We start from the raw sequence: 226,646 nt of genomic DNA, 5'->3' as shown, positions 1-226,646 counted from the left end.
TTGGATCTTTGAAAATTTCAGATTGTTCACTTGCCATGCGAACATCGAATGTTTCACAAACATCACATTTGTATCGAATTTTTTGCATATTACAAACTGACCATTTCATATATAAAAAAATACTATGATGTGAATTATTGACAATAGATTAAATGTGAATTATGTTTCAAAATTACATACTTCTGATAGTGTAACAGAATATCCATTAAAACTAGATCAAATAATCTATCATTATTCATAAAAATTAGGTGTTAGCAAGTTTAGAGTCTAAGATATTGAAACAACTAATTCCCACCAACATAATCAAGTACAAGTTCGCTGGTGATTCCGCCATATTTTACCTCAACAGTATAATCTCCATTTAATTCCCATAATTGTCCACCAGCAATCAATGAAAATTCAAAAGTTCCATTAGAATGTGGGATTGATTGACCAAGAGTAACTAAATTTCCTTCAGGGGAACGGACTACATAACTAACTGTACCAGATGTAAAATCAAAAGATTCAATATTTCCAGTAATGATTACATTTGAACCATTTGCAACAAGGTCAACATTTGAAGAAAGAGTGATTCTGGCAATGCCTCCAAATTCAAAGGTTGTTTTAGCAGATCTATTTTCAGTTCCGTATTGGGCAGTAATTGTATAGGTTCCTTTTACTTCCATTAATGCACCACCTACAGTAAGTTCAGTACTAAATTTTTTATCAGTACTAACTTGTACTTGTGACATAGAAACTAAATCTCCATTAGGATCAATAATGATTACACTTACAGGAGTGCCAGAATACAGATCTCTAACTTTACCTGTTACTAGAATTATTTCCCCCTCTGAATATGATGCTTTGTCAGTAGTGACATCAATTGAGTTTTGTATTCCACCATTATTTGTAAATTCAAAAGTAGATGTAGCTATGATTCCTTTATGTTTAACAGTAATTTGGTATGTTCCACTAGAATCAAACATAGATCCAATAGGATAGTTAGATGTAAACAATCCATTTGTTCTTGGGGTTAATTGATCAAGTGTGACCGTATCGCCTTCAGGATTACTTATAACTAATGTAACGACATCGGAAATGTAATTTCTCACAAGACCTTTAACATAAATTGAATCTCCAATATCATAGGAATCCTGATCTGTACTTATTGTAACCATAATTGTTGGTTCAGATGTTGGTTCAGATGTTGGTTCTGGCAAATCAAGTTGAGAACGTAATTCTAAATTTTCTGCTTTTAGTTGAGCATTTTCATTTTGTAATTGTTCGATTATTGAAATTTTTAAAATTTGTTGATCAATTAAAAAGGTAATTGCTTCACCAAAATCACTATCAGAGATATTTCCCTCTACCCAAAAGTTTGCAACTCCTTTAACCCATGATGGAATTTGATATTGAGATTGTGCAGAAATAGATGTAATTGAAACACCAACTAACAAAAATACAATAATTGTAAAAAATATTATTTTTTTCATACTTTTATTATCCTCTGTTAAATTTTTTGTTCATTGAGACAAATTCGTTAGTATTTACACTGAATGTTTTTACCTCTGTTTTTTCTTCAAGCAAAACTTACTCTAACTCCAGAATCATCTTTCCTTGCATCATATTCTAATAATCAAAATATCTAGTATATCAGACTATTGATACTAGTATCAGACTAGTATTGATATGCTTACAACTTTTCCGCTGTCCTTAGTATGTATTTTTGTTGGTTGAGAAGAAAAAACTAGTTGAATTTATGCATAACATGTCCAAAAAAGGATTCTATGACATTTTTGAATATTTGATGAAGCATGAGAGCATGTATTACAACGAGATACTCAAATATGCTCAAAATAACAAAATTGTGGATAGTAGAGCATCAATAACTACAATGCTAAACTGGATGGTCTCATTTGGATTATTAGAAAGACATGAAATAACAGATGTCAGACCAATGAGAACAAAATACAATGTGAGTAAAAAGGGACAATCCGCATTGAATAAGATAAAAAGTGTTGATCTTTAAGAATCATCTATTTATTGTAGATTCTGTCAACTTTACAGATCATGAGTGAATTCTTCTCCCTGTCAAGTATCGGTTCATATCTTGCGTTTTGATGATGGTAAGCCCCTTGTCACCACATTGGAGAGATGGAAAAAGCATTAGAGAAGTAACGAAAAGAGAGAATGTTAGAGACAGCACCTGAGACTATTCGTGTTATGATGAGTGAATATCTTAGAAAGGAATAATTCACTCCCAATGGTCTTCAGCACCCCACAATAACACATCATTGAATATGTTGAGATTTTTTCTATGTTTGTTCTTAGTCGGAAATGGGAAATATTCAATACAAGAATAACATACTCCTAAATCAGGATTACCACTTTCATTCAATTCTTTCATTTCTTGAAAAATTGTATCAATTACTTTTTTTGTAAGTTGTTCATTTTTTTGTTTTAAAATGTTGAGTTCTTGTATTATTTTTATAATCTCTAATCCTTTCGCTAATATTATTTCTAAACATTTTTTAGTAATTTTCTTGGATTCTGTTTCAGATAATTTAAGATCATTATATTTTACATAAAAACAATCTTTGGATTTTTCTTCCAAATGAAAAAATCTTTCAGATAGTTTTGATTTATCTATCAATTTCACAGTATCAATAGAGAATGTTTTGTCTAACATTATGTTTTTTTGTTCAGGAAAACCTAAAACTGTTAAAATATTTTTAAAATCTAATATTATCATTTTACCTGTCTTGCTTGTGATTGATGTTGTTTCCATTATGAGTGTAGAAATAACAGTATTGATTTCATGATGTATGTTATTGAATCTATTTTCAACAGTTTTTGCTTCTTTGTATCTAGTGTATATGGCTGTGTTTCTATTACGTTCATGAGTAAAGAAATGTTGTAGAATGAGAGATTTCATCTTAGTGGTATTTCTTATAGCCTCATAATAGGTAGATTCATTATTTCCAATATTTTCAAAAATATCTTTTTGAACATGATTATGGTATTTGTCTCTGTCTTTTTGTTTATCTGCAAGAGATTCTTTGATAATTAAATGGGGTTTGTTTGTTTTTTCTCGTTCCTTCAAGAAGTAATGTAGTAACACTGCAATAGGCACTTCAACTATCCACCATGTCATTACTAACTTGATGTCTATGTATTCTGGAAATGTTTGCCAAAGTGCAAATGTGATAATGGCTATGATGATTCCTAGTGGAATAATCAATCGTTTGTCTATCATATGATTTTTGGTTTTGTGTTTTTTTAATAAATTAGCCGATCCTTGACAGGGTCAATTATTTTCCCCTGAGCCATGAATTTGAGAGAACCTTATTGTAACGCTTTATTTCTCTGATGCAATATTAAAAAATTTAGTAAAACTCATCAAAAATTCAAGTGTTTACTAGCCTAAACTATGAATTAAGAATTTTTAGTATACAAAGTAAATAAAACCAACACAATATTAGGAAAAATCATGTATTTTAGATATGTCAAAAACAGACGTGATTAGACGTGATTTACAGTGACAAAAATAACATTGTCTGTGTGTAAAGCATACAAGAATTCTGGAATGAATCGTGTACACAGGAAAAAAACAAAGAAAAGTTGGAAACATTACTTTTACGACTTGGATGAAGAGAAATTTGGTACAGAATGGGTGTCGACACTCAAAGCTTTGACTCTAAAACGCAGAGTATCAAAGAAAAAACAAATGGTTTGTGTAGAATGTGGGTATTCATTTTATGCATTTTTGAAAAAAGACACAGATGAATGTGAATGTCCTAACTGTAATGAATAACTACATTGGGGGTCTTACCCCCAAACCCCCGCTTTAAGATAGGGATGAAATGTGTCAGAAAATGTGTGATGTGTTAGTTTTATGGTGTTTGTATGAAATCTTCTAATTTTTTGCAATCAAAAGATGAAACAAACTTTGATTGATTTAGTTCGTATTTTCTATGAATTATTTTAGGCAAATTAGTTTTTACTGAGAGTAATTCTTCAAACGAGTAGATCTTTTCTTCTATGTAATCACGTTCATCTTTTGCATCTTTTTTTAATTCATAAAATGGAACTCCCTCTTCTTTTCGAGAATCCTCATTTGGGTAAAATGGAATAAAATTAGATTTTTCCCATAACCCGACATAATCTATCGGAGGTTTTAGCGATTTTTTACTACTTTTGATATAAAATATCGTCAATGGTAAAGAACAGTATGGACAATGATGATTTTGTGGCTCTTTCTGAACTTTTAGTTTTCTATAAGAGATATCCCCCAAATATCGTATAACATGAGTTTTCTTTCTCACCCCTGCATGAGATAGTAAATATCTGACACAATTAAAAATATCCACATCCGTTTTCATACCACCTTTGTTTTTGATTAGCCATTTTGTTTTATTATAAAATTCCATAGTGTTTGTTACTTTTCCATACACTAAAAGATGGAAATGTGGACTAACATAAGGTTGGATTTTTTCTCTATCTTGAAATCTAAATGGATGAAATACCACAGCACAGGTTTTGATATTTGCAATTTTTAAAACAGAATTTAACCAATTTTTCAATCCCTCATAATTCATGATCTTTGCTCTTTCTTGTGGTGGACTCAAAACAATATGCCTGAAATTATATTTTTTATTTTCTAAAAATTTTGAGAATCTTCTAGTGCTTCTATTTGCCTGTCTATTGATCCATGATTCAAAGCATTTTGGACAATGTGAAGTTTTACAAGTTTTTTGCTCATGTTCAGCATAGTGTTTTCTTTTTGGGTGCTGTTTTACATTATCACAACCCCATGAAATCCACTTCTTACAATATGGTTTAGATTTACCTTGTGCAGGAAGCACAAACCCATCAAAAAAGGCTTCACCCCAATAGGTACTTCCTTGACGAATGTTATTTTGTTCATCTACGATTACATGTCTAGCCTTTGCCGATTTTGTATAATTTTTGAAATTACTTGGATTCTCAAAATTACTTTGCGTAAGAGCAGGATACAGTTTCAAAGTTTATCTCTATACGATTTACAAAATTTACAAAAGACATGTTTACTAATTAGAAAGTGCTTAAGATAGTGAGCAGTTGATTGAGGAATCAAAACGATTCCTCTCAACTTTCTTCTAACCCTTTCCAAATAATTCTACTTTTGAATTTAGAAATACAATTATCAATATCCTGATGACTATGTTGATCAAATTCTCGTTTACAAAAATAACAAGTGTTAGACAGAGTCTTTCTCTCCTTGTTCAACTATGTCTAACAATCTGGTAAGGGCTACATCAAATGATTCGCCCATTTTTCCATGTTTTCTAACTCGTTTGAGTGTAGATTGGTCTAAACGTTGGGTTGTGTGCATAACAAGTATAGGTTTTAGATATTTTATAACAGACTACAGCTATTCTATTTTATGGCAAGGAAATATGTAAATGAATCGTATTTATCCGTCAGTACTGATAATTCAGGAAATAAGAATCAAGAACACTATGGTAGCAAGGTAAAAGTTCCAAATTACAATCAAGTTATCATCAAAGAAAATATCAACGTAGATAAGAACAAAAAACCCATCTATGCTGAATCAAGTATTGGAATTTGTAATAACTTTCAACACACCAAAGAAGAAGTTACAGAAGACCTAAAGAAAAACGGGTATGAAGTAATTCGTTTTGAACCTGTAATAATACGAGTAGTTGATAGATGTCCTAACTGTGAATTAGTAGGAAGACCAAAGTTTGACAGAAGACCAAACGCCTTTGATTATCATGTAAGATCATCTAGAACGGGAATACTTAGTAAATTAAAGAAAAATCAGGATCCAGAAAGAGCAGATAGGCTAGAGACAAACCGACCTGACGATTATGTTCTAACATATAGCCACAAAATAGAGAACAAAGTGAAAAAATGTACCATCGGTAAACTAGACAAAAATCATCTGAATATAATCAAAGAAAGCAAAGTCAATGAAAAGATGAAAGAACACATCTTTCCTTTCTATATCGAATCTATGAGAAATACCTAAACTGTCTTTCTTTTCAACAATTCTCTAATACTATTCATCTCATTTTCTAAATCACTAATACGATTCAAGTAAACTTCCTGTATTTTCTCATTCTTCTCATCATCCAAATAGGAATTAACTTGTAGTGTTTTTTCTGCTTTAATGTAGAAATCAACTTTTTCTTTAGTTGACATTCTATCATATCTTTTCATGTAAGTTTCATGTCCTGCAAGTGCATGACCAAAACCAAAATCAATCCTATTACACTTTGTAACAAACCAAGACCTGAAGGAATCGGTTAATGAGATATGATGAACTCCCGATTCATACCTATCATTATATCCTAACTTTTTTCGTATTCGTTCAAAGACCAATTCTTCTTGGTGTCTATGGTTTTCCCATTGTCTATTTTTTTGATTAAATGGACAATCATTATCATTAATCTTATCAAGAATAGGTCTTAACAATCGTTCTGATTCTCGACTTATGAAAGTAATTCGAGGTTTTCTAGTCTTTGAAATTTGAGCTGAAACTTTAACCATAACTCTATCATATTCATCTAAAATGAAATCACGTTTTCTTAACCTTATCACTTCATTAATTCTAAGACCGCTAGAAGTCATTACAAAATACATAATTCTTCTATTTCCTGTTACTTCGTTTGTGAGTGATTGTAACTTTTCTCTAACTAATGGAACTCTTTCTTCTTCAATGATTCTAGGCAATGTAACATTATCAGTAAGGTCTTCTTTTGTTATCTTGAATCCAAAAAATCTAAGATAATTTCGGATAGTAGATATTGAATGTCTAACATATCCTGCACTGATCTTATTGGTGCCTACATGATTTTCTTTAGTGCCGAGATAATTCGCATAATCTTGTAAAATATCGAAAATGACTCTATACCGTTTATCCTCAGAATATGCTAGAATTTCACTAAAAACGGTTTCATTTGGCTTGTGGTAAGTTTCAACAAGGTAATTGTCAAATCTAGTCAAATAACTTGAGATATTTTTGATAGTTCCTTTTGCTTTATGTTGAATCTTTGTTAGATAATTTGGAATATTGCGTTCTTTCTCATAATCAGATTTTTCTTGCAAATCTGACAATTTAGGTAAATTTCCCATGCATATTATACAAATTATTCATTTTAAACAGCATACAGCTATTCAATGAAAGTTGAATGTTTACCAATAAGGGTCAAAATTCTATTGAGTGTTTCGTGAAAACGTATTACAATTCCCATCAAAATTAAAAAATAATTATGAGTAAAATAGAACGATGGACTGTCTTCACAGGATTGTCTATAGGGCTGCTAATAGTTATGTATGCAAATGATCTATACAGACAATTCTAATGGATAGAACGTAGAATCAAAAAAGGTTCAAAATGGCGTCAAACCTTTCAAAATTTTATAAAAAACTACATATTCATTCGGACAGTTAGATCATCTTTAAAAACAGGAGTCACATTCTTTTGTTATTGCAGCAATTTGCAAATACACATTCTATGAGAAATGAGATTCTCAACCTAATGGTGCAAAAAGGGATAGAGGACGATTGCTATGTCGAGATGCTAGATTATACAATGGACCTCTTTGAAAGTCAAGGGCTAGGAACTGATTATTACGGATACCACAATATCAACCACGAATTAGAGGTGACATATTTTTCACTTTTAGCATCAATACAAGACAAAGTGAAATTCACAGATAAAGATGTAAAGTATCTCTATGTCGCAGCATTATTTCATGATTTTGATCCTCAAAAAAATGTAGACAAACCTCATGAAGAAAGTGTTTTAAAATTTATTTCAATGGACAAAAAACTTAGTCAATTAATTGAAACTGCAAAAATAGATTTAGAAATAATTAAGATTTTGATTTTAAGAACAACGTATCCTTGGAGCGGACAACTCAAAAAAAATGCAGAAGAGCAAATTAAACAATGTTTTGAAAATTCAGATTTGACAAGAAACAATCTACCATATCAAGAACACATCATGGAGATGGGGTGGTATCTCTCGGTAGTGGATAGAATAAGCGGTTATGCATTAGGTGACTTTTCAAAAGCAATGGAAATGGCAAAGATGAATGCCCATGCACTTGCATGGAGACCCTCATTAATAGTTAGAAGTGCAGTTGCGTATTTTGAAGAATTATTAAACAAAGAAACAGACATGGCAAGAGCAATTCTCAAGATACTGCCCAAAGAGATGAGAAAGAATTTTTTCGATACAGTACTTGCATTTATGAAACTCAGACAACAAGAAATTACGATTCAGGCAGATTGCTCTTATGAAAATGTCAAATTAGTTCCAACAATAGAAGCAATGTCTACAAGAAAAGACCCAAAATTTATTGAGACACTTTATGACATATTTTTGCAATTACCCAAACCCTTACAATTTCAAAAAGAAAATTTTGAAAAATCAATCAAAGATCCTGAGACAATTATCAACACGCTTCGACTAAATAACAAAAAAGGTGAAATCATAGGATTTTCAAAAGGAGGCCCACTTGAAAAATACCAACTACGTGAAGAAATCAGAGATGAGAATTACGGTTTAGGAAATACAATATTTTTAGAACCTCTTGCATTAAAGATGGGATACTGGGGACTAAAAGGAGGAAGTGAGATGCGACATATGTTCATCATGCAAGCACATTCTATGAAATACAAATTTCTAACAAGTTTTGCATTACGTGATGTCATTAGAGCAAGAGTGGATAAAGAACAGGCAGAGTTTGTCACACTGTTTGATCCAGAAAGATGGGATTACTATAGAATCATAATTTAGATTCATTCTATGAAAAAATCAATAATAAAATCATTAGAATCGTCAATAATGGGAGACGTTTTTTCCCAAAAAGAATTTAAGAATTTTTATTCAGTTGATTCCAGTTCATATCAAATTATTCCAAAGGTGATAGTAGTTCCAAAAAACGAAAAAGACGTCATTAATGCAATAAAGATTGCAAAAAAATTCAAATCATCAATTACTGTACGAAGAACAGGAACAGGACTTGTAGGAAGCGCACTAAACACAGGAATAATACTTGATATGAAGAATTTTAATTCATTAAAAATTACCAAAAACAATGTCACAGTAGGTCCTGGAATTATCAAAGGACAACTAGATAAAAAATTAGAAGAGCATAAGAAATTTTTTCCACCAAATCCATCAATTGGGGCTTTTTGCTCAGTTGGAGGAATGATTGGAAATAATTCAAGTGGGAGCAGGAGTTTAAAGTATGGGAGTGTAATTGACAATGTAACAGAAATTACTTTTATTGATGGAAATGGAAATAAAATATCACTTCCAAAAAATAAAAAAGTTTCAAAAAAAATTCTAGAATTGTCAAAGAATATCCATGTAGAAAAATTTCCAAATGTTACAAAAAATTCATCAGGATACAGAATTGATAAAATAAAATCAATTCGGGATTCTCATAAATTAATCATTGGTTCTGAAGGAACATTAGGAATTGTATTGTCAATTAAATTGAAAACAAAAGATAGTCCAAAGAAAAAAATTTTGTGTATAGTTGAATACAAATCAATCACAGATGCATCGATGAATTGTATAAAAATAAACAAAACTAAACCATCAGCAATAGAATTTGTAGATAAAACAACTCTAAACCAAATAAATTTTAAATTTTCTCCAAAAACTCAGTGTCTTCTTTTTGTAGAGTATGATAAAAATATCAATTTGAGTGAAAAAAAGCTAAAAACTACAGTTACAGGTAAAATTGTCAAGAAGCTAAAGAGTGATTCAGAGATTAACAGATGGTGGAGATATAGGGATTCATCATTATACTATAGTTTAAAATCAATAAAAAAAGAAAAGAGAATCCCACATGTTATTGAAGATGCAGCAGTTCCTTTAGAGAGTCTTTCTGAAATTTTCAAAATTCTAAAGAATATAAATAAAAAATTTAAAACAAAAACCATTGTTTATGGACATGCGGGGAATGGAAATGTCCACGTTAGATTAATTTCAGACAGAAGAGAAATTGCCATGGTCAAAAAAATTGCTATTGAGTATTTTGATGAAATTATCAAACTTGGAGGGACCATAACTGCTGAGCACGGAGATGGATTGGCACGCTCAGAATTTATCAAAAAACAATACGGTAAAGAAAACTACAAAATATTCAAAGAGATCAAGCATTATTTTGATCCAGAAAACGTACTTAATCCAGGAAAAATCATTTCAATGAAAAGTACAATTATCAAAAATTTAGAAAATTTCTAAATGATTTTAGTCTAATCGATCAAAATAGTGTAGAAACGCTTTATTAACTTAAAATTGAGCAAAAACGCGTGATAATAAGAATATTGAGTGCACTGGTTTTGGTTGTATTTTTGATCAATCTCACTTCAGCATTTGCATTAAGTGAATTAGAAAGAGCAACAATGAATGATCCAAGATTAGAAAATGCATTTGGTCAACCTGTTGTAGATAATGTTAATGTGAATCAACAGATTCAGATCTCAGCGGACATTACCAATAATCAAGTAAAATCTCAAAATTTTGTATATATTGTTCAAATAAAAAATGAACAAGGCTTTGTAGTATCAGTGGGTTGGATAAGTGGTCAATTAACACCAGATCAAAAACTTAACCCATCACTATCATGGACGCCAAAAGATTCAGGGGAATTTATTGCAGAAATTTTTGTTTGGGAAGGTCTAGTGAATCACAATGCATTAACAGAGTATTCAAAATTAAATATCAATGTAAGTTAAAATTTTAACAAAGAGAGTCCTGTGAAAATATCATGTATTTAAAAAATACGAATGATTTGTTCCTAAATGTATCAAAAAATCACCCATTATGAGAAAAATTGTTTTGGAACAGGATAATTAAGATCTGAGGTTTGCCTCTTAGTAAAAAAAGTTCAACAAGTTCTTGCTAATAGAACCTTGAGCCTAAATCGATTATGACAATAGGATATTGTGTAAAGTGCCGAGATAAACGAGATATCGATGGCGCCAAACCATACACCATGAAAAATGGAAAACCTGCAATCAAGGGCACTTGCCCAACATGTAGTACAACCATTTTCAGAATCGGCAGAGGATAGGTTTCTCAATAAAGGAATTCAATACTGCCATTCATCAGTAAGACCATTCCATAGAGAACGCATTGGGGATGGATCTTTTTCTATTTCTTCTGTTATTCTGTTTTGTAATACAAAAAAGAAATTCTCCAAGGCATCAATTCCACCATCAGCATAAAGTTCATGACCAATTTCTGTAATTCTTTTATGTTTTTCAAGAATTACTGAAGAATTTGGATTTTGAAGACAAAATGTCATCAGGTCAATTAATTCTTCTTCCAACATAAAGTCCAATATAAAGAGTGCTCCATACACTCAATTTAGATTTTATGTGTCAATTTGATGATTTAGAATAATAGAAAGAAATAATTTTGAATGACCTCTCAATACAAAATGTATGGATTCAACAGACATAGTTGATGAGGTAAATGCACTGCTAAAACTCGGAGTGGGTGATGCGTACAGATTAGAGCACATCAAACAGGCATATATTGAAAATAAAACTATCTGGGTAACAGATCAAAATTATTTACAACGTATGAAAGAGAAATATCTCATTAAACAACAATCAGATAGCCATTTGGATGTTGATGAAAATATGGAAGATGATTCTAAAAATAAGGAAACAATTCATTGTTGGAAATGTGGTAAAAAAACACCCCTTGGTGCAAACTTTTGCATGCTTTGTGGATCATCATTATTTGAAGTTGGATCAAATCACAACATTCAACAAGAAAAAACACCCAATTCAATTAATCAACTAAAAGGAAGGAGTTTGAAATTACCAATCATGATAGGAATTCCAGTGTTAATTTTAATAATTCTTGGAGGAGCGTATAGTCAAGGCTTTTTTGACAAGACTTTTGAAAGATACAATTCGGCAGATTCAAAAAATGACGATATAATTTCCAATGTTGCAGAATCTAAAGATCCAGATGCATTACCTGCCGCTAGTAACTCAAAATGTGGTGCAGGCACAATATTTGATTCGAAGACTAACTCTTGTGTGTTAGATGGTGGAAAATCTCCTGACAAAACAAATTCAAAATGTGGTGCAGGCACAATATTTGATTCTAAGACTAACTCTTGTGTGTTAGAAAAATGAAAAGATAAAAAGTAAACATAAATGAGAAATTATTTGCCAACAAACTCTCCCCATTGTCGTCCAAGTTTAGAAATAACTCGAAAAGCCAATCTGTCAATATTGACATTAGATTCGGCAACTAACATCATTACCTTGTCATGAATTGGAAAACTCATTATTACAACATGTTCTCGACGTGATGCAGAATATTTCACGTGTCCTAATTCAGCATCAAATTTTTTTCTCTTTGCTACTCTAGATGCAAGTTCTTTGCAAACAGATTCTAATTGCTCCTCAGTTAATCGTATAGTCATTCCAGGTTTACATCCTCCTGCCAGTAAAGTTCCAAACTCATCTAACAGACCTACATATCTTATTTCCGCATCATCTAAAATATCCTGACATTTTAGTTCATATTCTAAGATATCTAATTTTTTTTCGGGCACAATACTAGCAATCCAAGTATTACCATATTTTTTTAAACTGATTTTATCCTTTGACATTACTTGTCAATTTATCTAAATCAAAATTTGGTTTTTCTTCTCCAAGTTTGCTGGCAATTAGTACAGTCAACACCATAATAGAATTATCACTGGAAGATATATCCGATCTAGTTTATCCAAATTACACTCACAAAATTAATCTGTTTTTGATGATAAACTTAGAAACATCATCTATTATTCAAGAAAAAATGGCACAACCAAAAATTTCAATTAAGAAAAAGGAGAGAGTTATTTTAAACGTCTATAGATTTCTTTGAATTCAAGTGACAGATTGTATGAAATGTTTAAGAGATGTGTGAGTTGGTTCATAGAGGTTTTATCATGTCCTAGTTGCCTTAGCAGAGTCAAGGCTTTTTGAGGAGAGCTAACAGACAGATGGCTTTGACCAGACCATGTTTTAAAAGCGCTTTCCACATCCAAAGAAAAATTCAAAACAAATTCTTTCCAGTTAGGCATGGATTTTAGAGCCTTTTCACTCAACAGTACATGAGACAATTCACGGAATTCATTTTTTCTATCAACGTATAGCATTTCAAGTGCTGCTTGAATCTTTTTTTCTTCATATTGTTCGGTGTTTAACATATACATTCCAGAAATACTCATAACTCATTATTGTTATAATAAAAGATAAATCAAGTAGTTGATTCTCTGAAAAATTGTTAAAAAAAATCATTAAAAATTAACAAATGTAAGGAATTCAAAAATAAGAAAGAGGAGATCTCATTGGAATAGGTCAGTGAACTACCACTCGCCAAAGCTCGTGGCTTCCTGCTTCATCGAGCCTCAAAGTTGCTTTCGCAGACGTTTGTGGTTGTGGCTCTTGCATCCCTTGGTCGGGAATTGTCTTTTCAGACTCAGGCGTTTGTATTTTGATGATTCCCATAGTTCCTGTGGTATCATATGTCATTGGTTTTCTTACACGCATATTTTATTTGAATATTTGATTGTGTTTTGCTTTGAGTTGTGGTGTGCTCGCTCTCATCCCAACCCTAAAGGGTTTGGGTTTTCCCGCTCACATTCCACAAACGGACAGTTAACAACATGGTCACTATCCATTGGACGTGCAATACCAATGTCGATCAAACCAGCTTCTTTGTATGCATTCATATCATCAATGGTTTCTAATAGTTGTGCATTTTCAGGATCTGCCCAGCCAATCATAAAGATTCTCCACATAGGAGAATAGTCTGCATCGCCAGGAGATCCTGCTGCAATTCCAGGTTGGAATCCAAAGGGCTTCAGGATATTTTGTCATATGTTTAGATTCATTTCAGGCACGATAATTTTATTTTTTTAGTACACAATATGTACACATCATTAGAAAATAAGCTTTGCACATAAAATACAAAGAGTAATCAGAAAATATTGTCCTAATTTTTACTTGAATTTTGTTAGAATAATTTGTTGGTAGGAGGACGGTTTAATTGAATTTCCCTCTCACTGCTTATAATTACATATTCAAGATTGATTCATTAAAAAAATAATTTTAAAACTATGGGAGGACGATTTGTCAGATCACATTGACACCCCGACTATAATTAGTCATGACTGGACCTGATTAGATTACTAAGTTGTATCTAGAAAAGTTCCATCTATACGTAGAATTTAGATAATCTAACTTGGCTAATCATCTTCATCATCATCTTGTTCTGAATTCAAAACTTTTTGGGAATGTTTCCACGACTTCTTGTAATGATCTATTGCTTTGTCAAACTTTCCTTCGTTTGCCTTTTTATCACCTTTGATTAATTCTGATTCTGCTTTTGTCAATTCTTTGTTTGTTTTCTTGTCTGCTTGGTTTTCAGGAGTATTTGCCAAGTCAAATGCATCAGTTGCAAGTTGTTCATCAATAGTTATGATTTGAACTATTGTATCAGAAACGTCAATTGCATCAACTTTCAACAAGCTCTTTACTGCATTCTTTTCCTCATCAAACACCTTGTGTCCATCTTTAGAATCTAATGTGCTGTCATCAACCCAGAATTTGTCATCGATACTCTTAGTGATGTGACTGATTGCCTTTTCCAATTCTTTGTCGGATTTTTTGTCTCCAGTTGGTAATTCAGATTGTAACTCAGTGATAATTCCTTCCTTCTGTTCCTGTAAAGGTATCACACATCCATCAACAGGAGTCAAGAAAATATCTAAATCAGTTACGGCAGGTGGAATAGTGACAGTAGAGCTATCTTGGGTTATGAATCCAGATTTTGCAACTGTTACTTTATAATTTCCAGGTACAACAACCCATCCATATCTACCATCTTGTTCGGTTATCTGTGGATTAATATCAGGTAGAAAACCAGATTCAGAAGATACAAAGTTATCAGTTGTTGGAGGAGAGTTTACTTTGAGAGTTACTGTGGCACCATCAACAGGGTTGTCAGTACATTGATTGAATACAGTTCCACTTGGATCAACATAGATACTTCCACCAAATTGAATTTCATCTTCGCCAGAAATTAAACTAATATCTTCTGGGAATCCAAGAGTATCTGCAGGACAATCTACATAAAATTTCAGATTGGCAATTCCATGAGCAGGGAAAAATGGCGTAAATGTTGTTTCCCAGATTTCATTAGTAACATCTACCTCAGTCATAAGCTGCTCAAATGTTGTTCCACTTTGAGGAAAACTAATTACCAGATTAATCTGTACGGGTTTGTCTGTACCACAATGATCAAAACCATTAGGTCCAACATTTTTCCTGTATGTTGTATCTTCACCATAGTAAACTGTTGGTAATCCGTTTACAGTAAATGAACGTTCATTAACTATTTCAACCTCAGGTGGTGGAGAATCTGCAACAATATTACCAAAGTTCACTCCAGAGGTGACTTGGTTTGAGATGACAGTAACTGTTTGAGAAGGAGTAGTTGCAAGTAAATTCAAAGTGACAAATGGTTGTGAGAATGGCTCATATACAGTATAATCTGCTGGAGGGAGATTTAACTGATAATTTCCATTAAAGTTTGTAAAAGTACACGTATTACCAGGAGTGCTACAGATTTGTACAGAAGACACACCAGGTTCACCAGTATCTTGTACACCATTACCATCTAGATCATTGAATTTAATTCCAGTAATAGTACCAGGCGGAACACTTTGAAAACCAAAGTTTACATCATTAACAACATTGCCAGTCAATTCTACAAATTGATCCTGATTACCTGCAGGAGTAGATAAGGAAAATCCAAATACAGATGGTTTTTGAATTCTGTAGAATCCAGAGTCAAGGTCAGTAAATCCGTATTCACCACTAGGGTTAGTAGTAATAAAACCTGCAAAGGAACCTTGAAGATCAGGTGGAGTTAGTTTCCAAAGAATAATAGATTTACCTGCAAATCGCTGCTCTCCTGCATCTACAAATTCATCACCATCAACATCTTCCCACACGGTTCCATGAATTTCACTAGGACCTACAAATTCATTTTGGAAATCAATTCCAGTAATTATTTGGCCAAGACTAAGGGGTACAATATGAGGCTGATTGTCTAATGGAAATACCTGTATTGAAAAGTCAGGTAGAACTTCAGATACAGTATAGGTGTCAGGAATCAAATCCATAAACCAATACTCACCATTAGAGTCAGTAGTTGTTTCACGGTTTATGGTATTATCATTATTTGTCATGTTAATTGTAACACCAGATAGAGGATTACCATCTTGTAGTTTCATTCCATGAATTTCTCCAGTTGCATCAGTTCTGGTATTATTGAATATGCACAATACATCATCGGCAGGATTTAGTATAAGATTACTTAATGGAGTTATAGGAATGCCATGATTTTTACACTCTGAATTATCTAGATTCCAGTTTGCGGGAACAGTTTCTGAAACAGAGTAGGTATCAGGAGTAAGAAAGAAAGGACCTGCAGAACCAGTATTCTCAGAATTTATTTCTGTTGTGGTTATACTAGCAGGAATTATTGTAGTAGAGTTTTGTATAGTGAAATCAAAAGTATCTGAAAAGTCACCAGAATTCTTTATTATTGTTATTTTAGCAGGAGCAAATTGATTGACATTTGTAAATTTACATAGAACAGAGTCACCTAGTAATGGGGTAAATGTAGTTGCGTTTAATGGAATATCTACTCCGTTAACGCTACAGAATTGACCAGTTAGCAGCCAGCCAAATGGTACAATTTCAGAGAGGGATTGTTCATCACCGGGAGTTATGTCAAAGATTTGTGGAAATTGTGATACACCATTAGATGTTGTAACAAAGTGATTCTGAGTTCCTGAAGAATTTGTGTTTTGTATTTGGAATGTACCATCACCGCCAAGAGATTGCTTGATTATTGTTAGGGTAGTGTTTTGTTTTTCATTAGTAAATTTACAAAGCACATGATCACCTATAGAAGAAGTAAATGAGGTGGAGTTGCCAGGTATTGGAGTGCCGTTAATCTCACAGAATTGCCCAGTTAGAGTGAAACCATTTGGAGATACTTCAGTAACTGTTTGAAGATCACCTGCAACAATGTCGATTGGCGTAGTGGAGGCAAATCCAAATTGAGTATTCAAAATATGTAAAGAGGTTCCTGAAGAATTTGTGTTTTGTATTTGGAATGTACCATCACCGCCAAGAGATTGCTTGATTATTGTCAATGTTGGATTTCCAGGATGAGTTGCAAATGCAGGAATTGATGTAATGCCTATACTTAATATCAAAAATATCATAAAAACAGAGGTTAATTTTCTATACAACAGATGATTTGATAATATTTATGATATATATTATTATCATTTGATACGAATTTCGTATAACAATAATATGATAAAAAAATAGATTAGGCAAGTTTAGTTCTATCTTGCAACATAATTTCACGTATAAAATCAAAAACATTGTAAGAATTTCAAAAAATCTCATGAAGAGTTGTTAACTTAGTTCCGACAGATTTGGGTTCAGTACCTTATAGGCTTGAATCATTTTTAGTTCTAGTTTGATTCCATCAAAGGGATTTGAACTGATAGTTCAACACCACAAGATATCAATCTATTAAGGTTCAATGCATTTTGTGATCATCTTTCGTCCCATAATACTTGAGAAAGTAACAGATAGTGTTTGAGGATGATCTCATAAAGAAATTCCGTGAAAAACAATCAAAACTAAACAAAGAAACTACAAAGTCAGTTAGCTTCTTTAGTGTAATAGGCCAGATATTGCGCAAACATACAAAATGATTTTAATTCATCTTTTAATGTTATTTTTTAGATAACTCCTATTTGTGAACTGTTTTGACATGTCTTTGTAAATACCCTTTTCCAGCTAAACGTTTTTTACAATAAGGACATTGTAGTCTAGAAATCATTCTTATGTTCATACTTTTTATAAATCTCACATATTAGATTATTCTCAACATCAGATCAAAAACCAATTCAAATAGTTGCTTGTGTTTCAATAATGATCATAAAAATGAAATTTCGCTTTAAAAGAATTTGTCCAGATCAAACACATTATACTGGAAGTTCTGAGAATCGATTTCCAACATAATCCCAGTTTACAACATTCCACCAGGCTTTTACATAATCAGGTCGTTTGTTTTGATATTTCAAATAGTATGCATGTTCCCAAACATCCAACCCCAACAAGGGTGTTTTTTGAACAGTCCACGGACTATCTTGATTTTGAGTTGTGATGATTTCAATTTTATTGTACGTTTGATTAAAAACTAACCAACACCAACCACTTCCCTGAATAGAAATTGCCTTCTCTGAAAATATCGTTTTAAAATTATCAAAATTATCAAAATAAACATCAATTGCATCTTCTAATTTTCCATCAGGTTTACCACCCCCATTTGGAGTCATGACTTCCCAGAATAATCTGTGATTTTCAAATCCACCACCAAAAAAATTGATAGTACTTTGTCCAGATTCAGAAATAGATGTCAGTTCAGAAAGAATTGATGAGATATATTTTGGATGAGATGCAGCTCCAATCTCTTGAAGGGATTTGTTTAATCCATCAACATATGCTTGATGATGTTTTTGATGATGAATTTTCATAGTTTCCGTATCAATAAATGGCTCTAGTTCATCATACCCATAAGGTAATCTTGGGAGTTCATATCTTACCACATGTCAAATTTTCATTATCCACATATATTCTTGAATATCAAAATCAATTGGAAAGGATGATTAATCTTGAAGGTGAATAAATGATATGCGAAAATTAGGAACTATAGATTTAGAAATTTTACATTTAGCCATAACAAAGAAGGGAACATTCAATGAGAACAATCTTGAGAATTCAGAATTAAAGAGGTTGGGTGTTGGAAAAATTTTAGATTCTTTGGCATCACTAAAAGATAGAAAATTTATTTCGTTAAACAAGGATGGCTCATTTTCCATCACGGATCTTGCCAGAGAAATTCTTTGGAGTGATAGCGTACCAGTTTGGGCAAAAATACTGCGTCTACTTCAAATAAAATCATGCAGTATGAAACAGATTACAGACACTCTTGGAACGTCAGAGAAGGAAATTTTAGAAGACTTGGAAAAACTAAGAAAAAATCAATTTGTTCTAATGTCACCCCAAAGACAAGAAGACAAGATAGTTAAAATTTACGAGATAATGGATGAAGGAATAGAAGAAATCGACAAAACAGAAGAGACAGGATTTGAAAATACCAAGTTTTCAGACCCACCACCAGGAATAGAAATCATCAGTCTAATTGAGGAGATTTCTAAAAAAATTCAAGATTCCCAATTAGAACAAACAGAGAAGAACAACATTGTTGGAAAATTGTCTTCCCTAAAATCTAAATTAGAAATTTAATTATTTAGAACGAATCTTATCTTGAATTTGTGCTAAGATGAGCTCTGCTTTGTCCTTATTTTCATAATTGTCAGATGACTCGTCCATGATTTCATCAATCTCATAACTCTTATCCACCAAGATATTTGCCACATGATCATCAAGTGTTCCTGCCCCTATCAAATAGTATGCAAATACAGTGTTTTTCTGACCAATTCTGTGGAGTCTGTCTTCTGCTTGTCTATGAATTGCAGGACTCCAATCAAGCTCTGCAAAAATCACATATTTTGCTCTAGTCAAATTAATTCCTACATTTCCAGCACGAATACCTGCAATCATTAGTTTCGATTCTCCTTTTTGGAATTTATCTATTTGATCCTGTCTAAGTGAATCAGATTGTCCACCAATAATTGAAACAGGTGAAAATTCTTCCAGGCTCTCATTAAGGAGTTTATGAATAACTTTATGATGACAAAATACGACAACACTTTCTTCAATCTCCATGATATTTTTAACAAAATTAATTACATGTGGAAGTTTTGCAAGTCCTGCAATTTGTCTTTCACTTTGAATTGCTCTATGGTATGATGCAGATTTTGAAAACTCAGTTTCTGCAACTTTCTGCTCTGCCTCAAGCTTTTTCCAGATTTTATCAAGTTCTTCAAGATAGTAATCAGTATCAGCTGCAATGATTTCTTTGTAACGTACTTTGTCTTTTAGTTCTTTTAATACATCAGATTTTTTTCGTCTAAGCATCACATGTTTTTGTAATTCATTTCTAAGGGAGGCACGTTTATTTTCCAAAACAATTGCTTTTCCTTTTTCGTTAACATAACAAAAGTATTCACAGAATTCTTTAAAGCTCCCAAGAAGTCCAGGTTTGATAATATCAATAATAGGCCAAATTTCAGAACCTCGATTGTAAATAGGAGTCCCGGATAAACCAATTCTATACAATATTGAATGGAGTGCAGCAAGTTTTTTGACAGCCTTGTATTTTTGAGTGGTCTTTGATCTTAGATTATGAACTTCGTCACAAACTATTGTTCGGAGACCAACCTTCATCAAATCCTTGGACCTTTTTAGAAGTAATTCATAATTGATAATGTAAATATCAGTTATTGGCAGTTCTTCAGATTTACCAGTTCGTATAATCGTAACACTGGGAGATTCTGATTCTAAAATTCTTCCATTTCTACTCTTTTTCTTTAAGAATTTTTCAATCTCTCTTTCCCAGTTGTTCAATGTGACTAGTGGAGCGACAACAAGTACTGGAAAAGTTTGTTTTTCAGTGGAGACATACGATAATGTCTGGACAGTGTTATGTGTAATCATACCATTAACGACATAGTTGTGAGTTTCAGGTACAGAAAGATCATATACATATCCAGAATATCTTTTTGTCTCAATTTTTTTGATTGGACACCAGTTGATGGATTCTAAAGATAGTTGTTGTAGATCACAGGCAAGAGAATGATTATTTGTCTTTTCTAGTTTGTCTATTACAAAATATGCAAGATTGTTGCTCATACCTTGAGTATATTTGTACGGAGTGGAAAGATGCAGTGAACGCAGTGAAATTCCCTTATCTGCAATCTGTTGAACAATTTTCTGTGATGGAATAGATGGAACTGCAACTTTACCATCTATGTTCAGACTGTTTGCCATCATCCATCCATCAGGAGTAAGAAATCTGTGACGTTTGGTACATTCTAAAACAGAACCATCATCAAGGGTGATTTTTACAATGTCTTCATCTATCTTCTGTCTGAAAACTTTGCTTACTTTTTTAGCAATAATTTTTTGTCCATCAAATGTTTGTACAGTAATGGGTTTTGATAGCTTTGCCCAGCATTCACCTTCATGTTGCTCCAGCATGATAGAATCTTTCCATAGATCCTCAATTGGAATTTGACCGTCAATAATCTCGATCAATGATGAACCCAACACGCACTTTCCCAATCCCATTTCATCAGCTAATAACGCATTACCAGAAGATTTTAGCAAGAAATCTAGACCTTCTTTTTGAAAATTCAAAAGTTTTCCACGAAATTGATCTCCTGTTTTTGCCTTCTTTAGTTTGTGCTTGATTGGAGGCAATGTAGGTTTTGGAGCATAAGTCTTTACAATTTTTCGTTGCCAAATAGTTTTTGATAAAATTTCTAGTGGATATCTATCCATAATGAGTTTCAATTGTTTTACGTTTTCAGTGCTATCAGGAATGATTACTTCATTTACATTTTCACCATACCATGCTTCAGGAACTAGCCTAGAGATCATATTGACTGCACGATCACCAGTAATTTTCCAACACCAGATTTTAGAATATTTGTCAAGAGCATACTCTAATGTTCCAATGTTTTCCATGGATGTTTCCATAATTTGTCGATAGAAAGTTTTTTTGCCTTATGAATCTTCATATTTTTGTCGATCTTTGAAAAAACGGTCTTTGAACTAAAAGAGTTAAAATATGATACATGTTTTACTATATGGAAAAAACATATCAGAAATTTCAGGCTCAAAATACAGTATTCTATCATCAGAAGGAAAAATCACTCATCAGAAAGCCAATCTAATGAACGGAAATGGCAAATTTAGAGAGGCTAAGAGGATTTCAGGATTTCATGAAAAAAGATGATCAATACCAAAAAAGGCAATGATGTAAGTAATGAAAAGCACAGGATAAAATCACCAGTATTTTTTAAAAGTAAAAAATATGTGACCATACAAAATTTTAAAATGAAATAAAATAGCGATTCCAATAATTCGACAGGATTAAAAAATTCTTAAAACAGGAGAAGAATGAATAGTTTTTTTAAAAAAAATGCATTTTAGATTTACGTAAATTTATTCCAAATTATCAAAAAAGTCATGAAAAGCAACATTTCTAGAATTGTAAATTATAACATATCTTTAAAATTCATTACATTTCAGAGATATCGTGGATTTTGTTCAAAATGAAGAGCCAAATGTAAAAAAACCAATCATCATAGCTGCAATGCAAGACATGGGAAATGTGGGAAGCATAGTAGTAAATTTCATCAATGATTCATTAAGAACAAAAACATTCAGAATTGCAAAAACACCATATCCAACATATGTAGTTGACAATGGAGGATACATTGATCTTCCTGATGAAAGTTGGGAATACAAGTACACAGATGATTTGATTGTTTTTGGAGGTGGAAAAGGACAACCACAAAGCAATAGTGAATTAAATGCATTATGTCAAGATGTAATAGATATTGCAAAAAAATATTCTGCAAAATTTATTTACACACTTGGTGGATTTCACACCAATAAACCACTAGATAATGTTCCAAAAACATACATCACTACAACAGCAATAGAATTAACAAAACAGATGGAAAAATTAAAAGTGAGCACGACTCCACAAAAGTCAATCATTACTGGATTTAATGGGCTGATTCTAGGATTTGCCAAAAAAAACCAAATTCATGGGATTGGCATGTATGGAGAGATTAATGAGCCTGAAATACCACAATACAGAGCAGCGATAAGCATTATCAAAACCATTGAAAAATTAACATATAGAAAATTGGGCGATACGAGTCAATTAGAAACAATGGCTCAAGAGATTGAAAGAAAATTTAAAAATTGAGATCAGTGTGAACTTCCCACTGGGTGTGGTTCAGTATTTTCATCATGGCAATCACAGCTACAAAGATGTGTTTTATGATTATTCATACAATCAATGCATTCAAAATGCTTTCTTGTCTCGCATGCAGCACAAATCATACTACAAATCATAAACTATAGATGAATTTGAGTTTTTTCTATAGTATGAAGGCTAATACTCGACTTCACTTCGTCCAAGAAGATTTTCAGTCAACTCCACATATCCCTGTGGATCTACTTCCTTTGCAAAACCTTTGTCTATATTTATCAGATAAATAGAATGAAGACGAGCATTGAGAATGTCATCATATTTTATTGGGGGATTTTTGTAATAACGATCACATAGATCTTGGACTTTTTTTATGTCTTTTTCATTTCTTGCATTTGGAGGCAACATAAAGATCTTTGAAATTGGCAATATCCCTACTGCAGGAGTAGCCAATGAAAACTTTGAACAGTGTTGGCTATATCGTGCAATCTTACTCATTATCCTTGCAGCAAAATAATCTACCGTGTCCATTGCATGTTCAGGCGGAGTGAAACCAGTTTCTATTTCAATTATTGTGTCTCCATCTCCTTTTTTTGCATAAATATCACATACCAGAATATCTGAAACATCTTTTTCGACTTTTACTGCATATCCTCTGGAAATGAGATTACTTGCACAAATTAATTCCAAGATGGAGTGATTGATTTTTACCAAATTTTTTTGATACATTTCAATTAATTGTTGGCAGACATCGTTTAGTTTGGATACATCTTTTTCTTTGAGGTCCGATGATAATTTTTCAGTCATTTGATAAACATCGTTACGGAATTTTACCAAGTCCATGATTCAAGATATGATAAATCTGGTAGTTTAAGAGTAGTTGGGAATTAAAATTTAATGGAATTTTGGACCTGAAAAGAGGCAAAATTACTCAAATAAAATTAAAAAATGGCTAATTTTTATTCATACTTTGGCTTAACAAGGAAAATCTAAAGAATGTCACGTGTATAAAAACAGGCTTGGAGTAATGGGGTTATTTTCATTTTTAATGCTATTTTCTATTGTTTCGACTTCTCATGCAGAATTATGGGAATTAGTCATCGATGTTAATGTAGAAAAAGGGGCAATTTATTCAGGAGATTCAGTAATAATTACAGGCAAAGTGGTAGACCAAGCATACAAGCCAATTGGAGGCGCAGAGGTTTTCATCAAGGCAGGCTCTTACACCACAAAAGCATTCACTGATCCTTGGGGAGTGTTCAGAGGAGAAATTAAAGACTTTGAAAGAATTCCAGGCACTTACATTGTTAATGTGGTGGGCTCATGGTATGGAATGACAGGATTGTCAAGTGCCAAATTTCAAGTGAAAGGAGAAGCATCTCCAGTTTCAGCTTTGCAAGAAAAATTATCTACAGACGAGGCCAGAAAATACCTAAGCTCTAATGAAAGTGATTTTGAGAAGAATCCCATAGGTCAGACATTATTCAAGTATTATCGCGGATTATTAGATGAACTAATCTTAGAGCAAAAAATTGCCACGGAACCTTCAGAAGAAAAAATCCACGTAGAGCAACAAAGATTGATTGCTGAAAATCTAAGAAATCAAGCAATTGATAAGTTCAAGCCAGGTGCAGGTACATACGAAGGATTTCAGTACAATTATTACATCAACGGCCTTGACCCAAAAATTAAAGATCTAGTAATTAGTCAACTCAACTTTACAAAGAATAATTTTGAGGAAGCCCAAAAAATTAGAAATGAAATTCTTGCAAATGGAGGAACATATGAAGAAGCTAGGCAGGCATATCTAGACAAGATATCAATCCCAAAAGAAATTCTTGAAGAGTTTAATCAAGAAAAAATAAATCAAGAATCAGAAGAAAGTCCAGATGAGAATCAACCCTCAGAAGAAGATTCTGAAAATCAATGAACAATTGATAAATTCTACGCGGGCCTTATATTCAAAATTTCACAACAAAATTTGATGAAAATAGATATTCCATTACCTTGTCCATCATGTGGCGGAAAAATGTATTCTGTTAGTTATGAATCATCATTTGCACTACTCAAGAAAAGAAGTTGGCACGTATGCAAAGAATGTAACTTTGAGAGAAATTCTGAAGAGTTTAAAAAATCCATTTGCTGTGCATGACTGCATTTTTCTTTTTCTAAACAATCAATAATCTTTGAGTTAATTTTTATGAAATTCATTGTGGAATCCCTAAAATCCCCTTTTAGGATATGCACGAAAAACAACTTTCAATAGTTTTGATGGAATCTAGTTTCTATTTTGCTTATTCAATAGGCTTAAGTTCACAATTCTTGTAGAAAATTCATTAATGAGTAAGGATTTGTTTGAAGCACAAAAAAATAGCAATTATGATAAATTGTATCTAGAAAGTGATGGATTTGATGAAAATGGAAATAAAAAAGAATATCCAGAAGAATTTAAAGAATTACTCAAAGAATTTGAAAATGCTTAGATTCTAAACTCCAATAGGCTTAAGTTTTAGAAAATGTAACCAATGTTATGGGATTTTTAGACAAATTCAAAAAAACCAAAGAGAAATCAACTGATTCTGAAAATAGGGAAGCTGAGCAAGAAGAGATGAGAGAAGAACAGCACGAACTTGACTTGAAAGAAAATTATGAAAGTGACGAAAATTATGAAGAATCTAAAGACTAGATAATCATACTTAAGTTCATAAAAAATATCTTTTAATGACAATGAACAAAATATGCCCTTGTAAGTGTGGATGTGAACGAAAAATATCCAATGTCTATTACGATACTTGTATCTTTTGCCTACTTGGAGAACATAAAAAATGAAAAATAATTCTTCTAAGAATTATCAATACGCTTAAGTTCCTACCATTTACCAAAAATTATTGAAAACATTATTCAAAGGAGTTATAATAGTAGCAGGAATTATTTTCGGTGTTCTTTTAGTATTGAATACAATTAATCCTTAGATTCTAAACTCATCAATCTAAACAATTTTTAATCCTGATCAGATATAAAAAATGAATTGAAGATATTACACAAACCAACATGCATTACATGTAAAAAAGCAATTGTCGAGATTGAAAGAATGAAACTAGATATCGAAAAGAGAGATTTTTTCAAAGAGCCACTCTCAGAGGCAGAATTAAAAAAAATCATCAAAATGTCTGGAAAGACCCCCTCAGATTTGCTCAGAAAAAGAGACAAAATGTTCAAAGAATTAGATTTGGGAAATAGTAAAAAAACAGATTCTCAAATAATCAAATTAATGATAAAGTATCCAGGACTAATTATGCGCCCAATAATCATTTCGGGAAACAAGGTATTTGTTGGAAAGATTGATTCAAAAAATCTAAAATAATTTAGGAATCTTGTTTGAAAATTCGTATAGCCTCTAAATGAGAACAATTAGCTTTCAAGCCTTTGCCATGGTGAAATTTGTAGAAATTTTTGAATCCAGGACATTCACAGGTATCAGATGTAACAAAGTATGATTTATCAGGATCTGAGGAGGATTTTATCTGAAATAAGTCATTTTCAATTTGAATAACACCTCCGCTTTCAACAAGTTTTTTTGCTTTTTTGATAGTATTTACACTCATGATTTATCAGATAACATCATCATTTTTTATTCTTTAATTTTTTCATTACACTTCCCCATTCTAAATCATCCTGAGACATTGCATTCTCATAAAGAAGTTCAAAGGCCCATGCTAAAATTTCACTCCAAATGGCCTTTAGTGATTCATCATCAGTCCAAATAACACTTGTTTTTACTGCATTCATTGCAAGAATATTATTTCTGTTCTTTACCGGATTCTTATCCCATTTTTTCAGCACTCTGTCACAAAATTCCAAAATCTCAGATTTTGTTAAAACAAGTTTGTCAGGATCAAAGGTCTTTTTTTTACCCATAAATACAATAAAACAAACTAAATTATAATATTTTAACAATCAGAGATTTATCATACTTTAATAAAATGTTTATAAGAAATGCTGCCGTAACAACACAAGACGAGAGACTTGCTTTTCTGCCTTGATTAGCGCCTAGAATTCGTTTCACTCTCGTCAAATTTGAATTATATAATTTTCAGAACTCGTCTAGTTTTTCTATCACTTAATTCAACTTTAATCCCATGGGACGAAAATTACTTGAAGTGTGAATTCTCTTTACTGCTCCATTAGTTAATTTCCCTGATCCTTTTTGAGAGTTATCTGAACCGTTGTTCCAATCGTCATTGTCTGGAAGAATGATAGTAACCAATAATGAATCACAGAATATGGAAACTCTAAATTTTTGGATTATAAAATAAAGGGGTTTTGAAAATTACTCAAAACGATTTTTAACTTTGTTTGTGATTTTGGAAACATTCTCTGCAATAAACAGGTCTGTCGTCTTTTGGCTTGAATGGTATTTGACAATCATTTCCACAGTCACCGCATTTTGCGTCAAACATTTCTCGTGGTCTATCGTCTCTTCTACCAAATCTAGAGCCTCTGTCACCACCGTAGCCGCCAGATCTTCCTCCAAATCTTCCACCAGGTCTTGGTGCTGGTTTGTGATTTTGGAAACATTCTCTGCAATAAACAGGTCTGTCGTCTTTTGGCTTGAATGGCACTTGACATTCATTTCCACAGTCACCGCATTTTGCGGTGAACATTTCTCTTTCTCTATCAAAGGACATGTCTTTCTAATTTGGATGAAAATCTGCCGTAATTAAACTGTGGGAAAAAACATCTATTGTTATAAACTAATCCTCTCCCTTGAGAATATTGAGTATGAAAAGATATGTGGCCACAAGAATGGCTACGATGTTTGGAGTTTTGATGATTACACTATTGATTACAATTTCTCTTGTAGGCTCCAATATGGACACCATTCTAAAGCAGGGGATAGTGTTTCAAGTCAGGGCAGAGATAACAGAAAATCCTGCAATTGCTGAAAGTTTTTCCTCAGTAGATGAGTTTGAGTCATTTGTTCAAGCCCAGATAGCTCATAGAACCAAGATCTTAGGACTGGATGAGCCATGGTATTCGCCTCAAAGAATAGGAATCACAATGTACAAGATATTACTACTAGATTTTGGTCACGCTACATTTCTAACAAGTGATGAAGGATCATCAAATGTAAAAGACATACTTTTTGAGAAACTCCCAAGAACAGTTTTACTTTTTACGACTGCAACAATAATTATCTCAATCATTGGAATTTTTCTAGGTGCTTTATCAAGTAGTAAAGTTGGTTCTATTATTGATAGAATTACATCTAGTTTTGCAATAATCAGTTCTAGTTTTCCTGTTTGGTGGATAGGAATGTTGATGATATTCTTGTTTGCATTCACATATCAGATATTTCCTGCAAGAGCAACCCCAGACATCTCATCATCAGATCCTGGATACATTGGTTCTTTGCTTTATCACATGGCATTACCATTAATTACAATTGTAATGATTGGTTTTGGATCTTGGGCATATTTGGTAAGAAATTTTATGGTCGGTATCATGCAGGAAGATTTCATCATGGCAAAGAAGGCAATTGGAATTTCACAGGAAAAAATCATCTACACACATGCCCTAAAAAATGCGGCACCCCCAATTGTAACCATATTGGCTCTTAGTTTATCAGGCTCTCTTGGCGGAGCAATAATCACAGAAGCAGTATTTGATTGGCCAGGAATGGGCAGACTGTATTTTGAAGCAATCACAGTAATGGATCTTCCAGTAATTATCGGTGCAACATATTTGCTTACAGTGTTCTTTTTGATCAGCATATTCATTGCAGATTTGCTTTATGGTTATTTTGATCCCAGGGTGAGAACAGGTCAATGAGTGGAATAACACCTCAGGAAATAAAACAAGAGTTTCTTAAGAGTAAAATGGGAATTGCAGGAATTGTAATTCTCACAATACTTGTAGCTACATCAATTATTGCAATGATTGCAATTCCAGTTGAAACATTTCAAGAATGGAATAATCCAGGTAGTTGGATTCTTTATCCAAAGGTAGCAATTCCAATTTGGGTGAACATGTTTATGATAGAAAAGATTCCAGAACACAAAATTTTAGAGAATCCAAATATTCAAACTATCTCACAAGAGGAAATATCCCTTACTTCACATCAATTTGGATTAAATTTTGATTATGATTACTTTCCAAATGATTTCATCTATGTGTTTTCATCAGAATATACGGGTTCGCCATTATTGAAAATGTCAGTAATTAGGCCAGATGGATTAAAACTTGAATTATTGTCAACATCACTTCCTCATTCTAATTCAAAAACAATTCACAGTGAAAGAATTTTTTCAACAGATGAAGCAATTAAGAAAAACTTGTCACTGCAATCTGAAAAATTCCAATTTTCTCTAAACAGACTATCATCGGAAGATATTGTATTTTCAAAAGCACATGCAAATGAACCTCTAAAAGGAAATTATATATTTTCTGTGGATTTGTATGGAGTGAATTTTGAAAATCAAATTCATGAATCAAAATTAATCATTGGCGGGAAAGCTTTTGGAATAATGGGTACTGATGAATTGAGACGAGATTTAGCTGTAGGATTACTATGGGGAACCCCACTTGCATTGTTCATCGGAATTGTCGTTTCAATTACCTCAGTAGTAATGGGTTTACTATATGGGGTCTATGCAGGATTTAAGGGTAAAAAAACAGACGAGGCAATGATGAGATTCAATGATGTAATCTATGCACTGCCAGCACTGCCATTCCTCATTATTCTTTCAGTGACAATCAGCAATAGCATATTTTTGATGATTGGTTTTTTGATGATATTTGGTTGGGTAGGAATTGCAAAAGTTGCAAGAAGCATGTCACTTCAAATTAAAACTCGGGGATATGTGGATGCGGCAAATATGATGGGTCAAAAAGATTCTAAAATAATTTTCAAACATATTTTGCCACAATTACTTCCTTATGCATTTGCGAGCATTGCCATTTCAGTTCCAGCTGCAATAACAACAGAAGCAGGTCTAAGTTTTCTGGGATTGGGAGATCCATCTTTTCCCACATGGGGTCAAATTTTGCACGACGCCAACATATTTGGAGCAGCTGCAAGAGGTTTATGGTGGTGGATTATGCCACCTGGAATAATGATTGCAATTACAGGGCTTGCATTCGTATTTATCGGAAATGCTCTTGACGCAATTGTTAATCCAAAACTCAAAAGATAGTCACATACTATAATTTCGAATAATATCCAAAGAGGCATCATTGAGTTTGATTGTATATGTTAGTGAGTTTGGATCTTCTTTTGTTTCTGCCAAAATCTCAGTAAATTTTGTTTTTTCATCCTCGGTAGCTCCTGCTTCATGGGCACATAGATTAAACGCCTTGAGATTCAGATTGTTTTTTAGCAAGTGTGCAATGAATTTTTTGTAATCATCAGTATTTGTCCAAGGAATATCTTTCTCCTTACATGCTGCAATCCACACATCAACAGAATTATGAAAGATTACTTTTTTACGAATTTCATCTAGTGACATTGTATCTCGTTAAAAATCTGCACGTTGCATCTTTGATCCACATCGTGGACAAGTGCCGCCCTTGTGTTTGTTGTTGCAAACAAGACAAACATATCTGACTCCACCAGAGCCACCTTGGGAACCCATTCCAAAGAACCCACCACCAGTTCCAGAATCACTACCATATCCACGCATACGACTCATGTATCGCTTTCTTAAGAATAGTGGAAACACAATAAAGATTGCAAGTGCCGCACCTAACCCATATGGGAATGGGAGTACCATCTGTAATCCGATGCTAATAGCAAGAGACGCACCTAGAAAAAGCAAATAAGTTTTGTAATTAAACAATTCAATAAAAGTACCTTGAAAAAGGTTATAAAGTTTTGTCAGCTATTTCCAGTTTACATCACGAGAATTTTTAAATTTCAGATTATTGAAAGAGGGATTTCATTGCCATTACTATCCCACGCAAAAATTGAATCATCATCATACGGGGACTTTACAATAAGTGAAACCAATCCAAAGAAATTGTGTAAATCAGTTACAGAGGGTTCTGCAGAACCACTGGGATGTGAATGAACAATTCCAAGATAGCTCATGTCAAAGGGCAAAAATGAATGTGGAAATCCGGCAAAAGTAGGACCAGTTTCACTAAATGGAGGGATTACAAGTCCATCAATTTTAATTTCCCCATTCTTTGATTTACCTTTTAATATCAAAATCCCTTCATTGGGATGTTTCATTTGGCAGAAAGATAAAATGCTGTCAAGTACATCTTTTTGAATCAAAACTTTACGCTCAAATTTTTTCTTTTTGAAAATCACAAAATCACTACAACATCAAACTAATTTAATTTAAGATGAATCTAGGATGTATTTTGTATTTGAAAATTGTCTTAATTTTTCTTCAATTTTAGTAACAAATCGAGGGATCTTCGAGATAATTTCATCTACTTCATTTTGAATGATTTTTGATTTTAGTTCAGCATCTTTTTTAAAGGAAATATTTTTTTCAAGGTCGTTTTCTAAGGAGAAAAGATTTTTTGGATTTAGCGAATTCAAATCATTTTCTAGTTGTTCATATTTTTTAAAATATTCCGAGACCTGCTTTACAAACCCATCTAGCACCTCTTCGGTTTCAGTAATTTGAGACAGTGTCTTATCAATGTCTTTTACTGAAATAGATTCAGATGACACTGCTTTTCGGACATTTTCTAAAATTAGTATTATGGAATCTTTGTTTTTTGGAAGAAGAATTCCAAACGGATCAGTGTTTAGTTTAGTCAAAATATTTTTTTGATCCTTATCCAGTGATGAAGCATATTCATATCTACTCAAAGGACGGGAAATTTTTGTAAATTGGGCATCAATGTCATTTTTTATTTTTGTTCTTTGATTACCAAATTCATCTAGACTCTTTTTTAAGTCAAGATATTTTTTGTAATTTTCCGATGATTTTATTTCCTCAATGGAAGTCTGAATGGATAATATTTTTTTTTCTAGTGAAACTATGTTTTCTTTTGTTTCGATTATCTTTTTTTCATTTGCTGTACGGGTTTCTCTTAGAGTTTTAATTTGAGTGAGATAATCCAGAATTTCATCAGAAATGGATTTTGTGTGATCAAAAATTTTTAGAATGGCATGAATTTCTGAATGATTTTTGTTCATTACTTCAAGATTATTTTTTAATTGCGCAGCATATTTTTTTGCAAAAATATGGATTACTCTGGTTTGTCTTCCCAAAACATCGCCAACTTTTTTTAAAATTTGATTCAAAGTAGAGTCTAATTCTAGTGCATTCTCAATGGATGAAATTTCAGGAATGCGAGTTACACCTTTTTTAATTATGTTAATTACCTGTTTTTTGCCTCGAACCACAATAATTGCCAGATGCTTGTCAATATCATCAACATTTAGATTGTCTTTTTCAAGCATTTTTCCAATATTTATCAAATCATCAATTAATGGTGCAGTAGCATTTCTAAGGTTTTTAATCTCAGAAATGGTCTGAGATTTTCTTAATTCTTGAAGATCTGTTACTATTTTTGGCACATCAGAAAGACAAATTTGCTTATCAGCAGTGATTTCCTCTATTGGTTTTTCTTCTTGCTTTTTTTTACCCCATCCAAAGACCATTTGTTGATATTTGACTCAGGGGATTAAAAATGGTTGTACAACTAAAATTTAAAATTCAGCCAGATTAGATTAGTTCACATGATAAAAACTCCAAAAAAATCATTTCATACTGGAACAGTCAAAAAAACAATCAAAATTAAGGCTTCAAAAGACAAGGTTTGGAGAAAAATTAGCAACATAGTAGGATTGCCAACATGGTTAGTTGATGTAAAAAAGACAGTTTATCTTTCTAAAAAGAAAAGAGGTGTAGGAGCAATTAGATCAATCACTTTTGCAGATGGAAATAAAATAGAAGAACATGTTGTTGCATGGAAAGACAAAGAATATTTCACATACATTGCAACTGAGGGATTGCCATTGAGAGCATATGTTGCAACAATTTCAATTAGAGCGAGATCCAACAAACTCGTTGAGTTAACCTGGCAATCATATATTAATAGCATAAAAATGTCTGAAAAACAATTCATAGAATTTCTTGCGTTTATGGGTTCATTTTATGAAGCATCACTGGAAAATCTAAAAACAATTCTTGAAAAATAGTACTAGATAGTTTTTAGGTCAAACTGTAAATATGATAAATCAGAAAAAAAAGTATGAGCGATATGCGGTTTATCATTATTGGTATAGTGCTTGTTTTTGCAGGATTTCTTATCTTAGGAGTATTTGGACATAATTTTCAGGCTGCTACTTTAGAATCAAATGAATTTGGAACTTGTTATGAATATTTTGATGATAAACCACCAGTTGAAATCAGTTGTTCATTTAAGATATTTGATCAAATAGTATTCTTTGCAATAGTCATGTCTCTAATTGGAGCAGCAATTATTTCATTAGTCAAAGGAATCAAAGGGGATTGGGACAACAAAGTAAAACCAGAAGACATGGCAGGACCCAGTGGAAGACAAACTGATGATTCGGATAAAGATCAATGAAATAGAATTATTCAGATTTTTTAGTTTTTAATTTTGGATAATCTTCGGGATTGTCCTCTTCCATTCTTTGAAAATATACTTCTTCGTAAGGCATCTTTTCTCAGTATTGTATGACCAAATTTACATTTAACCTTAAGGAATGATTTCTACTTGACTACTAGTCATAAATTAATTTTTAAAACGTTCCTAAATACAAAAATCAAGAGGATTCAATGATATTTTTCATAGAAACTACCATATCGCCAATTTCTGACACTCTTTGATCAAATTGTTTGTCAGTTAATTCATCTGGTTTGTTAAGAGTGATTACCACATCAGAGAAATCACCATTAGACACCACTCTCATTGGGACATCCCAAGTAGATTCTTCATCAACAAACTGATGATCTAAAATTCCAAGGGATTTGTTTTCATTAAATTTTAGTCTAGATTTTCCATGAGGGCCAGTAAATGACCACCATCCATCAGCATTAATTTTTGCATCAGGCATCATCTTTGGCGGAGCTTGTAAAATGGCATCAAATGCATCACCGGTTTTCTTTTTTACAGTGATTGTAATAGTTCGGGATCTAGTCATGGCAGAAATATCACTTTATGATTAAAAAGGATATAGTAGAAATTATAGGAATCATTCTTTCCTATTTGTTAAGAAATGCACGGATTTTTTTTAGATTTGAAACATTTGATTCGTGAAACATGACCATTGATTCAGCCAAGGAATCAGGAAGGACAGTCTTTAGAGTATCAACTAATTCATCCCCACTGGATATCATATTATCAATGAGTTTTTCAATCTCATTTTTATCATCTACCATGAAATTCATTATGACCAATCTTAATTAAATTTTCAAACAGTGCTGGTTCTTGTCAGTTGTCTTTTTTTATCAAAGTTGCAGTAGAACGTATATTCTTCATCTTTTGGATATTCCAAGAGACAATCTCTCTAATCTTTTCAAAATTCTCAGCTTGTAGTTTTATCATCATATCATGAGTTCCTATTGTTTCAAAGACATCTACTACTTGCTCAATTTCCTTTAATTGTTCAATGATTTCTGCCTCTGAACCCAATTCACAGTTTAGCATCACATATGCATCAGTCATGAATCTAACATCCAACAATGATTATTTAAAGATGAATAAGTTTAGGCTAACTTACCATACGACATGAACCAAATCTTTGAGATTTCGTCTTGGTTTTGGGAATTTTGTTTGTTCGGGATATCCAATACACAGTACAGATGAAGGAATAAGATCCGTTCCAATTACATCCATCACCTTTTGCTCATCAAACATTCCAATCCAAATTGAGCTTAATCCCAATGCCTGTGATGCAAGTTGGGAATATCCGGCTGCAAGGGTTGCATCTTGTATTGCAAATTTTGTAAGGATGTATTCTGGAAAATCAAATTTCACTCTAGATGGATTTTTGCAAAAAACCAGCACCACAGGAGCATCAACATATGGTTGGTTATTGCATGCTTCAACCAGAAGTTTTTTCTTTTCAGGACTTTTTACATAGAATATTTCAAATCCCTGATAGTTTCCTGCAGTAGGAGCAGTGTCAGCTGCTGCAATAATTTTATCTATTTTTGTGGTTTCTACTGGTTTGTCAGAGAATTTTCTTGTCGAACGTCTCTTTGCCATTACAGCAAACAAATCGGTATCTACAACTTCAGAAGGCCCAGATTTCAGGATAAAATCTAGAAGTTGGTTTCTGGTGTCATCGTTGGATGTATCAGGAGTTATTGCGGGCTCATAGCCTTGAGGATAAATTTTCTCATCTTTTTTTTCTGAATCCACATACTGTTTACAAAAAATATGTTATTAAAGAATTAGAAATCATTATTCATATTATAGAAAGATTACTCGGGATCAAAAATATCACAGCCAGAAGTGCATGGTTTGTTCATCACACCTTCACATACTCCCAGTTCATTATGCATAATTCTATGATGACCACAAACTTTGCATTTTTCTCTAAAATGAGATATTATTTCAGCAGTTGAAATTCCGGATTCTCGAATTTTAGATTCAGTTTCACTAGTCATAATTGGTTGTTTAATCAATTGACTTTAAATATTTTGAACTCATAAATATGAAACAAGTATTGTTTTCTATTGAAAGTATGAATCTGCCTGGAAAGTGAACGGTACAAAAAGTTTGACGCCCCTGCAAATCAGGCAAGAAAAACGACGTATTCTTCGCGGGATGAGCAAGAGGTAAAATCAGAGATCATACACACATTCAATCGTGTAATTCTGAAAAATTCTCAGAAATTTTTACCCTAACATTTTCATCAAACAAATTTGTGTCCAGCGGATGTCCAAAAAAGGTGATGCCAGTAATTGAACAAATGCTTGGTTCGATCATATCTGCATTATCGCTTATTCCGCCAGGATAAAAGAAATAACAAATCGCTCCAGAAATATTTGGAAATAATACCCAGCCTGCAAATACACATACAGTGATGATAACAATCTTGTATCTAGTTTTCATTTTCTAACTCAATCCAAAAATATAACAAATCACAGTAATGGTTCCTTCTGAAGACAGAGGACAGTTCTGTAAAGTAGAACCAATTCCAATAATATCAAAAACAAGTTTGTAGGTACCATATGCTGCCAATCCAGCAAGAATACTGTATCGGACTTTACTTGGAAAGAATTTCATTTTGCAAACTCCTCATATTCAATTTTCTCACCACAGTATGGACAATAGTTCATTGCAAAAAATGCAATGTTACCATCTGTACTAATGTCCTTAAAGTGAAATTTTGCCCATTTTACATTCCATAATTGGAAATGTTTATCATGTTCTTTTAGTTGCTTGCAACACCACCACGTTCTGTGAGTATCTACATGAAATTCTGTGAATTTTTCACAGGTAGGATCATCAAAATGTTTAGTGAAAAATACCTTCAACGAGTCAAGATAAAATTCTGAGATTCATAAATACTTCGAACCTTTTACTCTTGGAGAATAGTGATAAAAAAGACAGAATAATCAAGAAATAATTCAACAGATTATTTGAATAAGAGATATGAAGGATTTCTTAAAATTAATAGAGGCTGATCCTGCCAGTAGAAATTGTAAAAATTGTGGATATTCAGTTACATTACATCATGGAAAAATGGAGCCAATCAACGGCATGGAAAAACTTTCATTCGACATGAAACTACTAGGTTGTAAAAAATGCAAGTGGGTTCAATTCCTATGAACTTGTATCTTTTATTCTTGAGAGATAAATTAAGAATTAATTGTATTCCAACAACAGCATTCATCCCAAGTACAATTAGGACAATCTTTTTGAGATTTACTTGTTTTACATTCTGAAGGAAGACAATCACAATCAGCGCATTTTACTTGAAACACCATCTAATTACGGTTAACTCATTATTATATTCAATTAATGTTTTTAAGAAGTATGTCAGGAGAATCTAAAAAATACAGTTGGAAAAATGTCAGAAATCTTGGCTTTGTAAGTTTTTTCACAGATACATCATCTGAGATGATATTTGGCATATTACCATTATTCATCATAGATGATCTTGGGGCAGGAAAAGCAGTATTGGGTCTAGTAGAGGGAATGGGTGAAGCAGCAGGTTATGGCACAAGAACTGTTTCAGGAACAATCTCAGATAAGGTAGGAAAAAGAAAATCACTCATACTGTTGGGTTATGGTCTATCCACCATAGCAAAACCATTTTTTGCATTGTCTGCTAGTTGGATACACGTATTTGGAATCAGGGTTACAGATAGAATTGGAAAGGGAGTAAGAACATCACCAAGAGATGCGTTACTTGCAGACTCCATAGAGCCTGTCAATATTGGAAAAGCGTTTGGTTTGCATCGTACAATGGATCAAGCAGGTGCAATAATTGGGCCATTGATTGCATTTGGTTTGTTATATTATTTTGAGGTAAGGGACATTTTTTGGTTTTCATTAATTCCCGGGGTTATTGCCTTGTTTATCTTGGCACGATATGTAAAGGAAAGAAAAATCATTCCAAAGAATCAAAGCATACTATCAAACTTTAGGGTAGTTCTTCATGGAAAATTTTTGTTATTTTTATTGATCATGACTGTATTCTCTATTGGAGCATTCAATTTTTCATTTATTCTTGTAGAATCATCAGAGTTAGGCCTTGAGAAAAACTTTGTACCCCTAGTCTACGTAGTGATTAACATAGCCCATACTCTGATTGGCATACCCTCTGGAATTCTTTCAGATAAGATTGGTACTGAAAAGATACTATTGGCAAGTTTTGGATTATTTTTCATAACATCGATGATAGGATATTTTGAGACGGGGTTTATTCTGGTTGGTTTTGCAATGGCGGCCATTTTTGGTTTGTATCAGGGCATGACAATAACTACACAAAGAACGATGGTATCAAGATATGTCTCAGAGAATTTAAGAGGTACTGCATTTGGAATATACTATCTCTTTGTGGGAATATCATTTCTTGTAGCAAATTTGGTCTTCGGATTATTGTGGGATGCATTTGATTCCCAGGTGGCTTTTGGGTATAGTATGATTACAACCATAACTGCAATTATTCTATTATCAGTATTTGTGACAAAAAATAAACAGATTGTCAGCCAAAAATGATTTTGGTCATGTGATTAAATTACACATTATGAATTTCATGAAAAAAAGGTCAAACGGCATGTCCTTATTTCTACCCCCGAAACATTATGCTTCCATTACAATTTGAACCCTAGATACAACAAAACTCAAAAACAGCTCATTTTGAGTATTGATTTTTTGATGAATTCGAATCAGTAATTTCTAAATATTTTCTTATTATATGATGTTAAGCCGCCGGGAAAGGGCGTGGTCAAATTTTTCAACGCCACAGCACATGTTAGGCAGTTCGGACCCGACCGGATTCAGGCTTGTGAAGTTCTAATCAGATTCCAAAATAAAATAAAATTATATAAGAAGAGTTTCTAATGGATTCAAATCTCAAAAAATATGAATTCTCTTCCCATTGGAAGATACATCGTATGATATCTGCAGAACCTTGTGTCAACATAGACAGATTAGCTTGGAAAACAATCTACAAGATGAAACACCAATGATCTGAATTTCACGGATTCTAAACAGTCATTTCACAGTATTCTAACATTTTAGATAGCAAAATATTGTTTTTCCCAATTTTCTGAATCTCTAAACACAAAATCATGCATTTGGCAATTCTTTCTATATGTTATAATACAAGTTTGAATTTGATTTAAGATTAAATACAAATTTTGTAAAGCACAACATGAAAAATATCATTGAAACAATTGTTGATTTTTTTACTTCATTACTCGGGTAAGGGTACGATCAAAACTGTTCCAGACACATCAGGGGAAATCATGATGGATGTAATTGGTTCAACTGTATCACGTTTTATCACAACATTTCTTTCATGCTCTCCATTAATTGTGACAATTAATTTTTCGGGTAATAGTTCATTCCAAGCATAAATTTTGATCATTTCAGGCACATCAAAAGAAAATTGCATCATTTTGATTCCTTCAACATATTCAAAATCAGAAATTACAGCCTTGGAATTAAAATCAACTATCCATTTTCCATCCCCTTGTTTTATCCATTGGGGTTGAAACTTTGTTTTTTCATTTTCTGTAAATTGTGTTTGCGTACCTAGTTCGTCTTTTAAAATTTCTTTCTTTAATTGTTCAAGACAAATTTCACTGCCTTTTTCATTTTCTATCATTTGACAAAATTTAGAAGATTTATTCAGATCATGATTATTATGAAATGCCAAACTTATTCCAATATTCTTACTGCACATATTAAAAGTAAATTTATTTAATTTTGATTCAGAACACATGTCAGAAAGATTTTCTTTAGTCGCCCCAAACTCGGTTAATTGATTATCAGTATATTGCATCATCACTCCTGCTGTACATGAATAGTATTGAAAATATGACATTTGATGACAATATTCAATAGCTGATTCTAAATTAGCGGGATTGTAATTTATTAATCCATGTCCCAATCCGTGTATGCAGTCACTATAATTTGAGGTTCCCATAAGATCATCGCAGATTACTTTATAGTTATCAGAAATGGGTTTATTGTTTTCTTTCAGATTGTGAAAAAATGCCCCCATAATCCCATGATAATAACCCCCTCGACATAAAGAAGCATCAAAGTCAAAGTTTTGAGAAACATTCAAAGTTTCATCAAAAACTGCATGTCCTACCACATGAGAAATAAAATGGCAGCCGCCTATAGCATTGATTTTAGATAATGCTAATGCTAACTTCAAAGCATTTTCATTATTTGATTCATTTTTTACCAAAGAATCAAAGAAATTCCCATAACATAAAAAAGAATTAGCATCATCTGCTAAAACACAACTCTCGATTTCGGTCATATATTGTTGTATTAGTTTTTCAGATATGGGACTAGGCGTTGAATCTTTATCATCTAAAATCCCATCATTATCATCATCTTTGTCAAGTATAGAACCGGTTCCATCAAAGTCAAAGTCTGCCCACTCGGTAGGATCAGTATCAAATGCATCTAATTTATCAACAACACCATCATTATCATCATCAAGATCACACGGATTACCTAGTGTGTCTTTGTCAAAGTCAGTCTGATCGCTGTTTTTTATTTTAGGGCAATTATCAAAATTGTCAACAACGCTATCCTGATCAGCATCAAAATTAGGTAGTCTTGTAATAGAGATCTCTTTAGAATTGATCAAAACAAGTGAAATAGATATTATCAAAATAGCAGAGATTGCAATTATACCAGATTTATTTATCAATTAATATTTCACACAATTTTTAATATACTTTCTTTATGATACAAGATTGAATTTGAGAGACGAGGCAAAAGAGAGAAAATTATTGTTTTACAAAGAGATGAATTTTGCCAGATTTTTCTTTTAGTTGAAATAATTTAGACATTGTTAGTTTTGATGAGATTTCCTCCAGATTTCTAGATAAGAATCTAAAAAATTCTTTTAAAATATTCAATGTCTACTAAAAGAAATCATTTTAGAGCCATAATATATGGCATAAAAAATTCTTAAAATAATTGTCATCCAATTTTTGGTCATATTGAATCTTGTATCATACTAATTCAATAAAAAATCATAATTTAGGAAGGAAAGACGAAAACACCGTATTGATCGTACAAATAATGCATGGATTTCCTACCCTGAAACATTATGATAGTCGGATTAAAACATTGTATGGTACAAGTCTAGATCTAAGAGAAAAAAGTTTATCAAAAAACTGTAATAATTTGTAGAATAGGTTAAATCTGTGATTTTGTGAATGATATGCATGGATGAGATTTTAGAATCCCCCAAGGATAAGATTTTAGACTTTATTACGAATAATCCTAGCTCTCATCTCAGAAAAATCAAAAACAATCTAGGGTTTTCCATGGGGACTGTTCAATACTATCTTACTATGCTTGAAAGAGAGGGAAAAATCAAATCAACTAAAACAAAATTTTACAAAAATTATTACCATATCAACGAGTCTGATGATGAAATCCTTTCAGTATTGAATTTGGATTCTCCACGAAATATTGTAATATTTTTGATTCAGCATGAACCATCCACACATCAAGAAATAGCTCAGGGAATTGGATTATCATCATCCACAATAAGTTGGCACATGAAAAGACTAATAGAATTACAAGTTGTTCAAACAGAATATTCTGGAAAATATACAGTATATCGTCTAAGAGACCGAAACAATGTATTAAGCAATCTTAACAAATGTAAATCAACTGTATGGAACGCTATGATTAGTAACATGACAGATGTATTTTCAGCATTTGATGAAAAATAATTATAGGTACTAGATAGAATGTTTAACTCTCAGTTATCGTTTCTATCAAAAATTTCATTACAACTTGATTACTTTAATCCATTTGATGACCCAATAGATATCGTCACACAAGATGATTTGGTTGCAGGTTCTGTTACTGTTGCCATTGCATGTTTCTCCATACTTTTGACAATAATGGCAATATCAGCTTACAAAAAGACACGAATGTCTCAACTAAAATTTATTGCAGTTGCATTTTCATTATTTACAATATATTTAGGAATTGAAGCACTCCAAGAACTATTACCATTTGATGATGATTCATTTGATTTGGTTTTATCCGTAATTATGTTAGGTATTCTAATCAGTTTCTTTTTTGGAATAATGAGGAAAAAGAAAAATCATCTAGAGAAACCCTAATCGTCTATTAATCTTATTTTTAGGACTAGATCTGAGAGTAGCATTACAGCAAGGACATCGAAATTTATCAATTCTTAAAAATCTACAACAGCACGAACACCATTTGAAACCATTTCCATAACTTAGTTTATTGGAAATCCCATCAAGTTTGAAATTGTCACATTTGTTATTACACAGAAACACCAATCTTGACACTTTGAGAATATCTAGTTAATCCTTAATTTTCATTGTTAACTCAAGAGATAGATGTATTGGGGTTTGGTCTTCTTTTGTCAATCCAAGTAATTGATTCTCAAAAGAAATGGCAAGGTCTTCATCATTTATGATTGAACCCTGTACAGTTCCAGTCATATCAAGATATGGATCTCTATGATCATCATGTTCGATACTAATTGAAATTATACCTTGATCCAAAATTACAGAGCCACCCCCAATTACAAAAGTATGACCACCAACAATGAGAGTTCCACTTTTAATATTAAATTCATCTAGTTTTGTACCTGAAACTGGATTTAATTCAAAATTCAGTCGTGCGTGTTCAGACAAATGTACTGCACCCTCATAGCCACTCCCATCACCAGAAAGAATGAAAGTTTGCTTTTCTAATTGCATTATTTTTTTCTCAAGAGACATTTTGGGTTCAACTTGTTTTATCTCATTCTCAACATGTTGAATTATAGATTCTTCAGGTACTGATTGAATTGATTCTGGTTTCTTTTTAGAATTTGATGGTGTAGGTTCACTCAAGACAGGTTGAGAAGGTGGAAGTAGAATATTTTCTTGAAGAACATTTTCAGCAATAGATGATTCTCTTTGCTCAAGAAAGTTTTCATAAAACAGCACATCAGAAATCTCATCTGAACCAGCTTGAAACACACTAAAAACATCGTCTGCAAATCCAAAAATCCACACACTAGAAACAATACCAATCACAATAGCTAATAATCCAAACTTATCAGTTCTAGTTTGCAATGTTTTTTTCATCATAGTTTGCATTTAGAACTTTATGATACAAGATTGAATTTGAACTGCACGTAATTAATTTTATTGTAGATTAAGATTACTATTTTATTGTTAATAATCACTAAATAAAAAAATAAAAAATTATGTGCAATGACTAGGAATAATTCAAAACATGTAATCTATAGCACAATATTTGGAATCATGTTATTATCAACTGTTTCAGTAAATGAATCGGTTCAAGCATTTGCACAAACAATGCAAGATAATGATTTTACAGTAAGAAACGCTGAACAAATTAACAAAGATCCTGTTGCAAAGTCAATACTTGAAAAGATAGAGCTGATGAAAAAACAAATGGCGGAAATCAAAGATGAAAAGAAAAAACAACAAGAACACCAAAAATTCATTGATCAACAAAGAGCCGTTGCAAAGCAAGAACTAAACAAAGAACTTGACAGAATGAATGACAAATACAAAGATCATACACCAAAGGCATCCTTTACCAGTTTTGTGTCTTCAAAACCTGCTGATACTCAGTTAGTGTATTGGGATATGTTCAATTTTCAGCAACAAAAGGTATCTGAGGCACGAAAAGCAATGAAATCAGTTCTAGATAATGGCGGTTCACTTCAAGAAGCAAGAGAGGCATATCACAATGCAGGTGCCGTCAAAAGAGTGCAACTAATAGACATTACAAAAGACCTCAACATAAAACACGGATTAGCAGACAATACAGTTCAATCTACCTTTGACAAGTATGGAAAACTACCAAGGTACGATTAACTACTTTTTCTTTTTTTAGAAATATTGTTTCATAACTTTATTGCCTGATACAATCATCAATCCGACTTAGTTTATGTTGATTTTCAAAATTACTTTGTTTTATACCGTAAATTTTAGATTTAAAAAACAATAACAGAACATGTTCAAACAATTCCTTATTCTTGCATTGGCTGTTACAATAATTTCTGGAAGCATTCCTGCTTATGCAGACGTGGAATCTATTTTCTCAGATAAACTTCTTTATCAAAAAGGAGAGACGGTAGTCTTTTCTGGAACAGTGGGAGATTTGGATGTTAATGAACCAGTTTCAATAATCATTAGGGACTCGGAAAATAATTTTGTGGTACTTGAAACAACACGGTCTGACTATGAGGGCAATTTTCAAATAAATTTGGATGTTGATGAAAATTTTACCAGTAATGGGTTATACTCTGCCCAACTATATCTTAACGATGTGGCAACTATGGAATTTACTTATTTTGATTTTTCTTCAAATGGTTCTACAATTCAACACAGTGAAAAAGAAGAAAAGATACTTGCAAGTCAACACATAAAATCAAATTTTAAAGAAATAATCGATACAGACCAGATCCAATTAACAGATAGAATAGGCAATCCGTTAAAATATGCATCTGATGAAACACCTGTCCAAATTTCAGCGGATGTCATTAATAATAATGAACAAAATCAACCATTTACTTACTTTGTACAAATTCAAAATGATTCTGAGCAAGTGATTTCAATATCGTGGATTTCGGGAATGCTTGTCAGTAAACAAAAATTCGATGTGTCTCTGTCATGGACACCCGAATCTCAAGGAACTTACAAAGCTACAGTTTTTGTATGGGATAACATAAAAAATTCAACTCCTCTAAGTGAACCCAAAGTTTTATCAATCACAGTAGCTTGATTTTAAAGATTGATACAATCTTCGATCCGACTCTACAAATTTACAATAAATTGATCATATTTTTGGATATTGGGAATTAATTTCATTTTTTCCAAACCAATTCATGTTCAAAATTACTTACATGTTATTATTTTCATTCATGTTAGGTTTGTTTTTAGCTAATTCTGCATGGGCTACTGATGACTTTGTATTTACCATTAACAGTTTATCTGAATTTGAGGCAGGTCAGTATCCATTTGTAAGTGGCAATGCATTCACATTGGACAAAACCCCTGTTTCAGATGTACAAATTCAGGTCAATTTTCCTTCTGAAAAAATAAAAACCTCAACTAATTCTACAGGTCAATTCTATGTAACATCTATGATACCTGCAGAAATAGGAGAATACACCATTACGGTTTATGCAAAAAAAGATAACAGATTCACAGATGCTCAAATAATATATCAAGTATCAGAGAGTCTACCAACAAAGCAATTAAAAATTACCAACCCAATAGAACAGATCCCTAAAGTAACTGATGGAAATGTTGAACTAGATCCTTTTTCAAAAATGATTAAACAACTTGAAGAGCAAAAGGAAATAGAAGTAAAGAAAAAAGAAATTGCTAAAGAACAACAACAAATTAACGAACAAAGAATACAAGCAGAAGCAGAACTACAAAAAGACTTGAAAGATTCTGAAAAAAGAATGGAGTACTATAGTCCTAGAAATGTATTTTATAGATTCATACAGGAAGTAGATAGTTCTTTCAGAGGAATATTTTGGCAACAGTTCTTGTTTACAGAAAAAATAACAAAAGAGGCACATGATGCCAAGGAAAATGCATTAGATGAAGGCAAATCATCTTTAGATGCTATGAAAATATTCCAAGAAAAAGCTAAAGTAACTCAAAATGAGATTATGGGACTAAACAAGAATTTGAATATCCAATATGGAAATGCTACATCGTATACTCAAGATCAATTCAATGAGAAAGGAAAGATCCCAAGAGAAGAATAAACTAAATTAAAAAATCACACTTTTTTTCTCTAACAATTACAACCTTTACCTAATTTTGGATTACATATTTTACAATCTAAAAGACATTTATCTTCAGGACAATAACCACAAAATTGTTTTTTCTTTGATTCCAAGTCTATTTTCTCTAAATTAGTTATAATATAGAATCTTTATTCCATTTTGTATTATAATGGGTGAACAATCAAAGAATTTTTTTATTTCAATTCTACTATTTTTCCTAGATGGTCTTTGTGAGATTGGTGGAGGCTATTTTGTATGGAAATGGTTACGAATTGATAAAAGAAAAATATTTGGAGTTATCGGAGATTTAATTTTATTTTCATATGGAATTATCATGATATTCCAACCTGCGGATTTTGGTAAAGTCTATGCTACCTATGGAGAATCTTTGTTGTATCATCAATAATTTGGGGTTATTGGATTGACAAGAAAAAACCAGACAGATTTGAGATTATTGGTTCTTTAATAGTTTTGATTGGTGTTGCTGTGATGTTTTATTTTCCAAGATAGACTTTTTCTTTTAATGAGTGACTACATCCGATTTGATTCCTAAGATGTCTGAACCATTCTTGTGTCGTTTTCTGATAAATTGTGTTCCTAAAACATGCCAAAAAGTAAGGGCTTTGAAATTTGCGTTAAAGCCATGGCGCCGGGAAAGGGATTCGAACCCCTGCACGCTTACGCGTAGCCGTTTTCGAGACGGCCGCCGTACCACTTGGCTATCCCGGCACCTATTGTGAAATTTTCTCCATAATAAAGCAAATCAGTACAAAACTAAGGCACATCATCAATATCAAATAATTCATCCATGAATTTCTTTTTGATTTGTTCTTTGGTATTTTCCCATTCTTTGGTAGTTATTTTATCTGCAAAAATTGAGCGAATCTCCTTAAATCACTTGGTATGTAAAATCGAAAGAATTTCTTGCATTTCGGATTCTGATAAAGGAAAATATGAAATAATCTCAGATGCCTTGTCAGTAGAATCAAATTTTATTTTAAAAATTTTATCCTCCAGACGTGAAGGTAATGATAGTTTTACCATTGTGTTTTTTTACAAATCACAGACATATTAAAATCGATTTTTAGACAAATGCAGAATAAAAGAAATGAAATATCCAAAATAACGATTATAGATGAATCATAGATGAATCATAAACACAAAATAGAACAAAATTACTAGAAATCTATATGGGCTTAAACCTAAAAGATTTGGTAGTAAGAGAGAAAACAACTCTGGAGGCATTTTCAACAAAAGTAATTGCAATTGATGCATACAATGCAATTTATCAATTTCTAGCAAGTATTAGAGGCCCAGATGGATTACAACTATCAGATTCTGAAGGAAGAATTACAAGTCATCTAAGTGGATTACTTTACAGAAATGTCAATTTTCTCTCATTAGGAATAAAACCAGTTTACGTGTTTGATGGAAAACCACCATCGCTAAAAACAGCCGAAATTGAGCGTAGAAAACAGATCAAAAAGGATGCAACTGTAAAATATGAAAAAGCAGTAGCTGCAGGAAATATGGAAGACGCAAGAAAATATGCTCAACAGACAACTAGCATGAAAGATGGCATGGTTAGAGAGTCAAAACAAATTCTAACGTATTTTGGCATTCCATATATTGATGCGCCATCAGAAGGAGAAGCAACAGCAGCACATCTCACAAATACAGGACAAGCTTATGCTTCTGCAAGTCAAGATTTTGATTCCATTTTATGTGGAGCCAAAAGATTGATAAGAAATTTCACTAACAGCGGAAGAAGAAAAATACCTAACAGAAATACCTACATCGACATAGTGCCAGAAATAATTGAAACACAAAAAACACTAGAAGCATTAGAATTGACAAGAGAGCAATTAATCGATATCGGTATTTTAATTGGAACGGATTTTAATCCCAATGGTTTTGATAGGATTGGTCCAAAAACTGCATTAAAAATGATAAAACAACATTCAAGATTAGAAGATATCCCACAAATTCAAGAGCAACTCCAAGAAATTGATTTTCAGCAAATTCGGAAAATTTTTCTCGATCCAGAAGTTGCAGATGTCGACGAGATTATTTTTAACGAAGTAGATTATGAAGGAATGACAAACTATTTAGTAAAAGAAAGAAGTTTCTCAGAAGAGAGAATTCAATCTACATTAAACAGATTGAAAAAGGCATTAGAGAGAAAAAGTCAAAATTTAGACCAGTGGTTTTAGCTAACAAATTCATCTTTTATAATTCGAGTTTGACTTATTCTTGTGGTAAAACAATACATCTTAAAGATATAATTACAATAAAACAATTCCAAATATTTGTACAAGAATTGCTACGATTGCAAAAATTATAATTTTTACACCCAAACCCATGAATATTTTTAGAAAATATTCCTTTTAGTGGTTCCTTAACATTGTTAATCGACTATCTCTGAACCTAGAATGATTCAATTTGAGATAGAAGTGATTCTTTATTTTTTCTACTTCTAGGCAGGGTTCTTAGTTGTTTATTACAACAAGGACACTTTAATCCATCATAGTTTAGAAATATTTCGCAAAAATTGCATCTTTTTTGTCCAGATGCATATCTGCCAATTTGTCTTGGTTTGATAGCTTTGAATTGTTTACATCTACCTGAACAATAACCCATCATAGAACAACAATTATGTTAAAAGTTAAACCTAAGTTAACAAAGTTAATCCATACTTAATAGTTCATAATCAAGAAATTTAGAATTTCAACCATCTAGATAATCCCAAACACAAATCAAAAAATTGTAGCACTTAAGATGATTATAATTGAGTAGATATCCTAAAATGCTGAATTGTGTAATTGATCTTACGGAAATCGCACGGTATGATTAACAAAAAGATCAAATTTCTATTGGTTGCATTAGCAATTTCAATGTCTATTTCTATACTATCCTGGTCCAATGTGGTAACTTTTGCAGATAAAGATAATGATGGCGTTACAGATTTTTTTGATAACTGTATTGATAATCCAAACATAGACCAGACTGATTTTGATTCAGATTCTTTAGGTGATGAATGTGATTCTGATGATGACAATGATGGTTTTTCTGATGAAGTAGATGCCTTTGACAATGAATCTTCTGAATGGAGTGACATCGATTTTGACTCTATAGGGGATAACAAAGATGATGATGATGACAATGATGGGATATTGGACTCTCTTGATTTCTTTGACACTGATCCTACCGAGTGGGCAGATTTTGATTTTGATGGGATAGGCTCGACAAAAGATGATGATGATGACAATGATGGGATATTGGATATAGTAGATAATGATCCTACTTTATCTTCAGAGGATTTGGCAATAAAATATCTTCAAAACATAAAAGATTGTGCAAAAATGGATGATGGCTCATCACGTCTACTATGTTATTCTAATTTCTTTGGGGTTCTGGCTGAAAATGAGGAAAATAACTCTGATGCTTTAGAGTTATCCATTGCATTATCTAAACTGGGTGCAATAGATGACTGTCACTTTGTTTCTCACGAAGTAGGACATGTTGCATTTAATAAAAAACCCAATGTCGCTGAAAATCTAATTGGAATGGATGGAACCATGTGCAGAGGAGGTTATTTTCATGGTGTGTTATCTGCTTATTTTCATGATGAGCAAGAAAAAAACAAATCACTCCCATCGGATTATAAAGTAATTTGTAATGGATTGATAGGATCTTCAAACTATCAAGACTGTGTTCACGGATTGGGGCATGGATTGGTACATTATTTTGGTGAAGATTTGGGCTCTTCATTGGAAAAGTGCCATGACATGTCATTTTACCAAAACAGGCTCTGTATGAAAGGTGTAATGATGCAATACACGGACAACGTTCTAACCAGACAAGGAATAACATCTGATGCTGTTTCCAATCTTTGTAATGAATCTAAACTAGATAATGTTGATTTTGTTGAATGTAGTATGTCTATTGGAACTACTTTGGCATTTTTCACCAATCATGATCTTGAGGAGGGTTCAAAATCATGTAAACTAATTGAAGATCAACAAAGTCAAAATTACTGCCTTGAAGGATTACGATTAGAAATTCAAGATTCAGAAAAATATGAAATCAAACCACTTACTGAAGATATACGAGAAAAATTTCAACCCCAATTCATTGAAGGAACTTCAAAAATTATCGATATACAAAGTCCTGCAGTAATTTCTGACTTTCAATTCATCCCTAAAGTGAATATGATCTCATTTTCTATTGACAGACCACAATATGTTGTAATGTACATTCCTAGTGAATTTGTCACATCAAAAATGGTAGTAACTGTAAATGGTCAGATTCCAAGGGATTTGAGTGCAAAAAATAATGTCTTGGGAGAAGATATTGCCATGATAAGATTCGTTCCAAATGATGCAGGACTAGTAATGATTACTCCGTTATCATAGTATTTATTAAAAGAAATAGTCAATATTTCCCACTTTAAATTATAGTTCAAACTTAAAACTAACAAGTGTAGCAATCAGACTAGTTACAAACTTAATTCACAATTAAAGCAAAATCAAGAAAAATTCTAATGAAAAGTCGCTTTTTTGAATAAAGTATTTCATTAAAGTCAAACTATGAAAAAATAAATGTAAATTTTCAACCCCAACCAGTGTTTTTAGATTAAGGCGAAAAATTATTTGGCAAAGTAATGGAAAAGGACATATAGATTATTTTTCACATTAATTGCTCTCCCATGCATTTCAATGATTTGCTTGCATGATGCCAAGTCCTAATCCGGTTTCTTCCTTTTGTCGTAAATAATAGATTAAGGATTTTATTCAGATTGGTTCGAGAATTTTTAGTTTAATTACTAGTCTTGATTAATCAAAAAAATGTCTCAGACAGAAGCAAGAAAGACACTCAAAGATGCCCCAGTTATGTGGAGGAGAATTAATTCAATTGGAATTATTTTGGATTGTAACTCAACATATGCAGCAAACTTGAGGTATGCCAAATCAGAGATTCTAGGCAGGTCAATTTTTGAGCACATAACCAAAGAATCCTGGGAGGCAATGAATGAGTCCCTGAAAATATGGTTTGAGACTGGAAAAGTCACAGATAGGAAAATCACATTCAAAAGACAAGATGAAAGTACATTTCCAGGATTGTTACAGGCAACAAGCATTTATGATGAAAATAATAATTTACTTGGTAGCAATACAGTAATCTTCGATCTAACTCAAATGAGCAATGAAAAGATAAAAGAATACAAAGAATTTTTCAGAGAAGCAGAAAACAGATTAAACGAAATTAAAGAAAAAGAATATGATCAATTAGATGAGAATTCAAAATCAGAGTATAATGGACTTAAAAAAATGTTTGACATGTTATTGCAAGTTAATCTCTCAGAACTAAAATAATCTATCCAGAATGTTCTTTTATTGATTTTTGAATATCTTCAAATGCATTTTGTACTTCAGTGACGGCAGCCCCATCTTCTAGAGTGCTTACATCACCAATCTTTTCATTATTTGCAATTGCTTTTAGTAACCTCCGCATAATTTTTCCACTACGTGTTTTTGGAAGTTTTGAAACAAAATAGATTTGTTTCGGGGTGGCAATTGCACCAATATCATTTCTTATTTTATCAGAAATTTCTTTTTCTAATATTTTAGAATCAGTAATCCCTTGTTTTAAAACAACAAATGCAATAATTACCTCACCTTTGACATCGTCAGGAATTCCACATACTGCTGATTCTGCTATACCTGAATGAGACACAATACAGCTTTCAAGTTCTGCTGTTCCTATTCTATGTCCCGCAACTTTTAGAACATCATCTGCGCGACCAAGCAACCAAAGATAACCATCATCATCTTTTAGAGCATAATCTCCAGGATAGTAACAATTCTCATATTTTGACCAGTAGACAGTGTTGTATTTTTCATCATCACCCCATAATGTCAAAAGCATTCCAGGCCATGGATTTTTTATTACAAGATATCCTTTGATGTTAGGAGATACATCATTTCCATTTTCATCAACTACAGAAATGTTCACCCCAGGAATTGGGCGTGTTCCAGAACCAGGTTTCAGTGGAATTGTCTCCAATCCAGGTAATGGAGAAATCAGCATTCCACCAGTTTCAGTCTGCCACCAAGTATCAATAATAGGACATTTTTCCTTTCCAATAGTTTTGAAATACCATTTCCATACTTCTGGATTGATTGGTTCGCCTACAGTTCCAAGTAATCTTAACGAAGAAAGATCAAACGAATTTGGAATGCTATCGCCAAATTTCATAAACATCCTCAGTGCAGTAGGGGTTGTGTAAAAAATTGTAACATTGTATTTTTGCAATATATCCCACATTCGAGACTCATCAGGAAAATCAGGCGCACCTTCATACATTACTTGAGTTGCACCATGTAAGAGGGGCGCATAGACAACATAGCTATGACCTGTTACCCAACCAATATCTGCAGTACAAAAAAAGACATCAGAATCTTTAATGTCAAATGCCCACTTGAAAGTAGAATACAAATGTGTCAAATAGCCGCCGGTTCCATGCAAAACTCCTTTTGGTTTGCCAGTAGTTCCAGAAGTATACAAGATGTAAAGGGGGTGAGTGCTATCTAATTTTTCGGCATCACATGAATCTGAAACATTATTCATCAAATCACTCCATAGTTTATCTCTGGATGAGATAGGAATTTCATTTTTTGTTCTTTCTAGCACCACTACATGTTCCACAAAATCAATATCTTTGATTGCATCATCAATTACTTTTTTGAGTTTTACAATTTTGCCTCGTCGATATCCACCATCTGCAGTAACAACAACTTTTGAGTGGGAGTCAATTATTCTATCTTTGATAGAAGCTGCACTAAATCCTGAAAAAATTACCGTGTGAGTTGCACCAATCCTTGCGCATGCCAACATTGTGATTGGCAATTCAGGCACCATAGGAAGATAGATAGTTACGCGATCGCCTTTTTTGACTCCAAGTGATTTTAGTACATTTGAGAACTTTTTGACTTGTGAGAACATTTCACCATAAGTGATAACTCGAGATTCACCATTCTCACCCTCCCATAATATGGCAGATTTGTCAGATTTGGTTTTTTGATGCACATCTAGGGCATTAAATGAGGCATTAATTGTGCCTCCAACAAACCATTTAGCAAAAGGAGGTTGCCAATCCAGTGTCTTTTCCCAATTAGAGAACCATGAAAGATTTTTTGCCTGTTCATCCCAAAATGATACAAAATCAGAATCAGCCTTTTTTCTTAAATTAACATCATTGTTTCCCAGACCAATATCATATGTTTCATCCATCAAAAAGTGTATGAACTTGGATCTTTCTAAGTGTTAAAAAAATAAATTAAAAAAATTATTGTGCTTCCATTCTAGCAAGCCAATCGTCATCGTTGTCGTCTTTTGAAGTCCCTGTTGTCACCTGTTGGGGTGGTTCTGGAAATGCATATGTGGTTTCAGATTCAGTTGGAGGTTCAGGTATTGTGGAAACCGTTGCTTCAATTGGTTCTGAATGTGGTACTACGGGTTCGGTTGGCGCTTCTGGAAGAATTGTCTGAACTATTTGTTGTGGTTCAGGAGTCTCCAGATATGAAACGGCAGATTCTTGGATGTCTGGTGTCGGAGGGGCAGTTATCTCTTGCACTTCCAATTCAAGATCAGCAATTCTACTCTTTACATTTGCGATTTCAGCTGTTTCATGAGTTACATGTTCAATTATTTCAGTTGTACATGCTTTCACTGTCTCAAATGTTGCATCAGAGATTTCATTACTCTTGAATTGTACTTTTGCATCAAAGGATAGCATTTTTGCAGACTTCATTTGTTCATCTAACTCTGTCAATCTTGCCTCAAGTTTGGCTTTGATTTCTCTTTCTGTTTCATCTAGTGATGCAAGTTTTGACTTGTATTTTTCATGAATGATTTCAGCATCTATCTTCATGTCATCATTTTCAGAAACAATATCTATCAATGCCTTTAGACGACGTATAGTTAGTTGTTTTTCACGAATGAGTCTTTGAGAATCGAGTCTCCATTTTGGAATGAAAATAACAACATCGCCTTGTACTACAAGTTGCTCATATTGGATTTGCTGCAATCCTTGAGAACCGCAGTCAATGCCAACGGATTGAATACTTCCGTCAATGTCAGTTATTGTTCCTACGACTTTACCCATGAATGTTCCGTACATGTCTTTGACGTTTTTACCGATTATTTCGATATCGTCGTGGGTCATGTGTGATAGTTTAGAGATTTGTATAACCGACAAAGTGTAAGTAATGTTTTTGGTTTTGGTAAGATTAAATTCACTAACTTTCTTCGTGAGGGTCTCAGTAATTTTAAAATTTAGATAGGAAAAAGTAGCCTCATGATTCAAAAAGAAGAGTTAGAACAAATTTTGAATTTTGTTGCAAACAGATGGATTGAAACCACAAAAGATCCAAACAGCAAAGCTTTGGAAAATCTACCAAATGATTTCTGGATGAATTCAATTGGTGGAAAAACAGCAAAGAATGGATTTTGGGTCACAACATTGATGTACACAGAAAATGAAGCTGATGCAGCATCGTTCAAAGAAGTGTTGTTGAGATGGCAAGCAAAAGGTCAAGATAAAAACAGAGACAAGGGCCCCGATCTAATTCAAATTGGAAAAAAGAAATAGACTATTAATAATTGAGTTTCCAGAGATCGATATTGTCAGAATTCTCAGATAGTGAAAGAAGGATTTTATCAGATCACTTTTCAAACACTGAAGGAAATGTCTTTGCAATAATTACTCCAAGACAAGTAGATCGTGGAGCATTGATGTCAAGATATAGTAGGACGGACAAAAGTATGAGGAGAATATTTCTTGATGAATTTTTAAAAAATAAAAACAGAGGGGAGGAATTTTACAACAGAGTACTTTTAGAATACGGGGATGACTCTGTTGCAGAATTAGGCGAAGCGCAAATTGCAATTGAAGGACTATCAAACATTGCAGTAAAAAAAATCGAAGACAGAAGAATAGGTTTGTCATATTTAGAAAAATCATCCAGATATGTTGCATGGAACAAAAAGGAAAAAGGAAAATACAGATTTTACAGAGATCCTGAAATTACAAAATCAAAATTTGCAGACATGTATGAAGAAACATGTAATTTTTCGTTTGATGTTTATTCAAAAAACATAGAACCCATGATAAATTATATTAGAGAAAAATATCCCATAGAAAAATATAGTTTTAAAGATTCTATAGATGGAAAAGAAAAATTATTTTCTAAATTAAAAAATGAAGCTGATGTAAAATCTGCAAATATGATTTACAAAGGATCAACCAAAGCTAAAGCATTAGATATTCTCAGAGGTCTTCTTCCAGCATCAACTTTAACAAATGTTGGCATCACAGGAAATGGACGTGCGTTTGAATATCTTCTTACAGTTTTAGGCTCATCTGAACTTAAAGAAGAGCAAGATTTAGCCTCAAAAATCAAAAAAGAACTGGATACAACTATCAAATCATTTGTTAGAAGGGCAGATGACAAATATGGAAAAGCGTTTCAAAAATATCTTAAAGATATTAAAAATAAATCAAAAGCAATAGCTAGAAAGGAAATCAAATCAAACCCAATCACAGAAACAATTACTAAACTTGTAGATCATGAATCAGAAAAAAATGCAATAGATAAAATCATTACCAGTGTAATTTATGAGCAATCACCAAGTACATCATATCAAAATATCATACAACAAGTAAAGAAAATTCCTATTCAGAACAAAATCAAAATGATCAATGAATTTGCCAAACTCCGAAAAAATAGACGCCATAGACCTTCAAGAGCATTTGAAACAGTTTACTATACGTTCGATTTATGTAATAATTTTGGAATGTTCAGAGATTTTCACAGACATAGAGCATTAACTTTAGAAAGACAATTGCTTACAACAGATCATGGATACATTATTCCAAATGAGATTAAAATTCTTGGAATTGAAAAAGACTTTAAAGATTGTATGAATAAAACTAAAGAAACATTTGATAAAATCAGAGCAAAATATCCTGAGCAAGGACAATATGTAGTAAACTTTGCATTCAATTATCCATATTTTATGAAATTTAATCTCAGAGAAGCTTGTCATCTAATTGAGCTAAGAACAGTTCCACAAGGGCATATTGATTATAGATGTGTTGCACAACAAATGTTTCATGAAATTAACAAAGTACATCCAAACTTGAGTAAAATTATGAAATTTGTTGATTTGAAAGAATATGATTTGGAGAGATTTGAATCAGAAAAAAGAACTGAAGAAAAACGTAAACAGATGAAAAAATAGAACAATCTTCTAATATAGAAAATAATAATAAAGAATATGACTGATAAAATTTCTGAAAATCCTGAAGAGTGGAAAGAAAAGCTAACTCCCGAACAATATGAAATATGTGTTAACCATGGAACAGAACCTCCATTCTCTGGGAAATACAATAACACCAAACTTGAAGGATATTTCAAGTGTGTTTGTTGTGGGGAAGAGCTTTTTTCATCAGACGCAAAATTTGATTCAGGTTCTGGGTGGCCTAGTTTTTGGGAACCAGTATCAGAGGATAAGATAGAATGTGTTTCAGATACAGACTATGGAATGGTTAGAACAGAGGTCAATTGTAAGAAATGCGGGTCTCATTTAGGCCATGTCTTTGATGACGGTCCAAAGCCGACAAATCAAAGATATTGTATTAATTCTGTTTCATTACAGCATGAAAAAGATCAAGATGGATAATTTACCAACTAAGTGTGTTTTTTGAACAAACAATGTATTATGAGCGTAATAAATTATGAAAAAATATGAGTAATTTAAAGTGCAATCATCATTAGACTTCAAGTGGGCCATATTTCTGCATTCATTGTGGCGCAGATATAAACACGAACATAGAATTCACGCTTGATTGGCATTCTAAATGTTAGATTGATTACAGTGTTTTAGCCGTAAAATTGATTAAAAACAAAGATAATCCGACTAAGAATATTTATGAAAGCAGTCAGGCAATCCACTCTATGATACAAGCATCACCAAAACAAATTAGAATAAAACATGGTGCATTACACTTGATGAACAATAAAATTCGAATGAATAAAATGAATTGTAAACATGCAGTAAAAAGGAATGAAATGATTTGAGAATCATCCTATGTGGATTTGGTGTCGTAGGCCAAAGCTTGGTGAAATTATTTGAATCAAGATCTGAAGACATCTATGTAAAATATGGATTAAAACCAAGAGTGGTAGGAGTGTTTGATAGTAAAGGAAGTGCAGTGGATTCATCAGGATTAGACTTCAACAAACTAGTAGAAGTAAAGAAAAAATTTGGAACTGTAAAAAATTACTCTGATAAAAAAAATTCAATGTCAGGGGTAGAAATGCTAAAAAATATCGAAGCAGATGTGCTAATTGAGACCACTGCTAGTAATTACAAAGATGCAGAACCTGGGATGACTCACATTACTACTGCAATGAAAAAAGGAATGCATGTAATTTCAGTTAACAAGGGTCCGCTGGCACTAGCTTTTCCATCTCTCATGGAACTTGCAACATACAATCAAGTTATGTTCAAATTTAGTGGAACTGTAGGTGGAGGAACACCAATTTTAGATTATGCAAAAAACAGTCTTAGTGGAGAAAGAATAACATCATTTGCCGGAATCTTAAACGGCACTACAAACTACATTTTAACAAATATGGCTACAGGAATGTCATTTGAGGAAGCACTCAAAGATGCAAAAAACAAAGGATATGTTGAGGCAGACGAGTCTTTAGATTTAGATGGATTAGATGCTGCTGCTAAATTAGTAATTCTTGCAAACTGGATTATGGGGATGAAAGTAACATTACCAGACATCAATTGCACAGGCATCAGAAATGTGACAACTGAAGATATTAAAAGAGCCGACAAGAATAACTGCTCTGTAAAATTAATTGCATCGTGTAACAAGGAGCTTATTGTAGGTCCTAAAGAAATATCAAATGACGATCCACTTTGTGTGAATGGAACATTAAATGCGATTGCTTTTACATCAGAGCACTCAGGAACTCAAACGATTATCGGTAGGGGGGCAGGAGGCATGGAGACTGCCAGTTCCATTCTAAGAGATTTGTTAGACATCAGACAAGAGATAGCAAGAACTTGAAATCCAATTTAATTTCAAAGAGCGAAACTGCCGCACTCCTAAAAACAGTCTCAGAGAAATGGGATATGGAATTCCCCAAAATAAAAAATCTAAAAGTACATCAAATTTTAGATGATGCACAAATAATCACAGGTGAGGGGATTAAGATATTAAAAATAGATGAAGATTATCTTCCATTTTTATCAGAAACTAAAATGTTAGAAAGATTTCCCAGCGTTATGGTCGATATGGGAGCTGTAAAATTCATGTGCAAGGGTGCCAATGTAATGAGACCGGGAATTAAAAAATTCACAGAATTTGAAAAGGATCAACTTGTTTGCATTGTAGAAGAATCTCAACATAAATTTTTGGCAGTTGGAAAGGCAATGGTGTCCAGCTCAGAGTTGGAAGGTATGGAAAAGGGAGAAGTCATAAAAAACATCCACTACATCTCAGACAAATTTTGGGAAACAGGGAAAACAATTTATGATTAAGTCTAAAAGTTTATTTTACTAACAAACTCTTGCAAATTTTTAATGTGTGTTCCTTCCCAATAGATTTGATTACATCCATCGCATTTCCAGAATTGATCATGATATTCTAAAATTTTTTCTGGAATTTCATTTATGATTTCAGATTTTTTAATTTGGGATGTTCTAAAATTGCATTTAGGACATCTTGCGACATCACCAGAAATTTCATTAAATTCTAAATGTGTCTTTTCAAGAATCTCTAGAAATTGTTCAATTTCATCTTCTTTTGAGATGTAGATAGACTGGATGCCCATCTTTTTTGCGCGTTTAATTAAATTCTGATCTTTTGAAATTATTGTTCTGTTTTCATTTCGAGATTTCTCTAATAATTCGGAATCACCAATATCCGAAAAATATTCAGAATCGAATCCTAGTAAACGTAATTTTTTGGCAATATTGCCAAGCATTGCATCAACAAAAAACAACATTGATGATTTGATTAAAAATTTAGATTTATTTGATTTCTTCTGTGAATTCTTCAGTACCATCTTTGGTGATTACAAGTATGTCTATTCCATCACCACTTGCAGAATCTCTCAAAGCTGCAGAACGAATTGCTCTTTTTGCCAAATCAATTGCCTCATCTTTTGTCATATTTGGCTTGAATTGAGGGTCAAGTACACCTAATGCCATTTCAGCACCAGTTCCAACTGCTGCGTATTCATCAGGTAGAACTGAACCTAATGGATCAAGGGTATACATAATTGGTTTATCAACTACACCGCCAACGATTACCTGAGTTAGTAATGGGAAATATCTTCGTTCATACATCATATTTGACATCATTTTTGCAACTGTGTTAGGAGGAACATCTCTTTTGAGTTCCATTTTTCGGATTTTTGCAAGAGCGGCTATTTGTAAAGCTAAAATTTGCATATCAGCCACAAGACCAGCGCAGGCTGCACCGACTTTGTTAGTAATAGGAAATGTTTTCTTTGTGGATTTACTTACAAGAAAATTTCCAAATGCAATTCGTTTTTCGCTGGCAAAAACTACACCACCATCAAAAGTAATTCCAACAGCAGTTGCTCCTGGCATATACATTGACATATTCCAAATAATTTTGCCGCATAATAAAGGGCTTTCTACATTTCACGCGCAAATAATGGGTAAAGCAATTATACGGAAAATGTTAGAGAACCATGATGACTTCTGCTGAGATTAAAGGAAAAATTCTAAATGATGCAGTATTCATAGGTTTAAGATCTGCCATAGGCGTGATCTTTATCGTACATGGAATATCCAAATTCAATCCAGGATTTGTAAATTTTTTGACAAACACGGGCATTCCAGCAGAAATGCAGATCCCAATTGCATTAGCAGAACTAATTCCAGGAATTTTGTTAGTTTTTGGAGTTCTCAGCAGATTATCGACAGTGTTAATTTCAATCATTATGTTAGGGGCCATATTCTATGTCAAAGGAGCTCAAAGCTTAACAGGAGATGGAGGAGTAGAATTTGAGTTGATGTTATTAGCATCATCAATAGTAATTATGATTGCAGGTCCAGGAAGAATTTCAATTGCACAGGCAATCAAAAAATTACCTAGATGTCTTCACTAGTGTTTTGCAAAATTTTGCATAATCAAACAAATACATTTTGTAGTTTTCTTTAGCAAGTCAATTCTTGCAAATTCATTTGGAGAGTGAATTCTTGAAAACATGTATGTGCTTCCAATAGATATGCATGACGCATTTAGAATTTCAACAAATGGATACATGGGACCGGTTCCAGCATTGGATACATTTAGAATAGATTTTCCAAATACTTTGTCAGCTGCTTCTTTTACTTGAGAAACAAAAGGGCTAGAAGAATCAGTTCTAGCAGCTGCCTCCCCATGAAAAATTTTGATTTTAACATCAGAGAATCCTTTAGATTTTAGATGATTTTTTAATCGCATCACTTGCGTTTTTGGATCCATTTTAGGTACCAATCTAAAATCAATCTTAACCAATGCACTACCAGGAAGAATAGTTTTGGCACCATCCCCAGTATATCCAGAGACAAATCCTGCAATATTGCAAGTGGCATCACCAACTAAGGCTTTTTTTGCATCGAGTCCTTTTTTATTTCCCAAAAATGATTTTATTCCAAATTCTTTTTTAAAGACATTTTCATCAAAGGGTTCACTGTCAATTAATTTCAAATCTTTTTTTGAAAGTGGGGTAACTTCATCATACCAATCTTTTATGAGGATTTTTCCATTGGAATCACGCAATGTCGTTACTGCTTCAATTAACCGCCATGCAGGATTTTTAATCAAAACTGCCAGACTAGAATGAGCATCTCTGATTGATTCAGTAACTGATAATTCAACAAATAGTAACCCTTTCATACCAAGTCCAATAATTGGTCTATTTTTTGCATCAACATATCCAAATTCCCAAATTACACCATCGCTGGAAAATTTCTTTTTGTATTTTTTGAGGTACTCTTCAATATGAGCACTTCCTGTTTCTTCTTCTCCCTCAATTACGAATTTTATGTTACAAGGCACATCGCCAGTTGTTTTTAGACAAGCCTCAACTGCTTTTATTCTGGTAATTAATTCACCCTTGTCATCAGTTGCTCCTCTTCCAAAGATTTTGTTTCCTTTCCTTGTTCCACTAAATGGAGGATCAACCCATAATTCAAAAGGTTCTGCAGGTTGGACATCATAATGATTGTAAAACATCATAGTCTTTGCTGGGTTTTGTTTTGATTTTATTTCTCCAAAGACTATTGGTGCTACACCTTTTTTCAATCGTAAAACTTCAGCATTAATGCCAGATTTTTTCAGCATCTTTGCAACAAGATTTGCACATTCTTCAATGCCTTCATTTTTTGCAGAAACACTAGGTTGTTTTATTAGAGTTTGAAGATCCAAAATTAAATTATCCATATTAGAATCTACATAGTGAAGTGGATTCATATCAGTCACACAATTTTGTCAAATGGTTTCATTGCAGTGGGAATTGCATCTAAGAGATCCATCGAAGTCATATGTAACCCTAATTTCTTTTGAACAGATTTACCTGCCAAACCATTGATTAATGTAGCTGCTGCTGCAGATTCTAGGGAATTACGATTCTTTGAGAGCAATCCTGCAACCAATCCTGAGAGAACGTCACCGGTGCCTCCAACTGTCATGGCAGGGATTTTTTTCTCATAAAGATATGTTGTAGAGCCATTAGAAATTACATCTGTCGCACCTTTTAGTAAAACTGTAATACCATTTTCTTTTGCTTTTTTCTCAACTAGCTTGATTCGCTCATTTTTTGAATTGGATGGGGATTCTCCAAATAGTCGTTTAAATTCTCCAGCATGCGGTGTCACTACAACATTCTTGTTTGCCAATAAAGGGAGAACTTCAGGGATTAATGCACTTGCATCTAGTGACAATCGCACATCTCTATCTAAAAGTGATTTTACAAGATGTAACAGAGCATTTCTTTCTTGTATTGCAAGACCCATTCCAATTGTAGCAGAATCTAAATTTCGGGGTAATGCACCTAAAAGTTTGTTTACTGCACCACGAGTTAGTTTTTGATCAACTAAAGGAATTACAATAAGATTTGGGGATATTGCTCGAGTTGGAGTCACATTGATGTTTGGAACCGAAGTGTAAACTAGATCAGTTCCACATCTAAGAGCTGCAATTGAGGACAAAATAGGCGCACCATGATAGATGTAGCTTCCACCAATCACAAGAACTACTCCATTGTCACCTTTTCGAGATCTAGATTTTCTTGCAGGAATGAATTTCTTAACTATTGAAAGGGTTAGATTTTTTGCCATCATTACAATATATCATAAAAAATAGATGAATAAATCTTGTTTTGAACTTTCACGAATGACTAGGATGATTTTTTAGAGGATTTCTTTGTAGGTTTCTTTACAGGTTTCTTTGTAGTTTTTGGTTTGATTTTCTCAGTTGTTGATTTTTCAAGGAATTTTCTTGACTCTCTTCCAAAAAACGCCTTTCTTGCAAAACAAAGGTATGTGGTATGCCCAATCCCCTGGAAAGAATGTCGGGTTTTTCCCTCTCTTGCTTCAATTGTACGCAGTATGTGTTCAGTTGATTCTATATCGGTAAATTCATTTTCAACTAGAGCCATTGTCAATTTTTCTAATTGATTCATTGTAGGGCAAATAGCAAAAATACTTCCACTGCCCTTTAGCATCTGTCGAACTTTAGGAATTACAATCCAAGGATCTCCCAAATCAATTAAGGCCACATCCATATCTTCTAAGGGTAAAGTTTTTGCAGTTTTAAGATCCAAATTCTGCTGTGTGACATATTTAGAAACTCCAGCTTTTTTGATATTTTTTTCTGCTATCTTCATGAAATTCTCATCCACATCAAAAGTGTAAACATGTCCTCGTGGTTTTACGATGTTGGCTACAAATGATGTAAGTGAGCCACTTCCAGTTCCAATTTCTAAAATTTTTTGGCCACTTCCTATCCCAGCTCTTGCAACAATGTACCCAAGATCTTTTGGATATACAATCTGCGTGCCATGCTGAATTTTCATCACATAATCATACATTGTTGGCTCTAGAAGATAGACATACTTGTCTTTGTTTGTAATTAATCTAGAACCATACTCTTTGCCAATTGCGTCAGAATGTTTGATTACACCAATATGAGTATGAAATGATTCTTTTTTTGAAATTTTTGTAAGCCATTTTTTGGAATTATTATAGAAAAACAATACAGGAGAATTTTGTTTTATTTTGGCCATAGAATTTTCCCAAAAATTTTAGATAAGAATCTACTGATCCCACAGATTACATGTATGTCGATTAATCAAGCGTTTACAAAATTAACCTAAAAGTAATTATTTTTGGCCCCATTTTTTTAACAAAAACATAGTTCTAATACAGTCATTGAGTCAGAGACATCTCGCGGTGTTAGCTGGGGGCCCAGTGCTCACATAAACTAGTTAATACAATTACAGAGTCTCCAAAGTAAAGGAGACTGCTTTTTTCTCTGAGATCAAAAATTATAGAAAAATTCTCCAAATTAATTACAAATAGTATTTTAATGCCAAAAATGACATCAATGTAAATGGCAGAATTGAAAGTTCAAGGATCTGGCGGTTATATTATTGCGGATTTAACTGATGAACAAGCAAAAAAAGCAGATTTAGGTGTAGGGAAGTTGTTTTTAGCACCAATAGGAAAACTTGAAACAGAAAAAATGTTCAAGCATTATTGCAATAATTGTGAAACAGAATTTGAAAATCCGCCAAAGATTCACCTAGAAGAGAATACCAATGAGGAAGTTGCAGATAATCTAGTACTTGTTGAAAGAGGGCAATATACCTGTGAAAAATGCGATTCAATAATTGGAGAATACAGAGTATTCAAAAAGAATGATGAATCAGCAGATATTGGAAAAGCAAATCCATCACAGTGAATCAATTATCATTATTTTTCGTAAATTAGGAACGTATTCAATAAATACGGCAATTTTTTACAAATAGCATGTCAAACATGAAATGTGTATCATGTGGAATTAGTTTCTTTTCCCCAATGGGGTCAGACAAATGTTCCAGATGTGCAGGAAAAGAATCCCAAGGACATGAAGGTCATGATTCCTGTGGTTGTGGACACAGCCATTAATTCCTTTTTTCTATAACATGCATATATTGTACAGTTGGGAATTTGATTCATGAAAAAGACTTCTGAAGAAATGAAAAGACTTGTAGAAGATTTTATAAAAATTACCAATATCAAATATGAAGATCAAACAGAAAAAGTAAGAGAAAAAAGTAAGACAGTGGAATGGCAATTTCACATTGGAGCAAACGTAATTGTTAGCAAAAATGTAAACAGAGATGACAGGATTCAGGTTAATGTCAACATGAGATTTCCTCCAGAAGATGCAAAATTATTGGTATTGAAAAATCCATCATTTTCAAAAGCAATCATGGAGATTAGTGAAATTTGTACTACGTGTGGAGTAGGACACCAGTGGATGAAAGACAAGGAAGACATTGTAGGATTGGCAATTTTCTCGCATGTTGATGAACAGACTTTAGACAGAGTGTCATTTCATAACACCTGGGACAATGTTGCCAGAGTATCAGGACATACTCAAAAAATACTGCGTGCTAATTTTAGTGGATTTCCATCACCAAATAATTCATCGGATGAAACAATAGATAAATCGATGTATGGATGAATTTTAATAATTTTTAGATATTTTCACATTTTGGACATGTGAATCCATCAGTCTTATCCCCACAAGATTCACAATGAAGAGTAATTTTGACATAATCATACTGTGGAGTTTGGACATATTTCCCAACCATATTATGAATGAAATTATTCCAAGTCCAATTCCAATCCATAATAAATCCACCATTATAGAATTTTAACTAAATTGAATCAAGATCAAATGTTTTCAAAATGGATAAACAGACAACCCCAAAAAAAATGAATTTTTAACATTTTCTTGACATAACAAAAATAATTTCACGACTAAAAATCAAATAAATTCAGAAAATGGAAAGATGAGATTTCTAAGATTGTCGCCAAAGATAAAATAGTTCAGAAAAAACAAAATTTTATGAAAGAGATTTCCATATCACTGCTTTTAAAAAATATGAATCAAGAGAATAACTATGAAGATGATTTATGGAAAACATGTTTAGATGAGAAAGGAAAAAGATACAGAAGAAAAGATATCAGCAATTCATTGAAAAAATTAGAGGCATTAGGATTTATCAAAAAAATGAGAATATCAGGAACAGACATTTATTATAACAAACTATCTTATTCAAATCCTGATGGTTATGTAGGATTTATCAACAACATCATGTTCACTAATGAATCTAAGATTAAAGAATCGTTAAAAAAATTAGAAAGCAGGAAAATATTTGTAGACATATCCAAGGATCTTAATTCATACAAACCTGCAGAACAAAGTAAGGAAAATTATGAAAAATTATTAGAGGCATTTTCAAATTTAACAGAGTTGGCATCTGCAATACAATTAGTTAATGAAACAAGTAAGGATGAGGAGCTGAAAAAGAAATTGAAGATGTGCCATTCAGAAATAAAAGAAACCCTGGAGAAAACTAATGAAAAAATCATTAGAGATAGAAAATCAAATGAAATAATTGTCATACAAAGACGTTTTGCAGGTAGAATTCCAAATCCAGGGTTCCTCAAACTTTAAAATCCAATAATCAGATCTCATTTTTCAGGAAATTTTCTATCTATCGTACACGTTAACTGTTCAAAGATGGATCAAAAACAGGCATATAAAAAATTTTTATACTAGTTTTATTTTGCAGCATTATGAAATGTCAATGTACCAATGACTCATTGTGCATGTTTCACTATTCCATAAAAAATCCAGATTCGATTAAACCAAAAAACTGAATTCTCAGATTTTGGCAATACTGAAGAATTTTTCTTTTTACTATTAAAAACAAGTCCATTTTATGAATCAAAATCGCGAATTTCTTAATTATTACTGTAATTCTGCAAGATGGGTTTCATAGTTTTCAGGATTGGGCAATAATAGATGCCAATCTGTAGAAAATCCTGCAGGACCCATTCTCATAATTGTATCTTTTAATTGGTATCTTTGATGCAAAGCTTTGAGACATTTGTCTTCAGAAATGGTACGAGGGATTCTGTAAATGTCATTTGAAGTCATGTCTTGGCACACTACAGATTTCACTTTTTTTAAAATCCGTTTTGCAGTTTGTTTACTGACACCTGCACGTATACACGTACTGAGAATCTTATTTTCATTAAATTTGACTCGTCTACCATCTGCTTTGTAAATAAAGAATTTTCTAGGTGGCATAGATCATTACTGTTTAGAAGAGATTAATTACCTTGAAGAGCAATTTTGGCTCAAGAGGCCATTCATAAAGAATTAAAATATTTAGGATTTAATATTGTGGAGCGATTAATGTTCCAAAAAAACTAATTTCTAAATAACGATGTAGAGTCAACATCAGAACCAATAGACATATCAGAATATTTTTCGGGATTTAATGAATAACATACTTTGGGTTCAAATTGAATTACATAGGCCTCTTTTTCTGACAAGGATTTAATTTTTGGTGAAGGGTTTGTCTTCAGAATTTTCTGTATGATTGAATCTTTAATTTCTGATTTTGTAGGTTCATCAGTAATGTAATTTACTAATCCTCTAAACTGATATCCTTCCAAATCATTTTTGTTAAAAACAGAAATTGTCACACAGGGGTTTACCTGAATGTTTTTGAATGATTTATGCTCAAAAAAATCAAGCCAATAAATTGCATCTTCTTCAACTTTAAAGAAAATTCTTGGAGAGACATTTGCAAATTTAGTACCCCCTACAGTCCCAACTACAAAAACCCCTTGACTCTCAGCAAAGTCTCTAATTGAATCGGGAATTTTCACCATAGTAAATTTTAGATTTTAATCGTAATAAAGACAGCGACAAATTTCAAAAATAGAATTCCCTTTTAATTTTTTGTAAAGTGGTAAAATGAAATAATTAGTCTTGAAATACACATTCAAATGAAAAACTGTAATGCCGTATAGGATATAAACTACAAAAACAGATCCATTATATTTGTAAAAAGGTCAATGATATCATGAGCATACATTGTGAATGTGGTATTTGTGGGCATGGTGCTGAACAAGAATGCATAACACAAGAATGTCAGTGTTGTACAAACTTTCACATACGTTCTGGGCAAAATTGAATCAAATATTTTCGAACAAGTATTTAGAAAATCAATCACACAAATTCAAATTGGTCATGAATATCATGGTTGAAAATCAAATTAACATACTTTATTTTGTATTATGAAATTGTAATTTGTGATGAGTTCAGAAGATTCACAAAGGGAAAAATTCCTAATTGTTGCATTTCCCAGCGCAGGCTTGGTTGGAGCTTTTGCCATATCTTACCTAATCGCTCAATTACAAATGAAGGATATAGGGGAACTTGAAATTACAAAAATTTCTCCATCATATATGATTGAAAATGGCAAAATTTATGGACCTATTCGCATCTACAATAAAAATAACATTTATGCAATTTTATCTGGAATCCCTTTGAGTCCACTCTCCACATATGAATTGATTATCAAATCAATAGAATTTGCAAAAAGCAATGGCATCAAGAAGATAATCATTCCACGCGGTTTGGAAGTAAATGAAAAATTCATAGGCGAACCTATTTCTTATGGACTAGTAGCTAACAAGAATTCAAAATCCCTTTTTGACGAATATAATTTACCATTGGTTCCAGGTGCAACAATACTGGGCGCTGATGCAAGTGTGATTTCTGCATTAAAAAACTCAGATGCGGCAGGTATTGTTTTGTATACTACTTGTAGAATGATGATGCCAGATGATGACGCCATCATAAAATCAATTAAAACACTTTCAGATATTATAAAGGTCAAAGTAGAAACTGAGAAATTCGAGGAGAGACTAGAAAAAATAAACAAAGATAATCAGAAAATGATAGATGAGACTAGAAAATACTTTGAGAATACATCCAGAACATCTGCATCCATACCAACTCCCGGAATAGGTTAATTAACAAAATGGAAAATAATTCTTCTTTCAAGGATTAGCCCATAAACTCAATTCTATCAGATTCTAAAATCATGCAAATATCCCATGGAGTAATAACTTGGTCTCGATAGATTACATAAGGGTGGGGCATCACATACATCATCTTTGAAATTTCTGCCAAATTCATGTCTTTGGAAATTTTTGTAGCTTCTTCTAGTTTGAATGATTCTTCAAATTTCCTTTCCAAAAATTTTACATTTCTAAAAAAATCAAAATCCTTTGCAATGCTCTGAATCAATAAACGATCGCTGATAAAATAATTTGTATCTTTTAGCAACAATTTCCGTGTATTGTTTCCTAGCATCAGTTGAATGATTTCTTTTATCGAATTGTCTTTTTCAAATGAAATAACATTTTTTTCTGGGAATTCAGAGAGAGACAAATCAGTAACACAGTTAGCGCCAATTTCCAATAGCTTTCTTCCAGATATTGCGGAATAGCCTCCAAGATGATTTGGAATTATAGAAAAGGCACGCCTAGTATTCTTCCACGTAGTGAGAAGTTCGCCAAGAGTGGTATTCTCAGATAAAATTACTAGATTTTTATCAAAAATTTGTTCAACTGTGGTATTATCAAAAAAATCAGATGTGGGATTTTTAAAAATATTTTCAATTATTTCTCGACCACCAATGACACCAATTGGTATTTCATCATCTTCAGTAACAACAAGAGAATCTGTGAAAGATTCCAAATAATGGATAAGCATACCTGTTGCAACCCACATTTTATTTTCTTTTCTTATGCTAACTGCAGGAGTGGAAGTAAATGATAAAGGAAGTAGTTCTTTCAGAGTTTTACTAGTAATTGACAAAGAAGATCATATTTCTAAGGAAGATTCATTATTTACACAAACAGATGATTCTCAAAAATGGAAATCAAAATATTTTAAAATGAAAATATCTCAGCAGATTAGATTAATAATGGCTCTGAAAGATGTTGTTCAGTTATAGAATAAAGTGAACATAGTGTTTGAAAATTATTATTCCATATTAGCGTCGTTTGTAATTTCAGTTACTCTATTTTTCATCACAAGATACATCATCAATAAAAAGATGCATGATCTGAGTGGCGCCCAAAAATTATTAGGCATAGTATCCCTCTTGATCGTAATATCAGAAATAGCCTACTTGGGAGCGTCCTTAGGACTCTTTGAATTTGCATTAGAAATAATCACATCAGTTGGAGTAGGGATGGTGATATTTGGAATTGCATTACAGCATCAATTAAAGAATATTACCGCTGGAATTGGAGTCTTTTTTAGTTCTGACATTAACATAGGAGATTCAATAATGATTAAGGATACGCAGGGAATCATCATAGAATTACATTTGACGAAAATTGTTGCATTAACTGAGGATGGAGGGAGAATAATCATCCCCAATCAAAAACTTGCAGAAGATGTCGTTATAATTTATAATAAAAAACAGAGGGGAATCTGAAAAATTAGTAAAGATTAGAATTTTCTATTCTTGATTAGTGTAATAAAAGGGATTGTGATGCTAATTCAGCATTAACACAGTTTGTCACATATCATATTATACTATGAACTCCAGAGGGAAATGTCAAAGGATGGTATCAAAAAAAGATGCAATTTCATTGCATAAAAAATTAAATGGGAAAATCTACATTGAGAGTAAAATTTCAAAGATAACTAATGAAAATCTTCAGTTAATCTATACCCCAGGGGTTGCAGAAGTATGTACTGAAATTTTCAAACATCCTGAAACAAAGTATGAACTTACAGGTAAGGGAAACAATGTAGCAATCATTACAGACGGTACAAGAATTTTAGGATTAGGTAACATAGGTCCAGATGCAGCATTGCCTGTAATGGAGGGAAAGGCAGTCCTGTATAGAAAATATGGAAAAATAGACGCATATCCAATATGTCTTGCTACCAGAGACAAGAAGAAAATTATTGATGTAATAATGTCAATTGAGCCAGTATTTGGAGCTATAAATCTTGAAGATATTGAATCACCAAAAGTATTGGACATATCCAAAGAAGTTGCTAAAAAACTATCCATACCAGTATTCCACGATGACAGACATGGAACTGCAGTAGTAGTATTAGCTGCACTTTTAAATTCCTTAAAGATTGTAGATAAAAAAATATCTAAGATCAAAGTTGTAATAGCTGGAGCAGGATCTGCAGGGTACTGCATTGCAAAATTACTTTACTTTGCAGGATGTAAAAACATCATAGTGCTTGATTCAAAGGGTGCAATACACAAGAAAAGAAAAATCAACATGGACAAGTATAAGATGGAATTATCTGGATTTACAAACAAAAATGAGAAAGGACAACTCTCAGATACAATAAAAAAAGCAGATGTTTTCATCGGAGTATCAGGAATAAAGGGCCTACTAAAGCCTGAAATGATCAAGGAAATGAATGAAAAATCCATAGTTTTTGCACTCACAAATCCAGACCCAGAAATTGATCCCGTAGTTGCAAAAAAATTTGGCGCACAAATAGTTGCAACTGGAAGTTTCAGATATGAAAACAAAGTAAACAATGCAATAGTTTTTCCCTATTTGATGAGGGCAATACTTGACTTGAAAATACAAAAGATAACCATGGAAATTCTACATACAACTGCATTAGCTATTGCAGATTCCGTACCAAAAAAGAAACTTTCAGAGAAATTCATAATTCCGTCAATAAATAACAAAACACTTCAGCAAAGAATTTCAAGAGCTCTTGAAAAAGTTCAACGTTAGAAAATTAGATTTGCACATATTCAAATCTGTTCTATATCATGAATCTTTTTAGAAAGCGAGTGATTCTGAAAGCGTGTTTTATTTTACAAAGATAGGAAGGGATAAGGAATCCATATCTGAAAATGTAATGCCTCACAAAGCAATCGTTCATAGACGCAAAATCTTTATGGGCCAAAGATCAAAAAGGAGTAATTGGTTTGCACGCCAAGAAGTGATTTTCGAGCTGGTGGCTTAGGTCATCAGGCGTAAATTCTTCCGCTAGCAACTTCGGTTGCTAGTGACATTATTTCTTTATTCAAAAGTTAGAACATAGCATCAAAATCATATCAATTATGGATATCTAGTTTTCATCTTGCAAATCTAATTTCCTACATAATAATTTCTATTCTTACAATCTATTATTTCACGGGCAATATAATCTCTTACTTGTTGTGAATTAATCACATCTAGTTTTCCATCAAATGCAACGAGTTCATCACATCTTAGTTCTCTAAATTGAGCATATTCTTCAGTTGCTTTCATTTCTTCATCGCATTCTTGCAACCTATCTTTAACATATGATCTGTTTTCTTTAGTCAGATAATCCCCGCCAAGTTGATTTCTAGATATTATTTCATCACATGACATCTTTTGTAGTGTCGCAAGTTCTGTAACAGAGTCATATCCTGAAAGATTACCAGTCTCATCAAGATTAGATGTTAAATCAGACATGGGTGCTGATGTGGATTCTTGTGCATTAATGCATTCATGCATTCTAGCATTCCAAGCATCTGCGACTTCTTTATTTGGAAACTCTGGATATATGTGATTTAGATCTTCACAGTCCATTTTCAGAAATTCTTTAGCAGATGAAATAGATAGAGGGATATCATTTATCATATCAATTTGTTCTAGTCCATCCACTTGTTCTTTCCACATGTATTGTCCATATGTGAGATTAATTATTACAGTTCCTATCACTGTAAGTGATATTATGCTACCAAGGATTATCAAATTTCTAGTTTTCATGTTAAGTCAAATAAAGATTTACCACGTTTGTGTTATTCATCATATCAATCCTCAAAAGTCATCCAAGGCTGTGAGGGGTTTGTGGCAAGCCTATATTGGATCACGTCATCATCAATGATTCGATATTCAGTGTAATAATATCCAGACGATGTATCTTCATTTCTTTTCAGCTTGTACAACTCTCCAGTTTCCATAGTTTCCAAGTTCATCACTGTCAAATTGAAATGTTTTTGAATATTTCTGTTCAGTCAGAGAGGCAGAGGGTATTGTTTCATCTCTTGCTTTGGCATCATAATCCCACATCCATATGTCTTCTTCTTCATACATCATCCATTCAGCAGAATTATGATTTGTATGGTATTCTAGTACATCATCAATTATTCTAAAATCATACTGTTTACCATTTTGTGAATATGATAATTTAGTATACCCATCAGTTAAATCAAATACGGCATAAAATGATTGTTGATCAGAACAATCCATATCTAAAATTTTGCAAATAGTTTGTGCATAAATTCCAGTAATTTGTGGCGATTTTGAAATTTCCTTTTGTATGAATTCTTGAATTTCTTGTTCTGTAAATGATGAATCATCTTTAACTGCATACATTGCAATTACCGCAATTATTACCACGACAGATACACTTACACCTAATAATAATTTGAAATTCATCTCAACTCATTCGTAAATGTATTTCTTTGATGTGTATTCGTTCCATTCCAGAACAGCCTGTTCACCAAATGTTACTGAAAATTCTTTGCCAATGATTTCTTTGATTTCTTGCCCGTTATCCACATAGTCATCAATGTCAATTGTAATAGAATGGTTGCCATTTTTCCCTGTAGAAGCCTTGTGAATCCAAATTTCCAATTCTTTGAATTGATTGTATAAAATATCCTCATGATTTTCATCGTAATTTCTATTACCAACTCTTGCAGTGTTGTCTGGATCATAATCAATCATAGTGCCATCTGGTAGTTTGCATACACCTCTTGCCCACCAACCATTTTGTTCTTCACATTTTACAATAGGGTCATAAAACAAAGTGACGATATCAGTTAAAGTTTCATGCTCAAGTTCAACAGTATCTGTAGTTCTTGAAAATCGTTCATGGTTTGATGGATCCCCAAATGTCATCCATTTAGAATCTTCATCTTGTATCTTGTATTTTATTTCATTACCCCTAACATTGAAAGTATATTGTACATCTCCTTTCACATAAGCAAATCCACTAATGCCATTATCCGCATCAAAATTTGCGTCAAAAACTGGTTTGTCAGGACATGGTATTTCCAATATATTGCAGACATTTTGTGCAGTGACTCCGGTGATTTTACTTTTTTTGAATTCTTCAAGTGCAATAGCAGCTTTGTCAAACATTTCTTGATTTTTAAAATGGCAAAAAGAGTCTACCCAGACACCTCCAGTTTGGGAGCACCATTCCTCATAAAATGTCATGTTGCCTCCAGAAAAAGCATAACTGTAATCTAAAGACTGGATGTCACTAGATGTTTGTGGTGAGACATTGCCAGTTGAAACGCTTGCAAAAAATATTCCTATAACAGATAATACCGACAGCGAACCAGCTAATAGTAATTTAGAATTCATCCCAACCTCTTTCCATTAATTTTGATATCGTATCGAACTTGACACATATTGCAGAATTATCAGATTTGTATAATTTAGAAAATCCATCATTACATACAACATCTTTTGCTGATACTCCTGCCAATTGTTGTTTTAGGGGAGATAGTTTTTTGTCAGACTTTATCAATGCAGAGCCAACTACAGTTTCATCTTCTGTGAGTTCAAATTCAACAGTGATGCCGTCCTTGCTGCTTGCAGGCATCACTCCATCAACAGGGCCTTTGCCAGTCGAAACAGTATCCATATTGCCAACGTGTCCAACAAGTGTGACTTCACCTGTGAATGTACCAGTGTTTGTACCGGTTTCTACAAGCTTATAGTTATCAAGGTTGAATTGTCGAGTGGAAATTTTTATTTTAGAGGAGGCAATATTGCCGATTTCATCAACTAAATCAGAATCAAAGTTATGATTTGGGGATACAACAGTGATGTACACTTTGTCATTCCAAGTGTAATCTTTTTTGTCAAGATTTACAGTTGCACCAAAATTAGAAGTGGAAATTGTAAAGTCGACATCCTCCTCTTCATTACCAACATAAGATGCACCAGATGGACTCCAGTCAGTGTATTCAAGTACAATTTCCTCACCCCTTTCCAAGTAAGTGTCTTGTAATACATGAGGAATCTCAACAACTAGTTGAAAAACACCTGTACTGTCACCTGTTTCTCTAAAGTTCAATGGTTCTGGATCAAATGCAGAGATTTCGCCACCAAGTCTACCCATAGTCAAAGTTGCAGCACTAGAATCCCATTCAATCAGATCCAAAGGATATGTTTCTACTTTATCATTATCCAAATCCAAATCAGGATCAGTAAGTGTCAAGATCATGTCACTTCCAATAATGTAAACGTCTTGGTTAGCTTCAAGTGTACCATTTCTCAGATCAAATGTTGCAGAATCAGTTACAACATTGACATTTCCTTGCTCATCAAGATATGTGTATTCTACAGTCAAGACATCCCCTTTCAAAATACAATAGTTTTCTGTTTCAGTAGATGGTTCATCAAACCTTGATTCTTCGCTGCCAAAAACTGCGTCATTATTTAATGATGTAAACATTGCAGTTACAGGACATTGCGCACTTGATGGTCCATCAAAGTATCGCACTGCAAGGTCTAGCTCAAAAACTCCAGAATCAGGACTAACCTCAGAAATGGATCCCATCTGTCTTGCAGTGGTAGGACTGTTATCATTAACATCAATTAATCCATCATCATTTGGAGTGCTACCGCCAGCATAAGCAAGCACCATTGTTTGTGAATCTCGAATGACTGAGATTTTTAAAGGTCCCACAGTCTTGCCGTTTACATCTTGAATAATTTTATCCACATTTTGAGAGATATCAAAGTTAGCGTCATGAATTCGGATGTGAGTCATAAGATCACCTGATCCTAACGTTTCAGACTCTTGTAAGTTACCTGTAGTTACAGCAGTTAGGTGTACAGGAAATAAAGATCTGCCATCAGGAGTAGAGGACACCATATCTGCAAAATCATCAACACTGCCAAAAGGTACGGGGTATACATCTCTGTCAAAACTTACAGATGGAGCATAAGATTCAAAAGAATTCAAAATTATCGGTGCTGAACCTATTGCTACATTATCCTCAGCATACTCAAAGTTTACAGATATTCCATCACTGTCATTATAATCGGGATTAGGAAATTCACTTGCTTTGAGAGTTATTTCACCTGAAAATATGCCGGTATCAATACCGGTCTCAACGAGATTGAATTCTTTAATTTCAAAATGACGTGTTGTGATTTCTATCGGAAACTTTTCAGGATCATCAATTTTTTCAATAGATTTGTTATCAAGGTTAAGTTCAGGTGCAACAAGAGTTATGGAAACATCATCATCCCATACATATGATTCCTTATCCAGAGTTATTCTGTTTTCAATTACAGAAACAGAATCACCATCAATTGTCGCTGTGCCAATAAGAACAAGTTTATAATTTTTATTAGTTTCAGAGATTGTGATATCATCATATTTGGTGTAGATGGTATCACCTTGTAACACTCTGAGTCTATGACCTGAAGAGTCATCAGTGATAGTAAAAAATACAGTTCCTTCAAAGATTCCTGAAGAAACATCGGTTTCAGTCATGGTAAGATCAATTCCTGCAAAGTCAGTATCAGACCAAACATCGACATCAAAGTTGTCAACTTTTTCAGAATTCAAATTCATATCAGGATCAATTAACTGAACTACAGCAGTACCAGTAGAAGGATAACTTGTCTCAAGCCATTTGATTTTCCCTTCATTCCAAGAAATAGAAGAACCAGTCACAGGATTTTTCTCCTCTGCAATAACATCTGTGGTAGAATTGAAGATGAGAATTAAACTTGCAAATACCATTACAAATAGAAATTTAGAATTATTCCAACCCATGCCCATTCAAAAATCTTTGAGTCTTGTCTTTTAAGTATGTCGTATCATTCATACTGTATGATTTGAAACAATCTACGAGATGGGTTAAGATCAAATTTCAATGGGTTTGAATTAGGATAATTTTATCATTGTAAATCAGGATAATTTTATCATTGTAAATCAGGACTTAAGAAAAGGAATCTTAATGAACAAGTATCCACTAGATTAAAGAGAAATGATCAAAAAAACAGTTTCAAAAGAACTGTTTGTCCAGAATTGTTGTCTACTACAGGTTTCAATAAAAAATACTTTAACCACATTTTATCAAAATACGTTCATTTGTGACTGAAATCGGTTAACCGATTTTTGTTGTTTAATAATACTATGATAACAATTAATGGAACTATGGGGTTTGTACATACAATAGGATATTTTATGAATGCCTGAATGTGAGAAAAAGAAAATGAAAATAGGAATTATAGTAATTATTGTCGGTTTTACTATATTCACAATTGGTGTTATTGGAATAGAAGTAACGGTTCAAAATCTTTCTTCTGAACCCCGTAATTTGAGTGACATTCCTTTATGGATAAGATTAGTAGATGATGTGCACCCTTATTTGGTCTTTGTTGGAATTATTATAACTATTACAGGCTTTATCATTCGTAGGAAACAAAACACTGGCGGTATGAGGGAAATGAGAAAATGAAAAGTAGATACAAAATAATCACACCATTTAACTAATCATCGAAATCATTCAACATATGGATTCTGTAAACAAGGCAGCAATAGTCTGGTCAATAGCAATAGCGTCTGTTGCAGTGGGAATTGCCATGCTTGGCAATGAATTAGATCTTATTTCAGCTCAGAGTACAGATCCTCAACTGAATTTACCTGATGGGTATTGGTTTGTAACTGCATCCGTAACTCCGATTCCTGCTGAAATAAAATTTTTAGACACTGGTGCATTTGAGGTAACTGTAAAAGATGAATATGGCAATGTAAGCGAAACACATGTTGGTGAATATGTGTTTGATGAGGCTAACCATACATTGGAAATGGAACTTGGTTCTACAGTAGTCTTGTTGTCTCTGTTTGATGCAGAACGAGATTCTTGATCATCAACCGTTGTATGTATGGAATAATTTTACTCATCATCTTGATAATAATATCTGCAAGTGGCAAACCACAGAAAAATATGAATCTGATGCTAGTCTTAGAACTGCTTTAGCACGATGTTGGACTGGAAACAGTGAATTTCTCACTGAGGATTTTACACTATGGAATAATGAGACACATTACATAGATACTAACACTTGTTTGATTACTGAGGCAATTCATTCTGAATCCGAATCTGTCAAAATTAAAGTATGTAGAGGAGAATATGATCCTGAATGGTGTGGAGAAGGCGCTAACCCTTGAAAACTAGAACATTAATTTTAATTCCAACAATTATTGGATTGGCAATGTCATTTCCATTTCTGTTAGAGCAATCTCGTTCATTCTATCAAAAATCAAATGAGGATACTTTCAAGTATGGGGTTGAATCTGAACTTAATTCAGAGATTAACCTAAATTGTATGACATTAGAACAGAGTAAAAACATAGCACCATTTTTCAAAGTACCTTCTTACTTACCTGAAGGCTATTCAATGAAATGCTCAATGTCTGCAATGCCATACGAATCTTACATCATATATCACAATAAGAAAATATCTGATGGATGGATGGGAAAATTGAATATGCTGATTGATGATGGCGCAATTTTCATTTATCAATATGATGAAAGAAATCTGAAAGAATTTGCAACTTTTGATTCAGCAGAACAGCGAATTCAAGAAACATATGATGATGTAATGGCTAAAAATCCTTCACTGAATCCACAACTGATAAGAATTAATGGAATGTTGGCATATGCAGTAGACTCATGTCCTGATTGTGGCGTACACACTGCAGATTTTCCAGATGGAACATCTATTCAAAAATCTACTTCTACTGAAACTAGAGTCAAATTCATTGATGAAAACGGAATCACGTATATGCTTAAAACAACTTTGTCATTGGATAAATTAATTTTGGTTGCTGAATCACTACAGTGATAATTAAGAGAAAAATAAAATGAAAAGTAGACTTTTGATAATCATCTCATTATTGGTTCTAGTCCCAAGTGCTCCACTATCTTATGCTTGTTCTTGTGCATCTCCTATCGATTATGTACAAGCGGTAAACGAATCAGAGTATGTGTTTATTGGAACTGTTACCAATATCGATAATTCTGGTGGACCTCAAAAAATTCATTTTAATGTAATGTCTACGATTAAAGGAGATATTTCGGGAAATACATTTGTGTTAAGAAATACCAATGTTGCAAGTAACAGTGAATCAATACAAGTGAAAAATAGTTCATGTGATGTAGGATATCAACTAGGAGTAACATACAATGTGTTTGTTTATGAAAATGATTTTATGAATAATGACATGTGTACAACTAAAGCAATAGGATTTATAGAAATGTTTAATCTTCTAGAATACAACATCTCTTACTATCTTATTTTGGGATTAATTGTGATAGTTGTGGGAATAATTATTGGTATAAAAATTAGGAGAAAAAGAAAATGAAAAGTAGATTTTTGATAATAACCATGATTTTAATACAATTTGTCATCCCTATACATGCACAATACATGGAAAATGTAAATTCTCAAAAGAATGAATCATTAGGAGAATGTATAGGGGGATGGGGGATGTGCCCTGAACAACAGTTGGCTCAAAGAATTGAAAATGATCAAAAGAATGTACTTTTTGTTCTTGTTATTGGCATTCCATTTCTGGGTATGATTGTATTTTTACTATGGAGAAAAAGAAAATGAAAAGTAGATTTTTGATAATTACATCAATTGCTGCAATGACGGTTTTCTTTTTATTTACACGATATCTTATTTCCATACATGAGGTTTGTCACAAAATTGATGGATTTGCAGGGCTTTACTGCCTGTTGGGATTAAAATACACTATAAGTGGATGATTTTTCTCATCTTGATGATAGGATAACAAAATGAAAAAAAGTGCTTTCATACTGATTTTAACCATATTAGCAATTTTCATAACGATATTTCTTTTGTATGTAATGTCTGTGGAACCTGACATCACAATTCGCGACACATCTTTGACTCCTGACGAAATTCACAAAATCCGCAGCATTGCAAAAGAATCTGTAAAGAACAGTCCCACATTTAATTTTGATGGAAAAGAATCATCTCTTAAATTAATTTCTATTGACGCTGTAAAAAATAATATCCGAGTTGATCTGAAATTTGTTTCTGAAAATATTGGATATGGAAATAGGTCTGATGCGTTATTGTTGACAGGACCCGTCACTCATCATGTGCGCATGTATCTGAATTCTGAAAGTTTTGATGTCCTATCTAGGCACACTGATTATAAAAAAAGTAATGAAGGGCTATGGCATTAGATAAATTAGCACCTAAATTATCTGAGATATAACATGACCTTTAAATCTATAATAGACGAAATTGAAAATAGCCTCAACAAGATACTTGATGAACTTTCCATATCTGATGTAAAATTCACAGTAGAACCTGCAAAACCAGGATTTGGTGATGTGAGCTCAAATGTTTCATTTTTACTAGCAAAGCAACTCAAAAAAAGCCCAGAAGAAATTGCTGATATGTTATCTGGTAAATTTCAAAATTGTGTAAACACGCTAGTTTTGAAATCTGAGGCACATCCCTCTGGTTATTTGAATTTCTTTGCAGACTGGGAAAAATTAAGTCAGTTAATCCTGTCTGAATCTTATCTTGATGAATTTGGCGATGTTGATATTGGAAATAATTCTACGATTGTAGTTGAACATACAAGTGTAAATCCTAACAAAGCTCTTCACATCGGACATATTCGAAATATTATCATCGGTGACACTGTATCTCGAATATTAGAAAAAGCAAACTACAAAGTCAATGTTCTAAACTATGTTGATGATTCTGGTCTTCAGGTAGCCGATATCATAGTTGGCTTCAAACACCTTGGATTTGCTGAGGAACCTCCTAATGGAAAAAAATTTGATCATTATTGCGGAGATGATGTTTATGTTAAAACAACTGAAAAATATGACACAGATCCTAGTCTTGAAGAGGTAAGAAAAAATGTTCTCAAAGAACTTGAAGATGGAAATTCTGAAACTGCAAAATTTGCAGATAAAATCACAAGAAAAGTTTTAGACGGTCAACTTGAAACATGTTGGAATTTAGATGTCTTTTATGATTGTCTTAATTTTGAATCTCAAATTATTCGTTCTGGACTTTGGAGTGAAATATTTGAAAAACTACAAGAACTGTCTCTGATAGAGTTTGAAAAAGAAGGAAAGAATGCTGGTTGCTGGGTAATTCGAGGGGAAAATAAAGAAGATGATAAGGTTATTGTCCGAAGTAATGGCACTGCAACATACATTGCAAAGGATATCCCATATGCTGCATGGAAACTGAGGCTACTTGATGACCCATTTAATTATGAAAAATATGAAAAAGAACAACCTGGTTCTAGAGAACTTTGGCAGACAACTTTGAATAAAAATAACCCTGTTACTCAAAACTTTGCTGGAGAAAAAGTCGTCACTGTAATTGATTCTCGTCAGACAAGATTGCAAAAAATCATTACAACTCTTATGGGAAAATTCAAGTCTGTTCCTGATGCATATGTTCATCTTGGCTATGAATCCGTAACTCTTAGTTCAGAAACTGCAAAGACACTTGGTTTGGATACTGAAGGAAAGCAAGCTCAAATGTCTGGCAGAAAAGGATTGTATGTAAATGCAGATTCTGTTTACCAACTACTAAAAGAGAAAACAAAAGAAGAAACAAAAAAACGACATTCGGAAATGAATTCCTCTGAAATTGAAAAAATTGCTCACAATGTATCTGTTGCCACTTTACGTTATGAAATGATTAAACAAGATTTGGATAAAATCATTACATTTGATTTAACAAAATCTCTTAGTTTGGAAGGTGATACTGCACCATACATTCAGTACACTCATGCAAGGGCATCTCGAATTCTTGAGAAATCAAATCGTATTCCAACAATTGATGTTGATTTTTCTATACTCCAAGAGAAATCTGAGATTGCTCTGATTAAAAATATTGGTCTTTTTAATTTACAAGTTCGTGATGCTGCAAATAATTTGTCTCCTAAAGTAATTGCAAGATATTGTCATGATCTGGCTGTAACATTCAACTCATTTTATGAGCATTCAAAGGTTTTGGAATTGGGTGATCCAAACCTGGAAGATTCCCGCCTCTGTTTGGTTAATTCTTTTAAAATCACCCTTGAAAAAGCATTGAATCTTTTAGGTATAACTGCCCCTGATAGAATGTAATGTCCTAGAGCGACAACAATGTCTCCCCTCTAGGTTTTGTTGGCGTGCAAGCCCCCCTCCTTCTTTGTCTGCAAATGCTATAATGTATGCATCGTCATCCATGCTTTTCTTACACTACAAAATCAAATGTATTGTGGAATATATTGACCTAATTTTATATAGTAAAAATAACAACCTCAAATATGGCACAAAAAAAGAGTTCAATATTGTGGTAAAAAAAGACGGTAAATTTTATGCTGGTTATTGTATAGAGATACCTCAAGCCAGAGGACAGGGCAATACCAAGGCAGAGGCAATTGAGGACACAAAAAAAGCCATCAAAATGTGCAAGTCATATTTACAAGCAAAAAGTAAGACATCAAAAGCAATCACTGTGACGATTTGAGCCTTCCAATATTGGGATGGATGGAGATACTAGGAGCACTAAAGCATCGAGGGTTTTATCCTACCTGACAAAAGGGCAGTCATATCATAGTTAAAAATGGATTCGGTCTTTGGACTACTCTCCCAAGAAAAGATGAGATTGGAAAAGGCTTACTTCTTGCCATCATCAAAGACTGTGGTTTGACAAAGCAGGAATTTTTAAAGTTGTTGTAAGCATTTCAAAATCTTAGAGCATTATATGATGTAGTGAATTTTTGCAGTGGTAGCATATCCAGAATTAGCGTCTGCATCAAATTGAAATGTAATGTGTTCAGTAGATTTGTTTACAACAACATAATTGCTGTTGATACCATAGGCAGTTTTGGTTTGAGGTTCAGATATAACAAAAATCTATTCAAATAATCCAGTATCAGGTCCAGTCTCAGTTAGTATGAAATTTTTCTGAATAGCAGAATCAGGATAAATTTGTATTTCGGATTGGAATGTATAATTATTTGCAGTTATGACTTCGATTTTTTGAGGATCTTTGTTGTCAAGCGGAGACATCATGAACAGTTTTCCTGATTCCCCCCATACGTATGCAGACTTGTCAAAGCCAGGATTTGGAATTTGGTAGACTAGGTAATTGTAGGTGTGTATTTTCTTGAGCAAAGGCAGGATTAAAAAAAACCAAACCAGCAACTGTAAATAATCCAAATAACATCATTACATTCTTCATTTTAATTTCACCATCACTTGTTTTGCTGAAATGATTTCATCTGCATCATCATATGCAATTACATACAGCAACGCATTACCGTCTGCAAAGGAAGCTACGTTGGCTAGAACCATCAAGTTCTCAGTAGTGGTATCTGACAAGTTTGGCATGCAGCTTACACATCCAACTTTATAGTATGATGCACCGTTATCATTCCACGAAATCTTAACTGTTGCAAACGTACCATCAAATTCAATCACATCAGCATTCACTTCTTGCAAAGGCTGTGCATGCACATCATCAAAGTTCAAAATAACTACAAGCGTAAACAACATAATTGAAATTCCAAAAAATCTTTGCATGTTCATTGTTTCTTTCTCCTAAACACAATTACGCCTAATGTAATTCCACCAGATGCAACACTTGCAATCAAAATGAATAATGAATAATCAGTTGTAGTGTTTGGCATTCCCTCAAAGACATACACTGGTCTATGTTCTGAATATGATTCTACTAAATTCATTCCAGAAATGACAATATTTTCATCATTATTCACAGAACTTATGTATAAACCTGAATTTTGATCTTTCAATTCTGGCTCATCAAGTGTGAGTAGTAAAGAGCCTGTTTGCCCATCAAAGATGTAGACCACATCAGATAGTGGAAGGAAATTATCATGATCTGTTTGATCAGATGTTGAGCGCAGTGCAATATTATCACCTACTGCAGACAAATATCCACCAAATTCTGCATCAGAGGTTTTTTCTTCGGGATAGTCAATTGTGAGTAGTAAAGAGCCTGTTTGCCCATCAAAGATGTAGATGAAACCAGAATGGTTATCATCATAATTGTATGTGGGAACACCTACCACAAGATTATCGTTTACTTCTGCAAGATGTTTTCCAAAATGACCCATATTTGGATCTGGATTGTCTATGACATATTGGAATGAGCCTGTCTTTGCATCAAATACTTGTATTGTATTTGTATGAATTTCATCGTTTTGATCCTCATCAGGTGCAAAGACTGCAATGCTTTCACCACAGAACCCAAAATCAATCGTTTTAGGCACAACATAGTGAAAAAAAATCACCACAATAGTATAATGTTGGAATCTTATGATATGATAAATTGATGATGAGAGGAACAAATGATGGAAGGAGTGAACTAACATTTCAATTTCTCAAGACACGGACAGACCTGTTCAAAATTATGAATCAGAGAGATTATGGAATAGAGTACTCAGATTTCATCGAAAAAGAGTTGAGAATAGAGAAAAATTTCAGGGAATTCAAATAACTGTAATCCTCACTAGTGCAGTAATTTCAGTAATTAGCATATTTGGAATGAATTCAGTAATAATTCCCATCATTACAGCAATTCTAGGAGCATTAATCATAATATTGACAGGAATACAACAACTCAAAAAATATCAAGAGAATTGGATTTTGTTTGGAACTACGGAAGAAGCACTTAGGCGAGAATATTATTTTTACACAAATAATGCAGGAGACTACAAAAACATTACAAGTGATCAGAGAAAAGTAGATCTAGTAGAGAAAGTTGAAAATATATTATCATTACAATATGCAAGCTTCTTTGGAGCACACAAAGAAAAACCAACAGTACCAGCAGCAGTACCAGCAGCAGTACCAGCAGCAGTACCAGCAGCAGTACCAGCAGCAGTACCAGCAGCAGTACCAGCAGCAGTACCAGCAGCAGATCCTGTATTTTCTAGCACTCCAACAGTTCTTGCACCAAAAAAAACTGAAATCAAACCAAAAAAGAGAACAGCAACTTCAAAGCCAAAATCAAGAAACCCAAAAAAGAGAACAGATTCTAAAAAATCACGAAAGTAGAACAACAATAATAAATTATTACCAAATTTTAGTTTGAACCCATAAAGACCCAGATACTAACTTGTCTCAAAACAAGTCCATGCACATCGACTGGACCAGTAGAAATCAGTGCTTAAAACATTTTTTACAATATCTGGGTGTTGGGATATTTCTGGATTTACTAATGCCCTCTGCAAATGATTTGGCTTCATGTTCTTCCACAAAATACCCCCAACCACTTACAACTTCCACAATATGGTCACCCCCATGAATTTCTAACTTGTGTGAACCGATTTTATGTATGATAACATGTGGATTTGGAACATCAAAATATACGGCATATCTGCATTGTTCGAATCTTTCCATGATGAAATATGTCAATTCAGGTAATTATAATTTCAGGCTCCTGGGATTTTTGGTGTTACATATACCTGACTAGGCCCTACAAGTTGTCTCTAGAAAGTCCCAGTTGCAATAAATTAAGAAACATATGTCTTGTTTTATCACCTAACAAATCCCCAATTTCTTTCAATTAACTTTTCAAGGGTATTTTTTGTGACACAAGCCGGATGATTATCATATACAATATTTGAAGTATCATCATTTTTGAGTATGAGGAATAATCCTTCTTTGCACCATGCTTCATGTCCCTTAATTCCTACATGATATTGTTTTAGCGGAGGTATAGAATATGCTGCATCTACATCCAATTTGGCATCAAGAGAAGTGCTAAAAATTGGCTGAGAGTTGAGATCATCTTTGATGCTGATTGTGATTCTGTAATCCCCTTCTTTTGTTGGATTAAATTCCCACTCCTCATGTGCTATAAACTCGCACATCTTAGAGTCAAGCGTGATATCTTGTTGGAGAATTGTCTCACTCTCCAACTGGTCTGATGACGACCATCTTATTTTAAGAGTGGCATCAATACTTTTTCCAGTCATTGAATCAGCATCATATCGATAGACAAAATGTATGGGATCATTTATTGCAACATATCTAACTGGATAGGGATCAGTGCCATTGAATTTTAGATCGTTTTGCATTATTTCATAATTATAATCCACAAACCAAAGTCTTTTTTCTGTCAGTGCATCTTTTGCTGAACATTCTTGTGGAACTTTAAATGATTCAGGCAGATACTCATTGGTGTCTTTGTAAAAATATAATAAAACACGATCATCATTTTCAAATGTTTTGCCCATGGTTGATGATCCTCCAGGAGTACCAATTACAGGCTCATATGCATCAACTAATGTGTCATTCCAGTTTAAGGTATTTTTCAGATATTCTTCCACCAAAACTTTGTGAACTGTACGCTCCATTGTGTATTCTTGTTTTACATCAAGATGAGTTGAATTACTAAAAGTGTAATGCATTGTCTCGTTTCTAACTTTAGTTTCAATTACAGTTCCAACAATGATGATATCACTACTTTCTAAAAGTTCATCAGGATACTGTGGCATGTATAACCCATAGGCAATGTCATATGACAATACAACACTGGAAGAGATTGCCACTATCAAAAAAATCACAAAACAGTTCATCTTCATTTTGGCTCAATGTGGGATATTCATAAGTTCTTCTACACAAGGAATCCATGCAGGTTTGATACTAGAGTCATTAGAACATGAATCATATGCTTTACATGACGATAGTATTTGAGTACAGAATAGAATAACTTGAAAAATATACATAAAATTACAGGTAGAATTTTTTTTTTGGTTTTCTAATTTACGGCATAGCATTAGGTTTTGTTTTATCTTTGTTATGGCCTTCTGAGGGTGTCCTCATCTGACACTTAACCTTCCAGGAATGTTGTTGGGAGATGAAGTGTACAATAGTTCTATCAATTATCTAGGGGATCCAAGTTCGTCTCAGGTACATTATACCATTCCGTGGATTTTTCAAATTCCTCATGTATATGTTCCAATGTCTATTTTGTTTTGGGGAGTTATTGGTTTGATAATTCAGTTTATTAATAATTTGATTAAAAACAAATAAAATCGCATTACAAAAAATGGAAAAAGAAAAAATACATCCAAAACCTAAACATAGATTTATTGAAATTTTTGGTCTTGAGCAGATGTTTTGTTCAAACCTGTATGGATTTGCTACTAAAGATTAGAACACTTTATGAACATCCCATTATTCATCTAGTCATATTATGAAATATTTTGTTATTCTGATTTTTATTGGTATTATTGTTTCAGGATTTTTTACTCCTGCATTTGGATTACTTTGTGATCCTCTAACCACTCAGTATCAATATACCCATAACGATGCAGTGTTTGAAGGAAAAGTAATCTTAAAAGAATACATTCCGGGTTCAGAATCCACTTTAGTTACATTTGAAATCAAAAATACATTCAAAGGTGACATTTCAAATCCTTTGACAATTCATTCAACTGAGGGACTTTATGGATTCAAATTTAGAGCAGAAAAAACATACATAGTATTTGCTGAAAAAACAAAAACAGGATACAATATCCCATTATGTGTTCCTGTTTATCATTCATTTCCAAGTATTGTACAGGGCTTGCATTCTGTAAAAGAAGGAATAGGGGATTACGGTCTACTTACTCCTGGCAATATTTATGAAAGTTTGTCTGATGATGAAAAAAACAAACTTGAAAAAATTTATGAAGAAGAATCAGAATTAAGAAAAATAGAAATTGAAAATACACAAATAATGCGTAATATTATTCTGAGTTTAATAATTGCTGGAATTATTGGCGGGATTGTCACAGGAACAATTTTGTTTATTAAATCGAGAAAAAGAAAATGAAAAGTAGACTTTTGCTTGTGTTATTTGCATTTACAATACTATTTCCTACATCTAATGTTTTTGCACCGCCAAATGCTAATCCTGATTGGCCAAGTGCTCCATACTATCCTGGACCTGCTTCTATTGACTTTTACAAAGAAGGATGGGCAGAATACTATGACTATAAAGGTGCTGAATGGATGGAGACTAAAAAACAAGAAATGTTTACTGCTATTGAAGATGGAACCCTTGGTGAGTGGTCCGGTGAGCCTACAATGGCCCATAGCAATGTCCGCACTTACTATTTCTATCAAGGTGAAATTCCAAATTATGAGGGTAAATTCATAGATCAAGTGATACAAGAAAAATTCTTTTCGGATATGGAACACAACTTGAAAAATAATCAATTTCCATTGGGAGATGGTGTGACAATTAATTTTACATTTCTTTTGACTGTGATTGCAGGTATTGTCATTGGAATTGTTTTTGTAATTAGGAGAAAAAGAAAATGAAAAACAAATTTTTGATTACAGTTATTGTTCCAATTGCAATCATGTCTGTAGCCGGAGCAGTTATTTTTGGACTTGGAGCAGCATCTTACAATTTTGACAGGGAGATGACAGACGAAAAAAAGCATCCAGGATCTGCTCTTTTCATTCCTGTTGATTATGACAAAACAGACTTGGAATTGTTTGCAGATTATTTTTGTCCAAACAATAATCTATCAGAAAATGATACGGGTGTTTTTATGACTTGTTTGCATCCTGATAACAAGAATGGGATTATTTTTGAACTGCCGTCCCCGAGTTACAAGTTGGAGTTATGCAAGGGTACCTATGGATGCATTGCCCCATATGTGTGGGCTCCACAAATTCCATCAAACCTAGTATCAGAAGAACAAGAACAAGAGGTTGTAAACAAGGTTTTACAGTTACCTGAGGCAGAAGATTGGCCCTCTGAACCAGAACTGGATAATTTCTTGATAATGTCTTCAGAGGATGACTGGCATGCAAGTGTACAGTTCTTTATTGATGGAGTCAAGATGCCACAGCACAACAAATGCGAGTATTATGATTCTGCAACCGTAGATCTTGAAACACTGGAGATATTAAACGGGTTTAGATATTTTGATGATTTTGAGTATTGTGAAAATCAATAGAACCATTAATCATATTTTGTTTAAAACAAACTTGGAATTTGAGCTAAATCTCAGTAGAACACTTTATGAGGCGTCCTAAAAGACCATGATCATGATATACGTATTTGGAGTTATCTTGTTGATTGTTTTTGGCACTGTTGGCATTCAGGAATCCTTTGCAGAAAACAATTCTCAGTACAATCTGTTAGAGAAGGATACTGATGATCCTCCATTAAAGCAATCCAACTTGGGAATTCCAATATTTGAAATACAATGCAAAGTTAATCTTGTCTTAATCCAAAAACACGACGGTTCTCCTGCCTGTGTTACTTTACAAACAAAAGAAAAACTGATTGAAAGAGGATGGGCCGACAATCCTGTAAAACTAAACACAACAATAAAACCAATCAAAACTATTCCTTCTGACTCTGCACTTGCCAAAAAAATAACAGAGTCAAACAACCAATTCACACTTGATTTTTACAGGCAAATATCAAAAGAGAAAAACGAAAATGTATTTTTCTCATCTCCTAGCATCTCTACTGCATTTTCAATACTGTATGAAGGTGCAAAAGGCGACACTGCAGCAGAGATACAAGATGTATTCGGATTTCCGACAGACGACAATGAAAGGCAAGTTGGATTCATGTCTTTTATCAACATGATGAATCAAAAAAACAATGATGAGAACACAGTACAAATGTCAAATGCATTGTGGCTTGCAAACGGTTTTACACCTTTGCCGAAATATACAGACACTGCAAAGACATACTATGACAGTTCGATTGACACTGTAAACTTTGCAACAGATGAGGGACGACTTGAGATAAATGATTGGGTAAAGTCAAAAACACAAAACAGAATAGAGGAACTTCTTGTACCTGGCTCCACCACATCTTTGACAAAAATGGTAATAACAAATACAATCTACTTCAAGGGGGCATGGGAATATCCATTTGATCTGGAAAATACCTATGATGGTGACTTTGCAGTAGACTCCACAAAAACTGTGACAGCTCCGATGATGACTTATGAGCATAAAATGAACCTTAACCATACATCTACAGAACAGATGCAGATGCTTCAGATGCCATACAAGGGAAACTCTTTTTCAATGCTAATTATTTTGCCACATGATGCAGAAGATATGCCGTCAGTTGAGGATTCAATCACATTGGATAATTTAGAACTCTGGAAGAGTCAATTCAGAGATTTTAGAGGAACCATACATATCCCAAAATTTACGCTTGATACGGAATATGATTTGAAAGAAACACTGCCTGACATGGGGATAACTTCGGTGTTCGGTCCGGCCGATCTTAGTGGCATAACTGGCTACAAGGGGTTGTTTGTATCAAAGGCAGTTCACAAGGCATTTGTAGAAGTAAATGAGATTGGAACAGAGGCTGCAACTGCCACTGCAATTAACACTGATGAGTCAGGAGGGCGACTGTTCAAAGCAGACCATCCTTTCATATTTCTAATCCAGGATAACATGACAAATGATATTCTGTTCATTGGAAAAGTAATGGACCCTACAAAATAAGAGAAAATGAAAACTAGGGTTCAAACCCGAAAAAATCCACACAACCAAATCTATTGGGGTTTGATACGGGGTTTTGATCTAAAATACAGTTTTCCGATTATCACAACGGATATCCAGAATAACAAATTGGCAATTATTTTGATTATGATGTCTGGGAGGATGTATGATATTTTTGACAAAAAACCCAACATACCACTAAACGATATCGACATTGGTGGCACAATCACGCTTTCAACTATAAAATTAAACAAAAAGAGGCCTGATTCATGTACCATAGAATTATGAATGCTGAATGCCACTGATATGATGATTCCATACAGTGGTAATGCAATTAACAAGATATAAAATAATTTTAATTTCATAATAAAAAAAGAAAATGATTGTTGATAAACCCCTTTGTAGTTTAATTTTTGATGATTTAATTCATAAGTGTGGACCTGTATGGATTTGAACCAATCATTAGAACACTTTATGAGCTTCCAATTATTTTGTTAGTCATATTATGAAGTATTTTATAATTTTTCTGGTGTTGATTTCTCTTGTTTCTTTTACTGCAAGTAATTCTGTTTATGGATTGTCTTGTGGAGGAGTAAATACGATTCAATCTTTTGCAGAATCAGATGTTGTTTTTGCAGGCCAAGTACTATCAAAAGAATATGTTCCTAGTGAACGTAGCTCATCTAATGGTAAAAATGATGCAATAACACAATTTTCAATAATAGAGAACTTCAAAGGAATCTCACAAGAAACCATTTCAATAATATCTTCAGAGTGGCTCTGGGGTTATAATTTCACAAAGAATTTAGAATATGTTGTTTTTGCATATGATGACGGACAAAATTTAAGACCTCAAACATGCACACCAACCTCTCTTTTGGAACACGCAGAAATTGAGCAAATAAGGCAAGTTGCTTATGATTATATCATCTCTCCACTAAAACAGTTCAAGTCAGGAATTCCAATCGATGAAATACAATGCAAGGAATCGTTAACTCTAGTTGCAAGATATGATGGCTCTCCTGTATGCGTAAATCCTGAAACCAAAGAAAAATTACTTGAGCGCGGATGGGCAATTCTGACCCCAAAAGAAAGACTGTATGACATTGAGACAATTCTAAACAATGAAGATTGTGTGGAATTTGGACGATGGCTTGATGAGCATGCAGATGGAAGCTTTAATGAAAATCTCTTGATTTTTGATTTACCAGTTTCATATGAAATCTCAGGACGAATCTATGATTCAATTCCTGACTGCATTAGTGATCAAAGTGGATTTTTCAATCTTAACACCAAACACATTATTGATTTTGAAAAATTAGAAAAACCCAAAGCATTGCTTTTACCAAAACCAAATCCAATAGAAGAAAAATATCGAGAACGTTATACCGTTGAGATAGTCGGACTCAAAGATGAATATAAGTTGGGTGAAGAATATTCTTTTTCTTTTGTAATATCCGGCTATGGTCATGAGTGTGCAGGAATTAATGTAAGTTATCCTGGTGAGGATGGAAAACTACAAGGATGGGGACAAGAGCCTCTTTGCGACCCTTATCTTATAATGCATGATTTTGAAATCAATTCTACTGATCGTCATAAACTCTTTGGAAATATTACAATAAAAAATCCTGGAACATACACTGTTACTGTAATATTTGAACAACCAAACAAGTATTTTCCAACAACAGCAAGTAAAGAGTTTCATGTAGTGGAGAAATAGAAAATGAAGATTAGACTATTGATAATAATTGCAATTGTGATATTTAGTTCTTACATCTTTTTTTCACTATATTCTTTTGATGAAAGTAGACCTTTTGAAATACCAAAACTACAATGTGGGAAAAAATACATTCAAAGAGGAGCTGAATGTCATTTAGATCCAACACTTATAGACAAAAATACCATCATCATTTATGATGTAACTGACAATAGTGGAACTAGGATGACTATTGCACCTTGGTCTCTTGTAATAAATTTAGAAGAAAATGACACTGTTACTTGGGTTAACAAAGGTGCTTTTACTGTATCAGTTCGGGATTTTACAAAAGAACAATATGGAGCCGAGTATGCCAAAAATGTAATAAACAAAGATCAACACTCATGGAAAACAGCTGAATTTGGTCCTCAATTGCAAGAATCTATCCAGTTCAATAATACTGATATCTATTTCTATAGAATTGATGCAGCAAATGACGTGGAGATGGGCGATATTGTAGTTTTATCAAAGGAGACAAACTCACTGCCAGTACATATCAAAGCCAAAATGGCTCAATCAATAATAACTAGCAATTTTGATATTCTTCCTGAATTAGTTAGTGTTGGAAGCGGAGGTGCGCCAGGAACTGGAGTATCTATAGGAATTCTTGAAAGTGAATTAGAAAAACATGATGACGCACAATCATACTATTATGAATACTTTAAAAACATGATTCCATTTGATGTGCCAATAACAATAGAGTTTCATGGACCAATTACGTTTGATTAAAGATTTGTTCAAATGGTGTTAAAGTAATAGATTGATACAGTCATTTTTAATAAAATAAGTTCAAATCCATACAAGTTTGACTATGATGTGGGAATCCTAGGGGGTTTGGTCATTGCAGTTAAAGTCACTGACCTGCATTGGCACAGTAATTGGTGATGATTTGAAAGAGTCTTCACATTTAAGGTAAAAATGATCTCGGTCATCATTGATTATCCATATGTGTAAACGTGGAGAATTAGTTAAATTTGAAACTGTGTAATCTAAATATTTTCCAACATATCCCAAATCTTGTGTTAAGATGGTGTCAGGATATTTTTGCTTGTATGCAATAACAATTGGATACAAGTCGTATTTTTCTGCCCACTGACTGTCAGGTATTTGAGCAAATGTGATTATCCAATATGCTTTTGACCATACAACATTACCGTTATTTCCAAGCGCATCATAAATTAAAAAAGAACTTACAAGGATAATCAAAATTAGGAAAATAATTGACAATATATTTTTCAAACTGACTGATACCTTTTCATGTAAAATAATAGGGGTTTTGGATTTTTATTCTTTTTTGATCTTAAACTTAGTTCAAATCCCAATAAGTTTGAACTCTATTTTATTTCAAACATAACATCATCATTCCATGCATGATTTTCCCCTACAAATTTAGCTATCATTTTGTGTTGTCTTGGCTCTAGTCTTTGTTCATCATCAAAATTTTGAAAAGTCATCTGATTCCAATAAAATGGTCTCACCAAAAGTGTTTTTGAATTAGGCTCCAATATGAAAGGTTCGTCTGATTCATATCTTGCATTAATCCCGTAAAGATTTTCATAGTATCCTACAGGCTGAGCTTTTATCACTTTGATCAATATTTGATCTGGAATAAATGTCAGTGTATCAGTACTGTTGTTCACCAGATATGTCTTGATCTCTACAATGTCATCCTCAAAGAATTCATTTTTGTTCAATTCAATCTCCATCCAAGTGTTGTCCGGTTGTGAAATTCCACCGATGGCCATGTTGGTACCCGAGCCAAACGTACGAATAGACCAATTGGAATTGCCTATGTTTATTGTAGGACATATTGTATTACTGCAATGAAGACCCGCATTATTTCCATTTGCGTATCCGATGACACGGACATCATAGATGCCAGCATTTGCATCGTCACTGGCTTGTATGAACAAGGTTGCAGTGGCATTACTTCGTTCAGGAATTATTAGAGTTTCAGGTTCAATCCATACATCCATGCCAGAATCTTTTGCACTCTGAACTGCACTAAGATCTATCTGGGCAGAGGTTCCATACGTTGCCCATGCATCAACCTGAATTGTATAGTTCAGATTTCCTCCACTCTCCAAACTAACAGGTTGTAGAGGAATGTCAACTAGTTTCATTTTCACGTCTGGAGTTCTGGTTTGATCAAATGTTGAAAATACAAGAAGGTAGTAATTCTCTTTCCACTGTATAGCAGTGTAAATCCAATTTTCTTCAATTATCCACTCTAGCTGTGAAAAAAGATAGTTTGCCTGTTTTTCGTTTAGAGTTACAGAAAAAGTGTCAGAATCATGTGCAGGGATATTTAATGGATTTGTTTTATCTAGGGATATCCCTCTAGGCAATGCACACAAATCAGTTTTATTCTTACAACCATCGACCCCTACAAACAACTTGTTCAAAATTGAGCCATGTTGGATTTCTCCTAAATGATGAATTGTCAACCTGTCTGTTATTCTGGATTTGTCTATCCTACTTGATTCAATCATGATGTATTTTTTCCAGCCAACTGTGTTTTCACTATTTTTATTGTTCCACCCTCTCTCAATTAATTTTGGAATTGTTTGTTCTCTTACACATGCAGGAAAACCGTTGTACTTTTGAACCAACACCAAATCATCATTACAGTGGATCACTTTAGAATCAATTCCATCTTTGAATTGTTTTAATGGAGGTCTGTCTTCCCAAGGTGTCGGATATACAGTTTTGTCAGGAGAAAAACTTCCTCCAGGAGTTCTATAGGGAACAGTGTCAGTTGATGAATCATTGTTAGAGAGTATTCCAGTGTAATATGATGGGATGCATGGATGATCTGGAACAAATTCCAAAGTAGGACCTCCACGACCTATGGGTTCTCCAGGTAACGTGGATAATGGAATTCTGTCTCTTGCACTGCAATTAATTGTAGTCTCTACTGTGTATGGAGATATTTCATAAGAATTTTCAATTTTTTTCAGATAGATTAATGCATCTTGTCCCACAGGAAAAAGAAATTTTGAATCATAATCAAACACGGTAATCATATCAGATGCTGATTCTCCTTTGAAGAATTTGTTAATTTTAATGTCAAATGCAGTCACATTTTCTGAAACACCACGGATTGAGAATATGTTTCCATCCAGAATCAGATCCTTGTCATTCCATAGATACATCGGGTCAGATATTGAAGGTGGCATCCGAATTTTGGAAAGGGAATCAATTTGTGCAATCACTGTAAATTCGGTTATATCAAAATTTGAGCCGGATGCGGATTTAATGCTCCAAGTGCCTTCTGTAGCATTTTGTGGGATTGTGAATGATTCAGATAATCTACCGTTTTGGTCAGTAGTTGCAAGAATTTTCTCGATGACATTGCCAAGAGGTCCCATTATGGATATTTGTAATTTTATCATTGGTCCTGATTCTACTGATATCAAAACTGTTTCTCCTGAAGAGTATTTGGCAGAGTCAGTACTGACATCAATTTGACCTGTTGATGGTTGTAATCCCACAGTAAATGTGGCAATTGCCTTATCATTATGGTCAGTAACCTCAACGGCATACACACCCGGCTTGTATCCATCCAGATCAAGAGTAAAGTTGCATTTACCTTCTGGCGTCAGCGTAATTATGTAGATATTTGTTTTTTCATTATTATGATCTAGCACATTTATCTGAATACCAGTGTTTGGTTCTCCTGCAACCAAAAACGATGCATCGTCTACTTTGTATTCATAATTTACATATGAAGATTTTATTGAAATTATTGATTGCGGGGTTTCATCAACTCCGATGAAAATAACTTGTTGTTGTTGAGATGGTTTTGCAGTTACAAAAATACTCCAAGTTCCTTGTAGTGCATCATCTGGTATGTGAAATCTTGCCTGAGTGTAACCAAATTTGTCTGTACCGTCAACAACATCTGCAAAAACTTCCTGCCCTTTTGGATTTATTACAAGCACTTCAAATGAAGTATCATTTTGTATTGTTTTGACATTGAGTACAAATGTTTCTCCTTGGGTAAATTCTAACTTGTTTGTAGAAATCACAAAACTAGAATCATATTTGCAGTCCAAAAAACTAGGCAAGCCTTGAGCAGAATTTATAGGAACTAAAAATATACCTGCAATTCCAATAATTATCAATAGTCTACTTTTCATTTTATTTCACAATCCCTTGACAAACAACTCCATACTCATCGGAGGGGATAAAGCAGTGGGATTGTTAACGGATTCCCAAACAAATACAGTTGCATAGTATTTGCCTTCTTTTAATGGAATCCAAGTGGTTCCTAAATTTATTTTCTGAAAAGAGGTAAGATTTCCAGTAAGCCAAGATAAAGACTCTACCTGATTTTGACTGTTTTGTATTTGAACCAAATATGCAAACGGTTGAACTCTATCCATATGATTTTCCAGATCAGACACTAGTCTAATTTGTTGATCTACTGAAATTAAATTATCATCTATTGGTATTTTTTCTACATCTAGCACCATAAAGTTTGATGCTGGCGCTCTCTCCATTGGAGGCCCTCGCTTTCCAACAATTAATGCAGTGGCGTTTAACTTGTAGATATCAGATTCCATATATTCGGGGAGCGTGGTATCTGCATACATCGCAGTTGCAGTATCCCCATTACTCACAAAAAGCACACCTCTTGAAAAATGGTATTTGTTAGAAAAGATTACATCTCCTTCAAAGATGTTGGTGTTCATTCCTGTCTCTGTGAGTATAATCGTAGTTTTGTGCGGTGAACTGTCAGACCATGCCTTTACTCTGAGAAAGTCTATTGCATTGTTAAACTGATTAACGTCAGGATCAATTACCTGAATTGTTCCAACATCATCTTCAAGCCCGCGGTATGATGCCTCCTTCCAGATAATTTTGCCTAGATTTTTCGCACCATATTCTGGTTCTTTTATCACAGCATCAGACGATGTGGTTTTTGCAACTCTTGCCTTTACAAAAAATTCTGTTACGTCCTCCCATAACGTACCAAGCCTTTTAATCTCTAATGAAAAATGGCCTACTCCATCAGGATATGTCGATTCAATTAAAATTGGTTTGCCAAGTTTGTCTTCGATAATTATTGTAACAAGCGGGGCCCTTGGAGGAGGAAAATCCCCCACAGTACCCGTAATTATCAAGTCCGTATTGTTTGGAGTTTGAATTTTTACTGGGATTTCTTCTGCAAATGCCATACTTCCCATCCCAATCAAAACTAGAAAAATTACAAAATACTTCATAATATGACTAAGAATTATAGGATGTTCATAAATTGTTCTAATCTTTGGTTTAAACCCCAATAGATTTGAATTTGGTCTTTATTTTCTAATCATGTCCAGAAGCAATTTCTTCCCAAGAAATTCCAATGTTCCATACATCATAATCAGTCAAAAATCCCCATTCAGTAACAAAACTTGCACATTCGAGATCTCTGAACACGTTAGTTTCTCTTAGTTCGTATTTCAAACCAAATTCAGAGTCAAGATCTTTTCCAGTTTGCATAATTTTATCAAACCATTCTGCGCATCTCGTATCCCTTAATACTTTAGAAGCTGGTTGTGTGTAATCATAACCTTGTTTTTCTGACTGTTTCTCAGGAACATAATGTGAACTAAAGTAGAATTGTCCTGCATGTTTACTTTCCTCATCTATTACTTCTTTATCCACTATATTGTATAACAACAGTTGGTAATTCCCCTTAGACAGTATGATAGGTTCTCCATGATCCGTCAATTCTGCTCTGTATGAGGGTAATCTGTACGCATCTTGTTTGTTTGCAGAACATATATTCTCATAAAGCCTCTCAGCAATAACAGGCCTTTTTCCTTCATGTTGTTTTATTACTACTTTGAATGACAAGCACTCATCATATCCCCGGTATTCTACTGCAATTGGTATCTCTTTTGAAAAATTTGTTTTGAGCATGTCAATATTGTAGTAAGTAGGATACATCAACCAGCTTGCAGTTTCAATGTCGTTTGTCAAGTGTGCCCATTCTTTGTAAATATATTCGCATCCAGAATCACGGAATTCTTTATTTCCTGCTAGAACGGTGTCAAACCCTACAGGTTCACAAACAGGTTCACCAGGAGGAGGATTGCAACATGCACAGGGTTTGTCTTTGAATTCTTGATGAATCCTGTCAAACAATTCTGCGCATTGTTGGGAAGAGAAGTTAGTTGTTAAAGACTGATCATATGTTGAGTATCGTTCATCATTGTTACTCAGAAACGTTTCTTCAAACTGTTCATCATTTAGAAAATATTCAGCTATATGACCTTGGGAAGGACCCAAAACAAAGAAAATCGTTGACAGTATGACGGCAATTATAATTATTAGGAAAACCCTAGTCTTCAAAACAACATTACAAGAAACGTTTGTCATATAACGATTGATGAAATTTGGATTTTAGCAAATCCATACAGGTTTGAACTGTTAAATTCTATGGGTCATACCCCAACCCCGCTTAATCAATTCAGCAAATGTTGACTGTGTAACACAAACAGGTATTGGAAATTCTGTAGGCTTTAGCATCAAATGGTGATCTTCTTTGCATACAATTTCGTTAAACAGAATTCCAGATTTGAATTGTTTTAATGGAGAAGGATATTCTATGTCAATCAAGTCAAATCTTGGATCGTCTTTTCCTATTTTGTTCATGAATTCAGCCATACATGGATCATAAACAATTTTGACATTATTTTGCAGTAACATATCAGTCCAATTTTCTCCCCACCATGAATCGGGTTGCACTCTTCCCATGATTGCAGCATCTATGATGGTGTATTCATCCGATGTAGAAAACGGCAATGTCAAGTCATAATATTGTGCATATATTGTGTCTCCTTCAAATGCCCGTATTCTTTGACTGGCAGCCTCATCAGTTACTCTGAAAAATATGGATGCTTCAAAAACTCCAGTGTTTGTTCCCGTCTCAGTTGCCATTGGGGTTCTTTTTTCTAAATCTCTGTCAGACCAAACAGATATCTGAACAGTTTCTATTTTTTCTGAGTCGGTATTTGCATCCGGATCTATTACTCTGGCAGTTCCAATCTGTGTTGGTGAATAACACCTATCAGGTAACTCTATCTGTCCTGGAGTGAAATTTTGTGGTTGGGCAAATGCTAAAGGTGCAGATATAATGACAAAAGAAAATAGAATTCCAACATATTTCATTTATCCAAAACACCAAAACAGACACTCATAAAGTGTTCTAATGAATAGTTCAAATCCTTTACGGTTTGCTAATTATGATCAGGATACGGTGAGTAAGGTGGAGGTAATTCCACCCAATTTCTCTTTTCTAGTACATCCTTAGTTTCAGGTGTTATGCAAATTGGTTTACCGCTGTCTCTTTTTTGAGCAAATACCAACTCCTCTTTACACTTTATTTTGTCTAAAGTAATTCCTGATTTGATTTGTTTTAGTGGAGAAAGAAGGTATGAAAATGGAGAAACATGTTTTCCATTGCAAGCATTTTCTCCCATCTGTTCTGGATAATTTACCCCGATTATGTTAATTTGAGAAGTATTGTCTGAGAATGGAATTATTAAAAGTCGTAGTTTTTCAGATGCAATATCAGAGTGCTTTGTTTCTTTTGAATCCAGTAACACAATGAAGGTATCATCTCTGTCACTGCCAATTTGTGAATCAACTATCTGTCGTGGCAGTGCTAATGTTAGCCATCCTTGTTTTGCAGTAGGTTCAATATCTAAAATCAATTCTACATCGTTACAATCCATGCTCATTTTAGAAATAGTGCCATTTGAAATCATGTAGGGTATGTCATATCTATAATGTTCAGCAATTACTGAATATTTTTCAAATCTTGGATTTGAATAGTAAAAGTCAACATATGATGGTGGAAAAACATACTCCCCTGTTTCATCAATGATCATTGTATTGGGTGGAAGTTTATCTCCCAAGTATTGTCCATATGCAATCCAAGGTGGTCCCAAGACAAGAGAGAATCCAATTAAAACCAAAAACCCAAACAAAAATACAAAATGTTTCATAATATGATTAAATCAATAATGAGATATTCATAAAGTGTTCTAATCCATCATAGCAAATCCATACAGGTTTGAACCATTACTGTATCTGGGTTTATTGGAATATACATGAAATGTGAATCAAACCTACATCCAAACAAGTTAAATCACCAGCTTCGGTTATCTGAGATTCACATTCGGGTGTAACATTCCATGAAATTTTAGTACCTCCAACATGTTCACAAATATCAAAAATACCATCACAATAATTTCCATTCTCATTCCATTGACCACCATTCATTTTACAAACTATGTCTGCATCAACTTGAGGATATGAAAAATAATTCATCCATAAATCAGGAATTGTGGTGGCAAGTAAGAGGAGAGAAAATTATGAACACACTCAAGATAATCAAAAGTCTACTTTTCATTTTCAAACTCACACGCAAATTTACAATAATCAAGACATCCAAGTGGCAGTACCAAAGACCATGGATTAAACACATTATATGAGCCACAAGTAGTGGCACATGTCGGAGTTCCTCCAGCATCAATACACATCAAATCAGGATCCGATATTCCATTATGCTGCAATTCACAGATGTTGTTAACCCAATCCCAATTTCCATTTAATTTTTCACACTTGTTATTGGTCTCAAATTTATCTAGATGAAATATCAGAAAAATATCTGGAAAAAACAGAGATACAGGAATCCAAATAATCAAAATCAGAATAATTATTTTGTATCTGGCTTTCATTTTCTAACCCATTAAGATTCGTTTTTCATAAATAAAATTCACACATTTCTCAAAAGATTCTTGAGATACTTCGGCAGGTAACGCTATTTCTTCAATCAAGTATGTCCCATCAAATTCTTCATCAAATAGACTTGAATGTTTGTAAAGATGATCAAGTATTAGTTTGTCACAACCAATACGAAATAATTCTTTTTGATCACACCAATCTTTACAATAAGGCATGTCATCATATGCCGCCCACATTGTAATTCCAATGAAAATTACAATGATTCCAATTATTGTCAAGAGTCTAGTCTTCATTTTCTATATCACCAATCTTCATAATCATATACAACAACACTCCATCCCCTATCAGATAGTCTATCCGATGTTTGTTCACTGACACAAACTGGGGTTTCAAATTCTTGCGGTTTTAACAACAAATGCAGATCATCATCACATTGAACTTGCCATGGTTCAACTCCATATTGCAATTGTTCATAGGGGGAGATGTTTTTTTCAAATACCAAGAGTTTTGTGATTTGGTGTGAGGGGGTAAGACCTGTAATTATTCCAATCTCTGGCCATCCTTCCCTTGAAAAAGTCTCCATGACGGTAAATTGTTTGTCAATTACATCTTGCGGTGTTCGAACAGTCTTGATTGACATCGTCTCTGCTACGTCATCTGGAAATTCAAACAAAACAGGTGTACGCATTCCCATTATTCCCATTCCAGGATAAACGATTCTATCTTCACGTTTATCATAGAAATGAAATTTAATTCCAGATAACTCAAAGACTGTCTCATCATGTGTGAGATTAGATAAAGATGATCTGATTGTTTTACTCAGATATTGTTTGCCATCAATGATTGTATATTCCAGACCATCTACAAAAATCATATTAAAATCAAACGTACTTGTAATTTCATTGTTTATTTTGTTCTGACAATTGGCAAGAATATTCTTATTCATGATGGATAAATCATCAGAAGATTTGTCCATGATCAGTTCTATCATAGTATTTTGGTTGACTGAAAATTCATATTCTTTGAAACATTCTTCATCCTTTGTCAAAAATTCTTTGGGATCTTCATTTACTCTGTTTATCAATAATGTGGGAAAATAATCATTGGGTAAAAAATGAGTTTTTGGAATCTCCACTGTTAAAACTCCACTGTCTTTTATTTCAAATATTACTGTATTAGAACCAAAATCCACTACAGCATTTCTTAGATAGCCGTCTATGTCATAATCAATAATGTAAGCTATTGGTAGGTCACCAAGATAATCAAAAAGATACAGCGGAGTTTCTCCTGTATACTCTGAAGCAAATGCCATCCCTGTAACTCCTATCAAGGACAACAAAATCACAAAATATTTCATAATATGACTAACAGAATAACGAGATGTTCATAAAGTGTTCTAATGAATGATTCAAATTCTAATAGATTAATTACTTGATTCAGATTTTTCATTTTACTGATAGGGCTTGAATGATGTGATTTTATTATTGACAAAGTCAGGACTTGAGAAAAGAAATCTTAATGAACAAGCATTCACTAGATTAAAGAGGAATGATCAAAAAATAGTTTCAAAAGAACTGTTTTTGTAAGGGAAATATCATCAGAGTGTTTTTACGAACAAGTTTTCACTGTTGATTCAAATCGGTAAAGGCAAGTTTATCTAATGCCTCAATTACCCCATCTCCTGCATTAGCAGATACAGTCATCGTAGCCTCAGATTTGACTAGATTAGAAGCATTTCCAAGTGCAATGCTTGTTTTAGCCACTTTGAATAAAGGAATATCTGTTGCGCTATCACCAATTGCTATAACATCATCTCTTAAAATAGAATATTTTTCCATGATTTTTGAAAACCCCGTACCCTTGTTAATTCCTGAAGAATTAATGTGAAACGCATATTGACTATCAGATAATTCCACATTAATGTTATTTTTAGAGAGTATTTTTCTAGCAGCATCTAAATCAAATGTTCTTTCTAAAACAACTTCAGTCATTCTAGGAAAAACAAGTTTTTCTTTAACATCATCAACATTGTTTTTGATTATTTCTAATGCAGTTTTACATTCTTCAATATTTCCCAACAAAACATGATCATTTGAATCAAGAGTGATACATCCACCATTCTCACCAACGGCGATTTTTGTTGTTCCTCCAAACACTGAAAGCAAATATCCTTCTATAGATGATCTGCCAGTGACAAAAATCACATCATGGCCCATATTGGTCAAACGTCTTAGTGCGTCTAGAGCATCCAAATGAATTCTACCCCCACCATTTTCAGTAATCGTGCCATCAATATCCACTGCAAAGGTCTTCTTTTTCACAAAATTGGTTTTTTGAACCGAATAATATTTGCTACCCAACATACGCCACTCACTAAAGATTTGCAGGCTCTACGGTTACCATCATTGTTGACATTGCCGTTTTACAGTGCCTTGGGCACAATGGGGTATCAGTGTTACCCTTGCACAAATCACTTTCTTTGTATAACTGACTCTTGCTTTTAATCCTTGCAGGATCTATGAGACAATGCGATACTGGATTTCCAATATTAAACGATACAATTGACATCTGCATAGTAGGTGTGTCTGTGGACACATTGAAAATTTTTTTTATTACTATTCCCTAGAGACCCGCATCCACTGCAAGTCTGACTTGTATATACTGGTACGACACAGGCAACCTCTATTCCCTGCTTTTTGGCCTTGCACTGTACAAATTGCTGAATCTGGTAGTATGACCAAGAGTTCAGAGAATATCTAAATGAGCGAGAATGCTTTTTGTTTTTTCTAATTCCCCTTTTTCTGAAACCATGCTCAATCGAAAAGAATCACCCAATGAAATCTCCGAATCGGACAAAATTACCTCAAAGTAGGGTGGGGATCTAGTTATTCATTTGAAAGGTATTTTCCCGGCAAAATAAAAATTGTCAAACTAAAATAAAGAATGATGAAAAATGCAATTATCGAATAAATGAAAATTTTTCTCACACAATCTAAAAATCAACCACTGTTAAAAAATGATAAGCAAGAGTACTAATCAAAAATTCAAAGACATCTTATTAGAAGAGAAATAAAATTGAAAACATGGTAAAGAAGGGGGCAATAGAAGAAATATTCAGTAAAGCACTGTTTGCAGATGAACCAAAATCATATAGAATTTACTATAGAGATTTTCACAAAATTAAAGAATCATCATTGCCAGAATTTTTAATTCAATCAAATAATTTTCAAACTATCCCAATAAGCAGAATTAAGAAAATTAAGAAAAGTAATACGATTTTATTTGAAAAGAATGTAACAAATGATGAATAGTATTGGGGATTCCTGAAAAAATTAAAGCCATTCAAGATGAGATGGCAAAAACTCAGATTAACAAAGCTACAGAACATCATATTGGTCTACTAAAAGCAAAGATTGCAAAGCTGAAAAGAGAGCAAGAAGCAGACATTACTAAAAAATCTGGAATGAAGCAAGATGGGTTTGATGTTAGGAGAAGTGGAGATGCAACAGTGGTGTTTATTGGATTACCAAGTGTTGGAAAATCAACACTGCTAAACAAAATGACAGGGGCAAAATCAGCAGTTGGAGCTTTTCAATTTACTACACTTACAGTTGTTCCAGGTATGATGGAATACAGAGGGGCAAAAATCCAAGTATTAGACCTCCCAGGAATTATCAAAGGAGCATCTACAGGAAAGGGGTTAGGAAAGAGAATTTTATCTGTTGCAAGAACAGCAGATCTTGTGTTATTGGTATTGGATGTGTTTCAGCCATTTCATGAAGATGTGCTAGTCAATGAATTAGGAAACATAGGAATTAGACTCAATCAATTACCGCCAAATATTACAATAGAAAAAGCATCAATGGGCGGAATTGCAATTGCACAGCAAGTAAAACTAACAAAAATCACAGAGAAACATCTCAAAGATATTTTACATCTTTATGGTATAGTTAGCGCACGTGTTGTAGTAAGAGAAGATCTAACATCAGAACAACTAGCAGATCATATTGCAGGAAATATCAGTTATTCAAAAGCACTTACTATTTTGAATAAAATTGATTTAGTTGACAAAGAATTTCTAACAGATTTAAAGACAAAAATAAAATCAGATGTGATAGAGGTATCAGCAAACTCAGATATCAATATTGATTTACTTCAAGAAAAGATCTATGAGAAATTAAAATTCATCAGAATCTACATGAGGCCAAAAGGCGGAGAAACAGATTTCAAAGAACCATTAATTGCAAGAGAAGGAGATACTGTTGAAGATATTTGTAACAAGCTACATCGTAGATTAAAAAGAGAATTCAGATATGGTTTGGTATGGGGCAAAAGTGTAAAATTTGGCGGACAGAGAGTGGGTTTGAATCATATTTTATTAGACGAAGATGTTTTGACAATTATTAAAAGACGTTGAGTTTATTTTTAAAAATACAAAATCAGATCAACAAAGGATGAAGAAATAATTTATTTTTAATAACAAAATAAAATAAAAAATATTTTTTTCATGCAGAATTGTCAACATACAAGCGTAAAATAGAGTAGAAATATAAGAAATGCAATTAATTTGAAGACAGATATTTCCCAATAGAAAATATTTTTGAAAATTTAACGATCAATAAAATTTTTGGCGATAAAATTACTTGACAAATTGTAATCAAATTGTGTAAATTTGTTTAGTTTAACCACTGAAAAACAATGAAAATGTCGATTTGTTAATGGCTACAAAAAGAAAAGCTGCAAGTAAAGCAAAACGTACTGTTAAGAAAGCAGTAAAAAGAACTGCAGCTAAAGCAAAACGTACTGTTAAGAAAGCAGCTCCAAAGAGAAAAACTGCAGCTAAAGCAAAACGTACTGTTAAGAAAGCAGTAAAAAGAACTGCAGCTAAAGCAAAACGTACTGTTAAGAAAGCAGCTCCAAAGAGAAAAACTGCAAGTAAAGCAAAACGTACTGTTAAGAAAGCAGCTCCAAAGAGAAAAACTGCAAGTAAAGCAAAACGTACTGTTAAGAAAGCAGCTCCAAAGAGAAAAACTGCAAAAAGACGATAATCGCGTCAAACTAACAATCGTCATATAGAGACGAATTGTTTTCCATTTTTCTAAATTGATTAGTGAAAACTATACACGAGTTTTCAAACATTGTTTTGATTAGCAATTCTAATTAAGCCTCATAATATCATAAATTCATGCCTGCAAAGGATAAAGTTAATCTGAAAACTCAAACCATATTTTGAATCATTCAAATTATGGATATGTATGCAGCATATCACATTAAAAATTGAGAAAATAGATTCTTATCATTATTTTGACAGTCGTAGTTCCAGTAACAATCATAGATTCGGTTATTTTTGCAAGCGAGAGGAGTTGACTGAAGAATTTTCAAATCTTTTGATATTTTATTATGGAGTTGACAATAACGAGTTTATTTTCTCTGTTGCAGTTCAAATTGGAATAGTGTTAGTTGCAGTTTTCATGATAAGACGTTGATCAAAACAATGGAATTCAAGTTTTGAAAATACTGCTAGTGATTAATTATGAAACGCAAATGTCCAATAGGTACAACTTGGTATGAAACATCAAAATGTCGATTCATTAAACACCAATTACATATTTTGGTTCCTGAATAAAGTAGAATTTTTGAAAAAAATTATCAATAAAGATAACTCATCAATTTAATTTGTTCTTCAGTAGAGATTACATTTTTGTTTGTTAAAATTTCTAACAAATCTTTGAATAGTGCTTTTTGTTCAGACGACATTCCGCCTGATGGTCCTTTTTCTCCTGGTGGTCCCGGTGGTCCTCTTGGACCTGCAGGACCGACTGGGCCTTGACCTCCTACTGGGCCTTGTTCTCCAATCGGTCCTATTGGACCAGTAGGGCCACGTTCACCTTGTGGACCTTGGATTCCTTGTGGACCTTGTGGACCTTTTTCTCCAGAAGGGCCTGTAGTTCCACGTTCACCTTGTGATCCTTGCGGACCTTGTGGACCTTTTTCTCCAGTAGAACCTATTGGACCAGTAGGACCTTTTTCTCCAATTGGTCCGGGTGGACCAGTAGGTCCTTTCTCACCTTGTGGACCTGGCACTCCTGTCAGACCTTTAGCTCCGGCAGGACCTTGCGGACCTTGTGGACCTTTTTCTCCAATTGGTCCTTCAACACCACGATTACCTTTTTCTCCAATCGGTCCGGGTGGACCAGTGGGTCCTTTGTCACCTAGTGGACCTGTTGAACCAGTTAATCCTTTGTCACCATGTGGGCCAGGTGGGCCAATGGGTCCTTTGTCACCGAGTGGACCTGATGGACCTTTTTCTCCAATTGGTCCAGATGGACCTTGAAGACCTTTTTCTCCTTGTACACCAGATAAACCAGTAGGGCCTTTTTCTCCTGGTGGTCCAGTAGGACCAGTTAATCCTTTGTCACCAGGAGGTCCTTGTTGACCCTTGTCACCTTTTTCTCCAGGCGATCCTCTTAATCCAGAAAGTCCTTTGTCACCAGGAGATCCAGTTGGACCTGTTTCTCCCTTGTCACCGAGTGGACCTTTTAATCCAGTTGCTCCTTTGTCACCGAGTGGACCAGTTGAACCTTTTTCTCCTTTGTCGCCAGGAGGCCCCACAATTCCTTTGTCACCTTTGTCACCTTTGTCACCTGTTGATCCTTTGTCGCCAGTTGCTCCTTTGTCACCAGAAATACCCTTGTCACCTTGAGGACCTTTGTCACCAGTTGCTCCTTTGTCACCAGAAGGTCCTGGTGGACCATCAGGTCCTTTATTTCCAATAGGTCCAGGTGGTCCAGGAGGTCCTAGTGGACCTTTGTCACCAATAGGCCCTGGTGGACCAGTGGGCCCTTTGTCACCAGGAAAATTTGTAGAACGTGTAGATTTTACAGTTGGTTTTGAGGGTTGTTCGGTTTTTTGATTTTCAGAAATTGTTTTAGTTTCAGTTCGAGTTTCAGTTGGCATTTGTGTTGAGGATTTTTTCAATGGAACATCAAATACAGAATGTAATGAAGAAAACAGATCAGTTACAACGATCCAAATAGTGTCAAGCGTTTCAATTGACGATGGAAGTGGATTATCAGGAGAGCCGATTTTCTCAGAAAATATGCCATCTTTTACTCTTAGGTGAAAGTTTCCACGCCACAAAGCAGAGAATTGTTTGGTACGGATTGCATCATCAGAGGGCTTGTTATCAGCAATCGAAATTTGAACTTCATAGACTCCTGATTGTTTAAAAGGCGCCTGTCCTTGAATTTCGATTCGAGATTGAGATGACACATTCGTTTGTGTATATTTCAAGTATTTCTGTATTTAGATGCTTGAATCCATACAGACATAGAAACAGGATTAGGCTCAATTAAGGATGGTATTTATCTAGATAAAATGCCAATTTGAGCTAGTGAAGAAACCTTTCGGGAAAAAATCAAAGGAAATAGAAGAATCCAAAGTAAAAAAGGATAAAGTCGAAGAGACAAGCCTAGTTGATTCAGACTATAATCGCAAGAAGTTGTTTAAAAAAGGAATCAATTTGATGGCAGACGAAAAATTAGAAGATGCAGTAGTTGTATTTGAACAAGCATTACGAATTGAACCAGATAACATAGAAACATTGATGAAATTAGGATATGCAAGATTCCATCTAGAAGATCATGGAGAAGCACTAAAAGTATATGATAAAATTCTGGAAATAGATGTTACAAATCCAGAAGCTTGGAATCTAAAAGGACTAGTACATTATGAGCAAAAAAATTTTTCAAAAGCATTAGATTCAGTCGATAAAGCAATTGAATCAGATCCAACATATGCAATGGCATGGTACAACAAAGCTTGTTTCTTGTCATTACTTAATCAAGTACCAGAATCATTGGAAGCCTTGAAACGTTCCATTGAGATTGATGTAAAAAATGCAAGAAGATCAATTCGAGACAAAGATTTTGCGAATGTTAGAATTGAGGAAGGATTCAAAAGAATTCAAGAGGTTGTAGTTTTAGAATCAGTCAGACAAGGGTATCACACATTGGGTTCAATTGTATGGACAACATTTCTAGATAAGGCAGATGCAGAAACTGCTTTGAGAAAATTATTAGAAAAAGGATTAATTGTGCAAAATGAAAAACGTGACGGTCTAAGTAAAATTCCAATTTATGATCTTGCACCAAATGTTGCAGAAAAAATGGGAAAAGAAAAGAAAGGATTGTTTGGAATTACAAGAAAGACTTTGCCAAAACCAGTAAAGAATTTGAAAGAACTAAGTCATGCAATTCAATCAGTTAGAGAAGCAATAGAAGAAGAAGACATTGAAAAGACAATAGATACTTTTGACATATTCATAAACCCTGCAAAATCAGGCGAACAAATGATAGAGAATTTCTTTGATGAACACAGAGAAATAAGATTATGGAAAATTAGACTAAATGATAGAGGCGAAGATTATCTAATTGAAAATAAAGAAAAAATGTTAGTTCTATTTGATAACATTGAAGTAACAATTACTAAAAAGCTTAGAAATGAAATTAATTATTCTGCAGATAAATCCCAGTAACTTGCATCTTCTTGTTTTTCTGTAGGTTTTTGAAGACTTTTCCATTCCTTAAATGAGCGAACATATAATTTTGCATTAGGTAGACCCACTGATTTTAGTGCATAATATGCCAACCCAGAAAGAGTACCTACACTTCCACAATAAGTAATGATTTCTGAATCCCCAGTAATTCCTCGATTATCAAGTAGTCGTTTCATATCCTCTTTTGAGCGTAAAATATTGTCATTGCTAGCAAGAGTCCTATAAGGAAGACTAATCGCTCCAGGAATATGTTGTTCAAGAAAATTTAGTCGTTCGCGATTATCAATTAGTATGACATCATCTCTGGTTTTTGCATTTTCCAGATAATCAGATGTTGCTAAAATCTCAGGTCGCAAGTGCATAGAGTGCACTTTGCTTTGTATTTCAGGAGTTTGTGAATCATTTTCCAAACCAAGGGATTTCCAATGACTATAAGTGGTTTCAAGTAATGTTACATTTGAATGTCCAAGATATTCCAAGGTCCAGGCAACTCTTGATGCTAATGCACCAAATGTATCATCATAGACTACAACAGGGGTCTCATCATCAATTCCCATAGAGTTTACGAGTTTTAAAACACGTTCAGGACTATCGTCAGACAAAAGATTTGCTAGGGGCAAATTAACTGCAGAGGGGATGTGATCTTGTTTGTAATCATTCTCACGTCTAACATCAATAACTCGAACGCTTTTGTCACGTATTTCTGAACGTAGTGAATCAACATCAGTCGTGATTTTACCAGATTCTGTCAAGCAGCACATTCACCCTTTCCAGTTTTTGTGTGATAACTCGTATCACTACCATAATCAAGATAGAAATCAGGATCTTCTTCTTTTGTTGGAGGAATAATTAGTGGTTCTAAGATTTTTTTGATATCGTTGATTGATTTTATATCATAATCCTCATTACCATTTACAACTCTATGAATCCATGATTTGAGAGTGTCACCAGGTTTCTTTTTTTCTTTAAACAGGTCAATGATTTTCAAAATAACAGGGATAACTCGTTTTGCTGGAACTCTAAGGCATATTTCTCCAAGCATCGTATCACCATCAGAACGACCTCCTAAGGACATCTGATAATTTGGATACATGTCTTTTCCAACACGTGCACCCCCTCCAAAGAAACCAATTGTTGCAATACCATGTTGCCCACACGAATTCGGACAACCACTTATTTTAATTGAGGAATCACTAAGATCATCATCTTCATCGAGTTTTAATTCTAGGAATTTTCTCTGTATTTCTTTTGCTAATCTATGAGAGTTTGTCAAGGCAAGATTGCACGAGGTAGTTCCAGAACATCCAATAGGAGCAGTCATAGTCAATGCACCAGATTTTGCCAGTCCTACCTCAAGCAATTTGGAATATAATCGCGGCAAATCATCTTCTAACACATAACGCAATGCAACATTTTGCACAAATCCACAACGAGCCTTGCCTTCTGAAGAAAAGTAACGAATAAGATCACCTAATGCATTTAGTTGATTTGCAGTAATATCACCCGCTTCAAGAGTGATAAATGCAGAACGGTAATCAGATTGTTTTTGCTTTACAGTGTTGTTTTTTAGCCATCTTGCATAGCCATCAGGAATTGAACTGCCACTTTCATCTGTAATTCTAATTGGTCGTTTTATTTCATTAGGTGTTGTGTCAACATCAAGTTGTGTTACAATAGATTGAGTGGCCCTAACAATTGCTCTTTCTTTGAATACAAGATTTTGGAATTTCTCCCAGCCCATATCGTTTACTAGATAACGCATTCTATTTCTTGCAAGATTTTTTCTATCGCCAAGTCTATCAAATATTCTAATTACAGCAATCGAAGTGTAGAGTAAATCTTCTTCAGGAGTAAATTCTTCTAATTGATGTCCAACATATGATTTGTTACCCAATCCACCACCAAGGAATATTTTGAAACCCCTTTGAGAAGAGCCATCAATTTCTCTAATTTGTGGGATTAGTCCAACATCAACCATTCTTACCATTCCATGTTTCTCACAACAAGTGAAATTGAATTTAAATTTGCGTGGAAGGTTTTGAGCCATTGGATTTCTTAAAAAGAATCGTGCAGTTGCAAGTGCATACGGAGTGGAATCAAATTCTTCATCAGGACAAACACCAGATAATGGACTACACATAACATTACGTATAGAATTACCACATGCTTCTCTGGATGTTAGGCCAACTTCAGCAAGACCTCTAAAAATCTCAGATACATCTTCAAGAATAACCCAATGCAATTGAATATTTTCTCTAGTTGAAAAATGTGCACTGCCAATAGAATACTGTTCACTTAATTGAGATATTTTTTCAAATTGATGTGGATAAATTTCTCCTGCAGGTAGTTTGATTCTAACCATTGCGTAATCACCAGTCATTCGGGTACCATATGCACCATGTTGGAGTCTAAATCGCCTAAAGCTATCAGCATCATACTTGCCTTGGCGGAACAGCTTTACTGTTTTAGCAAAATTATCAGCCTCTTCAGTTCTAGCCCAATTAATTTTAGGTTTGATAGAATCAGGAAATGATTGTTTAAAATTGGATATTGTCAATATAAAGAAATTCCATTTAGTTTGGTTATAAATTTTTGATATAGGGATGTTTTAGTAGGAAAAATTTTGAGAGTATACATAATTTTCCTACTTTTCTATAATTCATAGTAATAGAATTAGTTATACCTAATTTTTTAAAAATGTGGGAAAGTATTAATTGTTCAGAGAATCAAAACACGACATGCAAGAAGCAACAGTAGCAGAGCAATCTAACAAAATATTTACCGATGTACGTGAAGTTGAAATTACACGTGCAATTGCAAATGAATTTCATGACGTGTTAATTGACAGAGCAGATTCAGACGTTATTATCATAGGAGCAGGTCCTGCAGGATTAACAGCAAGTAGAGAACTTTCAAACATGGGTTTCAAAGTTCTCGTAATTGAACAAAACAACTACCTTGGTGGAGGTTATTGGTTAGGTGGATATATGATGAATCCAGTGACAGTTAGAGAACCTGCACAGAAATTTTGGGATGAGTTAGGAGTACCATACAAAAAAGTGGCAGATGGTTTGTATCTAACTCCAGGACCTCATGCAGTATCAAAATTAATTGCAGCAGCATGCGATGCAGGAGTGAAATTCCTTCAACTAACAAAATTTGACGACCTAGTATTGAAAAATGGCAGAGTAGTAGGGATTGTTGTTAATTGGATGCCAGTTTCAGCATTACCACGAAACATTACATGTGTAGATCCAGTTGCACTAGAAGCAAAAATAATTATCGATGCATCAGGTCATGATTCAGTTGCTGTAAAAAGACTAGTAGATAGAGGATTAGCAAAATGGAAAGGAATGGAGCCAATGCATGTCAATGATGGGGAAGAACACGTAGTTCACAAAACAGGAGAAGTTTATCCAGGATTAATTGCAGCAGGAATGTCAGTTACTGAAACACATGGATTAGCAAGAATGGGCCCAACATTTGGTTCTATGTTATACTCTGGAAAAAAGGCAGCTGAGATAACAGCGGCAAAAATCAAAGAGTTAGAAAGATAGTAAAATAATTTTCTAAATGGTTAGTTTCTTAATACTTGAATTCAACTCAGGCAGGTTTAGAATGTGTTTATGGATTATTTTGGCACCAAATAAGCATGAATATACTAGAAATATTTAGCTAGTACAATAAAGTAGATGTCAATTTATGCTGCAAAAATATGATCAGTCACAGTTAGGATATGTATTTGCAATATTAGCTGCTGTCATGTTTGGTTCAGTGTCTGTTATAGCAAAACCACTTGTATCATCAGTTGATCCTATCTTGCTGGCATCTTTGGTTTACATCATATCTGCCATTACTTTGAGTCCTTTTGCACAAAAGAAAAAGAAGAGTCTTACAAAAAAAGATCTTTTGTTGGTTTTTTCAATCGCAATTTGTGGCGCCGTTATTGCACCAAGTCTGTATTTTGTAGGATTGACTCATGCGAGTGCATCAGATGCAGCCTTGATTGCTAATGGAGAAGTATTTTTTTCTGTTTTACTTGCAGTGATGTTTTTTAGAGAGAGGTTAAAACTAGTTGGGGGAATTGCAGTTCTTCTAGTTCTGGCGGGCATGGTGATTATTACTACAAATTTGGATTTTACAACTTTTACCTTGCAGCAGATACACTACAAGGATATGTTACTAATTTTCTCAATGTTGTTTTGGGCACTCGATAATAATCTCAGTAGATACCTTGCACAAAAAATGGATGTTGCAAATATTGTTCAGATAAAATCTGCCATAGGAGGAATAATGCTGTTTGTAATTGCTTTATTGGTATTTAGAGTAGATATTAACATAGAAGTAGAGCAGATAATCCCAATTTTGTTGTTGGGCACTGTTGGTTTTGCAGCATCACTTTATTTTTTCTTGCAGGGACTAAAGAGAATAGGTACAGTTAGAACTATAACCATATTTTCAATGTCATCAATATTTGGTCTAGTTGCAGCTTCAATATTTTTATCAGAACAGATTGGTTTCCACCAGATTGTTGCTGCAGGAATTATGATATTTGGAGTTTATCTTGTAAGTAGAAAAGAATCAGTAATTAGCCCTGTCTAGAAATATATCAAAAATTTGATTCAATTCCTATAAGATTTGAACTAATTTACTGACTGGAATAATCATAGTAAGATAATGAAATAATGCTCTCAATGACGCCTAAAAATTCGTTAAGCCTTTAAAAAAATTAAACGTTAGAAAGATAAGTAATCAAGACACATCTTTTATGTTGAAAATTTCTAAAATTATTCTATATGATGAACCCACAATTCCTGAAATTCAATTAGACAGATTAGGGAAATTTCTCACAGAGACATTTCCAATAAAAATTGAAACAAGAAAAAACTTCTTCAGTAATTTAGATGATAAAACATATGAGAAAATTGCAAGCATCAAAATTTTAGACATAAAAAAACCATTTCAAAAACATGATCCATCAGTTAAAGATGTTTTAACTGAAAAAGAAAACACCTACATGTCTAAAATAGAGGAAATGCCACTATACGATGGAATTGAATTTCAGAAGATCATTTCAGAATCAATACCAAAAAATGAAAATAGATCAGATATTCTAAATGTAATTTTTACAAACAAGCTTATCTGTACGTTTGATGAAAGTGATTTCAGATATCATGCAAGAGTAATTATTGGCTCCAACCCAACAATCATTTCAACCACAGGCATAGTGGAAGCTCCTGCAAAACCAAAACAATACTATTTAGATTTAATCACAAATGGTTCAAAAGAAAGAATTGATGAAATCAAGAAAAAATACAGTGGAAAATTTTTAGAATATCACGATTTGCGAATGTCAGAAATTGTTGAAGGATACCTTCTACAATCCATCTTTTATTATGAAACAGGCGATGTATTTTGCACAGATAAAAACTGTAGACTGTTTAATGCACATTGGCAGGAGGAATTAATTTACACTCAATTAGAAAATAGAAAATTGTGCAATAAGCATGAAGAAATTCTAAAAGTACTAAAAAATCAACTTTGAGCAGATTTTATTTGATTTTGTATTTTTTGTGAGGAATTCATCAATAATTCGGTTTCAGATTTGTCTAGCTCAATTTCCTTTATTTCAGAAACCCCGTTTTGATTAATTTTCATAGGCACACCCATTGCCACATTATTTGCACCATACTCTCCTTGGAGAACGACAGATGCAGGAACAGAGAATTCTTTTTTCTGAATAATTGTTTCTAAAACGTCATAGGTATTTTTTGCGATGCCAAACTGAGATCTGCTTTTGAATTTTCTTAATTTTTTCCAGTAATTTCTAATTTCAGTTCTAATCACATTCTTTTCATCATCATTTAACATAGAAGAAAGAGATTTACCATCAATCCTAGCATTAGAAAATATAGGAACCATGGAATTTCCATGCTCACCTAGAACTAATGCTCCAGCAATTGAAGATTGAGGAACAGAGAATTTTTCTGAAATCAAATATCGAAATCTGCTAGAATCAAGACTAGATGCAATTCCAATTACTTTGAATCTTGAAAATCCAGATTCTTTTTGGAAAAAATAAGTCAGCACATCAAGTGGATTTGAAACCAATAGAACAATGGTAGATGGACAATATTGTTTAATTTTTTCTGCAATTTCTTTAATCATGGCAATTTGTGAAACCATGTTTTCTGTTCTATCTTTAAAATAAAGTCCGGTACTTGCAGCAATCACAACAATATCAGAACCAGATAATGTAGAATAATCATCAGTCCCATGAATAGAAAATTTTGAAGTTGGTGGAATGGAATTTGCAATATCCAATGATTCGCCTATTGCTTTGTCTTTAGTGCGATTGATTAGTAAAACATCATCCAAGGCATTAGATACACAAAGAAATGCAATAGATGCGCCGACTCTACCGCTACCAATAATTGAAATCAAGTAAAATACAACCTGTTTATTTTACAATCAAAACAGGGCAGCGAGTTTTCTGAGATACTCCATTTGCAACACTACCTAAGAGAACTTTGTCAAAACCACTTCTTCCATGAGAACCAATTACAATAAGATCATGTTTTCGTGATTTTGCATAAGTCACAATATCATTTACAACAGATTTTGAAGTAATAATTTGAGATTTGATAGCAATGCTATTTTTTTCTGCAAAAGATTCGAGTTTTTCAATATGCTTTTTTGTAACCTTGCTTTGTTTTTTAATTAACTCTTTATCTGCTCTTGAATCATAATATTTGTGATGCCACGCATCGCCCTCGAGGCAGGTCAGAAGAGTAACTTTAGATTGATATTTTTTTGCCACATCTAAAGCCACTTTAAAGGCCCGAGTCGATTGATCAGACAGATCAAAAGGAACAAGAATATTTTGAAACATTTCAGAATTCTTCCTTTTTACGAATACTTTCTCTCTGACGTTTATCATCACGTTTTGATAATTCGCCTTCTAATTTCCGGCTCAATTCATCGGCTATTTTTAGAATATCCCAACCAGAATCAGTGTAAACTAGGGTATTTTGAGAAGTTTTGACAGATGCAGTAACATCATAATGAGTTCTTGATCCCTCAGGGTTTTGAGATTCTACTGTAATTTTTGCCTCAATAATATGAGATAGTACTTTTTGGACTTTTTCTAGAGCGGCACCAAACTTTGAAGAAAGTACTTCATTTGCAGGTTCATCTTTAGATAATCCTACTACGTACAAAGGAACTGGTTCAGCCATATAATATTCATGTAAACTAGAAGTAAATATATTTCGCAGTAATTACCAAATATGAAATTCAATGATGATTGTATTAAGACTTAATTAAGAAATACAAAAATAGAGACATGTTGGATGTCAAAAATATAAAATTATCAGAATTAATCACAAAGCCAATTACAATTAATCCAAATGCCACATTATTAAAAACTAGGGAGCACCTATTAAAAAACAAAGTAAAACGCGTAATTGTTGTTGATAAGAAAAGACCCATTGGAGTAATTACTGAAAAAGACATTGCAAAAAAAATTTATGAATTAGGTTCAAAACCAATCAATTCTGTAAAAGCAAAAGAGTTCATCCCTAAGAAATTATTTACCTTAACTGGAGACAATACCGTAAATGAATGTGCAAAGATGATGAAGAAACACAGAATCAGCCTAGTAATCATTACAAATAATGACAACACATTACGAGGAATTGTAACTGAGACAGATCTTGTAAAAGCATTCCTTACAAAAGAGTCAACATCATTCAAAGTTTCAAAAATTATGAAAAAAGATCTAATCACTGCCTCCCCTAGCGATCCAATATTACACGTAGAAAGCCTATTGCTAAAATACGGCATATCAAGAGTAATTATTCAAAGAAATCAAATGCCAGTAGGAATCATTACATTCAGAGATTTTGTGCCTGCAAAAATACCACAATGGATTGCAGAATCAGCAGACCCTAAAGAAGTTCAAGAATACAAATTCAAAAAGGGCTTGGAAGAAATTCATTCAAATCAAATGAGTTATCTTTTTCCATTCCATGCCACAGACATAATGGCAACAAACCCCATCACAGTCGATATGGATGACGATGTCAAAAATGCAATAACCAGCATGATCAAAAATGACATTAGTGGTTTGCCAGTTGTCAAAAAATCAAAATTGGTAGGAATAATTACAAAATCAGACATAGTAGCAGCATTAGCTGTGTAAATTTATTTTACAATCAAGATTGGCTTTTTGGATTTATGTAAAACGTAATTTGAGACACTTCCCAAGAAAAGTTCTTTGGCAGAACCTCTTCCACGAGCTCCAATTACAACCAAATCAATTCCATTTTTCTTGTTATTAGCAAATTTTGCAATATCATATCCAGGATCACCTGTTATTGCCTTTCCAGTTAATTGAATTCCCTTTTTAGCAGATCTTATTTTTGCATCATCAAGAGTTTTTTTTACTTCAGTCATTGAATTAAAATCCAAGAAACCAAGTGGATGAATTGCATAAATTCCAGGGACAGATTTTATAGATAATGCAACGATTGTACCATGAGATTGTCTTGCAATATGAATGGCCATATCTAAACCACGAATTGAATTTTTTGAGCCATCAAGTGGAACTAGAATTTTCTTAGTTTTAATTGCCACATTCTTCCACAAACTACTTGGAATTTATAACACCATAATGATTATCTTGACTGATTTTCAATCGTGATAATTTAGAATTTATCTCATATAATTGGATTATGACAAAATACTATGGACAGTACATTTGTAAATCAAATTATGAGTAAAAATGTGCTAACCGCTGACAAGTCAACATCATTACAAGAAGCAGCACAAAACATGACTAAATTAAACATAGGTTGTGTCATTGTCACAGAAAATTCCAAACCAATTGGGATAATTACTGAGCGAGATTTCGTCACAAAAGTTGCTGCTGAAGGAAGACCATTATTTACAGAGATCTCAGAAGTAATGTCATCACCATTAATTACAATAGATCCTGAAGAAACAATTTGGGAAGCTTCAGAAATGATGAAAGAAAAATTAATTCACAAACTCCCAGTCAAAGAAAACAATCAGATTGTGGGAATAGTGACTACTACAGATATTGTAAAAATATCTAGTGTCGGATCAGACTCTGAAATGCGCAGAATATGTGATCAAATTATTATGAGAATGAAAGATGAATAATCAAAAAAAGGATATTCACTTAAATTATTGAAACAGAGTTATCAAATATCATGATGGCAGCAGGTGCAGGTGCAACGGTACTAGAAACAAATGATAGCGATCCGATGAAACCAGACAAAACCAGAACAAAGTTCGATGTAATCATTATTGGTGCAGGGCCATCAGGTTATACTGCAGGAATTTATTGCTCCAGGGCAGGTTATGACACTTTAATTTTATCAGGAATACTTCCAGGAGGTCAATTGGTAAACACTACAGAAGTGGAAAATTATCCTGGATTTGAAAATGGGATTATGGGCCCAGATTTAATGATAGACATGAGAAAACAATCTCAAAGAATGGGAACAACAATTATTGATGATGAAGCAGTGGATATAGATTTTAGACGAAGCCCGTTCAAAGTTTTAACAGCTTCTGAGGAATATGAGGGACGTGCAGTGATTATTGCAACGGGTGCCAATCCAAGAAAAATGGGATTAGCCGGAGAGCAAACATTTGCAGGGAAAGGTGTTTCGTATTGTGCAACATGTGATGGACCATTCTTTAGAAATCAAGAAATAGTCGTAGTTGGCGGAGGAGATTCCGCCATAGAAGAAGCAACATTCCTTACAAAATTTGCCACAACTGTCCACATTGTACATAGAAGAGATGAATTGCGTGCAAGCAAAGTAATGCAAGAGCGTGCATTGAATAATGAAAAAATAAGAATTCATTGGGACTCAGTAGTAATAGACATCAAAGGAGATCAGAAAATGCAACAAGTGATTCTAAAAAATCTAAAAACAAATGAAGAAACAACAATTGATGCTGGAGGTCTTTTTATTGCAATAGGCCATGAGCCAAATACAAAATTATTCAAAGATCAAATTGATTTAGATGATGAAGGTTATATTGTCTTAAAAAATAAAACCCATACAAATATTGAAGGGGTTTTTGCAGCGGGGGATGTCCACGATAGAAATTATAGACAAGCAGTTACTGCTGCAGGGTATGGATGTATGGCAGCAATTGATGTTGACAAATATCTAACAGAAAGTGCAGATAAGAAAGAATGAAAAATGCACAATGTAAAAAATGTCTAAAAAAATTTCAACAGAAAAATATCTTTACAATTCAGCAATTCCAATATAGAAAAATTCCAACATACAAATGGTCTCTAGAGTATTTTAAAAAATTAGGAATTGATGAATGGGATTCACTCTGTGAAAATTGTATGATAGAATATTCTAAAAAATCTAGAGAAGAATGGAACAAATTAAAAGTTTAAACTATTTTGCAAGTAAAGAGACAGCATACTATGAGTGATACAGAGAATCTAAAAAAATCAATTAATAAAATTAGTGGAAAACTAGCAGAATTAGGAGTAGAATTAGCAGAAATTAAGTTCAGTTACAAGGTAGAAGCAAAACCATCCAAAGAATATTGGGAGCAAAGAATGAATGAATTCAGAAAATATAATGATAAATCTTTAGAATATTATAATCAAGTTCACGCCATGATGAATTTGATTAACACAGAAGAATCTCAAATGTTTCTTTTACGTACAAGTAAATTTAGACAACTCGGATTAGAATTATTAGAAATCATGCAGAAAATCAAAGATAACCCATCAATTACAGATCCTAAAGACAAACAGCAAAGTCAATGGAGTAAAGATATTAAAAACAAAATCACTGAACAAAGCAACAAATGCCTCAATCATGAAAGAGAAATGAACACATCATTTAGGGATTTTTATCAAAATGAATTAAAGAGAATAGTAGAATAACACCTAATATGCTAAATCAGACATGTATTTTGCCTCTTTCAAAGAATGTTCAAATTCTTCTTCAGACATGACATTTTGTGCAGCATAAACACTCTTGAACTTTCGCCCATCATCAGCAAAAATTCCTACCACACATGCAGTGCCTTCAATAGGATATTTCTTCATACATGCATAAACTGCTGCAGATGAAGGACTAATCAAGAGTCGATCTTTTTCAAATACTTCTTTTACTACAGAAAATGCTTCTTTGTTATCAACAGAAACCCAATCATCTACAACATCTTCTCGTTTTAAAAACAAATCGGGTTTTGCAGACTCTTCAAAGTTTCTCCATCCCTGAATCAAATGATTTTGCTGGGGTTGACAACCAATGATCTTTACATTAGGATTTTTTTCTTTAAGAAAAGTACCAATACCTGTAATGGTCCCACCAGTACCAACACCTGTAAAGAAATGAGTCACTTTTCCCTCAGTTTGTTTCCAAATTTCAGGACCAGTTCCAACATAATGACCCTTGAAATTTGCCTCGTTTGCATATTGATTGGGAGAATAATATGTATCAGGTCTGGATGATGCAATGGATGTAGCTAATGCAATACTTTGATCTGTTCCAGCCCCAACTTTAGGACATAAATCATCACTTGTCTCAAATACTTTTGCGCCAAGACTTCTAATGATATCCTTGGTTTCATTGCTGGCTTTTTCAGGAATTACTATCTCAACTTTGTAACCCAATACATTTGCAATACCAGTTAACGCAATTCCAGTATTACCAGAAGTTGGTTCAATGATTATGCTTTTCCCTTTTGTTAAAATTCCTCGTTCTTCACCGTCTTTAATCATCCAATATGCCGCTCTGTCCTTTACAGAACCAAATGGATTATGACCTTCCAGTTTTGCAAAATATTCAACATTACCATGAGAAAGGGAATTCAGTTTTACAAGTGGAGTATTTCCCACACGACTCAAGACATCTGTATCAGTTACAGTAGTCATTATTCTGGCTATTTCACCTTTTTAATTTGAAATGTTATAACATCGCCATCTTTGGATAAATGTAATAATTCATGACCGTTTCTTGTAACCCATCTAGAGATATCATCTTCAGCAGCAGGATCATCTGCAGACACAGTTAATGTTTCACCAACTTGCATTCGTTCGATTTCAATTTTTGTTCTAAACACAGGTTCTGGGCAAAACAATCCAGTTGCGTCTAATTTTTTTTCAGTAGATTCAGACATCGATATCTAATTCATCAAGGACGTTTTGTCATATTAAAATCTATTTGAGTTTAGCTTGTCCTACTTTAATTCACAATGCCATTTTGAACATGGTAGCCAGATGTCTATCTTTCATAAAACTTGGATCCTGATTTTGAAAATTGATTTTTTGTGAAATTCTTCTCATCAAATAGATTGCAATTTTGTAGAATAAAGACCACATGTGACTATTTTGATTTGAATCATAAACTCTCAGTAATAATGTTAAAAGCCATTTTGTATTTGGATAATGTTCAGAAATATAGTCAATCAAGTATTCTTTGGAATTGTTGATTTTGTATTTCAGATGATCTAGTGTTTCTGATTGTAATGCATACCCTGTTTGAGAAACATGGATTTTTCCATGTTTCATTGCTTGTAAAATATCATCAAGATTATTTTCAGAATCAATTACATTAACACATCTTCCAAGAGTCGATAAGACATGTGAATCGCTACCTGCAACTTGAATCATGTTGTTATCCAATGCAAATTGGGTTGCTCGAGCATTAGATAAGATGTCAACATTGTTACTATTGAAAACTTCAACCATATCACATTTTTTTGCATTATCGCGTAATGCATCCAGAAGACTAAACGGATGAGGGGCAGATGACACTCCACCCTGATCTCTTACTTTATCAATAACTTCTTCAAGAGAAATTCCTGCAGGGATTTGATCATGAATTCCATAGGCCAAGACATGTGCCCCATTATCGATTGTAATCTCCTCAGCTGGAAAAACATCCATTTTTTTGAATTTTTCATGATCATTTTTGTATTCAAGTAATTGATGATATCCATCAAGGGTGTTATGATTTGTTACAAAAATTGCATCTAATCCTAAATTATATGAACGATCAAGTTGATCTCTTATTGAGACATTACAATCGTATGGAGGCTCTTCTTCACCAACATGAAAATTTGAAAATGAATTATGACAGTGTAATTCAGCATTAATTGTCATTTTCATATGAAATTTTCTTCTTTAGATTATAATCCTATTGAAAACAAAGGAATTATCTAAAAAGATCCTCGTGTTCTGGACGAATTAATTCATCAATAACATGTTCTTCAATTTCAAATGAATAATTACGAATTATTGCGATTGGGGATTTCAAGGCTTTTCCCATCACCAATTCTGCTGCAGAAGAAAGCTCATCTGCTACAGCAATTGCAGTAACACGTAGAATCTTTTGAAAAGAATCAAATGTTCCAGCATAATCAATTATGGGATTTAATCCAGAAATGCCTATTGCACAATTAGTTTGACCCATGCGGAAAGGCCTACCAAAAGTATCAGAAATAATGACTGCCACATTTTTGTTAGTTTGTTTTAGTATATTGTAACGAATTGATTCTGCAGAAATATCAGAATTTATGGGCAATAAAGTAGCATATCCTTTTTGTACATTACTTTCATCAATACCTGCATTTGCACAAATAAATCCATTTTTTGTTTCAACAATCAATATCCCGTTTTTCATTCTGACTATTCGTTTTGTTTCAGATAAAATTAATTCAATTAAGCGAGGATCCTTTTGATATTGAGACCCAATTCCTTGGGATAGTAATGAAGGAACTACAGTAGATAAATTAACAATTCTTCCTTCTTGTTTTGAAATTATTTTTTGTGCAATAACAATTATGTCACCATCATTTAATTCGCAAGATTTCAAGACTAGTTCAGATATATCATCTAAGGGTTCAATTTCTTTTTCAATGAGAATTGGGATAATTTGCAAGTAAAATAACTAAAAAGACGACCTAAAAAATTGTTTAGGCAGGAGTGATTGTTTCCAATTCCATTTTGTAATGTTTGTTAATAATATCTAAAACCTTTGAGAGATCTTTTTCTTCCAAAGTAGTGGTAGCCAAATCCTTTACTAAATCCTGAGCTCTATAAGCAATGCCCAAGCCACAAATGTCAAATAATTTAACATCATTTGCCCCATCCACCACACAGACAATATCTTCTTTTTTCTCTCCCCATTCTGCAATTTTTATTTTGGCAGATTTGGATTTATCAGAATCAACATGGATTACAACGTCATCTAGTTTTCCATCTTTGAATTTTAATTCATTTGCAAAAACATAATCAAGGTCCAATTCTTTTTGTAATCTATCCATCATTAATGTAAAACCTCCAGAAACTGCCATGAGTTTCCAACCAGCAGATTTTAAGACTCTACACAACTCTTTTGCACCAGTCATAATTGGTAATGCGTCAGCAACTTCCTGACATGTTTTTTCATCAAGACCCCTAAGAGCAGCAACTCTTGTTCTCAAACCATCTTCCCAATTGATTTTACCTTGAATTCCTTGTTTAGTAATTTCCCATATCTCAGATTCTTTGTGGAGTTTTTCTGCGAGAATGGGAAGATATTCTTCATCATATAAAACACCTTCAACGTCAAAAATTACAAGCAATGGGTTTCTGATTTGGAAAAAATTGCTAATTATATTAAAGTAGTGTCTACACTTTTGCCAACTAAACCTTGTTAAGAGATCTGATCGTAGATTCATATCTCTCGATTAATTTGAATCAGTTAGTACTTGTAACTGCATGTTACAAATCTGTATGGATTTGATAAAATTGAGATTTTATCAAACGTTATAAAAAATATTTTTAGTCATCATGCACATGAATAATCATTTCTCTAGGATGTTATGATATACGGAAACATTGTCTAAAATTGCAATTTACATGGGAATGGCAATTGCTTGTTCAATTTTTGTATTGTTTGTAATCAGTATCATGCCTCATATTGTAAACCAAATAGAAAATAATTGGGATGATGTACTTCCTGGCAAGTCTGATGAAGAAATAAAAGCGCTGTTTTATGAAACCAAATCTTACAAGGCGTTTATTGACAAATATCCTGAAAATGGAGAATATTTTGATTCGTATGGGGATGGTTATGGGAGATTGGAAATTACTGCAATGAATTTTGAGTCATACAATACATTACAATTAAGTTTAGAATATGATAGAAGAACTAATTCCATAAGATGAACAAGTCAGATGTGAGAATCAGAAAAATAACCAAATTATTACATTCGAGGGACCTTGGTAGTACAGTTTATTGAGAAAGTGAATTGTTTAAGTGGTTATGGCCTTGTTGATGCGCCTTCTAATTTAATTGATGAAAATGGTAATCCTGTTCCAATCAAAATTGATCTACGAGTAACTGTAGATTATGATTGATCGTTTTAGATTTCTGGAAAATTAGAAAATGAAAACTAGACTCTTATTATTCATTGTAACTATTTCTATAATTTTGGGAATTGATGAATTTTGGTTTGTATAGTCAAACATACTGGGTTGAATCCATTAGGATTTGAATTGATAGAACCATACAGATTTGCAATGCCTAGAAGGAAAAAATCATTTCTAAGTGTATTGTATTGTTGTGTTCTAGTAAACATAGATTATGATCAAGATTAAATACAAATTTTGTACAGAACAAACATGATAAGCAAGCATGACTATTTCAAACAGGATTGCTCAAAGAACGAACCTGAGGTGATTGCAACACATTCAAGCGGAACTGCATTTTATAGGTGCAAAAACTGTAATTATTTTGGGACAATAGAGTCATTTACAAAGCCTTTTCATACTTCTGAAATATTACAACAGCATTAATCATATAGGCTATAGAATCCTCTAGATGTTTTATGATCTGGCCATAGTCTTAAAGCGTTTGTTTTTCTGATGTGATGTTTTTTCTCACCTTTATCTCATCTATTGCATCCTGTGCACTCTGCAAAGATTCAAGTGTTAAATCAAGTGGATTTACCATTATTGTCTAGTTCTCTGACCTGTATTTTTCTATTTGTTAAATTGAAATTATAGCAAGTCCAATAATTATCAAAAGTCTAATTTTTATTTCCTATTCGTCCAACACTATGACTTTGCCTGTCATCCATGGATGTGGCTCCCTAGGATATCCAAAAATGCAGCAAATCTAATTTCAGGTTCTTGTAAAAGTAGACTACATTTTTGATGGCATAATTGATGATCTTTGAGACTGACTGATTGAAATATTGTCTGCACAGTTAATCTTTGACAGATAAAAACTTGATCTTAATTTCATATGCTGAGAATTAATTTAGCATTTTCTCTTTAAGTTCATTGGTTTCAAATTCCAAGATTGAGTCTATTGATTGGAGTTTGTAATGTTGTGTAAATTTGGTTAAATGGTATAAGTACTGCTCTCTAGTATTTGGGCTTTGAATATACTGCTCAAATACTGTAATTGATCTGGATTTCATTGTATAGTTATAAACTCAAAAGGGTTTAAACCCTCTTTTGGTTCTTTTAATTAAAGTTTAAACTTTTTTGAGATCCAAAAAACGCTAGTAATAAATCACCGTATGTTTTATGATTAAACATGGCAGAACTAGAACACAAATACGAAGTAGAGATTAATGAAAAAGAAGGAAGACAAAAGCTGCCACAAGAAGTCAAAGATGAATTAAAAACATCAGGCATGATGGATGAAAAAGGAAAATTAAAACTAAAAGGCGTTAGTCCAAAAATGCTCAAAAAAATGAAACAAGAGTATGTAGATTGTCCAGTATTGAAAGAAGAAATCCAATTCATCCAGTGTTTTGTGTGTCCAAATTTCCAAAGTAGAGTAATGGGCAAAGTTCTCTGTAAAGGGGATTCTCTTTAAAATTCTGAAATAAAGCTACAACGTTAAAATTCTCACGAAAGGCTCATTAGTTAAATTAATTCTTGGAGTTTTAGTTTGAGTAAAGAAGACGTAGGGATCACAGTTTCAAAAAATGAAGATTTTAGTGAGTGGTATACTCAGGTAGTCCTAAAAGCAAAACTTGCAGATTATGCACCGGTTAAAGGATTAATCGTGCTAAGACCGGATGGTTATTCCATTTGGGAATCATTGAGAAGTACATTTGATAAAAAATTTGCAAAAAATGGCATCAGAAATGGATTTCTACCAATTTTGATTCCAGAATCGTTGTTAGGAAAAGAACAAAAACATTTTGCAGGATTTAATCCAGAAGTATTTTGGGTAACTCATTCAGGAACAAATGTAATTGGGGACAAACTTGCTCTAAGACCAACATCAGAAACCTTGGCATATACAATGTATTCCAAATGGATCCAAAGTTGGAGAGATTTGCCATTAAAAATCAATTTTTGGAACACAGCCTTAAGAGCTGAAATTAAAGCAACAAAACCATTTCTTAGAACATCAGAATTTTTGTGGCAAGAAGGCCATACTGTTCACACAACTCAAGAAGAAGCAGAAAAAGAAGTAATGAAAATTTTAGAGATTTACAAAAATACTGTAGAAGAGGAATTAGCAATTCCCGTAACAATAGGAAAGAAAAGTGAAAAAGAGAAATTTGTAGGTGCAGTATATACAACCACAATGGAATCAATCATGCCAGATGGAAAAGCACTGCAAATGGGCACATCTCATTTTCTAGGACAAAATTTTTCAAAACCATTTGAAGTCAAATTTGCAGATAAAGACAATGTAGAACATTTTGCTTGGCAGACGTCATGGGGAGTTTCATGGAGATTAATAGGTGCAATGATCATGACACACGGAGACGACAAAGGTCTGGTATTACCACCAAATGTAGCACCAACACAAGTTGTGATTGTTCCAATTTATAAAAATGATGAAGGTAAAGAAAAAGTCCTATTCAAAGTAGATGAAATCAAAAATAATTTAGAATCAAAAGGAATCAGAGTATATGTTGATGACAGAAGTGAATTATCTCCAGGTTACAAATTTAATGATTGGGAATTAAAGGGAGTTCCGTTAAGAATCGAGATAGGCCCCAAAGATATTGAAAAACAAAGCATGGTAGTTGCAAAGAGATACAATAGAGAAAAAGCAGCTTTGAGTTGTAATGAAGTTGAAAAAATATCCACAATTTTGGATGAAATTCAAAAAGAGATGCTAAAAAATGCCAAAGAACAAGCAAGAAAAAATACCACAGATATTTCAGAATATATAGAATTCAAATCTAAAATTGAGGACGGGGGTTTCCTTAACGCACCATGGTGTGGAAAGTTAGAATGTGAGGAAAAAATCAAAGAAGAGACAGGTGCAGATATCCGAGTTATTCCATTTGGCAGTGAAAATTCGAATCTAAAATGTGTATACTGTCAAGAACAAAGTGTGTCAATTCCTATTTTTGCCAGAGGGTATTAGATGAAATTTAGCCACAAATATAATAATAGAAAAAAGATAATTTCTCAATAATGTCATCTAATCAAGAATTAGATCAAAAAGGAGCATTATTGGAACAGTTTAGAGAAACTCGAAGTAGAACATTAGAACTTGTTAAAACTTTAGAAAAAGATGATTTTGTTGTTCAAACTGCATTTTTTATGAGTCCTCCTAAATGGCATATTGGTCATGTTAGTTGGATATATGAAGCAATTATGAGCAAATTAGATAAAAACTATGAATTTTATTCAAAAGAATTCTCAGAGTATCTAAATTCGTATTATCAACAATTTGGAGTTCCTCATGACAAAGGATTGAGAGGAGTTATTTCAAGACCAACTGTTGATCAAATTTTTCAATACTTTAATACAATTAATCAGAGAGTAGAGAGATTTATTGAATCTCAAACGTTAGATGAACATGCAATCAAAGTAATTACAATGGGATTTCATCACGAATGTCAGCATCAAGAACTCCTAGTATATGATTTGCAACATCTTCTGGCTGAACAATATAGACCAATAAGAAAAAACAAAGTGGCAAAACCAAATGAGACGGATAAAAAATCAGCATGCATTAAGGGCGGACTATATGAAATGGGATATAATGGAAAAAACTTTTGTTATGACATTGAACTTCCAGAACACAAAGTGTACCTAAAAGATTACAAGATAGATATTTTTCCAGTTACTAATCAGCAATACCTAAAATTTATGGAAGATGGAGGGTATGAGACATACAAATATTGGCTATCTGACGGATGGGAGAAAGTAAAAGCAAACAAATGGAATTCACCAATGTATTGGGAAAAAATTAATGATGAGTGGAATGTTAGAGATTTTTTAGGAATTAGGAAAATCAATCCAGATGAGCCAGTATGCCATGTTAGCTATTATGAGGCCGATGCATATTGTAAATGGGCAGGAAAAAGACTCTCTACAGAAGCAGAATGGGAAAAAGCTGCTTGTTGGAATGAAGAAAAACAAGAAAAGACAATCTACCCATGGGGAAACGACGAACCAACTAATGACAAATGCAATTTACTTGAATTGTATTATTGGAAATGTTCTGAAATTGGAGCATTTCCAAATGGAGTTAGTCCATCAGGATGCCAGCAGATGATCGGCGATGTTTGGGAATGGACTTCATCAGAATTTACAGGATATCCAGGATTCAAATCAGGATTTGATGAGTATAATGACAAATGGTTTACAAATCAAAAAGTTTTGAGAGGGGGCTCCTTTGCAACTCCAAAAATGTCAATCAGAGGAAGTTATAGGAATTTTTTCAGACTGGATGAACGTTGGCTATTCTCAGGCTTTAGATGCGCAGAAAATATCTAAATTTTTGATACCAAAGTTAATGAAAAATGATTCTTGTCATCTAACCACGTATGTTTAATTTCAAAGCCTACATCATCAAGAAGTTTGCGGATTTGAGATAATCTATACTTGTGAGAATATTCAGTGTGAATTAATTCATCTTTTTTTAAATTCAACAAAAGATTCGATTTGGAAATTACTACTGATTGATTAACTAGAGATTTCAAATACATCTCAATTCTTTGATCACTTTCATTGTAAAGTGAATGATGTGAGAAATTGTTCAAATTAAAATCAGCATCAAGTTCATCATTGATTCTAGAAAGAATATTTAGGTTGAATTCTGCAGTTACACCTTGTGAATCATCATAGGCAGATTCTAAAATCTGTTTATCCTTGACTAAATCAAGTCCAATGAGAAAGAGATCACCTGGTTTCATTGTAGAATTTATTTTTTGTAAAAATTCATGCCCATCCATTGGAGAGAAATTGCCAAAACTAGACCCTAAAAATAGAATTAAATTTTTTTTATCGTCATAATTTTTTAGAAATTCTAAACCACCTTCATAGGTATCGATTATTCCAGTTATATGCAAATGTTCATAATCCTTTAAGAGATTCTCAGAACTCTCTGTAAGAATCTCAGATATATCAATAGGGAAGTATTCAACATGACCACACAATTTTGTGAAAATATCAAGAATTATTCTTGTCTTTACAGATGCACCACTACCTAATTCAACAACCCGAAAAGTTTTGTCAAGATAGGGAGGCAATTCATCTTGGAGTTGTTTTAAAATCTCAATTTCTGTTTTAGTAGGATAATACTCAGGCAACGTGCAAATTTTTTCAAACAAATCTGAACCTTTTTTATCATAAAAGAATTTAGGATGTATGAATTTACAACATCTGTTCAAACTAAAAAATATCTCTTCAGCAAATGTTTTTTCAATTTTACTGGCATGAGGTTTAAAGTATCGGAGTCTATCATCTATTACATATTTTTTGTAATCTAGATTTTTTTGTAAAGTGTTGCTCAAGTATTAATTCCGTCATTTTTTAACATAAATGCGTTATCCCAAATTTTACGCATAAATCATATTTCTTGATATACTTCTTAATTCAACAATAATCAATGACTGAAATTCTAAAAGTAGAACATTTGAAGAAATATTTTGATAAAAAAGGAATGTTTGGTGGAAAAACAGCAACAGTCAGAGCTACAGATGATGTTTCATTTTCACTTAAAATGGGAGAAGTATTGGTGTTAGCTGGAGAATCAGGTTCAGGAAAGTCAACTATTGCAAAATTAATTCTTAGATCAATTCAACCTGATTCGGGAAAGATCTTTTTTGAAGGATATGAAATTGACAATAAAAAGAAGAATTTAGAAAAAATTAGAATGAATTGTCAAATGATTCATCAAGATCCATATGATTCAATTAATCCGAGAATGAAAATTGGAGATATTATATCAGAACCTCTTGAAATCCACAATGTTGGAAACAAACAAGACAGATTAAAGAGAGTAATTGAAGTTCTACAAGAAGTAAAACTAGAACCTGCTGATGAAATTATAAAAAAGTACCCACATATGTTATCGGGAGGGCAAAGACAAAGAGTAGTTCTTGCACGAGCATTATCATTAAAGCCAAAGATCATCATTGCAGATGAGCCAGTCTCGATGTTGGATGTTTCAATTAGAGCAGAGATGCTGGAATTAATGCAGGATTTACAGAAAAAATACAATATTTCATTTATCTATATCACTCATGATTTGGCAACTGCCAGATATTTTGGTCAAAGAATAGGGGTCTTGTATATGGGGAAAATTGTGGAGATAGGACTAATTAACCAAGTTTTACTGAAACCCAAGCATCCTTACACTCAAGCATTAATTGATGCAATTTCAGAGCCAGATCCGGACAATCTAAAGAAAGAAAAGAAAATTCGAATCAAAGATGCAACAGATGAAGACGTTTTCCAAGGATGTAGATTCAGAGCAAGATGTCCTTACGTCATTGAAAAATGCATTGAAGAACCAGATTTAGTTGAAATTATCGATGGACATTATTCTGCATGTCACGTAAAACTAGACTAGGAAGTATGTACAGATGGCATTCGTTTATCTTTGTAAATAACAACATTTGAAACCCCATTCTTTGGGAAAACACCATAGATCAATTTGGCTTTCTGTATTACAGAGTCTTTTAGAGAAACCATAATGAATTGACTTTCTTGAGATCTTTCTTCTAAAATTTTTGCCAATCTTGCAGAGTTTGGAGCATCAAGATGTGCATCTACTTCATCAAACAGGTAAAATGGAGAAGGTTTTAGTTTTTGTAATGCAAGTACAAATACAATAGCTGCCAATGTTTTCTCACCACCACTAATTGATGTTGATTCTCTTTTTGGTTTGTTAGGGAATTGAATTAGATAAGAAATTCCAGAATTAAAGATGTCATCTTCATTTTGTAATTCTAACCAAGCATTACCCTCAGTCATTTTATTGAAAATTAAACGGATTTCTTTATCGACTTTATCAAATGCATCCAAGAATGTTTGTCGTTTATCTTTCTCTATATCTTCAATGAATTTGACAATGGAATTTCTTTCCTCCTCAAGAGAATTCTTTCTTGTCGACATTGAACGATATCCATAAGAGACTTCAAGATAGGTTTCTGGAGCCTTGGCATTTAATGCATTAAGGGTATTTAGTTCTGCAGTCAACCCCTGAACAATTGATTCAACATCAAAGGTTTCCACGTCTTTATCAAAGCCAAATGAGGAAAGAATTTGCTGTAATTTGACTTCGTTTTCAACTAAATCATGCAAATCCCTATTCAAGGAATCAGTTTGGCGCTCCACTGAATTGATTTGTTTTGTAATTTCTCTGTCTTTTTCAGACAGAATTTTGAGTTTATCATCGTATTCTTTTAGATTTTCAATTGATGAGCCAGATGTAGATATGAGTTCCTGCTCTTTTTCTCTTAATTTTATAAGAATTTCACTCTTTGATTCTTTTTGTTTTTCCAAGTCTAGAATTTTTTCCTCTAATTCTTTGTATTCCAAATTCAAAGAATTTTCTTCATTATATAGACGATCAGATTGAGATTTTTCTCGGTTATCTTGAGTTTGTAAAGTTGTTTGTTGAGAAGATTTATCACGGTATTCATTCATAATTGTGGTGTAAAGCTTTTCAATTTCCGCTTTCTTTAGATTAATTCTAGATAATTCATTTGCAATACGAGTTTGCTCTCCACTAGCATAATTTTCCTCTACAATTGCAATACGTTGACGTAATGATTCTGCATGAGATTCAGTTGTAGATATCTCAGATTCAATGGTTGCATTTCTTGAAGTTAATTCAGAAATTCTTTTTGTTAATTGATCTTTCATATTAATTGCAGAAGTAATTCTTGATTTCAAATTGGCAAAATTCTCATTTGCAGAAGTAAGAGAGTTTTCAGAGATAGAAAGTCTTTCAGAATACGATTGGATAGAATCATCTAATTTCTTCAAAGAATGCTTTTTCTTTAGCATGTATTTTTTGATCAAACCAATAGATTGGAATAAACCATCAATATCACTGCTCATCGAAATTAATTTTGTAAGTTTTGAAATCTTTGAATTGATGTCTATTACAACAGTTCCTCCTTTTGCTTCAAAGAATTCACCATCCATAGTTACTGCTTTGTAACCCAATTGAGATACATTATAGCCAGATTCACGTGTTTCAGTAAGCACAATATTTCCAAACAAGAATGTTTTAAGTGCCGAATATGCAGGAATACAAGTCACATAATCTGCAAGAATGCCTACCACTCCTGATTCTTTAGGTAATTTTAGTTTGAATTGTGGAATGGCTTCAAGTGGGATAATTTTCAGTTTTGGTAGATTTTTACTTCGAGCTACTTCTGCAATCCCAAGTAATGTTGCAAAGTCTTTTACAACAATTGCCTTAATCCAATCAGAACTGACAGCCATCACAGAACGTTCGTATTGTTTGTCCCATGAAATCATTTCATATACTAAACCTTCTATTCCAAGTTTGTCAGCATCTTCTTTTAATTTTGCAACAGTGTAATCTTCGTGCATGAATCCTTTTACTGTTTTAATTTTTGATTCGTATTGAGTTGCAGCTTTACTAGATTTTTCTAAAATTAATCCTAATTCATCCATATCATTGTTAATCTTGGATTTTCTTTCACGTAATTTTGAAATCCTAGATTTTAATTCAGAAATAGTTGCAGTGTGATTATTAATCATAGATTCTAATTGAGATTTGTATTGAGATAGTTTTGCTATATCTTCTTGTAATTCATTAAACTTTGTAGAATTTGTTTTAATTTTAATTGTTGATTCTTCTTTTTCATTTTGGATTTTGGATAATTTTAGTTCAGATTGATTAAGTTCATTTGTTAAAGATTTGATTTTATTATCGATTTCAGATTTTTTAGCTGCAGCTTTTGATTGTGCATTTAGAACATCATTTCTTTGAGAATCAACAAGGTCTAAATCCTCATTAATTTTATTTTTCTTTGAATTTGTTTCTTCTATTGATTCCTTAATTCTATTGATCTGTGAATTGATATCATTTCTAACTTGGTTGATTTCTTCAATCTCATTTCTTATTTCTGGAATCCTAATTTCAATTTGCTCGAGTCTTTTCTTTGATGCAGAGATTGCACTATTATGAATTTCATATTGTTCCATTGCAGAACTTATTTCAACATCAAGGGATGCTTTTGCTTGACTATAATCATTAGCTTCTGCCATCAATTTAGATTTTTCAGTTTCAAGAGAATCAATTTCTGTTCGTAAAGTATTTCTTTCATCATCAAATTTTGTAATTTCTGCAGTAAGTGTATGCAAAGAAGATTCTTTAGATGATTTTTGACCTGAAATAATTTTCATTTTATTTGCAGCAGCGATTGCCTTGTACCGATTTAATTCACGTTCCAAAATGTCATGCCGTAATTTTTGGTTTCGTTCTTCTTCAAGTTCATCTATTCTTTTTTTAATTTCACCCATTTTTGCAAGTGCGATTTCTAATCGCCTGTCTGCCTCATCAAGTTGTTTTATAGATTCAGTCTTTTTTTCATCAAAATATGATAAACCAATTAAATCCTCAATTGTTTTCCTTTTCTCTTCTGAGGTAAACTCAGAAATTCTAGTTACAGTTCCTTGTTGAACAGCATTTAGTTGACCAAGTCCGGCATTAGCCATATCGAGCAAATCAAGAATATGGCTTCGGTTAGTCTTCTTTTTATTTAGATAGTATGTATTTTCTCCATTTTCATCCATTTCTCTTGTTATTTCAACAAGATCAGAATCTACAGGGATTTTTCTATCAGAATTATCAAAGTGGACACTAGATCTTGCCATTTTGGGTCCACGGCGATTTCCCTCAATATCATGAATTAATGATCGTAATTTATCGACCCTCATCACTTTGGGTTTGTTTTCCCCCATTGCAAAAATAATGGCATCCAAAATGTTACTTTTACCAGATCCATTTGGGCCGGAGATCGAAACGAGTCCAGGTTCAAATTGAACTGTAGTATTCTTAAACCCAAATGATTTGAAACCAAAGATCTCAACTTTTTTTACATGAACCAATAACAACAATTTTGCATTAGATAGGATAATCGATGGTTAACAAGTTTAGTTGACATAATTGAGTAATTTTTCTTGTTTTGTTATCATATTTTTCGTAACGGTTAGGATAGTCATCGCAAATTATAAAAAAATAAATTGGTTCGTAATACAAAATTTTTGAGCATATCACATAATCAATTGAAAACTAAGATTAGGCACAAAGATGTCCACATTATTTTAAATTAAAAAAATGGTTTCAGATTTTCTCGGGCTTTCCCTTGAACGTCTGATGCACACAAACAATAGAACAGGAAGAAGCCAATGGACTTTAGTCATTGGTAGTTCACCACGCACAAGATATTCTCTTTTTTTGCCGTAGTTAATTTATCCCTACTTCAACAACCGAGTTTCTGATCTCCACAGGCGTACATTCCTGTGGCTCCCGCAGTAGTATATCTGAACACAATCCATTTTCAGCTTTACGTAACAAATGATACATGTTCATATCAATGATACGACCGTATTTGCCTAACTCTAACATGTGATTGATTACATATGTATTGGATTTGAGTATTTAGTTGTGTTTTGTTTTGAGTTGTAGTGTGTTTGCTCTCATCCCAACCCTGAAGGGTATGAGTTTTCCCGCTCACATCGTATAATTACCGATTAGGAATTCTAAATTTATGGTTAAATTAGGACTGATTCAAACCAAATCATACGATTCGAATCAAAAAGGAATATCAAGAGTTTCAGAGATCTTAAAAAAACTAGGAAGAAAAGAGACAGAAATTGTATGCCTGCCTGAGCAATGGCTAAAGAACAACGTGATTGAGGATTTTGATTTGGAGTTTTTAGAATTTAAGAAAATTGCTAGAGATTTTGCAATGACGATTATTCCAGGAGCATTTTACGAAATCACAAAAAATACATCAATAATCGCCCCAGTTATTGGGCCTGATGGGGAATTCATAGGCAGGCAAGAAAAAATCCACCCATTTGATTATGAACGAGGCAATGTAAAACCAGGAAAAGAGGCTAAAATTTTCAATACTGCATGTAAGTTTGGGATAATAATCTGTTATGACATGGTATTTCCCAATGTTGCCAACGTTCTAGCAAAAAAAGGAGCTCAAGTTCTATTGTCACCAAGTAGAATAGTCAGAAGAGGCATTGTACCATGGCAGATGTATGTTCAGGTCAGGGCATTGGAGAATAGAATACCCATACTTGCCGCAAATGTAGAGAATCAAAGATTTGGCGGAAGCAGCGTTATTGTAGATTTGTCAGAAAACAACAAAATTGTAACAACAAAAATGATCAAATTAAACGGTGAGAGTGAAAGAAGCAAAGAATTCACACTTGATAAATATGAGCCAAGTAGAAAAATCAGATTTTCAGATTCAAACACATTTCAGTAATTAATCGCCAGCAACAAACTTTTCACATTCATCTTTTGCTTTAACATCTGAAGTTTGTTCTATTGGGTGTTTCATCAAATAAGCACTAGCAGGTTTAATTGGGCCACCAACACCTCTATCAAGTGCAATTCTAGCTAATCTAATTGCATCAATTACAATTCCAGCAGAGTTTGCTTTGTCATCAACTTCTAAACGAACTTCCATGTTGTAAGGAATGTTTGCCCATTGGCGACCTTCAATTCTCATAAACATGAGTTTAGTATTACCTAAGAAGGGAATGAAATCAGAAGGACCCACATAGATTTGATCATCATCCAATCTTTCACGAAGTTGACTTTGAACACTTTCTGTTTTTGAAATTCTTTTTGAAGCCAATCTATCTTGTTCTTTCATATTTAGAAAATCAGTATTTCCACCAACGTTGATTTGGTAAGTTTTTTCAATTTTAGTTCCTCTGTCACTGCATAATTTTGCTAATGTTCTATGTACAATAGTTGCACCTACTTGTCCTTTGATATCATCACCAATACATGGAATATTTTTTTCTTCAAACTTTTTTGCCCATTTTTCATCAGATGCAATAAAGGACGGAATGCAATTAACAAAAGCAGTACTAGTGTCAAGGCAGATTTGAGCCCAAAATTCAGTTACTTTGTCTGAGCCCACAGGCAAATAAGATACAATAATTTCAACACCAGAGTCTTTGATTATTTTTTTTACCTCATCAGCAATCTGTTCAGGTGTTTTAGAGCTTTCAATGGGCTTGATTCTATTTTCAACCCATACCCCAACACCATCTAATATTGGGCTTTCATAGACTTTAGCATCGGTTTTTGGCATTTCATCTCTAGAAATCCAGTCAACCATGTTTGGGTATTCATAAATAGCTTCATTGAGTAGTTTTCCAACTTTATTTTCACCCACATCAAATCCACAAACAAAATCAATATCATGAATTCCATAACCGGCTAATTTATCATGAATAATTCCTGTAACTTCTTGAGAGGGGTTTCGACGATAGTATTCTATTCCTTGTATTAATCCTGCAAAACAATTACCAATACCTACCAAACCAACTTTAATTCTATCAACCATTTGAAAATTGGTGTTATTAGACGGGTTTAAAGTTTTCTTAGAAGGAATAGAAAACGTTTCAATTAAGGCAGAATTTTATACTTGCCATCAACGAATAAAATCATGATAGAACCTGGTCGTCCAGTAAAAGATATTGAAATTGATTCTAATACAACAATAGAAAATATTTTTGAAGAATTATCTAAATCAGGGGGATTTGAATCAGTAAATCTTTCTGACGGTTTAGAGATTTTAACTGAAATGATTTTAGATAAACAATGTCTTAGATTTGTATCATTTGTGGGAGCTGTTGTTTCAACAGGACTAAGAGGAATTATAAAAAATATGATCAAAAATAAATGGTTTGATGTTGCAATAACTACTTGTGGTGCACTTGATCATGATATTGCAAGACATTTTTCACATTACAAAGAAGGATCATTTACGATGGATGATATGGAATTGGCAAATCAAAACATTCACAGATTAGGAAATGTGCTTGTTCCAATGGATAGTTACGGACCACTCATTGAAGAGAAAATGCAGGCATTTTTAGAAGAAGAGTATCAAAACGGGACAAAAGAGATGACTACTGCAGAGATTTGCAAGATGATTGGAAAGCATTTAGGAGAAGATTCATTTCTTTATTGGGCACATAAAAACAATGTAAGCGTAGTTGTTCCAGGAATTATGGATGGAGCAGTGGGCAGTCAAATTTGGCTTTTTGCACAAAAACACAGTGATTTTAAACTAAACATGACAGGAGATGCAGATTTACTTTCGGGGTTTATTTTTAAAGCTGAAAAATCAGGTGCCTTTATGATTGGGGGTGGGATTTCAAAACACCACACGTTATGGTGGAATCAATATAGAGAAGGACTAGATTACGCGTTTTACATAACAACTGCACAAGAATTTGACGGAAGTCTTAGTGGGGCATTAGTTAGAGAAGCAATTTCATGGGGCAAAGTTACACAAAAAGCTAAACAATCAACACTGCATGCAGAAGTAACCACAATCTTGCCATTTATTTATGCGGCATTAATTAGAAAATTACAAGAATAGATTAGAAACTAGATAAAAGATATTATCTAATCAAGACAAAGATAGTCTATTGATTCCTGAAATTAAAATTAAAGAGATCAAATCATTGAAATTGGAAGGAGGGTATCTAATTGATGGTTTCCCATCAGTAGGATTTAGTAGTGCAATTGCAACAGAATCAATGATACACACATCAAGTTTTGAATTAGCAGGAATAATAGATTCTGAGAGTTTTCCGCCAATAAGCATCATTAAAAATGGAAAGCCAAATTTTCCAACTAGAATTTTTGTTAATGAAAGTTTGAAAGTGGGGGTGTTTTTATCATATCTAACTCTTGAACAGTCTTTGCATAGAGTTGCAGCTAACGCAATGTTGGGATGGGCTAAAAAACACAGAATAGGACTAATCGTCAGCAGTGTCGCAATAAAAGATCCTAAAGGAAATGAGGAGATGATTGGGATTGGTAGTACCGAGTCTGCTAGAAAAAAAATCAGAGATGCAGGATTGAAAGTGTTAGAACATGGAACAGTTCCAGGAATTCCAGGAATCCTGTTAAATGAAGGAAGCATCACAAAGCAGGATGTAATTGTCATAATTTTTCATACAAATGGAAAAGGGCCAGACTTCAAATCAAGTGCAAATCTTTGCATGGCAATGTCAAAATTGATTCCAGGAGCTTCATGTAACATACCATCATTACAAAAAGAAGCAGAAAAAGCTGAAGAAGTGATTAAAGAAGCACATGAAGAATCAAAACATCTCAAAGATTCTATGTATAGATAAAAATTTCAATTATGTTTATTTCATTATGAAACTACTTGTAATTCATAGATAATGGAACAGTTTTTAGAATTTGCAGTGTTAGTTATTGCCATTTCAGCATCAGGAGTAATGGCACCAGGACCACTTTTTGCAGCCAATATATCATACGGATTAAGAGAAGGTGCAAGGTCTGGGATTAAGATGGCAATTGGCCATTCAATTGTAGAATTTCCATTAATCATACTATTGGGAGTAGGTGTATTTTCTTTAGAAATATTTCCAGAATTTAGAACAATAATTTCTATTTTAGGTGCAATTACACTTTTTGTATTTGCAATTCTTCAGATTAAAACAGTATTTTCAAAAAAAGAAATTTCAGAGATAAGGCCTAAACAAAGTCCATTAATTACAGGAATTTTACTTAGTGCATTAAACCCATTTTTTATTATCTGGTGGGTTACAATTGGTTTTAAATTAATTTCAGATGCAATGCTGATTTGGGCATTTGCAGGAATTCTAATTTTGTTTGCATTACATATTTGGATGGATTTTGCATGGTTGGGCATAGTTTCATTTCTTGCCTCAAAAAGTTCAATGATCCTATCCAATAAGAATTACAAAATTTTGATGGTCAGTCTAAGTTTCGTATTAGTTTATTTTGGAATAATATTTTTGATGGACACCGTCTATTAACCACAATCCAAAATTTCAATTTGAGGTTCACATGAATCATTGAAAAAATCAATTTTTTCAACAATCATTTCACATAATTCAGGATCAAGTGAGTCCTCGTAGGAGAAAACGTCATTTAAAATCAACATATGTTGTATACCGCAGGAATTTCCAGTAAAACTAAGAAGTAAAATGATAATAGAAACTAAAGATACAATTAGAATTATTTTTTTTAAACTAATTTTTTGAAATATCAATTTCCATAGTGGAAACATTACGTTGTTTCCCATCTTGTGAAGTAAGAGAATCAGATGAAATTCTTACGTCACTAATAACATATCCCACTGAATCCATTCTTTTTACAATCATTTGAGACACATCAACTGCTTGAGTAATTCTTTTCCCTCTGGCTTTAATTGTCACAGTAGGTCTTGTAGAAAGTTGAGTTAAAGTTGCCGAGACATAAGTCATAATAGGTTTAGTGCCAACAAAAATCACATCACGTTCTTCAGGAGGATGATGGGTTTCAGAAGTTTCACTTGTTGGTTCTGGTGCGGATAATTGTGGTTCAGGTTCTGGTGCGGATAATTGTGGTTCAGGTTCTGGTGCGGATAATTGTGGTTCAGGTTCTGGTGCGGATAATTGTGGTTCAGGTTCTGGTGCGGATAATTGTGGTTCAGGTTCTGGTGCGGATAATTGTGGTTCAGGTTCTGGTGTTGGTTCAGGTTCTGGTGTTGGTTCAGGTTCTGGTGTTGGTTCAGGTTCTGGTGTTGGTTCAGGTTCTGGTGTTGGTTCAGGTTCTGGTGTTGGTTCAGGTTCTGGTGTTGGTTCAGGTTTAGTTCTAGAGTCAAATTCAGACAAAATATCTTCTGCATCTTTTAATTTTTTAGGGTCGCTCAATTTTGAATTCCTGTTATAACAAAACTTTCTCCGGCTTTTATTAATTTTTCAGGTTTTGCCCATTAAGATAGTCTTCAAATAATTTTTCAAGATCATCTTCATTACTAGCTTTTCTAATTTTCTCAACTAAATCCTCTTGTTCAATCTCATAGCAATTTAAGACATCTTGAGAATCTTTGAAAACCAGCATTGCTTTATTTTTAAAAATACAATGATAGAGTTTTTCTTTTTCCATTTTTTCAGGTTTCAAATTGATTCCGTTTTCGTCAGCAGAAACTGGATAGCCCATAAGAATTATGATGTAACATCAGTATTTAGATGAATAGTATCAATTATTCGACAGTATTTTTTGTAAGATCATGATTTCAAGTACAATTCTACAGAGATGTGAATCGTTATTGGAGATTTAGATTATCTGATATGTTGGAATTGTTTGTAAATCATTACAAACAATCAGTATTAGCATGTAAGAATTCATAACTAATGATGAAGGTAAAGCCACAAGTTATTGTAATTGATGATTACATGGAGTTACAGAAGGTATTTCAGAGTTTCTTGAACTCTGCTCAATAGATGTTTTGGGAACTGGGCATAATGGTAAGGAAGCAGTAGATTTGTATGAAAAACACAAACCAGACATAGTGACAATAGATTCTGTGACGCCAAAATTTGATGGCATATACGCAACAGAAAATATACACAAAATAAATCCCAATGCCAAAATAATCATGGTGACTGGTAATGATGGAAGTTCATTTACATATTTAGAAGAATTAGGTGTTACTGCCATACTCCAAAAACCATGTAGCATGAACAAATTAGTTGATACAATTAACAAGATATAGCAAAATGATTGTATTCAGTTTTGTATTAATTAATTTAGAATAAATTTTACCAATATTCAAAATCACATAGAAAAATTTCTGGCGTGTACTGAATTTCAAATTATTGTTTTTTTTTATGTCTGCTAACGACTATTTGTTTTGACACTGCCATCACTATTGCACTAGAATCACATGGTTTGAGAAGATAGTCCCTTGCCCCACCTTTCTCTACTACATCTTGTACTGTTTCTTTATTGTCTTTTGATGAAATAACAATGATTCTTGCATTAGGATCATATTGTTTGATTGCCATTGTGGCTTTTACTCCGTCGACATTAGGCATTACAATGTCCATGATTGTAACATCAGGTCTAAAAGCAACATACTTGGAAATTGCTTCCTTTCCATCATTTGCTTCGTAATATCTACTTCCAATCTGTGCTTCTTTGAGAGTTCTTTTTACAAACGTTCTCATAAATGCAGAATCATCAACTATGAGAATTTTACTAAATCGTAACGGATTCATTGTTTTCACACTCATTGTCACATCAATTAATTCCCGTTGTCCTGAAGTTTTGTAATTGCTTCTTTAATCATGATTGGATCAATGGACTTTGTTACATATCCTAAATTTGGAATCTTACCACCCTTGACGGCCATAATGTTTGATTTGATGGATGTGGCAATTATCATCTTGGCATTCTTATCGATTTCTCTAATATTCATTGCAGTTTCAATGCCATTTAGTCCTGGCATTTCATAATCAATAGTTACCAAGGATGGTTTGTATTTCATGAATGCTCTAACTCCCTCAATCCCATTTTTAGCCTCCATAATTGAATTAATTTTCAAATATGAGAGCGTATTTTTTATATTCTCTCTCATAAATTTAGAGTCATCTACCATAAGCACACTTAATTCCATGATTTCATCACATCAGATCAATACATGAAATGATGTTTGTAATAAAAATACAAACAATCTTAGTAAATTCAACCATAATTCAATTCCCAGTAAATTTGGAATGTAGTAGAAATGAATGATGTTATGACATCCACTTTAGATGAATACACAATATAATAATAATCAAAACAATATTGAAAAGTATTGGAAACAAGAGTAGTTTTCCACGTAGATTTTGATTATTTTTATGCTCAATGTGAGGAGACAAGATCACCTGAATTAAAAACAAAGCCAGTATGTGTTTGTGTTTTCTCAGACAGAGGGGGTGGTAGTGGGGCAATAGCTACGGCCAACTATACTGCAAGAAAATATGGGGTCAAGGCAGGAATGCCAATAGCATTTGCAAAAAAAAGACTGGAAGATAGAAAAGATGCAGTATTTTTGTCTGTAGATTTTGATTTCTATTCAGAAATTTCTGAAAAAGCAATGGAGATTATGAAATCTAATGCAGATGTTTTTGAATATGTTGGAAGAGATGAGGCATATTTGGATGTAACAAAAAGAGTTGAAGGTGATTTTAAGAAAGCTAGTCACCTTGCACAACAAATCAAAAATTCTATTCGAGAAAAAATTAAACTCAGTTGTTCAATTGGAATTTCACCTAACAAGTTAATTTCTAAAATTGCATCTGATTTTCGAAAACCAGATGGTCTCACAGTTGTAACTCCAGATAAGATGAATGAATTTTTAGAACCATTAAAAATTAGGGTAATTCCAGGCATAGGGAAAAAAACTGAAGAGAGGTTTTCTGAAATGAAATTAGAAACAATACAAGATTTAAAAAAATTAGATGTTTTTACTTTGAATAAAGAATTTGGAAGAAAGAGTGGAACTTACATCTACAATGCAGTAAGGGGGATAGATAACGAACCAGTCAAAGAAAGAGAAGCAAGTATACAATATAGTAAAATTTCAACATTGAAAAAAGACTCAAAAGATTATCAATTTCTATCGGAAAATATTGTTGAATTATGTAAAGAAGTGCACAATGTATTACTGAAAAATAATCGAACATTCAAATCTGTTGGAATTCATCTTGTTCAATCTGATTTATCAAGCAAATCAAAATCAAGAATGCTAAGAAATCCAACCACAAGTCTTGAGGAATTACAAAAAAATGCTGATCAGTTACTAAAAGAAGCATTAGAAAACCAGACAGATACAATTAGAAGATTAGGAGTCAAAGTTGCAGAACTTTCAGAAGTTCAAGGACAAAGCAGCATTACAAATTATTTCTAAATAGAAAAATTATTGTCCAAGTTTTTTCATGCGTCTTGATTCTATCAAAATTACTACAAGGATGAATGCAAATAACCACGGCAAAAACATGATTTCACCTGCAATCTTGTGATATTCTTCCCATGCCACAGGATCTGTTGTTACTTTAAGGGCATACCAGGATAATGAAAATATTCGAATCAGATTAACTGTGATTGTACCTACAATACCTAAAACAAAATACATTGCTTTTCGATGTCTTAGAATATTCAATTTTAACATGAATGCACCAATGACTAATGAAAAAATAATAATACTATGAACTCCCGCAGATGGCCAAAATACCTGAAGAGCCATAGAACCATGTTCACCTCGTAAGAACATGACATTATCTTTAGCTACTGCCGTTCCAAGATCAAGCATTGTAATAATCCATACATTAGTTTGAACAAAGTATGGAACAACATATTGTAAAGGACCCAAAGTATCGTATGGGAAAAATGCATCAAGCGAGAGAATTATTGCAGTGCCAATTAGAAATATAGGTCCAGCAGGTGCAATTCTAATCCATCGTTTACCAAAGAAAATTGTCAATACTGCAACAATAAAAATTGCCATGACAATAAAATCCCACATCCATGTCCATGAATAAATTAATTGTACATCAAACTGCTCTGCAGATTCAATAATGTAATCTCTAAGACCATACTCTAATGAAATTAGATATGCAATAGTTAGAAGTGCCATTGGAATTACGGCAAGCAGTCTTTTTCTAGATATGACAATTTTAAGACCAATTAATTCAGCTACTATGAAAACAAGTGCAAAGAAATAACCCCCCCTACCTTCATTCCAACTCCAAGCTATTGAGTCAGGATATGCAATCATTGAAAAAAGAATTGGACTTGCAATTATGAAAATTCCGAAAATAAGATTCCAATTCTGCATTAGTTAAACCTAAAAAATGGCAAATAAATATCTCAACTTTGTAAATTTTAAAATTAATTTATTCATTAAAATTCAAAAAAACTCTAATCCTCTGCATCTTCTATTTCATCTGCCTCTGGATCTCTCCTACTAGGCCGAATTGGAACATAAATGAATGTCATAGAATCTATTCAGATGACTATAACATACATTCCAAGGTTGCAAATATTTGTCTAATTAGTAATTTCTAATACATCAAGATCAAGAATTGACGTTACACTCGATTTTGAGGGATTTTACAGTAGTGAAATAAGTTACAATCAAAATAGCAATTGCAATGATTCGGATGGGGATTTCATAATTTGTTAGAAACACAGTTGCAGTAGCACCTACTGAGCCAAAAGTTGAGATCACTGCAAACCCCCACAGGGCCACAACTGCATGCATCAGCAATAGCACCCATGATAGAACCAATAGCACCGCCACCCATTTTTTGTTTTGAACTTTTTAAAATATTAATTCGAAAAATATTCATTGGAATTACCAATGCAGACAGTGCTGAAAGTGTTAAGATTAATACAAATCCCAATTCAGTTCCAGAAGGTAAATGACTTACAATATAGGGGTATAAGAAAACATATTCAGATAATATCAGTAAGCCAATCATCATAGATACAAAAATGACAGTAGATAAGAGAACATATTTGAAATTTGAAAATACAAGTTTGATTGGTTGTATCATTTAGATCATAGGATCCAGCATTTGTTTAAAAACAGAAAATGGTTGTGCCCCACTGATTTGTTGTTGTCCATCAGAACCTACAATGAAGAACCCAGGAGTTCCATGTACACCATTGTCTCTTGCTTGTTGTATGTTGTACTGAACACGTTTTGAATATTTTCCTGAATCAAGACAACTTTCAAAAAGGCCCATATCAAGACTCAAAGTAAATGCAAATGCCTTTAGCCTTTCAGAATTTGCCCAACCTCCATCTATTTTTGGTTCTTGTGAATTGTAAAGAAGGCCATGATAATCCCAGTACATCCCTTGATCTTCAGCACAATATGAAGCCTGAGCTGCTTTGGGGGAATCATTTCCCAAAACGGCCAAATCAACAAAAACTAAATTTGCTTTTCCAGTTTCAATATAATCACGTGTTATTGCAGGTTTTGTATTGTGAAACCAATTATAGTATTGATGACATTGATAATCACCAAATTCAACAATTGTGATTGGAGCAGAAGGATCACCTAAAATTGCAGAACCCATAGCAGTAGAGATTGTACCATGTGTTCTACCCATATCAAGATTAACGGTTTCTGATGTAGATGATGAAATAGATGCTGCAATACCGGCGACTATTGCTACAACAATGACGCCTAAAATTACAGCTTTTTTATGCATATTTCAAAAAGATGGAATTGTTTAAAAAAACTTATTCCAAATTACGTGATGGCTTTCGTTTAAACAAATTTACAAATTTTGCAATTACAGTGTCAATAGGACACATTTCACATGCAATATTTGATGAATGTCCGTCAAGATGTTTTTCAAATCTTTCTCTAGATTCAAAAACAAGATCACATTTTTCACAATAAACTTTATTCACATTATTCTTTGACGATTTTTTCACAATTTTTTTGTGTAACTAGTGCTTATAAAGATCCTGTTAAAAATCAAAATGTAATTAAAATTCTAGATAAATTTGTCACAGGGTTTTTTGTAGTGACATTGGGAATTTTGTGGCATTGTAGTTCAAAGTATCAGGTTAAACCAAGTCAGTACACAGTTGTAGTCTATGATGTGTTTGGGAAGCAATCAGAGATTGACGGAATAAGAACTAGATTTAAAATAATACAAGTGGCACAAAGTTACATTTCAGAATACCAAAAACGCTTTGAAAGTCATAATTTTTCAATGGCTCAAGAAATGCCCATAATTAAAAATCCAAGTTTTAGAATTTTTAATAAAACTCAAAGATAGTGAATTCTCATGTGGACATTTAATTCAACTTGGTATCTTGTGACAAAACCACAATGAGTGCAAGTAAACATTTCAGATTGTTCTACAGATTCTCGTTCTATCACTCTGCCTGAAATAGATGTGATGTTAATTTTTCTATCATTTGAAATTACAGCAAAGTTTTTTCCTTCATCTATCGAGTCCAAGTATTCTTTAATGGCAGAAATTACTAAATCAGCATCAATAATGTCATCATCATCAAAAGTAGAGAGTGTGAATTGATGTTGTTTGAGGGTAGGAATAGCTGCTACTTTATCTGCAACATATACAAGTAATTCATTTTTTATTGATAAAACATCTTTGCAATCAATTGTGAGCATGAAATTTGAAGAACTAGTCAATATTTTAGTCTAACAGTGATTTGAAAATGATTATTATGGTTTGATAATGTGAGTTTGAATAGATGAGGGATTCAGAAACATTTGGGGTTGAGAAGGGTCACGGAGAAGAGATTGTATCATGGTTAAATAATCAGGCAAAAGTTCAAGGAGTGAAACTTGAAGCTAGACTATATGGATATGAGATTTCCAGTAAAAATTTTGGAGATTTTGAAATGTTTTCATGGATGGGCGATGTTCAAATTGCAAGGAAGATGATTATCAAAGCAAGTAAAAGATTCAAGGTAAAAGTAATTGAAGGAGGATACAAACCAAAAGAGAAACTACTAAGATTGAAAAAATTTGATTTTGCCAAAGTTAAAAAAGGCGACAAGACAATAGGACAATTAGAATTTGTCTCATCAAGATTTGGAAATAATCAATGGGAGATTCAAAATGAAGAACGTCATTAAAATATTAATTCCAAGTAATGATAAAAAATGAAAAAAATAGGCATTGTGGGTTTAGGAATGTTAGGAAATGCAGTAGCGCTGCATTTGTTGGATTCAGGTTTTGACGTTACAGTGTACAATCGAACAAAAGAAAAAACAACGCAAATCAAAAAGAAAGGAGCTAAGGTTGTATCATCACCTAAAGAAATTGCAGAGGATGTAGAACTTGTCATTATTGTAGTAAAAGATGCAGATGCAATAAAACAAATATCTTTTGAAAAAGATGGAATAATTGAGGGTAAAAATGAAAAATTAATTGTTGCAGATATGAGCACGATTAGTCCATCAGAATCAAAAAACATTTCAGAAAAATTTCTAGAGCATAACATTCAGAAATTAGACATCCCAGTAATGGGAGGACCAAATGTTGCAATTACTGGAGATTTAGTCATGATGGTGTCAGGAGACAAGAGTACTTTTGAGAGTTGTAAAAATGTCTTATACAATATTGCAAACAAAGTATTTTTCTTAGGAGAAAGTGGGGTTGCACATTCAGTCAAGCTTGCCATGAATCTTCAAATAACTATGCTTGCACTGGCGCTATCAGAGGGAATCACTCTTGTTAAGAAATTAAATGTTGATCCTAGAATATTTCTTGAAATTTTAAACTCTACGTACTTTAAAACAGGAATGAGTGAAAAAAAGGCATACAAAATGGCAGAGGGTAAATATGAGGCAACATTTACCCTTGCAAATCTAAAAAAAGATATCAGTACAATTACAGAAACTGCCAAATCTTTAGGAATAAAACTACCAATGATTGAAAAAGCAGAACAAGTGTACAGTGACGCTCTTAAAGAAGGACTAGGCGAAATAGACTATACAGGAATAATTGAACACATCAAAAAAATTAATGATTCCAAATAAAACTAAAACCACGAATAAAGTTAAACAAAAATTCTATAAGTTATGAGTTATTTGTGTTAGTATGAGATTAAGTGATAAAGTCGCCATAGTTACAGGGGCATCAAGTGATATAGGTAAAGGAATCGTCAAAAGATTTACTGAAGAAGGAGCAAAGGTTGTTCTTGTTGCAAGAAGCCTAGAAGGATTAGAAAAGGCAAGAAAAGAGATTGGGAATGAAGAATCAACAGCATCAGTAACATGTGATTTGACTGATGAATCACAAGCACTCCAAGCTGTTAATCAAATCATGGACACATATGGTAAAATAGATATTTTAGTAAATAATGCAGGAGCAATTAATGATCCAGTGCACTTTCATGAAATGAAAGATTCTGAAATTAAAAAACTCATTGATGTCAATTTGTTAGGAGTGTTTCATATGACAAAAGCAGTTCTTTCAAAAATGTCAGATGTAAAAAGTGGAGTCATTGTGAATATAGGGTCGATTTCAAGTGAAAGAGCAATACCAAGAGTACATTTAGCAGCATATTCTGCAACCAAAGCAGCAATTTCCATGTTTACAAAATCAATTGCAGTAGAATATGCAAGAAGAAACATCAGATGCAATTGTGTAAATCCAGGAATTATCAACTCAGGAATGATTAAACCATATCTTGATGATCCTCAAGCAAGAAAAGTTCTTGAAGAAAGATTACCTCTTGCAAGAGTTGGTGAACCAGTAGATGTTGCAAATGCTGTACTCTATTTAGCATCAGATGAAGCAAATTGGGTAACAGGAACCATTCTAAATGTAGATGGTGGCAAGACCGCTTCAGAAGGATAATCCTTTTTCAAGTAACGTTTTTGCAAGTAATTGAGATACACGAATAGGTTCTGGAATTGAACCATTTAATGTTAAATCATCAAGAAGATGTTTCACATCATTTAATGTGCAACCTTCCCTCCTAACAAAAATATCATGACATGTGTGTAGAGTAATTTTTTCTCGTTTACCTAATTTATGATATTCAGAAATTTTGGATTCAAATGAATTTGGAAAATGATGTTTAAGAGCACCTTCAATTCCAAGAGAATCGTTATACGAAACTCCAATAATTGGAATTTTTAGAGAATCAAATAATTTTCGGATATCTATAATATTATACATGGAAACTATCAAGCCAGAGATCAACACATAACTGACGTCAGGTCTATCAAGTTCATCGTACATCTTTAGAATAGAATCAGTAGCATCATTGCCACCTAATGTTGCACTTCCGAATACAAAATCATCAATAATGAAATCTCGCCTCATCACAATTCCAGACAAGATAGATTTTGAGGAGTTTGGTGCAAAGCTTTCAGCAATAGCAAGTCCCCTTAATCCTTTTTTTTCAAGATGAAGAGATCTCATCGTTCTTTGTCCTCAAATATGCACGGTAACTTAGTCCAGTAATCACCATAATAATTCCAGTAATGGCAGACCACATAACAAAAGACGAGATTTGAGATTCATCCATAAATAATTACAAAGTTGTAAACATCTAAAGTTTCGGTTCCAGAATAAAACAGTCAATTCAATATTGCCTGAAACATCTAAATAGATTTGATACAAACGGAATTTATGCCTGAATTCATATGCCCCGACTGTGGAAAACGCTTATTTCATGAAAATGAAACAACATTAAAGATAGAGGAGACAATTCATTCAAAATTCTGCAGAAAGAGTGAAGGGGAGACTCATAGTTACATGCATAGAGATCCAGGACATATGCAAACCTTTGATTCAGAAAGAGAAAACGATGCATCAGGCACACCAGTTTTAAAGAAATGATTTCACAGAAATTCCTCAAAATTATATCCTAGGACTGCTGATTGAGTTAAGTTGTCTGAAGAACATCACTATGATTTAGTTATAGTAGGAGGAGGGCCAGCAGGGTCATCAGCAGCATTTGCATCTGCAAAAAATGGAATTAAAGTTGCTCTATTAGAAAAAGAAAATTCAATTGCAGAAACTGTTAGAACAAGCGGAGTCACATGGATTCAAAATATCAAAGAGTTTGGAATTCCAGATGATTGTTTTAATCCAATTAAAAATTTCTCATTTTGTTCACCAAGCAATGAAGTTACAATTAGGGATTCAGTTCCACGGGCGGCTGTTTTAGATGTGAGAAAAACATACAGATGGTTAGCACAACAAGCAAAGCAGGCAGGTGCAGACATCTTTGTGAAAATTAATGTCAAGGATGTAATTAAAAATAAGAGGGGAGATATTGTAGGAGTTAGTGGAATTGGGCCAAATGGAAAAATTACGTTTCATTCAAAAGTAGTGATTGACGCAAGCGGCTTTCCATCTACAGTGTGCAAAGCAATGGGGTTTGCAACTCAATGGAAAAGATTCGGTGCAGGAGCAGAATACGAGGTGAAAGTAGAAAATGTAGAATCAGATACATGGTGGTTGATGGTAGGTCAGCAATACTCACCAGCTGGATATGCGTGGATTTTTCCTTTAGGAAACAACATTGTTAGAATTGGAGTAGGTGTTGGAAAACCAGAATCAGATATAGACCCAACTCAAAGACTCAAAGAATTAATGGATTCAAAGATAGGCCCAATTAAAAAACTAGGAAAAATATCACCAATGGAGTTTCATTATGGATTAATTCCAAATGATGGCTTGTCAAGAAAAACTGTGTTTAACAATTTGATTTTAGTTGGAGATTCTGCAGGCCAAGCAAATCCTTTGGTTTTGGAAGGAATAAGATATGCAATAAAATTCGGCAGAGTCGCGGGAAAAGTCGCATCAGATGCAATAAAATCAGGAAATACAGACAAAACTGCATTAAATCCCTATGAAGAAAATTGGAGAAAAGAGATTGAATCAAAAATTAATTCTGCAGGAAAAGTGCAGAATAGATGGATTGGGTTATCAGATGAAGAGTGGGATAGAGAGTTAGACATTATTAAAGAATTGAAACCTGAAGAGTTTATCGATTTTATAAAAGCAGAATTTGGATTATCAAATATGATAAAGCTGGCAACCCACCATCCAAAACTTGCCGTAAGACAACTCTTTAATTTAGTGAAAGGAAAAAAATAATCACTTTACATTAAAAAAGTCAGTTACGCGTACATCATGATATTCTAATTGAATGACATAAAGACCAGGATCAAATGGCTCGGATATGACTTCAGAGAACAATCCTGAAGAACTATCTTTCAGCGCTATTTCATCTATCAAATTTCCTCTCTGATCAAAAATGTCAACAAACAGATCCTCTCTAAACGCAATTGTCTTCTGAATTGCTCCTGACACTATTAATTTATCGTCATTATATGAGGCTTCAATCACTGCAGTACGTGAACGTATTGGAAGATATCTTTCAATGATCATTTTTAGTTCATCAATGTTTTCATCCACACTTTTAGCATTCTTGTCAGTAAAACCAGATTTGATTTCATTTATTACAGATGCAAATCTTGAATTACTAACAAAATTCTCACCGCCAAATTTTTCTGCAAATGATTCTAGATCTTCAAATTCACGTGCCAATTCAACCATACTCAAATCAGATGTACTGTATTTGTAATCAAATTTTTCTTCAACATGGACAATCTGAGTAGCCTTGGAATTTTGATATTGTAGCATTACAACATAGAGGCCAGGATCTGTTGGCGCAATCCATTGAGTGTAAAAATCACCTTGTTTAGTATCAGTAAATTTCAAACTACTGTGAGTGCTGCCATCCATATTGAAAATAGTCACATAAAGATTTTCACGTCTATCAAAGATAGATTTGTCAGTAGCACCATTAAGAACCCAGATATTTTTTTCAGCATCATAGTAAATATCATAGATAAGTTTTGGATTTTTTAGAACCAAGTATTCACTTAGATAATTACCAATTTCTAAAATTTTGGATTCTGCATCAACGAAATTTGCAATATCAATTAATTCATTAGCATCATCCATCATTTTGTTGTAATTGTCAACATATGCAGAAAATTCACTGTTGTAGAAAGTAGACACCATGTTTGAGAAAGTATCAAGTTTTTTACGGAATTCGATTCGCTTTATTTCATCTGCAGTATATCCAACATCAGAACCAAAAGGATCATTTGCATAAGCTTGTGAAACATCAGTCCACTCACTAAATAATTCTCTTACCAATACATCAGCTTGATCAAGATCATTTTTAATTACAAGATCTCTTACATCATCAATTTTTTCATTAAATTTTTCAGTGAATTCAATATAATTTGGCAAGAAGCGATTCTTAGTCAAACTAAGATCAACCAAATTTTCAAGAGATTTTGCACGCTGTAAAATATCACTTGCTCGTACTTTGAATGCATCTTTATCATAAGAATCCAAATCGGATTTTATTTGAGGTGCTTTTTCACTTACCCAAGTCAGCAAAACTTCAATCCTATCAATTCGTGTAATTGAAGGATTACCAGATTCCATTTGTTTGGCCGTATCTAAAATCTTAAGAGCGTTATCAATCAAAAAGAGATTTTGATAATCGGCTTGAAGTTCAGCCTTTTCTTTCATGGTCTTATATTGAAATTCTAAAACTACCAATGGATTTCGTTTTTCTCTTAGTTCAGTAATGGATTGATCAAACTCTGAGACAATTTCTAAGATCTCATCAGTTGATTCAGCATTTTCTACTCTTTCTAAAAGTGATTTCCAATCAGATACAAGGGCAGAATCAACACCACTTGATTGCGAAATCTCAACGCTCTTGTTAATCCTTGAAGAAATATCTATTATCTGAACCATTTGTTTTATCTCAGATTCTGAATCCAAAATGCTTTGGACTGATGTTGCCAGGGCCAAATCAGATTCCAAATCATCCCAATCAGGCATGATTATATTAGCAAGATCACTGTTTTCATCAGAATCATTTGAAATGAACCTCTCAACAGCATCTAATTCTCGCAACAATATTGCGGCTTGATGTAATTCTGAAACACGTGTTTTAGATTCAATTAATTCATCTATTGATTCTTTACCCATTAAAGAGGGTTTGAGGGAGTCCCAATCATTTTGAACTAGTCTGTAAAGATCACTTTCTTTTCTAGACACAACATCAAGATATCTAGATTTTGAAAGAATGTCAATTAGTTCGCCTAATTCATCAGAATAAACAGGAGCAGTTCCTCTTGCAAAAATAAAACCCACTTCATTTTTCACAGGTTTACTCATTACAGTGTCAGATTTTTTCATCAAGTTAAGCAGCGTCTCTTCTAATTCATCAAAAGTAGGAGTTCTTTGAGTGGTTGTCTTTTCAGGATTTACATTTCTAATGTCAACAAAGACATCAGTTAACAAATCTATTGCCTTTGTTTTATCACCAATTTGGTAATTAAATATTGCAGAATATATTGTTCTGTCAATTGACTTTGCAATATCAAAAGATATTTCATCTCCATCTAATAATTTCTGAACAGAATCAAGTGAAGAAGATACTGCAGGTCTAATTAAGGGATCAACCTCAAGAATCAAGTCATCTACAAAAAATTCACTCCACAAATCAACATAAGTGGATTCTAATTCAGACAAATTATTTGATGTTTGATTAGATACAGGTGATGAAATATCAAATAATGTACTTATTGATAATGCTTGATCATTTACCAAATTTTGTGCCAGAGAAATCTTTTCTTCATTGTTTGGTTCAGAGAAAGTTGATGATGAAACAGTAAATGTTGTTGATTTGGAATAATCCCCATAGAATAATTTAATTTCATATTCACCAGAAAGTCCACAAATTCTACCTTTTAGTGGAATTACATCTGTGATGAATACTCCATTTGATAAAGGCATGAGTTGTTGGATTTGACATAGATCGCCTTCAGGATTAAAAATTTGCATTATTAAAAAAGAGCCATCAGTAATGCTTGCTATTTGTCCATAAATGAACAGAGGTTCACCACTGTTATAATTTCCAAAATCATCAAGAATTGTAATTCTGTCAGGGCTTTGAGCAGACGCATAGACAGGCATCAATAAAAGAACAATTAGGCTCAAAATGACCGGAATTTGCCCCATAAAGATACAAACCGATGCTAATCATACTTAAAACTTGAGTAGCTATGATATGTGAAATTTAAGATTTCTATTATCAAGCCATGGTAACTACCATGTAATTGCCAGACTTGATTTTTGGCATAGTGTTAGCACGGTTGGTATTTTGCGACATACAAATTGAATGAAATTGCTCTGTTGTGCAAATGGCACAGTTTTTACAAATCATACTGTTAGGCTTCAAACAATAAGAGCATTTAGTATACTCATATAATTTTCCACCACAGTTTCTGCACGATTCATCAGGCAATTCTTTTCAAACTAAATTATTAGAAATAAAATATAAGAAGCACGTAGAATTCATTCATACTAATCATCAGCGAAACGAAGATTATAATGGAAATGAAAAGAGCACAATAAATATGGACAGAGTTAGAAAAACGTTTGATGAGTGGGCTCAAAATGGAAGGGCCGAATTAATGGAATTAGAGCACGGAAAGAATGTTTCAAAATTTTTGCAAACAATATCCTTTGACAAACCATTTACATTTTTAGATGTAGGGTGTGGAAATGGATGGGTTGTAAAGAAAATTGCTAGAGAGAAAAACTGCAGAAAAGTGGTAGGGATTGACAAAAGCAATAAAATGATCATTCAAGCTAAACAAAAAAAAGATAGCAGTAAAGAAGAATTCATTCATACAGATATAGAATCAATGAATTATAAAGGAAAATTTGATTTTGTATTCTCAATGGAATCTCTTTATTATGCAGATTCAATTAAAGTGGCACTAAAAAAAATATTCAAACTACTAAAACCAGGAGGAAGTTTGTTCTGCGGGACGGACTTTTACTCTGATAACAAGGTAACTGCTAAATGGGCAAAAATAATGAAAATACAGATGCATTTGCATTCAAAAAAAGAGTGGAAGGAATTTTTTAAAAATACAGGATTCATAGTAAAAACAAAGCAAGTCAAAGATTTGAAAAGCAGAAAAAAATGGAAACGGGAATTTGGTACATTGTTCATTATAGGCACAAAGCCTCAAAGGTAATACTCAAATTCAATCAAGAAATACACCAATCATGTGAGCTGGAGCACGACATGCTGCTACGGCAGAGGAAACTCCTCCCTCCATACAGGAAATGTGATCCGGAGATGGATAATCAGAGATGATTGGCAACGGAGCAGAAAAAAATCCAATATGGCGCACTATGATGGCAAAACCTGAGGTTTCCATAAAAGGAATGAAAAAAGCCGCCCCACATGGAGCAAGGCCAAACAGAACTTAAAGTTCCTGTACTAGGTTCAGGTAGGCTGCAAAGCGAAATATCGTGAAAACAGAAGGAGGGTTACTCCCAGCACACATTTTTTAAATTTTTAGAAATTCTAACTCATTGATTGAGCATTTTCTTTACAAATCTCTGCTGCACATCCACAGGATGCATCACATAGACAAGATCCTTGCATCTCACAATCACATTCAGAGCCCATTTCAGCAGATGCTGCACATCCACATGCTGCCTCTTCACGATTAGCCGTTGTTGGTGGAGGAGTAGTTGTTTCCTGTGGTGCTGTATTTTCATAAACACTTCTAGTTTGCTGATAATCAGTTTCATCTCTTAATTGTGCCTCACCCCTATTGGTTTGATAACCACCAGATGATGCACTAGTTTGATAACCAACTAATCTACTTGGATCAATTCCTTGTTGACCAATTTTTTCATTTTTAAGGGATCTGTTACTTACAATGAAAAATGCAATTCCTGCAATTGCGGCCATTCCAGCCATTCCATAAACTATCATAATAGGAAAATCACCAGTTGAAGTTGTAGCATATCCTTCTGGAGGAGTTGGAGTAACACCTGCAATTTCAAGACCATCCAAAATATCTAAAGCTCCAAAACCAATCATAGCTAAGTTAGCCTGATCTGATGATTGGACACTTCTAACAGTATATTTTTGATCTGCAGTCACATCAGCTGTGAAGACTCTCTCAACTTGTCGGCCTTCTCTAATACTACTTTCACCCATTGTCCAACTAGATACTACAAATCCAGATATTGATTCGTCTAGGCCAAATGTACCAGCATCTACATTGATACCAGTAGGATCAAACAAAAAGTGCCAATTAGTAAGTGGTTGCTCTAAAATGAAATCTGCATTAATTATAGGTCTATGAAGAACTTGCTCAGCTTCAGTTCCAGCAAAAACAGCATAAACATTGGGCTCTTGGTCTCGCAGCATGTTAATAGGAATATTAATTTCCACACCGTCAATGTTTATTTCATCATTTACGGTCATTCCTCTCCAGCCCAAGTCAACTAAAGTTTTTTGAGCATCTTTTGTAATTACATAGCCAGATAATGTTCCTTCTAGTAGAACTTTATAGTCAATTGATGTGTTGATGTTTCTTCCTTTGAGTAAGAATTCATAAGATACATTCAAGTCTGAAATTTTTGCATGACTTCCATCATCAGATAATTTTTTATTTAATTTTTTCATTAGATCCTGAACTCCAGGGTTTGAAGAGTCCGCAGTTCCAGAAACAGTCCATTCTTTTCCACGCAATTCATCAAAGAGGTTTCCACCGTTGGGGTATTCAATGAAGACAGTTTTTAGATAATGCATCGAAAATGGGGATGAATCAGAATTAGGATTAATTTTAGCGTCTAATTGTGCGGCCCAAGCAGGACTACTTGTACCAATAACAACAAGTCCCGCAAGTAAAACTGTTAAGATTACAGCCCTAGACACGAGTAAAATCCACAAAATAACAGTAATAAACTTATCCTAATTTTGCTGATCGCAATTTTTTTGAAAAAGTAATATGGAGTAATGTAACAAAACTTGATAGTTTTAGGGGAAAATGGTATGATCACAGTATTAGCAGGAGGAACAGGTTCAGTCAAATTAGTAAGAGGGCTGGTGGCTCAAGAATCAAAAGTTAACGTAATAAGTAATGTAGGGGACAATTATTGGCTTTACGGACTCTATGTTTGTCCAGATATTGACACTATTGTTTACGGTTTAGCAGATTTGCTTGATCAAGAGAGAGGTTGGGGAATGAAGAAAGACACGTTCAACTTTTTGCGTCAAATGGAAGTTTTTGGAGAAGAGACATGGTTCAGAGTTGGAGACAGAGATGCTGCAACACATTTGATTAGAACTAACATGTTAAAGAATGGAAAAAATCTAAGTGATATTACTAAATGGATGTGCGAGAAATTTGCAGTTAGTGCAAACATCATTCCAGTAACTGATAACAGTATTGAAACAAGAATAACTACAAACAAAGGGGAATTGCACTTACAAGAATACTGGGTCAAGCATAGAGGTAAAGATCCTGTTTTAGGAATCCAATATATCGGGGCAGATAAAGCTCGTCCAAATCCTGAAGCAGTAAATGCAATACATGATGCAGACATGGTAATTATAGCTCCAGGAAATCCTCTGACATCAATTGGTCCAATGCTTCAGATAAAAGGCATTAGAAAAGAGCTATCAAAAATTAAGAAAAAAGTTGTTGCAGTAAGTCCATTAATTGGAGAAGATTCGATCAGTGGTCCTGCAGCAAAATACATGCAAGCAGCAGGAATTGAATCGAATGTTTATGGATTAGCAAAAATGTATTCAGATGTTTGCTCCAACATCATATTAGATTCTAAAGACAGACTGCTAACAAAGAAAATTCAGAGTTTAGACATGAGAGTTTTTGAAACAAAAATTACCATGAAAAATAAATTAGCTGAAGACGCATTAGCGAATTTTATTTTAAAACAAGTACACGTTTAATTTGAAAATAGCTGCAATAATTCCTGTAAAGACTTTCTCTAATGCAAAGACACGTTTAGATTTACCTCCAAAGAAAATAGAAGATTTGTGCAAGGTAATGTTAGAAGAAATTTTACATACAATTTCAATTTCGCCTCAAATTGACAAAATAATCATAGTGACAAAAGAAGAAAAGGCAAAAGAGATTGGAAAAAAATTTAATGCAATAGTCTTAATTGATGAGAAAGAAGAGAGTGTAAATAGTGCAGTTGCAATTGCAGACAAATATCTTTTAGAGAATAATTATGATGCATCAATTGTATTTCCTCAAGACATTCCATACATTAAAACTCAAGATATTGATTTTATGTTAAACTACAAGACACCTCCAAATTTTGCAATAATTATCCCATCAAGAAGATTTGATGGCACAAATGCCCTTGTAAGAATGCCAATTGATCTTATGAATACCCATTACAATGAGGATAGTTACAAAATTCACATGAATACTGCCAAAGAGCATACACTAAATGTCGCAATGGTTTTTGTAAAAAGAATAATGTTGGATGTAGATAATTCTGAGGATTTGAAATTTTTATTAGAACAAAACGAAAAACCGCATATTGTTGAAAAAATTAAAAAAATTCTAGAAATCAATTAAATTTAAATTAATTACAAGATTAAAAAATTCAGAGTGAGATCACCAACAGACTTATAAATAATGAATTAGAAATTCTTAAATAGTATCATAAAAGGTTTTGTGAGATATAAAAATGGTTAAAAAAACAAATCCAAAAGACAGATGTCCAAGATGTGGACAAGGCACAGTAGTTACTGATGCCAATACGGGTGAGAATTTTTGTGGAAAGTGTGGTTTTGTAATTACTGATAAAGTAGAAGAGGCAGGACCTGAATGGAGATCATTTTCAAATGAAGGTGAAAACAAAAGCAGGGCAGGAGTCCCAACATCACTTGCCATGCACGATATGGGATTAGCCACAGTAATCAATCCACAAAATCGAGATGCTACAGGAAAGCCATTAACTGCTTCTATGAAAAGTACAATTGAAAGACTAAGGACTTGGGATAGTAGAAGTCAAGTACATGAACCAGTTGATAGAAATTTTAGACAAGCGTTCAGTGAGTTAGACAGGTTAAAAGACAAACTTGCAGTAGGAGATGCAGTAATTGAAAAGGCAGCTTACATTTACAGAAAAGCACTTGAAAAAGGACTAGTTCGAGGTCGTTCCATTTCAGCTTTGATTGCATCAGCACTTTATGCGGCATGCAGGGATACAGAAACTCCACGAACACTAAAAGACATAGGTCAGGCAAGCAACATTAAACGAAAAGATATCGCAAGATGTTATCGTCTTCTGTTAAGAGAATTGAATTTGAAGATGCCGGTGGTGGATCCAATCAAATGTATTTCGAGAATTGCAAGCAAGGCAGGATTATCAGAAAAAACAAAAAGAAAAGCAACAAAGATTTTACAAACTGCAGAAGAGAATAAAATTTCGGCAGGAAAAGATCCGATGGGATTAGCAGCAGCAGCACTTTATGTAGCATGTGTTACAAACGGAGAAAACAAAACACAAAGAGATGTAGCAGAAGCTGCAGGAGTTACAGAAGTTACCATTAGAAATAGATACAAAGGTTTGAAAGTAGCATTAAACCTCTAAGGTAGATTCTTTTTTTGAGTAAAATCGATTTACAAATAAAATTGAAACGGATATAGCGCCAGATATCAACAACAATATTTCTAATGAAGACATTAGTGAATGAGAAAACGCTTCCTGAATAGGTATGTAATTTAATTGTGAAATAAAATTAGCGTATGAAAAAACAAAATAATTCATTGCCCAATGAATCAAAAGTGAAGATACAAACCCATATCTTAGATAAACCCATCCTAAAACAACGCCACTAGCAGCAGCTTGAGCAAATTTTCCTTCACTCCAAGATTCAGCAAATGCGATATGTGCAAATCCAAAGAAGACACCTACAAACGCAATTAACAAAAAGGCTTTTTTGTAATTGTCGATATGTAGTGAACTAGGAGTCCACAAACATTTGATAAAATATTTGGGCGAAGATTTGTGAGAATATAGGGCAAATAATGGGATGCCAATCAAAATTAGACGAAATCCAAATTCTTCAATCAATGGTGCAAGAGAGACATAAAAAAACTGAATCAGATCATTATCATCAAGAGGAGGAACGGTTACAATACCAAATGCCTCTTGAATAAAATTAATCAATGCAGAAATCAGAATTAAAATTGAAAACCATTTTGTAGTTCCAATCATATAGTTTGAGGTAGTGTTGAATTTTCCAAAAGAGATAATCGGTGAAAGAGATTTTAAAAATCCATGTTTTGGTCCAAAAATCGCAATTGTAAATAACACAGAATAAAAAATCCATAAAACAACAAATGCGTCTCCAATATTGACATCAAATGGCACCTGGTACAGTTCTGTGTTTTCAAAAAGGGCCAAATGTGTAAGAGGGTATTCATAATTGATATCCCCACCAATTTCACTTTCAAAAACAATGTAAATTCCAATAGGAAATGAAACAAGTAATAACCCAAGAATAACTGATTGTAATGCAGTAAATGGAATTCCAAGGAATTGAAGAATTCTGTTTGAATTTTCCAATGTATTCTAATGCAATTCTATAGTATCTGCAGCAAATCCCAAATTGATCAAAGTGTCTTTGATACTATCTCGATGATCACCTTGTAAGAAGATATAACCTTCTTTGGCAGTTCCGCCACAGGCATATTTATTTTTGAGTTCTTTTGCAACAGTTTCCAAGTTATTTAGTTTGGGATCTAATCCCTCAATCATAGTACCTTTTTTCTTAAATCTTCTAGTTTCTAATCTGATAATAATTTTAGTGCTATCTTTGGCCAGTTCACCACATGCACACAAGTCTTCTGGGAGACCACAAGTATTACAAATTACTGCCATTCGTTCGAAATAAATTCAATTATACGCACTATTAAGCCTTGTTTGGTTATTTCCTATAAATTAAAAAGAAATTGATTTTTTAGATAGAAAATCAAAGAAGAGTATTGCCCGAAGATCTCACAAAAAAAGCTGCTGAAATGCTACTAAATGGCGCAACGCTACTTGGAGAGCCTTGCCCATATTGTGCAGGAGTCAGAGTCATGAAAGAAGGGCATGCATTATGTGTTAGCTGTGGGCGAGAACCAGAAAAAAAAGAGATCATAATAGAAAAAACACCACAGCATAAAAAATCAGGACTAGAGGAAACTCTTGAAAGGAAGCTAGAATCATTATCAAAAGAACTTGAAGAAGAGAAAAATCATGAAAAACAACAGGAAATTCTAAAATCAATTAATTCTGTGCTAGAAACGTTAGGAAAAATGAAAGAAAAACAATAAAGTATTTATGTAAAAATCCGTGATGTCGATGTATAATGAGTAGTAAAAAGAAATCAGCGCCACTTCCAGCATCAAGTGGGGGTCTCATGAGATTCTTTGAAGATGAGACAAAAGGATTCAAATTAGATCCGAAAATTGTAGTATCAATTCCAATTAGTTTAATCGTAATTTCATGGGTAATCGATCTTTTTTTAGCTCCGTGAAAAAACAATGGAACAAGAATCAGATGATGTTTCAAATATACACAACAGGTTTTCCCTTACTCTAGTAAATCCATCATCACACTATTTTTCATTAGTTATGTCATTAGTAGTAGCCTCAGTGATGGTTCTTGCAACATATTTTGGTTATTTGAGTAATTTAGGTTTTGAACAGAATTGGTACAGGCTACCAATAGTTTTAGGAGTTTTAGTTGTAACCCAATTACTAGATACTAGATTTTCAAAGAAAAAAGAATACTCAAAGTCACTACATTCATCACTTTTTGGAAACATGTTATGGACAGTTACAATTTTGATGGGAATACTTTCAAGCATAGTTTTAGCAAAAGAGATAGAATTATTCTTTATAGTTTTTGGAGTATTGCTTTTTGCTAGTTTCAGAATAGGGATTTACACCACAACACTTGGAGCAAGTCTCAAAAAAGCTTGGACAATTTGTTTTATTCAACCACTGGCAATGTATTTTGTATTAATTCCACAAGACATGTGGCTTTCAATACTTTACGAACCTATTGGATTAGGATACGGAATATCATTTATGATAATTGCAAGCATTTGGTCAGTTCTCACCGACAGAGCTGGCAGGCCAGGAATGGAAAGCACACATAAAACAATTCAAGCATATCTTGCATCACAAGGAAATGATTTTGAAGACGCCGAAGAACTAATGGAACAGCGCTCAAGTGAAACCAAGATAACTACATCACAACTAAGACTATCATCACCTAATGGTAAAACAGAGTTCAGAATGGTATTGCCAGAGATTCATCCAGGGCCATATCATCCAGTTGGTGGAAGCAACATCCCATACCTGATTTACAAAAATTTATCATCATCAGCAATGATTATGCACAGCATATCTGATCATTCATTGAATCTGCCATCAAGAAATGAAGTTGAAAATTATCTAAAAAAAATTGAAGACAGCATAGTCAAAGAAGAGGGGCTGTTATGTACAGAACCAGTCATAGTCCAAATAAACAAAGCAAGAGTAGTAGGATTACTTTTTGGAAATAATCCATTATTGTTTTTGTCATTATCTCCTCATGGCATGGAAGATATTCCAAGTTATATGAAAACAGAAATCGAACAGTATGCAAAGAATAGAAACTATGCAAGGACTATGATAGTTGATTGTCATAATGCAATGGGAGAAGAAATTTCAAAAGAAGACGGAGAAGACATGCTAAAAGCTGCAAAATCTTGTTTAGACACCCTAATTACAAAAGATAGTTATCCAATAGAGTTTGGTTATGCCAATTCAGATAACATGGATGTATGGACAGAAGATTTAGGAATGGGAGGATTAGGAATTGTTTGTCTTGTAATTAATGATAAAAAATACTTTCTTGGATGGGCCGATGCAAACAATATGGAAAATGGAGTAAGAGAAAAAATCATAGATAATTTTTCAAAGAGAGATTATAATCTGGTGGAGATTTGTACATCAGATACCCATTATGCACCAGTAAAAGCTAGAAACAGAAATGGGTATTATCAATTAGGATTGATTACAAGTGCAGACAAACTTTCAAAATGGTTTTTAGAGATTGCTAAAAATGCAGAGTCAGATACAACATCTGCAAAATTTGAAATTTTAGAAAACGAAGCAAATGTAAAAGTCATGGGACAGGGAATATACGAAGACTATTCCAAGGCACTAGATAATTCGTTAAAAATTACCAAAGCATTTGTAATAGGTGGGGTATTGTTTTTCATCACTAGTTTGTTCCTATAGTCTTCATCTGATCAATATTTCCATAAAATTCATCAATAAATGAAGAGAATTGAAAAATGGGAACTATCGGAACATTTTCGATGAAATTTATCTTATCTTGATATAATGTTACAATTACAGGCACAGCCATTCCCCCAGGGGTTTTTTCTACATAGTGCTTTGTCCTTTCAATTTGTTTTTTGACTGCAGTTTGTAGTGCTGATGTACTATATCTTTTCCAATGTTTACAATCAATTAAAATCGCAATTCCTAGCCTAATGCCAATTACATCAATTTCCATACGGGGTTTTGTAAGAATCATGTTTTTTATAACTGCAAAATTTTTTGATGACAAAATTTCACCAGTCAAACCTTCAAAATCTTTCCAATCAAGTACAATTGAAATTTCATCTATAGGATAACCTTTTTCAAGCAATTTAACTGCAATTTTTAATTTGTCGCCATCTTCAAAATAATAATTATTATCTTGTTTTGTTCCAATGCCATTTTTGATAAATTCTTCGAGAATTCTTTCAGAGTCATCAACATTCATTTTTGTAACAGCAGAAAAATCCTCAATTGATACACCGCCTTGAATAATTCCACTTAATCCAACAACCATCTTAGGATGAATTTTCAACTTTATTTTTTGATTCGTGGGAAGATATAGGTTTTAAGAACTATTAACTGGAAATTATTATGATATAGATTTTATTACAAGCTTTTGAAACTAAAAATATGAAAAAATTGCTAGTAATGCTGCTAGCTCTTTCAATTGTGACTTTAATATATAATGAATCATTTGCAGAAAAAAATACATTTTTTGATTCAGTAAAGTTTATTCAATATTTAGATGAAAATACAGCATTAGAGGAAGTAAGAAATGGAAATCTTGATGTGTATTATTATAGAATTTCATCAGACAGACTAGAAAATCTTCAATCAAGAGAAGGATTACAGGTTTTTGATTCTACAGGGGGATCATATAGTATTCTTGTAAATCCTGCAGAATCTGAAAAATTTAATCCATTTTCAAATAAAGACATCAGGTTTGCCTTGAATTATTTGGTAGATAGAAAGCTAATCGTCAATGAATTGATGGGAGGATATGGTGCACCAATCATTTCTTACTATAGTCCATCAGACCCAGAATATCTTACAATAATCAAACAGTTAGAGTCGTTTAATTTCAAATACAATCCGACTCTTGCAGAGGAAATAATCACTAAAGTGTTAGAAGAGAAAGGAGCAGTAAAGATTGATGGAAAATGGCATATTGCAAGCACACCAATAGAAATTACAATTTTCATTAGAAGTGATGACCCAGTTAGAAAATCAATTGGAGAAATTTTATCAGTAGAACTTGAAAAAATAGGATTCACTGTCAAAAAGGATTTTGGGGATCTCAACAAAGCATTTGTTGTAGTGTATGGTTCAAATCCATCAGATTTGAAATGGAGTCTATATACTGAGGGTTGGGGGCGCTCTGCATTTGTAAGATATGATTCAGTGGGGTTGGGTCAGATGTATTCTCCTTGGTTTTCAAACATGCCAGGATTTAATGATCCGTCATATTGGAATTATAAAAATGACAAATTAGATTCATTAACTCAGAAAATTTACACTGGAGATTTTGAATCCGCAGAGAAAAGATCTGAATTAATTCAAGAGGCAGTTGTTGAAGGTATTAACGAATCAGTTAGAGTTTTTCTTGCAAGCAAAATTGATCAATATGTTGCAAATGAGAAAGTAAGTGGAATTGTAAACGACTTTGGTGCAGGAGTACCAAGTAGATTCACACCAATTAATGCTAAAAGTGAAAGTGATGAGTTTGTAATTGGAGTCAAGCAAATCTATCAAGGAGCATGGAATCCAATCATGGGATTAACTGATAGTTATAGTAGACATATTTGGGGAATCATATCAGATCCTGGAACATTCAAACATCCATTCACAGGTGAGACAATTCCGGTTAGAGCAAATTGGAAAGTTGAAACAGCAGGACCTAACGATAAACTTGACATTCCAATAGAATCAAGAATATGGAGTCCAGTATTACAGAAATGGATCAATGTAAAACCAGATTCACAGGCAACAAGCAAGGTAACATTTGATTTTGAATTTAGTAATTGGCATAATGGACAAAAAATGGACATGAATGATATTCTTCACTCATTGTATTTTACAATAGAGTGGGGAACACAAACGGATGATAATGATAGAACTTTTGATACGGAATTTACTCCAAGAGCTGCTCAGAGCATTCAAACAATAATCGGAGTGAACCCAATTGATGAAGATACAATTGAAGTGTATGTAGATTATTGGCATTTTGATGAAGGGGAAATTGCAGAATGGGCATTGCTTTGGAATTCCATGCCATGGGAAATTTCAGTGGCTATGGAGAAAGCAGTGATTGATGGAAAAGCATCATTTTCAAGATCAGGGGCTACAAGCAAAAATGTAAACTGGTTATCACTAATTATTCCAAATGATGCAAATACCATCAAAAATTATTTGCAAGAATTCAAAGGTACAGACTACATTCCTAAGGCACTAAAAGGCAGTTATGATTCAAAATATTTTCAGAACAGATATGATGCATCAATTAAATGGATTGAAACGAACAATCATGCAGTAATTAGTAATGGCCCATTTTATCTTGAGTCATATTCTCCAGAATCAAGAACAATTACAGTTAGAGAATTCAGTGATGATTCATATCCATTCAAAATAGGAAAATGGAAACAATTTGAACAAGCAAAATTTCCAGAAATTAAGAAAATAGATATGAAAAGCACCTTACAGAGAGGAGCTGTACTAAAAGTAGTTGTAGAGACAGAAGATTCAGACGAAATACTTTACTTTTTAACAAATAGTGATGGAAAGATGATATCATCAAAAACTCTCAAATTAGATAAAAATAACATTTCAATCATGGTTCCTTCTGAGATTACAAAAGATTTGGGGATTGGGGCAAACAACATCAAAGTATTTGCAATTTCAAATTCAGTGTTAAAACCAGACTTTTATGAATCAAGTTTTATCGTAACAGAAAAGAAGGAAGAACTACCAACAAGTGTTGCTAGGGACATGGATTTTTCAGAAAATGAACCAGATTTTTGGTTTTGGGTAATTCCAGTAGGAATTATTATTGGAGTCATAATTATTTTAAAGAAGAGACATCATACCAAACCATAATCTTTTAGAATCAAGTCTATTTGCCCCTCGTTTTCAAGTTTTGAATATTCTTCAAAGAGATTTTGATTTAATTCGTAAAATGTATGACCCCATTTGAATTTGTCAAGCAATTCTAAACCTTGTTCTTCATAACCCAGAATCATCAATGATGCAGACAATGCTTCAACAGTAGTAAGTTTGTTGAGTTTAGAATAATTTACAGGGTTACCTGCAAGTAAAGGTGGAAGTTTTCTTTTAACCCCATTAAATTTTTTTGAGAATGCTTGGCCTGCAAGATTCCAAGAGCAATCAATACCCACAACTGAATTTATCAAAAATTTATCTTTAGGAAGTAAAGTCTTTTCAGAAAAAGGATCTAATACCAACCCTTTAGTTCCGATTTTTTTTATATTTTGGGCAAGACCAAATTTCACCATTTTAGCAGCTGTGCATTTTTTTGGATCATCTTGATAAAACATTAAAACTTGTAATTTCACTGTAATCAATAATAAAATGTAGAGTATTTTGAATTTACTCTAGTGCTTTGTATGTTACTTTGTAGTAGAATCGTGAAACTTGTTCATCTTTAATAATTTCAACATTCCAATTTGTATCAGGCAAAAATGCATCCGAAGATTCAGGTAATATGCTGAATTTCTCTAATCGAACGTCAGAGCCACTATATCGTATATTAACTGACATTCCATCAACTTCAACTACATCATAAATTTGCCCAGGTTTTCTAGTGGATTCGCTGACTAGACATTCAGGTTCTTGACCAATTATGCAGATTCCAGACGCAGATGAAACTTTGAGGTTCACCGAAGATTCATCTCCTCTTGTAGGAGTAATCAAAGAGCCTGAAAGGACTCGAGGGGAAACTAAGACATCATCGACAGTTTTTTGCTCAGTCAACACCGAAATTATTTTATCAGAGATTCTGTTTTCTTTTTCAATTACTGTATCTAATTTTGGAGTTGGTGGTTTTTCAACTACATTAAATTGAATTGATTTAGTTTCAAAATCTGCATCGACGGTTACTTGATACAAACCAATCGAAGACATAGAATTAGGAATTACAAATTGGTGAGAAAACGAACCTGAGGGACTAGGCCGAATTGTTGTCACAGGCCCGGTGTTTTTACCGCAAATAAATGAACCACATGTAATTTCAGAACCAGTTTTTTTCACGACACTTACATCAAACGCTTCAAGATAAATCAACTTGTTTGGCTTTCCCGAGATAACGACAACATCACCGGGATAATATTCAGATTTATCAGTAGATATCAATAAGGCAACTGGGCCATCCAAACCGAAAGTAAAGTCATTTGCAACGCTGAAAGTATTTTCAGTTTGAATACCTTTGTAGATTGCTTTTACTTTGTACTGTCCTTCAGAAAATATAGTTACCGGCATTTCAAAAGTACTTTGAAATGCACCTCCTTGGTCAGGATAAACAGCAGATTCATAAATCTGAGCATATGGGAATGTACCATCAATAATTTTAATTGTTACGCGTTGTGGGGTTCCAGCTCCATCAGAACCTTTAGAATATTTATTCACAGTTCCTTCAACCAAAAGTTTCTCGCCAGCTTTGTATAATGACTTTGATGATGAAACAAATAACGGTGGAACAATTAGTTCATCATCTTCAGGATTCAGAGAGACTTTGAAAAGAATATCAGTGTTAAAATCACCAGTTGCCACATTTAGTCTATAGATACCCAAATTAGAAGTGGCCTTTGAGCGCTCATTTCCAATTAAATTGACGCTTTGTTTAACAGGTGTTTTCCATTCCCATGAAAAAAATCCACCATCAATGTTTGTGCCATATTTATCAATATTACCGTTAGGCTTGTGAAGGGTTAATTCTACGCCTTGAGAATCAGTTGTTTGAGCAGAATAAATTCCAGTTAGTTTTATTGTTTCACCTAAACCATACACTGACTTGTCTAAAGAAGCATTAATGCTGGTATCTCCTAGATTAAGTAGATCACTTATTTCAAAAGTTGTACTGGATGAGCGTCCTTCGTATTGTGCTTTGATCAAATATTTTCCTTCAGAAAATATGAGTCGTTCCAAACCAATTTCAGTAGAAAACAATCCAGAAGATTCAGGGATTGCAGTAAAGTCATAGCCTACTGAAACTCCACTTGTAGATAATTTGCCAGCATCAGTTGAACCAATGATTTGAAGTGGTTTACCATCTTCAGTTAAAATTGAAATTTTTACAGTTGGTACTTCAAAACTTGTTCTTGCTTTAGGAGTAAATATTTGACCGCTAATGATGAGTTTTTTATCAAGACTGAAATCATAATTTGATTTGTTAGTGGTAACCACCAAAGGATCAGTAGATGCGACATATGTTTCAGGATTTTCAACTGCTTTGATGAATTTTGTAGCAGATCCGACATCTTTGGCAACTTTTATCCAGTAATTACCTAATCGAGAATCAGATGTAGGAATAGTAAAAGAATATTTGAATTTTCCATCACCGTCAACTTTTACTGAATCTAATATTTTAAAACTAGAACCACCGCCAGATTGACTACTAGTACCTAAAGACAAACTCTTTGATTGAATTATCTCCAAATCAAGTGTTCCCACCCAATTTTGATTTAATCTTCCAGAAATGTTTACGATATCTCCAAGTCCATACACTTCTTTGTCAGTCCATAATGAAATGGGTACATCTTCTTTGATATCTTTGATTACTTCAAAAGTAGTTGATGCCGACTTGTCAGAGTATTCTGCATTAATTTCATAAGTGCCATAACTAGGATTTACAGTTGTTAAGAACACATTAGTTGTGAATTTATCTTTTGTTGGATATAGAGTTCCACCAGATATCACTTTACCATCAGAATCCTTTACAGTCAATTTCATTCCTTCAAATGGGATAATCTTTGATGCTAGTCCTGAAATTGAAACTGTTTGTCCTGGAAGATACTGAGACTTGTCTGTAAGAACAGTAATAGAGCCGTCTTCTTTTTCTACTTGTTTAATTAATTCAGATCCTACAGAAAAATTAGTATTTGCAGTTGCACCAGCATAACTAACAGACACATCATAACTTCCTTGATTTATTCCAAGTACTTGTTGTAGATTAAGTGTCGTTTTAAAATTGAGATTAAGATCGGGATACAGAGTTACAATTTTGCTAAAGTTGGGACCAGAAATATTTACAACTATCTGTTCAGGTTTAAAAAAGGGTTTTGTAATAAACACCTCTTTTGAAATATTTCCTTTTAGAATGGCAGTCTCACCAAAAAGATATGATTGTTTTTCTGAAGAAATGGTAACGGTTAGTTCATCGGATTTTTTTGTCTCTACAAGTTTTCCATTTGATGAACCTGCAGTAGATGTTACAAATTTCCAATCACTTGAAATGTCGAAATCAAAACCATCATAGATTCTCTGCCAAGATTTAAAGTCATTATTGATGTCTGCTATTGCAGGAGTTTTATCAATTACAACTCCAGTATTATCTCTTAATTCAACTGATTCATTAGAATCTGTAAACCAGAGACTCTGATAAGAATATGTCAAGAATTGTCCAGGTTTAATTATAGTTCCAGCAGGTATCGTCATAGTTTTTTTGAGAACTGTAGTTGATGCAATTTTCCATCCGCCTAAATCAACATTTGATTCTGTAGGATTGTAAAGCTCTATCCACTCAGATACAGATGAAGCATCATTTCCAGGTGGATTGATTTCAACTTCATTAATTACAACATGGTTGGTGTTTGTTTGTGCATATACTGGAGCTATTATTCCTGCAAGAAGTACCAAAGATAACACTAAAGATAGATTACGATTCATTGTTGTTTCCTGATTTGATTGAATATAGGACTCTTTTTAGAATGAAATTGAGGAAAAGTTGAGCTTGTTGTTAAAGTTGACCTCAAATATCTGACTTTTTGCGGCTTTATCATGCGTAATTTACAACTTTTTGGTATTTAGAGACAACGTAGGAATGATCCTTTATTCAAAATCATCAAAAATATCTCCATTTTAAGAAACAATAGTCTTAGTTCGTAACTGACTCGGGTAGATCAAGTTTTTTTTTGAATTCAAGATGATGTTTTGAAGATAATCTTGTCCTTATCGATATTACAAAATTGGATTAATTCTAAAGATAGGTCTAAGAAGTCAGTAGATGCTTAGCCTATATTCTTAATTTTGTAACCACGTGAACTACCACTCGCTAAAGCATCGTGGCTTCCTGCTTCATCGAGCCTCAAAGTTGCTTTCGCAGACATTTGTGGTTGTGGCTCTCACATCCCTTGGTCGGGGACTGTCTTTTCAGACTCAGGCGTTTGTATTTTGATGATTCCCACAGTTCCTGTGGTATCATATGTCATTGGTTTTCTTACACGCATCTTGTATTTGAATATTTGATTGTGTTTTGTTTTGAGTTGTGGTGTGTTCGCTTTCATCCCAACCCTAAAGGGTTGAGTTTTCCCGCTCACATTCCATAAGAGTAAGTGGGAAGGAATTCCAGCAAACTTTGTCCAGTATGCGAAAAAAAATCCAAGATGACAAGGAACACAGGCGAAAACTATGGTGCAATAATTGTAGGAAATCAATGGACAGGGACATTGTAGCGTCATTGAACATTGCCTACAAGGGGTGGGCTAGGTTTACCCATCCTAGAGTGGATACAGGTGAAGCGACAAGTGAACTTTTTTCACGGATGTCGGAACCCAACACATCAAATTATGATGATGTGGTAATCCAGATAGTCGATGTGTCAAAGTATGGGTCTCGATAACCCGACAGAACCCTAAATGACAATGCCTTACCTAAAAGCTCGCGAACCTCTCCTAGGGTTTGCATAGTCAATTTAATTTTGATTGTTTTATAATTTAATTATTGTGGATTTTCTACGTCAACATATATTTTAATTTCAAGGATATATTTCTGTAAAGCACATACAAAAATGAAAGAGTTATTAGTAAATTTTTAACCAAATAAAAAATTGAAATTAGATTATAAGACAATGGCAACTGATCTTCTTAATTCAGGAATGGGGGATGAAGGTAGATTAAGATTTATTTTAGAATGTATAGAAAAAAACAGACCGCTTTACAAAACAGATAGGGTATTTTTAGAATCTATGACTGAGCAACTTGAACATAGAATACGCAGATTGCAAGGAAATACAGTCAAAACGACAAAACCAAAAGAAAGTAGTCACAAAACCCTAATTTCAGATGAAGTTCTTGACGAAATTATTAGTAAACAAAATACAAAAACAGAAAAGATTCCCACATATGTAAAAAAGAAATCCTTTTTCGCAAAACTATTTTCCAGATAATTCAAGTAATTGAGATGAAAATATGATACATCCCAAGTATTACTGGGACATTCTGTCATGTGCAAAGATGAAGACAGTATAGGACACATGATAGATACACCTTTGAAAAATAAACTAGAAAATGTCATTGTTCTAAATAAAGAAGAAAAATTATAGACACAATAAACAGAAAGAAACTTGCCATTGAATTGAATAGCCTCACACAATAGTTTTTGTCCTTTCTTGATCTCAAATAGTTCATTATCTCAATCTGGAGTATGATTTTCTAACTATCCCAAGCCACATCTTGACAACATTTGATAAAATTACTACAATCAATTAATTTCGGCAGAATATTTTAAGACGATTTCATTTAGAAAAAATGAAAACCAGAATTCAAACCCTCAACGGTCCATACAATTCAAATCTGTTGAGATTTGATCATTTAGCGTCAGATTTTTATCATAACTTTATTCAACGATCATATTTGTTGTGGGTTGAATCTTAATTCTAAACAAACATCTGGATTGAGATTCAAAATTTTAAATTTTTCAAACATCAAATTTTATTTTTTCATCATCATTTGCTTTTGTTCCTTTCTTAATTCATCTAAAACTTCGTTAACCAAAATAATTGTATCTGAATAACTTGCAGATTCAAGAATTCTAGAAGCCCAGCTAGATGTGATAGGATCAGAAAGAAAATTTTTCCAAAAAAATGAAATATCAAAAGTAGTAAAATGTTTAGGAATTTTATCAATAAATTCCGAATCCGATGCTACTGCAAACATCTTTCGAATTAATTGTTTGTATTGAGAAAATTCTTCTTCAGATCTACTAAGAATAGGTTGAAGATTATTTTGACTTTGGGTTAATGCCTGAATACCTAGCCCATCAACGAATTTTCTCTTAGAAATATGTCCTGAACTAGAGTCATTTTTTATTACCCCTCTCTCACCCGATAAAATCATCAGTCTTAATGTTGAAAACTCAGAGGCTTTAGTTGATTTGGCTTCTTTGAAAATTTTTTCTACATTTTTTAGCCATAATTTTACAGATTCTGTAAATATACCATTTCTTTGTTCATACAAATCTACAAGTTGTGGTACTTGATTTGAAACCAAAACAAGTTTTTCATATGTACGATAATTAATTTTTAACATTATTCAGGCACCAATTGTTTTTTTACAACACCCGAATTTGATTCCCACGTAGACCATTCCATTCCATCTTCATCTATGGTTAAATTAAAACCCGCAAGAGTCTCTTTTGGCGACATATTTTTTAACTCCCCGGTATTTACAGACACTTCTAAATTGGGAGGTCTTCGTAGATTTGAAATTCCTCTCTTCAAATCTAATTTAATCTCATCAATTGTTTCTCTCAATTCTACACTAGTTAGTTTTTTACCTTCTGCCACCCTTACATCTTCTAATTTATTTCCAACTTCATTAGATATGACATTTGATAATGTGACTGCATCATTCATAATCCATGGCAGTTCTTTTTCAACTAGTATAATTTTTCTTCCGAGGGATTTTTTTATTTTATCCGAATCATTTCTAGACATCGATAATTTTCTTTTAGATATAGTATTTTCAAAAGAATTTTGTGTAACCTGAAGTAACTCATTTCTACTGATTGGTTTTTTTGATTCTGCAATTTTCCTCTCATCAACTTTGTCAATGGCAACAGGTAATGATATTGAAACACTTCTTAATCTCATTCTTGGTATGGATAAATTCTTGAGAAGGGGATCATTAGCGTATGTCTCTGCAATTTTTATTGATTCGATATCTGCCTGTACACGTGCAAGTGCCAAATCACTGAGAATAGTTGCTATTACTTCATTTAGGTTAACCATATCTAAACAAAAATATCACATTTTAGTCAGTTTTAAGCAGTGACATTATTTGGAGTTGCTCTTATTCCATCCTCTAAAATACCAAGTATTCTTTCCATTCCGGCTGGCATTTCATCTTGAACTGCTTTGATATGTACTGCCATTGAATAAGTTCTATTCACTTCACTGCCCTGAGATGTTTTGCGTTGATATGAGGTAGAAACTTTTAGTTTGGCAGATCCCCAAAGCCATCCTGCTTTTGCTTCAAGAGAGGCATTGATTTTGAAATTTGTATCTGTAGATTGATATTCAACCGAGTTTATTTTTGCATTAAAATCAATTGTGGTTTCTTCCATCCGAATGAATGGGATTGGAAGCATAGTAAGAATTGGAACCTCTAAATCGTGTTGCTGGTATTCTGCAGGTGAAGCTGGTATTAGGGGGGAAGATGGAATTGGTGGGGAAGCAGCTGAATCTCCAGGATTTGCAGGTACTGCTGGTTCATATGGTTTTGTTTCCTTCCAATATTTGAATTTGACATAAATTGGTTCTTCTGTTTCAAAAGATTCAGAATCTTGTTGATCTGCTGGTTTCTTTTTGAAACCTACTTCTTTAATAAAATTTACACTTGACATGGCTGCTTGTGCTTGTGCTTTAACTACTGCAACTAATGGTCCACCTAACATTGATTCAAAATCTATACTAGAAAGTTCTTGTCCTGGATTTGGCATGCCACCTATAGAAAGTAATAGTATTTATTATTTTCATATTACATGATATCAAGTATCTATGTTTACAGCACAATGTTAAATTATGATTAATTTATAATGTTTTAAAGATATTGTCATTTTAAATGGATCAGAAGGATCTGTTCTGATCTACAAATGAGTGAAATCTTGATGATTTCTAGGAGGCCCTTGTACTATATCTTAAATCAAAGTCAATCATTTATTGTTTTTCTAAACCTCAACAGATCTAAATGATTATACGTAAATTTTATTCTTACATGGACATGAATCTGTTGAGATTTGGTGTCCATAAAATAATGAAAAAATATTGATTCTTTATTGACATGATATTCTAAAAATTTAGATTTCAGATTTGAGGATGAACTATAGCCAACATTAGCGATTGATTATTCCTGACCAAGACAATTCTATTCCGCAAAAAGGATAATCGATCTGACTTCTAAAAATAAATCGAATTTGTGATGCTGATGACTTTTACTATTCTATGTAAGTCATATAGTATGAAACCCAGACATGTTTAAAAGACAAAACTAAAACGTTTCAGAATGAGTATGGTTGCGATGAATTCCAAATTTCTGTTGGGAATAATTGTATTTGCAAGTTTAATTTTTGTTATTAATCCTGCATTTGCTAAACCATATGGAGATAAACATGGCATTGCATATGACTCAGTTGGAAAAGCAATATCACTTGGGGACAATATAGTAAATCCCTATGATTATACTGCATCCATCGAATTTGTCTTTGAAGACATAGACAGTGGAAAATATAGGGATGGTAAAAAACATACTGACTAAGTTGATGCCAATTCAAATTTTGTAACTAACCAATCATATTTTATTAAAAATACGGGCAAGTTTTTCACCCCATGTTCTGAGTCGTTTTTTCTTTAACAAGAAGAAGGACATTAAGTGAAATCATCATAAAAGGATTAAAAGCCTGACTTTTCAGACCGAGCTTGTTGTTAAAGGTACATATCTTAAAGACATGAATATTTTTGCAATTTTTCAGTATTAAGGCATACGTAGGAATTATTCTTTAGCACAGTCACAATTTGGGCATTTTTTATTAAAAACTCGTGAGCCGCATTCCATACAGATTCCTTCACCCACATCTTTTTGAATTGATTGTTTTCTTTTTCCCACATACACCTTGATTCCAAAATACATGATAATTACAATAATAGCAGCATATACGGGTGCCATAAAGGGGATCAGGCCTATCATAAAAAGCAAAAGCCCTACAATCAGCAGGATATCACGTCTCTCAAATTTCAATTAAAATAACACCTCAAAAAAGTCATAAAAACATGCCGGAGCTCAGAGCCAATTAGTTTACTTCATTTCAAAGTCAATTCTCTAACTCTTCCTCATTGCTCGGCAACTAAACTGGGGATTGATTTGATAATAAGATAATGATTAGTGGTGGGATTGGAGTGATTTGAACACTCGATCTCTGCGTCCCAAACGCAGAATCATACCAAGCTAGACCACAATCCCAGTAAATCCTAAAAGTCGCCCAATTTAAGCTTCACAGATATGAAAATTGAATGTAAAAATCATTCCCAAATTTAACAAGTTCACACATAGGAAATGGATTTTGAATAAAGAGAAATAAGAAAAAAGAGATTGTTTTATGTGAAAGTTAGTTCCAACTGAGGAATGTTTGCATGTGTCTCTCGTTTGGCGATGTTGATTCTACCAGAAGAATTCCCATCACTTTTCATGATGATCCAACCATAGTTTGGAGCGCCATCAAAAGACCATAATATCTTCGGCAACATCAAACTCTATCCATTTTCCAGATACATTACTTGAGATAATCATTTTAAAGGTAATTTAATGAACAAAAATGTGCAATTAGAAGAATATCTCAAAGCAGGAAAAATTGCTGCAGAAGTAAGAGAAAGAGTCAGAGTAAAAGACTGGATTGGAAAATCAGTGTATGATATTTGTGAAGAAGTTGAAGGTGAAATCAAAAAAAGAGGAGCAAAATGTGCATTTCCAGTAAACGCCAGTATTAATGAAATTGCAGCACACTATACTGCAGAACCTGATGATCCAATTACAATCAAGGATACAGATATGGTAAAAATTGATCTTGGTGCTCAAATTAATGGATACATTGCAGATACTGCAGTAACTGTTTGCTATGATGCGCAATTTGATGGATTAGTCCAAGCTGCAGAAGAAGCTTTAGGAAAAGCAATGTCCATGATAAAAGCAGGAGTAAAAGCAAGTGACATCGGACGTACAATTGAAACCACGATTAAGCAAAGAGGATACAAACCAATTGCAAATCTTAGCGGGCATTCATTAGAGCAATATACCATTCATGCAGGAAAATCCATTCCAAATATTTGGTCAATTGGAGGATTTTCACTTTCAGAGAATTCTGCATATGCATGTGAACCATTTGTCACCACAGAACAGGGAGGAGGATTTGTCAGAAATGGACAGATTAAAAATATTTTTGCAATAAATTCTCGTAAGAAAACAAAAGATGCAGAAGCGGACAGACTACTTGATTTTATCTGGGAGGAATTTAACATGTTGCCATTTGCATTGAGATGGATTACAAAAGAATGGGAGGAAAAACAAGCAAGGGAATTACTAGATATTTTAATAAAAAAGAAAGCAGTCCAGGCATATCCAGTTCTAATTGAAGTAAATGAGCAAAGAGTTGCTCAGGCAGAACACACATTCATTCCATTAGAAGACGGAGTTACAGTAACTACAAAAAATCCATGAACGCCATAAAGTAAATTGAGTGAAGAGGTAAGACCATGTCCTAAATGTGGGGGATTTATGTTCAAAGAACAAGGAGAGTCAATATCATGGTTTTGCCCATCGTGTAATTTAAAATTCAGAACAGAGTGATTCAGAATTATTGTTCTAGAGTTTCACCAAAAACTTTCTCAATGAAACTCATTCCATCACAGGAATCACATTTTGAGCATTCAGCAAACAAGACATCACCTTGAGAAAATTTTCTTTTTCTTTGCATTCCACATTTAGAACATTTTTCAACAGTATATTCTAGAGTGATTTTTTTCTTTGAGAACATTATTGTGGCACCCCAGCAGTATTGCCTACACCAATTATAGCAATGGATTGACCTTGAGTAGTGTTTTCTTGAATCATTTCATAAACTTGAGTGCGTACATCATCAGCCTTATCTGCAATTTCTTTTGTCATCAATGTAATTGCCTCTTTAACTGATTGTTTAACAACTATTGAAAATATTGGAATGTTTTTAGATGTTGCAATTGCTTCGATTTCGAATTTTTCAGTTCCAATCCCACCAATTGCAGCACCAAATCCTCGTGCCACAGCTGCGGAATCTTCGCCTTCCATCTTTAATGCAGCATCAACCATAATTATTGCATCAATTTTATTTTCAGAAACAATTTTTTCTAAACCATCAGCTGGTCTTCCAACAGTGGATCCTGGACCTTCAGCTTTTAAGAGAAATAGTTTTCTACCCTCAAATTCAGATTTTACAAGAACAGTTTGAAATGCAACTGTTTCTTTTTGATTCTTCAACATCATTTTTCCAACAACCATGGGACCAATTCCATCACCTACAGGTTGTCCTTTTTTAAATACAGGAATTGCTTCTTTCATTGCCTCGGATTGCTCCATAATAAAAGGAAGAATCATCTGTAAGGGTAAAATCAATGGATAGTTATTTTGTTTTTTTGCAGTAAGATACATGTGATTAATTATTTTGTAAATCATTTGTAATGAGGATGCAATTTCAAGTAAAGTTTGAACTTTGGTCAATTCAATATCACTCATTTGAGGAGAAATAGACCTTACATGTTCTCGGGTATAGTCTTCTCTAGACCTAACAATGTGTCTGACTTTGTCAACAATTCCATTAGGGTCCATATCAACAGGCATTATTGTAAAATAATCTATAAAGCGGTCAATTTTTTGAACTGGGTCATCAACGGGTTTCAAATTATTCTTCACATAATTAATTAATTCATCTCGAGATTCATTTCTAAAACCATCAAGCTTGCTAATTCCTTTTTTGATTTCACCTGAAGTAACATAGAGTTGAATTCGTTGTCCATAAAACACAAAAAAGAAAATTGGAAGAATCCAAACTAGCATCATCAATGGATTTGTGTCATCACCCATTGCAAAAAGCTGATCAAAATCAAAACTTGTAAAATTCACTAAACTCATCGATCGGTAAATCTAAATTAAATCATTCGTCCAAGACTAAAAGGAATACCAAAAATTAGAAAAAAATGGCCATAGAGACCAAAAAATTGGCGAGTGCTTTTATTATAGTTCAAATACAAAAAAGCTGAATATGCCACAAACAAAACCAATTGTAAGCGTGGAAAACGTTGTTGCCTCAGCTTCTGTGGACCAGAAGATGGACTTGAATGAGATCACTAAAACATTTCCAGATGTAGAATATCATCCGGATCAATTTCCAGGTCTAGTTTTTAGATTAAAGACACCAAAGACGGCGACATTGATTTTCACTTCAGGTAAAATGGTATGTACTGGTTCCAAATCTGAAGAGATGGCAAGAAAAGCAGTAAAGACAGTGGTACAAAAACTTCGAAAAGGAGGAATTAAAGTAAAAAAAGATGCAACAGTACAAATTCAAAACATTGTAGCATCAATTAATCTAGGTGGAAAAATCCATTTAGAGCAAGCAGCCAGAACGTTACCTAGAAGCATGTACGAGCCAGAACAATTCCCAGGACTTATTCACAGAATGCTAGATCCTAAGACAGTAATTTTGTTATTTTCATCAGGAAAACTTGTCTGTACAGGAGCAAAGCAAGAACCAGATGTTTACAGATCTGTTAATAACTTACACGCATTACTAGAAGAAAAAAACCTAATGATTTATGATTAGTCATAAATCTAATCTATTTTCATTAATTATTATAATTCACATATAAACACAATTATCCTTTTATACAAATTTTGAAACAATAGTCATCCAATTCTGAAAAAAGGGTTCCCAAAGAACCTACTTTGAAAATATGGGAGAGATGTAACTTGGACTCTCTTTCAAAAATTAAAAAATTACATTATCGGACTGCCCAATGGGACATCTTCATTTACTGTCAACCAAAATGGTTTGTCATCAACATCTGCTGCTAACAGCATGGCATTTGATTCAACACCTGCCATCTTTTTTGGTTCTAGATTTGCAATTACAATTACAGTCTTTCCTACAATATCTTCAGGTTGGTAATATTGAGCACCGCCAATTATGACATCCCGTTTATCATCATTTCCCAAATCAATTAAGCCTTTGATGATTTTAGATTTACCTTCAATAGGTTCAGTTGAAATAATTTTTGCAACTCTAATGTCTAGTTTTGCAAAATCATCATATGAAACATTTGACATGATAAACCCTAATTTTTCCTGTTAAAATAAATTCGCATTTACTGTAATTCCTTTTTATCGATTCCACTAGTTTCAATTTCATATCTTAGAGCGGCAGGAAGTTCCATGTACTTTTTGTTAACCAATCCAATGATTTGATCTTCAGGAACATTTACTTTTTTTAACAATTTGCCACGCTGATGAGCATAAGCATTCTTCCAAAAACTAGCACCGTCTAATGTTCCAATTTTTGGCATGTATTTTGTGGGTTTCATTTTTTTCAAATTTTAAGTGACTGTGACGGAAGAATGGCAAACGCCATTGGAACTGGAGTTACTGTTCCGGATTTTAGGCATGTTGCCCATCACAGTCTATTTACAATGTAATTGGAATCTAATATATTTAATGCGGAAGAAATGATTTTGTACATGGCTACAATAGAAGTTGAAGTAGAAATTAATGCCACAGTTGACAAAGTTTGGGACATAGTTTCAGATATTGACAATGAACCAAAATTTTGGAAGGGAACAAAAAAAGTCAAGAACCTGTCAAAAGAGGGAGATACAATCAAACGAGAAATCACAATAGCATTCAGGGATCAAAAATGTCTCCAAGAAGTGAAACTCGAACCTAAAAAGAGAATAGAGGCCAAATTCACAAAAGGCATCATCAATGGAGAAAAAATAGTAACAATCATACCAAATGAGGAAAAAACCATACTCCGAACAGTTTGGGACATAAAACTAACTGGAATGATGGGAATGTTCACAGGTATGATTAAAAACCACATCAAAAGTGGAACAGAGCAAGCTATGCAGAGCATCAAAGAAGAGATAGAGCGATAAATTCATGGAATTGATTTTAGATATTTTCAACTATTCATTAACTGCAATTTTGATTGGAATTTGTGGAGCGTGGATTTTTCTTATCAAATCCATGGTTGATTCATTTAGATTTACACCATATCTAGACAAATTTGAAAATACATCCGAGTCTAGTCCTAAAATATCAATAATTCTTCCAGCAAGAAATGAAGAAGAGTTTATCAGTAAATGTCTAGACTCGTTAATTGATCAAGATTACAAAGATTATGAAATAATAGCAATTGATGATTCATCAGAGGACAATACACAAAAAATTATTTTTCAATATGCAGAAAAATATTCCAAAGTAATTCCAGTAATTGCAAGACCTAAACCAGAAGGATGGATGGGGAAAAATTGGGCATGTATGGAAGGATACAAAAAAGCAACCGGGGAACTTTTACTATTCACTGATGCAGACACAAAGCATGTTCAAAATGTAATATCATTGGCAGTAGGACATTTAATTTCATTTAATTTAGATGCATTGTCTGCTATTCCCAAAATGATAACATTTGATTTTTGGACAAAAATTACACTCCCAATGATCTCTACATTTTTGCATAGTAGATTTTCTGCATTGAATGTAAACAATCCTGCAAAAAAAACAGGTTACTTTTTTGGTAGTTTTTTCATTTTAAAAAAAGAAACATATGAAAATGTAGGTATGCATGAAGGAGTTAAACACGAAATTATTGAAGATGGGGCTTTGGGTAAAAAAGTCAAAGAAGCAGGACATAAAATGAAGATGGTAAGAGGCGATCATCTAATCGATGCAGTATGGGCAAGAGACAAAAGCACTTTATGGAATGCTCTAAAAAGATTAATGATTCCATTATACCTTCAAAATAGAAAAATTGCGATTGGAATTTTCGTTGCTGTAGCATTTTTGTTATTTGTGCCATTTCCAATTTTTGCAGTATCAGTATCCATGCCAGTTGAAGAAGTATCTGGAAAAATACTCGGTATTTCTGCAGCAGTATCATCACTATTAATCTATACAGGAGCAATTATTGAGACAAAGATTGGACTACACCTAAGATTGATTCATGCGTTGTTTGCACCATTAGGTAGTTTGGTAGTAGTCCTAGGATTTCTAAGTGGACTATTACAGGCAAAAAGAAATGAATCAATAATGTGGAGAGGTAGGAATTATTCCATGAAAGACCATACTCAAAGTTCCATCAGTATATAGTAAGCCTTTTAGATACAAAACAGGGAACTAAGAATCTCATGGACAAATCAGGAATTCTTGTCGGAAGTGCAATGGGAGCAGCGATTGTATTAGTATTATTTACAGTGTTATTCATTTCACCTCCAGAATCAATAAAACCTGAGATTATAGTTAGTAATGGTAATTCAGCAAGTACAGTTGGGGAAGTAACACCTGTTTATTCAAAAAAATTATCATTAATTGAGATTTTTGAAAAATCAGAACCCGGAGTAGTTAGAGTTAACGTACAAAGAAGTGAATCAGCAGATATTGTTAATGGCGTAGGTTCTGGATTTGTTTTTGATAAAATTGGACATATTATTACAAATGCACATGTTGTAAATGGTGCAAACAAAGTAGTAATTACATTTCTTGATGGAAGATCATATAATGCAGAAATTATAGGATCAGACGAATTTACAGATATGGCAGTGGTAAAGGTTAATGCAGATTTGGAATTTTTGCATCCATTATCGCTTGGAGATTCTTCTAATCTCAAAGTAGGAGAGCAAATAGCTGCAATTGGAAATCCATTTGGATTATCAGGCTCTATGACATCAGGAATCGTAAGTCAGTTAGGGAGATTACTACCATCAGGTAATGGATATTCTATTCCAGATGTAATTCAAACTGATGCGGCAATTAATCCAGGAAACTCTGGTGGGCCATTGCTAAATATGCGAGGAGGAATAGTTGGGATAAACACTGCAATCCAATCAGCTACAGGTGAATTTACAGGAGTTGGATTTGCAATACCCTCACAAACGATCGCAAAAATTGTACCCATTCTTATTGAAAAAGGAGAATACAAGCACCCATGGATTGGAATTTCAGGAAGAGATATCGATCCAGACTTGGCAAAAGTTTTGGAGTTAAAGGATGCAGTAGGATTTATGGTAGTTACAGTAGTAGAGGATAGTCCTGCATCAAAAGCTGGTCTGGTTGGTTCTAATAAAACAATTGAAGTCGATGGATTAAGTTATGCCGTTGGCGGAGACATCATACTAGCAGTAGATGGAAAAGAAGTTAGAAAAATTGATGATATTTTGATACATCTTCAGCGGGCAAAAACCATTGGAGATGAAATGGTTTTAGAGATTTTAAGAGATGGCAGAACAACAAATGTAACAATTGTTCTAGAAGAAAGACCAAATTGAAATTAGCATAACACAAGAATAAATACTTCTAGTCAGGAATGATTCTGTTGAACAAGCTTGTCTTAAACTCTGAGAGTTTAAACAAAGTTTTAGAGAACAAAACCATATCTCGTGAAGATATTTCTGAAATTTATCAAAGTGCTAGAAATGATCCTACTGAGCTTTTTTCAGCAGCTCAAAATCTAAGAGAAAAATTCAAAAAAAATACGGTTACATTTTCAAAAAAAGCATTTTTCAACATTGTTAATCTATGTAAGGATACTTGTTCTTATTGCACATACAAAGCAGAACCAGGAGCAAAAAAACTATCTTTAATGTCAAAACAACAAATTCTAGAATTACTACAACTTGCAAAAAAATACAGATGTGTTGAAACACTTTTTGTTACTGGAGAACAACCAGAACAAAGATATCAAGAAGCACGTGACTGGCTAAAAGAAAATGGATTCAAAACAACTGTAGAATATCTAATTCATTCATCAGAGATAGCATTAGAATTAGGACTATTCCCACACACTAATGCAGGAAATCTTAATTTTGAAGAGATGAGGGAGATGAAAAAAACAAATGTTTCAATGGGAATTATGCTTGAAAACATCAGTGAAAGACTAACAGAGAGGGGAATGCCACACTATCTGGCAGCAAGTAAAAGACCAAAGGCAAGATTACAAGTGTTAGAAAACTCTGGAAAACTTGGCATTCCAATGACTACAGGGATTCTTGTGGGAATAGGAGAAACTATTGAGGAAGTAATTGATTCAATTTTAGCAATCAGAGAACTACATAGAAAATATGGAAACATTCAAGAGGTAATTTTACAAAACTTTCAACCAAAGCCAGATACAGTTATGAAAAATGAACCATCAGTCGATGAAAAGTATTTCAAAACAATTGTTGCATTATCAAGAATAATAATACCTGAGATGAACATACAGATTCCTCCAAACCTATCTCCCAAATCATATCAAAGCTTTCTATCAGTTGGGATAAATGATTGGGGAGGAGTATCACCACTTACTCCTGATTTTGTCAATCCAGAATTTGTGTGGCCCGAGATTAACAAAATAGATAGTGATTCCAAGGATGCAGGGTTTGAATTAAAGTGTAGATTCCCAGTATATCCAGAATTTTTTTCTTTTATTAGTAAAGAGTTAAGAGACAAGATGGCAGTAATTGAAAATGAGGAAGGATTGGTAAAAGAGGAGTATTGGAGAGGACAATGAACATAGATTCACTTTTAAAAAATGCAGATCCACTCATATCAGAAATTTTAAACAGTGCATTATCAGACAAGGAAATTTCAGCTGAAGATGGATTAGCATTATACAAAACAAATGGAATTGATTTTCATCTAGTAGGTATGGTTGCAGATGAAATTAGAAGAAGAAGAGTAGGAGACATTGTATCATACGTGGTTAATAGAAACATCAATTTTACAAATGTCTGCATTAAACAATGCGGATTTTGTGCATTTAGTAGAGATTTTCGAGAAGTGGAAGGATATTTTCTTCCAACTGAAGAAATAGTACGAAGGGCAAAAGAGGCACATCAGTTAGGTGCAACCGAGGTCTGCATTCAAGCAGGACTTCCACCTGACATGAAAGGGGATCTTTATGAGAATATTTGCAGGGAAATCAAAAAAGAGATTCCAGACATACACATACACGGATTTTCTCCCGAAGAGATTCTTTACGGGGCATCAAGATCAGAGATTTCAATTGATGAGTTTCTAAAAAGAATGAAAGATGCAGGAGTAGATACACTTCCAGGAACATCAGCTGAGATTCTTGATCAAAAACTAAGAGATACAATTTCCCCAGGAAGAATAAGTGTGAAAAACTGGGAAAAGATAATCAAAAATGCTCACAGAATGGGAATTAATACCACATCAACTATGATGTTTGGACATTTAGAAACACTAGAACAAAGAGTTGACCATATTGCAAAATTAAGAGAGATACAAAAAGAGACGGGTGGATTTACTGAATTTGTTCCTCTAAATTTCATTCATACTGAAGCACCAATGTACAAACACCAATTACATGAAGGAATAAGACAAGGTGGAAGTGGAAATGATGTCTTGCTAACACATGCAGTTGCAAGAATAATGTTGAACAATTCAATTGACAATATACAGATGTCATGGGTCAAAGAAGGACAAAAAATGTCTCAGTTACTACTAATGTGGGGCGCAAATGATTTTGGAGGCACACTCATCAATGAAAGCATTTCAACTTCTGCAGGATCAGAGCATGGACAATTATTAAGACCAAAAGAAATCAGAAGAATGGTAAAAGAAATTGGAAGAATACCGGCAGAGAGAAATACCAATTACAAAATTCTAAAAAAGTTTGACACAGAAGAAGAAATAGATGAGAAACTAGACAGAGTATCAGATGCATCCCAATTTGGATCTTATGTGGAATTAATTAAAATTAACAAATTCAAATACAAAAATCCAAGAGAGAAATAAATGTCTGCCTTAGAAAAGGCATTGAATCATTCAAAGAAGATCGGAGTAGATGAATCTGAAGTAGTTGTTTTGAAAAAAAAGATTACAACTGTAAGAATCACAGATTCAGAAATTGCAGAAACAAAACAAAACTTTGATGAGAGTTACGGCATTAGACTAATTCACAATAAAAAAATTGCATCAATTCAGACTACAAATCAACATGAAATTGAAGCCGCAATAAATGATTCACTAAAGATATTATCAAATCTCAAACCAAGAGAATTTTGGGGAGGACTACCATTCAAAGTAAAATCACGACAAATATACGGCACATATGATGAGAAACTTGAAAAGATTTCAGGATCCCATGCAATGGATATCGCAGAATCTATGATAAATGCATCTAATAACGACAAAATAACCACGATTACAGGCTCATTGAATATTGTTACAGATGATTTTGAACTTGAAAATTCCAATGGACTAAACCTCAAAGAAAAGGCCACATACATTTCAGGAATAATTAATGCAGAATCAGAATTCGGAACACTGCCAGTGTCAGGAATCGGACATGATAGTTGCAGAACATTATCACATTTTTCAGCAGAAAAAATAGGAACCGATGCAAAGAAAATGTGTTTAGAATCAATAAACCCGCAAAAAATTGATTCTGATGTCTATTCAATTATTTTTGAGCCATATTCAGTGGGAGAGTTATTAGCATTTGTTGTAGCATCAAATTTTAATTTTAAGACATTCATAGAAAAGAAAAGTTGTTTCTCAAATAATTTTGAAAAAAAGATTGCAATAGAACAATTCAATCTTATTGATGATCCTCATGCTTCAGAAGGAATAGGGACAAAATCAGTAGATGATGAAGGAATTGAAACTAAGAAACAAAGTTTGATAGAAGATGGAATTTTTAAGAATACTTTTTCAAATCTTTTTGATAGTTATAAAGAAGGAGGGCAATCTTCGGGAAATGCATTACGTTTAGGAATCCCTATTGGAAAAAGTTCAGAACCAATTCCAATTTCATCACCTCACAATCTAAAAATTAATCCGGGAAAAAGTTCTCAAGAAGACATGATTAAAGATACAAAACACGGATTACTAGTTGGAAGATTATGGTATACATATGCAGTAAATCCAATCAAAGGAGACTTTTCATGTACTGCAAGAAGTGGCATAAAAATAATTAAGAATGGGAAAATTAAAAGCTCTGGAAAATCAGTTAGAATAATTCACAATCTTGCAACAATGCTAAAAAACATCTCAGAAATTGGAAGTGATCAAAGAAACGTCATTCAATGGGCATCACTACCATCAATTACACCATCAATAAAGGCAGAAAATATTTCAGTAAAATCAATCTAAAGGAGAAATTCAGGCCCAAATTAATTAAAAAATGTGAAAATTAGATACGCAGCATAACCCACAGTAATGTAAACGCCCATGATGCGATTAATTATTCCAGTTTTCAAAGCAAGTAACAATGAAACACTAAAGACAATCATGATTGCATAATCAATGAAAACATCAGGGGCAACCATCACGCCGCCAAGTGCTGCACCAATACCCATTATCATCAAAATATTGTAAATGTTACTTCCAATGATATTGCCAACACCGATATCCCCATGTCCTTTTCTTATCGCAATTAATGAAGTAATTAGTTCTGGAAGGGATGTTCCAATTGCGATTACAGTTAAACCAATCATTTTTTCAGACATACCAAATTCTTGAGCTAATATGACTGCATTATCAACTGTAAGAATTGCACCAACATACAAAAGAACAACACCTATCCCAATTAGCCCAAAAGATTTTAGATAGATGTTATTTTTGCTTTTCTCAGAACTTGCATTATTTTCTTCCCTATGCTTCATTGCATCCTTGAATGTATAATATCCAAAAACACCTAATCCTGCAAGCAGTAAAATTCCATCATATGCAGAGATTTCACCATCAATTGAAACCAAAACCAATAGAAAAGAAACACCAAGCATTATTGGAATTTCTTTTCGTAAAACTGATTTACTTACTGCAAGTGGAACAAGTATTGCTGCAATTCCTATAACCATTCCAACATTTGCAATGTTGCTTCCAATAATATTTCCCAAAATTATTCCACTGTGTTCACCAGCTGCTGCAACACTTGCTGCAAGCTCAGGAGTAGAAGTACCATATGCAACTATAGTCATTCCAATTACAAGATTGCTAATTCTAAATTTTTTGGCAATTGCAACACCACCACTGACTAACCAATTTCCACCAAAACATAGCATGACTAATCCAACTATAGTCAACACTGCATTGATTACTACATCCACAATGGGATTTCCAAGTATGGGGGTTTAAAGTCAATGATTTACTATAATTTCACAATTCTAACAATTCAAGCTAATTTTAAAAATCATTTATAGGCTCAAAATAAAATGAAAATTTCTAAAATTAACACTATTAAGCGTCTTTTGGAGAATCAAGTACAGAATGCACATAATCAATTATCTTCAAATAATCTGCCCTTGGCTCAGTGCTGATCATAAATAATTCATTAGAATTAATTGGGACACTAATCATTGTGACTTTTTCATATTCTGTGATAGAAGATGTTTCTTTTCCAATTTTGTATGCCAAATTAGTGTAAAGTTCTCTTTTTTGTAGTGCATAATGAATCGACATTTTAACCTCATCGCTTGACAGCATCCCTTCAATATTTTCATTATGTCCTCCAGATACAAGCTCACCTTTGCTATTTGCGACACCTGCAAATCTAACCTGTGAATCTAAAGCAAGCACTTTTTTTGATAGTTCATCATAATTTATTGCCATAATACTACACCAGAAATTCTACTTTTTTCGGAATATTTCATCCTTTTCCTGTAATTCCTCTGTAAAGGTATCCATATCCAACATGAATTCCTCTTCATCAGAATAAGCAGATTCTGCATGCTCACTAATATCTAGACCAACATCTTCTACTTCAGGGGAAACCCTAATTCCAATTAGATGCTTCATCACTTGTAGAATTATCCAAGTTCCACCAAAGCCCATTGCACCTGCAACACCAACGCCTACTGCTTGAATCCATAATTGATCTGGATTTCCAAATAGCAATCCATCAACACCGCCTGGATTAATCGCTGTGCTTGCAAAGAGTCCTATTGCAAGAGCACCTACAATTCCTGCAACTCCGTGAACAGAGCTTACATCAAGTGCATCATCAATCTTTAATTTTTCTTTGAATAGTACGACTCCAGAATATGAAATAACACCAATTGCAATACCAATTACAAATGCATGTTCTGCACTTACAAATCCAGATGCAGGTGTAATTCCAGCAAGACCTGCAATTGCACCATTAATTGTTGCAACAACTGATGGCTTTCCTGTTCTAATCCAAGAAAGACCAGCCCAAATTAAAGCAGAAACTGAAGAAGCCATGTGAGTAACAATTACAGTATTGCCTGCAACACCGCCAGAAGCTGAAAGTGCACTTCCCGCGTTAAATCCAAACCATCCTAGCCATAATAATGAAGAACCAAGAACTGCAAGTGGAATACTATGAGGGATCATAATGGCAGGACCATAATGTCTTCTCTTACCAAGTACAATTGCTGCAGCAAGAGCTGCCATTCCCACACTTGTGTGAATAACAATACCCCCTGCAAAATCAACTACCCCTAGCTGAGATAACCAACCACCACCCCAAACCCAGTGGACTAGGGGATAGTAAATCAGCATAGACCATGCAGCAATGAATATGATAAATGAGCTAAACTTCATTCTTTCAGCAATCGTTCCTGTAAGTAACAGAGGAGTAATTGCTGCAAACATTAATTGGAATTTAACAAACAAGACACCAGGAATTGTTGGAGCATATTGCTCTAATGGACCATCTGATGGAACCCCTTTAAGAAATACCCAATCCATATTTCCAACTAGGCCCATAGTTGAATCACCAAATGATAAACTAAATCCAAATACAAACCACATTACACTAAGTAATGCAAGACCAAAGAAGATCTGCATGAAAATGGATGCTGCATTCTTTTTTCTTAAAAGTCCAGATTCAAAAAGACCTAATGCAGGGATCATTAAAAGTACAAGACTACCAGCCACTAGCATCCACGCTGTATCCCCAGAATCAAGTACCATTATGAAAAAACTTAATTCAAAACTAATAACAATGACTAAGATCGATTATCAAATGATAGTCATTTAGTCATCAAAATCAGAAATTATATTTGTGTAATGGACAATATGATAACTAAATGCTCAAAATCGAAGTCATACTTGGCGAAAATGACGTGATGGCAATAAGTGAAGAATTAAAAAAGATCGGTATTGGCGGCCTTACAGTCTCCAAAGTTAGAGGCAGAGGAAAAAGACCAGGTCCGGAAATTCATGCATCAAAAGGAAGTGAGATTTTCACACCTCAATTCAATGACAAATACAGAATTGAGGCAATAATTGTAGATGCAATGGAAGATGAAGTTATAGGCATCATCAAAGATAATGGAAGAGTTGGAAAAATTTTTGTTTCTCAAATTTTACGTGCAGTAGATATTGCAACCGGTGACGAAGGGGAAAACACAATTTAGAATCATCATGAATTTGCGCAAAAGTAAATTATTTCGCAGAGAAAAGATGCAGCCATTTCAACGTAAAGATTATCTTAAAGTAGCAGCAATGTGCGGAGTCATAACAATACCATTGCTTGTTGGTCTAGCTTTATGAAACTCTCAAAAGTTTCAATTGCAAAATTAATTCTTGCAGCAGTTGGTATGACTTTGGTAGGACTTGCTTTGTTTGGACCTTATATCTAAAAGTCGCCAAAAGTATTTTCATAAACAACTGTAGGATTTTTCAATTGCTTTTCTAAAGTTGGAAGTGACTTTACAATACAGTAATTTACAAAATCACTAAAAGATTTTATTCTATAATCATCTCTGAGTTTTTCTTTGTTTGACTCATAAACTGTTTGTAGTTTATGTAAAGTGAATTTCTGTAATGGAACAAACCTACTTCGTTTAGGCAATGGCATAGATTCTGTTTTTTCTCCTGTAAGAATTTCCAAATCTTGTTTTGCATCTAGAGTTTCCATATCTACAACTTCTTCCATTTCTGAAACAAAGATTTTTCCTCCATGATCAGATGAAAGACCAGAATTTTTGGAAATCATTTCGACAACTTTTCGGGCATCCTTGTTAGATACGACAATCTCAATTTTTGCTAGGGGTATTGATTTTATTCCAGTAGAACCAATGCGGGAACCTTTGGCTTCATCATAAATATCACTGTCATCTAAATTTCGTTTGTCAATTACATATGTCCCTAGCACATTCAGATTTGTCTTAATTGTGGTGAAAGTTTTTCTCTTAATTATTGCCTCTATCTTTTTCACAAATAATTTCAAAAAAAGGGGTTATTTATCAGAAATGGTAGTTATCATTGCCAAAAACTAGATCGTATTAGAATTAAGAGGGCAAATAGGCATGATCAAGGTGTAAAAAAACCAGCTAGAAAGACAAGCAAAGCTCAAGTTAAAGACTAATAAGGTAATGTACCGTACAATACGGTATGATGAGAGCAAGACTAACATATGTACCACTAGAAGTGGCAGACCAATTCGGAGATTTTATCATACAAAGAGATGAGCAAGTTCTTGATGCAGTAAAAGCAAGAACTCGAGATTTTAGCACATTGTCTTTGATAAAGTTGCTATATCAACTAAGAGGAAACCCTATGACGTTTTCTGATTTGTATTCAAAATCAAAAATCAGAATGAAAAAGTCATTTCTAAATTATCTACATCTATGTGTAGATTACAACTTTATCAAAAAAGAAGCAGTAGGTGCAAACATGATCTATACAATTACAGACAAAGGACGAACTATGTTGAATCTGTTTATGCAGAAAAGTAATTAGACAGAACGAATCGACGTAAACAGTGCAGAAAGAATTTCCAGAAGCAGAAGTCTTTGAGATAAAGAAAGTAGAATTGAACAGTCCGATAATTTTTGCAGGATTTGTAGGAGCAGGTCTGGTAGGCCCTCTTGCAATAAATCATATTATTGAAAAATTAGAAATGCGACAAATAGCAGTGATGAGATCAAGGTACCTACCACCATCAACAGTTTTCATGAGAGGTAGATTGCGCCATCCATTTCGATTTTATGCAAATCAAGATGGAACAGTATGTGCAATAATTTGTGAAATAACTTTGAGAATGGAAGGATTGTACTCCCTAGTGGGATCAATTTTAGATTGGGCAGCACAGAAAGGATCAAAAGAGATTGTAATTTTAGATGGTGTTGCAAGTACAGAGCATGACTACAAAGCATATTGTGCAGCCGAAGAAGATTTGGTAAGAACTATGGCAGACAAAGACATCAGTATGATTCCTCAAGGATTCATTACCGGAATTCCAGGAGGAATACTAAATGAATGTCTAGTAAGAGAAATCAAAGGAGTGACCCTATTAGCAAAAGCAAACAAAGTAGCACCTGATTCAGGAGCAGCGGCAACTCTAATTGAGGCAATAAATCGATTCTATGACTTGAATATAGATACAAAGCAACTCCAAGAAGAGAAAGATAGAATTCATTCAGAATTTAGTGAGTTATCTCAGAAATATGTAGAGCACAGAGAAGAGATAGCTGGAATGTACATGTGATCGAAATCATAGGCAAATTCTTTTATTCACAGCAAATACGCATCAAACTATGGCCCTAACCTACAAAAATGCAGGAGTGGACATTTCTAAAATCAAACAAAGCCAGCAGGCAATCGGGAAATTAATTGCATCAACTCACAAGCTTCAGAAAAAAGCAAAGATAGCACATGGGTTTGGGCATTATGCAGGGATTGTGGAGATTCCTGGCGGAAAACTTTTGGCCACACACACAGATGGTGTTGGAACCAAAGTAGTAATTGCAAATATGATGAAAAAATACAACACTATAGGAATTGATTGTGTTGCAATGAATGTTAATGACATAATCTGTATTGGTGCAACGCCAATTTCATTTGTAGACTATATTGCTGCAAACAAAAACGATGTAACAATATTTAAAAAAATTGTAGAGGGATTAGTGACAGGTGCAAAGAAATCTGCAATGCCAATAGTTGGAGGAGAAACTGCAATTATGCCAGATGTAATTGAAGGAAAAGGATTTGCATTTGATTTGGCAGGAATGGTTGTAGGATTAGTAGAGAAAAAAGATTTGGTGTTAGGAAATAAAATAAAATCAGGAGATGTAATTATTGGTGCAAACAGTACAGGAATTCATTCAAACGGATACTCACTTGCAAGAAAAGCAATCCTTGGAAAATATTCTATTAAAGACAAAGTCAAAGGTGTAGGAACAATAGGCGATGCATTACTAAAGCCTACTGAAATCTATACAAATCCAGTACTTGAAATAATTCAAAAGTGCAAAGTAAACGGCCTTGCCCACATAACTGGAGGAGCATTTACCAAACTATTGCGCCTCAAAAAGATAGGATATAAAATTGACACTTTGCCAAAAATTCCGCCAATCATGGGATTAGTTGAGGAGCAAGGAGTAAAACCTGAAGAGATGTACAAGACATTTAACATGGGTGTAGGATTCTGCGTAGTCGCACCAAGAGACCAGATAACAAGAATCAAATCAATATTTACAAAACACAAAATATCAAGTCAAGAGATAGGACAGATAATTTCCAAGAAAGGAGTTTTTGTAAATTCGATAAAAATTGCTTGAGTCCAAAACAAGGATTTAAGAATTAATTCAAAATCTAAAGAAACTTTGAGATTTGGATGATAAAACTAGTACATTTGATGAAGTCACTTGTTATAGTAGGGAAGATCATAGCATTAATTTCATCAACCATCTTCTGTAACTGCAATAATTTTTAACCATTCTACAGTTTCACCCGCAGACACATATCACATCAAGTATGCAAAAAGGCTTGTATCGCTGAAACTCTTGATGGATTTTCAACAAACATTGGATGTTGCGATGCAAACACATAGGATTATCTCAGATGCAGTTGAACAAAAAGTAAAAGAAAGAGCAATTGCAGTGAATTTCTCTTAGTCATTTTTTCCATCATCATATTAAATATGTTTTAAAATCAGAAATTTTTGATCCTTTTTTATGCTCAGAACATTTAGTTAAACTGCTTAATTTACCAACAACAAAATTATTTTCAACCTAATTTAGCTTATATGATAGATTTCTAGAAATCAGTAAGATAGTAATGGTAGAGACGCACTTAATTGAGACAATTATCGGCATAGGAATTCTTCTTTTTGCAGCTAAACTAATGGCAGAACTCTTCCTTAGATTAAAACTTCCAATTGTTTTGGGAGAACTTTTGGCTGGAATGATAGTAGGACCGTTTGCATTGGGGGCATTTTTTGTTGTGGACGGAAAACAGTTGCTTCAGATCAACGATGAGATAAGAATACTTGGAGAAATGGGAGCGATTGTAATTTTGTTTATGGCAGGACTTGAGATGACGCCCAAAGAATTTCTCAAAGGAGGAAAAGCATCTTTTACTGTTGGGACACTTGGAGTAGTAGTTCCATTCTTTGCAGGTCTTGTAATTTTTCAAATGTTTGGATTTGATGCATTACAATCAATGCTTATTGCAACAGCACTAACTGCTACAAGTATTGCAATATCAATTCAAGTTCTAAGTGAATTTGGCAAAATAAAAACACCGGAAGCAAGACTCATCATAGGAGCAGCTGTAGTAGATGATATTTTAGCAATTGCAGTGTTATCAGTAGTTTCATCCATTGCAGGATCAGATGGAGGGGTAGATAACATAGACATTAGCGAAATTGTAATTACGATTTTACAAGTATTAGGATTCTTTGCAATTATGCTTGTAGTGGCAGTAGTTGTGATTCCAAAAATTATCACACCAAGACTATGGAAAGCAAAGGGAAGTGTTGAAGGAATTGCGACTGCGTCGTTTTTTGGTGCGGCAGCTCTAGCAGGCTCCATAGGACTATCACCGATTGTAGGAGCATTTGCAGTAGGAATGGCATTATCTACTACCAAAGTATTTGAAAAAGTAGAAAACTATATTGGAAAAATTGGATTAATTTTCGCACCTTTATTCTTTGCAATTATCGGTGCGCAGGTAGACCTAAGAGCAGTAGATTTGAACATTTTGATGCTAAGTGGAATAATTATTGCAGTTGCAATCGTGACAAAGTTATTTGGTTGTGGACTACCAGCAATGCTATTTTTGAAAAGTAAACAACAAGGAATGCGAGTTGGAATTGGAATGATTTCTAGAGGAGAGGTCGGATTGATAGTTGCAGGTGTAGGAGTAACGGCAGGAATTCTTACTTCTGAAGTATACTCCACAATTGTAATCATGGTAGCAGTTACAACCATTATCACACCAATATGGTTAAAAATGGAATACCGAAAAGAACAAAAAAGTAGGTCTGGAAATAATGAGCAAAGTATCGAGTAAAAACCAGAACAGACAAGCACATACTCTTAGAATATATAGAAAATTCATTATGATTAAGCATGTTCTCTGACAGAAAATTTGATGGTGAAAAAATTGACTGCTGATTACAACGAATTAACAAAACAAGTTCTCAATCTGTTCCCACAAGTGAAATTTGCAGGAGTGGTAAATGTTAAGGGAGAAATTGTAGCTGGAGGACATAAAGAAAATGTTGATCAAGTACTAGTTGGCGATGAAGTCAAAATGTCGATTCATTACTCTATACAAAAAAGAGATCTCTATACTAATTTGGCATATAAGATTGGAAAAGAAAGATCTGCAATTACAGAATTTGAAAAAGCTGCAATTATCAGCATTCCAATAAATTCTAATGAATTATTTTTAGTTCGTACAGATAAAGGAGCAGATTATTTGAAAATTGTTGACTTTGTTTATTCAAAACTAAACCCTCAAAAATACATTCGCGAAGAGATCAAAATAATTCAAGATGAGATTGAGAAATTAAAAAATCTCAGAGAAAGCAAGGAAACAAAATCAAAAAAGAAAAATACTGCAAAGAGAAAACCAGCTAGAAAGAGTGCTGCAAAGAAAAAGGTGGTAAAGAGAAAACCAGCTAGAAAGAGTGCTGCAAAGAAAAAGGTGGTAAAGAGAAAACCAGCTAGAAAGAGTGCTGCAAAGAAAAAGGTGGTAAAGAGAAAACCAGCTAGAAAGAGTGCTGCAAAGAAAAAGGTGGTAAAGAGAAAACCAGCTAGAAAGAGTGCTGCAAAGAAAAAGGTGGTAAAGAGAAAACCAGCTAGAAAGATAACTAAATCTAAAAGAAAAGCCATTAGGCAAAGATAGACAGCAGATAAGCCAAATTATTTAACGAATTTATGTCCAAATCAAGATGAATAACCATGAGTAATCTAGACCCCATATTGTCAAAGGCATGTAGTGAAATTACTCAGAATATTCTAACAATTAACGAGCCAAGCAAAAAGCAAGTCAAAGAAGAAATTATAAAAATTTGCACAAAATATGCCCTAGAAAGAATTCCTAGAAATTATGAAATCCTATCAATGGCAAAAGAATCAGATTTTAACAAATTAAGAAAAGTATTGCTAAGAAAGCCAGCAAAGACAGCCTCAGGAGTGTCAGTTGTTGCATTAATGCCTAAGCCATATGCGTGTCCACATGGAAGATGCACATATTGTCCAGGTGGAATAGAATACAATTCTCCAAATAGTTACACAGGAAAAGAACCATCATCGCTTAATGCAATTGAAAATGAGTTTGATCCTAAATTACAAATCACTTCAAAAATTAAAAAATTAATTGCCTTCGGACATGATCCATCCAAAATGGAAGTAGTAATCGTTGGCGGAACCTTTCTTTTCATGCCAAAAGACTATCAAGAGAATTTTATCAAGTCATGTTATGACGCATTAAATGGAATTGATTCAAACGATTTGCAAGAGGCCAAGTCAAATAATGAACATGCTGCAATTAGAAATGTAGGATTTACAATTGAAACAAAACCAGATTATTGTAAAAAAGAACATGTTGATTTAATGCTAAACTACGGAATTACAAGAATAGAGATAGGTGTACAATCACTACAAGAACGAGTTTATGAAATAGTAAACAGAGGACACAATTACAATGACGTAATAGAATCATTTCAAATTTCAAAAGATGTAGGTTACAAAATTGTAGCACATATGATGCCAGGATTACCTACAATGACTCCAGAAGGAGATATTGCAGATTTCAAAAAACTGTTTGCAGATTCACAACTACGTCCTGACATGCTGAAAATTTATCCATCATTGGTTATTGAAAACACACCGTTGTATGAAGAATACAAACAAGAAAAATACATCCCATATTCAGATGAAGATATGATCAAAGTTTTAACAGAAGTAAAAAAGAATGTTCCAAAATGGGTCAGAATAATGAGAATACAAAGAGAGATTTCTCCAAATGAAATCATTGCAGGGCCAAAGTCTGGAAATCTGAGACAGATTGTTCACCAAAATTTAGCCAAACAAGGACTATCATGCAAGTGTATCAGATGTAGGGAAGCAGGACTATCAAACAAAAAATCAGATCCAAATGATGTGAAACTAAAAAGAATTGATTATGATTCCTCAGGAGGAAAGGAAACATTCCTGTCTTATGAGGACAAAAATGAGTCAATTTATGGATTTTTGAGATTAAGAAAGCCAAGCAGTAAGGTTCACAGAGATGAAGTAGGTAAAAACAGTTGTATCGTTAGAGAAATTCACGTCTATGGAAAATCACTGAAGCTTGGAGAAAAAGAAGAAAATGAAATTCAGCATTCAGGATTAGGGAAAAACCTGATGAGAGAAGCTGAGAAAATATCCAAAGAAGAGTTTGATGCAAAGAAAATTCTAGTAATCAGTGCAGTTGGTACAAGAGAATATTATCAAAAGTTAGGGTATTCGTTATATGGGCCATACATGTCCAAGACATTGAATTAGTGAAAATGTCAGAACAAAAAATTATTGGTAAGGGAACTTGGATAGACAAGCTAGCTTCAGAACTTCTTGAACGTGAAAAATCCCTTGGGAGAAATTTAGACATTATTAGAGTAGAAAGTGGTCTTGGTGCATCAGGAGTGCCACACATTGGAAGTTTAGGTGATGCAGTAAGAGCTTACGGTGTTAAACTAGCACTTGAGAATTTTGGTTACAAATCAGATTTAATTGCATATTCAGATGATCTTGATGGTTTACGAAAAATTCCAGAAGGATTCCCAGATTCTCTAGAAGAGCATTTAGCAAAACCGGTATCGTTAATTCCTGATCCCTACGGATGTCACGACTCATATGGCATGCACATGAGCAGTATTCTTTTAGATGGATTAGATAAAGTTGGAATAAAATATGAATTTAGAAGAGCAGTTGACACCTACAAGAATGGATTACTACAAGAACAAATTCACACAATCCTGCAAAACAGTACAAAGATTGGAGATAAGATTTCAGAGCTTGTAGGACAAGAAAAATATCAAAAATACCTCCCATACTTTCCAGTTTGTACAAATTGTAATCGTCTCTACACTGCAGAAGCTACTAAATACATTGCAGATGAAAAGAAGGTAAAGTATCTGTGTCATGATGCAGAGATTGGCTCAAAAATGATCAAAGGATGTGGTCATGAAGGAGAGGCAGACATTACAAAAGATCTTGGAAAATTAGCCTGGAAAGTAGAATTTGCTGCAAGATGGGTAGCATTTGACATTAGATTTGAAGCATATGGAAAAGACATTATGGATTCAGTAAAGGTAAATGATTGGGTTGCAGATGAAATTTTAGGATTTCCACATCCTCACCATGTGAAATATGAAATGTTTTTAGACAAAGGAGGAAAGAAAATTTCAAAATCACTTGGAAATGTAATTACAGCACAAAAGTGGTTAGAGTTTGGAACTCCAAAATCAATTCTATTATTACTATACAAAAGAATTACAGGTGCACGAGAATTAGGATTTGAAGACATACCATCTTTAATGAGCGAATACAATGAATTAGAAGACATTTACTTTGGACGAATAAAAGTAGACAATCAAGCAAAACTAACAAAATCAAAAGGACTCTACGAGTATGTAAATCTCCTCAGCCCCCCAAAACAATCAAGCACACATGTTAACTATAGACTATTAGTAGAATTGTCAAAAATATTCAAGGAAAACAGAGGCGAGCGAGTAATGAAAAAATTACTAGACTATGGAGTAATAAAAAATCCAGAGCCAGAAATAGAAAAACTCATCGAGCTTGCAGGAAATTATTCAAATGAATTTGATGAGCAAGAGAAAACGCAAGTTGATTTAGACGATTCTGCAAAAAAAGCACTAAAGATTCTTGTTGATGCATTAGGGGTAGAAGAGGAACCGGAAGATATTCAAAATACAATATACCAAATTGCAAAATCAAATGACGTACAACCAAAAGATTTCTTTAAAATATTATACCAAATAATCCTTGGAACATCAAGAGGACCAAAGATAGGTCCATTCATTTCAGACATTGGAAGAAAGCAAGTTGCAAAAACACTTTCAGAGTATATTTAGTCATGGTTCACTCTGAGCACAATAAATCAAAAAACAGTGGCGGATTTGCCTTGATAATTTTAGGTGCATTAATGCTATTTCTTGCACCAAACATCTATCCAGAAATGCCCGAACTAGGCACGATGGCCTTGTTTGGAGGCATAATTATTGGTGGAATTGGATTTTATCTAAAATTTTTCAGAGCACGGGTAAAGAAGGAATAAAGAAACGTTCATCTCTTGGAAATAACGGTAGAGTGTCATGGGGCTTTTTAGTAAGAAAAAAGAAGAAGCAGAGACAATCTCTCAAAATAGTGAAGAGTATGTTCTAAAAGAAGAACTAGAATCAGAAGTAGAAAAATTACAACAAGAATATAGAACAAAACAAACGGAACTAGAAGAAATTACCCAAAAAATTCAATCAGTAAAAGAAGAGTATGATTCGACAGTTGGCAATTTAATGATAGTCAAAAAAGAGCTTAATCAAAAAAAGATGGAGCATGATATTATTCAAAGAGAATGCAAAGAGATGGGAGAGAGGATTAAAAATGCAGAAAAAATTAAAGATTCAAAATCAATTCAGGAGTTTAAACAAACAGAAGAAAATTTAGAAAAATTAAAACAAAAATTGGACGAATTCACAAAAAAGCAAGATGAGATTAAAGAAGAAATTGAACAAGGTAAATTAGATCTACACAACATAAGAAAACAGCAAATAGATGCTCAAAAAGAATTAGATGAGGCAAATTCAAGACTATATAACGCAAAAGAAGAATTAAACAAAAAGGATCAATTCGAAGACACAGATGTTCTAACCCCTAAAGAAAGAGAATTCATTGCAGGGGAAAAATCAAATGAGAAAAGTTCTGCAGGGATCATCGAAGCTGCAAGTGCAGTAGTAGGTTCATTAAAATCAAAACTTAGCATGACAGAAAAAGAATTAGAAACAGTTCAATTACTTTTAGAAAAAGAAAGAGAAGATCATCAAGAAACAAAAAAAGAATTAGACGAAATCAAAACATTATCTAAAAAACTGGAAGAATCATAAACTCTCAAAATGTTTTTTCCATTTTGATTTAATTTCTTGCTCTGAAATTCCCATATCATATAATGGGGATCTCACTTCAGATACATCTGAGACATCAACTAGAACAATTGAATTAATTGGACTCTTGACACCATTTCCTCTATAATGATTCAGAATTTTCTCAAATAGTGTCTTTTCTTGGATAATTCTAGCCTCACCCCTAAACAAATATCCCTTTCGCAAAAGGGGATCTATTACATTAATCTCCACATTAGGATTTGTTTTCAAATTATTTACCGTGTCAGGCGAACGAATATCTGCAAATGCTAATGTTTTGTCAGTCCATCCAATAATGGTTCCCTTTGGTGAAAGATTGGGAGTTCCATCAGAATTTACCGTTGCAATATAACCAAGCTTTTGAAGATCTAAAAAATCCTTAATTTCCTGAGTAATCACAAAAATTGTCACTATAGATTGCTATAATGTATTTTGTCTGTGCAATTAGCGCATGACTTCTGCCATAAATTGAGAAAAGAAGAAAAACGCAATGCCCCCTCCAATAATTGCAACCCAAGCAACTATCTGCTTAATTTTAGACATACAACAGAAATTTCTAAACTCACTATTGAATCTAATTGAATTTTTATAATCTACAGGCGAGAAACCGCCCGTACTTGTACCGTTCATGAATCGCCTACTTTTCTTGCTCACGAATGTATCTCTCTATGGTTTGTGGAGAATGCAAAGCATTCAATGAAGCAAGAAGAGGCCATCCAACTTGTTGGGCGGTAGTTCACTTAGACAATTTAATTAGATTGACGACAAAATACCAATATTGGCAAGCATCAAAGACATTGGGAAGTTTTTTCTGTTTATAGTTGGAGGGTTAGTAGCAATTATCGTGGGATCTTTTATGATTAGAGGAACTATGCACATGTGGGATAATCCAGACAAGGAAACAAAGGATGAGAAAAAGGACTAAAAAGAAGTAGTATCAATTTAATTTAGAATTGTTTCAAGATTCATCAATTAGAAAATCACTTGACGAATATATCAAAAGAAGAATTTTAGAAATTCCAATTGAAATAAAACAGACATTTCCAAACATCAGACAAATTTGGAAATGCAACGATGAACTTGATTTTCTTTATGGGTATTACGTAGGAAGAATTGAAGAGGGGGCATTACACTATTTACTTAAAGCAACACGTGCATCAGCAGGTGGTTATGTAGATACTTTTGAGATAAGAGGAATCATCGAAACCCGTAAAATGGAATTACATGATGCAATAAAATCAGTAATCAATTAGTGAAGTAGAAATAGGACAGAGATCATCTAAAAACATGGTAGGACCACAAGATGGAGGATTTGGATTTGACCAATCTAAAAAATACACAACAGTTGAAAATATAGAAGAGGTTTGTGTTCAATGTCAAGCAGGACAGCACAAAAAATGTTTGAAAAAAGCAAAAGAGCAAGATGTTTGTGAATGTGAGCACTGTATGATTTACGGTTAGGAAAACAAGTTAATCTAATTAATAACCATGCAAATCAACAGCAATTGTAATAATAAGAAAATTGGATGTTATCATGATAATTCCACACATCGATTGAAATTCAAAATGTCTAGTAAGAGAATGCAAGTGTGAAAAAATTGAATTCTAAAGATCTGCTAACTTGTTTTCAAGTTCCTTGATCTCTTTTTGATGTACATCAGAAACATTTTGTGCAAACTCTCTATGTGCAGAAATTATTGCATTCAAAGCATCTTGATAATTGGGATGTCCTTTTTTGAGAACATCACAAAATTCCAGCGATGTAATATGACCAGTGACAGTTGCCATTGCACCTTTTTGATTAAATTGTACGATTCCTCCAAATGCCTCAATTAGCATGTATGCAGATTCTGCCTTGCATTTATAGGTCACACGCCCAGTTTCGGTGTTGAAGAGTTGTGTTATTCCACATGGTTTTCTTGTCACAGTAACTGTCATGAAAAGATTTGAAATAATGCGGTATTAATTATTTTAGAAACTCTATGCTGCGGGATCAGCTTCAGGAGATACTGCATTTGTTGCAAGAAGCTTGTCTATTTCGTGGATTGCAAGTTTATCTCTTCCTAAAAGATCAAACTTTTGCAGCATTGTTTCAAACTTTGTTTCTTCTTGGACTTGTTCATTTACAAACCATTCTAGAAATGCATATGTTGAATGATCTTTTTCTTTTTGTGCAATCTCTACCATGTGATGAATGGCTTTGGTTACGGCTTGTTCATTTTTCAGTGCAGTCTTAATTAGTCCTTCAAGGGATTTGTAAGAACTGACAGGTGCTTTGATTGCAGGGATTGTTGCAGTTGCTCCAAGAGAATTAAGATAATGAACAATTTTGAGCATGTGAGTTCTTTCTTCATCAGATTGAGCGTAAAAGTAGTTTGCAGCTCCTTGATACCCCGTAACCTCACACCATGATGCCATTGCAAGATAGCTGTTAGATGCAGAAGCCTCAAGAAGTACTTGGTCGTTTAAGGTTTTATTCATTTTAGGAGAAAGTTTCATTTTAATCATAATTGTTAAGTATTCTTAATTAAAAATAGTTTCGCTGATTTTGAAGATATTAAGAATAGAATTTAGTTATTAAAAAGAATAAGGCAAATCCTGATAAAAATACAATTCCTGCAAAACTCAAAATTCTCAGGAAAATAGATGGTTGATGTTCTTTCTCTAGAAATTTACCTGTAACTAGTCTTAAATTAAAAATTGCAATTACAGGGGCTATCACAAAGGACAAAACAGTTGCAAAGTCAACTAGTTCTTTGAGATTGTTTCCAAATTGAAATATCACCACAAGAGAACCTGCAGATATTAGAATTAAGAAAATTACATAAAATGTACGAAATTTTGTGCGTATTTTGTCCTCTTTTTTTGTAAAAATCAATTCAACAGTTCTCTGCAAAGACCTAGAATATCCATCAAAGACTGCAATGATTGTCCCAAACATTACAGTAAATGCCGAAGCTGCAATTATGATGTAACTCCAACCACCAATTGTTTCAGTGTATAGTGTTACAACTTTGTGTGCAAAATCAGAATTATTATTTGGTAATTCCTGACCAGAACCATAGAAGATAAAAGTTCCAAGTACAACAAACATCACTGCGAGAATTCCAGTAATCAGATATGCTAATCGAAATTCAAGTAGAGTTTCTTTTAGTTTTGGTTTATAATTTGTTTGTTTCATTCGCTCCAACGTCCACAAACTATTCCAGCTTGAAAGATCAACTGCAGTTGGCATCCATCCCATCAATGCAAGCAAGAAAAAGATCCCAGAGATATCCCAAAGTTCTTTTGGTTCAAATCCAGATACAGGCTCAATAGGTCCATTGTATAATGCAAACAAGAAAGCAGATACGGTAGAAGCCAGTAAAACAATTGCAATTATCTTAATCAAACTATCAAGTAGATTGTATTTTCCAATTGCCAATATTCCAACACACACTACAAACAAAATTACTACAGTCCATTCTCCCAGAAAATCAATTCCAAATAAATTCTCAAAAAATCCTGCAGTAACAAATCCTACTGCACCTGTCACAAAAAACATCGATGCAATTGTTAGTAAAAAATATAACCAAAGAGCAGGCTTGCCAAGTTTTTTATAACCATCAATGATACTTGTTTGTGTAGAGTTCGCATAACGAGATCCATACTCAAAGAAAGGATATTTCATTACAGATACCAAGATTACAAATCCTAACATCATCAAACCAAAATCAGCACCAGCTCTAGTGGATTGTACTAAATGTGAAACTCCAATTGCTGTGCATGCAAATAAAATTCCAGGCCCAGCAGTTTTTGAAAAAGAGGAAAGTTTTCCATTCAAGATAATAATTAATAAAAAAAGGTAGGATATAATTGAGAATCTAAAATACAAGGACATAAAATCAGAGTTAAATATAAGAAATAATTAATTTGTTTATGTTATTTGGTGTTTTTGCAGTACACAGCCCAGAATCATGCCCTCTCAATAATGATTTAAGTAAAAAGATGTTTGTACAAATACAGAAAAAAATTGAAGAAAAACTTGATGAGTTTAAAGTATCAAAAATTATCGGGTTTTACATGTCAGTGCTAGAACATGAATGGATAATTATTTTGGATGCAGAAAATTCACACGATATTGAAAAATTGTGTATTGATGTAGGTATTTCATCAGTGAGTACTGTGAAAATTGTTCCCATGAATACTTATGCAGATGCAATAAAAAAAATGCAATCATAATTTAAAATTAAACTTGAATTAGTTTTTGTATAAAAAACAATCAGTAGTATGATCATTTACCATTCCAATTGCCTGCATTAGGGCATAACAAATTGTAGGCCCGACAAAACTGAAACCATATTTTTTGAGATCTTGGCTTAATTTTTCTGAAATTTCAGTTAATGCAGGAATGTCAGAGAGTTTTTTGAATTTGTTTTTGATTGGCTTGTGGTTTACAAAACCCCAGAGATAATTATCAAATGAGCCATACTCGGCTTGAATCTTAAGAAACTGCTTTGCATTATTAATTGCAGAATTAATTTTGAGTTTATTTCGAATTATGGATTCATCTTTGAGTAGTTTTTCGATGTGTGTTTTATTGTATTTTGAGATTTTGAGGGCATCAAAGTCTGAAAATGCTTTTCTATAGCCATCCCTGCGCTTGAGAATAGTAGTCCAAGACAGACCAGCTTGTGCGCCCTCCAATATCAAAAACTCAAATAATTTACAATCATCATGTTGTGGTCTTCCCCATTCCATATCATGATATGTGATGTTAGGCTCATCTTTTGCCCATTCGCATCTATTCGTCATTATTCAAGTAAGAGTTAACACAAAATATTAGTTATCACATGAAATTTTTATGAAACTAAACCAGCAATTACTCCAAATTAACAGAAGTTTTTTAATTTGTTTTATTGCATCAGCGTCTTTATCAGCAGTCGCGGCTCAATTACTATCAGAATATGACAATTATCTAAACACAACAATAACAATAATCATCGGATATATTGTATACTTTGGAATTTTTTCTAGTTTGTTTTATTGGGACAACATTGAACGATATAGAGGAATGAAATCAAATTTAATTAAAAAAGAATTATTTGCATTAATCTCCTCTTTCGGATTAGCTGAGATAGTATATCTAGGAATAAGATGGCCTACACTATACTATTTTCTTGAAATCGGAATAGAACCATATCTTGCATCTATAATTTCTGAAATAATTGCAACTGCATGCTACATGGCATCAGTTACAATATTTCTTAGAAAGACTAAGACGTTTTAGTTATTTTGCTAGCTGTGTTACCAAGTCAGTTGATGTAATAATACCAACAATCTTACCGTTTTCAGTTACTGCGAGTTTTCGGATTTTTTTGGTAGTCATTCTTTTTGCTGCAGCAGAGATTGGCTCATTATGATTAATTGTGATCAACGGAGATGACATTATTTTTTCAGCTGGGGTGTCAAGTGAAAGACTATTTGCTGCAATTTTTGTTGCAAAATCCCTATCAGTTACAATTCCTATAGGATTATCATTTTCTTTGACAAATATTGCGCCTATTCCTCCCTGTTGCATCATTTTTGCAATTTGTTTTGCAGTGGTGGCAGGATTTATTGTGATCATTGCCTTAGTCATGATATCCTGAATCAGGATAGAATTAGAATTGAAATCTTGTCGACTCATTACAAGGATTAGAGATCCTAATATTTAAGAAATTCATAAAATAATGGGTTTTTGCACCAGAAATTTATTTCAGATTAGATTCAAAAAAGGCAATAGTTTTTCCCCAGGCATCCTTTGATTCATCTGGAGCATATCTTTCACCAGATGGATTTGCAAAAGCATGGTCAACTCCAGAATAGATGTTAATGTCGTTTTGAATTCCTAACTCATTCAATGAAGATTCAAACGCATTTACAGAATCAACGGTTATTCCTTTGTCCAATCCTGCAAATATTCCAAGCACAGGCCATTGAATTGAAGATAGTTTTTCAGGATCAGTCACCAGACTTCCATAGTAAATTACAGTTGCATCCATGTCATCATTGTTTAATGCAAGATTAAGTGATTGACCACCACCAAAACACCAACCAATAGAACCAATTTTTTCTGAAGCATAATTTTCATTAATGAACGCAGTTGCAGAATTCATGTTTTGTATTCCTCGTTCTGAATCATAAGAAACAATCAATTGTCGTGCTTGGTCATAAGTTGTTGCAACATTTCCCTCATAAAGATCAACTGCTAAAACAACATAACCATGAGATGCTAGTTTGTCTGCCATCTCTTTGATGTTATCATTTAGCCCCCACCATTCATGAATCATAACTACACCAGGATAGTGCCCATCAATTGTAGGTTTTGCCAAATATCCAATAGTATCACCAAAGTATGCAACAGATTCAGATTCTGTGATAAATTCTCCAAGTGTAAAAATTTCAGAATTATTATTTTTATCACTGTAATCAGGCAAAATATGAATAGCCCAACCTCGCATAATTAATTTTTCAACACTGGAAAAATTAACACATGCAGGTAATCCATCTGATTGTTTTAGAACAAGTTCTTTTCCTTCAGTACATGTAACATTTGATGGTTCAGTTCCTTGAGATATCTGTTTTAATGGTGGTGGAAAATATGCAATTGAGGGTGGAGTAAATTTTACATTATATGATTCAAGTTCAGAACATAGTTTATCTCCACAAACTTTATCAGACATTACTTGCCATGCAGATTTTCCAGTGGCCTGCTCAGCAAACACAGTAGACGACGGATATATTCCCATTACAAAAAGAAGAAACACAAAAGAGAGCAGAATGAATTTTTTCAACACAATATAAATCACAAAACAGAATTTAAACGATGTTTCCATTTTAATTATCGGAGTTTCCCTCAAAGCGGAACTATATTTTTGAAAGTATTTTTTTCTTTTTTTCTTGAAATTCTTTCTTTGTGATGATACCTGCCTTTTGTAAATCACCTAGTTTTCCCAACAATTCAAGATCATCATTACCAGATGATCTAATCTTCTTTCCGGCGTTTATACCGCTTTTAATTCCGGACTTGGTACCCTTTTTTAATTTGGAGCCTAAGATACTGCCCTTATAGGTAATTTTTTCGCTAATTGCATATCCTTTTTTCTTTGCCTGATTGAAGATTTCTTCGGATTTTCGTCTAGTAACATCATCAACAAACTGGTGTTTTTTTGCCATCTTTCCAAATTCTTGGGTTTTTTTCTTAGCTAAATGGGCTTGTGTTTTCAGATCTTTGATTATTTCATCCTTAGTTTTACGTTTGAATCTTCTAGTGTATTCTTCAATGACTAAAACAGGAAATGGGCTATACTCTACATCAAGATAATATTTGATAATGACATCATCAGATAATGTCTTCAGATATTCTTTAATTGATTTTTCTGATTTTATTTCCATGGTATTTACTCAATGTATTCTCGTGAACTTACCAATGACTAAAGTCAATTGGCTTCTTCCTGCTTCAACGACCGAGTTTCTGATCTCCACAGGCGTGCATTCCTGCGGTTCCCGCAGTAGTATGTCTGAACACAATCCATTTTCGGCTTTACGTAACAAATGGTACATGTTCATATTATTGATACGACCGTATTTGCCTAACTCTAACATGTTATTAATTACACATGTATAGTATTTGAATATTTGATTGTATTTTATTTTGAGTTGTGCTGTGTTCGCTTTCATCCCAACCCTAAAAGGGTGTTGGGTTTTTCCGCTCATATCTATAAAAAGATTCAAGGTTTATTTTTCAATTGCATGTTGGTCTAAAACCTCGATGCAATCATTTAGAACAATATTGCCTGAAATAGCTTCAGTTTCCTGTAGATTGAATTCTTGACTTAGTTGCTGATCATATTCTACCAAATCATTTCTGTATGTATGACATGCAGAACGCAGTAATCTCCAGTAGTAATAGCCCTTGTTCATTTCAGCCCTTATTTGTTCTGGCTCTAGTTTTAGTATTATAGAAAGATGTTCATAGTCTTCTCGGTAACTGTCAAATTTTCCCCTAACAATTTTAGGAAGTTCATCATACCAATCTCTACCTTCGTTTGTTCTCTGGACATTGTGAATTTTTTGCAGTTGATACGAGACAGAGTCTCCCAATACATCTAGAACATCACTTGTTTCAAGTAGTTTCATAAGTTCGGGGTTTATCACAAGTTATCCTCAGTACATACAAAATTAAGCGTTTGGAAAACATATTTTGTTTTTGTAAATAAGAAATTATTCATCATAACAAAAAGGCCAAAGCCCTAACAATGTCGGTTTTGCTGATTACTCCTATAATATTTCCATGCCTTGATAGAACTGCGGCACCATTGATATTTTTCTCCAAAAGCAATTTGGCAGCTTTAATCAAATCATCATCATAGTTTACAGAAACAATATTTTTGCTCATTATTTCATTAATTTTTGTACTACCACCAAACCCAGACTCAGAAATGAATCCTTTTCTTGGAAATATTACGGATATTAGAGGATCCGTATTGTCAAGTACATCCTCTTTGTCTCCCAGAGACAATGCTAAATTAAATAAATCCCTGAATGTCACAATTCCAACAGGAGACTCTTCATGATCACGCAAAATGACTCGGGAAATTTTTTCGTCAATCATTTTTAGAACCACCTTGTAGAGAGGAGTGTCATAGTATTGCCATGCATAATATGGTGACATGTACTCACCTACGATTTTTTGTGAATCTATTTTAGTAAAATATCGAACAAGGTCAGTCTTTGTAATAATTCCAACAACTTCATCATTACTAGTTACAACCAAAGAGCCGATTTCATTGGTCATCATCAGTTGGGCACACTTGTCAATTCCTGTTTTTTCATCAACACTGATTATTTTTTTGATAATTTCAGATAATGGAATTTCATCAAGTTTTCTCTCAGTAGCATCAGTTAAGAGGAAAATCCCCAAATCTTTTTCAGACACAAGACCAGTGATTTTTCCATTTTCTGTTACTAATAATCGGCTTTTCTTCTCATTGATTATTTTTTTTAAAACATCAGCCAAGTTGGATTCATACTTTATGGTTCTTGGAGTATTCATGAAATCTTTTGCGTGCTTCAACAATTAGAAAAAATATTAGAGATATTAATAACTCAAGCTAAATTCCCACCTATGAAAATCAATCTATAAAATTTCAGAGTTTTCCCTTTGCTGCAATTACATTAACAATATCAGATTTTGTAACTATACCAATTATTTTTTTACCACGAACAACTGGCAGCCCACTAATCCCATGTCGGATCATAATGATTGCAGCAGTATACACCACATCATCAGGGGATACAAAGAAAGGATTGGGAGTCATTATGTCTTTTGCAGAAAATGTCAGCAGGTATCTTAGTTTATTTACGTTAAATTCATTGAGATGTGGGTTCCAAAATATTTCAGAACGTTCCTCAGGATCTGTAAACTCTTTGTGCAAATCAAAGGTCTTTGCAGGAACAAAATCCCGATAAGTAATGATTCCAACAGGAGTTTTATTTTTGGTAACTACTACTCTGCGAATTTGATTGTTTAGAAGAACGCTTTCAACTTCAAAAATAGAGTCTTCAGGAGATACTGTGATTACTTTTTTTGTCATAATTTTTGAAATGGGCAATGATGCAGTACTTTGAATTAGAAATGCAGATACAAGATCTGTTTTTGTTACCACCCCTACTAGTTTTCCTTTAGAATTTTTAATCACAATGGAACTAATTCCATGTTTTTGCATCAATTTTGCACAATCATAGATTGATGCTTCAGGTTGCAGTGTAACCAAATCTTTTGACATTATATCGCGAATGAGTATTTTTGCAATTGGCTTTCCACTGAAAATAGAGATACTTCTTGAGATATCCTTCTCAGTTACAATTCCAACTGGTTTTTTATCAAATTCAACTACTAGCCTTCCGATTCTATGGCGAATCAAAATATCTCGAGCGTCAAGAATGCTAGCATTAGGAGGAATTGTAATTGGTCGCTTAATGATAGATGCTAGTTGCACAGGAATATTTACAAGAATCTTTGGTTGCCTTTTCCTCATCAAACATTTTGATTCATTTTGCTATATCAATTAACAATAAAATATCAAGAATGAGAATATCGATGTCTTTTAATTATGAATGGTTTTCTGAGCACAGATGAGCACACGTCTGAAAATGATTCTACGTGGCATAAGGAGGATTTAGAATTTCTTGATGCACGTTGCAATATCTTCCTTGTCCCTTTCGTTTAGTCATCCAATTTTTGTCACAATGATATCAAGCAAATCTAATGTACTTAGTGTCATCTTTTTCATTTTTGTTTTTATTGTATTATCCTAATTTTCTAGGTGATTTTTCTAAAATGTTTACTCTTTCGTGAGAAGAGTAAAAAATACTATTCATTATGGATAAAATAAGATAGAATATTGTGTCAGATTTGAAATTAAGATTATAATGTCGACAATAATCCCACACCATCAAAACCCCATTGAGATGCAATCTTACTTCGTGAGGAATTGATTTCAAAGTCTACAGATTCTGAACCAAAGTCACCAAGAGAAGTTGTTCCATCCAAGGACAATCTAATGGTATTGACGTTTCCTTGATCATCCATAACTTGACCCAGTAGAATCATAGAGTCTTTCTCACCAGATGTGCCAGAAGAAGAAAGTCTGGCCTTTCCGATTACAAAGTCATAGAAAGTGTCTCCAACTAGAATCTCACCGCCAGTAATACGAAGTTTGGTAGACTCTGTTGCAGTCACAATAGACTCTAAGAAAATCTCACCTTCCATGTTACTTATCACATCACTGTCAAGTGAGGAGGCAAATCCATCTATGGCGATAACAAAAGAGTCAGGTACTGGATCGGGTTCTGCTACCTTACCAAAGTATTCTCCAGTTTCAAATTTGTCCAATAATTTTTGTAATCTTTGTTCGAGTTGATCAATTTTTTGCTGTAGTTCAAGAATTGTTTCTTCAGCATTTTCTTGGGCTTTATTTTCATGTTTTAACAGTTTTTCAGTTTTAACTGTGTCTCTTACCTGTGAATCACTATTATTTTCTTGAACTTTATCGTCCTCATCTTCTCGTTCTTCATCTTCTATTTCAAATTCCCAATTAGAAGTAATTTCATCTTCTGTTAATCCTGTTTTATCCATTATTGCAGCAATTATTGCAGATTCTGAAACATCATCTGTGAGTACAAATCTATAATCATCATCATTTAACTCAATCTTGATTTTGGCTTTGTCATTTTTGACTTCTACCTCAATCTCAAGTTCTTCCTCATCTTCATCTCGTTCTTCATCGTCTTCTCTATCTTCATCGTCTTCTCTATCTTCATCTTTCTCTCCATCATCTTTTTCTCCATCATCTTTCTCTCCATCATCTTTCTCTCCATCATCAAAATTAAAAGTGATAGAGTTTTCAATTTCTTCTATCGATAGACCAGTTATTAATGCAATTTCATCAATTGTAGTTTGCTCATCACTCCAATCCATTTCAAATTCTAATTCTTCATCTCCAAATTCGGCTTCAATTTTTGCAGTTCCGTCTTCAATTTTTACCTTAATCTCAATTTCAGACTCATCTTCATCATCAGTCTCTTTTTCAAAATCTTCCAATGACTTTCCAAGTGATTTCATTCTAGATTCAGAAGCTAAATCTTTTGCTTCTTCTGCAAGATCTTCAGCGTCATCAAAGTTTCCATTTTCAAAACTAATCTCAGCCTGTGCAAGTAAATCTTTTGCATCATCTAATTTCTCTTCAGATAGTAAAGTTTCCTTTCCATCATTTTGGGATTCAGTAATTTTAATTTCTGCTCTTTCAATTTCTTCAATTGCATCTTCAATTGCCCTAGAGGCATCACGTTCCTCATCGTCTTCACGTTCCTCATCGTCTTCACGTTCCTCATCGTCTTCACGTTCCTCATCGTCTTCACGTTCCTCATCGTCTTCACGTTCCTCATCGTCTTCACGTTCCTCATCGTCTTCGGCAAATGCTGTTAGAAATGAAGTATTAAAAGAAGATTCTTCAAACAAAGTTGGATTAATAGAGGAAGGATAAGCAGCCATGCCCAAAACTAGTACTACAAATAAGAATAATGTACTAATTTTTGTGCCCAACGTGATTAACCAACTCATTCATGTGTTAAAAGATTTACGTATGAATAATACCAAACATCATATTCTAGTTGTCAATGCTTTTACTCTTGAGAGATAAAATCAGAATTGTCTAACAATTACAATGAGTCCTTACCTTTCTTAGGATTACATATTTCACAATATAAAAGACATTTGTCTTCAGGACAATAACCACAGAATTGCTTCTTTTTTAGAATCAGCCAACACTTTCTTTTGTTTTCAAATTACAAAAGATTTGTTCTATATATCTCAGTCATGTCATTTAATTGGCACTAAAAAACGGGTTCAAGTTTTTAACACATAACACAGCATCTTATTTGTGAAAGCTGGTTTAGTTGTGCCTCAATTTGGAAGCGTAACAAAAGAAAATCTTTTGCAGTTTGTCAAATTGGCGGAATCCGAACAGTTTGAATCACTATGGGTATATGATAGAATGCTTTGTCCAATAGATCCGCTCCAGCCATATCCTGGTACTCCAGACAAAAAAACCCGACAGGACAGGGCCATCTTGGTTGAAAGTTAACTTTTTAAACTCTAAAACCTATATTTTCTTATCAATAAGCGTGTGGTGAGACGAATATCAATAAAGAAATATAGGCGAACATTGTCAGACAGGGAGTCTAGGTTACTCTCAGAGCTAAGCTACAAAAACAAAAACATCTTCACTTTGGATGACATCAAAAAACTAGTAGACAAGCCAAAAAACTTTCTTGACCAGCTTACCCGCAAAAAATGGATACTGAGAATAAGAAGAGGAGTCTACATGATCACTCCTCTTGAAGCAGGAGAGAGAGGAGCAGACAGTTACACCGTTCATAGTTTTGTTATGGCATCACTTCTAACAAGACCTAGGCCATATTACATAGGATATGCAAGTGCATTAAATTACCACGGTTTTACCGAGCAAACACCATCATCAGTATACATCGCAACACCAAAACCAAAGAATTCACAAAAGATGCTTGATATTAATTTTAAATTTGTTACAATTAACCCACGTAAAATGTTTGGAATAGAAGAAACTGTAGTTGAAAATTATAAAGTAAACATATCTTCACCTGAAAAAACAATCATTGATTGTTTAGACCATCCTGAACACTGCGGAGGTATTGAGGAGTTAGCCAAGGCGATATTCTTTTCAAAAGATGAAATTGATCTGAAAAAATTAGCAAAATATGCAAAAAGGATCGGAAACACTACTGTCATCAAAAGACTAGGATACATCACGGAAGTTTTTGGTTGGAAAGATTATGTAGATTTACTTTCATCATTCAAACTAAAAAGCGGATATTCGCATCTTGATCCTGGCAGTACAATCAAAGGACGAATTAAAGAAAAATGGAAGCTGTATACTAATGCAAAGATAGATCCTAAGAGGTGGCAACAATGATTTCATCTCAAGAACTGAAAAAATTATCTAGAGAATGGAATCTAAAAGTCGATGCAGTAGAGAAACACTATGTACTTGGATGGATCCTGTATGGGATTACAACAAGCTCAATAGGAAAAAGTCTCGCTTTCAAAGGAGGCACGTCACTGTCAAAAGTTTACTTTCCTTCTGATTGGAGGCTTTCTGAAGATCTTGATTTCACACCATTAGATAAAACAGATTGGCAAACAATAATCAATTCACTTGAAAAAGAAGTTACTCAAATAGTGAAAAAAGCAAGTGGTATTTCTATTTCTCTTCGTAAAAATCCACTTACAAATCCGGGTTTTCTCCGCGGAAAAATAAAATACACTGGCCCAATCAGCCAGGGCACAGTCAAAATAGAGATCATGAAAGAGAAATTTATCGGAGATATAATAACAAAAAAAGTATCAAAGGAATTTGATTATTCCAATTTTTCAACTAAGGTATACGCTTTGGAAACAATCGTCGGTGAAAAAATAAGGGCGATTCTAGAAAGAGGATACGTCAGAGATTACTATGACGTATGGAGACTTCTGAAGGAGCAAAAATTCAAACTGAAAGACGCCAGAGAAATGTTCAAGAAAAAATGTGAAGGAAAAAACGTCAAGTTTTCTGGCATTGAACAATTTTTCCCAAAAGGAATTGAAAGCATCTTGATAAAACACTTGGATAATGTAGAAAGATTAAGTAGAGAGCCACTTCCTCCCATTGAAGATATTCTAAAAGAATTAAGAAAATCTTTAGAAAAATTTTTGAAATAATTAGGAAATATTTTTTATTTACAAAGTTGCATGTATGTTATCTTAATCTGGTTGTTCATTGCTATTCCTGCTTTCTGGACAAACTCAGTTCAAAAATTTATTTCCAATCTATTTCGTTACAATCAAGTGCATGTTTTCTAAAATATGGCCATAGTTTTCTACTTAAAGCTGTCACAATGTATAAAATGAAAATGGCATCCTCAACTGAAAATAAATGCTGTTTATCTGGATTAATCTTATAATCGTGTTTTGCAGGTACAAAAACATGTCGATTAAAGCGCCTTAAAATGGACACAAATTCAGTATCAAGCACATTTCTATTCTCTAGTTCGTTTAGTATTCTTCCTAATGGATCATGTGATGGATACTTTCCACCGTTTTCAGTAAGTAGGAAATAATATAATTGTTCAATGCTTGCTGATGCTCTTTCAATAATATCTCTAGTTTTGCTAAGGTGGAAAAGATCATATTTTGCATAATCTATTGCTTTTGCATTAATTGCTCCTTGAGGCATTTGATCAGACAGAAGTGTCCATAATTGTTTCTTAACATGCCATTGTTTTTTTTATTTTTGTATTGTGTACACAAATATTCAACATATTGATGTTTTTCAGAAGATAATACCTTTTTTGCTATTTCAACAATTTCATTAGAAATAATCTCTTTCTCCATTTCATTTTTAGAAACATCATGTATAGAATATTTGCGTTGGTTTCGACTCATTGTAATTTTTGTTTGTCAAACATTGCAAATTGGCACATTAACTTCCACGTTCTTGTGTCTGTCACGCCATCTTCTGAAGATCAAATGCTGTTTTCTGTCCTTCTCATAACTCTCAGGAGTTTCTACTTCGACTATCTTGGTCCATTTTCCATAGGTTGCATAAATGTCAGGTATTGCACAGTCGCCATTTACACAAAGCTTTGGAGGCCTCTCACCATATTCTGGCAAGTCTGCTCTTACATACCAGCCTACCGCTTCTAAACCGACAGCCCTACGTCTAACTGATTTATCGTGACATGTTTATTCGTATTTTGGTCTTCTTGCCATTCAGGATCGTGTACGTTACAATGTTTTAAAAAGTTGGTTATAATTTAATCAGAAATCAGCAGAAAGAATTGCCTCACCGATGCACTTCGAGTGTATGTTGATCGTGTAGCCTTTCTCACAGTATTCTATTTTCACTTCTCGTAGTTTCTCCACGGAGTCAATCATCATCCTGGTTCCACAGCCGAGGCAGATGAAATGCGCGAATCTTTCAAAAGATGTGAAGAATTTCTTGATCTGGAAAAAAAGGAGAACAATCCACTGATGAAAGAAAAAGAAGAGGTTAAAGAGAACATAGAAAAGTTAACTTCTGAACAACTGTCTGCTGTGCAAAAGTTGGTTAGTTCATTCTAGCCGACTGCAATACAGGCAGGAAGTTGTGACGGCAGAAGAAGCGGAGCAGTTAATCACTGACGGCTATGAGTTCGTGGCAAACTTGTCAAATGAAAAAGTCGTAGTCAGGAAAGGTTCCGGACATACATGATAAACGGACCCGACCGGATTCGAACCGGCGACCTATTGCTCCGCAAGCAATCGCACTATCCAAGCTATGCAACGAGTCCGAAAAGTTTGGGAAATTTACGCTTAATTTGGATTGCTATTTCTCAATTGGGTTGAGCAAAAATGTAAGGAGTCTCTTCAGGTTCATGAAAAGTCCATGCAGTCGGTAAAGAAACTGTTTGAATGGGTTTTAGATTGTTTTTTTCAATTAGCGTGCCCCATCCCGCCTCATTTTTTGGATCTATCGAATATTTTTTTGAATATGTACCAGCAAAAACCCAGCCAGAATTTTGTTTGATATCAGGAATTGTAGAAATTTTGTCTAATACATCAGAGGCCAATTGGATTCCACCCATTTGTGCAAGACCGCCAATGAATAAAATCGGTTTTGTTAATTTCAATGAAGAATAATCAAACACAGTAGCATCAGAGCAATGAGGATTAAAATCTAGTTTGTTACACAAATCTTTTTGCAACTCTACTAACATATTGTCAATTTCTATACTGTATGATTCTAAATCTAAAATTTTTGCACAAAATGCAATTCTACCATCTCCAGAGCCAATATCAATTATCTCAGAATATCCAAATTTTTTTGCAAATAAAACACAAACATATGCAGACATTATCCATGTTGGGGAAAAAGGTGCATGGCTTGAACTATGTTGAATACTGTTTAACCAGTATTTGTTAGTGTCACCCTCATAAACAACACACGCAGTATCACCAATAGTTTTCTCATATTGATTATAGTAGATAGGGTTTATTTTTGCAAATTCATGTAACAATTCTAAATCTTTTTGAGTAATTGGAAACAATTCAGATTTTGAAATTGGGATTACTTCTTGAATTTGACTTTGTCCGTCATAAGATGTTGCAAATTCTTTTTTTAAATTTATTAGATTTTTAGCAATATCTTCAATCATTTGACAGTCCTTTATCATATTGTTCTACAAATTCTTTTGTACTCATTTTCTGTCGTAGTTCTTCATAGAATTTGGCTTCATTTTCAATATCTTCTTTTGATTTTTGTCCAGATCCAGATTGAAGAATACGTGTAGTCTCTTGTATTGATTTTACAAGGTCTTCCATGATTCGAGGGTGTATGTCAGAATTGAACTTCTCAGTTATCATTTTCTCAATTTCCAGTATTTTATCAAGTAATGTTTTTTGATTGTCTGAACTGATTTGTTGTTTTAGCATCGTATTCATTGAAGAAACATTAATGATTTGATAATACGTGTCAATAATTTCAGGAATTGACAAATCAGATTTTGTCTCAGCAATGTTAATCATGTTAGATAATTTTTTAGATTCAGTATCAAACATGATAGAAATATCATCAAATGAACTCATAGATGTAAAAGAATTTTGAATTTTTTAAAAATGTTGGTATTTGAAAAATTATGCTTCTTGTTCTGCCTTGTTGACAAAGACATAATTCATGATTAATCCAGCAATTATTCCACCCAAAATTGGGGCGGCCCAATACAACCAATGAAATTCCCAGAATCCAGAAATTAATGCAGGGCCAAATGTTCTTGCAGGGTTAACAGATGCGCCTGTTAGCGGAACTGCAACTAGGTGAATAAGGAAAATTATTCCTCCAATTGAAAATCCATGCAATCCAGGAGATGCTTTCTTATGAACTGCTGTCATAAAGATTACAGTCACCAAGAAAAATGTCATGATTGCCTCAATTGCAAATCCAGAACTAATGCTTTTATTGATTAAATCGCTTGGACCACCTTGAGTTGCAAAGTTTACCTTTGCTCCAAGTTCAGGTAAAATTACCTTTAATGTTGCAGCTGCAGCAACTGCACCGATTAATTGTGAAATGATATATCCAATTCCGTCTGTGATTCCTATCTTTTTTGTAATCATCATTGGTATGGTAACTGCAGGGTTAATGTGAGCACCAGAGACATGACCAAATGTATACACCATCAATCCAATAGCACCACCGTGTCCAAGAGCAATGAACAATACAGATTGCGTTGTAAGTTCTTCGCCAAATGATGCGATTGCCAAAATTACTGAAAGAGGGCCAAAAAATACTAAGCCATAAGTTGCTATTGCTTCAGCAAGATATGCTCTTGGATTAACCATCAAGCAAAAGCCCCTTGAATTACCATATAAAACATTCGGACACGAGTGTTGATCTCAGATAATCAAAAAGTAATTAATTATGGATAAATCCATTTGAGTTCGTATGATTTCTAAAGGAGATTTGGTTCCAAAATTTGAGATAAATGACGCAAATGGTAAAAAAATAAAATCGTCCGATTTCAAAGGGAAGAAACATGTAATTTACTTTTACCCAAAAGATTTCACTCCAGGATGCACCACCGAGGCTGATGAGTTTTCAAAAGATTATAAAAAATTCCAAAAGGCAGGAGTTGAAATTATTGGAATTAGTCCAGATGATGTAGATTCACATAAAAAATTCTGTGACAAAATGGGAATAAAATATCCATTGTTGGCTGATGTAGACAAAGAAGTCTCAAAGATGTTTGGAGTTTGGGGCAAAAAAAAATTCATGGGTAGAGAATACATGGGCGTTATGAGAAGTACATTTCTTGTGGATGAAAAAGGAAAAATTTTTAAAATTTATCCCAAAGTAAAACCTGCAGGACATTCAAAAGAAGTTTTAGAGGATTTCCTAAATTAAAAATAATTAAAAGAAAAGGTTGTAGAAAGATCAGAAACCTTTTGGAAGTGTGCCTTTAGAAGCTTTTGGTGTTTCAGGTTCGGGTTTTGGTTCAAATCCTTTTGGCAATGCACCACTTTTTTGTTTAGTCGTAGCTTTTGCCTCAGATGCAAGTGCTTCTTGGTAATCTTTTTCTTGTTCTATTCTTTCTTGTTCTATTCTTTGCAAGTAATCTTTTTCATAATCTTCTAATTGTTCTTTCCGTGATTTGCCTTCATTTCCACCATAGCTAGTTTGTTGTGGTGGAGGAGGTGTTTGTTGAGTTTGCACCGTTCCTTTTGGAAGTGTGCCTTTAGCGGGTTTTGGTGGTTCTGGTGTCGGTGCTTGCACTTGTGCTGCAACGCCTTCAATACTCAAGTTAATGCCACTGAATCCTCCAAATGTTTTATCAGATGGATGGAATGCCATTCTTGCTCTTGTTGCAAAGTATTGGTTTGATGGTGCTGTATAACCAGTAACTGTTGCTTTTTGATCATTCCAGTTTCTTGTTGGGACTTTTCCTACAGGAGCAGTTCTTCTTACAAAGTATCTGTTAGGTGCTGGAGAATATCCTGTTACTTTTGCCCTGTAATCATGGAATGAAGTCATTGGAGCAGTATAGTATGCATTCTCTAAAGCCTCTTGTACTGTTGCTGGAGGTTGTGATGTTGTTTCAGCTGGTTTTGGTGCATCCTGTGGTTTAGGAGCTTCTGCTGGTTTTTGTTCCATACCTTTTGGTAGAGTGCCTTTAGGTTTGGTGGTTTCTGTAGGTCTTTCAGCTGGTTTTGCAGTAGATGGTTTTGTTTCTGCTGGTTTTGGAGCAGATTTTGCTTCTAGTTGCGTTGATAATTTAGTTAATTTTGCTTCGAGTTCTGCGATTTTGTCTTCTAGATTTTGTTTCGTACTTGCCTTACGTTTTGCTGCCATTCCTTACAGTAAATAGTGCATTGTTTATTTACATTTTGATCAGTCTCTTGTTTTTGATAAAAGAAATTTGAAAAAATATACAATAATTTGTAAAAATTTCAAAAGTTTTGAAATAGAGATTTGTGAGGATCGTTAGTGGAATTAATCAGGCTCCCAAAAATGCATGACATACATGCAATTGTTGCATCGCCATAATTTAACATGAATCCCATTTTCGGTATCAGCAACATATTTTCCATCTTCCATCTTGCTAACTCTTGGCAAATAATTCAATTCTTCATTTTCAAGCCATTCGTTTTGTTGACAGTTAGGACATACAATTCTTGGAGGCATGTACAATATAGAAAATGATCAAAGATGAATATTACTATTAAAAATAGAAGAATAAGGACGTAATACATCCTTTAAAAATTTAGATGGTATGACTAAATCAAAGAGTTCAGAAGTGAAATAATATGAGAAAATTAACTTACCAACAATCAGTAAAAAAGGAAAGATCTCCGTTTAGATATATATATTTGTAGCAACTAAAAATTTGACTTGATTTTGGTTAGAGAAACGTTATCACTGCAAAACAAGATAGAAATAATTCAGTTCAGGTCAATCATTATTGGAATTGGAACAAATATTCATCAGTGTTGTAATATTACTTGCAGTAGCCAGATTATTAGGAGAATTATTTCGTAGATTTAAGCAACCTGCTTTAGGTGGCGAATTACTTGCAGGAATAATACTTGGCCCCACCATATTTGGAATTATCATACCTGATGAAAATCTTGAACTGATTTCTACAATTGCAATTTTCTTTATTATGTTATTCATAGGGCTTGAAATGGATCTAAGAGAACTTAAAAAAACTGGAAAGTATGCGTTTGTAATATCTGTACTTTCCTTAATAATACCATTTTTCATAGGTTTTCAAATATCAATTCTTTTTGGTTCATCTCTAGTTCAATCATTGTTTATGGGATTATTGTTATCGGTTACATCCGTACCTGTCAGTGCTATAATTTTGCTAGAATTGGGAATATTAAAAACAAAAATTGGCAACACGGTAATGTCTGTTGCAGTAGTGGATGACATAATTTCATTGGTCATACTTGCAGTAATTTTGCAAATACATGTAACAGGAAACACCATACTTGATGTTATCGATATCGGATTATCTGTAATTCCAATGTTAATCTATATTGTTGGAATTATATTTTTAGCATTTGCCATTCACAAATTTAATTATTGGTTTCCTCACAGATTAGAATTATTCTTCACAAAAGCTAAGACTAGGGAGGCGACATTTGGTATTTTGATAATTATGACAATAGCATTATCGCTTTTAGCACAACTAGCTGGTCTTCATTTTATCATAGGCACTTTTTTCGCAGGTTTGATTTTTAGTGGAAAAATACTTGGTAAAAGAGAAGCCGATAAATCATATGGAATATTATCTGGAGTGACATTTGGATTTTTTGCACCATTATTTTTTGCGATTCTTGGAATAAAATTCAGTGGTCAGTCATTAGAGATGGTTTTGCTTCCATTAACATTATTGGTAGCATTCGGTATTTTTGGAAAAACACTAGGAGGATTTATTGGTGCCAGATTATGTAAATTATCAAAAACAGAAAGTTTGGCAATTGCATCATTGTTAAATGGACGAGGAACTGTAGGTCTCGCCATTACGGCTTTAGCATATTCGATTGGGATTTTAGATCTTACTTTATTTTCTGTTGCAGTAGCAATTTGTTTTATTACTACTGTGTTAACACCAATTATTGCAAACCCATTGTTAAAAAAAATAACAACAATGTGATGTAGACATACATCAAAAAATAAAGTGTTAAGATGTAAAATAGCAAATCATATGATAGGCAAGATTATGAAAAATAGAAAATAAAGGATGTAATTGAATTAGAAACCTTTTGGAAGTGTGCCTTTAGCGGGTTTTGGTGGTTCTGGTGTCGGTGCTTGCACTTGTGCTGCAACGCCTTCAATACTCAAGTTAATGCCACTGAATCCTCCAAATGTTTTATCAGATGGATGGAATGCCATTCTTGCTCTTGTTGCAAAGTATTGGTTTGATGGTGCTGTATAACCAGTAACTGTTGCTTTTTGATCATTCCAGTTTCTTGTTGGGACTTTTCCTACAGGAGCAGTTCTTCTTACAAAGTATCTGTTAGGTGCTGGAGAATATCCTGTTACTTTTGCCCTGTAATCATGGAATGAAGTCATTGGAGCAGTATAGTATGCATTCTCTAAAGCCTCTTGTACTGTTGCTGGAGGTTGTGATGTTGTTTCAGCTGGTTTTGGTGCATCCTGTGGTTTAGGAGCTTCTGCTGGTTTTTGTTCCATACCTTTTGGTAGAGTGCCTTTAGGTTTGGTGGTTTCTGTAGGTCTTTCAGCTGGTTTTGCAGTAGATGGTTTTGTTTCTGCTGGTTTTACTTCAGCTGGTTTTGGAGCAGATTTTGCTTCTAGTTGAGTAGAGAGTTGATTTAATTTTGCTTCTAATTCGGCAATCTTGTTTTCAAGATCTTGCTTTGTTTGCTTTTTAGCAGATGCCATAATTTTGATGAACAATCTGGGGTTTATGTACATTTGGGTTGATTACCGCAACCAATTTTGATCAAGTTTTATATGCACTGAGAGTATAGTTGATTTAATGGACGATTTTGAGAAGGAATTTCCGGAGTTTGATTGGAAAAATATTCCTGCATACAAACATCCAGGAGGCAAAGATTGTCCATGCCCAAAGCACGAATACATACGAGAGCAGATCAATTTTACAAAACAAGTAAACGAGAAAGGCAAAGAACCATCCAAAGTCACACTCAAGTTTTGTCCCGATCATTATAGAGTATACATGGAAGAAGTAATTCCTGCAATGCCACTAAAATATAAAATTCTAACAAAGATTGCACTAAAGCTTGGAGCAATTCAAGTTGAGCAATTAAAGTACATGGAGTCAGAGTTATGCTTTTACTGCAAATTCGGATCTGGCGGTCATGACAGAAAGAATGAACTGCCACCAATGTAATCATTCAGGACTAAGAAGAATTTTCGGTTTGTTTGGCGTATCATGATGACATCGCTTTCCACATAGAGGACATCTCTTTCTGTCAAGAAAGATGCATTGACAAATATGAGAATCAAGATATGATTTTGCAGGTTTGTTTGGCTCACCTGTTCCATTACAAAAGGGACATTCAGAACCAAGTAATTCGATTATTCCATTCCCCTTGCAAACAACACATTTGTCATCAGCCATAATTGATTTTCCTGCCAGTGTAAATTAAAACTCATGTGTTAAAAGAATTTTAAGAGAAATTCAGAAAAATCCAGTTAAGCTTATACTTGAACTAAGATCAAAGTTATCATGGCAATTGAAGATATTCATGAGTTCGTCTCAGAACTAGAAAAAAAGGGAGAATTGAAGAGAGTAAAAACTCAAGTCGATACGGATTTAGAAATTGCAGAAATCCTGAGAAGAGAAATGTATTCTAATGGTCCTGCGATTCTTTTTGAAAATGTAAAGGGATTTGACATGCCAGTTTTGGGAAATGCGTTTGGTTCAATGAAAAGATTAGAGATAGGACTGGAGATGACAGATTTCACTGAAATTGGTAAACGAATTGCAGATATGACAAAGATGGACATGCCATCAGGAATACTAAACAAGATAAAAAAACTTCCAGAATTATCAAAGATGACAGCATCATTTCCTAAAGCAGAAACAAGTGGCCCTGTAACTGAGATAACATCAAGCAATGCGTCTTTTGATGATTTACCAATTTTAAAATCATGGCAAAATGATGCAGGAAGATTCATCACTTTGGGGTTAGTCGCAACAAAGCATCCAGAAACAGGTGTAAGAAATCTTGGGGTTTACAGAATGCAGATTATTGACAAAACTCATGCATCAATGCACTGGCAGAAACACAAACGAGGAGCTCATCACGGAGATATTTCAAAAGATAGAGGGGAAAAAATTCCAGTAGCAATAATTATTGGAGGAGAACCTGCAACAATATTTTCATCAATTGCACCAGTTCCAGAAGGACTTGACAAGTATTTGTTTGCAGGAATTACCCGAAAGGAAGGAATCAAAACTGTAAAATGTAAAACAATTGATTTGGATGTTCCAGCAAATGCAGAGATTGTTTTAGAAGGATATGTTGATCCTGCAGACATCAGAGACGAAGGACCATTTGGAGATCATACAGGATACTATACACCAGTTGAGCCATATCCAACATTTACACTTACTGGAATTATGAGAAGAAAAGATCCAATTTATGTAACAACGGTAGTCGGAAAACCAATTCTAGAGGACGCATATATTGGAAAAGTAATTGAAAGATCATTTTTGCCATTGATACAAATGTTCCATCCAGAAGTTGTAGACTTTAGCATGCCAGCAGCAGGATGGTTCCAAGGATTTGCGATTATTTCAATCAAAAAGAGATATCCAGGTCAAGCAAATAAAGTGATGATGGGATTATGGGGAATGGGACAGTTGTCATTAACAAAGATGTTTGTTGTGGTAGATGAGGACATCAATGTTCATGATATCAACGATGTTATTTGGGCAATTACTACTAGAGCAGATGCTGCAAGAGACACTACAATTATCAATAACACACCAACGGATACTCTTGATCCGGCATCACCTCTTGTCAATCTAGGTTCGAAGATGGGAATTGATGCAACACAAAAAACTAGAGAAGAAGGATACGAAAGAGAAATTCAACAACCTGTGAAAGTTGATGCCAAAACAAAGAGTCTAGTTGATGCTAAATGGTCTGATTATGGACTATAGAGTTACAGGATTATAGAAATTATCTCGCTCTTCTACTTCATATCCAATCTGATGAATTGCATCCATGATTATTTTGTCAGTGAGCTCAGTTGAGCGTGCACCAGTGCATGAAACTACCTCCTCCCCAATTAGAGTACCACCAAAATCATCAGCGCCATACTGCAATGCAAGTTGTGCCATACCAACACCATTAGTGAGCCATGAAGATTGAATGTGTGGAATCAATCCATCAAAGACCAATCTTGATATTGCAATCATCTTCAATAGTTGGATTCCTCCAGTCCCGTATTCTACCAATCCTTCTTCGTGCATCAAAGTATTGTTTGGTTCAAAATTCCACGGAATAAATGCCATGAAGCCTTTAGTTTTTTCTTGCAGTTTTGCAATTTTGAAAAAGTGTTCAACAATATCATTTTTGTTTTCTACATGACCATACATCATTGTTGCAGAAGATGGAATTCCAAGTGAGTGGGCCTCATCCATAATTTTAATCCAATCATCACTGGAGATTTTCTTTGGACTGATAATATCTTTAACAGAATCCGTTAAAATTTCAGCACCAGCACCAGGTATTGATTGTAGTCCGGCATCTTTTAGTCTAGATAAAATTTCTTTAGTGGAAGATTTTTCAACTCTTGCAATCATATCAATTTCAGATGTAGATAATCCATGAACTCCAACTTTTGGGAATTTCTTTCGGATCATTCTAAATGCATCTTCATAGTACTCTATCTTCAAACTTGGATTGTGTCCACCTTGAATCAAGACTTGACGAATCTTAAACATGTCACATGCAGCCTTTACTCTGGATTCTATTTGATCAAGGGTAAGTGTGTAAGAATCTTCAGCACCTGGAGATCGGTAAAATGCACAAAACTTGCAATCAGTGATACATACATTGGTATAATTCAAAATAATGTTGTTTACAAAAGAGGCTTTTTTGCCAAACTTCTTTTTTGTCAAATGACCTGAAACAAGACCCATCAAATGAACGTCATCAGACTCTAAGAGTCTCAAGCAGTCCTCAGGTCCAGGCCGTTGACCTTTAAGAGAATTTTCCAAAATATCTTTAATGTCGCTTTTTTGAATTTGTTCAGTAGTCTGACTCAATTGTTGTACATCCTTGGTATTTTCTATTTAATCCTTGGTAGAAATAATGAATACACCTAGGGAGTAATTTGTGCTCAATTTTTAAAAAATATTAGATTTACGAGTCACGTTATTTTTAAGTAGGGCACAAAAAGCAGATCAACGCATGGTATCAGGTAATCAAATCAGATTAAATCGAATTCTTCGAAAAGGAAGAATGTTATGTATTCCAATGGATCATGGCATTTCAAATGGACCAATTGAAGGTCTTGAAGATCCTGCCTCTACAATTTACAAATGTGAAGGACACGGACTTACTAGCGTAATTATCAATAAAGGAATTCTCAAAACACTGCCAAAACCAACCAAAGTTGGAGTTTTAGTTCATTTCTCAAGTAGCACATCATTATCATTATCACCTAACCGAAAAATGCTAACTGGAACAGTAAAGGAAGCAGTTGCCATGGGTGCAGATGGAGTGTCATTACACATCAACATAGGAGGCAAAGAAGAACCAGAGATGTTAGAGCAATTAGGAATGACTGCAGACCAATGTCACAGATGGGGAATGCCACTTTTAGCAATGATGTATCCAAGAGGTGAAAATATCAAAGACCCACATGATCCTGAAATTGTTTCACATGTTGCAAGAATTGGAGCAGAATGTGGTGCAGATATTGTAAAAACACTGTACACAGGAGATATTGATTCATTTGCAAAAATTGTGAAAAGTACACCAGTGCCAATTGTAATTGCAGGGGGACCTAAAGCAAAAACAGATTTAGATATTCTTCAAATGACTGAAGATGCCATGACTGCAGGAGCTAAAGGAATCACATATGGTAGAAATATCTTTGCACACAAAACACCTGAAAAAATAGTTGAAGCATTAGCTGACATAATTTTTAGAAAAGCAACTGCAAAGGAAGCAATGAAGAAAATTGAGTAAGAATAGAGAATTAATTATTTCACCCAAAGTCTCACAAACACAATTAGCTAAATTTCTTCCACAATTAGAGTCTGAAGGAATTAAGATATTGTATATTGATCCAAAGAAACTAGGAAAGAAAAAAACAAAGGTGCAAACAGTTTATCCTTCAAATGCATCAAACTACGTAGTTCTTGAAAAAGAGGGAATGGTAAAACCAAAAGGCAAGAAAGTTGGAATGAAATTTCAAGTATTATCAAATTCAGATATCGAGCACATCCTTACTGTTGCAAAGAAAGGATTAGACTTTGTGATTGTGGAGGTTAAAGATTGGAAAATTATTCCATTAGAAAACATTATAGCAAAACTTCATAAAATACACACAAAAATTTTTGCAATTGCAAAAACTCCTGAAGAAGTAAGAAAGATGTTCTCAATTTTAGAAGTAGGAGTAGACGGAGTAATTTTCAGCACAGATTCAATTAACGAGGTAAGAGAAGCAATGCTATACCTAGGAACCAGAAGTTTCGATATGAAGCCAGCAAAGATTATTGAGATTAAAGAAGTGGGCGATGGAGAACGAGTATGTGTGGATACTGCATCTATGCTTCACAAAGGAGAAGGCATGCTAATTGGAAGCAGATCCAACTTTTTGTTTCTTGTCCATAATGAATCAGTAGGGTCGTCATTTACATCACCTAGACCATTTAGAGTGAATGCAGGTGCAGTTCACTGTTACACATTATCACCAGATGGAACAACTAACTATCTCTCAGAAGTTGAAACCGGTTCTGAAGTTTTAATTTTAAATTCTAAAGGAAAGGCAAGAAGAGCAACTGTAGGAAGATCAAAAATAGAAAGAAGACCAATGTTGATGATCAAAGCTTCTGCAGGAGGAGAGATTGGAGGAATAATTGCACAGGATGCTGAAACAATTAGGTTTGTAAAACCTAACGGACAACTAGTGTCAGTCACACACCTAAAAAAAGGAGACACAGTCATGGTTCATTCAAAGCCTGCAACAGGGAGACATTTTGGAATGGAAGTTTCAGATGAATACATACTAGAAAAATGAAGTACAAAACTTGCGTGTCAATTGCTGAAGAAACACCAAATAAAATTAAGCAGACATTAAAAATTGCATTGAAGAAATCGGATCTTGCCGAAGTAAGATTTGATTTTTTAAAAATTGAGCAAATTCCAGAGACATTAGAATTAATCAAAAAAGATCTAAATAGAATTGTATGTACACTCAG

274 protein-coding genes, 3 tRNA genes, 1 other RNA gene and 3 pseudogenes (2 of these 281 cut by a window edge) are annotated in these 226,646 nt (G+C 33.6%); 140 read left to right on the top strand and 141 right to left on the bottom strand.

Annotated elements, in window-relative coordinates; genetic code table 11:
- A protein-coding gene (locus tag C5F50_RS13220; RefSeq protein ID WP_280924476.1) for a hypothetical protein crosses the window boundary here: on the bottom strand, window positions 1-88 show its 5' portion. It extends 38 nt beyond the left edge of the window; the window shows 88 of its 126 coding nt (coding positions 1-88); the start codon lies at window positions 86-88; its stop codon lies beyond the left edge, outside the window.
- 196 nt (window positions 89-284) lie between these two features.
- Window positions 285-1,472, bottom strand: a complete 1,188-nt coding sequence (locus C5F50_RS05655; RefSeq protein ID WP_179372684.1) for a hypothetical protein — start codon at window positions 1,470-1,472, stop codon at window positions 285-287.
- Between the two features lie 236 nt (window positions 1,473-1,708).
- On the opposite strand from C5F50_RS05655, the gene C5F50_RS05650 reads away from it, so the two are divergent.
- Window positions 1,709-2,008, top strand: a complete 300-nt coding sequence (locus C5F50_RS05650) for a hypothetical protein (protein ID WP_179372683.1) — start codon at window positions 1,709-1,711, stop codon at window positions 2,006-2,008.
- A gap of 225 nt (window positions 2,009-2,233) precedes the next feature.
- On the opposite strand, the gene C5F50_RS05645 is transcribed toward C5F50_RS05650, so the two are convergent.
- Window positions 2,234-3,235 (bottom strand): hypothetical protein, encoded by a 1,002-nt coding sequence (locus C5F50_RS05645; RefSeq protein ID WP_179372682.1) that lies wholly within the window; start codon window positions 3,233-3,235, stop codon window positions 2,234-2,236.
- A gap of 282 nt (window positions 3,236-3,517) precedes the next feature.
- On the opposite strand from C5F50_RS05645, the gene C5F50_RS05640 reads away from it, so the two are divergent.
- Complete coding sequence (locus tag C5F50_RS05640) at window positions 3,518-3,793, top strand: hypothetical protein (protein WP_179372681.1); 276 nt, start codon at window positions 3,518-3,520, stop codon at window positions 3,791-3,793.
- Between the two features lie 79 nt (window positions 3,794-3,872).
- Here C5F50_RS05640 and C5F50_RS05635 read toward each other — a convergent pair whose 3' ends face one another.
- Together C5F50_RS05635 and C5F50_RS13215 are read right to left on the bottom strand one after the other, a co-directional pair.
- Window positions 3,873-5,003, bottom strand: a complete 1,131-nt coding sequence (locus tag C5F50_RS05635) for a hypothetical protein (protein ID WP_179372680.1) — start codon at window positions 5,001-5,003, stop codon at window positions 3,873-3,875.
- 215 nt (window positions 5,004-5,218) lie between these two features.
- Complete coding sequence (locus C5F50_RS13215) at window positions 5,219-5,353, bottom strand: hypothetical protein (RefSeq protein WP_280924475.1); 135 nt, start codon at window positions 5,351-5,353, stop codon at window positions 5,219-5,221.
- 51 nt (window positions 5,354-5,404) lie between these two features.
- On the opposite strand from C5F50_RS13215, the gene C5F50_RS05630 reads away from it, so the two are divergent.
- Entirely contained in the window at window positions 5,405-6,013 is a 609-nt protein-coding gene (locus C5F50_RS05630) for a hypothetical protein (RefSeq protein WP_179372679.1), read from the top strand.
- On the opposite strand, the gene C5F50_RS05625 is transcribed toward C5F50_RS05630, so the two are convergent.
- On the bottom strand, window positions 6,010-7,101 hold the full coding sequence (locus C5F50_RS05625; RefSeq protein ID WP_179372678.1) for a site-specific integrase: 1,092 nt from the start codon (window positions 7,099-7,101) through the stop codon (window positions 6,010-6,012). The genes C5F50_RS05630 and C5F50_RS05625 overlap by 4 nt on opposite strands.
- 373 nt (window positions 7,102-7,474) lie before the next feature.
- Here C5F50_RS05625 and C5F50_RS05620 point away from each other — a divergent pair, with 373 nt between their 5' ends.
- The 4 genes from C5F50_RS05620 (at window position 7,475) to C5F50_RS05605 (ending at window position 11,084) form a co-directional block, all read left to right on the top strand.
- Complete coding sequence (locus C5F50_RS05620) at window positions 7,475-8,791, top strand: HD domain-containing protein (RefSeq protein WP_246282178.1); 1,317 nt, start codon at window positions 7,475-7,477, stop codon at window positions 8,789-8,791.
- Between the two features lie 48 nt (window positions 8,792-8,839).
- A complete protein-coding gene (locus C5F50_RS05615; protein ID WP_246282177.1) occupies window positions 8,840-10,252 on the top strand; it encodes an FAD-binding oxidoreductase in 1,413 nt (470 codons plus the stop codon).
- Between the two features lie 68 nt (window positions 10,253-10,320).
- Window positions 10,321-10,746, top strand: coding sequence for a hypothetical protein (locus C5F50_RS05610; RefSeq protein WP_179372676.1), 426 nt, complete (start codon window positions 10,321-10,323; stop codon window positions 10,744-10,746).
- Window positions 10,747-10,940: 194 nt separating this feature from the next.
- Window positions 10,941-11,084, top strand: a complete 144-nt coding sequence (locus C5F50_RS05605) for a DUF5679 domain-containing protein (protein ID WP_179372675.1) — start codon at window positions 10,941-10,943, stop codon at window positions 11,082-11,084.
- An 18-nt stretch (window positions 11,085-11,102) separates the two neighbouring features.
- Here C5F50_RS05605 and C5F50_RS05600 read toward each other — a convergent pair whose 3' ends face one another.
- Window positions 11,103-11,354, bottom strand: coding sequence for a hypothetical protein (locus C5F50_RS05600; protein ID WP_179372674.1), 252 nt, complete (start codon window positions 11,352-11,354; stop codon window positions 11,103-11,105).
- Between the two features lie 103 nt (window positions 11,355-11,457).
- On the opposite strand from C5F50_RS05600, the gene C5F50_RS05595 reads away from it, so the two are divergent.
- The gene (locus C5F50_RS05595; protein WP_179372673.1) at window positions 11,458-12,165 is read left to right on the top strand and encodes a zinc-ribbon domain-containing protein; all 708 of its coding nucleotides are present in this window, start codon (window positions 11,458-11,460) and stop codon (window positions 12,163-12,165) included.
- Between the two features lie 29 nt (window positions 12,166-12,194).
- On the opposite strand, the gene C5F50_RS05590 is transcribed toward C5F50_RS05595, so the two are convergent.
- The 6 genes and pseudogenes from C5F50_RS05590 to C5F50_RS05565 form a co-directional block, all read right to left on the bottom strand.
- Complete coding sequence (locus C5F50_RS05590; protein WP_246282176.1) at window positions 12,195-12,647, bottom strand: DUF6659 family protein; 453 nt, start codon at window positions 12,645-12,647, stop codon at window positions 12,195-12,197.
- 228 nt (window positions 12,648-12,875) lie between these two features.
- A complete protein-coding gene (locus C5F50_RS05585) occupies window positions 12,876-13,250 on the bottom strand; it encodes a hypothetical protein (RefSeq protein ID WP_179372672.1) in 375 nt (124 codons plus the stop codon).
- 130 nt (window positions 13,251-13,380) lie between these two features.
- Window positions 13,381-13,554, bottom strand: a complete 174-nt coding sequence (locus C5F50_RS05580; protein WP_179372671.1) for a hypothetical protein — start codon at window positions 13,552-13,554, stop codon at window positions 13,381-13,383.
- 71 nt (window positions 13,555-13,625) lie between these two features.
- Window positions 13,626-13,883, bottom strand: a pseudogene (locus C5F50_RS05575) (DUF7482 domain-containing protein); the annotation flags it as partial.
- Between the two features lie 387 nt (window positions 13,884-14,270).
- Complete coding sequence (locus tag C5F50_RS05570; protein WP_179372670.1) at window positions 14,271-17,315, bottom strand: SdrD B-like domain-containing protein; 3,045 nt, start codon at window positions 17,313-17,315, stop codon at window positions 14,271-14,273.
- Between the two features lie 786 nt (window positions 17,316-18,101).
- Window positions 18,102-18,725: a superoxide dismutase gene (locus tag C5F50_RS05565; RefSeq protein ID WP_179372669.1), complete on the bottom strand. Its 624-nt coding sequence runs from the start codon at window positions 18,723-18,725 to the stop codon at window positions 18,102-18,104.
- Window positions 18,726-18,810: 85 nt separating this feature from the next.
- On the opposite strand from C5F50_RS05565, the gene C5F50_RS05560 reads away from it, so the two are divergent.
- Window positions 18,811-19,425 carry a hypothetical protein gene (locus C5F50_RS05560; RefSeq protein WP_179372668.1) on the top strand — a complete coding sequence of 205 codons (615 nt, stop codon included), beginning with the start codon at window positions 18,811-18,813 and terminating at the stop codon, window positions 19,423-19,425.
- On the opposite strand, the gene C5F50_RS05555 is transcribed toward C5F50_RS05560, so the two are convergent.
- Window positions 19,426-21,783: an SNF2-related protein gene (locus tag C5F50_RS05555; RefSeq protein WP_246282169.1), complete on the bottom strand. Its 2,358-nt coding sequence runs from the start codon at window positions 21,781-21,783 to the stop codon at window positions 19,426-19,428.
- A 91-nt stretch (window positions 21,784-21,874) separates the two neighbouring features.
- Here C5F50_RS05555 and C5F50_RS05550 point away from each other — a divergent pair, with 91 nt between their 5' ends.
- Both C5F50_RS05550 and C5F50_RS05545 read left to right on the top strand, forming a co-directional pair.
- On the top strand, window positions 21,875-22,042 hold the full coding sequence (locus C5F50_RS05550; RefSeq protein ID WP_179372666.1) for a hypothetical protein: 168 nt from the start codon (window positions 21,875-21,877) through the stop codon (window positions 22,040-22,042).
- A gap of 303 nt (window positions 22,043-22,345) precedes the next feature.
- Complete coding sequence (locus C5F50_RS05545) at window positions 22,346-23,026, top strand: PAC2 family protein (protein WP_179372665.1); 681 nt, start codon at window positions 22,346-22,348, stop codon at window positions 23,024-23,026.
- Window positions 23,027-23,215: 189 nt separating this feature from the next.
- Here C5F50_RS05545 and C5F50_RS05540 read toward each other — a convergent pair whose 3' ends face one another.
- Window positions 23,216-23,875 carry a hypothetical protein gene (locus C5F50_RS05540; RefSeq protein WP_179372664.1) on the bottom strand — a complete coding sequence of 220 codons (660 nt, stop codon included), beginning with the start codon at window positions 23,873-23,875 and terminating at the stop codon, window positions 23,216-23,218.
- A gap of 160 nt (window positions 23,876-24,035) precedes the next feature.
- Between C5F50_RS05540 and C5F50_RS05535 the strand changes: the two genes are divergently transcribed.
- From C5F50_RS05535 to C5F50_RS05515, 5 genes are all read left to right on the top strand, one after another.
- A complete protein-coding gene (locus tag C5F50_RS05535) occupies window positions 24,036-24,962 on the top strand; it encodes a carboxypeptidase regulatory-like domain-containing protein (protein ID WP_179372663.1) in 927 nt (308 codons plus the stop codon).
- 54 nt (window positions 24,963-25,016) lie between these two features.
- Window positions 25,017-25,184: a hypothetical protein gene (locus C5F50_RS05530; RefSeq protein WP_179372662.1), complete on the top strand. Its 168-nt coding sequence runs from the start codon at window positions 25,017-25,019 to the stop codon at window positions 25,182-25,184.
- A 187-nt stretch (window positions 25,185-25,371) separates the two neighbouring features.
- Window positions 25,372-25,515: a hypothetical protein gene (locus C5F50_RS05525; RefSeq protein ID WP_179372661.1), complete on the top strand. Its 144-nt coding sequence runs from the start codon at window positions 25,372-25,374 to the stop codon at window positions 25,513-25,515.
- A 47-nt stretch (window positions 25,516-25,562) separates the two neighbouring features.
- Window positions 25,563-25,718 (top strand): hypothetical protein, encoded by a 156-nt coding sequence (locus C5F50_RS05520; protein ID WP_179372660.1) that lies wholly within the window; start codon window positions 25,563-25,565, stop codon window positions 25,716-25,718.
- 342 nt (window positions 25,719-26,060) lie between these two features.
- The gene (locus C5F50_RS05515) at window positions 26,061-26,396 is read left to right on the top strand and encodes an arsenate reductase family protein (RefSeq protein ID WP_179372659.1); all 336 of its coding nucleotides are present in this window, start codon (window positions 26,061-26,063) and stop codon (window positions 26,394-26,396) included.
- A gap of 1 nt (window position 26,397) precedes the next feature.
- Here C5F50_RS05515 and C5F50_RS05510 read toward each other — a convergent pair whose 3' ends face one another.
- The 4 genes from C5F50_RS05510 to C5F50_RS05495 all read right to left on the bottom strand — a co-directional run bounded on the left by C5F50_RS05510 (window position 26,398) and on the right by C5F50_RS05495 (window position 27,720).
- Window positions 26,398-26,637, bottom strand: a complete 240-nt coding sequence (locus C5F50_RS05510; RefSeq protein WP_179372658.1) for a hypothetical protein — start codon at window positions 26,635-26,637, stop codon at window positions 26,398-26,400.
- A 19-nt stretch (window positions 26,638-26,656) separates the two neighbouring features.
- Window positions 26,657-26,950, bottom strand: a complete 294-nt coding sequence (locus C5F50_RS05505) for a hypothetical protein (protein WP_179372657.1) — start codon at window positions 26,948-26,950, stop codon at window positions 26,657-26,659.
- 202 nt (window positions 26,951-27,152) lie between these two features.
- Window positions 27,153-27,299 (bottom strand): hypothetical protein, encoded by a 147-nt coding sequence (locus tag C5F50_RS05500; protein WP_179372656.1) that lies wholly within the window; start codon window positions 27,297-27,299, stop codon window positions 27,153-27,155.
- Between the two features lie 79 nt (window positions 27,300-27,378).
- A complete protein-coding gene (locus C5F50_RS05495) occupies window positions 27,379-27,720 on the bottom strand; it encodes a CxxC-x17-CxxC domain-containing protein (RefSeq protein ID WP_179372655.1) in 342 nt (113 codons plus the stop codon).
- Between the two features lie 94 nt (window positions 27,721-27,814).
- On the opposite strand from C5F50_RS05495, the gene C5F50_RS05490 reads away from it, so the two are divergent.
- Both C5F50_RS05490 and C5F50_RS05485 read left to right on the top strand, forming a co-directional pair.
- Entirely contained in the window at window positions 27,815-28,864 is a 1,050-nt protein-coding gene (locus C5F50_RS05490) for an ABC transporter permease (protein ID WP_179372654.1), read from the top strand.
- Window positions 28,861-30,228, top strand: a complete 1,368-nt coding sequence (locus C5F50_RS05485) for an ABC transporter permease (protein WP_179372653.1) — start codon at window positions 28,861-28,863, stop codon at window positions 30,226-30,228. Before C5F50_RS05490 ends, C5F50_RS05485 begins: the two co-directional genes overlap by 4 nt.
- Here C5F50_RS05485 and C5F50_RS05480 read toward each other — a convergent pair whose 3' ends face one another.
- The 4 genes from C5F50_RS05480 to C5F50_RS05465 form a co-directional block, all read right to left on the bottom strand.
- A complete protein-coding gene (locus tag C5F50_RS05480) occupies window positions 30,229-30,540 on the bottom strand; it encodes a hypothetical protein (protein ID WP_179372652.1) in 312 nt (103 codons plus the stop codon).
- A gap of 9 nt (window positions 30,541-30,549) precedes the next feature.
- Window positions 30,550-30,804, bottom strand: coding sequence for a hypothetical protein (locus C5F50_RS05475; RefSeq protein ID WP_246282167.1), 255 nt, complete (start codon window positions 30,802-30,804; stop codon window positions 30,550-30,552).
- Window positions 30,805-30,947: 143 nt separating this feature from the next.
- Entirely contained in the window at window positions 30,948-31,346 is a 399-nt protein-coding gene (locus C5F50_RS05470) for a Mov34/MPN/PAD-1 family protein (protein ID WP_179372650.1), read from the bottom strand.
- Window positions 31,347-31,376: 30 nt separating this feature from the next.
- Window positions 31,377-32,657, bottom strand: coding sequence for a coiled-coil domain-containing protein (locus C5F50_RS05465; protein WP_179372649.1), 1,281 nt, complete (start codon window positions 32,655-32,657; stop codon window positions 31,377-31,379).
- Between the two features lie 78 nt (window positions 32,658-32,735).
- On the opposite strand from C5F50_RS05465, the gene C5F50_RS05460 reads away from it, so the two are divergent.
- Both C5F50_RS05460 and C5F50_RS05455 read left to right on the top strand, forming a co-directional pair.
- A complete protein-coding gene (locus C5F50_RS05460) occupies window positions 32,736-33,197 on the top strand; it encodes an SRPBCC family protein (protein ID WP_179372648.1) in 462 nt (153 codons plus the stop codon).
- 62 nt (window positions 33,198-33,259) lie between these two features.
- Window positions 33,260-33,589, top strand: coding sequence for a hypothetical protein (locus C5F50_RS05455; RefSeq protein ID WP_179372928.1), 330 nt, complete (start codon window positions 33,260-33,262; stop codon window positions 33,587-33,589).
- 199 nt (window positions 33,590-33,788) lie between these two features.
- Here C5F50_RS05455 and C5F50_RS05450 read toward each other — a convergent pair whose 3' ends face one another.
- The 8 genes from C5F50_RS05450 to C5F50_RS05415 form a co-directional block, all read right to left on the bottom strand.
- Window positions 33,789-34,166, bottom strand: coding sequence for a hypothetical protein (locus C5F50_RS05450; protein ID WP_179372647.1), 378 nt, complete (start codon window positions 34,164-34,166; stop codon window positions 33,789-33,791).
- A gap of 61 nt (window positions 34,167-34,227) precedes the next feature.
- Entirely contained in the window at window positions 34,228-34,404 is a 177-nt protein-coding gene (locus C5F50_RS05445) for a hypothetical protein (protein WP_179372646.1), read from the bottom strand.
- A gap of 52 nt (window positions 34,405-34,456) precedes the next feature.
- Entirely contained in the window at window positions 34,457-34,690 is a 234-nt protein-coding gene (locus C5F50_RS05440) for an Lrp/AsnC ligand binding domain-containing protein (RefSeq protein ID WP_179372645.1), read from the bottom strand.
- 51 nt (window positions 34,691-34,741) lie between these two features.
- Entirely contained in the window at window positions 34,742-35,389 is a 648-nt protein-coding gene (locus C5F50_RS05435) for a nitroreductase family protein (protein WP_179372644.1), read from the bottom strand.
- A gap of 62 nt (window positions 35,390-35,451) precedes the next feature.
- A complete protein-coding gene (locus C5F50_RS05430; RefSeq protein ID WP_179372643.1) occupies window positions 35,452-35,637 on the bottom strand; it encodes a hypothetical protein in 186 nt (61 codons plus the stop codon).
- 196 nt (window positions 35,638-35,833) lie between these two features.
- Complete coding sequence (locus tag C5F50_RS05425) at window positions 35,834-36,085, bottom strand: hypothetical protein (protein WP_179372642.1); 252 nt, start codon at window positions 36,083-36,085, stop codon at window positions 35,834-35,836.
- Window positions 36,086-36,088: 3 nt separating this feature from the next.
- Window positions 36,089-36,259 carry a hypothetical protein gene (locus C5F50_RS05420; RefSeq protein WP_179372641.1) on the bottom strand — a complete coding sequence of 57 codons (171 nt, stop codon included), beginning with the start codon at window positions 36,257-36,259 and terminating at the stop codon, window positions 36,089-36,091.
- Window positions 36,256-36,510, bottom strand: coding sequence for a hypothetical protein (locus tag C5F50_RS05415; protein ID WP_179372640.1), 255 nt, complete (start codon window positions 36,508-36,510; stop codon window positions 36,256-36,258). Before C5F50_RS05415 ends, C5F50_RS05420 begins: the two co-directional genes overlap by 4 nt.
- A gap of 118 nt (window positions 36,511-36,628) precedes the next feature.
- Here C5F50_RS05415 and C5F50_RS05410 point away from each other — a divergent pair, with 118 nt between their 5' ends.
- Window positions 36,629-36,805, top strand: a complete 177-nt coding sequence (locus C5F50_RS05410) for a hypothetical protein (RefSeq protein ID WP_179372639.1) — start codon at window positions 36,629-36,631, stop codon at window positions 36,803-36,805.
- 207 nt (window positions 36,806-37,012) lie between these two features.
- Window positions 37,013-38,200 (top strand): MFS transporter, encoded by a 1,188-nt coding sequence (locus tag C5F50_RS05405; protein ID WP_179372638.1) that lies wholly within the window; start codon window positions 37,013-37,015, stop codon window positions 38,198-38,200.
- A gap of 700 nt (window positions 38,201-38,900) precedes the next feature.
- On the opposite strand, the gene C5F50_RS05400 is transcribed toward C5F50_RS05405, so the two are convergent.
- Window positions 38,901-40,379, bottom strand: coding sequence for a thrombospondin type 3 repeat-containing protein (locus tag C5F50_RS05400; protein ID WP_179372637.1), 1,479 nt, complete (start codon window positions 40,377-40,379; stop codon window positions 38,901-38,903).
- Between the two features lie 523 nt (window positions 40,380-40,902).
- On the opposite strand from C5F50_RS05400, the gene C5F50_RS05395 reads away from it, so the two are divergent.
- Complete coding sequence (locus tag C5F50_RS05395; RefSeq protein WP_179372636.1) at window positions 40,903-41,418, top strand: winged helix-turn-helix transcriptional regulator; 516 nt, start codon at window positions 40,903-40,905, stop codon at window positions 41,416-41,418.
- An 18-nt stretch (window positions 41,419-41,436) separates the two neighbouring features.
- Entirely contained in the window at window positions 41,437-41,817 is a 381-nt protein-coding gene (locus tag C5F50_RS05390; protein WP_179372635.1) for a hypothetical protein, read from the top strand.
- Between the two features lie 210 nt (window positions 41,818-42,027).
- Here C5F50_RS05390 and C5F50_RS05385 read toward each other — a convergent pair whose 3' ends face one another.
- Entirely contained in the window at window positions 42,028-42,789 is a 762-nt protein-coding gene (locus C5F50_RS05385; RefSeq protein WP_179372634.1) for a hypothetical protein, read from the bottom strand.
- Window positions 42,790-42,930: 141 nt separating this feature from the next.
- Here C5F50_RS05385 and C5F50_RS05380 point away from each other — a divergent pair, with 141 nt between their 5' ends.
- The 4 genes and pseudogenes from C5F50_RS05380 (at window position 42,931) to C5F50_RS05365 (ending at window position 46,004) form a co-directional block, all read left to right on the top strand.
- A complete protein-coding gene (locus C5F50_RS05380; RefSeq protein ID WP_179372633.1) occupies window positions 42,931-43,563 on the top strand; it encodes a hypothetical protein in 633 nt (210 codons plus the stop codon).
- A gap of 139 nt (window positions 43,564-43,702) precedes the next feature.
- Window positions 43,703-44,473, top strand: coding sequence for a hypothetical protein (locus tag C5F50_RS05375; protein ID WP_179372632.1), 771 nt, complete (start codon window positions 43,703-43,705; stop codon window positions 44,471-44,473).
- Between the two features lie 103 nt (window positions 44,474-44,576).
- A complete protein-coding gene (locus C5F50_RS05370) occupies window positions 44,577-45,473 on the top strand; it encodes a hypothetical protein (protein ID WP_179372631.1) in 897 nt (298 codons plus the stop codon).
- 190 nt (window positions 45,474-45,663) lie between these two features.
- Window positions 45,664-46,004 (top strand): annotated as a pseudogene (locus C5F50_RS05365) (YnfA family protein).
- A gap of 134 nt (window positions 46,005-46,138) precedes the next feature.
- Here the strand turns inward: C5F50_RS05365 and C5F50_RS05360 are convergent.
- Together C5F50_RS05360 and C5F50_RS13055 are read right to left on the bottom strand one after the other, a co-directional pair.
- A tRNA-Ser gene (locus C5F50_RS05360) sits at window positions 46,139-46,223 on the bottom strand.
- A 165-nt stretch (window positions 46,224-46,388) separates the two neighbouring features.
- Window positions 46,389-46,538, bottom strand: coding sequence for a hypothetical protein (locus tag C5F50_RS13055; RefSeq protein WP_246282165.1), 150 nt, complete (start codon window positions 46,536-46,538; stop codon window positions 46,389-46,391).
- Between the two features lie 146 nt (window positions 46,539-46,684).
- Between C5F50_RS13055 and fen the strand changes: the two genes are divergently transcribed.
- The 3 genes from fen (at window position 46,685) to C5F50_RS05340 (ending at window position 50,869) form a co-directional block, all read left to right on the top strand.
- Window positions 46,685-47,707 (top strand): flap endonuclease-1, encoded by a 1,023-nt coding sequence (gene fen, locus C5F50_RS05350; RefSeq protein ID WP_179372630.1) that lies wholly within the window; start codon window positions 46,685-46,687, stop codon window positions 47,705-47,707.
- A 633-nt stretch (window positions 47,708-48,340) separates the two neighbouring features.
- The gene (locus C5F50_RS05345) at window positions 48,341-49,909 is read left to right on the top strand and encodes a thrombospondin type 3 repeat-containing protein (RefSeq protein WP_179372629.1); all 1,569 of its coding nucleotides are present in this window, start codon (window positions 48,341-48,343) and stop codon (window positions 49,907-49,909) included.
- Between the two features lie 432 nt (window positions 49,910-50,341).
- Entirely contained in the window at window positions 50,342-50,869 is a 528-nt protein-coding gene (locus tag C5F50_RS05340) for a PAS domain-containing protein (protein WP_179372628.1), read from the top strand.
- A 1-nt stretch (window position 50,870) separates the two neighbouring features.
- Here C5F50_RS05340 and acs read toward each other — a convergent pair whose 3' ends face one another.
- Entirely contained in the window at window positions 50,871-52,787 is a 1,917-nt protein-coding gene (gene acs, locus C5F50_RS05335; RefSeq protein WP_179372627.1) for an acetate--CoA ligase, read from the bottom strand.
- Window positions 52,788-52,842: 55 nt separating this feature from the next.
- On the bottom strand, window positions 52,843-53,721 hold the full coding sequence (locus tag C5F50_RS05330) for a CdvA-like protein (protein WP_179372626.1): 879 nt from the start codon (window positions 53,719-53,721) through the stop codon (window positions 52,843-52,845).
- 132 nt (window positions 53,722-53,853) lie between these two features.
- Between C5F50_RS05330 and C5F50_RS05325 the strand changes: the two genes are divergently transcribed.
- The 6 genes from C5F50_RS05325 (at window position 53,854) to C5F50_RS05305 (ending at window position 58,118) form a co-directional block, all read left to right on the top strand.
- Window positions 53,854-54,147: a hypothetical protein gene (locus C5F50_RS05325; protein ID WP_179372625.1), complete on the top strand. Its 294-nt coding sequence runs from the start codon at window positions 53,854-53,856 to the stop codon at window positions 54,145-54,147.
- Between the two features lie 32 nt (window positions 54,148-54,179).
- Complete coding sequence (locus C5F50_RS05320; protein WP_179372624.1) at window positions 54,180-55,799, top strand: FAD-dependent thymidylate synthase; 1,620 nt, start codon at window positions 54,180-54,182, stop codon at window positions 55,797-55,799.
- 36 nt (window positions 55,800-55,835) lie between these two features.
- The gene (msrB, locus tag C5F50_RS05315; RefSeq protein WP_179372623.1) at window positions 55,836-56,240 is read left to right on the top strand and encodes a peptide-methionine (R)-S-oxide reductase MsrB; all 405 of its coding nucleotides are present in this window, start codon (window positions 55,836-55,838) and stop codon (window positions 56,238-56,240) included.
- A 275-nt stretch (window positions 56,241-56,515) separates the two neighbouring features.
- Window positions 56,516-56,638 (top strand): hypothetical protein, encoded by a 123-nt coding sequence (locus C5F50_RS13210; protein ID WP_280924474.1) that lies wholly within the window; start codon window positions 56,516-56,518, stop codon window positions 56,636-56,638.
- The gene (locus C5F50_RS05310) at window positions 56,635-57,645 is read left to right on the top strand and encodes a homoserine dehydrogenase (RefSeq protein WP_179372622.1); all 1,011 of its coding nucleotides are present in this window, start codon (window positions 56,635-56,637) and stop codon (window positions 57,643-57,645) included. The genes C5F50_RS13210 and C5F50_RS05310 overlap by 4 nt, the downstream gene beginning before the upstream one ends.
- Window positions 57,642-58,118 (top strand): PUA domain-containing protein, encoded by a 477-nt coding sequence (locus tag C5F50_RS05305; RefSeq protein ID WP_179372621.1) that lies wholly within the window; start codon window positions 57,642-57,644, stop codon window positions 58,116-58,118. Before C5F50_RS05310 ends, C5F50_RS05305 begins: the two co-directional genes overlap by 4 nt.
- A 2-nt stretch (window positions 58,119-58,120) precedes the next feature.
- Here the strand turns inward: C5F50_RS05305 and C5F50_RS05300 are convergent, their stop codons facing one another.
- Together C5F50_RS05300 and C5F50_RS05295 are read right to left on the bottom strand one after the other, a co-directional pair.
- Window positions 58,121-58,585, bottom strand: coding sequence for a Mut7-C RNAse domain-containing protein (locus tag C5F50_RS05300; protein WP_179372620.1), 465 nt, complete (start codon window positions 58,583-58,585; stop codon window positions 58,121-58,123).
- 25 nt (window positions 58,586-58,610) lie between these two features.
- Window positions 58,611-59,207, bottom strand: coding sequence for an Ntn hydrolase family protein (locus C5F50_RS05295; protein ID WP_246282163.1), 597 nt, complete (start codon window positions 59,205-59,207; stop codon window positions 58,611-58,613).
- 95 nt (window positions 59,208-59,302) lie between these two features.
- Here C5F50_RS05295 and C5F50_RS05290 point away from each other — a divergent pair, with 95 nt between their 5' ends.
- The gene (locus tag C5F50_RS05290) at window positions 59,303-59,719 is read left to right on the top strand and encodes a DoxX family protein (RefSeq protein WP_179372619.1); all 417 of its coding nucleotides are present in this window, start codon (window positions 59,303-59,305) and stop codon (window positions 59,717-59,719) included.
- On the opposite strand, the gene C5F50_RS05285 is transcribed toward C5F50_RS05290, so the two are convergent.
- From C5F50_RS05285 to C5F50_RS05275, 3 genes are read right to left on the bottom strand one after another with little or no spacing between them, the layout of a single operon-like run.
- Window positions 59,716-61,068, bottom strand: coding sequence for a M20/M25/M40 family metallo-hydrolase (locus C5F50_RS05285; protein ID WP_179372618.1), 1,353 nt, complete (start codon window positions 61,066-61,068; stop codon window positions 59,716-59,718). The two genes, C5F50_RS05290 and C5F50_RS05285, sit on opposite strands and share 4 nt — an antisense overlap.
- A gap of 5 nt (window positions 61,069-61,073) precedes the next feature.
- Complete coding sequence (locus C5F50_RS05280; protein ID WP_179372617.1) at window positions 61,074-61,937, bottom strand: NAD(P)H-hydrate dehydratase; 864 nt, start codon at window positions 61,935-61,937, stop codon at window positions 61,074-61,076.
- A 56-nt stretch (window positions 61,938-61,993) separates the two neighbouring features.
- Entirely contained in the window at window positions 61,994-62,881 is an 888-nt protein-coding gene (locus C5F50_RS05275; protein WP_179372616.1) for a tRNA (adenine-N1)-methyltransferase, read from the bottom strand.
- A gap of 326 nt (window positions 62,882-63,207) precedes the next feature.
- Between C5F50_RS05275 and C5F50_RS05270 the strand changes: the two genes are divergently transcribed.
- The 3 genes from C5F50_RS05270 to C5F50_RS05260 all read left to right on the top strand — a co-directional run bounded on the left by C5F50_RS05270 (window position 63,208) and on the right by C5F50_RS05260 (window position 64,326).
- On the top strand, window positions 63,208-63,558 hold the full coding sequence (locus tag C5F50_RS05270) for a hypothetical protein (protein WP_179372615.1): 351 nt from the start codon (window positions 63,208-63,210) through the stop codon (window positions 63,556-63,558).
- Between the two features lie 68 nt (window positions 63,559-63,626).
- Window positions 63,627-63,764, top strand: a complete 138-nt coding sequence (locus tag C5F50_RS05265) for a hypothetical protein (protein WP_179372614.1) — start codon at window positions 63,627-63,629, stop codon at window positions 63,762-63,764.
- A gap of 49 nt (window positions 63,765-63,813) precedes the next feature.
- Complete coding sequence (locus tag C5F50_RS05260) at window positions 63,814-64,326, top strand: hypothetical protein (protein ID WP_179372613.1); 513 nt, start codon at window positions 63,814-63,816, stop codon at window positions 64,324-64,326.
- Window positions 64,327-64,339: 13 nt separating this feature from the next.
- Here the strand turns inward: C5F50_RS05260 and C5F50_RS05255 are convergent, their stop codons facing one another.
- On the bottom strand, window positions 64,340-64,495 hold the full coding sequence (locus C5F50_RS05255) for a hypothetical protein (RefSeq protein WP_179372612.1): 156 nt from the start codon (window positions 64,493-64,495) through the stop codon (window positions 64,340-64,342).
- Window positions 64,496-64,713: 218 nt separating this feature from the next.
- Here C5F50_RS05255 and C5F50_RS05250 point away from each other — a divergent pair, with 218 nt between their 5' ends.
- A complete protein-coding gene (locus C5F50_RS05250) occupies window positions 64,714-65,325 on the top strand; it encodes a hypothetical protein (protein ID WP_179372611.1) in 612 nt (203 codons plus the stop codon).
- A 297-nt stretch (window positions 65,326-65,622) separates the two neighbouring features.
- Here C5F50_RS05250 and C5F50_RS05245 read toward each other — a convergent pair whose 3' ends face one another.
- On the bottom strand, window positions 65,623-65,964 hold the full coding sequence (locus C5F50_RS05245; protein WP_179372610.1) for a hypothetical protein: 342 nt from the start codon (window positions 65,962-65,964) through the stop codon (window positions 65,623-65,625).
- Between the two features lie 122 nt (window positions 65,965-66,086).
- Window positions 66,087-66,554 carry a pyridoxamine 5'-phosphate oxidase family protein gene (locus C5F50_RS05240; protein ID WP_179372609.1) on the bottom strand — a complete coding sequence of 156 codons (468 nt, stop codon included), beginning with the start codon at window positions 66,552-66,554 and terminating at the stop codon, window positions 66,087-66,089.
- A gap of 426 nt (window positions 66,555-66,980) precedes the next feature.
- Between C5F50_RS05240 and C5F50_RS05235 the strand changes: the two genes are divergently transcribed.
- The gene (locus C5F50_RS05235) at window positions 66,981-67,703 is read left to right on the top strand and encodes a PAC2 family protein (protein WP_179372608.1); all 723 of its coding nucleotides are present in this window, start codon (window positions 66,981-66,983) and stop codon (window positions 67,701-67,703) included.
- Window positions 67,704-67,737: 34 nt separating this feature from the next.
- Here C5F50_RS05235 and C5F50_RS05230 read toward each other — a convergent pair whose 3' ends face one another.
- On the bottom strand, window positions 67,738-68,553 hold the full coding sequence (locus tag C5F50_RS05230) for a CBS domain-containing protein (protein ID WP_246282162.1): 816 nt from the start codon (window positions 68,551-68,553) through the stop codon (window positions 67,738-67,740).
- A 154-nt stretch (window positions 68,554-68,707) separates the two neighbouring features.
- Between C5F50_RS05230 and C5F50_RS05225 the strand changes: the two genes are divergently transcribed.
- The gene (locus C5F50_RS05225; RefSeq protein ID WP_179372607.1) at window positions 68,708-69,181 is read left to right on the top strand and encodes a mechanosensitive ion channel domain-containing protein; all 474 of its coding nucleotides are present in this window, start codon (window positions 68,708-68,710) and stop codon (window positions 69,179-69,181) included.
- Window positions 69,182-69,311: 130 nt separating this feature from the next.
- Window positions 69,312-70,466: an NAD(P)-dependent malic enzyme gene (locus tag C5F50_RS05220; protein ID WP_179372606.1), complete on the top strand. Its 1,155-nt coding sequence runs from the start codon at window positions 69,312-69,314 to the stop codon at window positions 70,464-70,466.
- Between the two features lie 360 nt (window positions 70,467-70,826).
- Here C5F50_RS05220 and C5F50_RS05215 read toward each other — a convergent pair whose 3' ends face one another.
- The 4 genes from C5F50_RS05215 to C5F50_RS05200 form a co-directional block, all read right to left on the bottom strand.
- Window positions 70,827-71,474, bottom strand: a complete 648-nt coding sequence (locus C5F50_RS05215; protein WP_179372605.1) for a hypothetical protein — start codon at window positions 71,472-71,474, stop codon at window positions 70,827-70,829.
- Window positions 71,475-71,630: 156 nt separating this feature from the next.
- Complete coding sequence (locus tag C5F50_RS05210; RefSeq protein ID WP_179372604.1) at window positions 71,631-72,146, bottom strand: hypothetical protein; 516 nt, start codon at window positions 72,144-72,146, stop codon at window positions 71,631-71,633.
- 6 nt (window positions 72,147-72,152) lie between these two features.
- A complete protein-coding gene (locus C5F50_RS05205; protein ID WP_179372603.1) occupies window positions 72,153-73,082 on the bottom strand; it encodes a hypothetical protein in 930 nt (309 codons plus the stop codon).
- On the bottom strand, window positions 73,072-75,516 hold the full coding sequence (locus C5F50_RS05200) for a hypothetical protein (protein WP_179372602.1): 2,445 nt from the start codon (window positions 75,514-75,516) through the stop codon (window positions 73,072-73,074). The genes C5F50_RS05205 and C5F50_RS05200 overlap by 11 nt, the downstream gene beginning before the upstream one ends.
- 418 nt (window positions 75,517-75,934) lie before the next feature.
- On the opposite strand from C5F50_RS05200, the gene C5F50_RS05195 reads away from it, so the two are divergent.
- The 11 genes and pseudogenes from C5F50_RS05195 to C5F50_RS13385 form a co-directional block, all read left to right on the top strand.
- Window positions 75,935-76,204, top strand: coding sequence for a hypothetical protein (locus C5F50_RS05195; protein ID WP_179372601.1), 270 nt, complete (start codon window positions 75,935-75,937; stop codon window positions 76,202-76,204).
- Window positions 76,205-76,259: 55 nt separating this feature from the next.
- On the top strand, window positions 76,260-76,613 hold the full coding sequence (locus C5F50_RS05190; protein ID WP_179372600.1) for a hypothetical protein: 354 nt from the start codon (window positions 76,260-76,262) through the stop codon (window positions 76,611-76,613).
- Window positions 76,594-76,917 carry a hypothetical protein gene (locus C5F50_RS05185; protein WP_179372599.1) on the top strand — a complete coding sequence of 108 codons (324 nt, stop codon included), beginning with the start codon at window positions 76,594-76,596 and terminating at the stop codon, window positions 76,915-76,917. The genes C5F50_RS05190 and C5F50_RS05185 overlap by 20 nt, the downstream gene beginning before the upstream one ends.
- A complete protein-coding gene (locus tag C5F50_RS05180) occupies window positions 76,914-77,594 on the top strand; it encodes a hypothetical protein (protein ID WP_179372598.1) in 681 nt (226 codons plus the stop codon). The genes C5F50_RS05185 and C5F50_RS05180 overlap by 4 nt, the downstream gene beginning before the upstream one ends.
- Window positions 77,595-77,613: 19 nt before the next feature.
- Window positions 77,614-78,114 (top strand): hypothetical protein, encoded by a 501-nt coding sequence (locus C5F50_RS05175; RefSeq protein ID WP_179372597.1) that lies wholly within the window; start codon window positions 77,614-77,616, stop codon window positions 78,112-78,114.
- Window positions 78,111-78,365, top strand: a complete 255-nt coding sequence (locus C5F50_RS05170) for a hypothetical protein (protein ID WP_179372596.1) — start codon at window positions 78,111-78,113, stop codon at window positions 78,363-78,365. The genes C5F50_RS05175 and C5F50_RS05170 overlap by 4 nt, the downstream gene beginning before the upstream one ends.
- Window positions 78,362-78,520, top strand: coding sequence for a hypothetical protein (locus C5F50_RS05165; protein WP_179372595.1), 159 nt, complete (start codon window positions 78,362-78,364; stop codon window positions 78,518-78,520). Before C5F50_RS05170 ends, C5F50_RS05165 begins: the two co-directional genes overlap by 4 nt.
- Before the next feature lie 30 nt (window positions 78,521-78,550).
- A complete protein-coding gene (locus C5F50_RS05160; protein WP_179372594.1) occupies window positions 78,551-78,967 on the top strand; it encodes a hypothetical protein in 417 nt (138 codons plus the stop codon).
- Between the two features lie 33 nt (window positions 78,968-79,000).
- Window positions 79,001-80,887, top strand: a complete 1,887-nt coding sequence (locus C5F50_RS05155) for an arginine--tRNA ligase (RefSeq protein ID WP_179372593.1) — start codon at window positions 79,001-79,003, stop codon at window positions 80,885-80,887.
- 208 nt (window positions 80,888-81,095) lie between these two features.
- Window positions 81,096-81,272, top strand: coding sequence for a hypothetical protein (locus C5F50_RS05150; RefSeq protein ID WP_179372592.1), 177 nt, complete (start codon window positions 81,096-81,098; stop codon window positions 81,270-81,272).
- An 80-nt stretch (window positions 81,273-81,352) separates the two neighbouring features.
- Window positions 81,353-81,484, top strand: a pseudogene (locus C5F50_RS13385) (type II toxin-antitoxin system HicA family toxin); the annotation flags it as partial.
- Window positions 81,485-81,661: 177 nt separating this feature from the next.
- Here C5F50_RS13385 and C5F50_RS05140 read toward each other — a convergent pair.
- The 3 genes from C5F50_RS05140 to C5F50_RS05130 are packed head-to-tail and all read right to left on the bottom strand — an operon-like array spanning window position 81,662 to window position 83,040.
- Window positions 81,662-81,952: a hypothetical protein gene (locus C5F50_RS05140; RefSeq protein WP_179372591.1), complete on the bottom strand. Its 291-nt coding sequence runs from the start codon at window positions 81,950-81,952 to the stop codon at window positions 81,662-81,664.
- Between the two features lie 33 nt (window positions 81,953-81,985).
- The gene (locus C5F50_RS05135) at window positions 81,986-82,336 is read right to left on the bottom strand and encodes a hypothetical protein (RefSeq protein WP_246282161.1); all 351 of its coding nucleotides are present in this window, start codon (window positions 82,334-82,336) and stop codon (window positions 81,986-81,988) included.
- Complete coding sequence (locus C5F50_RS05130; protein WP_179372590.1) at window positions 82,333-83,040, bottom strand: hypothetical protein; 708 nt, start codon at window positions 83,038-83,040, stop codon at window positions 82,333-82,335. Before C5F50_RS05130 ends, C5F50_RS05135 begins: the two co-directional genes overlap by 4 nt.
- 100 nt (window positions 83,041-83,140) lie before the next feature.
- Here C5F50_RS05130 and C5F50_RS05125 point away from each other — a divergent pair, with 100 nt between their 5' ends.
- Complete coding sequence (locus C5F50_RS05125) at window positions 83,141-83,827, top strand: DUF4231 domain-containing protein (RefSeq protein WP_179372923.1); 687 nt, start codon at window positions 83,141-83,143, stop codon at window positions 83,825-83,827.
- Between the two features lie 105 nt (window positions 83,828-83,932).
- Here the strand turns inward: C5F50_RS05125 and C5F50_RS05120 are convergent, their stop codons facing one another.
- Together C5F50_RS05120 and C5F50_RS05115 are read right to left on the bottom strand one after the other, a co-directional pair.
- The gene (locus tag C5F50_RS05120; protein ID WP_179372589.1) at window positions 83,933-84,172 is read right to left on the bottom strand and encodes a hypothetical protein; all 240 of its coding nucleotides are present in this window, start codon (window positions 84,170-84,172) and stop codon (window positions 83,933-83,935) included.
- A 137-nt stretch (window positions 84,173-84,309) separates the two neighbouring features.
- Window positions 84,310-85,326, bottom strand: coding sequence for a hypothetical protein (locus C5F50_RS05115; protein ID WP_179372588.1), 1,017 nt, complete (start codon window positions 85,324-85,326; stop codon window positions 84,310-84,312).
- Window positions 85,327-85,973: 647 nt separating this feature from the next.
- Between C5F50_RS05115 and C5F50_RS05110 the strand changes: the two genes are divergently transcribed.
- From C5F50_RS05110 to C5F50_RS05080, 7 genes are all read left to right on the top strand, one after another.
- Window positions 85,974-86,594 carry a hypothetical protein gene (locus tag C5F50_RS05110; protein ID WP_179372587.1) on the top strand — a complete coding sequence of 207 codons (621 nt, stop codon included), beginning with the start codon at window positions 85,974-85,976 and terminating at the stop codon, window positions 86,592-86,594.
- Window positions 86,591-87,085: a hypothetical protein gene (locus C5F50_RS05105; RefSeq protein ID WP_179372586.1), complete on the top strand. Its 495-nt coding sequence runs from the start codon at window positions 86,591-86,593 to the stop codon at window positions 87,083-87,085. Before C5F50_RS05110 ends, C5F50_RS05105 begins: the two co-directional genes overlap by 4 nt.
- Entirely contained in the window at window positions 87,082-87,732 is a 651-nt protein-coding gene (locus C5F50_RS05100) for a hypothetical protein (RefSeq protein ID WP_179372585.1), read from the top strand. The genes C5F50_RS05105 and C5F50_RS05100 overlap by 4 nt, the downstream gene beginning before the upstream one ends.
- 115 nt (window positions 87,733-87,847) lie before the next feature.
- Window positions 87,848-89,257, top strand: coding sequence for a serpin family protein (locus C5F50_RS05095; protein WP_179372584.1), 1,410 nt, complete (start codon window positions 87,848-87,850; stop codon window positions 89,255-89,257).
- 6 nt (window positions 89,258-89,263) lie between these two features.
- Window positions 89,264-89,542: a hypothetical protein gene (locus tag C5F50_RS05090; RefSeq protein WP_179372583.1), complete on the top strand. Its 279-nt coding sequence runs from the start codon at window positions 89,264-89,266 to the stop codon at window positions 89,540-89,542.
- A 241-nt stretch (window positions 89,543-89,783) separates the two neighbouring features.
- Window positions 89,784-90,974 (top strand): hypothetical protein, encoded by a 1,191-nt coding sequence (locus tag C5F50_RS05085; protein ID WP_246282159.1) that lies wholly within the window; start codon window positions 89,784-89,786, stop codon window positions 90,972-90,974.
- Between the two features lie 3 nt (window positions 90,975-90,977).
- Window positions 90,978-91,739: a hypothetical protein gene (locus C5F50_RS05080; RefSeq protein WP_179372582.1), complete on the top strand. Its 762-nt coding sequence runs from the start codon at window positions 90,978-90,980 to the stop codon at window positions 91,737-91,739.
- Between the two features lie 96 nt (window positions 91,740-91,835).
- Here C5F50_RS05080 and C5F50_RS05075 read toward each other — a convergent pair whose 3' ends face one another.
- The 13 genes from C5F50_RS05075 to C5F50_RS13380 form a co-directional block, all read right to left on the bottom strand.
- Complete coding sequence (locus C5F50_RS05075; protein WP_179372581.1) at window positions 91,836-92,249, bottom strand: hypothetical protein; 414 nt, start codon at window positions 92,247-92,249, stop codon at window positions 91,836-91,838.
- Between the two features lie 95 nt (window positions 92,250-92,344).
- Window positions 92,345-95,152, bottom strand: coding sequence for a hypothetical protein (locus C5F50_RS05070; RefSeq protein ID WP_179372580.1), 2,808 nt, complete (start codon window positions 95,150-95,152; stop codon window positions 92,345-92,347).
- Between the two features lie 6 nt (window positions 95,153-95,158).
- Window positions 95,159-96,298 carry a hypothetical protein gene (locus C5F50_RS05065; RefSeq protein WP_179372579.1) on the bottom strand — a complete coding sequence of 380 codons (1,140 nt, stop codon included), beginning with the start codon at window positions 96,296-96,298 and terminating at the stop codon, window positions 95,159-95,161.
- 25 nt (window positions 96,299-96,323) lie between these two features.
- A complete protein-coding gene (locus tag C5F50_RS05060; protein WP_179372578.1) occupies window positions 96,324-97,355 on the bottom strand; it encodes a hypothetical protein in 1,032 nt (343 codons plus the stop codon).
- A gap of 78 nt (window positions 97,356-97,433) precedes the next feature.
- Window positions 97,434-98,174, bottom strand: a complete 741-nt coding sequence (locus tag C5F50_RS05055) for a hypothetical protein (RefSeq protein WP_179372577.1) — start codon at window positions 98,172-98,174, stop codon at window positions 97,434-97,436.
- Between the two features lie 68 nt (window positions 98,175-98,242).
- Window positions 98,243-99,013, bottom strand: coding sequence for a hypothetical protein (locus C5F50_RS05050; RefSeq protein ID WP_179372576.1), 771 nt, complete (start codon window positions 99,011-99,013; stop codon window positions 98,243-98,245).
- 91 nt (window positions 99,014-99,104) lie between these two features.
- Entirely contained in the window at window positions 99,105-99,338 is a 234-nt protein-coding gene (locus C5F50_RS05045) for a hypothetical protein (protein WP_179372575.1), read from the bottom strand.
- A 71-nt stretch (window positions 99,339-99,409) separates the two neighbouring features.
- Window positions 99,410-99,748, bottom strand: coding sequence for a hypothetical protein (locus tag C5F50_RS05040; protein ID WP_179372574.1), 339 nt, complete (start codon window positions 99,746-99,748; stop codon window positions 99,410-99,412).
- A gap of 3 nt (window positions 99,749-99,751) precedes the next feature.
- The gene (locus C5F50_RS05035; protein WP_179372573.1) at window positions 99,752-100,048 is read right to left on the bottom strand and encodes a hypothetical protein; all 297 of its coding nucleotides are present in this window, start codon (window positions 100,046-100,048) and stop codon (window positions 99,752-99,754) included.
- Window positions 100,049-100,056: 8 nt separating this feature from the next.
- Window positions 100,057-101,067 carry a hypothetical protein gene (locus C5F50_RS05030; RefSeq protein ID WP_179372572.1) on the bottom strand — a complete coding sequence of 337 codons (1,011 nt, stop codon included), beginning with the start codon at window positions 101,065-101,067 and terminating at the stop codon, window positions 100,057-100,059.
- Window positions 101,068-101,377: 310 nt separating this feature from the next.
- Window positions 101,378-102,076, bottom strand: coding sequence for a phosphoglycolate phosphatase (locus C5F50_RS05025; RefSeq protein WP_179372922.1), 699 nt, complete (start codon window positions 102,074-102,076; stop codon window positions 101,378-101,380).
- A 52-nt stretch (window positions 102,077-102,128) separates the two neighbouring features.
- Entirely contained in the window at window positions 102,129-102,329 is a 201-nt protein-coding gene (locus C5F50_RS05020) for a hypothetical protein (protein ID WP_179372571.1), read from the bottom strand.
- Window positions 102,304-102,546: a zinc ribbon domain-containing protein gene (locus C5F50_RS13380; protein WP_425340052.1), complete on the bottom strand. Its 243-nt coding sequence runs from the start codon at window positions 102,544-102,546 to the stop codon at window positions 102,304-102,306. The genes C5F50_RS05020 and C5F50_RS13380 overlap by 26 nt, the downstream gene beginning before the upstream one ends.
- A 292-nt stretch (window positions 102,547-102,838) precedes the next feature.
- Between C5F50_RS13380 and C5F50_RS05010 the strand changes: the two genes are divergently transcribed.
- The 4 genes from C5F50_RS05010 (at window position 102,839) to C5F50_RS04995 (ending at window position 105,241) form a co-directional block, all read left to right on the top strand.
- The gene (locus C5F50_RS05010) at window positions 102,839-103,066 is read left to right on the top strand and encodes a DUF504 domain-containing protein (protein WP_179372570.1); all 228 of its coding nucleotides are present in this window, start codon (window positions 102,839-102,841) and stop codon (window positions 103,064-103,066) included.
- 2 nt (window positions 103,067-103,068) lie between these two features.
- Entirely contained in the window at window positions 103,069-104,172 is a 1,104-nt protein-coding gene (locus C5F50_RS05005) for an OBG GTPase family GTP-binding protein (protein WP_179372569.1), read from the top strand.
- Window positions 104,173-104,473: 301 nt separating this feature from the next.
- Window positions 104,474-104,803 carry a histone gene (locus C5F50_RS05000; protein WP_179372568.1) on the top strand — a complete coding sequence of 110 codons (330 nt, stop codon included), beginning with the start codon at window positions 104,474-104,476 and terminating at the stop codon, window positions 104,801-104,803.
- Between the two features lie 207 nt (window positions 104,804-105,010).
- Entirely contained in the window at window positions 105,011-105,241 is a 231-nt protein-coding gene (locus tag C5F50_RS04995) for a hypothetical protein (protein WP_179372567.1), read from the top strand.
- A 163-nt stretch (window positions 105,242-105,404) separates the two neighbouring features.
- Here the strand turns inward: C5F50_RS04995 and C5F50_RS04990 are convergent, their stop codons facing one another.
- Window positions 105,405-107,027, bottom strand: coding sequence for a collagen-like protein (locus C5F50_RS04990; protein WP_179372566.1), 1,623 nt, complete (start codon window positions 107,025-107,027; stop codon window positions 105,405-105,407).
- A gap of 121 nt (window positions 107,028-107,148) precedes the next feature.
- On the opposite strand from C5F50_RS04990, the gene C5F50_RS04985 reads away from it, so the two are divergent.
- A complete protein-coding gene (locus C5F50_RS04985; RefSeq protein WP_179372565.1) occupies window positions 107,149-108,291 on the top strand; it encodes a tetratricopeptide repeat protein in 1,143 nt (380 codons plus the stop codon).
- On the opposite strand, the gene C5F50_RS04980 is transcribed toward C5F50_RS04985, so the two are convergent.
- Window positions 108,267-109,064: a sulfurtransferase gene (locus C5F50_RS04980; RefSeq protein ID WP_179372564.1), complete on the bottom strand. Its 798-nt coding sequence runs from the start codon at window positions 109,062-109,064 to the stop codon at window positions 108,267-108,269. The genes C5F50_RS04985 and C5F50_RS04980 overlap by 25 nt on opposite strands.
- Complete coding sequence (locus tag C5F50_RS04975) at window positions 109,061-110,869, bottom strand: nitrite/sulfite reductase (protein WP_179372563.1); 1,809 nt, start codon at window positions 110,867-110,869, stop codon at window positions 109,061-109,063. The genes C5F50_RS04980 and C5F50_RS04975 overlap by 4 nt, the downstream gene beginning before the upstream one ends.
- Window positions 110,870-111,050: 181 nt before the next feature.
- On the opposite strand from C5F50_RS04975, the gene C5F50_RS04970 reads away from it, so the two are divergent.
- From C5F50_RS04970 to C5F50_RS04960, 3 genes are all read left to right on the top strand, one after another.
- Window positions 111,051-111,869: a sulfide-dependent adenosine diphosphate thiazole synthase gene (locus C5F50_RS04970; RefSeq protein WP_179372562.1), complete on the top strand. Its 819-nt coding sequence runs from the start codon at window positions 111,051-111,053 to the stop codon at window positions 111,867-111,869.
- A gap of 145 nt (window positions 111,870-112,014) precedes the next feature.
- Window positions 112,015-112,914 (top strand): DMT family transporter, encoded by a 900-nt coding sequence (locus C5F50_RS04965; RefSeq protein WP_179372561.1) that lies wholly within the window; start codon window positions 112,015-112,017, stop codon window positions 112,912-112,914.
- A gap of 166 nt (window positions 112,915-113,080) precedes the next feature.
- Window positions 113,081-113,857 (top strand): DUF6775 family putative metallopeptidase, encoded by a 777-nt coding sequence (locus C5F50_RS04960; protein WP_342448757.1) that lies wholly within the window; start codon window positions 113,081-113,083, stop codon window positions 113,855-113,857.
- Here the strand turns inward: C5F50_RS04960 and C5F50_RS04955 are convergent.
- The 3 genes from C5F50_RS04955 to C5F50_RS04945 are packed head-to-tail and all read right to left on the bottom strand — an operon-like array spanning window position 113,848 to window position 115,550.
- Window positions 113,848-114,756, bottom strand: coding sequence for a lactate/malate family dehydrogenase (locus C5F50_RS04955; protein WP_179372560.1), 909 nt, complete (start codon window positions 114,754-114,756; stop codon window positions 113,848-113,850). The two genes, C5F50_RS04960 and C5F50_RS04955, sit on opposite strands and share 10 nt — an antisense overlap.
- 16 nt (window positions 114,757-114,772) lie before the next feature.
- A complete protein-coding gene (locus C5F50_RS04950) occupies window positions 114,773-115,204 on the bottom strand; it encodes a universal stress protein (protein WP_179372559.1) in 432 nt (143 codons plus the stop codon).
- A 1-nt stretch (window position 115,205) separates the two neighbouring features.
- Complete coding sequence (locus tag C5F50_RS04945) at window positions 115,206-115,550, bottom strand: hypothetical protein (RefSeq protein ID WP_179372558.1); 345 nt, start codon at window positions 115,548-115,550, stop codon at window positions 115,206-115,208.
- Window positions 115,551-115,657: 107 nt separating this feature from the next.
- Between C5F50_RS04945 and C5F50_RS04940 the strand changes: the two genes are divergently transcribed.
- Complete coding sequence (locus tag C5F50_RS04940) at window positions 115,658-116,515, top strand: CBS domain-containing protein (protein WP_246282155.1); 858 nt, start codon at window positions 115,658-115,660, stop codon at window positions 116,513-116,515.
- Window positions 116,516-116,517: 2 nt separating this feature from the next.
- Here the strand turns inward: C5F50_RS04940 and C5F50_RS04935 are convergent, their stop codons facing one another.
- Window positions 116,518-116,949, bottom strand: coding sequence for a universal stress protein (locus C5F50_RS04935; protein WP_179372557.1), 432 nt, complete (start codon window positions 116,947-116,949; stop codon window positions 116,518-116,520).
- Between the two features lie 111 nt (window positions 116,950-117,060).
- On the opposite strand from C5F50_RS04935, the gene C5F50_RS04930 reads away from it, so the two are divergent.
- From C5F50_RS04930 to C5F50_RS04915, 4 genes are read left to right on the top strand one after another with little or no spacing between them, the layout of a single operon-like run.
- Window positions 117,061-117,498 carry a CBS domain-containing protein gene (locus C5F50_RS04930; protein WP_179372556.1) on the top strand — a complete coding sequence of 146 codons (438 nt, stop codon included), beginning with the start codon at window positions 117,061-117,063 and terminating at the stop codon, window positions 117,496-117,498.
- Between the two features lie 50 nt (window positions 117,499-117,548).
- Complete coding sequence (gene trxB / locus C5F50_RS04925) at window positions 117,549-118,553, top strand: thioredoxin-disulfide reductase (RefSeq protein WP_179372555.1); 1,005 nt, start codon at window positions 117,549-117,551, stop codon at window positions 118,551-118,553.
- Entirely contained in the window at window positions 118,550-118,765 is a 216-nt protein-coding gene (locus tag C5F50_RS04920; RefSeq protein WP_179372554.1) for a hypothetical protein, read from the top strand. The genes trxB and C5F50_RS04920 overlap by 4 nt, the downstream gene beginning before the upstream one ends.
- 30 nt (window positions 118,766-118,795) lie before the next feature.
- Window positions 118,796-119,266 carry a hypothetical protein gene (locus tag C5F50_RS04915; RefSeq protein WP_179372553.1) on the top strand — a complete coding sequence of 157 codons (471 nt, stop codon included), beginning with the start codon at window positions 118,796-118,798 and terminating at the stop codon, window positions 119,264-119,266.
- 3 nt (window positions 119,267-119,269) lie between these two features.
- On the opposite strand, the gene C5F50_RS04910 is transcribed toward C5F50_RS04915, so the two are convergent.
- From C5F50_RS04910 to serB, 5 genes are all read right to left on the bottom strand, one after another.
- Complete coding sequence (locus tag C5F50_RS04910; protein WP_179372552.1) at window positions 119,270-120,262, bottom strand: cysteine synthase family protein; 993 nt, start codon at window positions 120,260-120,262, stop codon at window positions 119,270-119,272.
- Between the two features lie 8 nt (window positions 120,263-120,270).
- A complete protein-coding gene (locus C5F50_RS04905; RefSeq protein ID WP_179372551.1) occupies window positions 120,271-120,507 on the bottom strand; it encodes a sulfurtransferase TusA family protein in 237 nt (78 codons plus the stop codon).
- Window positions 120,508-120,577: 70 nt separating this feature from the next.
- Window positions 120,578-121,498, bottom strand: coding sequence for a PHP-associated domain-containing protein (locus tag C5F50_RS04900; protein WP_246282154.1), 921 nt, complete (start codon window positions 121,496-121,498; stop codon window positions 120,578-120,580).
- 46 nt (window positions 121,499-121,544) lie between these two features.
- Complete coding sequence (gene cofE, locus C5F50_RS04895; protein ID WP_179372550.1) at window positions 121,545-122,270, bottom strand: coenzyme F420-0:L-glutamate ligase; 726 nt, start codon at window positions 122,268-122,270, stop codon at window positions 121,545-121,547.
- 34 nt (window positions 122,271-122,304) lie between these two features.
- Window positions 122,305-122,955, bottom strand: coding sequence for a phosphoserine phosphatase SerB (gene serB, locus C5F50_RS04890; RefSeq protein ID WP_179372549.1), 651 nt, complete (start codon window positions 122,953-122,955; stop codon window positions 122,305-122,307).
- Window positions 122,956-123,211: 256 nt separating this feature from the next.
- On the opposite strand from serB, the gene C5F50_RS04885 reads away from it, so the two are divergent.
- The 6 genes from C5F50_RS04885 to egtB all read left to right on the top strand — a co-directional run bounded on the left by C5F50_RS04885 (window position 123,212) and on the right by egtB (window position 128,083).
- Window positions 123,212-123,541, top strand: coding sequence for a hypothetical protein (locus tag C5F50_RS04885; RefSeq protein ID WP_179372548.1), 330 nt, complete (start codon window positions 123,212-123,214; stop codon window positions 123,539-123,541).
- 54 nt (window positions 123,542-123,595) lie between these two features.
- Window positions 123,596-123,733, top strand: a complete 138-nt coding sequence (locus C5F50_RS04880; protein WP_179372547.1) for a hypothetical protein — start codon at window positions 123,596-123,598, stop codon at window positions 123,731-123,733.
- A 264-nt stretch (window positions 123,734-123,997) separates the two neighbouring features.
- On the top strand, window positions 123,998-124,171 hold the full coding sequence (locus tag C5F50_RS04875; RefSeq protein WP_179372546.1) for a hypothetical protein: 174 nt from the start codon (window positions 123,998-124,000) through the stop codon (window positions 124,169-124,171).
- Between the two features lie 748 nt (window positions 124,172-124,919).
- Window positions 124,920-125,204 (top strand): hypothetical protein, encoded by a 285-nt coding sequence (locus C5F50_RS04870; RefSeq protein WP_179372545.1) that lies wholly within the window; start codon window positions 124,920-124,922, stop codon window positions 125,202-125,204.
- A gap of 75 nt (window positions 125,205-125,279) precedes the next feature.
- A complete protein-coding gene (gene proS / locus C5F50_RS04865; RefSeq protein WP_179372544.1) occupies window positions 125,280-126,722 on the top strand; it encodes a proline--tRNA ligase in 1,443 nt (480 codons plus the stop codon).
- Between the two features lie 50 nt (window positions 126,723-126,772).
- Window positions 126,773-128,083, top strand: coding sequence for an ergothioneine biosynthesis protein EgtB (egtB, locus tag C5F50_RS04860; RefSeq protein WP_179372543.1), 1,311 nt, complete (start codon window positions 126,773-126,775; stop codon window positions 128,081-128,083).
- Here egtB and egtD read toward each other — a convergent pair.
- Window positions 128,080-129,102: an L-histidine N(alpha)-methyltransferase gene (gene egtD / locus C5F50_RS04855; protein WP_179372542.1), complete on the bottom strand. Its 1,023-nt coding sequence runs from the start codon at window positions 129,100-129,102 to the stop codon at window positions 128,080-128,082. The two genes, egtB and egtD, sit on opposite strands and share 4 nt — an antisense overlap.
- A 95-nt stretch (window positions 129,103-129,197) precedes the next feature.
- Here egtD and C5F50_RS04850 point away from each other — a divergent pair, with 95 nt between their 5' ends.
- The gene (locus C5F50_RS04850) at window positions 129,198-130,163 is read left to right on the top strand and encodes an oligopeptide/dipeptide ABC transporter ATP-binding protein (RefSeq protein WP_179372541.1); all 966 of its coding nucleotides are present in this window, start codon (window positions 129,198-129,200) and stop codon (window positions 130,161-130,163) included.
- Here the strand turns inward: C5F50_RS04850 and C5F50_RS04845 are convergent.
- Together C5F50_RS04845 and C5F50_RS04840 are read right to left on the bottom strand one after the other, a co-directional pair.
- A complete protein-coding gene (locus tag C5F50_RS04845; protein ID WP_179372540.1) occupies window positions 130,160-133,684 on the bottom strand; it encodes a chromosome segregation SMC family protein in 3,525 nt (1,174 codons plus the stop codon). The two genes, C5F50_RS04850 and C5F50_RS04845, sit on opposite strands and share 4 nt — an antisense overlap.
- 358 nt (window positions 133,685-134,042) lie before the next feature.
- On the bottom strand, window positions 134,043-134,204 hold the full coding sequence (locus C5F50_RS04840) for a hypothetical protein (protein ID WP_179372539.1): 162 nt from the start codon (window positions 134,202-134,204) through the stop codon (window positions 134,043-134,045).
- A gap of 142 nt (window positions 134,205-134,346) precedes the next feature.
- Here C5F50_RS04840 and C5F50_RS04835 point away from each other — a divergent pair, with 142 nt between their 5' ends.
- A complete protein-coding gene (locus C5F50_RS04835; RefSeq protein WP_179372538.1) occupies window positions 134,347-135,081 on the top strand; it encodes a carbon-nitrogen hydrolase family protein in 735 nt (244 codons plus the stop codon).
- Here C5F50_RS04835 and C5F50_RS04830 read toward each other — a convergent pair whose 3' ends face one another.
- Window positions 135,082-136,176, bottom strand: coding sequence for an inositol-3-phosphate synthase (locus tag C5F50_RS04830; protein ID WP_179372537.1), 1,095 nt, complete (start codon window positions 136,174-136,176; stop codon window positions 135,082-135,084).
- A gap of 102 nt (window positions 136,177-136,278) precedes the next feature.
- On the opposite strand from C5F50_RS04830, the gene C5F50_RS04825 reads away from it, so the two are divergent.
- Genes C5F50_RS04825 through C5F50_RS04815 form a run of 3 tightly spaced genes read left to right on the top strand, consistent with a single transcriptional unit; the run spans window position 136,279 to window position 138,655 of the window.
- A complete protein-coding gene (locus C5F50_RS04825) occupies window positions 136,279-137,220 on the top strand; it encodes a deoxyhypusine synthase (protein WP_179372536.1) in 942 nt (313 codons plus the stop codon).
- A 49-nt stretch (window positions 137,221-137,269) separates the two neighbouring features.
- Entirely contained in the window at window positions 137,270-137,983 is a 714-nt protein-coding gene (locus C5F50_RS04820) for a proteasome assembly chaperone family protein (RefSeq protein WP_179372535.1), read from the top strand.
- A 51-nt stretch (window positions 137,984-138,034) separates the two neighbouring features.
- Window positions 138,035-138,655, top strand: coding sequence for a LysE family transporter (locus C5F50_RS04815; RefSeq protein WP_179372534.1), 621 nt, complete (start codon window positions 138,035-138,037; stop codon window positions 138,653-138,655).
- A gap of 216 nt (window positions 138,656-138,871) precedes the next feature.
- Here the strand turns inward: C5F50_RS04815 and C5F50_RS13375 are convergent, their stop codons facing one another.
- Window positions 138,872-139,534, bottom strand: a complete 663-nt coding sequence (locus C5F50_RS13375) for a DNA-binding protein (protein WP_246282153.1) — start codon at window positions 139,532-139,534, stop codon at window positions 138,872-138,874.
- Window positions 139,535-139,574: 40 nt separating this feature from the next.
- Window positions 139,575-139,823 (bottom strand): hypothetical protein, encoded by a 249-nt coding sequence (locus tag C5F50_RS04805; protein ID WP_179372533.1) that lies wholly within the window; start codon window positions 139,821-139,823, stop codon window positions 139,575-139,577.
- 289 nt (window positions 139,824-140,112) lie between these two features.
- On the opposite strand from C5F50_RS04805, the gene C5F50_RS04800 reads away from it, so the two are divergent.
- Complete coding sequence (locus C5F50_RS04800; protein WP_246282152.1) at window positions 140,113-140,379, top strand: response regulator; 267 nt, start codon at window positions 140,113-140,115, stop codon at window positions 140,377-140,379.
- A gap of 100 nt (window positions 140,380-140,479) precedes the next feature.
- Here C5F50_RS04800 and C5F50_RS04795 read toward each other — a convergent pair whose 3' ends face one another.
- Window positions 140,480-140,884 (bottom strand): response regulator, encoded by a 405-nt coding sequence (locus tag C5F50_RS04795; protein ID WP_246282201.1) that lies wholly within the window; start codon window positions 140,882-140,884, stop codon window positions 140,480-140,482.
- Window positions 140,885-140,910: 26 nt separating this feature from the next.
- Window positions 140,911-141,282: a response regulator gene (locus C5F50_RS04790; protein WP_179372531.1), complete on the bottom strand. Its 372-nt coding sequence runs from the start codon at window positions 141,280-141,282 to the stop codon at window positions 140,911-140,913.
- A gap of 183 nt (window positions 141,283-141,465) precedes the next feature.
- On the opposite strand from C5F50_RS04790, the gene dinB reads away from it, so the two are divergent.
- A complete protein-coding gene (dinB, locus tag C5F50_RS04785) occupies window positions 141,466-142,560 on the top strand; it encodes a DNA polymerase IV (protein WP_179372530.1) in 1,095 nt (364 codons plus the stop codon).
- A gap of 9 nt (window positions 142,561-142,569) precedes the next feature.
- Here the strand turns inward: dinB and artG are convergent, their stop codons facing one another.
- From artG to C5F50_RS04765, 4 genes are all read right to left on the bottom strand, one after another.
- Window positions 142,570-143,487 carry a thaumarchaeosortase gene (gene artG / locus C5F50_RS04780; protein ID WP_179372529.1) on the bottom strand — a complete coding sequence of 306 codons (918 nt, stop codon included), beginning with the start codon at window positions 143,485-143,487 and terminating at the stop codon, window positions 142,570-142,572.
- A gap of 334 nt (window positions 143,488-143,821) precedes the next feature.
- Window positions 143,822-144,208: a hypothetical protein gene (locus C5F50_RS04775; protein WP_246282151.1), complete on the bottom strand. Its 387-nt coding sequence runs from the start codon at window positions 144,206-144,208 to the stop codon at window positions 143,822-143,824.
- On the bottom strand, window positions 144,209-144,871 hold the full coding sequence (locus C5F50_RS04770; protein ID WP_179372528.1) for a DsbA family protein: 663 nt from the start codon (window positions 144,869-144,871) through the stop codon (window positions 144,209-144,211).
- A 31-nt stretch (window positions 144,872-144,902) separates the two neighbouring features.
- The gene (locus C5F50_RS04765; RefSeq protein ID WP_179372527.1) at window positions 144,903-145,100 is read right to left on the bottom strand and encodes a hypothetical protein; all 198 of its coding nucleotides are present in this window, start codon (window positions 145,098-145,100) and stop codon (window positions 144,903-144,905) included.
- On the opposite strand from C5F50_RS04765, the gene C5F50_RS04760 reads away from it, so the two are divergent.
- Window positions 145,085-145,450, top strand: a complete 366-nt coding sequence (locus C5F50_RS04760; protein ID WP_246282150.1) for a hypothetical protein — start codon at window positions 145,085-145,087, stop codon at window positions 145,448-145,450. The genes C5F50_RS04765 and C5F50_RS04760 overlap by 16 nt on opposite strands.
- Here the strand turns inward: C5F50_RS04760 and C5F50_RS04755 are convergent.
- Entirely contained in the window at window positions 145,441-145,809 is a 369-nt protein-coding gene (locus C5F50_RS04755; RefSeq protein WP_179372526.1) for a C2H2-type zinc finger protein, read from the bottom strand. The genes C5F50_RS04760 and C5F50_RS04755 overlap by 10 nt on opposite strands.
- An 83-nt stretch (window positions 145,810-145,892) precedes the next feature.
- Here C5F50_RS04755 and C5F50_RS04750 point away from each other — a divergent pair, with 83 nt between their 5' ends.
- The 3 genes from C5F50_RS04750 to C5F50_RS04740 all read left to right on the top strand — a co-directional run bounded on the left by C5F50_RS04750 (window position 145,893) and on the right by C5F50_RS04740 (window position 148,008).
- Window positions 145,893-146,279, top strand: a complete 387-nt coding sequence (locus C5F50_RS04750) for a hypothetical protein (protein ID WP_179372525.1) — start codon at window positions 145,893-145,895, stop codon at window positions 146,277-146,279.
- Between the two features lie 27 nt (window positions 146,280-146,306).
- Window positions 146,307-147,185 (top strand): NAD(P)-dependent oxidoreductase, encoded by an 879-nt coding sequence (locus C5F50_RS04745; RefSeq protein WP_179372524.1) that lies wholly within the window; start codon window positions 146,307-146,309, stop codon window positions 147,183-147,185.
- A gap of 61 nt (window positions 147,186-147,246) precedes the next feature.
- On the top strand, window positions 147,247-148,008 hold the full coding sequence (locus C5F50_RS04740; protein WP_179372523.1) for an SDR family NAD(P)-dependent oxidoreductase: 762 nt from the start codon (window positions 147,247-147,249) through the stop codon (window positions 148,006-148,008).
- Here C5F50_RS04740 and C5F50_RS04735 read toward each other — a convergent pair.
- Both C5F50_RS04735 and C5F50_RS13205 read right to left on the bottom strand, forming a co-directional pair.
- Window positions 147,997-148,578: an endonuclease dU gene (locus C5F50_RS04735; protein ID WP_179372522.1), complete on the bottom strand. Its 582-nt coding sequence runs from the start codon at window positions 148,576-148,578 to the stop codon at window positions 147,997-147,999. The genes C5F50_RS04740 and C5F50_RS04735 overlap by 12 nt on opposite strands.
- Complete coding sequence (locus tag C5F50_RS13205) at window positions 148,559-148,684, bottom strand: hypothetical protein (RefSeq protein ID WP_280924473.1); 126 nt, start codon at window positions 148,682-148,684, stop codon at window positions 148,559-148,561. Before C5F50_RS13205 ends, C5F50_RS04735 begins: the two co-directional genes overlap by 20 nt.
- Window positions 148,685-148,788: 104 nt before the next feature.
- Between C5F50_RS13205 and C5F50_RS04730 the strand changes: the two genes are divergently transcribed.
- A complete protein-coding gene (locus C5F50_RS04730; RefSeq protein ID WP_179372521.1) occupies window positions 148,789-148,998 on the top strand; it encodes a hypothetical protein in 210 nt (69 codons plus the stop codon).
- Window positions 148,999-149,049: 51 nt separating this feature from the next.
- The gene (locus tag C5F50_RS04725; protein ID WP_179372520.1) at window positions 149,050-150,264 is read left to right on the top strand and encodes an NAD(P)/FAD-dependent oxidoreductase; all 1,215 of its coding nucleotides are present in this window, start codon (window positions 149,050-149,052) and stop codon (window positions 150,262-150,264) included.
- Here the strand turns inward: C5F50_RS04725 and C5F50_RS04720 are convergent, their stop codons facing one another.
- Window positions 150,265-153,222: a hypothetical protein gene (locus C5F50_RS04720; RefSeq protein WP_246282149.1), complete on the bottom strand. Its 2,958-nt coding sequence runs from the start codon at window positions 153,220-153,222 to the stop codon at window positions 150,265-150,267.
- Window positions 153,223-153,620: 398 nt separating this feature from the next.
- Here C5F50_RS04720 and C5F50_RS04715 point away from each other — a divergent pair, with 398 nt between their 5' ends.
- Window positions 153,621-154,250, top strand: a complete 630-nt coding sequence (locus tag C5F50_RS04715) for a class I SAM-dependent methyltransferase (RefSeq protein WP_179372519.1) — start codon at window positions 153,621-153,623, stop codon at window positions 154,248-154,250.
- A gap of 33 nt (window positions 154,251-154,283) precedes the next feature.
- An RNA gene (gene rnpB, locus C5F50_RS04710) (RNase P RNA component) lies at window positions 154,284-154,563 on the top strand.
- Window positions 154,564-154,585: 22 nt separating this feature from the next.
- Here the strand turns inward: rnpB and C5F50_RS04705 are convergent.
- Window positions 154,586-155,953: a hypothetical protein gene (locus C5F50_RS04705; protein ID WP_179372518.1), complete on the bottom strand. Its 1,368-nt coding sequence runs from the start codon at window positions 155,951-155,953 to the stop codon at window positions 154,586-154,588.
- Between the two features lie 117 nt (window positions 155,954-156,070).
- On the opposite strand from C5F50_RS04705, the gene cofD reads away from it, so the two are divergent.
- The 3 genes from cofD to C5F50_RS04690 all read left to right on the top strand — a co-directional run bounded on the left by cofD (window position 156,071) and on the right by C5F50_RS04690 (window position 158,652).
- Window positions 156,071-156,991 (top strand): 2-phospho-L-lactate transferase, encoded by a 921-nt coding sequence (gene cofD / locus C5F50_RS04700; protein ID WP_179372913.1) that lies wholly within the window; start codon window positions 156,071-156,073, stop codon window positions 156,989-156,991.
- A 1-nt stretch (window position 156,992) separates the two neighbouring features.
- Window positions 156,993-157,631 (top strand): 2-phospho-L-lactate guanylyltransferase, encoded by a 639-nt coding sequence (gene cofC / locus C5F50_RS04695; RefSeq protein ID WP_179372517.1) that lies wholly within the window; start codon window positions 156,993-156,995, stop codon window positions 157,629-157,631.
- Between the two features lie 112 nt (window positions 157,632-157,743).
- Window positions 157,744-158,652, top strand: coding sequence for a transcription initiation factor IIB (locus C5F50_RS04690; RefSeq protein WP_179372516.1), 909 nt, complete (start codon window positions 157,744-157,746; stop codon window positions 158,650-158,652).
- Here the strand turns inward: C5F50_RS04690 and C5F50_RS04685 are convergent.
- A complete protein-coding gene (locus tag C5F50_RS04685; protein WP_179372515.1) occupies window positions 158,641-159,630 on the bottom strand; it encodes a CPBP family glutamic-type intramembrane protease in 990 nt (329 codons plus the stop codon). The genes C5F50_RS04690 and C5F50_RS04685 overlap by 12 nt on opposite strands.
- Before the next feature lie 6 nt (window positions 159,631-159,636).
- Window positions 159,637-159,945 (bottom strand): stress response translation initiation inhibitor YciH, encoded by a 309-nt coding sequence (gene yciH / locus C5F50_RS04680; RefSeq protein ID WP_048116686.1) that lies wholly within the window; start codon window positions 159,943-159,945, stop codon window positions 159,637-159,639.
- A 104-nt stretch (window positions 159,946-160,049) separates the two neighbouring features.
- Here yciH and C5F50_RS04675 point away from each other — a divergent pair, with 104 nt between their 5' ends.
- From C5F50_RS04675 to C5F50_RS04665, 3 genes are read left to right on the top strand one after another with little or no spacing between them, the layout of a single operon-like run.
- Window positions 160,050-160,382: an Sjogren's syndrome/scleroderma autoantigen 1 family protein gene (locus tag C5F50_RS04675; RefSeq protein ID WP_179372514.1), complete on the top strand. Its 333-nt coding sequence runs from the start codon at window positions 160,050-160,052 to the stop codon at window positions 160,380-160,382.
- A gap of 35 nt (window positions 160,383-160,417) precedes the next feature.
- Window positions 160,418-160,585, top strand: coding sequence for a preprotein translocase subunit Sec61beta (locus tag C5F50_RS04670; protein WP_179372513.1), 168 nt, complete (start codon window positions 160,418-160,420; stop codon window positions 160,583-160,585).
- A 7-nt stretch (window positions 160,586-160,592) separates the two neighbouring features.
- Window positions 160,593-162,341, top strand: a complete 1,749-nt coding sequence (locus C5F50_RS04665) for a DUF2070 family protein (protein ID WP_179372512.1) — start codon at window positions 160,593-160,595, stop codon at window positions 162,339-162,341.
- On the opposite strand, the gene C5F50_RS04660 is transcribed toward C5F50_RS04665, so the two are convergent.
- Window positions 162,325-162,942, bottom strand: coding sequence for a hypothetical protein (locus C5F50_RS04660; protein WP_179372912.1), 618 nt, complete (start codon window positions 162,940-162,942; stop codon window positions 162,325-162,327). The genes C5F50_RS04665 and C5F50_RS04660 overlap by 17 nt on opposite strands.
- Before the next feature lie 116 nt (window positions 162,943-163,058).
- On the opposite strand from C5F50_RS04660, the gene C5F50_RS04655 reads away from it, so the two are divergent.
- Window positions 163,059-165,521: an ABC transporter substrate-binding protein gene (locus C5F50_RS04655; RefSeq protein ID WP_179372511.1), complete on the top strand. Its 2,463-nt coding sequence runs from the start codon at window positions 163,059-163,061 to the stop codon at window positions 165,519-165,521.
- Here C5F50_RS04655 and C5F50_RS04650 read toward each other — a convergent pair.
- The 3 genes from C5F50_RS04650 to C5F50_RS04640 form a co-directional block, all read right to left on the bottom strand.
- A complete protein-coding gene (locus C5F50_RS04650; protein WP_179372510.1) occupies window positions 165,506-165,997 on the bottom strand; it encodes a DUF367 family protein in 492 nt (163 codons plus the stop codon). The genes C5F50_RS04655 and C5F50_RS04650 overlap by 16 nt on opposite strands.
- A gap of 34 nt (window positions 165,998-166,031) precedes the next feature.
- Entirely contained in the window at window positions 166,032-169,325 is a 3,294-nt protein-coding gene (locus C5F50_RS04645) for an MG2 domain-containing protein (protein WP_179372509.1), read from the bottom strand.
- 455 nt (window positions 169,326-169,780) lie between these two features.
- Complete coding sequence (locus C5F50_RS04640; RefSeq protein WP_179372508.1) at window positions 169,781-169,942, bottom strand: hypothetical protein; 162 nt, start codon at window positions 169,940-169,942, stop codon at window positions 169,781-169,783.
- Window positions 169,943-170,505: 563 nt separating this feature from the next.
- Between C5F50_RS04640 and C5F50_RS04630 the strand changes: the two genes are divergently transcribed.
- Window positions 170,506-170,823, top strand: coding sequence for a hypothetical protein (locus C5F50_RS04630; RefSeq protein ID WP_179372506.1), 318 nt, complete (start codon window positions 170,506-170,508; stop codon window positions 170,821-170,823).
- Between the two features lie 544 nt (window positions 170,824-171,367).
- Here the strand turns inward: C5F50_RS04630 and C5F50_RS04625 are convergent.
- From C5F50_RS04625 to C5F50_RS04615, 3 genes are read right to left on the bottom strand one after another with little or no spacing between them, the layout of a single operon-like run.
- Window positions 171,368-171,964, bottom strand: a complete 597-nt coding sequence (locus C5F50_RS04625; RefSeq protein WP_179372505.1) for a hypothetical protein — start codon at window positions 171,962-171,964, stop codon at window positions 171,368-171,370.
- On the bottom strand, window positions 171,964-172,665 hold the full coding sequence (locus tag C5F50_RS04620) for a hypothetical protein (RefSeq protein WP_179372504.1): 702 nt from the start codon (window positions 172,663-172,665) through the stop codon (window positions 171,964-171,966). Before C5F50_RS04620 ends, C5F50_RS04625 begins: the two co-directional genes overlap by 1 nt.
- A 32-nt stretch (window positions 172,666-172,697) precedes the next feature.
- The gene (locus tag C5F50_RS04615) at window positions 172,698-173,375 is read right to left on the bottom strand and encodes a DUF2589 domain-containing protein (RefSeq protein WP_179372503.1); all 678 of its coding nucleotides are present in this window, start codon (window positions 173,373-173,375) and stop codon (window positions 172,698-172,700) included.
- Window positions 173,376-173,938: 563 nt separating this feature from the next.
- On the opposite strand from C5F50_RS04615, the gene C5F50_RS04610 reads away from it, so the two are divergent.
- The gene (locus tag C5F50_RS04610; protein ID WP_179372502.1) at window positions 173,939-174,190 is read left to right on the top strand and encodes a hypothetical protein; all 252 of its coding nucleotides are present in this window, start codon (window positions 173,939-173,941) and stop codon (window positions 174,188-174,190) included.
- A gap of 234 nt (window positions 174,191-174,424) precedes the next feature.
- On the opposite strand, the gene C5F50_RS04605 is transcribed toward C5F50_RS04610, so the two are convergent.
- The 3 genes from C5F50_RS04605 to C5F50_RS04595 form a co-directional block, all read right to left on the bottom strand.
- Entirely contained in the window at window positions 174,425-174,670 is a 246-nt protein-coding gene (locus tag C5F50_RS04605; protein WP_246282147.1) for a hypothetical protein, read from the bottom strand.
- A 145-nt stretch (window positions 174,671-174,815) separates the two neighbouring features.
- A tRNA-Pro gene (locus tag C5F50_RS04600) sits at window positions 174,816-174,892 on the bottom strand.
- A 134-nt stretch (window positions 174,893-175,026) separates the two neighbouring features.
- The gene (locus C5F50_RS04595) at window positions 175,027-175,176 is read right to left on the bottom strand and encodes a hypothetical protein (RefSeq protein WP_179372501.1); all 150 of its coding nucleotides are present in this window, start codon (window positions 175,174-175,176) and stop codon (window positions 175,027-175,029) included.
- 70 nt (window positions 175,177-175,246) lie between these two features.
- Between C5F50_RS04595 and map the strand changes: the two genes are divergently transcribed.
- Window positions 175,247-176,143 carry a type II methionyl aminopeptidase gene (gene map / locus C5F50_RS04590; RefSeq protein ID WP_179372910.1) on the top strand — a complete coding sequence of 299 codons (897 nt, stop codon included), beginning with the start codon at window positions 175,247-175,249 and terminating at the stop codon, window positions 176,141-176,143.
- A 136-nt stretch (window positions 176,144-176,279) separates the two neighbouring features.
- Here the strand turns inward: map and C5F50_RS04585 are convergent, their stop codons facing one another.
- The gene (locus C5F50_RS04585) at window positions 176,280-176,459 is read right to left on the bottom strand and encodes a hypothetical protein (protein ID WP_179372500.1); all 180 of its coding nucleotides are present in this window, start codon (window positions 176,457-176,459) and stop codon (window positions 176,280-176,282) included.
- The gene (locus tag C5F50_RS04580; protein WP_179372499.1) at window positions 176,459-177,589 is read right to left on the bottom strand and encodes a DUF1512 domain-containing protein; all 1,131 of its coding nucleotides are present in this window, start codon (window positions 177,587-177,589) and stop codon (window positions 176,459-176,461) included. Before C5F50_RS04580 ends, C5F50_RS04585 begins: the two co-directional genes overlap by 1 nt.
- 130 nt (window positions 177,590-177,719) lie before the next feature.
- On the opposite strand from C5F50_RS04580, the gene C5F50_RS04575 reads away from it, so the two are divergent.
- Window positions 177,720-178,280, top strand: a complete 561-nt coding sequence (locus C5F50_RS04575; protein WP_109876135.1) for a TATA-box-binding protein — start codon at window positions 177,720-177,722, stop codon at window positions 178,278-178,280.
- Between the two features lie 173 nt (window positions 178,281-178,453).
- On the opposite strand, the gene C5F50_RS04570 is transcribed toward C5F50_RS04575, so the two are convergent.
- Together C5F50_RS04570 and C5F50_RS04565 are read right to left on the bottom strand one after the other, a co-directional pair.
- Window positions 178,454-178,783: a tRNA-binding protein gene (locus tag C5F50_RS04570; RefSeq protein ID WP_179372498.1), complete on the bottom strand. Its 330-nt coding sequence runs from the start codon at window positions 178,781-178,783 to the stop codon at window positions 178,454-178,456.
- Window positions 178,784-178,821: 38 nt separating this feature from the next.
- Window positions 178,822-179,037, bottom strand: coding sequence for a hypothetical protein (locus tag C5F50_RS04565; protein WP_179372497.1), 216 nt, complete (start codon window positions 179,035-179,037; stop codon window positions 178,822-178,824).
- 153 nt (window positions 179,038-179,190) lie between these two features.
- Between C5F50_RS04565 and C5F50_RS04560 the strand changes: the two genes are divergently transcribed.
- The 6 genes from C5F50_RS04560 to C5F50_RS04535 are packed head-to-tail and all read left to right on the top strand — an operon-like array spanning window position 179,191 to window position 185,827.
- Complete coding sequence (locus tag C5F50_RS04560) at window positions 179,191-179,607, top strand: type II toxin-antitoxin system RatA family toxin (protein WP_179372496.1); 417 nt, start codon at window positions 179,191-179,193, stop codon at window positions 179,605-179,607.
- Between the two features lie 4 nt (window positions 179,608-179,611).
- Window positions 179,612-180,820 carry a glycosyltransferase family 2 protein gene (locus tag C5F50_RS04555; protein ID WP_179372495.1) on the top strand — a complete coding sequence of 403 codons (1,209 nt, stop codon included), beginning with the start codon at window positions 179,612-179,614 and terminating at the stop codon, window positions 180,818-180,820.
- A gap of 38 nt (window positions 180,821-180,858) precedes the next feature.
- Complete coding sequence (locus tag C5F50_RS04550; protein WP_179372494.1) at window positions 180,859-181,995, top strand: S1C family serine protease; 1,137 nt, start codon at window positions 180,859-180,861, stop codon at window positions 181,993-181,995.
- A gap of 47 nt (window positions 181,996-182,042) precedes the next feature.
- Window positions 182,043-183,218 carry a 7,8-didemethyl-8-hydroxy-5-deazariboflavin synthase subunit CofG gene (gene cofG, locus C5F50_RS04545; protein WP_179372493.1) on the top strand — a complete coding sequence of 392 codons (1,176 nt, stop codon included), beginning with the start codon at window positions 182,043-182,045 and terminating at the stop codon, window positions 183,216-183,218.
- The gene (gene cofH / locus C5F50_RS04540) at window positions 183,215-184,468 is read left to right on the top strand and encodes a 5-amino-6-(D-ribitylamino)uracil--L-tyrosine 4-hydroxyphenyl transferase CofH (RefSeq protein ID WP_179372492.1); all 1,254 of its coding nucleotides are present in this window, start codon (window positions 183,215-183,217) and stop codon (window positions 184,466-184,468) included. The genes cofG and cofH overlap by 4 nt, the downstream gene beginning before the upstream one ends.
- A complete protein-coding gene (locus tag C5F50_RS04535) occupies window positions 184,469-185,827 on the top strand; it encodes a TldD/PmbA family protein (protein ID WP_179372491.1) in 1,359 nt (452 codons plus the stop codon).
- A gap of 20 nt (window positions 185,828-185,847) precedes the next feature.
- Here the strand turns inward: C5F50_RS04535 and C5F50_RS04530 are convergent, their stop codons facing one another.
- From C5F50_RS04530 to C5F50_RS04520, 3 genes are all read right to left on the bottom strand, one after another.
- On the bottom strand, window positions 185,848-186,783 hold the full coding sequence (locus C5F50_RS04530; RefSeq protein ID WP_179372490.1) for a calcium/sodium antiporter: 936 nt from the start codon (window positions 186,781-186,783) through the stop codon (window positions 185,848-185,850).
- A 130-nt stretch (window positions 186,784-186,913) separates the two neighbouring features.
- A complete protein-coding gene (locus C5F50_RS04525) occupies window positions 186,914-187,285 on the bottom strand; it encodes a DUF6659 family protein (RefSeq protein WP_179372489.1) in 372 nt (123 codons plus the stop codon).
- Between the two features lie 18 nt (window positions 187,286-187,303).
- Window positions 187,304-188,611 carry an ammonium transporter gene (locus tag C5F50_RS04520; protein WP_179372488.1) on the bottom strand — a complete coding sequence of 436 codons (1,308 nt, stop codon included), beginning with the start codon at window positions 188,609-188,611 and terminating at the stop codon, window positions 187,304-187,306.
- 116 nt (window positions 188,612-188,727) lie between these two features.
- Here C5F50_RS04520 and C5F50_RS04515 point away from each other — a divergent pair, with 116 nt between their 5' ends.
- Complete coding sequence (locus C5F50_RS04515) at window positions 188,728-189,057, top strand: P-II family nitrogen regulator (RefSeq protein ID WP_179372487.1); 330 nt, start codon at window positions 188,728-188,730, stop codon at window positions 189,055-189,057.
- A gap of 221 nt (window positions 189,058-189,278) precedes the next feature.
- Here C5F50_RS04515 and C5F50_RS04510 read toward each other — a convergent pair whose 3' ends face one another.
- Complete coding sequence (locus C5F50_RS04510) at window positions 189,279-189,860, bottom strand: P-II family nitrogen regulator (RefSeq protein WP_179372486.1); 582 nt, start codon at window positions 189,858-189,860, stop codon at window positions 189,279-189,281.
- 176 nt (window positions 189,861-190,036) lie between these two features.
- Between C5F50_RS04510 and C5F50_RS04505 the strand changes: the two genes are divergently transcribed.
- From C5F50_RS04505 to C5F50_RS04465, 9 genes are all read left to right on the top strand, one after another.
- Window positions 190,037-190,384 carry a helix-turn-helix domain-containing protein gene (locus C5F50_RS04505; protein ID WP_179372485.1) on the top strand — a complete coding sequence of 116 codons (348 nt, stop codon included), beginning with the start codon at window positions 190,037-190,039 and terminating at the stop codon, window positions 190,382-190,384.
- A 22-nt stretch (window positions 190,385-190,406) separates the two neighbouring features.
- Window positions 190,407-191,132, top strand: coding sequence for a proteasome assembly chaperone family protein (locus C5F50_RS04500; protein ID WP_179372484.1), 726 nt, complete (start codon window positions 190,407-190,409; stop codon window positions 191,130-191,132).
- Window positions 191,133-191,181: 49 nt separating this feature from the next.
- A complete protein-coding gene (gene purM / locus C5F50_RS04495) occupies window positions 191,182-192,204 on the top strand; it encodes a phosphoribosylformylglycinamidine cyclo-ligase (protein WP_179372483.1) in 1,023 nt (340 codons plus the stop codon).
- Window positions 192,205-192,703: 499 nt separating this feature from the next.
- Window positions 192,704-193,939, top strand: coding sequence for a cation:proton antiporter (locus C5F50_RS04490; protein ID WP_179372482.1), 1,236 nt, complete (start codon window positions 192,704-192,706; stop codon window positions 193,937-193,939).
- An 81-nt stretch (window positions 193,940-194,020) separates the two neighbouring features.
- A complete protein-coding gene (locus tag C5F50_RS04485; RefSeq protein ID WP_246282146.1) occupies window positions 194,021-194,779 on the top strand; it encodes a hypothetical protein in 759 nt (252 codons plus the stop codon).
- 56 nt (window positions 194,780-194,835) lie between these two features.
- Complete coding sequence (locus C5F50_RS04480) at window positions 194,836-196,422, top strand: elongator complex protein 3 (protein WP_179372481.1); 1,587 nt, start codon at window positions 194,836-194,838, stop codon at window positions 196,420-196,422.
- A gap of 5 nt (window positions 196,423-196,427) precedes the next feature.
- Complete coding sequence (lysS, locus tag C5F50_RS04475; protein WP_179372480.1) at window positions 196,428-198,014, top strand: lysine--tRNA ligase; 1,587 nt, start codon at window positions 196,428-196,430, stop codon at window positions 198,012-198,014.
- 2 nt (window positions 198,015-198,016) lie between these two features.
- Window positions 198,017-198,217, top strand: a complete 201-nt coding sequence (locus C5F50_RS04470) for a hypothetical protein (protein WP_179372479.1) — start codon at window positions 198,017-198,019, stop codon at window positions 198,215-198,217.
- A 37-nt stretch (window positions 198,218-198,254) separates the two neighbouring features.
- A complete protein-coding gene (locus C5F50_RS04465) occupies window positions 198,255-199,040 on the top strand; it encodes a coiled-coil domain-containing protein (RefSeq protein WP_179372478.1) in 786 nt (261 codons plus the stop codon).
- Here the strand turns inward: C5F50_RS04465 and C5F50_RS04460 are convergent.
- Window positions 199,035-199,475 carry a pyridoxamine 5'-phosphate oxidase family protein gene (locus tag C5F50_RS04460; protein WP_246282145.1) on the bottom strand — a complete coding sequence of 147 codons (441 nt, stop codon included), beginning with the start codon at window positions 199,473-199,475 and terminating at the stop codon, window positions 199,035-199,037. The genes C5F50_RS04465 and C5F50_RS04460 overlap by 6 nt on opposite strands.
- 379 nt (window positions 199,476-199,854) lie before the next feature.
- Here C5F50_RS04460 and C5F50_RS04455 point away from each other — a divergent pair, with 379 nt between their 5' ends.
- The 3 genes from C5F50_RS04455 to C5F50_RS04445 are packed head-to-tail and all read left to right on the top strand — an operon-like array spanning window position 199,855 to window position 200,537.
- Window positions 199,855-200,001 (top strand): hypothetical protein, encoded by a 147-nt coding sequence (locus C5F50_RS04455; protein WP_179372477.1) that lies wholly within the window; start codon window positions 199,855-199,857, stop codon window positions 199,999-200,001.
- A gap of 28 nt (window positions 200,002-200,029) precedes the next feature.
- Window positions 200,030-200,329, top strand: coding sequence for a hypothetical protein (locus tag C5F50_RS04450; protein WP_179372476.1), 300 nt, complete (start codon window positions 200,030-200,032; stop codon window positions 200,327-200,329).
- 34 nt (window positions 200,330-200,363) lie between these two features.
- Window positions 200,364-200,537 (top strand): hypothetical protein, encoded by a 174-nt coding sequence (locus C5F50_RS04445; protein ID WP_179372475.1) that lies wholly within the window; start codon window positions 200,364-200,366, stop codon window positions 200,535-200,537.
- A 144-nt stretch (window positions 200,538-200,681) separates the two neighbouring features.
- On the opposite strand, the gene C5F50_RS04440 is transcribed toward C5F50_RS04445, so the two are convergent.
- Genes C5F50_RS04440 through C5F50_RS04430 form a run of 3 tightly spaced genes read right to left on the bottom strand, consistent with a single transcriptional unit; the run spans window position 200,682 to window position 202,899 of the window.
- Window positions 200,682-201,014, bottom strand: coding sequence for a hypothetical protein (locus tag C5F50_RS04440; protein ID WP_179372474.1), 333 nt, complete (start codon window positions 201,012-201,014; stop codon window positions 200,682-200,684).
- A gap of 42 nt (window positions 201,015-201,056) precedes the next feature.
- Window positions 201,057-201,575: a ferritin gene (locus C5F50_RS04435; protein ID WP_179372473.1), complete on the bottom strand. Its 519-nt coding sequence runs from the start codon at window positions 201,573-201,575 to the stop codon at window positions 201,057-201,059.
- Window positions 201,576-201,633: 58 nt separating this feature from the next.
- Window positions 201,634-202,899: an NRAMP family divalent metal transporter gene (locus C5F50_RS04430; RefSeq protein ID WP_179372472.1), complete on the bottom strand. Its 1,266-nt coding sequence runs from the start codon at window positions 202,897-202,899 to the stop codon at window positions 201,634-201,636.
- Window positions 202,900-202,994: 95 nt separating this feature from the next.
- Here C5F50_RS04430 and C5F50_RS04425 point away from each other — a divergent pair, with 95 nt between their 5' ends.
- On the top strand, window positions 202,995-203,297 hold the full coding sequence (locus C5F50_RS04425) for a hypothetical protein (RefSeq protein ID WP_179372471.1): 303 nt from the start codon (window positions 202,995-202,997) through the stop codon (window positions 203,295-203,297).
- A gap of 18 nt (window positions 203,298-203,315) precedes the next feature.
- Here C5F50_RS04425 and C5F50_RS04420 read toward each other — a convergent pair whose 3' ends face one another.
- On the bottom strand, window positions 203,316-203,870 hold the full coding sequence (locus C5F50_RS04420; protein WP_179372470.1) for a DNA-3-methyladenine glycosylase I: 555 nt from the start codon (window positions 203,868-203,870) through the stop codon (window positions 203,316-203,318).
- Between the two features lie 49 nt (window positions 203,871-203,919).
- On the opposite strand from C5F50_RS04420, the gene C5F50_RS04415 reads away from it, so the two are divergent.
- A complete protein-coding gene (locus tag C5F50_RS04415; RefSeq protein WP_179372469.1) occupies window positions 203,920-204,345 on the top strand; it encodes a hypothetical protein in 426 nt (141 codons plus the stop codon).
- On the opposite strand, the gene C5F50_RS04410 is transcribed toward C5F50_RS04415, so the two are convergent.
- The 8 genes from C5F50_RS04410 to C5F50_RS04375 form a co-directional block, all read right to left on the bottom strand.
- On the bottom strand, window positions 204,346-204,744 hold the full coding sequence (locus C5F50_RS04410; RefSeq protein WP_179372468.1) for a CBS domain-containing protein: 399 nt from the start codon (window positions 204,742-204,744) through the stop codon (window positions 204,346-204,348).
- A gap of 64 nt (window positions 204,745-204,808) precedes the next feature.
- On the bottom strand, window positions 204,809-205,891 hold the full coding sequence (locus tag C5F50_RS04405) for a dienelactone hydrolase family protein (protein ID WP_246282143.1): 1,083 nt from the start codon (window positions 205,889-205,891) through the stop codon (window positions 204,809-204,811).
- A gap of 73 nt (window positions 205,892-205,964) precedes the next feature.
- Window positions 205,965-206,492: a hypothetical protein gene (locus C5F50_RS04400; protein ID WP_179372467.1), complete on the bottom strand. Its 528-nt coding sequence runs from the start codon at window positions 206,490-206,492 to the stop codon at window positions 205,965-205,967.
- A gap of 9 nt (window positions 206,493-206,501) precedes the next feature.
- On the bottom strand, window positions 206,502-206,777 hold the full coding sequence (locus C5F50_RS04395) for a hypothetical protein (RefSeq protein ID WP_179372466.1): 276 nt from the start codon (window positions 206,775-206,777) through the stop codon (window positions 206,502-206,504).
- Window positions 206,778-206,834: 57 nt separating this feature from the next.
- Window positions 206,835-207,254, bottom strand: coding sequence for a hypothetical protein (locus tag C5F50_RS04390; protein WP_246282142.1), 420 nt, complete (start codon window positions 207,252-207,254; stop codon window positions 206,835-206,837).
- Window positions 207,255-207,327: 73 nt separating this feature from the next.
- Window positions 207,328-208,173 carry a CBS domain-containing protein gene (locus C5F50_RS04385; protein WP_179372465.1) on the bottom strand — a complete coding sequence of 282 codons (846 nt, stop codon included), beginning with the start codon at window positions 208,171-208,173 and terminating at the stop codon, window positions 207,328-207,330.
- Window positions 208,174-208,246: 73 nt separating this feature from the next.
- Window positions 208,247-209,137, bottom strand: a complete 891-nt coding sequence (locus tag C5F50_RS04380; protein ID WP_246282141.1) for a CBS domain-containing protein — start codon at window positions 209,135-209,137, stop codon at window positions 208,247-208,249.
- Window positions 209,138-209,526: 389 nt separating this feature from the next.
- A complete protein-coding gene (locus C5F50_RS04375) occupies window positions 209,527-211,221 on the bottom strand; it encodes a DUF4398 domain-containing protein (RefSeq protein ID WP_179372463.1) in 1,695 nt (564 codons plus the stop codon).
- Window positions 211,222-211,540: 319 nt separating this feature from the next.
- Here C5F50_RS04375 and C5F50_RS04370 point away from each other — a divergent pair, with 319 nt between their 5' ends.
- The 3 genes from C5F50_RS04370 (at window position 211,541) to C5F50_RS04360 (ending at window position 213,396) form a co-directional block, all read left to right on the top strand.
- Entirely contained in the window at window positions 211,541-211,744 is a 204-nt protein-coding gene (locus C5F50_RS04370) for a hypothetical protein (RefSeq protein ID WP_179372462.1), read from the top strand.
- An 81-nt stretch (window positions 211,745-211,825) separates the two neighbouring features.
- Window positions 211,826-212,611 carry a type IV toxin-antitoxin system AbiEi family antitoxin domain-containing protein gene (locus C5F50_RS04365; protein ID WP_179372461.1) on the top strand — a complete coding sequence of 262 codons (786 nt, stop codon included), beginning with the start codon at window positions 211,826-211,828 and terminating at the stop codon, window positions 212,609-212,611.
- The gene (locus C5F50_RS04360; protein ID WP_179372460.1) at window positions 212,608-213,396 is read left to right on the top strand and encodes a nucleotidyl transferase AbiEii/AbiGii toxin family protein; all 789 of its coding nucleotides are present in this window, start codon (window positions 212,608-212,610) and stop codon (window positions 213,394-213,396) included. Before C5F50_RS04365 ends, C5F50_RS04360 begins: the two co-directional genes overlap by 4 nt.
- 97 nt (window positions 213,397-213,493) lie before the next feature.
- Here C5F50_RS04360 and C5F50_RS04355 read toward each other — a convergent pair whose 3' ends face one another.
- From C5F50_RS04355 to C5F50_RS04330, 6 genes are all read right to left on the bottom strand, one after another.
- A complete protein-coding gene (locus C5F50_RS04355; RefSeq protein ID WP_179372459.1) occupies window positions 213,494-213,910 on the bottom strand; it encodes a hypothetical protein in 417 nt (138 codons plus the stop codon).
- A 224-nt stretch (window positions 213,911-214,134) separates the two neighbouring features.
- Window positions 214,135-214,347: a hypothetical protein gene (locus tag C5F50_RS04350; RefSeq protein WP_179372458.1), complete on the bottom strand. Its 213-nt coding sequence runs from the start codon at window positions 214,345-214,347 to the stop codon at window positions 214,135-214,137.
- A gap of 584 nt (window positions 214,348-214,931) precedes the next feature.
- A tRNA-Arg gene (locus C5F50_RS04345) sits at window positions 214,932-215,006 on the bottom strand.
- 42 nt (window positions 215,007-215,048) lie between these two features.
- Complete coding sequence (locus C5F50_RS04340) at window positions 215,049-215,870, bottom strand: hypothetical protein (protein WP_179372457.1); 822 nt, start codon at window positions 215,868-215,870, stop codon at window positions 215,049-215,051.
- Window positions 215,863-216,300 carry a hypothetical protein gene (locus C5F50_RS04335; RefSeq protein ID WP_179372456.1) on the bottom strand — a complete coding sequence of 146 codons (438 nt, stop codon included), beginning with the start codon at window positions 216,298-216,300 and terminating at the stop codon, window positions 215,863-215,865. Before C5F50_RS04335 ends, C5F50_RS04340 begins: the two co-directional genes overlap by 8 nt.
- Before the next feature lie 48 nt (window positions 216,301-216,348).
- Entirely contained in the window at window positions 216,349-217,053 is a 705-nt protein-coding gene (locus C5F50_RS04330) for an MIP/aquaporin family protein (RefSeq protein ID WP_179372455.1), read from the bottom strand.
- Window positions 217,054-217,156: 103 nt separating this feature from the next.
- Between C5F50_RS04330 and bcp the strand changes: the two genes are divergently transcribed.
- The gene (gene bcp, locus C5F50_RS04325) at window positions 217,157-217,615 is read left to right on the top strand and encodes a thioredoxin-dependent thiol peroxidase (RefSeq protein WP_179372454.1); all 459 of its coding nucleotides are present in this window, start codon (window positions 217,157-217,159) and stop codon (window positions 217,613-217,615) included.
- Window positions 217,616-217,645: 30 nt separating this feature from the next.
- Here the strand turns inward: bcp and C5F50_RS04320 are convergent, their stop codons facing one another.
- Window positions 217,646-218,560 (bottom strand): trans-sialidase, encoded by a 915-nt coding sequence (locus tag C5F50_RS04320; protein ID WP_179372453.1) that lies wholly within the window; start codon window positions 218,558-218,560, stop codon window positions 217,646-217,648.
- A gap of 141 nt (window positions 218,561-218,701) precedes the next feature.
- Complete coding sequence (locus tag C5F50_RS04315) at window positions 218,702-218,893, bottom strand: hypothetical protein (RefSeq protein ID WP_179372452.1); 192 nt, start codon at window positions 218,891-218,893, stop codon at window positions 218,702-218,704.
- Window positions 218,894-219,170: 277 nt separating this feature from the next.
- On the opposite strand from C5F50_RS04315, the gene C5F50_RS04310 reads away from it, so the two are divergent.
- A complete protein-coding gene (locus C5F50_RS04310; RefSeq protein WP_179372451.1) occupies window positions 219,171-220,370 on the top strand; it encodes a cation:proton antiporter in 1,200 nt (399 codons plus the stop codon).
- 98 nt (window positions 220,371-220,468) lie between these two features.
- Here the strand turns inward: C5F50_RS04310 and C5F50_RS04305 are convergent, their stop codons facing one another.
- Window positions 220,469-221,119, bottom strand: coding sequence for a trans-sialidase (locus C5F50_RS04305; protein WP_179372450.1), 651 nt, complete (start codon window positions 221,117-221,119; stop codon window positions 220,469-220,471).
- A gap of 97 nt (window positions 221,120-221,216) precedes the next feature.
- Between C5F50_RS04305 and C5F50_RS04300 the strand changes: the two genes are divergently transcribed.
- A complete protein-coding gene (locus C5F50_RS04300; RefSeq protein ID WP_179372449.1) occupies window positions 221,217-221,591 on the top strand; it encodes a hypothetical protein in 375 nt (124 codons plus the stop codon).
- On the opposite strand, the gene C5F50_RS04295 is transcribed toward C5F50_RS04300, so the two are convergent.
- The gene (locus C5F50_RS04295; RefSeq protein ID WP_179372448.1) at window positions 221,592-221,822 is read right to left on the bottom strand and encodes a hypothetical protein; all 231 of its coding nucleotides are present in this window, start codon (window positions 221,820-221,822) and stop codon (window positions 221,592-221,594) included.
- Window positions 221,823-221,930: 108 nt separating this feature from the next.
- Here C5F50_RS04295 and C5F50_RS04290 point away from each other — a divergent pair, with 108 nt between their 5' ends.
- A complete protein-coding gene (locus C5F50_RS04290; RefSeq protein ID WP_179372447.1) occupies window positions 221,931-223,373 on the top strand; it encodes a menaquinone biosynthesis decarboxylase in 1,443 nt (480 codons plus the stop codon).
- Here C5F50_RS04290 and mqnC read toward each other — a convergent pair.
- On the bottom strand, window positions 223,368-224,483 hold the full coding sequence (mqnC, locus tag C5F50_RS04285; protein ID WP_179372446.1) for a cyclic dehypoxanthinyl futalosine synthase: 1,116 nt from the start codon (window positions 224,481-224,483) through the stop codon (window positions 223,368-223,370). The two genes, C5F50_RS04290 and mqnC, sit on opposite strands and share 6 nt — an antisense overlap.
- 145 nt (window positions 224,484-224,628) lie before the next feature.
- Between mqnC and C5F50_RS04280 the strand changes: the two genes are divergently transcribed.
- The 3 genes in view from C5F50_RS04280 to aroD are tightly spaced (each overlapping or abutting the next) and all read left to right on the top strand, a layout consistent with a single transcriptional unit that may run on beyond the window.
- Window positions 224,629-225,411, top strand: a complete 783-nt coding sequence (locus C5F50_RS04280) for a 2-amino-3,7-dideoxy-D-threo-hept-6-ulosonate synthase (RefSeq protein WP_179372445.1) — start codon at window positions 224,629-224,631, stop codon at window positions 225,409-225,411.
- Window positions 225,404-226,465: a 3-dehydroquinate synthase II domain-containing protein gene (locus C5F50_RS04275; protein ID WP_179372444.1), complete on the top strand. Its 1,062-nt coding sequence runs from the start codon at window positions 225,404-225,406 to the stop codon at window positions 226,463-226,465. Before C5F50_RS04280 ends, C5F50_RS04275 begins: the two co-directional genes overlap by 8 nt.
- Window positions 226,462-226,646, top strand: the beginning of a protein-coding gene (gene aroD, locus C5F50_RS04270; protein WP_179372443.1) for a type I 3-dehydroquinate dehydratase. Its footprint extends 484 nt past the window's final position; the window shows 185 of its 669 coding nt (coding positions 1-185); its start codon is at window positions 226,462-226,464; its stop codon lies beyond the right edge, outside the window. Before C5F50_RS04275 ends, aroD begins: the two co-directional genes overlap by 4 nt.

The sequence above is a fragment of the Nitrosopumilus ureiphilus genome (assembly GCF_013407185.1).
Lineage (GTDB): Archaea > Thermoproteota > Nitrososphaeria > Nitrososphaerales > Nitrosopumilaceae > Nitrosopumilus > Nitrosopumilus ureiphilus.
This window is presented reverse-complemented; position numbering and strand designations above follow the sequence as displayed.

What these genes read in the sequence shown, in the direction of transcription:
- C5F50_RS05340 (WP_179372628.1), top strand. Translation starts at nt 50,342, where the DNA reads ATGTCTCAGACAGAAGCAAGAAAGACACTCAAAGATGCCCCAGTTATG.
- C5F50_RS05465 (WP_179372649.1), bottom strand. Translation starts at nt 32,657, where the DNA reads ATGGTCTTTGGATGGGGTAAAAAAAAGCAAGAAGAAAAACCAATAGAG.
- C5F50_RS04815 (WP_179372534.1), top strand. Translation starts at nt 138,035, where the DNA reads ATGGAACAGTTTTTAGAATTTGCAGTGTTAGTTATTGCCATTTCAGCA.
- C5F50_RS04410 (WP_179372468.1), bottom strand. Translation starts at nt 204,744, where the DNA reads ATGAGTCGACAAGATTTCAATTCTAATTCTATCCTGATTCAGGATATC.
- yciH (WP_048116686.1), bottom strand. Translation starts at nt 159,945, where the DNA reads ATGGCAGTAATTTGTAATACTTGTGGTCTCCCAGAAGACTTGTGTGCA.
- C5F50_RS04550 (WP_179372494.1), top strand. Translation starts at nt 180,859, where the DNA reads ATGGACAAATCAGGAATTCTTGTCGGAAGTGCAATGGGAGCAGCGATT.
- C5F50_RS05475 (WP_246282167.1), bottom strand. Translation starts at nt 30,804, where the DNA reads ATGGTACTCCCATTCCCATATGGGTTAGGTGCGGCACTTGCAATCTTT.
- C5F50_RS05010 (WP_179372570.1), top strand. Translation starts at nt 102,839, where the DNA reads ATGGTAAAGAAGGGGGCAATAGAAGAAATATTCAGTAAAGCACTGTTT.
- C5F50_RS04995 (WP_179372567.1), top strand. Translation starts at nt 105,011, where the DNA reads ATGCAGCATATCACATTAAAAATTGAGAAAATAGATTCTTATCATTAT.
- C5F50_RS04805 (WP_179372533.1), bottom strand. Translation starts at nt 139,823, where the DNA reads ATGGGCTATCCAGTTTCTGCTGACGAAAACGGAATCAATTTGAAACCT.
- C5F50_RS05395 (WP_179372636.1), top strand. Translation starts at nt 40,903, where the DNA reads ATGGATGAGATTTTAGAATCCCCCAAGGATAAGATTTTAGACTTTATT.
- C5F50_RS05100 (WP_179372585.1), top strand. Translation starts at nt 87,082, where the DNA reads ATGAAAAACAAATTTTTGATTACAGTTATTGTTCCAATTGCAATCATG.
- C5F50_RS05275 (WP_179372616.1), bottom strand. Translation starts at nt 62,881, where the DNA reads ATGGCCAAAATAAAACAAAATTCTCCTGTATTGTTTTTCTATAATAAT.
- C5F50_RS04930 (WP_179372556.1), top strand. Translation starts at nt 117,061, where the DNA reads ATGGACAGTACATTTGTAAATCAAATTATGAGTAAAAATGTGCTAACC.
- C5F50_RS04295 (WP_179372448.1), bottom strand. Translation starts at nt 221,822, where the DNA reads ATGGCTGATGACAAATGTGTTGTTTGCAAGGGGAATGGAATAATCGAA.
- C5F50_RS04645 (WP_179372509.1), bottom strand. Translation starts at nt 169,325, where the DNA reads ATGAATCGTAATCTATCTTTAGTGTTATCTTTGGTACTTCTTGCAGGA.
- bcp (WP_179372454.1), top strand. Translation starts at nt 217,157, where the DNA reads ATGATTTCTAAAGGAGATTTGGTTCCAAAATTTGAGATAAATGACGCA.
- C5F50_RS04330 (WP_179372455.1), bottom strand. Translation starts at nt 217,053, where the DNA reads ATGGTTAATCCAAGAGCATATCTTGCTGAAGCAATAGCAACTTATGGC.
- C5F50_RS04610 (WP_179372502.1), top strand. Translation starts at nt 173,939, where the DNA reads ATGAGTATGGTTGCGATGAATTCCAAATTTCTGTTGGGAATAATTGTA.
- C5F50_RS05330 (WP_179372626.1), bottom strand. Translation starts at nt 53,721, where the DNA reads ATGACCCACGACGATATCGAAATAATCGGTAAAAACGTCAAAGACATG.
- C5F50_RS05525 (WP_179372661.1), top strand. Translation starts at nt 25,372, where the DNA reads ATGAGTAAGGATTTGTTTGAAGCACAAAAAAATAGCAATTATGATAAA.
- C5F50_RS05510 (WP_179372658.1), bottom strand. Translation starts at nt 26,637, where the DNA reads ATGAGTGTAAATACTATCAAAAAAGCAAAAAAACTTGTTGAAAGCGGA.
- C5F50_RS04795 (WP_246282201.1), bottom strand. Translation starts at nt 140,884, where the DNA reads ATGAATCCGTTACGATTTAGTAAAATTCTCATAGTTGATGATTCTGCA.
- C5F50_RS05270 (WP_179372615.1), top strand. Translation starts at nt 63,208, where the DNA reads ATGGCAGAATTGAAAGTTCAAGGATCTGGCGGTTATATTATTGCGGAT.
- C5F50_RS05455 (WP_179372928.1), top strand. Translation starts at nt 33,260, where the DNA reads ATGCGGTTTATCATTATTGGTATAGTGCTTGTTTTTGCAGGATTTCTT.
- C5F50_RS05260 (WP_179372613.1), top strand. Translation starts at nt 63,814, where the DNA reads ATGAAAAAGACTTCTGAAGAAATGAAAAGACTTGTAGAAGATTTTATA.
- C5F50_RS05280 (WP_179372617.1), bottom strand. Translation starts at nt 61,937, where the DNA reads ATGATGGCAAAAAATCTAACCCTTTCAATAGTTAAGAAATTCATTCCT.
- C5F50_RS05505 (WP_179372657.1), bottom strand. Translation starts at nt 26,950, where the DNA reads ATGGGTAAAAAAAAGACCTTTGATCCTGACAAACTTGTTTTAACAAAA.
- C5F50_RS04670 (WP_179372513.1), top strand. Translation starts at nt 160,418, where the DNA reads ATGAGTAGTAAAAAGAAATCAGCGCCACTTCCAGCATCAAGTGGGGGT.
- C5F50_RS05605 (WP_179372675.1), top strand. Translation starts at nt 10,941, where the DNA reads ATGACAATAGGATATTGTGTAAAGTGCCGAGATAAACGAGATATCGAT.
- C5F50_RS13205 (WP_280924473.1), bottom strand. Translation starts at nt 148,684, where the DNA reads ATGGATGAATCTCAAATCTCGTCTTTTGTTATGTGGTCTGCCATTACT.
- C5F50_RS05105 (WP_179372586.1), top strand. Translation starts at nt 86,591, where the DNA reads ATGAAAAGTAGACTTTTGCTTGTGTTATTTGCATTTACAATACTATTT.
- C5F50_RS04870 (WP_179372545.1), top strand. Translation starts at nt 124,920, where the DNA reads ATGGCAGAACTAGAACACAAATACGAAGTAGAGATTAATGAAAAAGAA.
- C5F50_RS04720 (WP_246282149.1), bottom strand. Translation starts at nt 153,222, where the DNA reads ATGGGGCAAATTCCGGTCATTTTGAGCCTAATTGTTCTTTTATTGATG.
- lysS (WP_179372480.1), top strand. Translation starts at nt 196,428, where the DNA reads ATGTCAGAACAAAAAATTATTGGTAAGGGAACTTGGATAGACAAGCTA.
- C5F50_RS05215 (WP_179372605.1), bottom strand. Translation starts at nt 71,474, where the DNA reads ATGAAAACTAGAAATTTGATAATCCTTGGTAGCATAATATCACTTACA.
- C5F50_RS13210 (WP_280924474.1), top strand. Translation starts at nt 56,516, where the DNA reads ATGATACAAGCATCACCAAAACAAATTAGAATAAAACATGGTGCATTA.
- C5F50_RS04950 (WP_179372559.1), bottom strand. Translation starts at nt 115,204, where the DNA reads ATGTTTCAAAATATTCTTGTTCCTTTTGATCTGTCTGATCAATCGACT.
- C5F50_RS04905 (WP_179372551.1), bottom strand. Translation starts at nt 120,507, where the DNA reads ATGTCTGAATCTACTGAAAAAAAATTAGACGCAACTGGATTGTTTTGC.
- C5F50_RS04715 (WP_179372519.1), top strand. Translation starts at nt 153,621, where the DNA reads ATGGACAGAGTTAGAAAAACGTTTGATGAGTGGGCTCAAAATGGAAGG.
- C5F50_RS05540 (WP_179372664.1), bottom strand. Translation starts at nt 23,875, where the DNA reads ATGGACTTGGTAAAATTCCGTAACGATGTTTATCAAATGACTGAAAAA.
- C5F50_RS04770 (WP_179372528.1), bottom strand. Translation starts at nt 144,871, where the DNA reads ATGCATAAAAAAGCTGTAATTTTAGGCGTCATTGTTGTAGCAATAGTC.
- C5F50_RS05485 (WP_179372653.1), top strand. Translation starts at nt 28,861, where the DNA reads ATGAGTGGAATAACACCTCAGGAAATAAAACAAGAGTTTCTTAAGAGT.
- C5F50_RS04655 (WP_179372511.1), top strand. Translation starts at nt 163,059, where the DNA reads ATGAAAAAATTGCTAGTAATGCTGCTAGCTCTTTCAATTGTGACTTTA.
- C5F50_RS05220 (WP_179372606.1), top strand. Translation starts at nt 69,312, where the DNA reads ATGGTATCAAAAAAAGATGCAATTTCATTGCATAAAAAATTAAATGGG.
- C5F50_RS05185 (WP_179372599.1), top strand. Translation starts at nt 76,594, where the DNA reads ATGCAGAACGAGATTCTTGATCATCAACCGTTGTATGTATGGAATAAT.
- C5F50_RS04445 (WP_179372475.1), top strand. Translation starts at nt 200,364, where the DNA reads ATGGTAGGACCACAAGATGGAGGATTTGGATTTGACCAATCTAAAAAA.
- C5F50_RS04835 (WP_179372538.1), top strand. Translation starts at nt 134,347, where the DNA reads ATGGTTAAATTAGGACTGATTCAAACCAAATCATACGATTCGAATCAA.
- C5F50_RS05245 (WP_179372610.1), bottom strand. Translation starts at nt 65,964, where the DNA reads ATGCCACCTAGAAAATTCTTTATTTACAAAGCAGATGGTAGACGAGTC.
- C5F50_RS04340 (WP_179372457.1), bottom strand. Translation starts at nt 215,870, where the DNA reads ATGATTGAAGATATTGCTAAAAATCTAATAAATTTAAAAAAAGAATTT.
- C5F50_RS04355 (WP_179372459.1), bottom strand. Translation starts at nt 213,910, where the DNA reads ATGCCTCAAGGAGCAATTAATGCAAAAGCAATAGATTATGCAAAATAT.
- C5F50_RS05045 (WP_179372575.1), bottom strand. Translation starts at nt 99,338, where the DNA reads ATGAATTATTTTTCATATCCTCAAGTTGATGCAGACATAGTTTGTAAA.
- C5F50_RS05030 (WP_179372572.1), bottom strand. Translation starts at nt 101,067, where the DNA reads ATGGCATTTGCTTCAGAGTATACAGGAGAAACTCCGCTGTATCTTTTT.
- C5F50_RS04615 (WP_179372503.1), bottom strand. Translation starts at nt 173,375, where the DNA reads ATGCCAAATCCAGGACAAGAACTTTCTAGTATAGATTTTGAATCAATG.
- C5F50_RS04970 (WP_179372562.1), top strand. Translation starts at nt 111,051, where the DNA reads ATGCAAGAAGCAACAGTAGCAGAGCAATCTAACAAAATATTTACCGAT.
- C5F50_RS04640 (WP_179372508.1), bottom strand. Translation starts at nt 169,942, where the DNA reads ATGAAAGCGAACACACCACAACTCAAAACAAAACACAATCAAATATTC.
- msrB (WP_179372623.1), top strand. Translation starts at nt 55,836, where the DNA reads ATGACTGATAAAATTTCTGAAAATCCTGAAGAGTGGAAAGAAAAGCTA.
- C5F50_RS05325 (WP_179372625.1), top strand. Translation starts at nt 53,854, where the DNA reads ATGATTCAAAAAGAAGAGTTAGAACAAATTTTGAATTTTGTTGCAAAC.
- C5F50_RS05205 (WP_179372603.1), bottom strand. Translation starts at nt 73,082, where the DNA reads ATGAATTCTAAATTACTATTAGCTGGTTCGCTGTCGGTATTATCTGTT.
- C5F50_RS04790 (WP_179372531.1), bottom strand. Translation starts at nt 141,282, where the DNA reads ATGGAATTAAGTGTGCTTATGGTAGATGACTCTAAATTTATGAGAGAG.
- C5F50_RS05050 (WP_179372576.1), bottom strand. Translation starts at nt 99,013, where the DNA reads ATGAAACATTTTGTATTTTTGTTTGGGTTTTTGGTTTTAATTGGATTC.
- artG (WP_179372529.1), bottom strand. Translation starts at nt 143,487, where the DNA reads ATGCAGAATTGGAATCTTATTTTCGGAATTTTCATAATTGCAAGTCCA.
- C5F50_RS05405 (WP_179372638.1), top strand. Translation starts at nt 37,013, where the DNA reads ATGTCAGGAGAATCTAAAAAATACAGTTGGAAAAATGTCAGAAATCTT.
- C5F50_RS05040 (WP_179372574.1), bottom strand. Translation starts at nt 99,748, where the DNA reads ATGAAAGCCAGATACAAAATAATTATTCTGATTTTGATTATTTGGATT.
- C5F50_RS05585 (WP_179372672.1), bottom strand. Translation starts at nt 13,250, where the DNA reads ATGAGTATTTCTGGAATGTATATGTTAAACACCGAACAATATGAAGAA.
- C5F50_RS05520 (WP_179372660.1), top strand. Translation starts at nt 25,563, where the DNA reads ATGGGATTTTTAGACAAATTCAAAAAAACCAAAGAGAAATCAACTGAT.
- cofD (WP_179372913.1), top strand. Translation starts at nt 156,071, where the DNA reads ATGATCACAGTATTAGCAGGAGGAACAGGTTCAGTCAAATTAGTAAGA.
- C5F50_RS04595 (WP_179372501.1), bottom strand. Translation starts at nt 175,176, where the DNA reads ATGTTGCCGAAGATATTATGGTCTTTTGATGGCGCTCCAAACTATGGT.
- C5F50_RS04360 (WP_179372460.1), top strand. Translation starts at nt 212,608, where the DNA reads ATGATTTCATCTCAAGAACTGAAAAAATTATCTAGAGAATGGAATCTA.
- cofH (WP_179372492.1), top strand. Translation starts at nt 183,215, where the DNA reads ATGAACATAGATTCACTTTTAAAAAATGCAGATCCACTCATATCAGAA.
- C5F50_RS05265 (WP_179372614.1), top strand. Translation starts at nt 63,627, where the DNA reads ATGTCAAACATGAAATGTGTATCATGTGGAATTAGTTTCTTTTCCCCA.
- C5F50_RS04375 (WP_179372463.1), bottom strand. Translation starts at nt 211,221, where the DNA reads ATGAGTTGGTTAATCACGTTGGGCACAAAAATTAGTACATTATTCTTA.
- C5F50_RS05300 (WP_179372620.1), bottom strand. Translation starts at nt 58,585, where the DNA reads ATGTTGTTTTTTGTTGATGCAATGCTTGGCAATATTGCCAAAAAATTA.
- C5F50_RS05295 (WP_246282163.1), bottom strand. Translation starts at nt 59,207, where the DNA reads ATGTCAATGTATATGCCAGGAGCAACTGCTGTTGGAATTACTTTTGAT.
- C5F50_RS04775 (WP_246282151.1), bottom strand. Translation starts at nt 144,208, where the DNA reads ATGATACAACCAATCAAACTTGTATTTTCAAATTTCAAATATGTTCTC.
- C5F50_RS04900 (WP_246282154.1), bottom strand. Translation starts at nt 121,498, where the DNA reads ATGAAAATGACAATTAATGCTGAATTACACTGTCATAATTCATTTTCA.
- C5F50_RS05655 (WP_179372684.1), bottom strand. Translation starts at nt 1,472, where the DNA reads ATGAAAAAAATAATATTTTTTACAATTATTGTATTTTTGTTAGTTGGT.
- C5F50_RS05000 (WP_179372568.1), top strand. Translation starts at nt 104,474, where the DNA reads ATGGCTACAAAAAGAAAAGCTGCAAGTAAAGCAAAACGTACTGTTAAG.
- C5F50_RS05080 (WP_179372582.1), top strand. Translation starts at nt 90,978, where the DNA reads ATGAAGATTAGACTATTGATAATAATTGCAATTGTGATATTTAGTTCT.
- C5F50_RS13055 (WP_246282165.1), bottom strand. Translation starts at nt 46,538, where the DNA reads ATGGTAAAACTATCATTACCTTCACGTCTGGAGGATAAAATTTTTAAA.
- C5F50_RS04490 (WP_179372482.1), top strand. Translation starts at nt 192,704, where the DNA reads ATGGTAGAGACGCACTTAATTGAGACAATTATCGGCATAGGAATTCTT.
- C5F50_RS05240 (WP_179372609.1), bottom strand. Translation starts at nt 66,554, where the DNA reads ATGGTGAAAATTCCCGATTCAATTAGAGACTTTGCTGAGAGTCAAGGG.
- C5F50_RS05160 (WP_179372594.1), top strand. Translation starts at nt 78,551, where the DNA reads ATGAAAAAAAGTGCTTTCATACTGATTTTAACCATATTAGCAATTTTC.
- C5F50_RS04660 (WP_179372912.1), bottom strand. Translation starts at nt 162,942, where the DNA reads ATGGTTGTTGGATTAAGTGGAATTATTCAAGGCGGTGTATCAATTGAG.
- C5F50_RS04435 (WP_179372473.1), bottom strand. Translation starts at nt 201,575, where the DNA reads ATGAAACTTTCTCCTAAAATGAATAAAACCTTAAACGACCAAGTACTT.
- C5F50_RS05555 (WP_246282169.1), bottom strand. Translation starts at nt 21,783, where the DNA reads ATGGAAACATCCATGGAAAACATTGGAACATTAGAGTATGCTCTTGAC.
- C5F50_RS05255 (WP_179372612.1), bottom strand. Translation starts at nt 64,495, where the DNA reads ATGGATTGGAATTGGACTTGGAATAATTTCATTCATAATATGGTTGGG.
- C5F50_RS04915 (WP_179372553.1), top strand. Translation starts at nt 118,796, where the DNA reads ATGAGTGATACAGAGAATCTAAAAAAATCAATTAATAAAATTAGTGGA.
- C5F50_RS05380 (WP_179372633.1), top strand. Translation starts at nt 42,931, where the DNA reads ATGACTAGGAATAATTCAAAACATGTAATCTATAGCACAATATTTGGA.
- C5F50_RS04395 (WP_179372466.1), bottom strand. Translation starts at nt 206,777, where the DNA reads ATGAAAGCGAACACAGCACAACTCAAAATAAAATACAATCAAATATTC.
- acs (WP_179372627.1), bottom strand. Translation starts at nt 52,787, where the DNA reads ATGGATGAAACATATGATATTGGTCTGGGAAACAATGATGTTAATTTA.
- C5F50_RS05235 (WP_179372608.1), top strand. Translation starts at nt 66,981, where the DNA reads ATGAGTTCAGAAGATTCACAAAGGGAAAAATTCCTAATTGTTGCATTT.
- C5F50_RS05460 (WP_179372648.1), top strand. Translation starts at nt 32,736, where the DNA reads ATGATAAAAACTCCAAAAAAATCATTTCATACTGGAACAGTCAAAAAA.
- C5F50_RS04840 (WP_179372539.1), bottom strand. Translation starts at nt 134,204, where the DNA reads ATGTTAGAGTTAGGCAAATACGGTCGTATCATTGATATGAACATGTAT.
- C5F50_RS04535 (WP_179372491.1), top strand. Translation starts at nt 184,469, where the DNA reads ATGTCTGCCTTAGAAAAGGCATTGAATCATTCAAAGAAGATCGGAGTA.
- C5F50_RS05170 (WP_179372596.1), top strand. Translation starts at nt 78,111, where the DNA reads ATGAAAAGTAGATTTTTGATAATAACCATGATTTTAATACAATTTGTC.
- C5F50_RS05035 (WP_179372573.1), bottom strand. Translation starts at nt 100,048, where the DNA reads ATGAAGACTAGACTCTTGACAATAATTGGAATCATTGTAATTTTCATT.
- C5F50_RS04290 (WP_179372447.1), top strand. Translation starts at nt 221,931, where the DNA reads ATGGCAATTGAAGATATTCATGAGTTCGTCTCAGAACTAGAAAAAAAG.
- C5F50_RS05345 (WP_179372629.1), top strand. Translation starts at nt 48,341, where the DNA reads ATGATTAACAAAAAGATCAAATTTCTATTGGTTGCATTAGCAATTTCA.
- C5F50_RS04520 (WP_179372488.1), bottom strand. Translation starts at nt 188,611, where the DNA reads ATGGTACTTGATTCTGGGGATACAGCGTGGATGCTAGTGGCTGGTAGT.
- C5F50_RS13215 (WP_280924475.1), bottom strand. Translation starts at nt 5,353, where the DNA reads ATGCACACAACCCAACGTTTAGACCAATCTACACTCAAACGAGTTAGA.
- C5F50_RS04300 (WP_179372449.1), top strand. Translation starts at nt 221,217, where the DNA reads ATGGACGATTTTGAGAAGGAATTTCCGGAGTTTGATTGGAAAAATATT.
- C5F50_RS04570 (WP_179372498.1), bottom strand. Translation starts at nt 178,783, where the DNA reads ATGTCAAATGTTTCATATGATGATTTTGCAAAACTAGACATTAGAGTT.
- C5F50_RS05190 (WP_179372600.1), top strand. Translation starts at nt 76,260, where the DNA reads ATGGATTCTGTAAACAAGGCAGCAATAGTCTGGTCAATAGCAATAGCG.
- C5F50_RS04665 (WP_179372512.1), top strand. Translation starts at nt 160,593, where the DNA reads ATGGAACAAGAATCAGATGATGTTTCAAATATACACAACAGGTTTTCC.
- C5F50_RS05290 (WP_179372619.1), top strand. Translation starts at nt 59,303, where the DNA reads ATGACTTCTGCTGAGATTAAAGGAAAAATTCTAAATGATGCAGTATTC.
- C5F50_RS04525 (WP_179372489.1), bottom strand. Translation starts at nt 187,285, where the DNA reads ATGGCAATAAATTATGATGAACTATCAAAAAAAGTGCTTGCTTTAGAT.
- C5F50_RS04910 (WP_179372552.1), bottom strand. Translation starts at nt 120,262, where the DNA reads ATGACTACTGTAACTGATACAGATGTCTTGAGTCGTGTGGGAAATACT.
- C5F50_RS04630 (WP_179372506.1), top strand. Translation starts at nt 170,506, where the DNA reads ATGGCAACTGATCTTCTTAATTCAGGAATGGGGGATGAAGGTAGATTA.
- C5F50_RS05020 (WP_179372571.1), bottom strand. Translation starts at nt 102,329, where the DNA reads ATGCAGATGTCAATTGTATCGTTTAATATTGGAAATCCAGTATCGCAT.
- trxB (WP_179372555.1), top strand. Translation starts at nt 117,549, where the DNA reads ATGATGGCAGCAGGTGCAGGTGCAACGGTACTAGAAACAAATGATAGC.
- C5F50_RS04320 (WP_179372453.1), bottom strand. Translation starts at nt 218,560, where the DNA reads ATGGCAGCAAAACGTAAGGCAAGTACGAAACAAAATCTAGAAGACAAA.
- C5F50_RS04620 (WP_179372504.1), bottom strand. Translation starts at nt 172,665, where the DNA reads ATGGTTAACCTAAATGAAGTAATAGCAACTATTCTCAGTGATTTGGCA.
- C5F50_RS05595 (WP_179372673.1), top strand. Translation starts at nt 11,458, where the DNA reads ATGGATTCAACAGACATAGTTGATGAGGTAAATGCACTGCTAAAACTC.
- C5F50_RS04730 (WP_179372521.1), top strand. Translation starts at nt 148,789, where the DNA reads ATGCCTGAATTCATATGCCCCGACTGTGGAAAACGCTTATTTCATGAA.
- egtB (WP_179372543.1), top strand. Translation starts at nt 126,773, where the DNA reads ATGTCATCTAATCAAGAATTAGATCAAAAAGGAGCATTATTGGAACAG.
- C5F50_RS04480 (WP_179372481.1), top strand. Translation starts at nt 194,836, where the DNA reads ATGAGTAATCTAGACCCCATATTGTCAAAGGCATGTAGTGAAATTACT.
- C5F50_RS05110 (WP_179372587.1), top strand. Translation starts at nt 85,974, where the DNA reads ATGAAATATTTTGTTATTCTGATTTTTATTGGTATTATTGTTTCAGGA.
- C5F50_RS04440 (WP_179372474.1), bottom strand. Translation starts at nt 201,014, where the DNA reads ATGACAGTTACTGTGACAAGAAAACCATGTGGAATAACACAACTCTTC.
- C5F50_RS05175 (WP_179372597.1), top strand. Translation starts at nt 77,614, where the DNA reads ATGAAAAGTAGACTTTTGATAATCATCTCATTATTGGTTCTAGTCCCA.
- C5F50_RS04485 (WP_246282146.1), top strand. Translation starts at nt 194,021, where the DNA reads ATGGTGAAAAAATTGACTGCTGATTACAACGAATTAACAAAACAAGTT.
- C5F50_RS04420 (WP_179372470.1), bottom strand. Translation starts at nt 203,870, where the DNA reads ATGACGAATAGATGCGAATGGGCAAAAGATGAGCCTAACATCACATAT.
- C5F50_RS05155 (WP_179372593.1), top strand. Translation starts at nt 79,001, where the DNA reads ATGACCTTTAAATCTATAATAGACGAAATTGAAAATAGCCTCAACAAG.
- C5F50_RS04400 (WP_179372467.1), bottom strand. Translation starts at nt 206,492, where the DNA reads ATGGAAATAAAATCAGAAAAATCAATTAAAGAATATCTGAAGACATTA.
- C5F50_RS04940 (WP_246282155.1), top strand. Translation starts at nt 115,658, where the DNA reads ATGTTGGATGTCAAAAATATAAAATTATCAGAATTAATCACAAAGCCA.
- C5F50_RS05070 (WP_179372580.1), bottom strand. Translation starts at nt 95,152, where the DNA reads ATGAAAAGTAGACTATTGATAATTATTGGAATTGCAGGTATATTTTTA.
- fen (WP_179372630.1), top strand. Translation starts at nt 46,685, where the DNA reads ATGGGCTTAAACCTAAAAGATTTGGTAGTAAGAGAGAAAACAACTCTG.
- C5F50_RS05480 (WP_179372652.1), bottom strand. Translation starts at nt 30,540, where the DNA reads ATGTCACTAGATGAAATTCGTAAAAAAGTAATCTTTCATAATTCTGTT.
- C5F50_RS05425 (WP_179372642.1), bottom strand. Translation starts at nt 36,085, where the DNA reads ATGAAAACTAGATACAAGATTGTTATCATCACTGTATGTGTATTTGCA.
- C5F50_RS04625 (WP_179372505.1), bottom strand. Translation starts at nt 171,964, where the DNA reads ATGTTAAAAATTAATTATCGTACATATGAAAAACTTGTTTTGGTTTCA.
- C5F50_RS04280 (WP_179372445.1), top strand. Translation starts at nt 224,629, where the DNA reads ATGGTATCAGGTAATCAAATCAGATTAAATCGAATTCTTCGAAAAGGA.
- C5F50_RS04585 (WP_179372500.1), bottom strand. Translation starts at nt 176,459, where the DNA reads ATGTTCTCAAAGAAAAAAATCACTCTAGAATATACTGTTGAAAAATGT.
- C5F50_RS05445 (WP_179372646.1), bottom strand. Translation starts at nt 34,404, where the DNA reads ATGGTAGATGATAAAAATGAGATTGAAAAACTCATTGATAATATGATA.
- C5F50_RS05560 (WP_179372668.1), top strand. Translation starts at nt 18,811, where the DNA reads ATGCGAAAATTAGGAACTATAGATTTAGAAATTTTACATTTAGCCATA.
- C5F50_RS04735 (WP_179372522.1), bottom strand. Translation starts at nt 148,578, where the DNA reads ATGAGATCTCTTCATCTTGAAAAAAAAGGATTAAGGGGACTTGCTATT.
- C5F50_RS04580 (WP_179372499.1), bottom strand. Translation starts at nt 177,589, where the DNA reads ATGAGTTTAGTGAATTTTACAAGTTTTGATTTTGATCAGCTTTTTGCA.
- C5F50_RS05430 (WP_179372643.1), bottom strand. Translation starts at nt 35,637, where the DNA reads ATGACTAGTGAAACTGAATCTAAAATTCGAGAATCCGGAATTTCAACT.
- C5F50_RS05210 (WP_179372604.1), bottom strand. Translation starts at nt 72,146, where the DNA reads ATGAATTTCAAATTATTATTAGGTGTAAGTGTATCTGTCGTGGTAATA.
- C5F50_RS04560 (WP_179372496.1), top strand. Translation starts at nt 179,191, where the DNA reads ATGGCTACAATAGAAGTTGAAGTAGAAATTAATGCCACAGTTGACAAA.
- C5F50_RS04380 (WP_246282141.1), bottom strand. Translation starts at nt 209,137, where the DNA reads ATGAGGAAAAGGCAACCAAAGATTCTTGTAAATATTCCTGTGCAACTA.
- C5F50_RS04965 (WP_179372561.1), top strand. Translation starts at nt 112,015, where the DNA reads ATGCTGCAAAAATATGATCAGTCACAGTTAGGATATGTATTTGCAATA.
- C5F50_RS05250 (WP_179372611.1), top strand. Translation starts at nt 64,714, where the DNA reads ATGAAAGAGATTTCCATATCACTGCTTTTAAAAAATATGAATCAAGAG.
- C5F50_RS05135 (WP_246282161.1), bottom strand. Translation starts at nt 82,336, where the DNA reads ATGAACATGCAAAGATTTTTTGGAATTTCAATTATGTTGTTTACGCTT.
- C5F50_RS05580 (WP_179372671.1), bottom strand. Translation starts at nt 13,554, where the DNA reads ATGACATATGATACCACAGGAACTATGGGAATCATCAAAATACAAACG.
- C5F50_RS05630 (WP_179372679.1), top strand. Translation starts at nt 5,405, where the DNA reads ATGGCAAGGAAATATGTAAATGAATCGTATTTATCCGTCAGTACTGAT.
- C5F50_RS04425 (WP_179372471.1), top strand. Translation starts at nt 202,995, where the DNA reads ATGTTATTTGGTGTTTTTGCAGTACACAGCCCAGAATCATGCCCTCTC.
- C5F50_RS05375 (WP_179372632.1), top strand. Translation starts at nt 43,703, where the DNA reads ATGTTCAAACAATTCCTTATTCTTGCATTGGCTGTTACAATAATTTCT.
- C5F50_RS04745 (WP_179372524.1), top strand. Translation starts at nt 146,307, where the DNA reads ATGAAAAAAATAGGCATTGTGGGTTTAGGAATGTTAGGAAATGCAGTA.
- C5F50_RS05615 (WP_246282177.1), top strand. Translation starts at nt 8,840, where the DNA reads ATGGGAGACGTTTTTTCCCAAAAAGAATTTAAGAATTTTTATTCAGTT.
- C5F50_RS04690 (WP_179372516.1), top strand. Translation starts at nt 157,744, where the DNA reads ATGGTTAAAAAAACAAATCCAAAAGACAGATGTCCAAGATGTGGACAA.
- C5F50_RS05285 (WP_179372618.1), bottom strand. Translation starts at nt 61,068, where the DNA reads ATGAATCCACTTCACTATGTAGATTCTAATATGGATAATTTAATTTTG.
- C5F50_RS04565 (WP_179372497.1), bottom strand. Translation starts at nt 179,037, where the DNA reads ATGAAACCCACAAAATACATGCCAAAAATTGGAACATTAGACGGTGCT.
- C5F50_RS05495 (WP_179372655.1), bottom strand. Translation starts at nt 27,720, where the DNA reads ATGTCCTTTGATAGAGAAAGAGAAATGTTCACCGCAAAATGCGGTGAC.
- C5F50_RS05370 (WP_179372631.1), top strand. Translation starts at nt 44,577, where the DNA reads ATGTTCAAAATTACTTACATGTTATTATTTTCATTCATGTTAGGTTTG.
- C5F50_RS05440 (WP_179372645.1), bottom strand. Translation starts at nt 34,690, where the DNA reads ATGACTGATGCATATGTGATGCTAAACTGTGAATTGGGTTCAGAGGCA.
- C5F50_RS04555 (WP_179372495.1), top strand. Translation starts at nt 179,612, where the DNA reads ATGGAATTGATTTTAGATATTTTCAACTATTCATTAACTGCAATTTTG.
- C5F50_RS04830 (WP_179372537.1), bottom strand. Translation starts at nt 136,176, where the DNA reads ATGGTTGATAGAATTAAAGTTGGTTTGGTAGGTATTGGTAATTGTTTT.
- C5F50_RS04960 (WP_342448757.1), top strand. Translation starts at nt 113,081, where the DNA reads ATGTTGAAAATTTCTAAAATTATTCTATATGATGAACCCACAATTCCT.
- C5F50_RS05090 (WP_179372583.1), top strand. Translation starts at nt 89,264, where the DNA reads ATGAAAACTAGGGTTCAAACCCGAAAAAATCCACACAACCAAATCTAT.
- C5F50_RS04465 (WP_179372478.1), top strand. Translation starts at nt 198,255, where the DNA reads ATGGGGCTTTTTAGTAAGAAAAAAGAAGAAGCAGAGACAATCTCTCAA.
- C5F50_RS04875 (WP_179372546.1), top strand. Translation starts at nt 123,998, where the DNA reads ATGATAAGCAAGCATGACTATTTCAAACAGGATTGCTCAAAGAACGAA.
- C5F50_RS05055 (WP_179372577.1), bottom strand. Translation starts at nt 98,174, where the DNA reads ATGAAATATGTTGGAATTCTATTTTCTTTTGTCATTATATCTGCACCT.
- C5F50_RS05200 (WP_179372602.1), bottom strand. Translation starts at nt 75,516, where the DNA reads ATGGGTTGGAATAATTCTAAATTTCTATTTGTAATGGTATTTGCAAGT.
- C5F50_RS04740 (WP_179372523.1), top strand. Translation starts at nt 147,247, where the DNA reads ATGAGATTAAGTGATAAAGTCGCCATAGTTACAGGGGCATCAAGTGAT.
- C5F50_RS05390 (WP_179372635.1), top strand. Translation starts at nt 41,437, where the DNA reads ATGTTTAACTCTCAGTTATCGTTTCTATCAAAAATTTCATTACAACTT.
- C5F50_RS05120 (WP_179372589.1), bottom strand. Translation starts at nt 84,172, where the DNA reads ATGGAAAGATTCGAACAATGCAGATATGCCGTATATTTTGATGTTCCA.
- C5F50_RS04945 (WP_179372558.1), bottom strand. Translation starts at nt 115,550, where the DNA reads ATGGCTGAACCAGTTCCTTTGTACGTAGTAGGATTATCTAAAGATGAA.
- C5F50_RS04575 (WP_109876135.1), top strand. Translation starts at nt 177,720, where the DNA reads ATGCCACAAACAAAACCAATTGTAAGCGTGGAAAACGTTGTTGCCTCA.
- C5F50_RS04825 (WP_179372536.1), top strand. Translation starts at nt 136,279, where the DNA reads ATGATAGAACCTGGTCGTCCAGTAAAAGATATTGAAATTGATTCTAAT.
- C5F50_RS05195 (WP_179372601.1), top strand. Translation starts at nt 75,935, where the DNA reads ATGCCTGAATGTGAGAAAAAGAAAATGAAAATAGGAATTATAGTAATT.
- C5F50_RS04305 (WP_179372450.1), bottom strand. Translation starts at nt 221,119, where the DNA reads ATGGCATCTGCTAAAAAGCAAACAAAGCAAGATCTTGAAAACAAGATT.
- C5F50_RS05645 (WP_179372682.1), bottom strand. Translation starts at nt 3,235, where the DNA reads ATGATAGACAAACGATTGATTATTCCACTAGGAATCATCATAGCCATT.
- C5F50_RS04335 (WP_179372456.1), bottom strand. Translation starts at nt 216,300, where the DNA reads ATGAGTTCATTTGATGATATTTCTATCATGTTTGATACTGAATCTAAA.
- C5F50_RS04515 (WP_179372487.1), top strand. Translation starts at nt 188,728, where the DNA reads ATGCTCAAAATCGAAGTCATACTTGGCGAAAATGACGTGATGGCAATA.
- C5F50_RS04415 (WP_179372469.1), top strand. Translation starts at nt 203,920, where the DNA reads ATGAAACTAAACCAGCAATTACTCCAAATTAACAGAAGTTTTTTAATT.
- C5F50_RS04850 (WP_179372541.1), top strand. Translation starts at nt 129,198, where the DNA reads ATGACTGAAATTCTAAAAGTAGAACATTTGAAGAAATATTTTGATAAA.
- C5F50_RS05490 (WP_179372654.1), top strand. Translation starts at nt 27,815, where the DNA reads ATGAAAAGATATGTGGCCACAAGAATGGCTACGATGTTTGGAGTTTTG.
- C5F50_RS04755 (WP_179372526.1), bottom strand. Translation starts at nt 145,809, where the DNA reads ATGCTCACAATTGATTGCAAAGATGTTTTATCAATAAAAAATGAATTA.
- C5F50_RS05410 (WP_179372639.1), top strand. Translation starts at nt 36,629, where the DNA reads ATGAAGGATTTCTTAAAATTAATAGAGGCTGATCCTGCCAGTAGAAAT.
- C5F50_RS05450 (WP_179372647.1), bottom strand. Translation starts at nt 34,166, where the DNA reads ATGACTAGATCCCGAACTATTACAATCACTGTAAAAAAGAAAACCGGT.
- C5F50_RS04315 (WP_179372452.1), bottom strand. Translation starts at nt 218,893, where the DNA reads ATGCCTCCAAGAATTGTATGTCCTAACTGTCAACAAAACGAATGGCTT.
- C5F50_RS04920 (WP_179372554.1), top strand. Translation starts at nt 118,550, where the DNA reads ATGAAAAATGCACAATGTAAAAAATGTCTAAAAAAATTTCAACAGAAA.
- C5F50_RS04750 (WP_179372525.1), top strand. Translation starts at nt 145,893, where the DNA reads ATGAGGGATTCAGAAACATTTGGGGTTGAGAAGGGTCACGGAGAAGAG.
- purM (WP_179372483.1), top strand. Translation starts at nt 191,182, where the DNA reads ATGGCCCTAACCTACAAAAATGCAGGAGTGGACATTTCTAAAATCAAA.
- C5F50_RS05530 (WP_179372662.1), top strand. Translation starts at nt 25,017, where the DNA reads ATGAAAATAGATATTCCATTACCTTGTCCATCATGTGGCGGAAAAATG.
- C5F50_RS04505 (WP_179372485.1), top strand. Translation starts at nt 190,037, where the DNA reads ATGATGAGAGCAAGACTAACATATGTACCACTAGAAGTGGCAGACCAA.
- C5F50_RS04470 (WP_179372479.1), top strand. Translation starts at nt 198,017, where the DNA reads ATGGTTCACTCTGAGCACAATAAATCAAAAAACAGTGGCGGATTTGCC.
- C5F50_RS05420 (WP_179372641.1), bottom strand. Translation starts at nt 36,259, where the DNA reads ATGAAATTCTTTCCAAGTAAAGTCCGATACAGTATTCTTGCTGGATTG.
- C5F50_RS05590 (WP_246282176.1), bottom strand. Translation starts at nt 12,647, where the DNA reads ATGTCAAAGGATAAAATCAGTTTAAAAAAATATGGTAATACTTGGATT.
- C5F50_RS05550 (WP_179372666.1), top strand. Translation starts at nt 21,875, where the DNA reads ATGATACATGTTTTACTATATGGAAAAAACATATCAGAAATTTCAGGC.
- C5F50_RS05165 (WP_179372595.1), top strand. Translation starts at nt 78,362, where the DNA reads ATGAAAAGTAGATTTTTGATAATTACATCAATTGCTGCAATGACGGTT.